This window comes from Paracoccus chinensis, from assembly GCF_900102885.1.
GTDB classification, from domain to species: Bacteria; Pseudomonadota; Alphaproteobacteria; order Rhodobacterales; family Rhodobacteraceae; genus Paracoccus; species Paracoccus chinensis.
Genome location: NZ_FNGE01000003.1, coordinates 111,931 through 335,007 on the forward strand (window position 1 = coordinate 111,931; position 223,077 = coordinate 335,007).

205 protein-coding genes, 2 tRNA genes, 2 other RNA genes, 2 pseudogenes and 1 riboswitch (2 of these 212 cut by a window edge) are annotated in these 223,077 nt (G+C 68.3%); of the genes and pseudogenes, 104 read left to right on the plus strand and 107 right to left on the minus strand.

The window, feature by feature from the left end:
* The 6 genes from BLQ03_RS04275 to BLQ03_RS04300 all read right to left on the minus strand — a co-directional run.
* Positions 1-895, minus strand: the 5' portion of a protein-coding gene (locus BLQ03_RS04275; protein WP_090753312.1) for an ABC transporter substrate-binding protein. 284 nt of this gene lie to the left of the window's left edge; the window shows 895 of its 1,179 coding nt (coding positions 1-895); the start codon lies at positions 893-895; its stop codon lies beyond the left edge, outside the window.
* 43 nt (positions 896-938) lie between these two features.
* The gene (benD, locus tag BLQ03_RS04280) at positions 939-1,733 is read right to left on the minus strand and encodes a benzoate diol dehydrogenase BenD (protein ID WP_090753314.1); all 795 of its coding nucleotides are present in this window, start codon (positions 1,731-1,733) and stop codon (positions 939-941) included.
* A complete protein-coding gene (gene benC, locus BLQ03_RS04285) occupies positions 1,730-2,755 on the minus strand; it encodes a benzoate 1,2-dioxygenase electron transfer component BenC (RefSeq protein WP_090753316.1) in 1,026 nt (341 codons plus the stop codon). The genes benD and benC overlap by 4 nt, the downstream gene beginning before the upstream one ends.
* 92 nt (positions 2,756-2,847) lie before the next feature.
* Positions 2,848-3,366 carry a benzoate 1,2-dioxygenase small subunit gene (gene benB / locus BLQ03_RS04290; RefSeq protein WP_090753318.1) on the minus strand — a complete coding sequence of 173 codons (519 nt, stop codon included), beginning with the start codon at positions 3,364-3,366 and terminating at the stop codon, positions 2,848-2,850.
* A gap of 5 nt (positions 3,367-3,371) precedes the next feature.
* Positions 3,372-4,763 carry a benzoate 1,2-dioxygenase large subunit gene (gene benA / locus BLQ03_RS04295; RefSeq protein ID WP_090753319.1) on the minus strand — a complete coding sequence of 464 codons (1,392 nt, stop codon included), beginning with the start codon at positions 4,761-4,763 and terminating at the stop codon, positions 3,372-3,374.
* Positions 4,764-4,823: 60 nt separating this feature from the next.
* Positions 4,824-5,969 (minus strand): muconate/chloromuconate family cycloisomerase, encoded by a 1,146-nt coding sequence (locus BLQ03_RS04300; RefSeq protein WP_090753686.1) that lies wholly within the window; start codon positions 5,967-5,969, stop codon positions 4,824-4,826.
* 153 nt (positions 5,970-6,122) lie between these two features.
* Between BLQ03_RS04300 and BLQ03_RS04305 the strand changes: the two genes are divergently transcribed.
* The 6 genes from BLQ03_RS04305 (at position 6,123) to BLQ03_RS04330 (ending at position 9,900) form a co-directional block, all read left to right on the plus strand.
* A complete protein-coding gene (locus BLQ03_RS04305) occupies positions 6,123-6,761 on the plus strand; it encodes a glutathione S-transferase family protein (RefSeq protein WP_090753321.1) in 639 nt (212 codons plus the stop codon).
* Between the two features lie 180 nt (positions 6,762-6,941).
* Entirely contained in the window at positions 6,942-7,445 is a 504-nt protein-coding gene (locus tag BLQ03_RS04310) for a type III secretion system chaperone family protein (RefSeq protein ID WP_090753323.1), read from the plus strand.
* Positions 7,446-7,514: 69 nt separating this feature from the next.
* Positions 7,515-8,324: a pyrroline-5-carboxylate reductase gene (proC, locus tag BLQ03_RS04315; protein ID WP_090753324.1), complete on the plus strand. Its 810-nt coding sequence runs from the start codon at positions 7,515-7,517 to the stop codon at positions 8,322-8,324.
* Positions 8,321-8,671, plus strand: a complete 351-nt coding sequence (locus tag BLQ03_RS04320) for a tRNA-binding protein (protein WP_090753326.1) — start codon at positions 8,321-8,323, stop codon at positions 8,669-8,671. The genes proC and BLQ03_RS04320 overlap by 4 nt, the downstream gene beginning before the upstream one ends.
* Positions 8,671-9,621, plus strand: a complete 951-nt coding sequence (locus BLQ03_RS04325) for a 2-hydroxyacid dehydrogenase (protein WP_090753328.1) — start codon at positions 8,671-8,673, stop codon at positions 9,619-9,621. Before BLQ03_RS04320 ends, BLQ03_RS04325 begins: the two co-directional genes overlap by 1 nt.
* Positions 9,622-9,699: 78 nt before the next feature.
* On the plus strand, positions 9,700-9,900 hold the full coding sequence (locus tag BLQ03_RS04330; protein ID WP_090753330.1) for a CsbD family protein: 201 nt from the start codon (positions 9,700-9,702) through the stop codon (positions 9,898-9,900).
* 61 nt (positions 9,901-9,961) lie between these two features.
* Here the strand turns inward: BLQ03_RS04330 and BLQ03_RS04335 are convergent, their stop codons facing one another.
* The gene (locus BLQ03_RS04335; protein WP_090753331.1) at positions 9,962-10,933 is read right to left on the minus strand and encodes a DUF808 domain-containing protein; all 972 of its coding nucleotides are present in this window, start codon (positions 10,931-10,933) and stop codon (positions 9,962-9,964) included.
* Between the two features lie 168 nt (positions 10,934-11,101).
* Between BLQ03_RS04335 and cobS the strand changes: the two genes are divergently transcribed.
* Positions 11,102-12,079, plus strand: a complete 978-nt coding sequence (gene cobS, locus BLQ03_RS04340; protein ID WP_090753333.1) for a cobaltochelatase subunit CobS — start codon at positions 11,102-11,104, stop codon at positions 12,077-12,079.
* 38 nt (positions 12,080-12,117) lie between these two features.
* On the opposite strand, the gene BLQ03_RS04345 is transcribed toward cobS, so the two are convergent.
* A complete protein-coding gene (locus BLQ03_RS04345) occupies positions 12,118-12,702 on the minus strand; it encodes an NADPH-dependent FMN reductase (RefSeq protein ID WP_090753335.1) in 585 nt (194 codons plus the stop codon).
* A gap of 85 nt (positions 12,703-12,787) precedes the next feature.
* On the opposite strand from BLQ03_RS04345, the gene BLQ03_RS04350 reads away from it, so the two are divergent.
* A complete protein-coding gene (locus tag BLQ03_RS04350) occupies positions 12,788-13,174 on the plus strand; it encodes a winged helix-turn-helix transcriptional regulator (protein WP_090753337.1) in 387 nt (128 codons plus the stop codon).
* Here BLQ03_RS04350 and BLQ03_RS04355 read toward each other — a convergent pair.
* Positions 13,159-13,665, minus strand: coding sequence for a lysozyme inhibitor LprI family protein (locus BLQ03_RS04355; protein WP_090753339.1), 507 nt, complete (start codon positions 13,663-13,665; stop codon positions 13,159-13,161). The two genes, BLQ03_RS04350 and BLQ03_RS04355, sit on opposite strands and share 16 nt — an antisense overlap.
* Before the next feature lie 115 nt (positions 13,666-13,780).
* On the opposite strand from BLQ03_RS04355, the gene cobT reads away from it, so the two are divergent.
* The 8 genes from cobT (at position 13,781) to BLQ03_RS04395 (ending at position 25,682) form a co-directional block, all read left to right on the plus strand.
* Positions 13,781-15,643 carry a cobaltochelatase subunit CobT gene (cobT, locus tag BLQ03_RS04360; protein WP_090753687.1) on the plus strand — a complete coding sequence of 621 codons (1,863 nt, stop codon included), beginning with the start codon at positions 13,781-13,783 and terminating at the stop codon, positions 15,641-15,643.
* Positions 15,640-16,836 carry a patatin-like phospholipase family protein gene (locus BLQ03_RS04365; RefSeq protein WP_090753341.1) on the plus strand — a complete coding sequence of 399 codons (1,197 nt, stop codon included), beginning with the start codon at positions 15,640-15,642 and terminating at the stop codon, positions 16,834-16,836. Before cobT ends, BLQ03_RS04365 begins: the two co-directional genes overlap by 4 nt.
* 16 nt (positions 16,837-16,852) lie before the next feature.
* Positions 16,853-18,646, plus strand: a complete 1,794-nt coding sequence (locus BLQ03_RS04370; protein ID WP_090753343.1) for an aminopeptidase P family protein — start codon at positions 16,853-16,855, stop codon at positions 18,644-18,646.
* 129 nt (positions 18,647-18,775) lie between these two features.
* Positions 18,776-20,155, plus strand: a complete 1,380-nt coding sequence (locus BLQ03_RS04375) for an FAD-binding oxidoreductase (protein WP_090753346.1) — start codon at positions 18,776-18,778, stop codon at positions 20,153-20,155.
* Positions 20,156-20,290: 135 nt separating this feature from the next.
* Positions 20,291-21,118, plus strand: a complete 828-nt coding sequence (locus BLQ03_RS04380; RefSeq protein ID WP_090753348.1) for a glycoside hydrolase family 25 protein — start codon at positions 20,291-20,293, stop codon at positions 21,116-21,118.
* A gap of 155 nt (positions 21,119-21,273) precedes the next feature.
* On the plus strand, positions 21,274-23,052 hold the full coding sequence (gene aspS / locus BLQ03_RS04385) for an aspartate--tRNA ligase (RefSeq protein WP_090753350.1): 1,779 nt from the start codon (positions 21,274-21,276) through the stop codon (positions 23,050-23,052).
* 99 nt (positions 23,053-23,151) lie between these two features.
* Positions 23,152-24,498, plus strand: a complete 1,347-nt coding sequence (locus BLQ03_RS04390; RefSeq protein ID WP_090753353.1) for a DUF1800 domain-containing protein — start codon at positions 23,152-23,154, stop codon at positions 24,496-24,498.
* An 11-nt stretch (positions 24,499-24,509) separates the two neighbouring features.
* Positions 24,510-25,682 (plus strand): DUF1501 domain-containing protein, encoded by a 1,173-nt coding sequence (locus BLQ03_RS04395; protein ID WP_090753355.1) that lies wholly within the window; start codon positions 24,510-24,512, stop codon positions 25,680-25,682.
* Between the two features lie 65 nt (positions 25,683-25,747).
* Here the strand turns inward: BLQ03_RS04395 and BLQ03_RS04400 are convergent, their stop codons facing one another.
* Positions 25,748-26,398 (minus strand): TerC family protein, encoded by a 651-nt coding sequence (locus BLQ03_RS04400; protein WP_090753357.1) that lies wholly within the window; start codon positions 26,396-26,398, stop codon positions 25,748-25,750.
* Positions 26,399-26,684: 286 nt separating this feature from the next.
* Positions 26,685-27,869 (minus strand): SIMPL domain-containing protein, encoded by a 1,185-nt coding sequence (locus BLQ03_RS04405; RefSeq protein ID WP_090753359.1) that lies wholly within the window; start codon positions 27,867-27,869, stop codon positions 26,685-26,687.
* 208 nt (positions 27,870-28,077) lie between these two features.
* Here BLQ03_RS04405 and BLQ03_RS04410 point away from each other — a divergent pair, with 208 nt between their 5' ends.
* Positions 28,078-31,659 carry a hypothetical protein gene (locus BLQ03_RS04410; protein WP_090753361.1) on the plus strand — a complete coding sequence of 1,194 codons (3,582 nt, stop codon included), beginning with the start codon at positions 28,078-28,080 and terminating at the stop codon, positions 31,657-31,659.
* Positions 31,660-31,673: 14 nt separating this feature from the next.
* Here the strand turns inward: BLQ03_RS04410 and BLQ03_RS04415 are convergent, their stop codons facing one another.
* Positions 31,674-32,306, minus strand: a complete 633-nt coding sequence (locus BLQ03_RS04415; RefSeq protein WP_090753363.1) for a hypothetical protein — start codon at positions 32,304-32,306, stop codon at positions 31,674-31,676.
* Between the two features lie 148 nt (positions 32,307-32,454).
* Here BLQ03_RS04415 and gatB point away from each other — a divergent pair, with 148 nt between their 5' ends.
* Together gatB and BLQ03_RS18800 are read left to right on the plus strand one after the other, a co-directional pair.
* A complete protein-coding gene (gene gatB / locus BLQ03_RS04420; protein WP_090753365.1) occupies positions 32,455-33,969 on the plus strand; it encodes an Asp-tRNA(Asn)/Glu-tRNA(Gln) amidotransferase subunit GatB in 1,515 nt (504 codons plus the stop codon).
* 85 nt (positions 33,970-34,054) lie between these two features.
* A complete protein-coding gene (locus BLQ03_RS18800) occupies positions 34,055-34,666 on the plus strand; it encodes a DUF4177 domain-containing protein (RefSeq protein WP_245688676.1) in 612 nt (203 codons plus the stop codon).
* A gap of 33 nt (positions 34,667-34,699) precedes the next feature.
* Here the strand turns inward: BLQ03_RS18800 and BLQ03_RS04430 are convergent, their stop codons facing one another.
* A complete protein-coding gene (locus BLQ03_RS04430; RefSeq protein WP_090753367.1) occupies positions 34,700-34,900 on the minus strand; it encodes a SlyX family protein in 201 nt (66 codons plus the stop codon).
* 48 nt (positions 34,901-34,948) lie between these two features.
* Between BLQ03_RS04430 and hisS the strand changes: the two genes are divergently transcribed.
* From hisS to BLQ03_RS04450, 4 genes are all read left to right on the plus strand, one after another.
* Positions 34,949-36,430: a histidine--tRNA ligase gene (gene hisS / locus BLQ03_RS04435; RefSeq protein WP_090753369.1), complete on the plus strand. Its 1,482-nt coding sequence runs from the start codon at positions 34,949-34,951 to the stop codon at positions 36,428-36,430.
* Complete coding sequence (locus BLQ03_RS04440) at positions 36,427-37,494, plus strand: ATP phosphoribosyltransferase regulatory subunit (RefSeq protein WP_090753371.1); 1,068 nt, start codon at positions 36,427-36,429, stop codon at positions 37,492-37,494. Before hisS ends, BLQ03_RS04440 begins: the two co-directional genes overlap by 4 nt.
* A complete protein-coding gene (gene hisG, locus BLQ03_RS04445; protein WP_090753373.1) occupies positions 37,488-38,180 on the plus strand; it encodes an ATP phosphoribosyltransferase in 693 nt (230 codons plus the stop codon). The genes BLQ03_RS04440 and hisG overlap by 7 nt, the downstream gene beginning before the upstream one ends.
* A gap of 124 nt (positions 38,181-38,304) precedes the next feature.
* Positions 38,305-38,574 carry a DUF2171 domain-containing protein gene (locus tag BLQ03_RS04450; RefSeq protein WP_090753375.1) on the plus strand — a complete coding sequence of 90 codons (270 nt, stop codon included), beginning with the start codon at positions 38,305-38,307 and terminating at the stop codon, positions 38,572-38,574.
* A gap of 51 nt (positions 38,575-38,625) precedes the next feature.
* On the opposite strand, the gene ftsY is transcribed toward BLQ03_RS04450, so the two are convergent.
* Together ftsY and BLQ03_RS04460 are read right to left on the minus strand one after the other, a co-directional pair.
* Positions 38,626-39,756, minus strand: a complete 1,131-nt coding sequence (ftsY, locus tag BLQ03_RS04455; RefSeq protein ID WP_090753377.1) for a signal recognition particle-docking protein FtsY — start codon at positions 39,754-39,756, stop codon at positions 38,626-38,628.
* A gap of 191 nt (positions 39,757-39,947) precedes the next feature.
* Positions 39,948-40,877, minus strand: coding sequence for a class I fructose-bisphosphate aldolase (locus BLQ03_RS04460; protein ID WP_090753379.1), 930 nt, complete (start codon positions 40,875-40,877; stop codon positions 39,948-39,950).
* 184 nt (positions 40,878-41,061) lie between these two features.
* On the opposite strand from BLQ03_RS04460, the gene BLQ03_RS04465 reads away from it, so the two are divergent.
* Positions 41,062-41,346, plus strand: coding sequence for a hypothetical protein (locus tag BLQ03_RS04465; protein WP_090753381.1), 285 nt, complete (start codon positions 41,062-41,064; stop codon positions 41,344-41,346).
* A 47-nt stretch (positions 41,347-41,393) separates the two neighbouring features.
* Here BLQ03_RS04465 and BLQ03_RS04470 read toward each other — a convergent pair whose 3' ends face one another.
* Positions 41,394-42,596, minus strand: a complete 1,203-nt coding sequence (locus BLQ03_RS04470) for a phosphoglycerate kinase (protein ID WP_090753383.1) — start codon at positions 42,594-42,596, stop codon at positions 41,394-41,396.
* Between the two features lie 116 nt (positions 42,597-42,712).
* A complete protein-coding gene (locus tag BLQ03_RS04475; RefSeq protein WP_090753385.1) occupies positions 42,713-43,282 on the minus strand; it encodes a gamma-glutamylcyclotransferase in 570 nt (189 codons plus the stop codon).
* A 294-nt stretch (positions 43,283-43,576) separates the two neighbouring features.
* Here BLQ03_RS04475 and BLQ03_RS04480 point away from each other — a divergent pair, with 294 nt between their 5' ends.
* From BLQ03_RS04480 to cls, 3 genes are all read left to right on the plus strand, one after another.
* Positions 43,577-44,083, plus strand: coding sequence for a peptidylprolyl isomerase (locus BLQ03_RS04480; protein WP_090753387.1), 507 nt, complete (start codon positions 43,577-43,579; stop codon positions 44,081-44,083).
* A complete protein-coding gene (locus BLQ03_RS04485) occupies positions 44,076-44,666 on the plus strand; it encodes a peptidylprolyl isomerase (protein ID WP_090753389.1) in 591 nt (196 codons plus the stop codon). Before BLQ03_RS04480 ends, BLQ03_RS04485 begins: the two co-directional genes overlap by 8 nt.
* Before the next feature lie 124 nt (positions 44,667-44,790).
* Entirely contained in the window at positions 44,791-46,245 is a 1,455-nt protein-coding gene (gene cls, locus BLQ03_RS04490; RefSeq protein ID WP_090753390.1) for a cardiolipin synthase, read from the plus strand.
* 3 nt (positions 46,246-46,248) lie between these two features.
* Here the strand turns inward: cls and BLQ03_RS04495 are convergent, their stop codons facing one another.
* The gene (locus tag BLQ03_RS04495; RefSeq protein ID WP_245688677.1) at positions 46,249-47,238 is read right to left on the minus strand and encodes an MBL fold metallo-hydrolase; all 990 of its coding nucleotides are present in this window, start codon (positions 47,236-47,238) and stop codon (positions 46,249-46,251) included.
* Between the two features lie 260 nt (positions 47,239-47,498).
* Here BLQ03_RS04495 and BLQ03_RS04500 point away from each other — a divergent pair, with 260 nt between their 5' ends.
* Both BLQ03_RS04500 and BLQ03_RS04505 read left to right on the plus strand, forming a co-directional pair.
* The gene (locus tag BLQ03_RS04500; protein WP_090753394.1) at positions 47,499-47,918 is read left to right on the plus strand and encodes an ElaB/YgaM/YqjD family protein; all 420 of its coding nucleotides are present in this window, start codon (positions 47,499-47,501) and stop codon (positions 47,916-47,918) included.
* 4 nt (positions 47,919-47,922) lie between these two features.
* Positions 47,923-48,624 carry a phage holin family protein gene (locus BLQ03_RS04505; RefSeq protein WP_175558769.1) on the plus strand — a complete coding sequence of 234 codons (702 nt, stop codon included), beginning with the start codon at positions 47,923-47,925 and terminating at the stop codon, positions 48,622-48,624.
* Between the two features lie 72 nt (positions 48,625-48,696).
* Here the strand turns inward: BLQ03_RS04505 and grxD are convergent, their stop codons facing one another.
* The 3 genes from grxD to BLQ03_RS04520 form a co-directional block, all read right to left on the minus strand.
* A complete protein-coding gene (grxD, locus tag BLQ03_RS04510) occupies positions 48,697-49,059 on the minus strand; it encodes a Grx4 family monothiol glutaredoxin (RefSeq protein WP_090753396.1) in 363 nt (120 codons plus the stop codon).
* Between the two features lie 28 nt (positions 49,060-49,087).
* Entirely contained in the window at positions 49,088-49,330 is a 243-nt protein-coding gene (locus BLQ03_RS04515; RefSeq protein WP_090753398.1) for a BolA/IbaG family iron-sulfur metabolism protein, read from the minus strand.
* A gap of 88 nt (positions 49,331-49,418) precedes the next feature.
* Positions 49,419-51,224, minus strand: a complete 1,806-nt coding sequence (locus tag BLQ03_RS04520; protein ID WP_090753400.1) for a thiamine pyrophosphate-requiring protein — start codon at positions 51,222-51,224, stop codon at positions 49,419-49,421.
* A 137-nt stretch (positions 51,225-51,361) separates the two neighbouring features.
* On the opposite strand from BLQ03_RS04520, the gene BLQ03_RS04525 reads away from it, so the two are divergent.
* From BLQ03_RS04525 to BLQ03_RS04560, 8 genes are all read left to right on the plus strand, one after another.
* Positions 51,362-52,015 carry a protein-L-isoaspartate(D-aspartate) O-methyltransferase gene (locus BLQ03_RS04525; RefSeq protein WP_090753402.1) on the plus strand — a complete coding sequence of 218 codons (654 nt, stop codon included), beginning with the start codon at positions 51,362-51,364 and terminating at the stop codon, positions 52,013-52,015.
* 38 nt (positions 52,016-52,053) lie between these two features.
* A complete protein-coding gene (locus tag BLQ03_RS04530; protein ID WP_090753404.1) occupies positions 52,054-52,341 on the plus strand; it encodes a GNAT family N-acetyltransferase in 288 nt (95 codons plus the stop codon).
* A gap of 95 nt (positions 52,342-52,436) precedes the next feature.
* Complete coding sequence (locus BLQ03_RS04535; protein WP_090753406.1) at positions 52,437-53,423, plus strand: Bug family tripartite tricarboxylate transporter substrate binding protein; 987 nt, start codon at positions 52,437-52,439, stop codon at positions 53,421-53,423.
* Positions 53,424-53,426: 3 nt separating this feature from the next.
* Positions 53,427-53,867: a tripartite tricarboxylate transporter TctB family protein gene (locus BLQ03_RS04540; protein ID WP_090753408.1), complete on the plus strand. Its 441-nt coding sequence runs from the start codon at positions 53,427-53,429 to the stop codon at positions 53,865-53,867.
* Positions 53,864-55,375 (plus strand): tripartite tricarboxylate transporter permease, encoded by a 1,512-nt coding sequence (locus BLQ03_RS04545; protein WP_090753689.1) that lies wholly within the window; start codon positions 53,864-53,866, stop codon positions 55,373-55,375. Before BLQ03_RS04540 ends, BLQ03_RS04545 begins: the two co-directional genes overlap by 4 nt.
* A 233-nt stretch (positions 55,376-55,608) precedes the next feature.
* Positions 55,609-57,582, plus strand: coding sequence for a TonB-dependent receptor plug domain-containing protein (locus BLQ03_RS04550; RefSeq protein ID WP_245688678.1), 1,974 nt, complete (start codon positions 55,609-55,611; stop codon positions 57,580-57,582).
* 308 nt (positions 57,583-57,890) lie between these two features.
* Positions 57,891-58,559: a TRAP transporter small permease subunit gene (locus BLQ03_RS04555; RefSeq protein ID WP_090753413.1), complete on the plus strand. Its 669-nt coding sequence runs from the start codon at positions 57,891-57,893 to the stop codon at positions 58,557-58,559.
* Positions 58,556-60,613, plus strand: coding sequence for a TRAP transporter large permease (locus BLQ03_RS04560; RefSeq protein WP_090753415.1), 2,058 nt, complete (start codon positions 58,556-58,558; stop codon positions 60,611-60,613). The genes BLQ03_RS04555 and BLQ03_RS04560 overlap by 4 nt, the downstream gene beginning before the upstream one ends.
* A gap of 107 nt (positions 60,614-60,720) precedes the next feature.
* Here the strand turns inward: BLQ03_RS04560 and BLQ03_RS04565 are convergent, their stop codons facing one another.
* Positions 60,721-61,845, minus strand: a complete 1,125-nt coding sequence (locus BLQ03_RS04565) for a TRAP transporter substrate-binding protein (RefSeq protein WP_245688679.1) — start codon at positions 61,843-61,845, stop codon at positions 60,721-60,723.
* A 237-nt stretch (positions 61,846-62,082) separates the two neighbouring features.
* Between BLQ03_RS04565 and BLQ03_RS04570 the strand changes: the two genes are divergently transcribed.
* From BLQ03_RS04570 to BLQ03_RS04580, 3 genes are all read left to right on the plus strand, one after another.
* On the plus strand, positions 62,083-62,952 hold the full coding sequence (locus BLQ03_RS04570; protein WP_090753419.1) for an ABC transporter permease: 870 nt from the start codon (positions 62,083-62,085) through the stop codon (positions 62,950-62,952).
* A complete protein-coding gene (locus tag BLQ03_RS04575; RefSeq protein ID WP_090753420.1) occupies positions 62,949-63,755 on the plus strand; it encodes an ABC transporter permease in 807 nt (268 codons plus the stop codon). The genes BLQ03_RS04570 and BLQ03_RS04575 overlap by 4 nt, the downstream gene beginning before the upstream one ends.
* A gap of 89 nt (positions 63,756-63,844) precedes the next feature.
* A complete protein-coding gene (locus tag BLQ03_RS04580) occupies positions 63,845-64,942 on the plus strand; it encodes an ABC transporter ATP-binding protein (protein WP_090753691.1) in 1,098 nt (365 codons plus the stop codon).
* Positions 64,943-64,979: 37 nt separating this feature from the next.
* Here the strand turns inward: BLQ03_RS04580 and tpiA are convergent, their stop codons facing one another.
* Together tpiA and BLQ03_RS04590 are read right to left on the minus strand one after the other, a co-directional pair.
* Complete coding sequence (gene tpiA / locus BLQ03_RS04585; protein WP_090753422.1) at positions 64,980-65,732, minus strand: triose-phosphate isomerase; 753 nt, start codon at positions 65,730-65,732, stop codon at positions 64,980-64,982.
* A 209-nt stretch (positions 65,733-65,941) separates the two neighbouring features.
* On the minus strand, positions 65,942-66,319 hold the full coding sequence (locus tag BLQ03_RS04590) for a HesB/IscA family protein (RefSeq protein ID WP_090753423.1): 378 nt from the start codon (positions 66,317-66,319) through the stop codon (positions 65,942-65,944).
* Between the two features lie 133 nt (positions 66,320-66,452).
* On the opposite strand from BLQ03_RS04590, the gene dusA reads away from it, so the two are divergent.
* Positions 66,453-67,445 carry a tRNA dihydrouridine(20/20a) synthase DusA gene (gene dusA, locus BLQ03_RS04595; protein ID WP_090753425.1) on the plus strand — a complete coding sequence of 331 codons (993 nt, stop codon included), beginning with the start codon at positions 66,453-66,455 and terminating at the stop codon, positions 67,443-67,445.
* Positions 67,446-67,609: 164 nt separating this feature from the next.
* Here the strand turns inward: dusA and mazG are convergent, their stop codons facing one another.
* Complete coding sequence (gene mazG / locus BLQ03_RS04600) at positions 67,610-68,407, minus strand: nucleoside triphosphate pyrophosphohydrolase (protein WP_090753427.1); 798 nt, start codon at positions 68,405-68,407, stop codon at positions 67,610-67,612.
* A gap of 207 nt (positions 68,408-68,614) precedes the next feature.
* Here mazG and yajC point away from each other — a divergent pair, with 207 nt between their 5' ends.
* The 9 genes from yajC to BLQ03_RS04645 are packed head-to-tail and all read left to right on the plus strand — an operon-like array spanning position 68,615 to position 74,781.
* Entirely contained in the window at positions 68,615-68,950 is a 336-nt protein-coding gene (gene yajC / locus BLQ03_RS04605; protein ID WP_090753430.1) for a preprotein translocase subunit YajC, read from the plus strand.
* Positions 68,951-68,965: 15 nt separating this feature from the next.
* Positions 68,966-70,630 carry a protein translocase subunit SecD gene (secD, locus tag BLQ03_RS04610; RefSeq protein ID WP_090753432.1) on the plus strand — a complete coding sequence of 555 codons (1,665 nt, stop codon included), beginning with the start codon at positions 68,966-68,968 and terminating at the stop codon, positions 70,628-70,630.
* Positions 70,631-70,642: 12 nt separating this feature from the next.
* On the plus strand, positions 70,643-71,638 hold the full coding sequence (gene secF / locus BLQ03_RS04615; RefSeq protein ID WP_090753434.1) for a protein translocase subunit SecF: 996 nt from the start codon (positions 70,643-70,645) through the stop codon (positions 71,636-71,638).
* Positions 71,638-71,991, plus strand: a complete 354-nt coding sequence (locus BLQ03_RS04620; RefSeq protein WP_090753436.1) for an Mth938-like domain-containing protein — start codon at positions 71,638-71,640, stop codon at positions 71,989-71,991. The genes secF and BLQ03_RS04620 overlap by 1 nt, the downstream gene beginning before the upstream one ends.
* A gap of 8 nt (positions 71,992-71,999) precedes the next feature.
* Positions 72,000-72,635 (plus strand): heme ABC exporter ATP-binding protein CcmA, encoded by a 636-nt coding sequence (ccmA, locus tag BLQ03_RS04625; RefSeq protein ID WP_090753438.1) that lies wholly within the window; start codon positions 72,000-72,002, stop codon positions 72,633-72,635.
* Between the two features lie 40 nt (positions 72,636-72,675).
* On the plus strand, positions 72,676-73,332 hold the full coding sequence (gene ccmB / locus BLQ03_RS04630) for a heme exporter protein CcmB (protein ID WP_090753440.1): 657 nt from the start codon (positions 72,676-72,678) through the stop codon (positions 73,330-73,332).
* A gap of 42 nt (positions 73,333-73,374) precedes the next feature.
* Positions 73,375-74,100, plus strand: a complete 726-nt coding sequence (gene ccmC, locus BLQ03_RS04635) for a heme ABC transporter permease CcmC (protein WP_090753444.1) — start codon at positions 73,375-73,377, stop codon at positions 74,098-74,100.
* Complete coding sequence (gene ccmD, locus BLQ03_RS04640) at positions 74,097-74,243, plus strand: heme exporter protein CcmD (protein ID WP_090753446.1); 147 nt, start codon at positions 74,097-74,099, stop codon at positions 74,241-74,243. Before ccmC ends, ccmD begins: the two co-directional genes overlap by 4 nt.
* Positions 74,236-74,781: a DsbE family thiol:disulfide interchange protein gene (locus BLQ03_RS04645; RefSeq protein ID WP_090753448.1), complete on the plus strand. Its 546-nt coding sequence runs from the start codon at positions 74,236-74,238 to the stop codon at positions 74,779-74,781. Before ccmD ends, BLQ03_RS04645 begins: the two co-directional genes overlap by 8 nt.
* A 33-nt stretch (positions 74,782-74,814) precedes the next feature.
* Here BLQ03_RS04645 and BLQ03_RS04650 read toward each other — a convergent pair whose 3' ends face one another.
* The 4 genes from BLQ03_RS04650 to cphA all read right to left on the minus strand — a co-directional run bounded on the left by BLQ03_RS04650 (position 74,815) and on the right by cphA (position 80,408).
* Positions 74,815-75,612, minus strand: coding sequence for a calcium-binding protein (locus BLQ03_RS04650; RefSeq protein WP_090753450.1), 798 nt, complete (start codon positions 75,610-75,612; stop codon positions 74,815-74,817).
* A 110-nt stretch (positions 75,613-75,722) separates the two neighbouring features.
* Complete coding sequence (locus BLQ03_RS04655; protein ID WP_090753693.1) at positions 75,723-76,601, minus strand: isoaspartyl peptidase/L-asparaginase family protein; 879 nt, start codon at positions 76,599-76,601, stop codon at positions 75,723-75,725.
* Positions 76,602-76,710: 109 nt separating this feature from the next.
* Complete coding sequence (locus BLQ03_RS04660) at positions 76,711-77,514, minus strand: cyanophycinase (protein ID WP_090753452.1); 804 nt, start codon at positions 77,512-77,514, stop codon at positions 76,711-76,713.
* The gene (gene cphA / locus BLQ03_RS04665) at positions 77,511-80,408 is read right to left on the minus strand and encodes a cyanophycin synthetase (protein WP_090753694.1); all 2,898 of its coding nucleotides are present in this window, start codon (positions 80,406-80,408) and stop codon (positions 77,511-77,513) included. Before cphA ends, BLQ03_RS04660 begins: the two co-directional genes overlap by 4 nt.
* A gap of 413 nt (positions 80,409-80,821) precedes the next feature.
* Here cphA and BLQ03_RS04670 point away from each other — a divergent pair, with 413 nt between their 5' ends.
* Positions 80,822-81,766, plus strand: a complete 945-nt coding sequence (locus BLQ03_RS04670; protein ID WP_090753454.1) for a manganese catalase family protein — start codon at positions 80,822-80,824, stop codon at positions 81,764-81,766.
* A gap of 45 nt (positions 81,767-81,811) precedes the next feature.
* Here BLQ03_RS04670 and BLQ03_RS04675 read toward each other — a convergent pair whose 3' ends face one another.
* From BLQ03_RS04675 to BLQ03_RS04715, 9 genes are all read right to left on the minus strand, one after another.
* Positions 81,812-82,660: an ATP-binding cassette domain-containing protein gene (locus tag BLQ03_RS04675; protein WP_090753456.1), complete on the minus strand. Its 849-nt coding sequence runs from the start codon at positions 82,658-82,660 to the stop codon at positions 81,812-81,814.
* Positions 82,657-83,496 (minus strand): ABC transporter ATP-binding protein, encoded by an 840-nt coding sequence (locus tag BLQ03_RS04680; protein ID WP_090753458.1) that lies wholly within the window; start codon positions 83,494-83,496, stop codon positions 82,657-82,659. Before BLQ03_RS04680 ends, BLQ03_RS04675 begins: the two co-directional genes overlap by 4 nt.
* A gap of 3 nt (positions 83,497-83,499) precedes the next feature.
* Positions 83,500-84,402 (minus strand): ABC transporter permease subunit, encoded by a 903-nt coding sequence (locus BLQ03_RS04685; RefSeq protein WP_090753459.1) that lies wholly within the window; start codon positions 84,400-84,402, stop codon positions 83,500-83,502.
* On the minus strand, positions 84,399-85,406 hold the full coding sequence (locus BLQ03_RS04690; protein ID WP_090753461.1) for an ABC transporter permease subunit: 1,008 nt from the start codon (positions 85,404-85,406) through the stop codon (positions 84,399-84,401). The genes BLQ03_RS04685 and BLQ03_RS04690 overlap by 4 nt, the downstream gene beginning before the upstream one ends.
* 69 nt (positions 85,407-85,475) lie before the next feature.
* Complete coding sequence (locus BLQ03_RS04695; protein WP_090753462.1) at positions 85,476-87,083, minus strand: ABC transporter substrate-binding protein; 1,608 nt, start codon at positions 87,081-87,083, stop codon at positions 85,476-85,478.
* A gap of 127 nt (positions 87,084-87,210) precedes the next feature.
* Complete coding sequence (locus tag BLQ03_RS04700; RefSeq protein WP_090753464.1) at positions 87,211-88,413, minus strand: M24 family metallopeptidase; 1,203 nt, start codon at positions 88,411-88,413, stop codon at positions 87,211-87,213.
* 189 nt (positions 88,414-88,602) lie between these two features.
* A complete protein-coding gene (locus tag BLQ03_RS04705) occupies positions 88,603-89,922 on the minus strand; it encodes an ATP-binding protein (protein WP_090753466.1) in 1,320 nt (439 codons plus the stop codon).
* On the minus strand, positions 89,919-90,581 hold the full coding sequence (locus BLQ03_RS04710; protein WP_090753467.1) for a response regulator transcription factor: 663 nt from the start codon (positions 90,579-90,581) through the stop codon (positions 89,919-89,921). Before BLQ03_RS04710 ends, BLQ03_RS04705 begins: the two co-directional genes overlap by 4 nt.
* Position 90,582: 1 nt before the next feature.
* A complete protein-coding gene (locus BLQ03_RS04715) occupies positions 90,583-91,002 on the minus strand; it encodes a PepSY domain-containing protein (RefSeq protein WP_139166629.1) in 420 nt (139 codons plus the stop codon).
* A 134-nt stretch (positions 91,003-91,136) separates the two neighbouring features.
* Here BLQ03_RS04715 and BLQ03_RS04720 point away from each other — a divergent pair, with 134 nt between their 5' ends.
* Positions 91,137-91,976, plus strand: a complete 840-nt coding sequence (locus tag BLQ03_RS04720; RefSeq protein ID WP_090753470.1) for a hypothetical protein — start codon at positions 91,137-91,139, stop codon at positions 91,974-91,976.
* Positions 91,977-92,006: 30 nt separating this feature from the next.
* Here BLQ03_RS04720 and BLQ03_RS04725 read toward each other — a convergent pair whose 3' ends face one another.
* The 3 genes from BLQ03_RS04725 to BLQ03_RS04735 all read right to left on the minus strand — a co-directional run bounded on the left by BLQ03_RS04725 (position 92,007) and on the right by BLQ03_RS04735 (position 94,143).
* Positions 92,007-92,420: a protein tyrosine phosphatase family protein gene (locus BLQ03_RS04725; RefSeq protein ID WP_090753472.1), complete on the minus strand. Its 414-nt coding sequence runs from the start codon at positions 92,418-92,420 to the stop codon at positions 92,007-92,009.
* A 185-nt stretch (positions 92,421-92,605) separates the two neighbouring features.
* A complete protein-coding gene (locus tag BLQ03_RS04730; RefSeq protein WP_175558770.1) occupies positions 92,606-93,367 on the minus strand; it encodes a Crp/Fnr family transcriptional regulator in 762 nt (253 codons plus the stop codon).
* Between the two features lie 116 nt (positions 93,368-93,483).
* Positions 93,484-94,143 carry an HWE histidine kinase domain-containing protein gene (locus BLQ03_RS04735; protein WP_090753475.1) on the minus strand — a complete coding sequence of 220 codons (660 nt, stop codon included), beginning with the start codon at positions 94,141-94,143 and terminating at the stop codon, positions 93,484-93,486.
* 92 nt (positions 94,144-94,235) lie between these two features.
* Between BLQ03_RS04735 and BLQ03_RS04740 the strand changes: the two genes are divergently transcribed.
* The gene (locus tag BLQ03_RS04740; RefSeq protein WP_217629653.1) at positions 94,236-94,811 is read left to right on the plus strand and encodes a response regulator; all 576 of its coding nucleotides are present in this window, start codon (positions 94,236-94,238) and stop codon (positions 94,809-94,811) included.
* Positions 94,812-94,948: 137 nt separating this feature from the next.
* Here the strand turns inward: BLQ03_RS04740 and BLQ03_RS04745 are convergent, their stop codons facing one another.
* Positions 94,949-95,740: a hypothetical protein gene (locus tag BLQ03_RS04745; RefSeq protein ID WP_090753480.1), complete on the minus strand. Its 792-nt coding sequence runs from the start codon at positions 95,738-95,740 to the stop codon at positions 94,949-94,951.
* A gap of 212 nt (positions 95,741-95,952) precedes the next feature.
* Between BLQ03_RS04745 and BLQ03_RS04750 the strand changes: the two genes are divergently transcribed.
* Positions 95,953-98,160: a sugar nucleotide-binding protein gene (locus tag BLQ03_RS04750; RefSeq protein ID WP_090753482.1), complete on the plus strand. Its 2,208-nt coding sequence runs from the start codon at positions 95,953-95,955 to the stop codon at positions 98,158-98,160.
* A 211-nt stretch (positions 98,161-98,371) separates the two neighbouring features.
* Here the strand turns inward: BLQ03_RS04750 and guaB are convergent, their stop codons facing one another.
* Complete coding sequence (gene guaB / locus BLQ03_RS04755; RefSeq protein ID WP_090753484.1) at positions 98,372-99,820, minus strand: IMP dehydrogenase; 1,449 nt, start codon at positions 99,818-99,820, stop codon at positions 98,372-98,374.
* A 73-nt stretch (positions 99,821-99,893) separates the two neighbouring features.
* Positions 99,894-100,892, minus strand: a complete 999-nt coding sequence (locus BLQ03_RS04760; RefSeq protein WP_090753486.1) for a TDT family transporter — start codon at positions 100,890-100,892, stop codon at positions 99,894-99,896.
* Between the two features lie 176 nt (positions 100,893-101,068).
* Here BLQ03_RS04760 and BLQ03_RS04765 point away from each other — a divergent pair, with 176 nt between their 5' ends.
* The 4 genes from BLQ03_RS04765 to ppk2 all read left to right on the plus strand — a co-directional run bounded on the left by BLQ03_RS04765 (position 101,069) and on the right by ppk2 (position 104,994).
* Positions 101,069-102,214 (plus strand): OmpP1/FadL family transporter, encoded by a 1,146-nt coding sequence (locus tag BLQ03_RS04765; protein ID WP_090753487.1) that lies wholly within the window; start codon positions 101,069-101,071, stop codon positions 102,212-102,214.
* A gap of 101 nt (positions 102,215-102,315) precedes the next feature.
* Positions 102,316-103,176: an ATPase gene (locus BLQ03_RS04770; protein WP_090753489.1), complete on the plus strand. Its 861-nt coding sequence runs from the start codon at positions 102,316-102,318 to the stop codon at positions 103,174-103,176.
* The gene (gene metA, locus BLQ03_RS04775; protein ID WP_090753491.1) at positions 103,176-104,102 is read left to right on the plus strand and encodes a homoserine O-acetyltransferase MetA; all 927 of its coding nucleotides are present in this window, start codon (positions 103,176-103,178) and stop codon (positions 104,100-104,102) included. Before BLQ03_RS04770 ends, metA begins: the two co-directional genes overlap by 1 nt.
* A gap of 1 nt (position 104,103) precedes the next feature.
* Positions 104,104-104,994 (plus strand): polyphosphate kinase 2, encoded by an 891-nt coding sequence (ppk2, locus tag BLQ03_RS04780; RefSeq protein ID WP_090753492.1) that lies wholly within the window; start codon positions 104,104-104,106, stop codon positions 104,992-104,994.
* A gap of 21 nt (positions 104,995-105,015) precedes the next feature.
* On the opposite strand, the gene BLQ03_RS04785 is transcribed toward ppk2, so the two are convergent.
* Positions 105,016-105,648 carry a hypothetical protein gene (locus BLQ03_RS04785; protein ID WP_090753494.1) on the minus strand — a complete coding sequence of 211 codons (633 nt, stop codon included), beginning with the start codon at positions 105,646-105,648 and terminating at the stop codon, positions 105,016-105,018.
* A gap of 139 nt (positions 105,649-105,787) precedes the next feature.
* Between BLQ03_RS04785 and BLQ03_RS04790 the strand changes: the two genes are divergently transcribed.
* The 4 genes from BLQ03_RS04790 to BLQ03_RS04805 all read left to right on the plus strand — a co-directional run bounded on the left by BLQ03_RS04790 (position 105,788) and on the right by BLQ03_RS04805 (position 109,425).
* Positions 105,788-106,534, plus strand: a complete 747-nt coding sequence (locus BLQ03_RS04790) for an SDR family NAD(P)-dependent oxidoreductase (protein ID WP_090753496.1) — start codon at positions 105,788-105,790, stop codon at positions 106,532-106,534.
* Between the two features lie 20 nt (positions 106,535-106,554).
* Complete coding sequence (locus tag BLQ03_RS04795; protein ID WP_090753498.1) at positions 106,555-107,502, plus strand: NAD(P)/FAD-dependent oxidoreductase; 948 nt, start codon at positions 106,555-106,557, stop codon at positions 107,500-107,502.
* Between the two features lie 312 nt (positions 107,503-107,814).
* Entirely contained in the window at positions 107,815-108,303 is a 489-nt protein-coding gene (locus tag BLQ03_RS18240) for a DUF4142 domain-containing protein (protein WP_175558771.1), read from the plus strand.
* 117 nt (positions 108,304-108,420) lie between these two features.
* Positions 108,421-109,425: a patatin-like phospholipase family protein gene (locus BLQ03_RS04805; protein WP_090753500.1), complete on the plus strand. Its 1,005-nt coding sequence runs from the start codon at positions 108,421-108,423 to the stop codon at positions 109,423-109,425.
* A 33-nt stretch (positions 109,426-109,458) separates the two neighbouring features.
* Here the strand turns inward: BLQ03_RS04805 and BLQ03_RS04810 are convergent, their stop codons facing one another.
* Positions 109,459-110,181: a 5'-methylthioadenosine/S-adenosylhomocysteine nucleosidase gene (locus tag BLQ03_RS04810; RefSeq protein ID WP_217629654.1), complete on the minus strand. Its 723-nt coding sequence runs from the start codon at positions 110,179-110,181 to the stop codon at positions 109,459-109,461.
* Between the two features lie 242 nt (positions 110,182-110,423).
* Between BLQ03_RS04810 and BLQ03_RS04815 the strand changes: the two genes are divergently transcribed.
* From BLQ03_RS04815 to BLQ03_RS04825, 3 genes are all read left to right on the plus strand, one after another.
* The gene (locus BLQ03_RS04815) at positions 110,424-111,413 is read left to right on the plus strand and encodes an extracellular solute-binding protein (protein WP_090753697.1); all 990 of its coding nucleotides are present in this window, start codon (positions 110,424-110,426) and stop codon (positions 111,411-111,413) included.
* A gap of 84 nt (positions 111,414-111,497) precedes the next feature.
* The gene (locus BLQ03_RS04820; RefSeq protein WP_090753502.1) at positions 111,498-112,583 is read left to right on the plus strand and encodes a TRAP transporter substrate-binding protein; all 1,086 of its coding nucleotides are present in this window, start codon (positions 111,498-111,500) and stop codon (positions 112,581-112,583) included.
* Between the two features lie 47 nt (positions 112,584-112,630).
* The gene (locus BLQ03_RS04825; protein ID WP_090753504.1) at positions 112,631-113,044 is read left to right on the plus strand and encodes a PaaI family thioesterase; all 414 of its coding nucleotides are present in this window, start codon (positions 112,631-112,633) and stop codon (positions 113,042-113,044) included.
* Between the two features lie 15 nt (positions 113,045-113,059).
* Here BLQ03_RS04825 and BLQ03_RS04830 read toward each other — a convergent pair whose 3' ends face one another.
* The gene (locus BLQ03_RS04830) at positions 113,060-113,317 is read right to left on the minus strand and encodes a PepSY domain-containing protein (protein WP_217629655.1); all 258 of its coding nucleotides are present in this window, start codon (positions 113,315-113,317) and stop codon (positions 113,060-113,062) included.
* A gap of 80 nt (positions 113,318-113,397) precedes the next feature.
* On the opposite strand from BLQ03_RS04830, the gene ssrA reads away from it, so the two are divergent.
* Both ssrA and BLQ03_RS04840 read left to right on the plus strand, forming a co-directional pair.
* Positions 113,398-113,752, plus strand: a transfer-messenger RNA (tmRNA) gene (gene ssrA, locus BLQ03_RS04835).
* A gap of 122 nt (positions 113,753-113,874) precedes the next feature.
* On the plus strand, positions 113,875-115,143 hold the full coding sequence (locus BLQ03_RS04840; protein WP_090753700.1) for a glutamate-5-semialdehyde dehydrogenase: 1,269 nt from the start codon (positions 113,875-113,877) through the stop codon (positions 115,141-115,143).
* Between the two features lie 3 nt (positions 115,144-115,146).
* On the opposite strand, the gene BLQ03_RS04845 is transcribed toward BLQ03_RS04840, so the two are convergent.
* Positions 115,147-115,794, minus strand: coding sequence for a histidine phosphotransferase family protein (locus BLQ03_RS04845; protein ID WP_090753505.1), 648 nt, complete (start codon positions 115,792-115,794; stop codon positions 115,147-115,149).
* A 42-nt stretch (positions 115,795-115,836) separates the two neighbouring features.
* On the opposite strand from BLQ03_RS04845, the gene BLQ03_RS04850 reads away from it, so the two are divergent.
* The 3 genes from BLQ03_RS04850 (at position 115,837) to olsA (ending at position 117,778) form a co-directional block, all read left to right on the plus strand.
* Positions 115,837-116,016 (plus strand): DUF3553 domain-containing protein, encoded by a 180-nt coding sequence (locus BLQ03_RS04850; protein WP_090753507.1) that lies wholly within the window; start codon positions 115,837-115,839, stop codon positions 116,014-116,016.
* Between the two features lie 131 nt (positions 116,017-116,147).
* Complete coding sequence (gene olsB, locus BLQ03_RS04855) at positions 116,148-116,930, plus strand: L-ornithine N(alpha)-acyltransferase (protein WP_090753508.1); 783 nt, start codon at positions 116,148-116,150, stop codon at positions 116,928-116,930.
* A complete protein-coding gene (gene olsA, locus BLQ03_RS04860; protein ID WP_090753509.1) occupies positions 116,927-117,778 on the plus strand; it encodes a lyso-ornithine lipid O-acyltransferase in 852 nt (283 codons plus the stop codon). The genes olsB and olsA overlap by 4 nt, the downstream gene beginning before the upstream one ends.
* A 2-nt stretch (positions 117,779-117,780) precedes the next feature.
* Here olsA and BLQ03_RS04865 read toward each other — a convergent pair whose 3' ends face one another.
* Together BLQ03_RS04865 and BLQ03_RS04870 are read right to left on the minus strand one after the other, a co-directional pair.
* Positions 117,781-119,559, minus strand: coding sequence for an SLC13 family permease (locus BLQ03_RS04865; protein ID WP_090753511.1), 1,779 nt, complete (start codon positions 119,557-119,559; stop codon positions 117,781-117,783).
* An 86-nt stretch (positions 119,560-119,645) separates the two neighbouring features.
* On the minus strand, positions 119,646-120,455 hold the full coding sequence (locus tag BLQ03_RS04870) for a TIGR00282 family metallophosphoesterase (RefSeq protein WP_090753512.1): 810 nt from the start codon (positions 120,453-120,455) through the stop codon (positions 119,646-119,648).
* A gap of 127 nt (positions 120,456-120,582) precedes the next feature.
* On the opposite strand from BLQ03_RS04870, the gene rarD reads away from it, so the two are divergent.
* On the plus strand, positions 120,583-121,458 hold the full coding sequence (gene rarD / locus BLQ03_RS04875; RefSeq protein ID WP_090753514.1) for an EamA family transporter RarD: 876 nt from the start codon (positions 120,583-120,585) through the stop codon (positions 121,456-121,458).
* A gap of 4 nt (positions 121,459-121,462) precedes the next feature.
* On the opposite strand, the gene BLQ03_RS04880 is transcribed toward rarD, so the two are convergent.
* From BLQ03_RS04880 to glmU, 3 genes are read right to left on the minus strand one after another with little or no spacing between them, the layout of a single operon-like run.
* Positions 121,463-122,068: a phosphatase PAP2 family protein gene (locus BLQ03_RS04880; RefSeq protein ID WP_090753515.1), complete on the minus strand. Its 606-nt coding sequence runs from the start codon at positions 122,066-122,068 to the stop codon at positions 121,463-121,465.
* Between the two features lie 60 nt (positions 122,069-122,128).
* The gene (gene glmS, locus BLQ03_RS04885) at positions 122,129-123,946 is read right to left on the minus strand and encodes a glutamine--fructose-6-phosphate transaminase (isomerizing) (RefSeq protein WP_090753517.1); all 1,818 of its coding nucleotides are present in this window, start codon (positions 123,944-123,946) and stop codon (positions 122,129-122,131) included.
* Between the two features lies 1 nt (position 123,947).
* On the minus strand, positions 123,948-125,291 hold the full coding sequence (gene glmU, locus BLQ03_RS04890) for a bifunctional UDP-N-acetylglucosamine diphosphorylase/glucosamine-1-phosphate N-acetyltransferase GlmU (protein ID WP_090753518.1): 1,344 nt from the start codon (positions 125,289-125,291) through the stop codon (positions 123,948-123,950).
* Positions 125,292-125,396: 105 nt separating this feature from the next.
* Here glmU and BLQ03_RS04895 point away from each other — a divergent pair, with 105 nt between their 5' ends.
* Positions 125,397-126,080, plus strand: coding sequence for an HAD-IA family hydrolase (locus BLQ03_RS04895; RefSeq protein ID WP_425415716.1), 684 nt, complete (start codon positions 125,397-125,399; stop codon positions 126,078-126,080).
* Between the two features lie 72 nt (positions 126,081-126,152).
* Here BLQ03_RS04895 and nagZ read toward each other — a convergent pair whose 3' ends face one another.
* The 3 genes from nagZ to argS form a co-directional block, all read right to left on the minus strand.
* On the minus strand, positions 126,153-127,157 hold the full coding sequence (gene nagZ, locus BLQ03_RS04900; protein ID WP_090753520.1) for a beta-N-acetylhexosaminidase: 1,005 nt from the start codon (positions 127,155-127,157) through the stop codon (positions 126,153-126,155).
* A gap of 41 nt (positions 127,158-127,198) precedes the next feature.
* Positions 127,199-128,344: an SPOR domain-containing protein gene (locus tag BLQ03_RS04905; protein WP_090753521.1), complete on the minus strand. Its 1,146-nt coding sequence runs from the start codon at positions 128,342-128,344 to the stop codon at positions 127,199-127,201.
* 80 nt (positions 128,345-128,424) lie between these two features.
* Positions 128,425-130,170, minus strand: coding sequence for an arginine--tRNA ligase (gene argS / locus BLQ03_RS04910; protein WP_090753523.1), 1,746 nt, complete (start codon positions 130,168-130,170; stop codon positions 128,425-128,427).
* A gap of 263 nt (positions 130,171-130,433) precedes the next feature.
* Between argS and BLQ03_RS04915 the strand changes: the two are divergent.
* The 3 genes and pseudogenes from BLQ03_RS04915 to metK form a co-directional block, all read left to right on the plus strand.
* Positions 130,434-131,969: pseudogene (locus BLQ03_RS04915) on the plus strand (DEAD/DEAH box helicase); the annotation flags it as partial.
* A 776-nt stretch (positions 131,970-132,745) separates the two neighbouring features.
* Positions 132,746-134,299: an apolipoprotein N-acyltransferase gene (lnt, locus tag BLQ03_RS04920; protein ID WP_090753527.1), complete on the plus strand. Its 1,554-nt coding sequence runs from the start codon at positions 132,746-132,748 to the stop codon at positions 134,297-134,299.
* Between the two features lie 26 nt (positions 134,300-134,325).
* Positions 134,326-134,377: riboswitch (SAM-SAH riboswitch) on the plus strand.
* A gap of 3 nt (positions 134,378-134,380) precedes the next feature.
* Positions 134,381-135,547 (plus strand): methionine adenosyltransferase, encoded by a 1,167-nt coding sequence (metK, locus tag BLQ03_RS04925; RefSeq protein ID WP_090753529.1) that lies wholly within the window; start codon positions 134,381-134,383, stop codon positions 135,545-135,547.
* A 94-nt stretch (positions 135,548-135,641) separates the two neighbouring features.
* On the opposite strand, the gene BLQ03_RS04930 is transcribed toward metK, so the two are convergent.
* Positions 135,642-138,266, minus strand: coding sequence for a penicillin acylase family protein (locus BLQ03_RS04930; RefSeq protein ID WP_090753531.1), 2,625 nt, complete (start codon positions 138,264-138,266; stop codon positions 135,642-135,644).
* A 121-nt stretch (positions 138,267-138,387) separates the two neighbouring features.
* Between BLQ03_RS04930 and BLQ03_RS04935 the strand changes: the two genes are divergently transcribed.
* From BLQ03_RS04935 to BLQ03_RS04945, 3 genes are read left to right on the plus strand one after another with little or no spacing between them, the layout of a single operon-like run.
* A complete protein-coding gene (locus BLQ03_RS04935) occupies positions 138,388-139,254 on the plus strand; it encodes an NAD(P)-dependent oxidoreductase (protein WP_090753533.1) in 867 nt (288 codons plus the stop codon).
* The gene (locus tag BLQ03_RS04940) at positions 139,251-139,658 is read left to right on the plus strand and encodes a hypothetical protein (RefSeq protein WP_090753535.1); all 408 of its coding nucleotides are present in this window, start codon (positions 139,251-139,253) and stop codon (positions 139,656-139,658) included. The genes BLQ03_RS04935 and BLQ03_RS04940 overlap by 4 nt, the downstream gene beginning before the upstream one ends.
* Positions 139,648-139,893, plus strand: a complete 246-nt coding sequence (locus BLQ03_RS04945) for a hypothetical protein (RefSeq protein WP_217629656.1) — start codon at positions 139,648-139,650, stop codon at positions 139,891-139,893. The genes BLQ03_RS04940 and BLQ03_RS04945 overlap by 11 nt, the downstream gene beginning before the upstream one ends.
* Positions 139,894-139,996: 103 nt before the next feature.
* Here the strand turns inward: BLQ03_RS04945 and BLQ03_RS04950 are convergent.
* The 3 genes from BLQ03_RS04950 to BLQ03_RS04960 form a co-directional block, all read right to left on the minus strand.
* Positions 139,997-140,071 (minus strand) — tRNA-Glu (locus BLQ03_RS04950).
* A gap of 146 nt (positions 140,072-140,217) precedes the next feature.
* Complete coding sequence (recJ, locus tag BLQ03_RS04955; protein ID WP_090753536.1) at positions 140,218-141,960, minus strand: single-stranded-DNA-specific exonuclease RecJ; 1,743 nt, start codon at positions 141,958-141,960, stop codon at positions 140,218-140,220.
* Positions 141,961-142,306: 346 nt separating this feature from the next.
* Positions 142,307-142,933 carry a DnaJ domain-containing protein gene (locus BLQ03_RS04960; protein ID WP_090753538.1) on the minus strand — a complete coding sequence of 209 codons (627 nt, stop codon included), beginning with the start codon at positions 142,931-142,933 and terminating at the stop codon, positions 142,307-142,309.
* A gap of 72 nt (positions 142,934-143,005) precedes the next feature.
* On the opposite strand from BLQ03_RS04960, the gene BLQ03_RS04965 reads away from it, so the two are divergent.
* Together BLQ03_RS04965 and glpX are read left to right on the plus strand one after the other, a co-directional pair.
* Positions 143,006-143,266 carry a BolA family protein gene (locus tag BLQ03_RS04965; protein ID WP_090753540.1) on the plus strand — a complete coding sequence of 87 codons (261 nt, stop codon included), beginning with the start codon at positions 143,006-143,008 and terminating at the stop codon, positions 143,264-143,266.
* Positions 143,267-143,361: 95 nt separating this feature from the next.
* Positions 143,362-144,330: a class II fructose-bisphosphatase gene (glpX, locus tag BLQ03_RS04970; RefSeq protein ID WP_090753541.1), complete on the plus strand. Its 969-nt coding sequence runs from the start codon at positions 143,362-143,364 to the stop codon at positions 144,328-144,330.
* A 110-nt stretch (positions 144,331-144,440) separates the two neighbouring features.
* Here the strand turns inward: glpX and BLQ03_RS04975 are convergent, their stop codons facing one another.
* The 3 genes from BLQ03_RS04975 to BLQ03_RS04985 form a co-directional block, all read right to left on the minus strand.
* A complete protein-coding gene (locus tag BLQ03_RS04975; protein WP_090753543.1) occupies positions 144,441-147,605 on the minus strand; it encodes an efflux RND transporter permease subunit in 3,165 nt (1,054 codons plus the stop codon).
* Between the two features lie 3 nt (positions 147,606-147,608).
* The gene (locus tag BLQ03_RS04980) at positions 147,609-148,811 is read right to left on the minus strand and encodes an efflux RND transporter periplasmic adaptor subunit (RefSeq protein WP_090753544.1); all 1,203 of its coding nucleotides are present in this window, start codon (positions 148,809-148,811) and stop codon (positions 147,609-147,611) included.
* Positions 148,812-148,875: 64 nt separating this feature from the next.
* Positions 148,876-149,724: a TetR/AcrR family transcriptional regulator gene (locus tag BLQ03_RS04985; RefSeq protein ID WP_139166634.1), complete on the minus strand. Its 849-nt coding sequence runs from the start codon at positions 149,722-149,724 to the stop codon at positions 148,876-148,878.
* Between the two features lie 247 nt (positions 149,725-149,971).
* Here BLQ03_RS04985 and BLQ03_RS04990 point away from each other — a divergent pair, with 247 nt between their 5' ends.
* Positions 149,972-152,956 (plus strand): calcium-binding protein, encoded by a 2,985-nt coding sequence (locus tag BLQ03_RS04990; protein WP_090753548.1) that lies wholly within the window; start codon positions 149,972-149,974, stop codon positions 152,954-152,956.
* A gap of 148 nt (positions 152,957-153,104) precedes the next feature.
* On the opposite strand, the gene BLQ03_RS04995 is transcribed toward BLQ03_RS04990, so the two are convergent.
* Positions 153,105-154,082 (minus strand): LysR family transcriptional regulator, encoded by a 978-nt coding sequence (locus BLQ03_RS04995; RefSeq protein ID WP_090753549.1) that lies wholly within the window; start codon positions 154,080-154,082, stop codon positions 153,105-153,107.
* 145 nt (positions 154,083-154,227) lie between these two features.
* Here BLQ03_RS04995 and BLQ03_RS05000 point away from each other — a divergent pair, with 145 nt between their 5' ends.
* Entirely contained in the window at positions 154,228-155,601 is a 1,374-nt protein-coding gene (locus BLQ03_RS05000) for an aspartate aminotransferase family protein (RefSeq protein WP_425415718.1), read from the plus strand.
* A 14-nt stretch (positions 155,602-155,615) separates the two neighbouring features.
* Here BLQ03_RS05000 and BLQ03_RS05005 read toward each other — a convergent pair whose 3' ends face one another.
* Positions 155,616-156,656: a histone deacetylase family protein gene (locus tag BLQ03_RS05005; protein WP_090753552.1), complete on the minus strand. Its 1,041-nt coding sequence runs from the start codon at positions 156,654-156,656 to the stop codon at positions 155,616-155,618.
* A gap of 106 nt (positions 156,657-156,762) precedes the next feature.
* Here BLQ03_RS05005 and BLQ03_RS05010 point away from each other — a divergent pair, with 106 nt between their 5' ends.
* Positions 156,763-157,668: a LysR family transcriptional regulator gene (locus BLQ03_RS05010; RefSeq protein WP_090753554.1), complete on the plus strand. Its 906-nt coding sequence runs from the start codon at positions 156,763-156,765 to the stop codon at positions 157,666-157,668.
* Between the two features lie 8 nt (positions 157,669-157,676).
* Here BLQ03_RS05010 and BLQ03_RS05015 read toward each other — a convergent pair whose 3' ends face one another.
* The 8 genes from BLQ03_RS05015 to BLQ03_RS05050 are packed head-to-tail and all read right to left on the minus strand — an operon-like array spanning position 157,677 to position 167,810.
* Positions 157,677-159,215, minus strand: coding sequence for an acetolactate synthase large subunit (locus tag BLQ03_RS05015; protein ID WP_090753556.1), 1,539 nt, complete (start codon positions 159,213-159,215; stop codon positions 157,677-157,679).
* Entirely contained in the window at positions 159,212-160,273 is a 1,062-nt protein-coding gene (locus BLQ03_RS05020; RefSeq protein WP_090753558.1) for an ABC transporter ATP-binding protein, read from the minus strand. The genes BLQ03_RS05015 and BLQ03_RS05020 overlap by 4 nt, the downstream gene beginning before the upstream one ends.
* Positions 160,270-161,256, minus strand: coding sequence for an ABC transporter ATP-binding protein (locus BLQ03_RS05025; protein ID WP_090753559.1), 987 nt, complete (start codon positions 161,254-161,256; stop codon positions 160,270-160,272). The genes BLQ03_RS05020 and BLQ03_RS05025 overlap by 4 nt, the downstream gene beginning before the upstream one ends.
* Entirely contained in the window at positions 161,253-162,692 is a 1,440-nt protein-coding gene (locus BLQ03_RS05030) for an amidohydrolase family protein (RefSeq protein ID WP_090753561.1), read from the minus strand. The genes BLQ03_RS05025 and BLQ03_RS05030 overlap by 4 nt, the downstream gene beginning before the upstream one ends.
* Before the next feature lie 53 nt (positions 162,693-162,745).
* A complete protein-coding gene (locus tag BLQ03_RS05035; RefSeq protein WP_090753562.1) occupies positions 162,746-164,326 on the minus strand; it encodes an ABC transporter substrate-binding protein in 1,581 nt (526 codons plus the stop codon).
* A 27-nt stretch (positions 164,327-164,353) separates the two neighbouring features.
* Entirely contained in the window at positions 164,354-165,250 is an 897-nt protein-coding gene (locus tag BLQ03_RS05040; RefSeq protein ID WP_090753564.1) for an ABC transporter permease, read from the minus strand.
* Positions 165,247-166,188, minus strand: coding sequence for an ABC transporter permease (locus BLQ03_RS05045; protein WP_090753565.1), 942 nt, complete (start codon positions 166,186-166,188; stop codon positions 165,247-165,249). Before BLQ03_RS05045 ends, BLQ03_RS05040 begins: the two co-directional genes overlap by 4 nt.
* Positions 166,185-167,810: an amidohydrolase gene (locus BLQ03_RS05050; RefSeq protein WP_217629657.1), complete on the minus strand. Its 1,626-nt coding sequence runs from the start codon at positions 167,808-167,810 to the stop codon at positions 166,185-166,187. Before BLQ03_RS05050 ends, BLQ03_RS05045 begins: the two co-directional genes overlap by 4 nt.
* 165 nt (positions 167,811-167,975) lie before the next feature.
* Between BLQ03_RS05050 and BLQ03_RS05055 the strand changes: the two genes are divergently transcribed.
* Positions 167,976-169,220 (plus strand): Zn-dependent hydrolase, encoded by a 1,245-nt coding sequence (locus tag BLQ03_RS05055; RefSeq protein WP_090753567.1) that lies wholly within the window; start codon positions 167,976-167,978, stop codon positions 169,218-169,220.
* Between the two features lie 21 nt (positions 169,221-169,241).
* On the opposite strand, the gene BLQ03_RS05060 is transcribed toward BLQ03_RS05055, so the two are convergent.
* Positions 169,242-170,126 carry a LysR substrate-binding domain-containing protein gene (locus tag BLQ03_RS05060; protein ID WP_090753569.1) on the minus strand — a complete coding sequence of 295 codons (885 nt, stop codon included), beginning with the start codon at positions 170,124-170,126 and terminating at the stop codon, positions 169,242-169,244.
* Positions 170,127-170,214: 88 nt separating this feature from the next.
* On the opposite strand from BLQ03_RS05060, the gene BLQ03_RS05065 reads away from it, so the two are divergent.
* From BLQ03_RS05065 to BLQ03_RS17875, 4 genes are all read left to right on the plus strand, one after another.
* Positions 170,215-171,426 carry an acyl-CoA dehydrogenase gene (locus BLQ03_RS05065; RefSeq protein WP_090753570.1) on the plus strand — a complete coding sequence of 404 codons (1,212 nt, stop codon included), beginning with the start codon at positions 170,215-170,217 and terminating at the stop codon, positions 171,424-171,426.
* Positions 171,426-172,556, plus strand: coding sequence for a CaiB/BaiF CoA transferase family protein (locus tag BLQ03_RS05070; protein WP_090753572.1), 1,131 nt, complete (start codon positions 171,426-171,428; stop codon positions 172,554-172,556). Before BLQ03_RS05065 ends, BLQ03_RS05070 begins: the two co-directional genes overlap by 1 nt.
* Positions 172,557-172,732: 176 nt before the next feature.
* Complete coding sequence (locus tag BLQ03_RS05075) at positions 172,733-173,713, plus strand: tripartite tricarboxylate transporter substrate-binding protein (RefSeq protein ID WP_090753574.1); 981 nt, start codon at positions 172,733-172,735, stop codon at positions 173,711-173,713.
* Positions 173,714-174,027: 314 nt separating this feature from the next.
* Complete coding sequence (locus BLQ03_RS17875) at positions 174,028-174,171, plus strand: lasso peptide (RefSeq protein WP_139166635.1); 144 nt, start codon at positions 174,028-174,030, stop codon at positions 174,169-174,171.
* A gap of 746 nt (positions 174,172-174,917) precedes the next feature.
* Here BLQ03_RS17875 and BLQ03_RS05080 read toward each other — a convergent pair.
* From BLQ03_RS05080 to ychF, 3 genes are all read right to left on the minus strand, one after another.
* Positions 174,918-175,133, minus strand: coding sequence for a hypothetical protein (locus BLQ03_RS05080; RefSeq protein ID WP_090753575.1), 216 nt, complete (start codon positions 175,131-175,133; stop codon positions 174,918-174,920).
* Between the two features lie 376 nt (positions 175,134-175,509).
* Positions 175,510-175,599 (minus strand) — tRNA-Ser (locus tag BLQ03_RS05085).
* A 531-nt stretch (positions 175,600-176,130) separates the two neighbouring features.
* Complete coding sequence (ychF, locus tag BLQ03_RS05090; RefSeq protein WP_090753577.1) at positions 176,131-177,228, minus strand: redox-regulated ATPase YchF; 1,098 nt, start codon at positions 177,226-177,228, stop codon at positions 176,131-176,133.
* A gap of 127 nt (positions 177,229-177,355) precedes the next feature.
* On the opposite strand from ychF, the gene trpA reads away from it, so the two are divergent.
* The 4 genes from trpA (at position 177,356) to BLQ03_RS05110 (ending at position 180,087) form a co-directional block, all read left to right on the plus strand.
* Complete coding sequence (gene trpA, locus BLQ03_RS05095; RefSeq protein ID WP_090753579.1) at positions 177,356-178,180, plus strand: tryptophan synthase subunit alpha; 825 nt, start codon at positions 177,356-177,358, stop codon at positions 178,178-178,180.
* Positions 178,181-178,259: 79 nt separating this feature from the next.
* Positions 178,260-178,781: a GNAT family N-acetyltransferase gene (locus tag BLQ03_RS05100; protein ID WP_090753580.1), complete on the plus strand. Its 522-nt coding sequence runs from the start codon at positions 178,260-178,262 to the stop codon at positions 178,779-178,781.
* A gap of 60 nt (positions 178,782-178,841) precedes the next feature.
* Complete coding sequence (locus BLQ03_RS05105) at positions 178,842-179,558, plus strand: molecular chaperone DjiA (protein WP_090753582.1); 717 nt, start codon at positions 178,842-178,844, stop codon at positions 179,556-179,558.
* A gap of 73 nt (positions 179,559-179,631) precedes the next feature.
* Positions 179,632-180,087 (plus strand): hypothetical protein, encoded by a 456-nt coding sequence (locus BLQ03_RS05110; protein WP_090753584.1) that lies wholly within the window; start codon positions 179,632-179,634, stop codon positions 180,085-180,087.
* Here the strand turns inward: BLQ03_RS05110 and BLQ03_RS05115 are convergent.
* From BLQ03_RS05115 to acs, 7 genes are all read right to left on the minus strand, one after another.
* Positions 180,084-182,237 carry a 3'-5' exonuclease gene (locus BLQ03_RS05115; RefSeq protein WP_090753585.1) on the minus strand — a complete coding sequence of 718 codons (2,154 nt, stop codon included), beginning with the start codon at positions 182,235-182,237 and terminating at the stop codon, positions 180,084-180,086. The two genes, BLQ03_RS05110 and BLQ03_RS05115, sit on opposite strands and share 4 nt — an antisense overlap.
* The gene (locus tag BLQ03_RS05120) at positions 182,234-182,599 is read right to left on the minus strand and encodes a response regulator transcription factor (protein WP_090753587.1); all 366 of its coding nucleotides are present in this window, start codon (positions 182,597-182,599) and stop codon (positions 182,234-182,236) included. The genes BLQ03_RS05115 and BLQ03_RS05120 overlap by 4 nt, the downstream gene beginning before the upstream one ends.
* Positions 182,596-183,312 (minus strand): sensor histidine kinase, encoded by a 717-nt coding sequence (locus BLQ03_RS05125; RefSeq protein ID WP_090753588.1) that lies wholly within the window; start codon positions 183,310-183,312, stop codon positions 182,596-182,598. Before BLQ03_RS05125 ends, BLQ03_RS05120 begins: the two co-directional genes overlap by 4 nt.
* The gene (locus BLQ03_RS05130) at positions 183,309-184,802 is read right to left on the minus strand and encodes a DUF294 nucleotidyltransferase-like domain-containing protein (RefSeq protein WP_245688680.1); all 1,494 of its coding nucleotides are present in this window, start codon (positions 184,800-184,802) and stop codon (positions 183,309-183,311) included. Before BLQ03_RS05130 ends, BLQ03_RS05125 begins: the two co-directional genes overlap by 4 nt.
* A complete protein-coding gene (locus BLQ03_RS05135) occupies positions 184,799-186,532 on the minus strand; it encodes a cation acetate symporter (protein WP_090753590.1) in 1,734 nt (577 codons plus the stop codon). The genes BLQ03_RS05130 and BLQ03_RS05135 overlap by 4 nt, the downstream gene beginning before the upstream one ends.
* Complete coding sequence (locus BLQ03_RS05140; protein ID WP_090753592.1) at positions 186,529-186,837, minus strand: DUF485 domain-containing protein; 309 nt, start codon at positions 186,835-186,837, stop codon at positions 186,529-186,531. The genes BLQ03_RS05135 and BLQ03_RS05140 overlap by 4 nt, the downstream gene beginning before the upstream one ends.
* A gap of 133 nt (positions 186,838-186,970) precedes the next feature.
* Positions 186,971-188,929, minus strand: a complete 1,959-nt coding sequence (gene acs / locus BLQ03_RS05145) for an acetate--CoA ligase (protein ID WP_090753594.1) — start codon at positions 188,927-188,929, stop codon at positions 186,971-186,973.
* A gap of 191 nt (positions 188,930-189,120) precedes the next feature.
* Between acs and BLQ03_RS05150 the strand changes: the two genes are divergently transcribed.
* Entirely contained in the window at positions 189,121-189,642 is a 522-nt protein-coding gene (locus BLQ03_RS05150; protein ID WP_090753595.1) for a HugZ family pyridoxamine 5'-phosphate oxidase, read from the plus strand.
* A 33-nt stretch (positions 189,643-189,675) separates the two neighbouring features.
* Here BLQ03_RS05150 and BLQ03_RS19100 read toward each other — a convergent pair whose 3' ends face one another.
* On the minus strand, positions 189,676-190,089 hold the full coding sequence (locus tag BLQ03_RS19100) for a hypothetical protein (protein ID WP_342672004.1): 414 nt from the start codon (positions 190,087-190,089) through the stop codon (positions 189,676-189,678).
* 1,147 nt (positions 190,090-191,236) lie between these two features.
* A pseudogene (locus BLQ03_RS19105) lies at positions 191,237-191,479 on the minus strand (right-handed parallel beta-helix repeat-containing protein); the annotation flags it as partial.
* A 73-nt stretch (positions 191,480-191,552) separates the two neighbouring features.
* On the opposite strand from BLQ03_RS19105, the gene BLQ03_RS19110 reads away from it, so the two are divergent.
* Positions 191,553-191,678 carry a hypothetical protein gene (locus BLQ03_RS19110; RefSeq protein ID WP_342672005.1) on the plus strand — a complete coding sequence of 42 codons (126 nt, stop codon included), beginning with the start codon at positions 191,553-191,555 and terminating at the stop codon, positions 191,676-191,678.
* 389 nt (positions 191,679-192,067) lie between these two features.
* On the opposite strand, the gene BLQ03_RS05160 is transcribed toward BLQ03_RS19110, so the two are convergent.
* Positions 192,068-193,657 (minus strand): lysine--tRNA ligase, encoded by a 1,590-nt coding sequence (locus BLQ03_RS05160; RefSeq protein WP_090753597.1) that lies wholly within the window; start codon positions 193,655-193,657, stop codon positions 192,068-192,070.
* A gap of 82 nt (positions 193,658-193,739) precedes the next feature.
* On the opposite strand from BLQ03_RS05160, the gene BLQ03_RS05165 reads away from it, so the two are divergent.
* A complete protein-coding gene (locus tag BLQ03_RS05165) occupies positions 193,740-194,162 on the plus strand; it encodes a tellurite resistance TerB family protein (RefSeq protein WP_090753708.1) in 423 nt (140 codons plus the stop codon).
* A gap of 40 nt (positions 194,163-194,202) precedes the next feature.
* Here the strand turns inward: BLQ03_RS05165 and BLQ03_RS05170 are convergent, their stop codons facing one another.
* Genes BLQ03_RS05170 through BLQ03_RS05195 form a run of 6 tightly spaced genes read right to left on the minus strand, consistent with a single transcriptional unit; the run spans position 194,203 to position 202,465 of the window.
* Positions 194,203-195,639, minus strand: coding sequence for a D-alanyl-D-alanine carboxypeptidase (locus BLQ03_RS05170; RefSeq protein ID WP_090753599.1), 1,437 nt, complete (start codon positions 195,637-195,639; stop codon positions 194,203-194,205).
* Between the two features lie 11 nt (positions 195,640-195,650).
* On the minus strand, positions 195,651-197,768 hold the full coding sequence (locus BLQ03_RS05175) for a hypothetical protein (RefSeq protein ID WP_090753601.1): 2,118 nt from the start codon (positions 197,766-197,768) through the stop codon (positions 195,651-195,653).
* Positions 197,765-198,640 (minus strand): DUF4159 domain-containing protein, encoded by an 876-nt coding sequence (locus BLQ03_RS19165; protein ID WP_425415717.1) that lies wholly within the window; start codon positions 198,638-198,640, stop codon positions 197,765-197,767. The genes BLQ03_RS05175 and BLQ03_RS19165 overlap by 4 nt, the downstream gene beginning before the upstream one ends.
* Positions 198,637-200,571, minus strand: a complete 1,935-nt coding sequence (locus tag BLQ03_RS18805) for a BatA domain-containing protein (RefSeq protein WP_090753604.1) — start codon at positions 200,569-200,571, stop codon at positions 198,637-198,639. Before BLQ03_RS18805 ends, BLQ03_RS19165 begins: the two co-directional genes overlap by 4 nt.
* The gene (locus tag BLQ03_RS05190) at positions 200,568-201,455 is read right to left on the minus strand and encodes a DUF58 domain-containing protein (protein WP_090753606.1); all 888 of its coding nucleotides are present in this window, start codon (positions 201,453-201,455) and stop codon (positions 200,568-200,570) included. The genes BLQ03_RS18805 and BLQ03_RS05190 overlap by 4 nt, the downstream gene beginning before the upstream one ends.
* A gap of 8 nt (positions 201,456-201,463) precedes the next feature.
* On the minus strand, positions 201,464-202,465 hold the full coding sequence (locus BLQ03_RS05195) for an AAA family ATPase (protein WP_090753609.1): 1,002 nt from the start codon (positions 202,463-202,465) through the stop codon (positions 201,464-201,466).
* 65 nt (positions 202,466-202,530) lie between these two features.
* On the opposite strand from BLQ03_RS05195, the gene BLQ03_RS05200 reads away from it, so the two are divergent.
* The 3 genes from BLQ03_RS05200 (at position 202,531) to BLQ03_RS05210 (ending at position 204,869) form a co-directional block, all read left to right on the plus strand.
* On the plus strand, positions 202,531-203,091 hold the full coding sequence (locus tag BLQ03_RS05200) for a DUF1285 domain-containing protein (RefSeq protein WP_090753610.1): 561 nt from the start codon (positions 202,531-202,533) through the stop codon (positions 203,089-203,091).
* The gene (locus BLQ03_RS05205) at positions 203,092-203,853 is read left to right on the plus strand and encodes a hydroxypyruvate isomerase family protein (protein WP_090753612.1); all 762 of its coding nucleotides are present in this window, start codon (positions 203,092-203,094) and stop codon (positions 203,851-203,853) included.
* Between the two features lie 101 nt (positions 203,854-203,954).
* Entirely contained in the window at positions 203,955-204,869 is a 915-nt protein-coding gene (locus BLQ03_RS05210) for an AEC family transporter (RefSeq protein WP_090753613.1), read from the plus strand.
* Here the strand turns inward: BLQ03_RS05210 and BLQ03_RS05215 are convergent.
* From BLQ03_RS05215 to BLQ03_RS05240, 6 genes are all read right to left on the minus strand, one after another.
* Entirely contained in the window at positions 204,866-206,089 is a 1,224-nt protein-coding gene (locus tag BLQ03_RS05215) for a glycosyltransferase (protein ID WP_090753615.1), read from the minus strand. The two genes, BLQ03_RS05210 and BLQ03_RS05215, sit on opposite strands and share 4 nt — an antisense overlap.
* Positions 206,086-207,672 carry an ABC transporter ATP-binding protein gene (locus BLQ03_RS05220; RefSeq protein WP_090753710.1) on the minus strand — a complete coding sequence of 529 codons (1,587 nt, stop codon included), beginning with the start codon at positions 207,670-207,672 and terminating at the stop codon, positions 206,086-206,088. Before BLQ03_RS05220 ends, BLQ03_RS05215 begins: the two co-directional genes overlap by 4 nt.
* A gap of 173 nt (positions 207,673-207,845) precedes the next feature.
* Positions 207,846-208,952: an ABC transporter permease gene (locus BLQ03_RS05225; RefSeq protein WP_090753617.1), complete on the minus strand. Its 1,107-nt coding sequence runs from the start codon at positions 208,950-208,952 to the stop codon at positions 207,846-207,848.
* Positions 208,949-210,025: a microcin C ABC transporter permease YejB gene (locus BLQ03_RS05230; protein ID WP_090753618.1), complete on the minus strand. Its 1,077-nt coding sequence runs from the start codon at positions 210,023-210,025 to the stop codon at positions 208,949-208,951. The genes BLQ03_RS05225 and BLQ03_RS05230 overlap by 4 nt, the downstream gene beginning before the upstream one ends.
* A gap of 28 nt (positions 210,026-210,053) precedes the next feature.
* Complete coding sequence (locus tag BLQ03_RS05235) at positions 210,054-211,916, minus strand: extracellular solute-binding protein (protein ID WP_090753620.1); 1,863 nt, start codon at positions 211,914-211,916, stop codon at positions 210,054-210,056.
* A 181-nt stretch (positions 211,917-212,097) separates the two neighbouring features.
* A complete protein-coding gene (locus BLQ03_RS05240) occupies positions 212,098-212,631 on the minus strand; it encodes a c-type cytochrome (RefSeq protein WP_090753622.1) in 534 nt (177 codons plus the stop codon).
* A 182-nt stretch (positions 212,632-212,813) separates the two neighbouring features.
* Between BLQ03_RS05240 and BLQ03_RS05245 the strand changes: the two genes are divergently transcribed.
* Positions 212,814-213,722, plus strand: a complete 909-nt coding sequence (locus BLQ03_RS05245; protein ID WP_090753623.1) for a prephenate dehydratase — start codon at positions 212,814-212,816, stop codon at positions 213,720-213,722.
* A gap of 12 nt (positions 213,723-213,734) precedes the next feature.
* Here the strand turns inward: BLQ03_RS05245 and BLQ03_RS05250 are convergent, their stop codons facing one another.
* A complete protein-coding gene (locus tag BLQ03_RS05250) occupies positions 213,735-214,109 on the minus strand; it encodes a hypothetical protein (RefSeq protein ID WP_245688681.1) in 375 nt (124 codons plus the stop codon).
* A 219-nt stretch (positions 214,110-214,328) separates the two neighbouring features.
* Between BLQ03_RS05250 and ffs the strand changes: the two genes are divergently transcribed.
* An RNA gene (gene ffs / locus BLQ03_RS05255) (signal recognition particle sRNA small type) lies at positions 214,329-214,425 on the plus strand.
* A 9-nt stretch (positions 214,426-214,434) separates the two neighbouring features.
* Here the strand turns inward: ffs and BLQ03_RS05260 are convergent.
* Positions 214,435-214,812 (minus strand): translation initiation factor 2, encoded by a 378-nt coding sequence (locus BLQ03_RS05260; RefSeq protein ID WP_090753626.1) that lies wholly within the window; start codon positions 214,810-214,812, stop codon positions 214,435-214,437.
* Between the two features lie 78 nt (positions 214,813-214,890).
* Complete coding sequence (nudC, locus tag BLQ03_RS05265; RefSeq protein WP_090753628.1) at positions 214,891-215,817, minus strand: NAD(+) diphosphatase; 927 nt, start codon at positions 215,815-215,817, stop codon at positions 214,891-214,893.
* 171 nt (positions 215,818-215,988) lie between these two features.
* Between nudC and BLQ03_RS05270 the strand changes: the two genes are divergently transcribed.
* The 4 genes from BLQ03_RS05270 to BLQ03_RS05285 are packed head-to-tail and all read left to right on the plus strand — an operon-like array spanning position 215,989 to position 219,252.
* A complete protein-coding gene (locus tag BLQ03_RS05270) occupies positions 215,989-217,767 on the plus strand; it encodes a DNA polymerase III subunit gamma/tau (protein ID WP_090753629.1) in 1,779 nt (592 codons plus the stop codon).
* Between the two features lie 4 nt (positions 217,768-217,771).
* Positions 217,772-218,116, plus strand: coding sequence for a YbaB/EbfC family nucleoid-associated protein (locus tag BLQ03_RS05275; protein WP_090753631.1), 345 nt, complete (start codon positions 217,772-217,774; stop codon positions 218,114-218,116).
* Position 218,117: 1 nt separating this feature from the next.
* A complete protein-coding gene (recR, locus tag BLQ03_RS05280; protein ID WP_090753633.1) occupies positions 218,118-218,717 on the plus strand; it encodes a recombination mediator RecR in 600 nt (199 codons plus the stop codon).
* A 58-nt stretch (positions 218,718-218,775) separates the two neighbouring features.
* Positions 218,776-219,252, plus strand: a complete 477-nt coding sequence (locus BLQ03_RS05285) for a thioesterase family protein (RefSeq protein WP_217629658.1) — start codon at positions 218,776-218,778, stop codon at positions 219,250-219,252.
* Positions 219,253-219,310: 58 nt separating this feature from the next.
* On the opposite strand, the gene BLQ03_RS05290 is transcribed toward BLQ03_RS05285, so the two are convergent.
* The 5 genes from BLQ03_RS05290 to BLQ03_RS05310 all read right to left on the minus strand — a co-directional run.
* Positions 219,311-219,784 carry an Hsp20 family protein gene (locus BLQ03_RS05290; protein ID WP_090753636.1) on the minus strand — a complete coding sequence of 158 codons (474 nt, stop codon included), beginning with the start codon at positions 219,782-219,784 and terminating at the stop codon, positions 219,311-219,313.
* A gap of 129 nt (positions 219,785-219,913) precedes the next feature.
* A complete protein-coding gene (locus BLQ03_RS05295) occupies positions 219,914-220,363 on the minus strand; it encodes a VOC family protein (protein WP_090753637.1) in 450 nt (149 codons plus the stop codon).
* Positions 220,360-221,664, minus strand: a complete 1,305-nt coding sequence (gene glcF / locus BLQ03_RS05300; RefSeq protein ID WP_090753639.1) for a glycolate oxidase subunit GlcF — start codon at positions 221,662-221,664, stop codon at positions 220,360-220,362. Before glcF ends, BLQ03_RS05295 begins: the two co-directional genes overlap by 4 nt.
* Position 221,665: 1 nt before the next feature.
* Positions 221,666-222,799 (minus strand): FAD-binding protein, encoded by a 1,134-nt coding sequence (locus tag BLQ03_RS05305; protein ID WP_090753640.1) that lies wholly within the window; start codon positions 222,797-222,799, stop codon positions 221,666-221,668.
* On the minus strand, positions 222,789-223,077 hold the final stretch of the coding sequence (locus tag BLQ03_RS05310; RefSeq protein ID WP_090753642.1) for an FAD-linked oxidase C-terminal domain-containing protein. Its footprint extends 1,160 nt past the window's final position; 289 of the gene's 1,449 nt are visible here — the last part of the coding sequence; the start codon falls outside the window, past its right edge; it ends in the stop codon at positions 222,789-222,791. The genes BLQ03_RS05305 and BLQ03_RS05310 overlap by 11 nt, the downstream gene beginning before the upstream one ends.

The following is a 223,077-nucleotide window of genomic DNA, read 5'->3' on the forward strand; positions in this document are numbered from 1 at the left end:
ACGGCAGGTGGCCGGCCTTGACCTTGAAGGCCTCGACGAACTGCCTGTTGGCCTCGTTGTCGATGGTGGGCACGTAATGCAGCGCCGTCACCACGCCCTCGGCCGCACGCCCCTGCGCGTCCACGTAAAGCTGCGAGGTCAGGAAGCCCGCGCCGTACAGCGGCAGCGCGTCCTTCATCCCGAAGCTGTCGTATTGCTTGACGAAGGAAATCGCCTCGCCGCCCGCGTAGAAGGCATAGACCGCCTGCGCGCCGCTGGATTTCGCTTTGGCGAGGAACGGGCCGAAGTCCTGCGTCTTCTGGAAGGGCGTGAACTCCTGCCCCACGATCTCGCCGCCCGCCGCCTTGAAGGCCTCGGCGAAGGCGCCGATCATCTGCTGGCCCGCGGCATAATCGGCACCGATGGTGAACACCTTGGTGATGCCCTGGTCCACCAGGTACTTGCCCATCGGCCGGTTCACCTGCTGGTTCGAGAAGGACATGCGCGTGATCCAGGGGCTGCAGGCCTCGCCCGTGGCCTCGTCGTTGCCGGCGTTGGCGACGATCAGCGGCACCTTGGCGCCGTCCACCACGTCGCGGATCGCGCCGAGCACGCCCGAGCTGACGACGCCGGCCATCACGTCCACCTTGTCCTGCATGACCAACTTGCGGGTCTTGGCCAGGCCCACCGGCGGGCTCGCCTCGCTGTCCTCGCGGACGATCTCGAAGCTGGCGCCGCTGCCTTCGCCGAAGGTGTCGAGGCCCAGGCGGAAGCCCGTCTCGATCTCCTCCCCAAGCGCCGCATAGACGCCCGAGAAGGGCAGCAGCAGGCCGACCTTGATGTCCTCGGCCTGCGCCTGCGCGACGGCAGAGCTTGCGATGACGGCCGCGACGGCGGCCTTGACGAAGTTCGACATGTTATCCTCCCAGTATGTCGATATTCCTGAAGTTTCCTGCGGATCAGCCTAGGTCGCCGCCCCCCACGGGCAGGGTGACGCCGGTGATGTAGCTGGCGTCGTCCGAGGCCAGGAACAGGATCGCTCCCGCCTGTTCATCCAGCGTGCCGTAGCGCTTCATCAGGCTGGACTGGACCGTCTGATCGACGATGGTCCGGTACCAGTCCTCGCGCTGCTCGGTTTCGGCATTGGGGTTGCGCGGCACGGGGCGCGGCGGCGCCTCGGTCCCGCCGGGAGCGGTGGCGACCACGCGGATGCCGCGTTCGGCCACTTCCCAGGCGAGGCTCGCCGTGATCGCGTTCACGCCGCCCTTGGCCGCGGCATAGGGCACGCGGTTCAGCCCGCGCGTGGCGATGGACGAGACGTTGACGATCACGCCGTGCCCTGCCTCCAGCATCGGCTCGATCGCAGCCCGGCAGCAGTAGAGCGTCGGGAACAGCGACCGGCGCACCTCGGCGTCGATCTGCTGCGGCTCGTAGAACTCGTAGGGCTTGGCCCAGATCGTGCCGCCGACATTGTTGACCAGGATGTCGATGCGGCCCCAGCGGGCGACGGCATGGGCGATGGCCTCGCGGCAGCCCTCCCAGGTTTCAAGGTCCACCGAGACGGCTTCCGCCACCCCGCCTGCGGCGCGGATGCGCTCGACCACCTCGTCGCGGTGGGGCGAGCGGTCCACGATCAGCACCTCGGCGCCCTCGGCGGCGGCGCGTTCGGCCACGCGCGCGCCGATGCCCTGGGCCGCGCCCGTCACGACCATGACCTTGCCGGCGAAGCGGCCGGGGAAATGGGTGGCGCTCATGCGGCGGCCTCGGCCGGGGCCTCGGTCGGGTTGAACTTCTCGTAATGGAAGCTGGCGGGGGTCACGCCCGCGTGGCTGAGGTGCTGGCGCACGGCCTCGACCATGGGGGGCGGGCCGCAGAGATAGACGTCCACGTCGCCGCCATTCAGGTCGCTGCCCGACAGGTGGTCGGTGACGAAGCCCTTGCGATCATGGGCGTCCTCCTCGGCGGCGAGGATGGTAATGACGTTCACTGTGCCGATGCGATCGGCCAGTGCCATGACCCGGTCCATCTCGACCAGGTCGGCGGCGCGGGTGACGGCGTAATACAGCGTGATCGGCTGGTCGGTGCCCTCGGCGGCCACCTGTTCCAGCATGGACAGGAAGGGCGCCATGCCTGTGCCGCCCGCCAGCCACAACTGCGGCCGCGTCACGGGGCGCAGGTAGAAGGCGCCCATCGGCCCCGTGACCTCGACCCGCGCGCCGGGCTGGGCGGTGTTGGACAGCCAGCCGCTCATCAGCCCGCCGGGCAGGTTGCGGATGAGAAAGCTCGCCTCGGTCGCGCCGGGGGCCGAGCTGAAGGAATAACTGCGGTGGCGCCCCGAACCGGGCACGTCGATGTTGACATACTGGCCGGCCAGGAAGGGGATCGGCTTGTCGAGCTTCAGTTGCAGCCCGAACGAGGTTTCCGACAGCCGCTCGACCGCGATCACCTCGGCGCCGACCTTCTCGGCCCCCGTCTTGCAGACGGCGGAGGAGGCCGGGACCGACACCACGCAGTCGCTGCGGGGCATCATCTGGCAGGTCAGGACATAGCCTTCTGCCGCCTCGTCCTCGGTCATGGCCTCGTCGAGGTAGAATTCCAGCTCGTACTCGCCCTTCTCGGCGTGGCACTTGCAGGTGCCGCAGACGCCGTCGCGGCAGTCCATGGGAATGTTGATGCGCTGGCGGAAGGCGGCCTCGGTCACCTTCTCATCCTCGTCGCAGTCGATGATGCGGGTGACGCCGTCCTCGAAGTTCAGCGCGATGCGGTAGGTCGTCATGGGTCAAGCCTCCTCCGTTCGCGGACGGGCTGGCCGTTCGCGTCCTGTGCGGTCAGCTCCGGCCGCCGCTCAGGGGCGGCCGGCTGCGGCGGTCAGATGTGGTAGACGTCGATCACGTGATGGATGCGGTCGTTCTTCAGCACGACCTTCTTGTCGCGGATCAGCGGCCGCGGTCCGGACAGGTCCAGGGTGTAATAGGACGTGCCCCAGTGCTGGTCCGTTTCGCCATAGCGGAACGAGAGCGTCAGCCAGTTGAACCGCAGCTTCAGCGAGTCCGAGGTGCGCTCGATGATCTCGATGTTGCTGAGGTTGTGGTTGGTGCGCGGCTCGGGAAGCGAGGTGGCCGAACTGCGGTCGGTCTTGATGCGGAAGACGCGGTCCTCGATCCCGGAGCGGTCGGGATAGTAGATCAGCGACATCTCGTTCCGGGGGTCTTCGGTCAGGGTGTCGAAGTCATCCCAGGCCGGCATCCAGAACTGGCAGTCCGGGTGGTAGAAGGTCAGCCAGTCGTCCCACTGGCGGTCATCCAGGGCGCGGGCTTCGGCGTGCAGGAAGGCCTGCACCTGGTCGAAGGTGATCGCACCGGCGGTGGTGGGGGTCATCTCGTTCATCGGCTTCACTCCGCGGCGAGGGGCTGTTGCGAGGCCAGCGCGGCGCGCTCATCCTGGATGGCGCGCGCCATCCGTTCCGCCCACTGGCTGTGCTGGATGACGAAAAGGCCCTCGTCCTCGGTGCGGGCGCCCGACAGGATCGGGTTCATGCCCAGGGCCCTGGCCTCGTCGTCGGGACCGGTGATCCATTGCTTGGCGCCGCGCGACAGGTCGTTCCACTGGGCGTGCGCCGCGCCGGCATAGCCGCGCTGGGTCGCCCGGAACTCCTCGGTGTCGTCGGGCGTCGCCATGCCCGAGGCGTTGAAGAAGTCCTCGTACTGGCGGATGCGGCGGGTGCGGGCCTCCTGCGGCTCGCCCTTGGGGGCGATGCAGTAGATCGTGACCTCGGTCTTGTCCACGCTGATGGGCCGGAAGACCCGCAGTTGGCTGGAGAACTGGTCCATCAGGAACAGGTTGGGATAAAGGCACAGATTGCGCAGGTAGCCGACCATCCAGTCGGCCTTGGCCTTGCCGTATTTCGCCTCGAACTCGGCATGGCGGGCATAGACCGGCCGGTTGGTCGGGTCGGCCCAGGTCGTCCACAGCAGCAGGTGGCCGTTGTCGAAGCTGTAGAAGCCGCCCTTCTGCTTGGCCCATTTCGAGGCGTCGTTGGCCTTGATCTTGTCTTCCTTGCCGTCCGCCTGGCGGTGGCCGGTGGTGGCGACATAGTTCCAGTGGACGGCCGACACGTGGTAGCCATCGGCACCGTTTTCGGCCTGAAGCTTCCAGTTGCCGTCATAGGTATAGGTGGACGAGCCGCGCAGCACCTCGAGCCCCTGGTCGGACTGATCGACCACCATGTCGATCATGTGGCGCGCCTCGCCCAGGTAGTCCTGCAGCGAGGAGACGTCCGGGTTCAGGCTGCCGAACAGGAAGCCGCGATAGTTCTCGAACCGCGCCACGCGGGTCAGATCGTGGCTGCCGTCGCAGTTGAACTGGTCGGGGTAGCCCGCGCCGTTCGGGTCCTTGACCTTCAGCAGCTTGCCCGTGTTCGAGAAGGTCCAGCCGTGGAAGGGGCAGGTGAAGGTCATCTGGTTGCGCCGCTTGAAGCGGCAGAGCATCGCGCCCCGGTGCGAGCAGGCGTTGACCAGCGCGTGCAGCTGGCCCTGCTTGTCGCGGGTGATGACGACAGGGGTACGGCCCATGAACAGGGTGAAGTAATCGCCGGGGTTCGGGATCTGGCTTTCATGGGCCATGTAGATCCAGTTGCCCTCGAAGATGTGCTTCATCTCGAGCTCGAACAGGTCCTCGTCGGTGAACATGTCCCGGCGGGCGCGGAAGACGCCGCGCTCGGGGTCGTCCTCGACGACGTTCTGCAGGCGGGCCTGCAGCTCGTTCAGGTCGGTGCTGGTGAACATCTTTCTCTCCTCCCAGATCGATGATGGCCGTGGGTCGCGTGCTGCTGCCTGTGGCGCTGGTCAGCTTCCCGTGGGGGCCAGGGTGGCGCCGCGGTCGCGGCGGTAGAAACGGACCTTGTCGGGGTCCAGGGCCACGCCGATGCCCGGCCCCTGGGGCAGGTGCACGCAGAAATCGGCGTAGCGGATCGGTTCGGCCAGGATCTCGTCCTTGAGCAGCAGGGGCCCGAACAGCTCGGTCCCCCAGTGCAGCGTCTCGACGGTCGAGAACAGCTGCAGCGCGGCGGCGGTGGATACTCCCGCCTCCAGCATGGTCCCGCCATAAAGGCCCAGGCCCGCGGCCTGCCCGATGGCGATCACCTCGGAGCCGCGGCGCAGGCCGCCCGACTGGCCGATCTTGACGGCGAAGACATCGGCCGAGCGGTTGGCCGCGACCCGCATCGCGTCGATGGGGCCCTGCAGCACCTCGTCGGCCATGATCGACAGGCGAGAGGTGTCCGTCAGCGCCTTGAGATCGCGCAGGAACTCGGCCCGGACCGGCTGCTCGGCCAGCTCGACGCCGATCTCCTCCAGCATGGCGACGCCGCGGCGCGCGGTGGCCAGGTCCCAGGCCTGGTTCACGTCCACCCGGATGCTGGCCCGGTCGCCCACGGCCGCGCAGATCGCGCCCACATGGGCGATGTCGGACTTGAGGTCGCGCTTGCCGATCTTGAGCTTGAAGATGTTGTGGCGCCGCGCCTCGATCATCGCTTCCGCTTCGGCGATGTCGGTGGTCGAATTGCCGCTGGCCAGCGTCCAGGCGACCGGCATTGCCGGGCGCACCGCACCGCCGAAGAGCTGCGCCACCGGCACGCCCAGGCGGCGGCCGAGGCCGTCCCAGAGCGCGATCTCGACGGCGCAGCGCGCGATGGGGTTGCCGCGCACGGTCCGCTCGATGATGCCGATGGCGCCGTTGATGTCGTTGCCGTCGTGGCCCATCAGGGCGGGCCCGATGTAATGGTCAATGGCCAGCTTGATGCTTTCGGCGCTTTCGCCGCCATAGCTGAGGCCGCCGATCGAGGTGCCCTCACCGATCCCTTCCGAGCCGTCGTCGAAGCGGACGCGAACCAGGACGACCGACTGTGCGGTCATGGTGGTCATCGACAGGACGTGGCCCCGGATCGTGGGGATATCCAGCAGCGTGGTTTCGATCAGGTCGATCCTTGGCATGTCGGCACCTCGTGGCATGTGCTGCCACAGTCACGTCCGGGGCCGGTCCTGTCGATAACGCGCCCGGTCTTGCCTGATACCCTGCGCGGCATTTTCCTTTCGCCCGGAAGGGCCGACAGCCGGAGTCGCGTCCGCACCTACAGGAGAGACAAGATGCCAACGCTTCACTGGTCCCCGCGCTCGCCCTATGTCCGCAAGGTGATGGTTGCGCTGCATGAAAAGGGGCTGGCCTCGCAGGTGACGGTCGTGCGGACCCATGCCGATCCCCTGATCCCGCACGACGGGCTGATGCAGGTGAACCCGCTGAGCAAGATCCCCACGCTGGAACGCGAGGGGCTGCCGCCGATCTGGGACAGCCGCGTGATCTGCGAATGGGCCGATCAGGAAGGCACCGAAGGCCCGCGCCTGTTTCCGGCGGATCCCGAGGCGCGGGTTCTCGCGTTGCGGGACGAGGCGACCGGCTCGGGGCTGATGGACATCGCCCTGCCGTGGCTGGTCGAGACGCGGATGCGGCCCGAGGAGCAGCGCAGCCCGCAGCAGATCGACGCCTGGCGGCGCAAGGCGGGCAGCACGCTCGACTGGCTGGAGGAGAACATCGGTGCCATCGCCGCCCGCGACTTCGACATCGGCCATGTCGCCATCGGGGCTGCGCTCAGCTACCTCGATTTTCGCTTCGGCGCCGAGAACTGGCCCAAGGGCCGCCCCCAGCTGGCGGCCTGGCACACCAGTTTCCGCGCCCGTCCCTCGGTGCAGGCGACCGAGTTCCGGGACGACCCCCGTCCGGCGGGCTGACACGGTCCCGCCTGCGGGGGTGACTCGCAGGCGGGCCGAAACGGCTGTCGTTAAAAAACTGTTTACAGAAGCGCGTTTTAGCCCGACACCCTGATCCGCAGAAGGCCTGCCGCCGAATGAGCCGGGGACAGGACCGACAGGCCGGGATCAACCCGGCCGTCAAGGGCAGGGGCAGGACACATGGCGCAGCTGGATCATCGAATCCAAGCCGACGAGACTCATCCTATCGACATCGCCGAAGCCGTGGCCCTGCGCCGCGGCTGGGAGTTCCAGCGGATGGCGGACGACCAGATCGCGGTGACGATCCGCGGACAGTGGCGCGACCATGCGCTGACGCTTGCCTGGTCCGGACGCGACGAGATGCTGCGGCTGATCTGCTGCTTCGACCTCGATCCGCCCGAGGCGCGGATGCCGGCGCTTTACCAACTTCTGAACCTTGTCAACGACGAAGTCTGGGACGGCAGCTTCGCCTTCTGGCCGCAGCAGCGCGTGATGGTCTGGCGCTATGGGCTGGTGCTGTCCGGGCAGGCGCTGGCCGAAGACGGGCAGATCGACTGCATGATCCGCAGCGCCGTCGAAAACTGCGAGCGGTTTCATCCTTCCTTCCAGTCCGCCTGCCGGGGCGGAGAGCCCGAAGCGGCGCTGGCCCTGGCCCTTCCTGTTGCGCTGGCCCGTGCGGCCTGAGCGCCGCCTCTGGACAGCGCCGCGCCGATGGTTACCCCTTGCTGCCGACAATGGCAGGCGAGGGGGCACATGGATCTGGCGCATCTGAATGACAGGGGGCTTGTGCTCGTGGGGTGCGGGCGCATGGGCGGCGCGCTGCTGCAGGGCTGGCTGGCGCGCGGGCTTGCGCCCAAGGCCGTCCATGTCATCGATCCCAAGGTGCCCGGCTGGGTGGCCGAGCGCGGTGTTTCGGTCGAGGGGCCGGGCCCCGCCGATCCGGCCGTGATCGTGCTGGCGGTCAAGCCGCAGATGATGGGGGACGTGCTGCCGAGCCTTTCCCGTTCAGGCGGCGCCGACCGGCTGGTGCTGTCGGTGGCGGCGGGCGTGACGCTGGCTGCTTATGGCCGCGCCTTCCCCGGCGCCCCCGTGGTGCGCGCGATGCCGAACACCCCCGCCGCGATCGGGCAGGGGATCACCGCCATTGTCGGCAACGATCAGGCGGGTGCGGCCGCGCTGGACATGGCCGAATCACTGATGGCCGCCGTCGGCCGCGTCGTCCGGCTGACGGACGAATCGCAGATGGACGCGGTGACGGCCGTCTCCGGCTCGGGTCCCGCCTATGTCTTTCACCTGATCGAGACGCTCGCGGCGGCAGGCGAGGCCGAGGGGCTGCCCGCCGATCTCGCGCTGGACCTTGCCCGCGCGACGGTTGCAGGGGCAGGGGCGCTGGCAATGCACGAGGACGAGGATCCCGCGAAGCTGCGCGAGGCCGTGACCTCGCCCGCCGGCACGACCGCGGCCGGGCTGGCGCACCTGATGGACCCCGAAACGGGTCTTGCACCCCTGATGCGCCGCACCGTGGCGGCGGCTGCGGCGCGTGGGCGGGAGCTTGGCAAATGACCGGGCCTGCCGCGCAGATCGCCTATGACGACTTTGCCCGCGTGGACATCCGCGCCGGCACCATCATCCGCGCCGAGCCCTTCCCGGAGGCGCGCGTGCCCGCGATCAGGCTGTGGATCGACTTCGGTCCCGCCATCGGGGAAAAGCGCAGCTCGGCCCAGATCACGCGTCACTACGAGCCGGCCGGGCTGGTCGGGCGGCAGGTGCTGGCCGTGGTGAACTTCCCGCCGCGCCAGATCGGCAAGGTCATGTCCGAGGTGCTTGTCCTGGGCCTGCCCGATGCTGACGGCCAAGTCGTGCTGATCGGCCCCGACAGCCCGGTCCCAAACGGAGGACGAATGTATTGATGCGCCTGCTTGTCACCCGCCGCATGACGGCCGCCGCCGAAAGGGCGATCTCGGAGGTTTTTGACGCGACCTTCCGCGACTCGACTGCGCCCCTGACCGAGGCCGAGGCGATCGCGGCCCTGCGCGAGAATGACGCGGTTCTCCCGACGCTCGGCGATCCCTTCAACGCGGCGGTGCTGGGCACGTCCGACCGTCGCGCGCGGGTGCTCGCGAACTTCGGCGCGGGCTTCAACCACATCGACCTGCAAGCCGCCCGCGCGGCGGGCATCATCGTGACGAACACGCCCGATGTCGTGACCGACGCCACCGCCGACATCGCGCTGACGCTGATCCTGATGACCGCGCGCCGGGCGGGCGAGGGCGAGCGGCTGGTCCGCGCGGGGCGATGGACCGGCTGGCACCCGACGCAGATGCTGGGGATGCACGTCACGAGCCGCACTGTCGGTATCATCGGCATGGGCCGCATCGGGCAGGCCATCGCGCGCCGCTGCCACCATGGCTTCGGGATGCCGGTGATCTTTCACAACCGCTCGACTGTTACGGACCTCGACCTGCCGGCGCGGCAGGTGCCGCTGGCGGACCTGCTGGCGCAGGCCGACATCGTGGTGACTGCGGTGCCCGGCGGCGCCGCGACCCGCCACCTGATCGGCGCGGCGGAACTGGCGGCGATGAAGCCGGGCGCGATCCTGGTCAACATCGCCCGCGGTGACGTGGTGGATGAGGCTGCCTTGATCGCGGCGCTGGAGGCGCGCCAGCTCGCCGGTGCGGGCCTTGACGTCTACGAGCGAGAGCCGGAGGTGCCCGAGGCGCTGCGCGTGCGCGAGGACGTGGTCCTGCTGCCCCATCTCGGCACGGCGACCGAGGAGGTGCGCACCGACATGGCCCTGCGCGCGCTGGAGAACCTGACGGCCTTCTTCCGGGGCGATGCGCCCCCTGATCGCGTGGCCTGACGCCCCAAGGGAAACCCAGCGGAACCTTGGACTTGGCCCCGCGTTGTTCATGCAGGTTGAAACAACGGAGGCCAGGCAATGAACTGGGATATCATCCAGGGCAGGTGGGACCAGCTGAAGGGTTCGGTGAAGCAGGAATGGGGTGACCTGACCGACGACGAGGTCACCCAGATCAACGGCGACCGCGACAAGCTGTCGGGCAAGCTGCAGGAACGCTATGGCTGGGCCAAGGCGGATGCGGACGAGAAGATGAACGACTTCATGCGCCGCCACGGCTGACGATATCTGCCGGGGAATGAGGAAGGGGCGCCGCGAGGCGCCCCTTCTGCGTTGAAGAAGCTCAGGCCGTGCGGCCCAGCAGCCGCTGACCGCCGCGCCACAAGGGCGCCAGGACGTTCGTGGACAGCGGGATCAGCAGAAGCCCCAGCGCCAGACCGAACAGCCCGTCGAAGAAGGCTGTCACCGCCCAACCGACAAAGCCCTGCGCCGTGGGGACGGCGTGCGCGGCGAACTCGGACCAGTGGTGGATCGTGTCGTACATCAAGCCGAAGCCAAGCTCATCAAGGCCATGCAGCACGATGTTGCCGCCCACCCACAACATTGCAGCGGTCCCGACGATGGTCAGCGTCTTCATGAAGCCCGGCATCGCCTTGACGATGGCGCGGCCGGCAGATTCCAGGAACCCCTCGCGCGTGCGGGCCAGCGAGACGCCGTAGTCGTCCGCCTTCACGATCAGCCCCACCGCGCCATAAACGGCGGCTGTGATCGCCACGGCCACGGCGAACAGCACAATGGCGCGCATGACGAGTCCCTGATCCGGGGGAATGGTGGAAAGCGCGATGGTCATGATCTCGGCCGACAGGATGAAGTCGGTCTTGATCGCGCCCTTCACCTTGGATTCCTCGAGCTGGCAGGGATCGCCGACCTCCTCGCCCTCGTAGCTGTCATGCCCGGGATGGGGGTTGAGCGCGTGCCAGACCTTTTCGGCCCCCTCGAAGCAGAGATAGGCGCCGCCGATCATCAGCAGCGGCGTGATCGCCCAAGGCGCCAGTTCCGACAGGATCAGCGCGATCGGCAGCAGGATCACGACCTTGTTGAAGATCGAGCCCTTGGCGATGCGCCACACGATCGGGATCTCGCGCCTGGCATCGAAGCCGTGGACGTATTTCGGCGTCACCGCCGCGTCGTCGATCACGGCGCCCGCGGCCTTCATCCCGGCCTTTGCGGACATCCCCGCCACGTCGTCCACCGATGCCGCCGCGACCTTGGCGATTCCCGCCACGTCATCCAGTAGTGCGATCAGCCCGCTCATTGCCGTTCCCTTGCCAGTGCGCTTGGTGGCGAACGCCAGCGGCGGGGTTTCGGTTCGATCAACGTGGAACAGCGGGACTTGGCCCCCCCTTTCATGAGGTGACACGCCTTGCACGCGGCCCAAGGATGTTCCATCACCGGCCGGATGGACCGATGGGGGACTGGGGCGATGGCTACTCTGGATCAGAACGCGAAACCGACCGAGGAAATCGACGTCCGCGACGTCTTCGGCCTGGACAGCGACATGAAGGTCAAGGGCTTCGCCGAGCGCACCGAACGGGTGCCGGAACTGGACCCCACCTACAAGTTCGACCCCGACACCACCTTGGCGATTCTGGCAGGCTTTGCCTATAACCGCCGGGTGATGATCCAGGGCTACCACGGCACCGGCAAATCCACGCATATCGAGCAGGTGGCCGCTCGCCTGAACTGGCCGACCGTGCGGGTGAACCTGGACAGCCACGTCAGCCGGATCGACCTGATCGGCAAGGACGCGATCAAGCTGGTGGACGGCAAGCAGGTCACCGTCTTCCACGAAGGCATCCTGCCCTGGGCGCTGCGCAACCCGACCGCCATCGTCTTCGACGAATATGACGCGGGCCGCGCGGACGTCATGTTCGTGATCCAGCGCGTGCTGGAGGCCGAAGGCAAGCTGACCCTTCTGGACCAGAACGAGGTCATCACCCCGAACCCCTATTTCCGCCTGTTCGCCACCGCGAACACCGTGGGCCTGGGCGACACGACCGGCCTTTACCACGGCACCCAGCAGATCAACCAGGGCCAGATGGACCGCTGGAACCTGGTGGCGACGCTGAACTACCTGTCGCATGACGCCGAGGTCGCCATCGTGCTGGCCAAGGTGCCGCAGATGAACACCGAAAAGGGCCGCAAATGCGTGGCGCAGATGGTGACGCTGGCGGACCTGACCCGCACCGCCTTCATGCAGGGCGACCTGTCCACGGTCATGTCGCCGCGCACGGTGATCTCCTGGGCGCAGAACAGCCGCATCTTCGACAACGTCGGCTATGCCTTCCGCCTGACCTTCCTGAACAAGTGCGACGAACTGGAACGCCAGACGGTCGCCGAGTTCTACCAGCGCCTGTTCGACGAGGAACTGCCGGAAAGCGCCGTGGCAAAGGCCGGGTGAGGGCGCGCGCCTTCCGCGCGTCCCGCACGGCGCGCGGCTCAGGCCTCGCGCGCGGCCTTGGTCGCCTTGGTCCACCAGACCAGTTCTTCCAGCATCGACTTCAGCGAACCTTGCAGCACGCCCTCGATCTCGCTCATGGGGGCGTTCTGGCCGCCGCTCCAGACCTTGAAGAACTCGGACCCGCCGATGTGGACGGCGTTGCGCAGCGGCACCATCTGCAGCTCGACCGCGACCTGCCGCAGATGTTCGAGCGAGCGGGCCCCGCCCATCGAGCCATAGGCCAGCGCGCCGACCGGCTTGCGGTTCCAGCCGACGTAGTCCTGGTCGAAGGCGTTCTTCACCGAGGCGGGCATCCCGTGGTTGTATTCCGCCAGAACGAACAGATAGCCGTCGAACTCGGCCACCTTCTGCTGCCAGCGCACGGCGCGCGGGTCCTGCGAGGGGACATAGGCGTTCGAGGCCGCCTCGTCGAAGAAGGGCAGGTCATAGTCGCGCAGGTCCACCAGCTCGAAGTCCAGCTCGGGATGGTCCTTGACCTTGTCCATCAGCCAGGCGGCGGGCTTGTCGGCGAAGCGGGCCTTGCGGGTCGAGCCGATGATGACGGCGATGCGGGGCTTGGCCATTATGGTCTCCATGATTAACTAGGTTTCCGAAAGATACTTCGGATCAGTTAGAGAGCGGGAAAAGGCCCCGCAAGAAGGCACCCTCATGAAACCATGCGACACCCATGACACCGGAACCTGCCAGCGCATCAGCGAGATGCTGTCGCGCATCGGCGACAAGTGGACGCTGCTGGTGGTCCGCGCCCTCGGACGCGGGCCGCGCCGGTTTTCCGCCCTGCGGCGCCAGCTGGGCAGCATTTCGCAGAAGATGCTGACCCGCACCCTGCGGAACCTGGAACGCGACGGACTGGTCATCCGCACGGTGACGCCGACCACGCCGCCGCAGGTGGAATATGCGCTGACCACGATGGGCAAGGACCTGTTCGGCCCCATCGCCGCGCTGGCCGACTGGACGATCACCCATGCTGACTGCATCGACGCAGCGCGGGCGGCCTATGACGGGCGCGAGGCGTCGATTCAGCGCGCCGCATAGTCCATCAGCGCCCGGAACAACTCGGGAGGCAGGTTCTGCGGATCGGTGATGGTGATGGTCGTCCCGGGCGGCAGGCTGGCCGGGTCCGCGGGGCCGGCACCGGGGCTGGGAGTGATCGGCGTGGCCGCCGCCATGTCGCGCGGCAGCACGGGCGCGACGCCTCCGCCGGGCGCGGCGGCAAGGGGCGGCATCTGCGGCATCCCTTCGGCACGGATCGGTCCCTGTTCGGCCAGGGAACGGGCCTGCGCGGCGGCCAGTGCCTCCTCCATCTCGCGGCTGCGGCGCGCTTCGATCTGGGCAAGCTGGGCATTCACCTGCGCCTGCACGTCCTGCTGCATCTTCGCGGTGACCGCGCCAAGCTGGGCGTTCACGGCCTCGACCCCCTTGGAAAAGCCCTTGCGATAGGCCTCGTTCAGGGCGGCGGTGCAGTCCTGCGCCAAGGCGGGCAGGGCGGGCAGTATCAGGGTCAGGGCCAAAAGGGTCGGGCGCATGGGAAGCCTTGTCTTGCGGAAACCTGCCCGGCGAACGCCCCGGTGCCGCAAAGGGTTCGCGCAAGGGCGCATGCGACTCATGGACACGGGGCGCAACCTGTCCGAAAACAGGCGCATGAAGAGATCCGACAACCCCGCCGATCCGTTCAAGAAAGCTCTGGCCGAGGCGACCCGCGCGCTGGCCGACGACCGCGAGCTGAACGTCACCTACAGCGCCGACCCCTCGGGCGTCGCGGGCGACACGATGCGCCTGCCGCAGGTCAGCCGGCGCATGACGCGGGACGAGATCGTGCAGGCACGCGGCACTGCGGACGCGCTGGCGATGAGGCTGCGCCACCACGACGACGCGACCCATGCCCGCTATGCGCCGACCGGCCCCATGGCGCGCGAGCTTTACGAGGCGATGGAAACCGCCCGCTGCGAGGCCCTTGGCGCGCGCGACATGCCGGGCGCGCTGTCGAACATCGACGCCAAGCTGGGCGCCGAGGCCGACCGCAAGGGCTATGGCCAGATCAAGGCGCCCGCCGATGCGCCGCTTTCGGTCGCAGCCGGTTATCTCGTGCGGCAGGCGGCGACGAACCGACCGCTTCCTTCCGCCGCGCAGCACGTGGCCGACCTGTGGCGCCCCTTCGTGGAACAGCAGGCGGGCGGCGCGATGGCCGACGTGAACGCCGCGCTGGCCGATCAGGCGGCCTTCGCGCGGCTGTCGCGCAAGGTCATCGCCGACCTCGGCTATGGCGACCAGTTGGGCGACGATCCCGACGAGCCGCAGCAGGACGATTCCGACGAGAACGCCGAGCAGGACGAGGAAGCCGGCGACAACCAGTCGCGCGAGCAGGAAGAAGGCGAGGACGCCGAGGCCAGCCCCGAGCAGAGCCAGGAGCGGACCCAGGACGAGCGGCAGGCGCAGGTGTCCCTGGATGACCAGTCCGACGAGGAACTGGTCGAGGACGCCGAGATGGCGGACAGTGAGATGCCGCCCGAACTGCCGCCGCCGGTGAGCGAGGCGAGCGCCGACTACAAGGTCTACACCCAGGCCTTCGACGAGGAGATCCGGGCCGAGGACCTGGCCGATCCGGCGGAACTCGAACGCCTGCGAGCTTATCTGGACAAGCAGCTGGAACCCCTGCGCGGGGCGGTCAGCCGGCTGGCCAACAAGCTGCAGCGCCGGTTGCAGGCCCAGCAGAACCGCAGCTGGGAGTTCGACAAGGAGGAAGGAACGCTTGATGCGGGCCGTCTGGCGCGGGTGGTGGCGAACCCGACGACTCCGCTGTCCTTCAAGTGGGAAAAGGACACCGAGTTCCGCGACACCGTCGTCACGATCCTGATCGACAACTCGGGATCCATGCGCGGGCGGCCGATCTCCATCGCCGCGATCTGCGCGGACGTGCTGGCGCGGACGCTGGAACGCTGTTCCGTCAAGGTGGAAATTCTCGGCTTCACCACCCGCGCCTGGAAGGGGGGGCAGAGCCGCGAGAAATGGCTTCAGGACGGCCGCCCTGCCACGCCGGGCCGCCTGAACGACCTGCGCCACATCATCTACAAGGGCGCCGATGCGCCTTGGCGGCGGGTGCGCCCGAACCTCGGGTTGATGATGAAGGAAGGGCTGCTGAAGGAGAACATCGACGGCGAGGCGCTGGAATGGGCGCACCGGCGGCTCGTGCGGCGGTCCGAGGCGCGGCGCATCCTGATGGTGATCTCGGACGGCGCGCCCGTGGACGATTCTACCCTGTCGGTGAACCCGGCGAGCTATCTGGAAAAGCATCTGCGCGACGTGATCGCCATGATCGAGCGGCGCGCCCAGGTCGAGCTGATCGCCATCGGCATCGGCCATGACGTGACGCGCTATTACCAGCGCGCGGTCACGATCACCGACGTGGACCAGTTGGCCGGCGCGATGACCGAGCAACTCGCCGGGCTGTTCGAAAGCGACCCGCGCAAGCGCGCGCGGGCTTTGGGCGGCGCGGCCCGGCGTTGAGCGACGGCCGCGGTCCCGCAGGGGCGCAGACGCGCCGGGCTGTCGCTGCGGTGACTCTGGCGCTCGTGCTGGCGCTGCCGGGCTGCGGGGTGGTGCCGATCCGGCTGGCCCCGGCCGTGCCCGCCGCTGCGCAACTGCAGGCCGAGCCCCCCGGCTATGCCCGCATCCGGGCCTTCGGGGACGAACTTGGCCCCAGCGGCGCCTCGTCCGACGACCTCGGGCGCGCGGCGCTTGCGCGGCTGCAGTCCAGCGAGCCGATCGACTTGCTGGCGCTGTCGGGCGGTGCCGATGCCGGGGCCTTCGGGGCGGGCGTGCTGAAGGGCTGGACCCAGCGCGGCGACCGGCCCGAGTTCGACTATGTCACCGGCGTCTCGACCGGCGCGCTGATCGCGGCGCTGGCCTTTCTGGGCCCACGTTACGACGACGCGCTGGAGCGTTTCTACACCCGCACCACCGCCAGCGACGTCTTCATCCTGCGGCCACTGGCGGCGCTGGCGGGCGCGCCGTCGATCGGGGACAGCGCGCCACTGCGCAACCAGATCAACCGGATCGTGACGCCCCGGATGGTGGCCGAGATCGCGGCCGAGCGCCGCAAGGGCCGGATGCTGCTGATCGGGACCACGAACCTCGACGCGCAGCGGCAGGTGATCTGGGACATCGGGCGGATCGCGGCCTCGGGCCAGCCGGACCGGGTGCAGCTGATCCGCGACATCCTGCTGGCCTCGGCCTCGGTGCCGGGTGCCTTTCCGCCCGTGACCATTGACGTGGTGGCGGACGGCCGGCACTATCAGGAACTGCACGTCGATGGCGGGGTCACGCGCGGCGTCTTCGCCTATCCGCCGGGCCTGCGGCTGCCGCCGCCCAAGGGGCCGCGCCGGATGTGGGTGATCCGCAACTCGAAGCTCGCGGCCGAATACGAGCCCACGCGGCAGGGAGTGGTTTCGATCGCAGAGCGCAGCCTGACCACGCTGATCAAGCACCAGTCCGTCGGCAACATCGCGGACATGCAGGCGCAGGCGCGGCGCGACGGCTTCGGCTTCAATGTGACCGCAGTGCCGCCGAACCTTGCGCTGCCGCCCTACAAGCCCTTCGACGCGGCCTACATGAACACGCTGTTCCAGGCGGGGCTGGCGACGGGCCGCTCGGCTCATGGCTGGGCGGACGATGCCGGGCCGCTCATGGGGCAGCACTGAAGGAAAGGAACCGGGCATGACCTGGCAGGAGTTTTCGGCCCCCTCGGACCCGGCGGCAAGCGGCCCGCGCCTGGCGGCGCTGAGGGCGCTGATGGCGCGCGAGGGGCTGGACGCCGTGATCGTGCCCCGCGCCGACGCTTGGCAAGGCGAATACGTGGCGGATGCGGATGCGCGGTTGCGCTGGCTCACGGGCTTTTCCGGCAGTGCCGGCTTCGCCATGGTCACGGCGTCGCAGGCAGGAGTCTTCATCGACGGCCGCTATCGCGTGCAGGTCCGGGCCGAGGTGGACCCGGCGCTTTTCACCCCGGTGCCCTGGCCCGAAACCACGGCCAGCGCCTGGCTGAAGCAGGCGCTGCCGGAGGGCGGCGTGCTGGGTTATGACCCTTGGCTGCATACCCGCGCCGAGATCGAGGCGCTGGAGAAGGGCCTTGCGGGCAGCGGCATCATCCTGCGCGCCATCCCGAACCCTGTCGATGCGATCTGGTCCGACCGGCCCGCGCCCCCCACGGGTGCCGCGCGCATCCATGACGCGGCAGTGGCAGGGGCGACCCCGGCCGAGCGACGTGCACAGATCGCCAAGGTGCTGTCCGAGGCGGGGCAGGGCGCGGCGGTGCTGACCCTGCCGGACTCGATTGCCTGGCTGCTGAACATCCGAGGCGCCGACATTCCCCGGAACCCGGTCGTGCAGGCTTTTGCCACGATAGATGCGCAGGGGCGTGTCGGGCTTTACGCCGATCCCGCCAAGTTCGACGCGCAGGTCCGCGCGCATCTGGGCAACGAGGTCACGATCTCGCCGCCGGATGGCTTCACGGCGGCTCTTGCCGCGCTCGACGGCCCGGTGCGGCTGGACGCCGACACCGCCCCCGAGGCCGTGTTCCGCGCCCTGGAGGAGGCGGGCGTCGAGATCGCCCGAGGCCGTGACCCCGTGGCACTTCCCAAGGCGCGCAAGACTCCCGCCGAGTTGGAGGGGATGCGCGCTGCCCATCGCCGCGACGCGGTGGCGATGATCCGGGCGCTGGCGTGGGTGGATGCGCAGGCGCCGGGCTGCATTACCGAGATCGACGTGGTCCGCACGCTGGAAGGCTTCCGGCGCGAGGCGGGGGCCATCGACATCAGCTTCGACACCATCTGCGGATCGGGCCCAAACGGCGCCATCATGCATTATCGCGTGACCGAGGCCACCAACCGAACGGTGGGCGAGGGCGAATTGCTGCTGCTGGATTCCGGCGCGCAGTTCCCGGACGGCACGACCGACATCACTCGGACCATCGCCATCGGCGAGCCGCCCGAGGCGGCGCGGGACGCCTATACCCGCGTGTTGCAGGGGATGATCGGTCTCAGCCGGCTGCGCTTTCCCAAGGGCCTTGCAGGCCGCGACATCGAGGCGGTGGCCCGCGCGCCGCTGTGGTCGGCGGGCATGGATTTCGACCACGGGACCGGGCACGGCGTGGGTGCGGCGCTTTGCGTTCACGAGGGACCGTTGCGGATCTCGCGCCGGTCCGAGCTGCCGCTGGAGCCCGGCATGATCTTTTCCAACGAGCCCGGTTATTACCGCGAGGGCGAATGGGGCATCCGCATCGAGAACCTGGTGGCCGTTGAGCCCGCCCACAGCCCTGACAGGCGCGAGATGCTGGGTTTCGAGACGCTGACGCTGGTTCCCATCGACAAGCGCCTGATCGAGATCGGGATGTTGAGCCGCGCCGAGATCGCCTGGCTTGACGCCTATCACGCGCGGGTGCGGGACGAGATCGGGCCTCTGGCGCCGGACGAGGTGCGGCCGTGGCTGGAGCAGGCGACCGCGCCCCTGTAGGGCGAGGTTGCTGGGGGCGCTGCCCCCGTCGCCTCTGGCGACTCCCCCGGGATATTTCCGGACAGAAGATCGGGCTTGAGGGCGCGGGGGCGCGCTGGCATCTTCCCTGCGCCTTCAAGGAGTCCGAAGATGCCCATTTCCGAAGCCGTCCTGTCCGAGTTGCGCGCCATCCTGGGCGACCGGCTTTCCACCGGTGAGTCCGATCGCGAGCTGCATGGCGCCTCGGAAACCTTCCACCGCGCGCCGCCGCCCGATGCCGTGGCCTTCCCACTGAACACGGGGGAAGTCTCGCGCGTGCTGAAGGTCTGCAACGACAACGGCGTGCCGGTGATCGGCTGGGGCACCGGCACTTCTCTGGAGGGACACGCGCTGGCCGTCCATGGCGGGCTGGTGGTCGACCTGATGCGCATGGATCGCGTGCTGGAGGTCCGGGCCGAGGATATGCTGGCCGTGGTCCAGCCCGGCGTGACGCGCGAGGCACTGAACACGGAACTGAGGGCCACCGGGCTGATGTTCCCCGTGGATCCAGGGGCCAATGCCTCGCTGGGGGGCATGGCTTCGACCCGGGCCAGCGGCACGACGGCAGTGCGCTATGGCACGATGCGGCAGAACATTCTGGCGCTGGAGGTCGTGCTGGCCGACGGGCGCGTGATCCGCACCGGCACCCGCGCCGCCAAGTCGAGCGCGGGCTATGACCTGACTGCGCTGATGGTGGGGTCCGAAGGCACCCTTGGCATCATCACCGAACTGACCCTGCGCCTGCACGGCCAGCCCGAGGACGTGGCCGCGGCCGTCTGCGCCTTCCCCTCGCTGACCGAGGCGGTGACCTGCGTGGCACAGACCATGCAGTTGGGCATCCCCATGGCGCGGATCGAGTTCATGGACCCGATGGCCATGCGCGCAATCAACCTGCAGATGGGCTCGGACTACCGCGAGGAGCCGCATCTGATGATCGAGTTCAACGGCTCGCCCGATGCGGTGCGCGCCAATGCCGAGGCTTTCGGCGAGATCGCGGCCGAGCACGGCGGGCAGAACTTCCAGTGGGCCTCGACGCTTGAGGAACGCAACCGCCTCTGGGCTGCGCGGCACAACAGCTACTGGGCCACGCTGAAGCTGCGTCCCGGCGCGACGGGTGTCGTCACCGACATCTGCGTGCCCATGTCCGAGCTTCCCGGCGCGGTGGCCGCCGCCGCCGCCGACATGGAGGAGGCGGGTATCCCCGGCAACATCGTGGGCCACGTCGGCGACGGCAACTTCCACACGCTGATGCTGGTCGAGCCCGGCAACACCGAGGAAATCACCACGGCTAAGCGCCTCGCCCGCCGCATGGCCGAGCGCGCGATCGCCGTCGGCGGCACGATCAGCGGCGAACATGGCATCGGCGTGGGCAAGCGCGACCTGATGCTGGACCAACATGGAGAGGCCTGCGCGGTCATGTCCGCGATCAAGCGGGCGCTTGATCCCAACAACATCATGAACCCCGGCAAGCTGCTGCCCGATTTCAACTGATCGGGCACCCCCGGCACGTCCTGACGGTTTCGTGAACAGGGCGTGCGTGGTGGCTTGCGGGCCGCAGGTGACTTTGTCCGGAATACGGTGAAATAGTCCGCCAAAAAGAAGCCAAAGAAACGGAATGAGGCGGACATGAAATCCTGGATCAAGGCGGCGGCGCTGCTCGCGGTTACGGCGCTGGCGGCTTGTGGCGGCGGGCCCACGCGGCAGGTGGTGACGGACATCAGCATCGGCTCGGGGCAGTCGGTGCAGGGCGGCTTCGTCGGGGGCGCGGTGCCGCTGCTGGGCGATACGGCGCCGCACGTCTGGACCAGCGGGCACCCCTACAACCACCAGGTCCACGGGGTGGACGTGTCCCGCTATCAGGGCAACGTGAACTGGCACCAGGCGCGGGGTGCAGGCATCAGCTTCGCCTTCATCAAGGCGACCGAGGGCGGGGACCACTCGGACCCCATGTTCCGCCGCTACTGGGCCGAGACGCGGGCCGCGGGCATCCCGCGGGGGGCGTATCACTTCTACTACTTCTGCCGCTCGGGCGCCGAGCAGGCGGCCTGGTTCATGGCCAACGTGCCCCGCGAGCGCGGCGCGCTGCCGCCGGTGATCGATCTCGAATGGAACCACCAGTCGCGCAACTGCCGCTACAAGCCCTCGGCCGAGGAGGTGCGGCGCGAGGTCAACATCATGATGTCGATGCTGCACCAGTATTACGGCCAGCGCCCGATCATCTACACCACGGTCGATTTCTACCGCGACACCGGGGTCCGTAGCGTGAATGCCGAGTTCTGGCTGCGCTCGGTCGCCGACCATCCGCGCGTCACCTATCCCGGCCAGCGGTGGAGCTTCTGGCAGTACACCGGCACCGGCACGGCGCCGGGCTTCACAGGCAACGTGGACCTGAACGCCTTTGCCGGCAACCGCGCCCAGTGGAACGGCTGGCTGTCGGCCCGGATGCAGCGCTGAGGGCCTGACTTGGCGCGCCCAGCCCTCGGGCGCGCCCTTCCGCCGGGCCAGGTTCCGGAATTTCTACGCAGGCGATTGCCTTGTGCCGTTCCGACCGGCTTGACTTGACTGCCGTCGCGGCGTTCATGCGGCACCGGACCACAAGAGGACGCGCCATGAACGCCTATCGCAGCCACACCTGCGGCCAGTTGACCGCCGCCGACGCCGGGAACACCGTGCGCCTGTCGGGCTGGGTGCATCGGGTGCGCGACCATGGGGGCGTGCTGTTCATCGACCTGCGCGACCATTACGGCATCACGCAGGTGATCGCCGACAGCGACTCTCCGGCGTTTTCCACGCTGGAGAAACTGCGGGCCGAGACGGTGATCCGCATCGACGGCAAGGTAAAGCTGCGCGACGCTTCGCTGGTGAACCCCAAGCTGTCCACCGGCGAGATCGAGGTCTATGCGACCGACGTCGAGGTGCTAGGCGCCTCGGACGACCTGCCGCTGCCGGTCTTCGGCGACCAGGACTACCCCGAAGAAACGCGGCTGGCCTATCGCTTCCTCGACCTGCGCCGCGAGTCCCTGCACAACAACATCATGCTGCGGTCGCGCGTCATCAAGTGGCTGCGCGACGCCATGTGGGACGCGGGCTTCACCGAGTTCCAGACGCCGATCATCACGGCCTCGTCGCCCGAGGGGGCGCGCGACTTCCTCGTGCCCTCGCGCCTGCATCCGGGCAAGTTCTATGCGCTGCCGCAGGCGCCCCAGCAGTTCAAGCAGCTGATCATGGTCGCGGGCTTCGACCGCTATTTCCAGATCGCGCCCTGCTTCCGTGACGAGGACCCGCGCGCCGACCGCTCACCCACCGACTTCTACCAGCTCGACGTTGAGATGTCCTTCGTCGAGCAGAAGGACGTCTTCGCCGCCGTCCAGCCGGTGATCCAGGGCCTGTTCGAGACATTCGGCAACGGCCGCCGCGTGGACTCGAACTGGCCGCTGATCCCGTATGTCGAGTCGCTGAAGAAATACGGCACCGACAAGCCCGACCTTCGCAACCCCATCGAGATGGTGGACGTCAGCGAGCACTTCCGCGGCTCGGGCTTCGGCATCTTCGCCAAGCTCTTGGAGCAGGAGGGCACCGAGGTCCGCGCCATTCCGGCGCCGACGGGCGGCAGCCGCAAGTTCGCCGACCGGATGAACGCCTTTGCTCAGCAGCAGGGGCTGCCGGGGATGGGCTACATCTTCTGGCGCAAGGATGACGCGGGCGCGACCGAGGCCGCCGGTCCCATCGCCAAGGCGCTTGGCCCCGAGAAGACCGAAGCCATCCGCGCGGCGCTGAACCTCAAGGAAGGCGACGCGGTGTTCTTCCTCGGCGGCAAGCCCTCGGACTTCGAGGCGGTCGCGGGCCGGGCGCGGACCGAGATCGGGCGCGAGCTGGGCCTCATCGACGAGAACCAGTTCAAGTTCGCCTGGATCGTCGATTTCCCGATGTACGAGAAAACCGACGACGGCAGGATCGACTTCAGCCACAACCCCTTCTCGATGCCGCAGGGCGGGATGGAGGCGCTGAACGGCGATCCGCTCAAGGTCCATGCCTACCAGTATGACCTCGCCTGCAACGGGTATGAGCTGATCTCGGGCGGCATCCGCAACCATACGCCCGAGATCATGTTCAAGGCCTTCGAGATCGCCGGTTATGGTCGCGACGAGGTCGAGAAGCGCTTCGGCGGCATGGTCAAGGCCTTCCGCTATGGCGCGCCGCCCCACGGCGGCTGCGCGGCGGGCATCGACCGGATCGTGATGCTGCTGGCGGACGAGCAGAACATCCGCGAGGTCATCATGTTCCCGATGAACCAGCGGGCCGAGGATCTGATGATGGGCGCGCCCAGCGAGCCCACCAACGAGCAGTTGCGCGAGTTGCGGCTGCGCGTGCTGCCCAAGGACGCCTGAGCGGCATCCCGCCGTCAGCAAAGCGTGAAATGCCTGCCGCCGCCGCCCATGGAACAAGGGGCGGCGGCGCGCGTTTGCGCCACGTGGCAAAGGCGGGTGATGGCGATCGATCCAGAGCGTGCGGCCATCCGGCTGGGCTACGGCCTGTCGCCCCGGATGCCTCCGGCAGAATCCGTGTTTCTTCTGGAGTCGGTGGCGCAGGCCACGCACCCCGACGGCTGGACGACCACGGCCGCCACGGCTGCGCATCTCGATTTTGCCGAGATCCGGCAGGCCCGTGACGAAGGCGCACTGAGTCCCGAGGATTACCGCGCCCATGTGCAGGAGCTGGAAGGCCAGCGCCTTGATGCGCTGCGCAACCGCATCGCCCGTGCGGCAGGTGCGCCGGCAGGCTTCGGCGAGCGGCTGGTCCAGTTCTGGGCGGACCATTTCACCGCGGTCGCGCAGAACCCGACGCAGCACCTGATGGCCGCCGCCTTCGTGGACGAGGCGATCCGCCCGCATCTGAACGGCCGTTTCGGCGACATGCTGTTCGCCGCCGCGACGCATCCGATGATGCTGATCTACCTGAACCAGAACGCAAGCGTCGGCCCGAACTCGCAATTCGCGCGGCGTCGGCCCGAAAAGCACGTCGGGCTGAACGAGAACCTCGGGCGCGAGATCCTGGAACTGCACACGCTGGGGGTCGGGGCTGATTACAAACAATCCGACGTGCGGGAGCTGGCCGAGTTGCTGACCGGGCTGACCTACAACCCGAAGGACGACCGCCGCTTTCGCCCGCAGGTGGCCGAGCCGGGGGCCGAGACGGTCCTGGGGGTGCCCTATGGCGACGGCCTGCCCGAGATCGCGCGTGCCATGGGAAACCTGGCCATGCATCCGGCGACGGCCCGGCACCTTTCGCGCAAGCTCGCCACCCATTTCGCCGCTGACGACCCGCCCGAGGCGCTTGTGGCCGATCTCGCGGCGGTATGGCTGGACAGCGGCGGCGACCTGAGCGCGATCAATACCGCGCTGGTCGCCCATCCGGGACTTGCCGCCACCTTCGGGCAGAAGACGCGGCAGCCTTTCGATTTCATTGCCGCCTCCCTGCGCGCCTTGGGGATGGGGGCAGGCGAGATCCTCGCGCTGGAACGCCCGCAGGTGCGCCAACACCTGCTGGTGCCGATGCAGCGCATGGGCCAGCCCTTCGGCAAGGCGCGCGGCCCTGACGGCTGGCCCGAGCATGCGGCCGACTGGATCACGCCGCAGCTTCTGTCCGCCCGCATCGGCTGGGCGCTGTCCACCCCGCAGCGCCTGATCGAACCTTTTCCCGACCCCCGCGCGTTCCTGTCCACCGCCCTGGGCGCCACCGTTTCCGAAACGCTGGCCCGTGCCGTTCCGCGTGCCGAGAACACGCGCGAGGGGGTGGCGATCGTGCTGGCCTCGGCCGAGTTCAACCGCCGCTGAAAGGGCCTCCCATGCCGACGCGCCGCGCCTTGCTGAAGACCGCAGCCCTCGCCGCGTGTTCCGCCGCGGCGCATCCGCTGTTGTCCACCATGACCTTTGCCTCGGCACCCGGGGAAAACCGACTGGTGGTGATCGTCCTGCGCGGCGCGATGGACGGACTGGACGTGGTGCAGCCTTATGGCGATCCCGCCCTGCGGGCGCTACGGCTCGCCCTGTCTGCAGGCCCCGAGGGCGGCGCGCTTGTTCTGAACGATTTCTTCGCCCTGCACCCGGCGCTGGATGGCCTCATGCCCTTGTGGCAGGCGGGAGAGCTGGCCTTCGCCCATGCAGTCGCCACCCCCTACCGCGACAAGCGCAGCCATTTCGACGGGCAGGACCTGCTGGAAGCGGGGACGGGCAACGACCTGCCCATCGACCAGCAGAAGGGCGGCTGGCTGAATCGGTTGCTGCAGGCCATGCCCGGCGCCACGGCCGAGACCGCCTACAGCGTCGGCACCGAGGAGATGCTGATCCTGTCCGGTTCTGCCGGCGCACTCAGTTGGGCACCCGAGGCGGCCCTGACGCTGTCTCCGCAGGCCCGGTTGCTGCTGGCGGAAGTCTATCACGACGACCCGCTGTTCCGCGACGCCGCGCGCGCCGCCGAGGAGATCGGCGCTTCGCTGACAGGCGAGATGGGCAAGGGACCCAAGGGCGATGCGGCGCGGCTGGCTGCTTTCGCGGCGGACCGGCTGAACGGCGAAACCCGGATCGCGTCCTTTTCGCTGTCGGGCTGGGACAGCCACGCCCGGCAGGCACAGGTGCTGAAGCGTCCGCTGGGGGATCTCGCGACCGCCATCCTGACGCTGCGCGACGGACTTGGCGCGAACTGGGCGCGCACGACCGTGCTGGCGATGACAGAATTCGGCCGCACGGCGCGCGAGAACGGCTCGGGCGGTACCGACCACGGCACCGGCGGCGCGCTGCTGATGGCGGGCGGCGCGGTCCGGGGCGGGCGCGTTTACGGCGACTGGCCAGGGCTGGGCGAGGGGCAGCTTTACCAGGACCGCGACCTGCTGCCCGCGCGGGACGTTCGCGCCTATGCGGGCTGGGCGATGCGGGGGCTGTTCGGCACCAAGACCGGGCTGATCGAGCGGGCGATCTTCCCCGGCCTCGACCTCGGCCCCGATCCGCGCATCCTGGCCTGAGAGGCGCCGAAAAGAAAAACCCCGGCCGCAAGGGCCGGGGCTTCCAGGTGCAAGTGGCGCTGTCCTCAGACGGCCATGCGCACCGCGATCTCGTGCCAGCCTTCCCAGATCATCTTCAGCGAAACGAAGAGGATGATGAGCAGGCCGACCCAGGCAATCCAGCGATAGCGGTTGATGAGCTTGGCGATATAGGTCGAGGCAAGGCCCATCAGCGCGATCGACAGCACCAGGCCGATGATCAGCACCTCGAAATGGTGCCGCGCGGCGCCGGCCACGGCCAGCACGTTGTCCAGCGACATCGAGACGTCGGCGATGACGATCTGGGTCGCCGCCTGCGCGAAGGTCTTGCGCGGGGCACCCGCGACGCGGCCGTCCTTGTTGAGGTCGGCGTCTTCCAGCGCCTCGTGCGCCTCGACCTCGTGCTGGTGCTGGCCCGCGCTGAGCTCGCGCCACATCTTGTAGCAGACCCACAGCAGCAGCAGGCCGCCCGCCAGAAGAAGGCCCGTGATCGCCAGAAGCTGCGTGGTGATCAGCGCAAAGCCGATCCGCATGATCGTCGCGGCGATGATGCCGACCAGGATGGCCTTGTTGCGCTGGTCCTTGGGCAGGCCGGCGGCGGCCAAGCCGATCACGATGGCGTTGTCGCCCGCCAGCACCAGGTCGATCGCGATGACCTGGAACAGCGCCACAAGCCAGTCACCTGTGATGAAATCCATGCTGTTCCCTTTGTTTCACCGGACCGAGACAGCCGGCGTTCCGTTGCGGATGGCCGCAGGCCTCCGAGTCTCTCGGGGCCGCCTTGCCTGGGCGGCCGGATAGACGCTGACCGGGACAAGGGCAATGCCCGGAGCGCCTCATTCTGCCTCAATTTCGTTGAGCGGAAGACAGGATAGCAACAATGGCGCAGGCGCGGGGCATCTGGGTCTGCGCGGACAACGGCTGCCCTGCAGGTGAGGGGAAAGGAGAGCCTTGGCCCTCCTTTCCTTCATGTTGAAGGGCCTGTCAGTTCGACGGCGCTGCCGGGGCAGGGGCCCCGGTGTCGTCTGCCCGTGAGGCGTCCTGCCCGGCAGGGTTGCCACTCGCAGGGGCGGCGGGCTCGGCCGGCCCGGTTTGGGCGGCCGGTTCTTGAGTCGCTGCAGAGTCGCTCCCGGCAGGGGCGGCAGGCTGCGTGGCGTCCGACGTGCCAGGGGCAGGTGCGCCCGCGCGTTCCGGGCCGGCGGAAGGCATGGCACCTTCCATGTGACCGGGCGGCATCGTGCCGTGATGGTCCCCCATCCCGTCGCGCGGAGGCTGCATCATGCCGGGATGATGGCCCGGCATGGCGCCGTGCTCATGCCCGTGTCCGTGCATCGGCATCCCGTGGTGATGCCCGGGGCCGTGGTGATGGCCGTCCTGCGGCCCGCATCCGCCTGCGTCACCGCTTGTCGGCAGCAGCGACCAGACGCCGGTGACCTGCGCGCTCAGCGTCAACTCGCCCGCCTCGACCGGGGTCGAGGCTTCGGCATCGGCGGCACGTGCCATCATGGCCATCGGCCGAGGCCCTTGCGTCATGCTGGTGTCGGTGAGCGAAACGAGCGGCCCCAATTCCATCCCCGCCGCGCGCGCAATCACCTCGGCGCGGCGCCGGGCCTCGGTCACGGCTTCGGTCCGCGCACGGTCCTCGGTCGCGGCTGCGTCCTCGCGCGAGAAGGTGATGCCCTGCACGTCGGTCGCGCCCGCCCCGACCATCGTGTCCAGGATCGCGCCCAGCCGGGGCAGGTCGCGGATGCGGGCCGTCACGATGTTCTGCGCCTGATAGCCCGTGATGACCGGCGGCTGTCCCTCGCGCGAGTAATCCTGCAGCGGCGACAGGCTCAGCCCCTGGGTCTGCAGGTCGGCGGGCGCCACGCCCTGCGCGCGCAGGGCCTCGATGATGGCGGTCTGGCGGGTGGCGTTGTCCGACATTGCCTGTGCCGCCGTGGGCGCCTGCGTGGTCACCCCCAACGAGACCGTGGCAAGGTCGGGGGCGACACTGGCGCGGCCCTCGCCCTGCACGTTGATCGTGGGCGCCTGCGCCCCCGCGTTCATGCCGCAGCCGGCCGTCTTCGGGTGCGCCGCGGCCGGAAGCGCCAGCATCGCAAGCGCCAGCGCGGCCGACAGCGGCAGCCGCGCGGCGGTTCGCAGGGAAATCGAGGGGAGCGGGCTCATGGAAACTCCTTGCCTTGCCTTCGCGCGGGATCCCGCGTCCGGGCCAGTCTGCCCGGGTTCGGGCAGGGCCGCAAATCCGCGCGGGGCTTTCTCACGATGAGGTGTTTCGCTTTGCAGAGGGGCGCAGTTCGGTTATCCATGGGGTTGAGCAGCAACGGACCGGATCGCGCATGAACGACGACCGGCCAGAACGGATAAGCCCCGGCCCATGAGCAAGCGTTCCGCGCCCGATTTCGCCCTGTCATTCAGCAACGATGCCGTTCACCTGATGGAACGGGCCGATCCGCCGGCGGCCGCCTCGGTGCGGTGGAAGGAGCGGGCGGTCGCCGCCTTCGACGCGCCCGACTTCCGGGCCGAGATGGCCCGGCTGCGCAAGCTGGTGGCGAACGGGCGCGACGCCAAGGTCGCGCTGATCATTCCCGACGACCAGATCCTTTACACCTCGCTGCCCATTCCCGGGGACGACCACAAGCCGGTCGAGCTTGGCCAGGCGCTGGACGGCCTGACGCCCTATCCCGTGGCGGATCTCGCCTGGGACTGGCGGCCGAGCGCGGCCGGCGACGTGCGCGTGGCGGCGGTCGCGCGCCAGACCCTGCGCGAGGCCGAGGATTTCGCCCGCCGCCACGGCTTTGCCGCCGCGGGCTTCCTGGCCGATCCGGCCGATGGGCTGTTCCCGGCGACTCCCCGCTTCGGCGAGCCCGTCGCGGCGGACGAGGTTCTGGGCGATGCCGACCTGCCCGGCGACCTTCCGGCGGACCAGCCCGAGGCGACCGCTTCGCAGGCTGCCGCAGAGGATGCGCCGGTGTCGGATGATGCGGTGAAGGCCGATGCTGTCGCAGCGGAGGCTGGCGATGCCACCGTGCCGCCCGGAGATGGCCAGACTGATCTCGCAGATGATCGTGGTGCCGTCGAAACTGTGGCAGAGGACAGTTCCGCCCCGAAAGAAGCGGAACCGGAGGGCGGCTCTCCTGCTGCTGGGGAAGATGAAGCCGCGGCCACGGCCGAGGTCGCCAAGGGACAGGCTCCGGACGTTGTCGTAGCGTCCGCCGAGGCCAATGATGCTTCATTGGCCCAGGATCAGATCGGCGATGGCTTGGTGGCGGATACGTCCGAGCAGACCGAGCCCCCGGTCTCCGGGATGGACGAGGCCACGGGCGAGAACTCGCGCCCGGCCGCAGAGTCCGCACCGGCGGAACTGCGCCCCGGGGATGCCGATCCTGCTCCTGCAGCGGCTTCAGCCAGTGTCGCCAGGGCAGGCAATCCGGCCGCGGTTCTGCCCGGCAACAGGCCCGCAGCACCCCGGCTGTCGAAGGATCGGGCGCTTGCGCTGTCGGACGGGGAGGAGGCCGAGGCGTCGCCTGACAAGCCCTCCCTGCCGGAACGGGGCCGCGTGGTGATCGAACGCGCGGCAGCTGCTCGTGCCTTGCGCGTGGACCCGCCTGCTCCGGTCGCCCAGCACCCGGGCGCGCGCGGCGGCGTCGGCGGCCTGCTGGTGATGCTCGGCGCGCTGCTGGTCGGACTGATGCTGATCTGGGCCTTCGTAACGCCGGGTGACCGGCCGGTGGCCACTGCTCCAGCCGTCCCGGCGCCGGCCGAGGACCCGGCGGCGCAGGCTGCCGCGCAGCCCGAAGCACAGGAAGCAGGGACGACTATGCCTCCGACGCCCTCCAGCGCGGCCCCGGCACAGGCCGAGGTGGTTGAGACTCCGGTGCCGGTCGAACCTTCCCGCATCGAGGCTCCGGTTGCTGCCGCCACGCAGACGAACCCCGTTCAGGCGCCGGAACAGGGTCCCGGCGCCACCGGGAATGCCGCTGCTCAGGTTCAGCCCGTCACCACCCCGCCGACGTCCTCCTCGGTTACGCCGCCAGCTTCCGACGCGGCGCAGACCAATGCTGGGAATACTGTTCCCACGACCACGGCTGCGCCGGTGGCACCCGCCGCGCCGGACTTGCGGTCGCCTGACCCGGCAGAGCAGGCCGAAGGTGCCACATCCACTGTCGCGGCTCCTGCTGCTCCGGACACCGCTACCGATGGCACCACGACTGCGGGCCCGACCCAGCCGGCTGCTGCGCCTGTGGCTCCGGCCAGCACGTCTGCCGGTTCGGCACCCGGCGCGAATGCCCCTTCCAACCCGGCGCCTGCGATTGCCGAAGACGACGGCGGATCGGCTGGAACCGAGGCTCAGGCCGTGCCTCCCGTCACGTCGGCCCGCTCACCTGCCGAGATCGAGGCGGCGTCTCCGGTCACTTCGTCTGCGTCGCCCGCAGCGGCTGCCCCTGCACTCTCTGCGCAATCTGCCGCGCCCACAGGGTCGACAGCCGCGCGTCCGACTACGGGACCGCGTCGGCCCCAGCCTGCCGCCGCGCCGTCCGTGTCCGAAGCCGACCCGCTTCCTGCCGTGGTGCCGGGACGCCGTGCGCTGACCCGGTCCGAGCGGCCTGCCTCTCGCCCCGCCTCGGTGCAGGCTCCCCGCGCGACCACCGCTCCCCGCGCCGCAGCACCCGAAGCTGCGCGTCCTGCCGGGACAGCGCGTCCGGCGGCCACGGCTGCCCCGCGTCCCGCACCGTCCCGCCCCGAGGCGGCGCCCCGTGCCTCGACGCGGCCCGCCACGACCCGTGAGCCGGTCTCTTCTTCGCGGCCCCGTCCGCGCCCCGAGGAAGGTTCGGCCGACGAGTCGGTGACCGCGGCCGAGATGACGCCCGCCGAGCGGGTTACCGCCGACGCACTGCTGGCCGGGCTTTATGCGCTCCATCCGACACTTCCGCGCCTTTCGGTCGCTTCGGCGGCTGACGGGCCCCGCTTTGCCGAGGCGCGGCCGTCGCGCCGTCCTGCTGCGGCCGCTTCCGCCGTCGATGCGGCGGTGGCCGAGGCCGTGGCCAGCAAACCTGCAGCAAAATCCTCGGGCGACCGCCCGGCCGCGCGTGCCTCGAAGTCCGCCGCGTCCGAACCGTCGCCCGCGAAAGCCGCCCCTGTGAAGGCAGCAGCCAACACCAACGGACGCCCGGCCGCGCGTCCGAGCCGTGCCGGGACGGCGAAATCCTCCTCGGCCGTCGAAAGCGCCCTGGCCGAGGCGGTGGCGACCGCCAAGCCTGCACCGGTTGCGCTGGCCTCGGCCGCTTCTCTTGCGCCCGTGCGCAAGCCTGCGCGCCCCGCCGCAATACCCGTACCCCAGGCCGATGCCGAAGCCCAGGCGGTCGCCGCCGCTGCCGCCGCAGCACTGCGTGCGCCCACCCCGACGCCGGTTCCCATGCCGACGCCGGCTCCCCAGGCGGCCCCGACGACGACCGCCAGCGCGGCACCGGTGCCGGATGACGCGGGCCAGCGCATGCGTGACGAGCAGTTGCAGCGACAGGCCGAGGAGCGTGCCCGCCAGCGCGCCGCTTCCGACGCCCAGGCCGAGAGGCAGGCCCGCGCCGCCGCCGAAGCGCGCGCCCGCGCCCAGGCCGAGGCCGAGGAACGCGCCGCCATCGCCGCGCGCGGCAGCTATCGCCCGCCCGAGATCGACGACGAGCCCGAGATCGCCCAGAAGCCCGCCGAGGGCCGCACCACGGGCGACGTCGCCAAGAATGCGACCCTGCGCGGGATCGAGACGAACAAGACTCAGGTCATCGGTGTGGTGGGCGCAGGGCGCGCCAGCCGCGGCCTGATCCGCCTGCGCAACGGCAAGGTCGTGACGGTGCGCCTGGGCGACCGGATTGACGGCGGCGCGATCAACTCGATCGGCAACGGCAAGATCACCTATGTCAAGGGCGGCCGGACCTACAACCTGCCGATCCTGAACGGGCGCTGATCAGCGCCCTTGCGTTACCTGCAATAGCTCTGCCGCCGGGTCCAGCTGGCGATCTCTGCCCGCTTTTCCTGCGATCTCAGCGGCATCCAGCTGCGCGCCAGCCCGCGCCAGCTGCGGCCCCCCTGCACCTCGGCCCCGCCCGCGATGGCGCCGTCGCGGGTGACCTCGCGCGCCATGATCCGCACCGCGCAGCGCAGGTTGCCCGCGCCGTCCTCTCCCGTGCCGCAGGCGCCTTCCTGCGTTTGGGGACGCGACAGGCGCAGCAATCCGCGGGGCGAGCCCTGCGAGGCGCCCTCGTGATGGGCGACGGCCGACACCAGCCCGGCCCAGAATGCCTTCCGGTTCTCGCGCGTCTGCGCGGCGTAGCCGGGGCAGAACTGCATCACGTCGGACGGCACGGTGGACAGCAGCGTCACGCCTTCGGAATCCAGCGCGGCCAGCGCAGCCTCGGTCCATTCGGTGTTGTCCTCGCCCCAGCGCATCGCGGGCTGTTCCTTGCGCAGGCCCACGGCCGAGGCGAGGCGGCCGGTCACCGAGGGACGTTCGACCGGGGCGATGGTGGGGGCGGTCGTGGCCTGCCGCCCGGCCTCGACCGCGCCGCATCCGGCCAGCGCCAGCGCCGCCAGAACCATGATTCCCTTGCGCATGACATTTCCCCTTGCACCTTTTGGTGCGGCCTAGCCCGCGCCCTGCCGGACCTCAATGAACATTCCGGCGACCGGCTCTCGCGCAACCAGCCCTTGTCGCGCGAGGGCCACGGCAATAGAAACCACCCCAACGCTGCCGGAGACGAAGATGCTGGACCACCTTTCCTATACCGCCCCCGAACCCAAGGTCATCGCCGGGGCCAAGGGAGACTGGGAACTGGTCATCGGGCTTGAAGTCCACGCGCAGGTCGCCTCGAACGCCAAGCTGTTCTCGGGTGCCTCGACGGCTTTCGGGGCCGAGCCGAATTCGAACGTCAGCTTCGTGGACGCGGCAATGCCGGGGATGCTGCCGGTCATCAACGAATTCTGCGTGGCGCAGGCGGTCCGCACCGGGCTGGGGCTGAAGGCGCAGATCAACCTGATGTCGGCCTTCGACCGGAAGAACTACTTCTATCCGGACCTGCCGCAGGGCTATCAGATCAGCCAGCTTTACCACCCCATCGTGGGCGAGGGCGAGATCATCGTGGACATGGCCCCCGGTGTGGCCCGCCGGGTGCGGATCGAGCGCATCCACCTGGAACAGGACGCGGGCAAGTCGATCCACGACATGGACCCTGCGCTGTCCTTCGTGGACCTCAACCGCACCGGCGTCGCCCTGATGGAGATCGTAAGCCGTCCCGACATCCGCGGCCCCGAGGAAGCGGCGGCCTATGTCGCCAAGCTGCGCCAGATCATGCGCTATCTCGGCACCTGCGACGGCAACATGCAGAACGGCAACCTGCGCGCCGACGTGAACGTGTCGGTCTGCAAGCCGGGTGACTATGAGCGTTATCAGGCCACGGGCGACCATTCCGTGCTGGGCACCCGCTGCGAGATCAAGAACATGAACTCGCTGCGGTTCATCCAGCAGGCGATCGAATATGAGGCGCGCCGCCAGATCGCCATAATCGAGGATGGCGGCACGGTGGTGCAGGAAACCCGCCTGTACGACCCCGACAAGGGCGAGACGCGGTCGATGCGGTCGAAGGAAGAGGCGCACGACTACCGCTATTTCCCCGACCCCGACCTGCTGCCGCTGGAAATCGAGCAGGGCTGGGTGGATGACATCGCCACGGGCATGCCGGAGCTGCCGGACGAGAAGAAGGCGCGCTTCGTGCAGGAACTGGGCCTGTCGGAATACGACGCGGGCGTGCTGACGGCCGAGGTCGAGAACGCCGATTTCTTCGAGGCCGTGGCCAAGGGCCGCGACGGCAAGCAGGCCGCGAACTGGGTCATCAACGAACTGTTCGGGCGGCTGAACAAGGAAGGCTTGTCCATCGGTGAAAGCCCGGTGTCGGCGGCGCAGCTTGGCGGCGTGCTGGACCTGATCGCCTCGGGCGAGATTTCCGGCAAGATGGCCAAGGACCTGTTCGAGATCGTCTGGACCGAGGGCGGTGAGCCCGCCGAGATCGCGCAGGCGCGCGGCATGAAGCAGGTCACCGACTTGGGCGCGATCGAGGCGGCAGTCGATCAGATTATCGCCGCGAACCCCGCGCAGGTGGAAAAGGCCAAGGCGAACCCCAAGCTGGCCGGATGGTTCACGGGGCAGGTGCTGAAGGCGACGGGCGGCAAGGCCAACCCGGCGGCCGTGAATGAGATGGTGGCGAAAAAGCTCGGGCTCTGACGCGTCCCCGGGTCCAGGCTTGCAACGCGGGCCGGGGACGGGGCGTTCGGCTGCACCGGAAACGACCCAGCGCAAGGAGCGTGCGATGCAAGCCTATGAATACACCGTCCTGCCCGCGCCGAACCGGGGCGAAAAGGTCCGGGGTGCCCGCAGCGGGGCGGAACGCTTCGCCCATGCGCTGACCATGGAAATGAACCGCATGGCGCAAGCGGGCTGGGAGTATGTCCGCGCCGAAACCTTGCCCTGCGAGGAACGCAGCGGCCTGACCAGCCGCACCACCGTCTATCACAACGTCCTGGTCTTCCGCCGCGCGCTCGCGCCTGCCTATCCCCAGCACGAGTGGGCCGCGGCGCAGCGACCGCTTGCGGCCTCTCACGAAGCGGGCCCCGCTCTGCGTCCGCTGGCTGCGGCGCAACCCGCCCCCGAACCGGCGCCCGGGTCCGAGCCGCCCTCGGACTGGCCGGACGGCGATCCAGCCGAGGCGACTCTTCCCGAGCCCGCCAGAACCGAGGCTGCGCGGGTGGACGACTACGACGAGCCCGGCTTCGACCCCGACCGCACCGAAGGCCCGGCCGAGCCGCCGCCCTTCGTCCAACGTCCCCCCTTGGCCGCGCAGCGGCCCGAGCCCAAGGCGGGCGGCATCTTCTCGGAACCCATGCCCGGCAGCACCACCCGCCTGGGCCCGGCCGAACGGTAAGACCTGGGCGCCTGCATCACACTGCGTGCGCACTTACCAATGCGGCGGGCGCTGGTCGGCCAGCGGGATCGTGCCTTCGGCGGCTTCGCGCTCGGCCTCGCGTTCCATCAGCAGGCCGACGCGGCGCGACAGGGCGCGGATTTCGGTCGCTTGCCGCGAGACCACGTCGGACAGGTCCTCGACCGTGCGCTGAAGATGGGCAATCCGTTCTTCCAGCGCCTGCAACTTGTCCATGCCGCCCCCTTCCGCTAATCGAAGCCCGCGACCTGAAGGAAAACCCGCATGGCCAAGGATCAGAAACCGCGCCGCCCGCGCGCCGAAACGCCCAAGGGCTTCCGCGACTATTTCGGGCCAGAGGTGACGGAACGCAAGGCGATGCTGGACCGCATCGCTGCCGTCTATCACCTGCACGGCTTCGAGGCCCTGGAAACCTCGGGCGTCGAGACGGTCGAGGCCCTGGGCAAGTTCCTGCCCGACGTGGACCGCCCAAACGCAGGCGTCTTTGCCTGGCAGGAGGAAGCGGTGCCCGGCGGCGGCTCTGGCGACTGGCTTGCGCTGCGCTATGACCTGACGGCGCCCTTGGCGCGGGTCGCCGCGCAGTATCGCAACGACTTGCCCGCGCCTTATCGCCGCTATGCGATGGGGCCGGTCTGGCGAAACGAGAAGCCAGGGCCGGGCCGCTATCGCCAGTTCTACCAGTGCGACGCCGACACCGTGGGCGCGGCCAGCGTCGCGGCCGATGCCGAGATCATCGCCATGCTGGCCGACGCGCTGGAAGCGGCGGGGATCGCGCGGGGCGACTATCTGGTGCGGGTGAACAACCGCAAGGTCCTGAACGGTGTGCTGGAAGCCGCGCGCGTCCAGCCCGAGCAGGCGGCCGACGTGCTGCGCCAGGTCGACAAGTTCGACAAGGTCGGCGAGGCGGGCGTCCGCGAACTTCTGACCACCGGGCGCAACGATGCCTCTGGGGCCGAGATCGAGGGGGTGGGTCTGGACGCCGCGCAGGCCGAACCGGTCCTGCGCTTTCTGACCTCCAAAGGCGACGACAACGGTACGACGCTTGAGAATCTTAGGGCGGCCGTGGGCGGCTCGGCTATTGGTGCCGAAGGCGTGGATGAACTGGCCCAGATCGCCGCGATGCTGGACGCAATGGGGATGGGCGCGGATCGCGTCGTGATCGACCCCTCGGTCGTGCGTGGATTGGGCTACTACACCGGCCCGGTGTTCGAGGCGGAACTGACCTTCGAGATCCTCGACGACAAGGGCCGCAAGCGCCAGTTCGGCTCAGTGGCGGGCGGCGGGCGCTATGACGATCTGGTCGAGCGCTTCACCGGACAGAAGGTGCCCGCGACGGGCGTGTCCATCGGCGTGGACCGGCTGCTGGCCGCGCTGCGCGAAAAGGGACTGGCCGGGACCACGGCACAGGGGCCGGTCGTCGTCACTGTCATGGACCGCGACCGCATGGCCGACTACCAGACGATGGCTGCTGAACTGCGCGCTGCGGGCATCCGGGCCGAGGTCTACCTCGGCAACCCCAAGAACTTCGGCAACCAGCTCAAATATGCCGACAAGCGGGCCTCGCCTATCGCCATCATCCAGGGCGCGGACGAGGCGGCACGCGGCGTGGTGCAGGTCAAGGACCTCATTCTCGGCGCGAAGATCGCTGCGCAAGCATCTGTTGAGGAATGGAAATCGCAGCCCGCCCAAGTTGAGGTCGCGCGCGAGGAACTGGTCGTCACCGTCCGCGAGATGCTGGCGCGATGATCCCCCGCACCGCCAAGGCGGCGGTGGGCCGCCGCATCCTGGACGCCTTCCGTGCGGCGGGCGCTGTCGAGGTCGCGCCCGACATCCTGCTGCCCGCCGACACGCTGCTGGACCTGTATGGCGAGGACATCCGCGCCCGCGCTTATCTGACCACCGACCCGATCCGGGGCGAGGTCGTGCTGCGCCCCGACTTCACCGTGCCGGTCGTGCAGATGCACATGGCGCAAGGGGCCGAGCCCGCACGCTATTGCTACCTGGGCGAGGTCTTCCGCAAGCAGGACCACGGCGATACGCGGCCGGCGAATCCGCGTGAAAACGAGTTCCTGCAGGCGGGTTTCGAGCTTTTCTCGCGCGATCCGGAGGCCGATGCCGAGGTCTTCGCCCTGTTCCACGGCATCCTCGCGCCCTGCCGGTTGTCGGCCACCATGGGCGACATGGATCTGCTGCTGGACGCCGTTGCGGGCCTGCCGCTGTCGGCTTCGCGTCGCGCGATGCTGGCGCATCACATCTGGCGGCCCAAGCGGTTCGAGCGGCTGCTCGACCGCTTCTCGGCCGTCGAGCAGCCCCGCCATTTCGCCGTGAACAGCGCCCCTTGGACCGGCCTGCGCTCGCAAGAGGAAATGGAGGCCCGCATCGCCCGGCTGGAGGCCGCCGCCGAGGGGCCCCCCTTGGACGCAGCCTGGCGCACCCGGCTGCACCGCCTGTTCTCGGTCGCCGGTCCTGCACCCACCGCGCTGGACGAATTGCGCATCCTAGCCGACCACATCCCCGCCATCGCCGAGGCGGTCGAGCGCCTGTCCGCCCGGCTGGACGCCATTACTACGCGCGGCATCGATCCGGGCAGCATCCGTTTCGACGCAAGCCACGGGCGCCGCACCATGGAATATTATGACGGCATGACCTTCAGCTTCACCGCCGAGGGCCGGCCCGACTGGCCTCCTGTCGCCACAGGCGGTCGCTACGACGCGCTGACGAAGGTGCTGGGGCAGGGCGAGGCCATCCCCGCCGTCGGCGGCATCATCCGCCCCGGCCTTGTCGCGGAACTGGAGCACGCGCCATGCTGAAGCTGGGCCTTCCCTCCAAGGGCCGCCTGATGGAGCAGAGCTTCGACTGGTTCGCCACTCGCGGCATCCGGCTTGCCCGCACGGGCTCGGACCGTGAATATGCGGCCCGGGCCGAGGGAATCGAGGGCCTGTCCCTGGTCCTGCTGTCGGCAGGAGAGATCCCGCGAGAGCTTGCCGCCGGGCGCATCCAGCTTGGCGTGACCGGTTCGGACCTGATCCGCGAGAAGCTCGCGGGCTGGCGCTCCGACGTGGTGGAACTTGCGCCGATGGGCTTCGGCCATGCCGACCTCGTGCTGGGCGTCCCCGCCTGCTGGCGCGACTGCGAGACGCTGGACGACTTCGCCTCGATCGCCCGGGACTTCCGCGCGGCGCATGGCTTCCGGCTGCGGATCGCGACCAAGTATCACCGGCTGGTCCGCGCCTTCCTGTCGGACCACGAGGTTGCCGACTATCAGCTGGTGGACAGCCAGGGCGCGACCGAGGGCACCGTGGCGAACCTGACCGCCGAGGCCATCGCCGACATCACCTCGACCGGCGAGACGCTGCGGGCAAACCACCTGAAGATCCTGCCCGACGCCCTGATCCACGCCAGCCAGGCCACGCTGGTCGCCAACCGCCGCGCGATCGAGACAGGCGCCATCGCCCCCATCGTCGCGCACCTTGGCCTGCCGCCTCACGCAGCCTGAGCGGCGGCCGGCCTGACCAAGCTATCTCCCCGACTTCCAGCTTCGCCCAAGGGCTGAGGGATCGTCTTTGCGTCCAGTCGCGTTAAGGCCCGGGCGCACAGGCCCGGAAAGCAGGAGAACCGACATGGTCAACGCAAGCGAGATCACCGAGCACATGGAAATCGTGGGCGCCGACGGCGTGCACGTCGGCAAGGTCGATGGCGTCAAGGGCGACCGCATCAAGATGGTGCGCAAGGACGAAGAGCACGGCCAGGACAACCAGCACCACCATTTCGTGCAGCTTTCCGCCGTAGCCTCGGTCGATGGCGGCAAGGTCTGGCTGTCGGCCGAAGCCGCCAATGCGCGGCAGCTCTTCGAGGAAGAGGACGGCAGCCCGGTCGAGCATACCGGCTGACCACAGCATCCGGCGCGGCGCGGTCAGGGCAGCCCGACCGCGTCGGCCAGTTTACAGGCCGACCAGCGCCCGGGCGAACTCGCTCGGCTCGAATGCGTCCAGGTCGTCGATCTGCTCGCCCACGCCGATCGCATGGATCGGCAGGCCGAACTTGTCTGCCAAGGCAACCAGAACGCCCCCGCGCGCGGTGCCGTCCAGCTTGGTCATGACCAAGCCCGACACGTCGGCCAGCTTGCGGAAGGTTTCCACCTGGCTCAGGGCGTTCTGGCCGGTGGTGGCGTCCAGTACCAGCAGGGTGTTGTGGGGCGCAGAAGGGTCCTTCTTGCGAATGACGCGGACGATCTTCGCCAGCTCTTCCATCAGGTCGGCGCGATTCTGCAGCCGACCCGCCGTGTCGATCAGCAGCAGGTCCGCACCCTCGGCCTCGGCCCGCGTCATGGCGTCCCAGGCGAGGCTCGCTGGGTCCGAGCCTTGTGCCGCGACCATCACCGGTACGCCCGCGCGCTGGCCCCAGACTTGCAGCTGCTCGACCGCCGCCGCGCGGAAGGTGTCGCCGGCCGCGATCACCACCTTCTTGCCCGCTGCCTTGAGCTGGCTGGCGAGCTTGCCAATGGTCGTCGTCTTGCCCGAGCCGTTGACGCCCACAACCAGCACCACCTGAGGCCGCTTGGGATAAAGCGGCAAGGGCCGCGCCACGGGGGTCATGATCCGCGTGACTTCGTCGGCCAGGGCCTGCTTGAGTTCGGTCGCGCTGATGCGGCGGCCCATGCGTCCCTCGGCGATGTTGGCGGTCACCCGCAGCGCCGTGTCGGTGCCCATGTCGGCCGAGATGAGCATGTCCTCAAGCTCTTCCAGCATCGCGTCGTCCAGCTCGCGCCGGGGCTCGGCCGGGGCCGCCTCGGTGCGGCCGAACAGGCGGCCCATCAGGCCGGGACGGTTTTCGGGGGCAGGCTGGGGCACAGCCTGCGCGGGCGAGGGTGCTGGTGCCGGGGAGGGCACAGGCGCCGGAGCCTGCGCAGCGGAAGGTGCGGGAGCCGCCGCAACCGGGGCGGCCGCAGGAGGCGTCACGGCCGCCGTCGCGGGCGCCTCGGCTGCCCCTTCGGACACGATGCTGTCCAGTCCCGCGCCGATCTTCGACGAGGACTTCGTCAACCGCTCGCGCAGTTTCGAGAAAAACGACATGAGTCCGCCCTTTCGCTTGGCCCGACAAGCTATTCAGTCCCGCGCCAAAGGAAAACCCCGCAGGAAACTTCTTCTTCGCGCAAGTATCCCGGGGGAGTCCCGCAGGGACGGGGGCAGCGCCCCCAAGCCACGGTGCAAATGAAGACGGGCGGCGAAATCCTCGCCGCCCGCCCGGTCAGATCGGAAAAGCCTCAGGCCTTGCCGAGGTAGATGTCGACCAGCTTGCCCAGCATCTCCAGCGCGTCGGCGCGCGAGCGCTGGAAGCTGTTGCGGCCGATGATCGAGCCGTTGCCGCCGCCGTCGCGGATGGCGATGGCGTCCTCGTAGACCGCGTCCGAGCCCTTGGCCGCGCCGCCCGAGAAGACCACGATGCGACGGCCGCCGAAGGCCGCGTCCATGCAGTGACGCACGCGGGCCGCCTGGGTCGAGATGTCGATGCCCTGCTCTTGGTAGACCTTCCTGGCGTCCTTGTTCTCAAGGACGTCGGTCGAGAGCTTGATCTTGATGACATGCGCGCCCAGCAGCGCGGCGATCTGCGCGGCATAGGCCGCGATGTCGATGGCGGTCTCGCCGTCCTTGCTGATCGCCTCGCCGCGCGGATAGGACCAGATCACCGTCGGGATGCCGACCGAGGCGGCCTCGGCGCGCATCTCGGAAATCTCCTCGAACATGTCCAGCGCCATGTCCGAGCCGGGATAGATGGTGAAGCCGATGGCGGCGCAGCCAAGGCGCAGCGCGTCCTGCACGGTCGCGGTCACGGCCTGGTTCTTGCCGGCCGTGTCGCTCATCAGCGAGTTGGCCGAGTTGCACTTGAGGATCGTCGGGATCTGGCCGGCGAAGGTGTCGGCGCCCGCCTCGATCATGCCCAGCGGCGCGGCATAGGCGTTCAGGCCTGCGTCGATCGCCAACTGGTAGTGGTAGTGGGGGTCGTAGCCCAGCGGGTTCTTGGCGAAGCTGCGGGCCGGGCCGTGCTCGAAGCCCTGGTCCACGGGCAGGATGATCATCTTGCCGGTGCCGGCCAGCTTGCCGGTCATCAGCATGCGGGCCAGGTTGCCCTTCACGCCGGGGTTCTCGCCTTCGTAGTTGGCGAGGATCTTCTTGACGGTATCGGTCATCTGCATCGGACGGCCCTTGCTGTGGTCATGGTCGGCGATGCCATATCAGACGGCAGGGCAAGGGAAAGGGCGGTTGCGCTAACGGAGGGCCGCAGCCACCGGAACACGTGACCTGACGGAACGCAGGGCGGGCCATCCACGTTTGCGTGAGAACAACGGACTCGCGCGTAACGGAACAGGAAGGTGGCCCATGTCCCACAACGACAACATCCCCGAAAGGTCGGCCCGCAAGCACCGGCCCGCGCTTTGGGCGCTTGGCACGGCGATCGGCCTGGCGCTCGTCGCGTTCCTGCTGTTTTCCTCGATGGGAAGCGATGAGCCCGCAGGAGGGCAGCCCGAGGTGGTGGCGCCCGGCACGGACACGGCCGCGGGCACCGCGGGCGGCAGCGGGAATGACGCCTCGGCGCGGGAAGACGCCGAGCCTGGCACCGCCTCTGCCCCTGCAGGCGCAAGCCCGGCCCCCGCAAGCAACTGAGGCACTTCGGAACGGACAGGGCGGCCACCGGGCCGCCCTTTTTCGTTTCAGCGCTTGGCGGCGATCAGGGCCGCGACGCCGGGCAGGTCCTTGCCTTCCATCCACTCCAGGAAGGCGCCGCCCGCCGTCGAGATGAAGGTGAAGTCCTCGGCGACGCCCGCCTTGTTCAGCGCGGCGACTGTGTCGCCTCCGCCTGCGACCGAGATCAGCTTGCCCGCGCGGGTCAGTTCCGCCGCCGCCGCCGCCGCGGCGTTGGTGGCCGCGTCGAAGGGCTCGATCTCGAAGGCGCCCAGCGGGCCGTTCCAGATCAGCGTGCGGCACTGGGCGAAGACGGCGCGGACCTGCGCCACCGTTTCCGGCCCCGCGTCCAGGATCATCGCATCAGTCGGGCAGGCGTTGGCCGAAACGACCTCGCTGGGGGCGCCGGCCTTGAACTCGCGCGCGACGACCACGTCCACGGGCAGGTGGATGGTGCAGCCCGCGCCCTGCGCCTTGGCAAGGATCTCGCGCGCGGTGTCGGCCATGTCGCGCTCGGCAAGGCTTTTCCCGACCTCGATGCCCTGCGCGACCAGGAAGGTATTGGCCATGCCGCCGCCGATCACCAGGTGCTCGACCTTGGTGATGAGGTTCGACAGCAGATCCAGCTTGGTCGAGACCTTGGCCCCGCCCACGACGGCGACGACCGGCCGCTCGGGCGTGCCCAGCGCCGCGTCCAGCGCGTTCAGTTCGGCTTCCATCAGCTTGCCCGCGCCGGACGGCATCAGCCGCGCCAGCCCCTCGGTCGAGGCATGGGCCCGGTGCGCGGCCGAGAAGGCGTCGTTCACGTAGGCCTGCCCCAGCGCCGCCAGCGAGGCGGTGAAGGTCTGCTCGTTCTCCTCCTCGCCCGGATAGAAGCGCGTGTTTTCCAGCACCAGCACGTCGCCCGACTTCAGCGCGGCGACCGCGCGCTTGGCATCGCCGCCGATCGCTTCCGAGGCGAAGGCCACGGGCTGGCCCAGCGCCTGTTCCAGCGCGGGCACGATCTGGCCCAGGCTCATGGCGTCCACCCGCTTGCCCTTAGGGCGGTCGAAATGGGCCAGAAGCACGGGGATGCCGCCCTTCTTCTGGATTTCCTTGACGGTCGGGACGATCTTCTCGATCCGCGTCGCGTCGGTTACGCGGCCGTTTTCCACGGGCACGTTCAGGTCCACTCGGGTCAAGACGACCTTTCCGTCCAGGTCCATGTCGTCAATGGTATTGAAGCGCGCCATCGGGCATCCTTCCTGCCTTGCGGATTTGCCGGTGCTTGTCCGTCAAGCGTGGAGGCGCGTCAACTCTGCGTCAACACGAAGCCACCTGGCCGCTCCCACCGGGCTCCGGGTCCGGGTCATGGATCGGGTGCCTTCCAGGTTCTGATCCTGTCCGCGACCAAGGCCTGCAGGCGCCAAAGATTGCGGTCGTGGATGTCGAGCTCTTCGAGGTGCGCGACGGTATTATGCAGATACTCGGCGCAGGTGCCCCAGTGGCCCGCCGCGCGGGCAAGCACGTCGGCGACTTCCTCCAGCGGCAGCCTGCCCGCATGGAAGGGGCTGCGACGGTCCATGACGAACCCGAGGGCGCGAACGGACCCATCCTCTGTCTGTGCGTCCAGCCAGCGCGGCGGGGTGCCCGGCGGCTTTACCACCAGTTCGCGCCGAAAAAGCGTATGAAGAACCGCCTCGGCCCAGTTGCGCGGAATGCGGAAGATCATCCCCTGGCACTGCCCGCCCCGGTCCAGCGCCATCATCAGCCCGTTCAGGTCACGTGTGCCGCGAAAGCGCGCGACCCGGATGCAGAAGGCGCGGTGCCAGCCCCGCATGGTCGCCATCCGGCGCTCGGTATACTGGAACCCGGGCTTCCACAGAAGCGAACCGTAGCCGAACAGCCACAGGTCGCCCTCGGGCGCATCGGCAAGCATCGAGCCCACGATCCCCTCCTAATCCGCATCGGTCAGGTAGACCGCGCCGGAACTGGGTCCGGCATCCTCGTCCACGCGGGCGGCGCGGGCGACCAGTTCCGGTGTTGAATCTATCTGTCGCTTTGCCATGACCGTGCTCTGCGGGGCCGGCGGGGTCTTGAGGAAGGGTAGCACGGATCGGCGGGTCACGCGCGTCCGTCAGGGGCGTGAGCCACGGACCCACCCCGCCGCTCATGCGTTGCGTCGGTGCCGCGGCCGACCTAGACCAAGGCCGCACGAACGAAAGGAACTCCGATGGCCGAGATCAAGGACCCGGAAAACACGATCATCATGGAACTGAAGGACGGCCGCGTGGTGATCGAGCTTCTGCCCGATGTCGCCCCTCAGCATGTCGCCCGCATGAAGGAACTGGCGCGCGCAGGGAAATACGACAACGTGGCCTTCCACCGCGTGATCGAGGGCTTCATGGCCCAGACCGGCGACGTCCAGCACGCCAACATGGAAAAGGGCTGGGACGCGCGGCGCGCGGGCACGGGCGGGTCGGACCTGCCGGACCTGCCGGCCGAGTTCTCGCGCCTGCCGCATGCGCGCGGCTCGATCGGTGCGGCGCGGTCGCAGAACCCCAACAGCGCCAACAGCCAGTTCTTCATCAACTTCAAGGACAACGATTTCCTGAACGGCCAGTACACCGTCTACGGCCAGGTGATCGAAGGCATGGAGCACGTGGACAAGATCACGCGCGGCGAGCCGCCAGCGACCCCCGACCGCATTGTCTCGATGAAGGTGGCCGCCGATGCGTAAGCTGCTGATCTCCTCCGCCCTGATCCTGTCTGCGGGGGCGGCTTTCGCCCAAGCTCCGCAGGCGACCGACGGCCCCGGCCCGAACATGGTGATCGAGGTCGCCGATGCCGCGGGCCAGCCCAAGGGCACCATCGTTCTGGACCTGCTGGCCGAAAAGGCGCCCGGCCATGTCGAGCGGCTGGTGACGCTGGCCAAGCAGGGCGCCTATGACGGCGTCGTGTTTCACCGCGTCATCGAGGGTTTCATGGCCCAGACCGGCGACGTCGAGTTCGGCAAGCAGGACGGCGACACCTCGCGCGCCGGCATGGGCGGGTCGGACCTGCCGGACCTGAAGGCCGAGTTCAACGACGAGAGCTTCCAAGCGGGCACCGTGGGCATGGCCCGCAGCCAGGACCCGGACAGCGCCAACAGCCAGTTCTTCATCGACCTGGCGCCCGCGCCCTTCCTTGACGGGCAGTATACCGTCGTGGGTCATCTGGTCGAAGGCTGGGACGTGCTGAACGCGATCAAGAAGGGCGACCAGAACGCCAACGGCGCGGTCGAGGCGCCCGACTACATGGCCAAGGTCACCATCACCGAGTGACCGTCCCCCGGACCCCCGCGTCCGGCGGGGGTCCTTCCCCTGCCGGGCGCACCGGTCAGGAACCGCTGGCCCTTGGCAACCTGCGCGCGCAGTATGCCGGTGAAAGGACCATCGGAGCGACGTGATGCCGCCGCAGATCGCAACAGGCCTGTCGCTTGCCTTCGCCGCCTATCTCGTCGCCACCGCTGTCTACATCATTTCCGAGAACCGCCGTCCCAGCGCGACCTTCGCCTGGATGCTGCTGTTCTTCGTGCTGCCGGGCGCGGGGGTGATCGTCTACCTGCTGTTCGGGCGAAAGCACCGGCAGTTCGGCCAGACCGCCACCCTCATGCGGCAGGAACTTGCCCAGCGCCTCGATCCGGTCTTTGCCGCGCTGAGGCCGGAACATGAGCGCGCGGTCCATCTCATGCACCCGGACGAGGGCTCGGGCGCCTCGCTGGCGGAACTGGTGCGCAACACCAGCCATTCGACCGTGACGACCTGCAACGAGGTCCGCATCCTGCAGAACGCGGCCGAGGCCTATCCGGCGCTGATCGCGGACATGAAGGCCGCGCGCCGGTCGATCCACCTGCAGTATTTCAGCTGGAACACCGATGCGCTGGCCGAGGAACTGTTCGCGATCCTTGCTGCCAAGGTGGCCGAAGGGGTGGACGTCCGCATCGTCTATGATCCCGTGGGCTCGCTGCTGATGCTGAGGCGCGGCTATATCCGCCGGATGCGAAAGGCGGGTATCCGGATGGAGCCCTTTTCCAAGCTGTGGCGCCTGCACACGATCTCTTACCGCAACCACCGCAAGATCGCGGTCTTCGACGGCTGCGTGGGTCACACGGGCGGGCTGAACATCGGCGGCGAGCATGTGACACCGCCCAAGGGCTTCAGGCTGTGGCGCGACACGAACATCCGCGTCGAAGGCTCGGCGGCGACCCTGCTGCAGGCGGTCTTTGCCGTGGACTGGCACAATGCCACGGGCGAGGACCTCTTCCGGCCCGAAGCCTTCCCGCCGACACCCGAGCGGCTGAAGCACGCGCAACTGCCCGTGCAGATGACGCTGTCGGGGCCGGATTCCGAATGGCAGGCGATCCGGCAACTTTACTTCGCCATGATCACCAGCGCACGGAAGCGCGTCTACATGCAGTCGCCCTTCTTCATTCTTGACACCAGCATCGCCGAGGCACTGAAGGCCGCGGCCCTGTCGGGCGTGGACGTGCGCGTGATGATCAGCGAACGCGGCACAAACCAGTATGTGCCCTACTGGGCCGCCAACACCTACATGGAGGAGATCGCGGCCGCGGGCGCCACGGTCCTGCTGTATGAACCCGGCTACCTGCACGCCAAGACCGTCATCACGGATGGCTGCGTCTGTTCCATCGGCTCGGCCAACATCGACATCCGCAGCTTCAGCATCAACTACGAGCTGAATGCCGTGATCTACGACAAGGCGCTGTCAGCTGAGCTGGAAGCCGGCTTCCTGCGCGACATCGCGGATTGCCGCGAGTTCACCGTCGCCGAATACCGCAACCGCAATGCGCTGGTCCGCTTCCGTGATTCCGTGGCGCGGCTGTTCTCGCCCCTGATGTAAGCGTCAGCGCCAGGGCAGTTCCACCGCCATGCCGGGGCCGAGCGGCCGGAAGCAATCAGGGGGCATGTCGCGATCGTCAAGGGCGCGGGCCAGGTCGAGGGGCGGGGCCTCCTGTGCCTCGTAGGTCATCTGGAAGGTGCCCCAGTGGTGGCCGAAGGCGCGGCGGGCGCCGCAGTCCAGCATGATCTGCACCGCTTCGGGCGGGTCCACGTGCTGGCCCTGCATGAACCAGCGCGGCTCATAGGCGCCGATGGGCAGGATCGCCACGTCGGGGCGGCCGAAGCGGGCGCGGACGCGCGGGAAGATACTGCCGTCGCCATAGGCCGTGTCGCCCACGTGATAAAGGACGCCTCCTCCGGGGCTGGTCAGCACGAAGGAGCACCAGAGCGTCATGCGCCGGTCAGCCACCCCCCGGCCCGACCAGTGGAAGGCCGGTTCCAGGTGGACGGCAAGACGCGGGGACAGGATGGCCCTTTCGCCCCAGTCATGGGTCTCGACCGCGATGCCGGGATCATGGCGGCGGATCACGACGTCATTGCCCAAGGGGGCGATGATCCGGGGCTCCCACCGCCGCGACAGCCGCAGGATCGCGGGGATGTCCATGTGGTCGTAGTGGTTGTGCGTGATCAGGATGGCGTCGATGGGCGGCAGGTCGTCGAAGCGGATGCCCGGAGGCTGGGCGCGTCGGGGACCGGTGCCAGGCACAGGGCCGAGGCGGTCGGCATAGACCGGGTCGATCAGCAGGTTGGTGCCGCCGACCTGCACCAGAAGGCTCGCATGCCCGATCATGGAGATTCGCAGGCCACCGACCCGGCGCGGGGGGCGGTCGAACCGGGCGGGCGGCGTGACGGTCGGCCAGTATCGGGCTGCCTTGACCGCGTTCATCCAGGCCAGTTCCAGCAGCCCGTTCGCTGGCGGCTCGGACGGGGAATGGAAGCGCAGCCCGTCGAAGTGATCCGACACCGGCCCGTCATAGAAAGGGTTGCGCGCCACGGGCATGAGGGCTCAGCACCGGGTCCGGCCAGCGCCGGGAAGACAAGGGACAGCCATGGTCGTGCTCCGCCAGTGACCGCTGCCTGCCGCGCGATGGGGGCGGTGGCAGGTTTCCACCCCTCCAACGATCCCGCGCGTGCGGCGTTCCCCGGATGGCGGGACCAGTGCCAAGTCCGATCTTTGGCCGGTGATGGAACAAATGGCGGTGAAGTCGTGTTCGGATGCCATAAGCAAGTGCCCCTACTGGAAAGGACCCGGAGATGGCCAACAACTACACCGCCTCGGACGCGCAGAACGACCTGAACGACGCCGCCAAGGACGTGAAGGACGCAGCGCAGGACACTTCGAAGGATGTGAAGTCGGGCATCAACAAGCTGGCTGACAACGCCAAGGACGCGTGGAACGAGGCCACGGGCAATACTACCACCGACAAGGTCAAGCAAAGCGCCGCCGATCTGGCCGCCGCCGCCCGCGAGCGGGGCGAGGAGTTCGTGGGCCGCGCCCGCTCCGAGGCCGACCGCCTGTACCGGGAAGGCGAGCGCCGCGCCCATGAGGTCGCGGAATATGCCGGTGACTACTACGACGAAATGTCCGAAATGGTCCGCCGCAAGCCCGCTCAGGCGCTGGGCATCGCCGCGGGCGTGGGCTTCCTTGTCGGCCTGATCCTGGCGCGGCGCTGATCCCATGTTCGATTACGCGCGCAACATGCAGCTCGCCCTGAGCGACGCGGGCCGGAGGGTCGCCCTGAAGGCGGCAGCCGGCGTCGTGATCGCGCTGGGCGCGGGCTTCCTGATCGCGGCGTTGTGGTCGTTCCTGGCCTGGAACCTCGGCTGGGGCCCCGTCGGGGCCTCGCTCGCCATCGGTCTTCTGTTCGTGGTGATCGGCATCGTCTTCCTGTCGATGTCGAAGAAGGTGAACCACCCGGTGCCCAGCACCGACGAGCTGAAGGCCGAGGTCGAGACGCGGCTGAGCCTGGCCACCGATGCGGCGCTGGAAAAGGCCCGCATCAAGGCGGTCGAGGTGGTGGACAACGTCGAGAACCGCGTCCACTCCTTCGTCGATGACGTCACCCACAAGGCCGAGCGCTTTGTCGATGACGCCGAGGCAAAGGTGCAGGGCTTCACCCGCAACGTGGCGGGGCAGGCGGCGCAGAAGGTCGGGCTGACGCCCCAGTTCTTCGCCGAAGCGCAGGACACGGTCGAGCGCGTCAAGAACTCGAACGCGGCGACGATCCCGCCCCTGCTCAGCGCCTTTGCCGTCGGCATCGCGATCGCGAACCGTGTGCAGGCCTGGCGCCGGCCGGACAACCGCGACTGGGATCGCCACGACGACCGCTATGATCGGTACGATCGCTACGATGACGAGGACGATGACTACTATCCCTGAGGCATTCCCTGCCTCTGCACATGAAAAAGGGCCGCGGCGATCGCGGCCCTTTTTACATGCGGTTGGTGCGGCTCAGCTGTTGGCTTCGCGGATCTTCTCGGCGGCCTGCTTGTCATAGGCCACGCCGGTGCGGTCCAGAAGCTGGTCCAGCTCGCCCGACAGGGTCATCTCGGTGACGATGTCGCAGCCGCCCACGAACTCGCCCTTGACGTAAAGCTGGGGAACCGTCGGCCAGTCGGAAAAGTCCTTGATGCCCTGGCGCATGTCGTCGCTGGAAAGCACGTTCACGTCGCGGTAGGCCACGCCCATGTAGTTCAGCACGCCGGCCACGCGGCTGGAGAAGCCGCACTGCGGAACCTCTTTCGTGCCCTTCATGAACAGAACGACGTCATTGCTGTCGATCAGTTCCTGGATGTCGGTGCGGATGTCGGTCATGTTCCTGGTGTCCTCGGAGAGGTTGCGTTCACTCGGGCGCCCTGGTGGTCAGCGCCAGCGCATGGAGCGCGCCGGCAGGCCCGTCCATGCGACCCTTCAGCGCGGCATAGACCATGCGCTGCTGCTGCACCCGGTTCTGGCCGCGGAAGCTTTCGTCGATGACCTCGGCGGCGAAGTGGTTTCCGTCCCCCGCAAGGTCGGTGATGGTGATCCGGGCCGAGGGGAAGGCCTCGCGGATCAGCGCCTCGATCTCATAGGCTTCCATCGCCATGACGCATCCTCCGGGTTGCTCTGCCGGACTGACTTAGGACGGGGTGCAGGGGGGCGCAAGGGGGCCGCCCCCGCGCCCAGGGGCCGCGTCAGTCGGGCAGGATGCGGCCCAGGATCTGCCTGGCGGTTCCCGCGATCATGCCTGCGGGCCGCTGCTCGTGCCACATCGCGGTGGCATAGGCGCGGGCCTGATCCAAAGTGATGTGAGGCGGCAGGGGCGCCACGTTCGGGTCGCTGAGGATGTCCAGCACGAAGGGACGGTCCGAAGCCAGCGCCTCGTCCCAAGCGGCCCCGATATCGTCGGGCCGTTCCACGCGGCGGCCCCCTAGGCCCATCAGCTTCGCGATGTCGGCATAGGGAATGTCGGGCAGGGTCTGGCTGGCGGGCCACTTGGGATCGCCGATCTGGACGCGCTCCTCCCATGTAACGAAGGCCAGCTCGCGGTTGTTCAGCGCCATGACAATCAGGCGCGGGTCCTTCCACCGCCGCCAGTAGCGCGAGATGGTGATGAGTTCGGACATCCCGTTCATCTGCATTGCCCCGTCGCCCACAAGCGCGATCACCGGGCGGTCGGGATGGGCGAACTTGGCCGCGATGGCATAGGGCACCGCGCAGCCCATCGTCGCCAGCGTGCCCGAGACCGAACCCATCATGCCTTCGCGCAAATCGAGGTTGCGCGCCCACCACACGGTCGTGGTGCCGCTGTCGGCGGTGACGATGGCGCGGTCGGGCAGGCGGGGCGTCAGTTCGGTTGCGATCTTTTGGGGGTTGATCGGATCGGCCTCGACCGCCGCCTCGCCTGCCAAGGCCTCGCGCGAGTCCCGGACAGATTTCTCGACCTGCTCGCGCCAGCTTCGATCCTCCTTGCGCCTGAGCAGCGGGATCAGGGCGCGCAGGGTGGCGGCAGAGTCGCCCTGCAGGTTGACCTCCATCGGATAGCGCAGGCCCAGCATCCCGGCATCAAGGTCGATCTGCACGGCCCGCACCGCCCCCGGCTTGGGCAGGTATTCGGCGTAAGGGAATCCCGAGCCGACCCACAGCAGCGTGTCGCAGCTCTTCATCAGCGCATCGCTGGCGGGCGTGCCAAGGAAGCCCATCGAGCCCGTGACCCAGGGCAGGTCGTCCGGCAGGGCGGTCTTGCCCAGCAGCGCCTTGGCGACGCCCGCGCCCAGGATCTCGGCCACCTCGGTGACCTCGGCGGCCGCCCCGATGGCGCCCGCGCCGACAAGGATCGCCACCTTCTCGCCCGCGTTCAGCACCTCGGCCGCCGCGCGCAGCGAGGCGTCAGTGGGGACCGGAACGGTTTCTGCAAGGCCCACGCCCGAGAAGGTGGACCCATGCTCGCGCGGGGGCATCTCCATTGGTTCGTTCTGCAGGTCGTTGGGCAGGATCACGCAGGTCACGCGGCGTTCCGCCTTGGCAATGCGCCAGGCGCGGTCGATCAGGTGAGGCACCTGGTTGGGCAGGGTGGCCGTGGCGACAAAGGCCCCCGCCACGTCCTTGAACAGAGATTGCAGGTCAAGGTCCTGCTGGTAATGCGATCCCATTGCCGCCCGCGCCTGCTGACCGACCAGCGCCACCACCGGCATGTGGTCGCCCCGTGCGTCGTAAAGCCCGTTCAGCAGATGCACCGCGCCGGGACCCGAGGTCGCAAGGCAGAAGCCGACCTCTCCGGTGAACTTGGCGTGGGCAGTGGCGCAAAGGCCTGCCATCTCCTCGTGCCGGACCTGAACGAACTCGATCAGGGGGGCTTCGGGATCGGCCTCATGCGCCTTCTCCATCCGCTGCAGGGCGCCGATCAGCCCGCCGACGCCGTCGCCGGCATAGCCGTAGACCCGACGCGCGCCCCAGTCGTACGCGCGCTGCATGATGAAATCGGCAACCGTATCGGCCATCGTCCTTCCCCCGTGCGTCCTGATGCGACAGGAACGGGCGGGCGCGGGAAGGGGTTGCGTCGGCAGGCCATTTATTGGCCGGAACGGCTCGGCCTGCCGGTCGTTGACCCCTGCATCGGTGACACGGGACCAAGGCGATGCCGGACCCTCGGACGGAGCGCGAGCGCATGGTCGAGACGCAGATCGCGGCACGTGGGGTCTGCGATCCGGGGGTGCTGCGGGCCATGCGCGAGGTCCCGCGCGAGGCCTTCGTTCCGTCGCATCTGGCCGACGGGGCGCATGTCGACCGGCCCCTCGCCATCGGCGAAGGCCAGACCATCTCGCAGCCCTTCATCGTGGCATTGATGCTGGAGGCGGCCGGGATCGGGCCGCAGGACCGTGTGCTCGAGATCGGGGCAGGGTCCGGCTATGCCGCCGCCGTGGCAAGCCGCCTCGGCGCGCAGGTCTGCGCCGTGGAACGCATCGGGGCGCTGGCAGAGGCCGCGCGCGAAAGACTGGCGCGGCTGGGCTATGACAATGTCGAGGTCCGGCAGGGCGACGGGACCGGGGGCTGGCCCGGCGGCGGCGCCTTCGACGTGATCCTTGTCTCTGCCGCGGGTCCCGAGGTGCCGGCCGCGCTGGTGGCGCAGCTTGCGCCGGGCGGGCGGCTTGTGATGCCGGTGGGGGAACGATCCGGGCCGCAGCAGCTTGTCCGCCTGTGCCGCACGCCGGACGGGCTGCGGCAGGACGACCTGGGCGCCGTGGCCTTCGTGCCCCTGATCGGGGCCGAGGGCTTTGCCGAGGACAGCTGATCCCGCCCACAACAGGGCGGCGAGGAAAGGACACGAGGATGGCCGAGTTTGAGATCGAACGCGAGGAAGGCGGCAAGGGCGGGCGCTATGTCGCCCGGATCGACGGGGCCGAGGCCGAGATGACCTGGACCGCCTCGGAAAGCGTGGACGTCATCGACCACACCTTTGTCCCGCCCGAACTGCGCGGGCGGTCCCTGGGCAAGGCGCTGGTCTGGCGCGCGGTCGAGGATGCCCGCCGGAGCGGCCGCAAGATCCTGCCCATCTGCAGCTTCGCCGCCGCGCAGTTCCGGCGGCACGCGGATTGGCGAGACGTCCTGCCGGGCTGAGGCAGGGCTGTCACGTTTCCACCCGGCGGGGTTGACGGGCGGGCGCGGGCATGGGCAGAACCCGGGCCGACCACGCATATTGAAGGACCGCGCCCATGACCCTGCCCACCCGCCGCACGATCCTGACCGCCGCCCTGACGATCGGCCTGTCGCCGCTTGCCGCCTGGGCGCAGGAGGCCACCTGGCCGACCGGGCCGGTCCATGTCTATGTCGGCTTCCCGGCAGGGTCCTCGCCCGACACCCTGGCGCGGCTGATCACCGAGCCCCTGGCCCAGCGCCTCGGGCAGCCGGTGGTGGTCGAGAACAAGGCAGGCGCGGGTGGCGTGATCGGTGTCCAGCAGATGCTGGCAGCCAAGCGCGACAACCATTCCTTCGGTGTCACCATCAACGGCCCGCTGACCACCTCGGCCCGCCTGACGCCCGATCTCGGCTATGACGTGGCCCAGGACATCGCCCCCGTGGCGCTGCTGGCAACCTCGCCACTGGTGCTGGCAATGGCGACCGAGGCCAAACCCACCGACATCGCCAGCTTCATCGAGGCGGCCCGGGCCGAGCCGGAGGCGATCAGCTACGGCTCGGTCGGGCAGGGCTCGGGCGCGCATCTGACCGCCGAGCTGTTCGCGGATGCGGCAGGCGTCGAGATGCTGCACATTCCCTTCGCCAGCTATGCCGAGGTCACGACCTCGATCCTGGGCGGAGAGATCGACGCGGGCTTCATGGCGCCCTCGGCCGCGCTGCCCCATGTCGAAGCCGGCACGATGAAGATCCTGGGCGTCACTTCGGCCGAGCCCTTCCCGCAGGTGCCGGACGCGCCGGTGATCGCGGGGCAGGCCGGGCTGCCCGCCGATTTCAACGCCGAGCTGTGGAACGCCGTCATCGCGCCCGCCGGCACCGACCCCGCCGTGATCCAGCGCCTGAACACCGAGATCAACGCGATCCTGGCCGATGCCGAGGTGCAGCGGAAGCTTCTGGACATGGGCTGGCAGGCGCAGGGCGGCGCGCCCGAGGATCTGGGCGCCCGCATCGAGGTCGACACCGCCCTGTGGGGCGCGGTGATCGACAGGATCGGCGCGGCGGACTGAGCGATGCGGCGCGACTGGACGGACCTGCTGGGCGGCGGCGCCATGGCGGCGCTGGGGCTGGCGGTCGCCGCTTATAGCGCCGCGCATTACGACACGGGCACCCTCCGCCGCATGGGGCCGGGTTTCCTTCCCCTGGGGCTGGGCGTGATGCTGGCGATCTTCGGCGCGACCATTGCGCTGCCTGCGTGGTCGCGTCCGGGGCAGGCAGTCGCGGTCGCATGGCGCGAGGCGTTGTGCGTGCTGGCCTCGATCCTGATCTTCGGCCTTGGCATGGCGCGGCTGGGGCTGGTCCCCGCGACGATGCTGGCGGTGCTGGTCGCCTCGGTTCCCGCGCCCCAGGGCGGCATTGCATGGCGTGTGGTTCTTGCGGGCGTCGTCAGCCTGATCACCTGGCTGGTCTTCTCGGTGGGTCTGCGCCTTTCCATCCCCGTGTGGCCCGCATGACCGCGTGGGAGGGACTGCTGCACGGCTTTTCCGTGGCCCTGCAGCCGACGGTGATGCTGTATTGCGTGATCGGCGTCGTGCTGGGGACCTTCATCGGCGTGCTGCCGGGGATCGGGGCGATGGCCGCAATCTCGCTGCTGCTGCCGATCACCTACTACATCACGCCCGAATCCGCGCTGATCATGCTGGCGGGCGTTTACTACGGCTCGCAATACGGCGGCGCGGTGGCGTCGATCCTGCTGCGCCTGCCGGGAACGCCGCAATCGGCGGTGACGACGCTGGATGGCTATCCCATGGCGCGGCAAGGGCGCGCAGGCGTGGCGCTGTTCGCGTCCATGATGTCGTCCTTCGTAGGCTCGATCCTGGCTATCGTTGTGCTGGTGGTGCTGGCGGGCTGGCTGTCGCGTGCCGCGACCCAGTTTGGCGCGGCGGACTACGCGGCAATGATGGTGCTGGGGCTGGTGGCGGCCTCGACCGTGGGGTCTGACGCGCCCGCCAAGGGCTTTGCCATGGTCACGCTGGGGCTGATCCTTGGCACCGTGGGCACGGACGTGAACTCGGGCACGCAGCGCTTCACCTTTGGCGTGACCGAGATGATGGACGGCGTGAACCTTGTCGCGCTGGCTATGGGCCTCTTCGGTGTGGCCGAGGTCATCGGCAACATCCGCAGCGCCGAGCGGCAGGGCACGCCCGAGCGCGTCACCCTGCGCCAGCTGATGCCGACCCGCAACGACCTGAGCCGCATGACCTGGCCCACGCTGCGCGGCACCGCGCTTGGCAGCTTCTTCGGGGCGCTGCCGGGGACGGGTTCGACGATTTCCTCCTTCCTGTCCTATGCAATGGAACGCCGCGTCGCCCGCCAGCCCGAGCGCTTCGGCAATGGCGCGATCGAGGGCGTGGCCGGACCCGAGGCCGCCAACAACGCCGCCGCCATCACCGCCTTCGTGCCGACGCTGACGCTTGGCATCCCTGGCGACCCGATCATGGCGCTGATGTTGGGCGCGCTGGTGATCCACGGCATCCAGCCGGGACCGATGATGCTGGAAGCGCGACCGGACATGTTCTGGGGTCTCGTCGTCAGCTTCGGCATCGGCAACCTGCTGCTGCTGATCCTGAACCTGCCGCTGATCGGGATCTGGGTGTCGATGCTGCGCATCCCGTTCCGCTGGCTCTACCCGGCGATCATCGTCTTCATGTGCATGGGCGCCTGGTCCGTGCGGGGATCCGGCTTCGACATCCTCGCCGTCGCGGCCATCGGTCTGGGCGGTTACCTGCTGTCGCTTGCCCGCTTCAGCCCGGCGCTGCTGCTGCTGGGCTTCGTTCTGGGTCCGCTGATCGAGACGAACCTGCGCCGCGCCATGCTGATCTCTCGCGGCGACCCGATGATCTTCCTGGAACGGCCAATCGCGGCGGGGTTCGTGCTGGTCACGGTCGTGCTGATCGCTCTTTCGCTGTGGAATACGTGGCGGCGCAAGCTCGACCGGACTGAACACAGTGGGCATATGTGACGAAAAGAACACGGATTTTCATTTTCGCGGCATTTTCAGGTTGCAGCCGGGCGCCTTCCAAGTAGAACCCGACTGAATTACCAAGGTATGTCGGTTCGCATCCAGATCGGCTCCCAGGCAACATCTCTCGTCTTTGTCGAAGGTCGCTCATGCCGCTCAGCCGCGCACATTCCCGCCGTGTTCGTTCCCTTCTTCTTTCCGTCACGGCCCTGACCGCTGTATGTGCGCCTGTCGTGTACGCCCAGGATGCCGCCGAAAATATCGTTCTGGACGAGATCCTGGTGACCTCCGCCTCCTCGATCGCAACCTCTGTCCAGGATGCGCCGGCGTCGATCACCGTGATCGACCAGGAAACGATCCAGACCAGCGGCGCGCGCGATGTCCGCGATCTGCTGCGGACCGTGCCGGGGCTGAACCTGACCCGCGGCAACGACGGCAACTCGGGCGTGTCCTTCCGCGGGCTGTCCAGCAACCGCACCCTGACGCTGATCGACGGCAAGAGGGTCAGCACCCGCAACACCTTTGCTCGGCACTACAGCGGCGACCTGCAGATCGTCCCGGTGGATGCCATCGAGCGGATCGAGGTGGTGCGCGGGCCGATGTCCACGCTTTACGGCTCGGACGCGATGGGCGGTGTCGTCAATATCATCACCAAGAAGGGCACCGACGTCTGGTCGGGATCGGTCACGACCGAATTTGGCATCGCGGATGAAAGCACCACTGCCGACAGCCGCTCGATCTCGGGTTATCTCTCGGGGCCGCTCGGCCAGAACCTCAGCCTGGCGGCCTGGCTGAAGCTGTCGGAAATCGAGGCGCCTGACGAGCCCTATGGCTTCACCGAAAGCCGGGGCGAGATGATCCCCAACTATACCAGCAACGGCACCCGCACCCAGACCGCCGGCGCCCGCCTGACCTGGACGCCGCGGGACGGGCAGGAATGGGGCTTCGAGGCTCAGGCTTCGGTGGACGACTACTTGGGCGCGGGTGACGAGCCCGACTCGAACGAGGTCTCGAAGCTGAGCCTCGCGGCAACGAACGAATGGCAGCTCGGCAACGGTTCGCTGTCCAGCTACCTTCGCTACGAGCAGTCCGAGAACAAGACCTGGGACGAGGAAGGGTCGGACTGGAACGACCCCATCGAATACGACACGGTCACGCTCGAGTCCCGCTACACCTCGCAGGCGACGGTGGGCGGCCGCACCTTGGACTATACCCTTGGCGGGCTCCTGGCGCGCGAGGAACTGACCGATCCGATCACGACCTCGGATGCGCTGATCGAGGGCTCGGTCGATACCGCCGCGCTTTATGCCGAGGGTCGGTGGCAGGTGACGGACGCCCTGAGCCTGACGGGCGGCCTGCGGCTCGACCATCACGAGAAATATGGCAACCACGTCACGCCGCGGCTTTACGCGAACTATGATCTGGGCAACGGGCTGATGCTGAAGGCGGGCTATGCGCAGGCCTTCGTCGCGCCCGACCTGCGCAACCTCAACCCGAACTACCAGATGGGCTCGCGCGGGAACGGCTGCAAACCCTATGTCGGCCCCTGCACGATCATCGGCAACCCCGACCTCGACCCCGAGACCTCGGACAACTACGAGATCGGCCTGAACTACCAGGGCGCGGACACCAGCTGGGAAGTCACCGCCTTCTACAACGACGTCGAGAACATGCTGAGCGCCCGCCGCACCGGCGAGTTCACGCCCGACGGCAGCCCCCTGTTCCAGCGCGACAACTTCGACTACGGCAAGACCTCGGGCATCGAGTTCGGCGTCGAGCACCATGTGAACGACGACCTCGTCTGGACGACCTCGGGCACCTATATCGCCAAGTCCGAGTTCAAGTACGGCGACTTCGACACCGCCTATCCGATGGCGACGACCCCCGAATGGAACGTCACGACCGGTCTGGCGTGGCAGGCGAACGACCGCCTGAACCTGTCGGGGCAGGTCACCTATGTCGGCAAGCAGGCGGGATATGTCGTTGCGGACGACGTGGATCTGGGGCCGGGCGAACAGCCGTCGGTTCCGGCCGGGCAGAACAGCGATCCCTATTACATCGTGGACGTCTCGGCGCGCTATGACCTGACCGAAAGCTCGCTGTTCTACGCAAGCGTAGACAACCTGTTCAACGACCAGCCCGACGCGGACGTGGACTATCGTGAGGACGGTCGCTTGTTCAAGCTGGGCCTGACGACCCGCTTCTGATCGGACGTCCGGAATGGCAGGCCCGGCCGGTGATCCCTGGCCGGGCCTTCGTCATGTCGGGGCGGTGCCGTGCCCGGCAATTTCTGATCACAGGCAATCGTCGGAACTGCACGGTCTGCAACGGCGGCCGGCAAGGCTGCGCAACCTCTTACGAAAGCGGCGGCCCCTCATCATCCGCCCGGTTCCTCAACGCCACGGAAACGCTTGACCCGTAGCAGGCTGCTCCTCCATATCCGCGCGACAATCAGGGCCGCAGGAGACAGGCCGGCAAGGCCATGCAAGCGGCAGCGACGGGGAGGGATCTCGACATGAGCGGCCTGCTGGCCATGTCTCGCGGCATCGACCGCATCAACACGGTGATCGGGCGCAGCGTCAGCTGGCTGATCCTGGTCGCCGTGCTCGTCAGCGCGGGGAACGCGATCATCCGAAAGGTGTGGTCGATTTCCTCGAACGCCTGGCTTGAACTGCAATGGTATCTGTTCGGCGCAGCCTTCCTGCTGGCCGCGGCCTATACGTTGCTGGAAAACGAACACATCCGCATCGACATCCTTTACGGCGGGCGGTCGCGGCGCACCCAGCACTGGATCGACCTGATCGGGCATCTGCTGTTCCTGATGCCCTTCGTGATCCTGATGATCTGGCTGATGGTGCCTTGGCTGGAACGGTCGATCGCGTCGGGCGAACGCTCGATGAACGCGGGCGGACTGGTCCTGTGGCCGGCCAAGGCGCTGCTGCTGGCGGGTTTCATCCTGCTGTTCTTCCAAGGCATTTCCGAGATCATCAAGAAGATCGCGGTGATGCGCGGCATCATTCCCGACACGCAGGCGCATTTCTCGGCCCATGGCGCGGTCGAGATCGACGACAAGCTGCTGTCCGAGGCGGGCTTTGCCGACCCTGACCATCCGGTCACGGACGAGATGCTTGGCCATCCGGCCGACCACAGCACCAACTACACCGACCGGGGAACGCGCAAATGATGGAACTGATCGCGCAGAACATGGCGCCGATCATGTTCGCAAGCCTCGTGGTGTTCCTGCTGCTGGGCTATCCCGTCGCCTTTGCGCTGGCGGCGAACGGCCTGCTGTTCTTCATCATCGGAGTGGAACTGGCGCCGCTGTCTGGCGGCAACATCAACCTGTCCTGGAACCTGCTTCAGGCCATGCCGGAACGGTTGTGGGGCCTGTTATCCAACGAGACATTGCTGGCGATCCCTTTCTTCACCTTCATGGGGATCGTGCTCGAGAAATCGGGTATGGCCGAGGACCTGCTGGACACCATCGGTCAGCTGTTCGGCCCCGTGCGCGGCGGGCTCGCCTATGCCGTCATCATCGTTGGCGCCCTGCTGGCGGCCACGACGGGCGTGGTGGCGGCCTCAGTGATCGCCATGGGCCTGATCTCGCTGCCGATCATGCTGCGCTATGGCTATGACCGGCGGATCGCCTCGGGGACCATCGCGGCCTCGGGCACGCTGGCGCAGATCATTCCGCCCAGCCTCGTGCTGATCGTGCTGGCTGACCAGCTCGGCCGGTCTGTGGGCGACATGTACAAGGGCGCCATGATCCCGGGCCTCGTGCTGACCGGGTTCTACCTGTCCTATATTTTCGTGATGTCGATCATCCGGCCGAACTCGATGCCCGCGCTGCCGAAAGAGGCGCGGACGCTGGGGTCGGGCGTAACCTCGCTGCTGGTGGCGCTAGTCCTGACCGGGGCGCTGGCCTATGCGCTGTTCGTCCGGATGCAGCCGGCCTACGGCACCAACGCCGACATCCTTGCGCCCTCGGCCGCCGTTCTGGTCATCTACGTGCTGGCGCTGCTGGACCGGACGCTGAAGACCAACGTGATGAGCCGGCTGGCGCAGCAGGTCATCATCGTGCTGATCCCGCCGCTGGCGCTGATCTTCCTGGTGCTGGGCACGATCTTCCTGGGCATCGCCACACCGACCGAGGGCGGCGCGATGGGTGCCGTGGGCGCGCTGATCCTGGCGGGCGCCAAGGGCCGCCTGGGCGGCGGCGTCATCCCGCAGGCGCTGACGGCGACGACGCGGCTGTCGGCCTTTGTCATGTTCATCCTGATCGGGGCGCGGGTCTTCTCTCTGACATTCTACGGGGTGAACGGGCATATCTGGGTCGAGCACCTGCTGACCTCGCTGCCGGGGGGCGAATACGGCTTCCTGATCGTCGTCTCGATCCTCGTGTTCCTGCTGGCCTTCTTCCTCGACTTCTTCGAACTGGCCTTCATCATCGTCCCGTTGCTGGCCCCCGCGGCGGAAAGCCTCGGCATCGACCTGATCTGGTTCGGCGTCCTGCTGGGCGTGAACATGCAGACCTCGTTCATGCACCCGCCCTTCGGCTTCTCGCTGTTCTTCCTGCGCTCGGTCGCGCCCAAGGTCCCCTACAAGGACAAGGTGACCGGCCTGATGATGGAGCCGGTGCGGACCGGTCAGATCTACTGGGGTGCCGTTCCCTATGTCTGCATCCAGCTGGTGATGGTCGCCATCGTCATGATCTTCCCGGGGCTGGTGATGCACTACAAGGGGCCGGCGATAGACACCTCGAATGTCGAGGTCAGCTTCCCGTCAGGTAACCTTGGCGGAGGATTGGGCGGCGGCCTGGGCGGACTTGGCGGCAACCCCTTCGGGGCGCCGGCCGCACCGGGTGCTGCACCCGGCGGCCTGGGTGGCCTGGGCAATCCGTTCGGAGCGCCTGCGACGCCTGCGCCCACGCAGCCTGACGCGGCAGCTCCGGCGGCTCCTTCCGCGGGAGGGCTGGGCGGGCTGAACTCGCCGCCGAGCTTCGGCGCGCCTGCTGCCCCTGCTGCGACGACTCCGGCTCCGGCAGCGCCGGGCGTCGACCTTGGCGCTCCGCCGAACTTCGGCGCGCCCGCGGCGCCTGCGGCAGCGCCCGCCAGTGGTCTCGGCACTCCGCCAAACTTCGGGGCGCCTGCGGCCGGTAATCCTGCCAGCGGCGCGGTGACGAGCGAGACAGTGACGGTCCCGGTCACGCCTGCACCGCCGGCTCCCGCCGCCAACTGAACGAAGAAAGGGCGCCTACAGGGGCGCCCTTTTCATTTCTCGCGCTGCCCGGCCAACGGGAAAGCCGCCGCCCCGAGGGACGGCGGCTTCTTTGCCTCGGCGTCGGCTTACAGCTTGCCGTTGCGCTGCTGGATCATCATCATCGTGTCGAAGGTGTAGTCCGTCGTCTGGCCGTAAAGATACCAGTCGTTCAGGAAGGGCTTCTGCGCTTCCCACATCCGCTTGAACTCGGCGTTTTCGTTCGACAGCTCGTCATAGACTTGGCGCGAGGCGTCGAAGGCGGCCATCATCACGTCTTCCGGGAAGGGCAGGGGCTGTGCGCCCGATTGGGCCAGCCGCTTCAGCGCGGGCGGGTTCTTGTAGTCGTATTCCGACAGCGTGTTCAGGTCGGTCGCCTGGCAGGCCGTGCGGAGGATCGACTTGTAGACCTCGGGCAGCTCGTTCCACTTGGCGAGGTTGAAGAACATCCCCACCGTCGGTCCGCCTTCCCAGAAGCCGGGGTAATAGTAGAAGGGCGCGACCTTCTGGAAGCCCAGCTTCTCGTCATCATAGGGGCCGACCCACTCGGCGGCGTCGATGGTGCCCTTCTCCAGCGCCGGATAGATGTCGCCGCCGGCGATCTGCTGCGGTACGACGCCCAGCTTTTCCACCACGCGGCCAGCGAGGCCCGAGATCCGCATCTTCAGGCCCTGCATGTCGGCCACGCTGCCGATCTGCTTGCGGTACCAGCCGCCCATCTGCGCGCCCGTGTTGCCGACGGGGAAGCAGACCAGGTTCTGCTTGGCCAGAAACTCGTTGTAGGAGTCGATCCCGCCGCCGTGATAGTTGTAGGCCGCCTTGCCGCGCGCGTTGAAGGTCCAGGGCAGGTCCGCACCGCAGGCAAAGGCCGGGTCCTTGCCCCAACTGTAGTAGCCCACCGAGTTCGCGACCTCGACCGTGCCGTCGGTCGCCGCGTCGATGGCCTGCAGGCCGGGGACGATCTCGCCGGCCGCGAAGACCTGCAGGTTGAACTTGCCGTCGGTCATGGCCTTGACGCGCTCGGACACGTCCACGCCGCTGCCGTAGATGGTTTCCAGCGACTTGGGGAAGGACGAGGCGACGCGCCAGTTGATCGCGGGCATCTCCTGCGCGATGGCGGGCGCCGCCAGGGTCGTTCCCGCCGCAGCCGCAGCACCGCCCAGCGAGGCGGTCGTCAGGAACCGGCGGCGGTCGAGTTTGGTCTTGTCGGTCAAGTCATGTCCTCCTCTGTGCCGGGCGTGCGGCCTTGACCCGGCCGCCGCCCGTTCGCGCGGTGCAGATTGCATTGCAGGCAGGCCGCTGTCCACATGACGTTGCGGTCATGCGAAGGAAAGCGCGCCAGCAGGTTAGCCCTTTGTGCAAGAGGCAGTCTCGAGGCGCGAAAGCGTCTTTCCCTTTGGTCGCGTCTGTGGAATCGATGCGACCGGAACAAGCTGGGGCAGGGACAGGAAATGGCGACCGGAAACGGCAGCGAGGCCGCCCAGGGGCTGCGCATGGTCGCACCGCCCCTGGTTTACGCCATCCTGATGCTGGCGATCCCGCTGCTGACGATCCTGACCTTCTCGTTCCTCAAGGACGGCTACCAGACCGTCATCCGCGAATTCACCTTCGAGAACTATCTGGCCGTCTGGGCCGACCCGATCTTCCGCACCCTGATGCTGCGGTCGCTGTGGGTCGCGGGGCTGGTCACGCTGGCAACGGTCGTGCTGGCCTTTCCCGTGGCCTATTTCCTGTCCTTCGTGGTCGCGTCCCGGCACAAGGCGATGTGGATCTTCCTGATCACCATCCCCTTCTGGACCAGCTACCTGATCCGCGTGTTCCTGTGGAAGGTGATCCTTGGCTACAACGGCGTCATCAACTCGGGGCTGAAGTCGCTGGGAATCATCGAGCAGCCGCTGTCCTTCCTGCTCTACAACACCGGCTCGATCGTAGTGACGCTGGCGCACGCCTATGCGCCCTTCGCCATCCTGCCGATCTATGTCGCGCTGGAAAAGATCGACCGCTCGCTGCTGGAAGCGGGCCGCGACCTCGGTGAAAGCCGGCTGATGACCTTCTGGCGCGTCACCCTGCCGCTGGCCATGCCGGGCGTGCTGGCCGCCGTGCTGATCGTCTTCATCCCGACGATCGGCGACTACGTCACCCCTACCCTGATCGGAGGCGGCAAGATCCCCATGGTCGCGAACCTGATCCAGGCGCAGATGCTGGACATCGACAACAAGCCGCTGGGGTCCGCCATCGCGGTCACGGCCATGGGCATCGTGGGGGTGCTGTCGCTGATCTTCCTGTTCCTCAACCGCCGCTTCCTGAGGGTCCGGCAATGAGGGGCGGGGGCCTGCGTGCCTATGCGCTGCTGTATCTGCTGTTCCTTTACGCGCCGATCCTGCTGCTGCCGATCTTCGCCTTCAACTCGGGCACCATCATCGCCTTCCCGCTGCAGGGCCTCACGAGCCAGTGGTTCGAGCAGATGTGGGGCAATGCCACGCTGCGCCGCGCGCTGGGGAACTCGCTGACCATCGCGCTCAGCTCGGCCGTGCTGGCGACCTGCCTTGCGATCTTCGCGGCCCGCGCCTCGACCCGCTACCGCTTTCCGGGAAAGGGCGGAGCCTTGGGGCTGATCATGCTGCCGCTGATCCTGCCGGAAATCATCGTCGGCATCTCGCTGCTGGTGGTGCTGCTGGCTGCGGGCGTGCAGCTGTCGATCCTGACCGTCATCATCGGCCACACGCTGATCTGCATGCCCTATGCCGTGGCGATCATGACCACCGCCTTTTCGTCGCTGGACAAGTCGCTGGAAGAGGCGGCCTATGACCTCGGCGAAACGAAGTGGAGCGCCTTCCGCCTCGTGATCCTGCCGCTGGTCATGCCCGGCATCATCTCGGCCATGCTGATGAGCTTCACCATCAGCCTGGACGAGTTCATCATCGCCTTCTTCCTGGCCGGGAACGAACCGACCCTGCCCACCTATATCTTCAGCCAGCTGCGCTTTCCCAAGTCGATCCCGATGATCATGGCGCTGGGGACGGTGCTGGTGATGATGTCGATCCTGCTTCTGGCAGTGGCCGAATATTTCCGCCGTCGCGGCGCTGCCCGCACCGGCCAGTCGAGCAGCGGAGGCTTGCTGTGAACGCCCGAAACCCCATGCCCGTGGTGCGCGAAGGCGGCCCCGCCAGAGACGAGCACGGCCGCCCCACGCCGATCGAGACGCGCCGCGTGATGATCGAGTGCCGGAACGTCCACAAGTATTACGGCGACTATCACGCCCTGCGTGGCATCGACCTGAAGATCCGCGAGGCCGAGTTCTTCTCGCTTCTCGGCCCTTCGGGCTGCGGCAAGACCACTCTGTTGCGGACCATCGCAGGGTTCGAGGACATCGGCTCGGGCGTGGTGCTGATCGACGGCAAGGACATGGCGAACGTCCCCGCCAACGTCCGGCCGACGAACATGGTGTTCCAGTCCTATGCCATCTTCCCCCACCTGACGGTTGCCGAAAACGTGGCCTTCGGATTGCGCCGCGATCCCCGCTCCAAGGCGGAAAAGGCGGCGGCGGTCGAGGAGGCGCTGGCGATGGTCGGCCTGCGCGGCTACGGCGCCCGCGCGGCGCACGCCCTGTCGGGTGGCCAGCGGCAGCGGGTGGCACTGGCGCGCGCCCTGATCCTCAAGCCCAAGGTGCTGCTGCTGGACGAGCCGCTGTCGGCGCTCGACCGCAAGATGCGCGAGCAGATGCAGGTGGAACTGATCAAGCTGCAGCGGCAGGTCGGGATCACCTTCGTTCTGGTGACGCATGACCAGGAAGAGGCGCTGGTCATGTCCGACCGCATCGCCGTCATGTTCGAAGGCGAGATTGCCCAGCTTTCCTTCGCCGAAGAGCTTTACACCCGCCCTGCCAGCCGCCGCGTTGCGGATTTCATCGGCGTGATGAACTTCCTGCCCGCCCGCATCCTCGGTGATACGGAGACGGGCGTCCGCGTGGACGTCCCCGGCTTCGGCGAGTTCGAGGTTCCCGCCGCCAATGTCAGCCGCGCGGATGCGGGCGACAGCGGCCCATCCGTCGGCTTCCGTCCCGAGGCCGTGACGCTGCTGACCCGCGACGCGCCCGCACCGAACCGCGAGACGGCCGGTGCGATCGAGGAAATCGTCTATTACGGCGACATGACCTATTACGACGTGCGGCTGGACGGCTCGGCGCGCTTCGACGGAAAGGGACACCCGATCCGCGTCTCGATGCGCAACGTCTTCGGCCGCGACCTGCCTGACCTGGGCACCCGCACCCGGGTCAGCTGGTCGCCGGGCTCGCTGATCCTTTTCCGCTGAAGAAGGGCGGCCCGGACTGCCGGGCCGCGCCAAGGGCTCAGGCGGCGTCCAGCGCCTTGACGATGGGCGCGAAGTCCGCGGCCTTCAGGCTCGCCCCGCCCACCAGCGCGCCATCGACATGGGCGATGGCAAAGATCTCGGCGGCATTGGCGGGCTTGACGCTGCCGCCGTAAAGCAGGCGGAACCCGGCCCCGTCGGCAAAGCGCGCGACCAGCGCCTCGCGCATGGCGGCATGAACCTCGGCGATCTGGTCGTTCGTGGGGGTGCGGCCCGTCCCGATGGCCCAGACGGGCTCATAGGCGATGACGGTGTTCGCGGCGGTGGCGCAATCGGGGACCGAGCCCGCAAGCTGCCGCGCGATCACGTCCAGCGTCTCGTTCGCGTCGCGCTGCGCTTCCGTCTCGCCCAGGCAGATGACGCTGGCGATGCCGGCGCGGTGGGCGGCGACGGCCTTGGCCGCCACGTCCTCATCCGTCTCGCCGTGATCGGCACGGCGTTCGGAATGGCCGACGATGACGTAGCTTGCACCCGCGTCGCGCAGCTGCTCGGCTGAGATGTCGCCGGTATGGGCGCCCGATTCCTTCGCGTGGCAATCTTGGCCGCCGACGGCGACCGCAATGATGCCCCGCCCGATGCAGTCTGCCATCGGGCGCATCAACGTGGCGGGGGGGCAGATAAGGATCTCGACCCCTGCCGTGCCACAGTCGCGCGTCAGCGCGTCCACCTCGGCCAGAGAGGCGAGGGTTCCGTTCATCTTCCAGTTTCCGGCGGCAAGCTTGCGGGGCGGCATGGGATCCTCCTGTTGGGTCGGCCACGGCCTAGCGCGGCCGGGTGCAGGGGATCAAGGGCGGGTACCGGCGTCACCCTCGGACCGGGGCGCTGCCCCGGACCCCGGGATACTTGAACAAAGGAGAACTGCCTTGCGGTCAGAATAGGCGCCGGTCGTCTTCTGTCCTCAAATATCCCCGCCGGAGGCTCCGGCGCGGACGAAGGACTGCCTCAGCCGTCGCGGCGCGCGGCCGAGCCCTCCAGCGGCTCGAAGCGGATCGATTCGCCGCAGCCGCAGGTGTCGGTGACGTTCGGGTTCACGAAGCGGAAGCCGCTGTCCAGCAGGCCCGTGTGATAGTCGATCTCGGTCCCGAACAGGAACATCTGCGCAGTGGGTGCGATCAGCACGCGGGCAGCGCCCTGTTCCACGACCTCGTCGTTGGGCGAGGGCGTGTCGGCCAGCTCCATCGTGTATTCCATTCCCGCGCAGCCGCCCTTCTTCAGGCCGATGCGCAGCCCCGAGGCGCCCCTTTCGGCCATCAACCGGGCGATCCTCGCCTCGGCGGCAGGGGTGATGGTGACGGGCGGTTTTCCGGGGATCGAGAACATGGGAGAGGCCTTTCGCGCTGGCCCCCAAGATAGGCAGCCCAGCCGGATCGCTCAAGCCGTGCTGCCGCAGGGTTTGCGGTCTCAGGCTCCGGCTGCTAAAAGGCGCGATCCCGAGGAAAGCCGCAACACCCCGATGACCGCCGAGACCCCCGTCCGCAGCGCCGCCCGTCTGTCCGTCGCCCCCATGATGGACTGGACCGACCGGGCCTGCCGGGGCTTCCACCGCCTGCTCAGCCGCCGGGCGTTGCTTTACACCGAGATGGTGACGGCGCCCGCCATCGTCCACGGCGACCGGGCGCGGCTGCTGGATTATGACGCGGCCGAGCATCCGGTGGCGCTGCAGCTGGGCGGGTCTGACCCGGCGGAGCTGCGCGAGGCCACCCGGATCGCCGCAGACTGGGGTTATGACGAGATCAACCTGAACGTCGGCTGCCCCAGCGACCGGGTGCAGTCGGGCTGCTTCGGTGCGGTGCTGATGAAGACTCCGGCCTTGGTGGCGGACTGCGTGGCTGCCATGCAGGCGGTCAGCCCCGTCGAGGTCACGGTGAAATGCCGCATCGGCGTGGACGAGCAGGAGCCCGCCGAGGTGCTGCCCGCCTTCCTGGACACCATCGCCGCGGCTGGTGTCCGGCGCGTCACCATCCACGCGCGCAAGGCCTGGCTGCAGGGCCTCAGCCCGCGCGAGAACCGCGAGATCCCGCCGCTGGACTATCCGCTGGTCCATGCAATGAAGGCGGCTTTCCCGCAGCTGCATCTGTCCATCAACGGCGGCATTGGTTCGGCCGAGGCGGCAAGCGAGCACCTTGAGGTCATGGACGGCGTAATGATCGGCCGCGCGGCCTATCACGAGCCCTGGGCCATCCTCGGCGCGGCCGACCGGCTATGGGGCGATGAGCCGCGCTTTGCAGAGCCGGCCGAGGTCGCGCTTGCGATGCGCGAGGTGATCGCGCGGCATCTCGAAACCGGCGGACGGATGCACCAGATCACGCGGCACATGCTGGGGCTGTTCCACGGTCGCCCCGGCGCCCGGATGTGGAAGCGGATCCTGTCCGAGCGAGGCTCGGCGGGCACGCTGGACGACTACGACGCGGCGCTGGCGGCGGTCGGCGCACGGGAATTCGCGTGAAACCCTAACGCTTCGGAAATCCGCCTCGTCCTGTGATCCGTGCAAGACAGGGCATGCTGACCCGAGATGCTTCCTGCTGGGCAGACTGCCGCTGACCGCCTCGGCTCAAACGAATTTTCGCAATCCTCATCGACGTGCCGCTGCACACCGAGAAGGGCGCTGCCTCAAGCCTTCTCGGCCACCTTGGCCGCGTCCCACAGCGCGTCCATTTCCTCCAGCGTCGACTCCTCGGGGCGCCGACCCTGAACGGCGAGGGCGGCCTCGATTGACTGGAAGCGGCGGGTGAACTTGGCGTTGGCGCCGCGCAGGGCTTCCTCGGGGTCGATATTCAGGTGTCGGGCGAGGTTCGCCATCACGAACAACAGGTCGCCGAACTCCTCGGCCAGATGCGCGGGGTCGGCGCTGCTCTTGGCGGCAACCAGTTCGGCCGTTTCCTCGCGGATCTTGTCCAGGACCTGCTCGGTCGCGGGCCAGTCAAAGCCTACCCGCGCCGCGCGGTTCTGCAACTTGATCGCGCGGGTCAGCGCGGGCAGCCCCAGCGCCACGCCGTCCAGCGTCCCACGTTCGGCCTTGGCGGCACGTTCCCTGGCCTTGATCGCCTCCCAGTCGCGGACCTGCTGCTCGGCCGACTTGTCGCGGGATTCGTCGCCGAAGATATGGGGGTGACGCGCGATCAGCTTGTCGGAAATCGCCCGCGCCACGTCGGCAAAGTCGAACATGCCCTTTTCCGTCGCCATCTGCGCGTGGAAGACTACCTGCAGCAGCAGGTCGCCCAGTTCTCCGGGCAGCTCGTCCCAGGCCTCGCGGGTGATGGCGTCGGCGACCTCGTGCGCTTCCTCGATGGTGTAGGGCGCGATCGAGGCGAAGTCCTGCTCGATGTCCCAGGGGCAGCCGGTCTGCGGGTCGCGCAGCGCGGCCATGATGTCGATCAGGCGGCGGGTTTCGGCGGTTGCGTCGGACATGGGCGGCGTTCCTTGGAAGGGCAGGGCCTCACGAAGACACGAGCGGCGGGGCAGAGTCCACCTCTGGCCCCCGCGTTCGTGACCTGACCACGCCCGGGGGACGGCGGCTGTTTCTGGACAAGGGCCCTGGCTCCGACTAGGTTCCGCGCCAATCCGCCGCCGGGGCCCTGGTCCTGGCGTTCCCTGACCCTGCGACAAGGATCGCCCATGTTCGTCACCCCTGCCTACGCCCAGGCCGCGGCTCCTGCCGCTGGCGGAGCCGCCGCGTTCGCCCAGTTCGTCCCCCTGATCCTGGTCTTCCTGATCATGTATTTCCTGATCATGCGGCCCCAGCAGAAGAAGATGCGCCTGCACCGCGAGATGATCGCGGCCCTGAAGAAGGGCGACAACGTCATCACCCAGGGCGGCATCATCGGCAAGGTCGTCGGCGTCCGCGACGAGGAGATCGAGGTGGAGATCGCCCAAGGCGTCCGCATCCGCGTCGTCCGCGCCACCATCGCGCAGGTGGTCAACCGCGCCGCGCCCGTCGCCGCGAACAGCTGAAGCAGCAGAGCCACCATGCTGCAGATCCCGACCTGGAAACGCGTCCTCATCCTCGGCATCGTCCTGGTGGGGCTGCTTTATGCGATGCCGAACCTGTTCTATCAGCGGGTGGAAACGCATAACGACGCGATCACCGCGGCCGAGCGGGCCGGGTTCGAGACGCCCGAGCAGGCTGCCGCCCGGTCCCTGTGGCCGGACTGGCTGCCGTCTTCGCTGGTCAACCTGGGACTGGATCTGCGCGGCGGCGCCCATCTTCTGGGCGAGGTCAATGTCGAGGAAGTCTATGCTTCGCGCATGACCGGCCTCTGGCCGGAACTGCGCGACGCCTTGGCGGCCAAGCGCGACGTGCTGGGCGCGGTTCGCCGCGTGCCTGGCCCGCCCGACCAGCTGCATGTCGAGATCGGCAATCCCGACCAGATGGCGCGCGCAGTGGAAATCGCCCGCGGTCTTGCCGCGCCGGTCGTGTCGCTGTCCGGGGCGGGTGCCTCCAGCCTCGACATCACGGCACAGGGCGCGACCATGATCGTGCAGCTGTCCCAGGCCGAGCGCGCCGCGACAGACGACCGCACCATCCAGCAATCGCTGGAAATCGTGCGCCGCCGGGTGGACGAGGTCGGCACCCGCGAGCCCACGATCCAGCGCCAGGGCAAGGACCGCATCCTGATCCAGGTGCCCGGCATCGGTTCGGCCGAGGAACTGAAGGAACTGATCGGCACCACCGCCAAGCTGACCTTCAACCCGGTGGTCGGGCGCGGCACCGACCCGAACGTGCAGGCGGGCCTGGGCAACATCGTCGTGCCGTCGATGGACGAGCCGGGCGTGTACTATACGCTTGCCGAGGCGCCCGTGGTCACCGGCGAGGACCTGACCGACGCCCGGCCCAGCTTCGACCAGAACGGCCAGCCGGCCGTGGACTTCCGCTTCGGCCCGCAGGGCGCGCGCCGCTTCGGCGCCTATACCTCGGCCAACATCGGCCAGCCCTTCGCCATCGTGCTGGACAACCAGGTGATCTCGGCCCCCGTGATCCGACAGGCGATCACCACCGGCTCGGGCCAGATCTCGGGCGCCATGACGGTGGACGAGTCGACCCAGCTAGCCGTTCTGCTGCGCGCGGGCGCGCTGCCCGCGGAAATGACCTTCCTTGAAGAACGGACCATCGGGCCGGAACTGGGGCAGGATTCGATCGACGCGGGCACCAAGGCCGCGAGCATCGGGACCGTCCTGGTCGTCGGCTACATCGTGGCCAGCTACGGGCTGTTCGGCGTCTTCGCCTCGGTCGCCGTCATCGTCAACGTCATCCTGATCCTCGCGATCATGGGGGCGATGGGAGCCACGCTGACGCTGCCGGGCATCGCGGGGATCGTGCTGACGGTCGGCACCGCGGTCGATGCCAACGTCATCATCTACGAACGCATCCGCGAGGAACTGCGGGCCGGAAAGAAGGTGGTCAAGGCCATCGACGACGGCTTCAACGAGGCGATGAGCGCCATCATCGACGCCAACGTCACCACCTTCATCGCCGCGCTGGTGATGTTCTTCCTAGGCTCGGGCCCGGTAAAGGGCTTCGCCGTGACGCTGGTCATCGGCATCGTCACCTCGGTCTTCACCGCGATCTACCTGACGCGGCTGATGATCGTGTTCTGGCTGGAACGCCGCCGTCCCGCGGCCCTGGTCCTCTAAGGGGAAACCTTCATGGCATTCCGTCTGAAACTCGTCCCCGACAACACGAAGATCGACTTCTTCCGCTGGCAGTGGCTGACGACCGGCATCTCCGGTCTCGCGATGGTGGCATCGGTCATCATCGTCCTGACCATGGGGCTGAACTTCGGCATTGACTTCAAGGGCGGCACGACCATCCGCTCGGAAAGCCCGACCGAGTTCTCGGTGTCCGAGTACCGCGACGCGCTGGCCGGGCTGGACCTGGGCGACGTGTCCATCACCGAGGTCTTCGACCCCTCCTTCGGCCCCGACCGCCATGTGGCGCAGATCCGCATCGGCACCACGAACGAGACCGGCTCGGTCACGCCCGAGGAACTGAACCGGATCGAGGCCGCGCTGCGCGAGGTCGATCCCGGCGTCACCTTCGCGGCCGTGGAATCCGTCGGCCCCAAGGTCTCGGACGAGCTGATCAGGACCGCCGTCTACGCGGTGGGCGCGGCGACCATCGGCATCCTGTTCTACATCTGGCTGCGCTTTGAATGGCAGTTCGCGGTGGGCGCGGTGACGGCGCTGGTCCATGACGTGCTGGTGACCGTCGGCATCTTCTCGCTGTTCCAGTTGCGCTTCGACCTGACCACCATCGCCGCGCTGCTGACGATCTTGGGCTATTCGGTCAACGACACGGTGGTCGTCTTCGACCGGCTGCGCGAGAACCTCATCAAGTTCAAGACCATGCCGCTGATCGACGTCATGAACCTGACGGTGAACGAGACGCTGTCGCGCACGGTGATGACCGCCATGACCACGGCCTTGGCCCTGGGCGCGCTGCTGATCTGGGGCGGGGACGTGATCCGTGGCTTCGTCTTCGCGATGTTCCTGGGCGTGTTCATCGGCGCCTATTCGACCGTGTACCTTGCGAAAAGCGTCGTGCTGTGGCTGGGCGTACGCCGCGACTGGGGCAAGCCCGAGAAGAGCGCCCGGGCCGAGCGGGACGAACTGTCGGGCACGCCCTTTCAGGACACGCCCTGATGGCCATGCGCGAAAGCGACTATCCCGGGGGCGTTCCGGTGGACGGCTACGGGCGGGGCTTCTTCCGCGTGGAAGGGCAGGTCCATCGCGGCGCCCTGATCGTCACCGCCGACGGCGTCCGGACCTGGTCGGGGCTTGAGGATGCGGCGCCCCTGGTGGCGCTTGGGGGCAGGATCGACGTGCTGTTCCTGGGCATGGGCGCCGACATCGCCCATCCGCCTGCCGCGCTGGTGGCCCTGCTGGAAGACGCCGGGCTGATGGTCGAGCCTATGTCCACCCCCAGCGCCGCGCGCAGCTACAACATCACGCTGTCCGAGGGGCGGCGGGTCGCCTGCGCCCTGCTTCCCGTCTGAGGTCCGGCATGGGCGTGCTCGTCCAGGCGCATGACCTCGCCGTGTCGCGCGGCGGCCGGCGCGCGGTCGAGGGCGTCGGCTTCACCCTGTCGGCGGGCGAGGCGCTGATCCTGCGCGGACCCAACGGCATCGGCAAGACGACCCTGCTGCGGACGGTGGCGGGGCTCCAGCCCCCGGCCGGGGGCCGGATTGAGGCAGATCCCGACGCCATCGCCTATGCCGCCCATGCGGACGGGTTGAAGGGCGCGCTGAGCGTGGCCGAGAACCTGCGCTTCTGGCGCGATGTCTTTGGCGGACCGCCCGTGGAGCCCGCGCTTGAGGCCATGAACCTGACCCAACTGGCCGGACGGCCCGCCGCGATGCTGTCGGCGGGGCAGAAACGCCGCTTGGGGCTTGCGCGCCTTCTGGTCACCGGCCGCCCGGTCTGGGTGCTGGACGAGCCAACGGTGTCGCTGGACGCGGGTTCGGTCGCGCTGTTTGCGGATGCGGTGCGCGCCCATCTGGCGGCGCAGGGAGCGGCGCTGATCGCCACGCACATCGACCTTGGCCTGCCCGAGGCGCGGGTGCTGGACCTCGGCGCGCATCGGGCAACCGCCACGGCCCCCTCGCGTGCGCCTGCGAGCTTCGACGAGGCCTTCGGATGAGAAACCTCCCCAGCGTGGAACTGCCCGGACAGGAACGCCCATGCTCGCGCTGCTGATCCGCGACCTGAGGCTTGCCACGCGGGCAGGGGGCGGCTTCGGGCTGGGCCTCGCCTTCTTCCTGATCGTCTGCACGCTGGTGCCCTTCGGCGTCGGTCCCGAGGGCGGGACGCTGGCCCTGATCGCGCCCGGCATCCTTTGGGTCGGCGCGCTGCTGGCTTGCCTGCTGTCGCTGGACCGCATCTTCGCGCTGGACTGGGAGGACGGCAGCCTCGACCTGCTGGCTACCGCCCCCGTGCCGATGGAGGGCGCGGTGCTGGTCAAGGCGGCGGCCCACTGGATCACCACCGGCCTGCCGCTGGTGGTGGCCGCGCCCGTCTTCGGCATCCTGCTGCACCTGCCCTCGGGCGCGCAGGGCTGGCTGGTCGCGGCGCTGCTGCTGGGGACGCCCGCGCTGTCGATGCTGGGCGCCTTCGGGGCGGCCCTGACGGTGGGCCTGCGGCGGGGCGGGCTGCTGATGTCGCTGCTGGTCCTGCCGCTTTACGTGCCCACCCTGATCTTCGGGGCCGAGGCGGTGCGACGCGGGGCCGCAGGGGGCGACGGGACGACGCCCTTGGTGCTTCTGGCCGGGATCACCCTTGCTACGCTGGCCGCAATCCCCTTTGCGGCCGCCGGCGCGCTGAGGGTCAACCTGCGGTGAGGGGGCTTCACGCGGTCCTCCCGCCCGGCTAGAGGAAGCAGCATGTCGATCTGGGAATACGCCAACCCCGTCAAGTTCATGCGCACCTCGGGCGCGGTTCTGCCGTGGCTGATAGGCGCCACGGCGATCTGCCTGCCGGTGGGCCTGATCTGGGGCTGGACGGTGCCCGAGGACTACAAGCAGGGCGCGACCGTCAAGATCATGTTCCTGCACGTGCCTTCGGCGATGATGGCGATCAACATCTGGGTCATGATGCTGGTGACCTCGCTGATCTGGCTGATCCGCCGCCATCATGTCAGCGCGCTGGCCGCCCGCGCGGCGGCCCCTATCGGCGCGGTGATGACGGTCATGGCGCTGGTCACGGGCGCCGTCTGGGGCCAGCCGACCTGGGGGACCTGGTGGGAATGGGACCCGCGCCTGACCTCGTTCCTGATCCTGTTGCTGTTCTATCTGGGCTACATGGCCCTGTGGTCCGCGATCGAGAACCCGGACAACGCGGCCGACCTGACCGGGGTCATGTGCCTTGTGGGTTCCGTCTTCGCCTTCCTGTCGCGCTATGCGGCGCATTTCTGGAACCAGGGGCTGCACCAGGGATCGACCATCAGCGTCGCGCCGGGGGACCGGATCAGCTCGGTCTACAGCTATCCGCTGTATACCTGCATGCTGGGGTTCTTCCTGCTGTTCGTGACGCTGCTGCTGATCCGCACCCGGACCGAGATCCGCCGCCGCCGCACCGCGGCCCTGCTGGCAAGGGAGATGCGCGCATGATCGCCGAACTCGGCCGCCACGCGGCTCCGGTCCTTGCGGCCTGGACCATCTCGGGCGTCCTGATCGTCGGGCTGATCGCCCAGACGATGGTTGCTGCCTCGCGCGCCCGGCGCGCGCTGGAGAAGGTGGAACGCCGTGGCTAGGATCTCTCCCCTTGTCGCCATTCCGCCTCTGGCCTTCGCGGGGCTGGCCGCCATGTTCCTGTGGGGCATGGGGCGCGAGGACCCGACCGCGCTGCCCTCGGCCCTGGTGGGGCGGCAGGCGCCCGCGGTGCCAGCAACGACGCTGCCCGGCAAGCGGCAGCTGACCGACGCCGACCTGCGCGGTGGAGAGGTGACGCTGGTCAACTTCTGGGCCAGCTGGTGCCCGCCCTGCCGGGCCGAGCATCCGACGCTGGAAGCCCTGACGGCCGAGGGGATCAACGTGGTCGGCATCGACCTCAAGGACCCCGAGCCTGCCGCGCTGCGCTTCCTGGCCGAGCATGGCGATCCCTTCGCCGCGCTGGCGACCGACCCGCAGGGCCGCACGGCGATCGAATGGGGCGTGACCGCCCCGCCCGAGACCTTCATCCTGGACGGAGAGGGCAACATCCTTCACCGTCACGCGGGTCCGCTGATCCGCGAGGATTACACCAACCGCTTCCGTCCCGAGCTGGACAAGGCACTGGCCGCCGAGCGGTGAGGGCAGGGCGGCTGTCGCCGCCCTGAGCCCGGATCACCAGATGAAGTCGTCCACGCCCAGGCTGGAGAGCGAGGTCCACTCGATCTTCAGCGAGGCCGTGCCATCGTTGAAGAAGACATGACCGCCCGATTGGGTCAGGTGCTCGCGCACGTCGGCGAAGGTGTCGAGGCCTGCGAAGCTGCGCAGGTCGATCTGGTCGTCGTCGCTGCTGTCGTTGAAGGTGCGGATCGTGTCCTGCCCGCCGTTGAAGACCAAGCGGTCATCGCCCTCAGCCCCGCGCAGCAGGGCATTGCCCGGGCCGCCATCCAGAGTGTCGTTGCCTTCGCCCGCCGCCAGGTCGTCATTGCCTGCCCCGCCGAGGATCAGGTCGTTGCCTTCGCCGCCGATGACGATGTCGTTGCCGGCGCCCGCTTTCAGCGTGTCGTTCCCCTCGCCGCCGAAGACCCGGTCGCCGCCCGCACCGGAGATGACGTTGTCGTTCCCTTCGCCTGCGTTGATCGAATCCGAGCCGCTGCCCGCGCGGATTGTGTCATTGCCATCATCGGCGTTGATGCGGTTGTTGCCCTCACCGCCATCGATGAAGTCGTTGCCGTCATCGTCGGTGATCAGGTCGTTGCCTGCGCCGCCCCACAGGCTGTCATTGCCGTCGTCGCCGATGATCCGGTCATCCCCGGCCTCGCCCCAGAGGCGGTCATCGCCATCGCCACCGACAAGGGTATCGTTGCCGGCCCGCCCCCAGAGACGGTCGTCGCCCCCGCGCCCGCGGATGAGGTCACCCAGGGGTGTGCCGACAAGACTGTTGTCGTCGTCGTTGCCATTGATGGTCGCCATGTCGCGTCTCCTTGTCTGACCCGGTGTAGGTCAGAAAGGGTAGGCGCAGACCCGTGTGGCGCCCGCATGACAAACCCGGGATCATCGGCGATCCGGCGGGAAACCGCCCGTCAGGCGCCGCCCTGAACCCGTTCTTCCGCCTTGCTCAGGAAGACCCGCGGCTCGGGGCGTTCGCTGCTGGCATAGGCAACCGCGAATTCGCGGCTGTTGTGCATCCAGCCGAAGCGGCCGTCGGGGGTCAGGGCGATGCCCCCGGCCTCGCCGCCGATGTCGGCCACGTGGCGTACGGCCAGCTCCAGCGCGGCGTCCGGCTCCATCTGCCCGAGCGCGTGCATGACCCGTGCCGCCAGCATCTTGCGCGCGATATGTTCGCCATCGCCCGAGAAGGCCACCGCGCCGACACCGTTGTCGGCATAATAGCCGCAGCCCGGCATTGCCGAGTCGCCCATGCGCCCGACCGGAGTGCCCTCAAGCCCGCCCGTCGAAGTCGCCGCGACCAGCAGCCCGTTCCGGTCCAGCGCAACGCAGCCGACGGTGTCGTGGGCTTTGGCCTTGTCGCGCTTCTGGCCGCCCGCCCCCTTGAGGGTGGCGGGGTCGCAAAGCTCCAGCCTCTTTTCTGCGGCGAAGTCCCGCGCGCCCGGTCCCGCGATCAGAATGGTTTCCTCTTCCAGCATGGCGCGGGCCACGCTGACGGGATTGCGGACGCCTTGAATGACCCCCGCAGCGCCGACGTTGAAGGACTGCCCCTCCATCAAGGCCGCGCACATCTCGACCTCGCCCGCGCGGTTCGGAACGCTGCCATAGCCGCAGTTGAAGGTCGGGTCATCCTCGAGCACCCGCAGGGCGGCCTCGGCCGCCTCAACGGCCGAGCCCCCACGTTCCAGAACTGCCTGCCCGGCGGCAAGCGCCCGCAGGCAGCCCGAGCGGTTGGCCTCGGCTTCCTCCGGCTCGATCTGCTTGGCGCCGCCGTGCAGAATGATCGCCCACATGGGATACTCCTGATGGATGTTTTCCTGTTCGGACCGGCGCGGGAGGTGATCCTGCGAGGCACCGGTCCCGGACACGACGGACCAGTCCAGAGAGCGCGTCATCCCGCGGTTACGGGTCGTCTTCCGAAAAGGCCTGCGGACGGCGCCCGGCGATGTCGAAGCGGTCGCCTGCGCCGAGGACATGCAGCGTCACGTCGAAAAGCGACAGCACCCGGTCGGGCTCGGCATCGGCGATGTTCGAGTGGGTGATGCGATGCCCGTCCACGATGGTCACCCCGCCGCTGCCGATCACGCGGAAGCCGTCGCCCTCGACCACGATGGCGGTGTCCTCGTCGATGCCGATCCCCAGCGTGCGCGGGTTCTGGGAGACCGCGCCGAGCAGGCGCCCGATCCGGCCGCGTTCCGCGAAATGCTGGTCGATGACCACGTCCTTGATCAGCCCCAGCCCCGCGGCCATCCGCAGGTCGCCCACACGATGGGATTCTGCACCCGCCCCCCGCACAAGCATCGTGTCGCTCATGACCGAGGCGCCTGCCGAGGTGCCCGCGATCACGGCGCCCTGACGGTGCAGCTCGTAGATGCGCCGTTCCAGCGGCGTGTCGCCGATCTGGCTGGTGATCCGCAGCTGGTCGCCCCCGGTGAAATAGATCCCCGCGGCGCCGTCCAGCAACGCCAGCTTGGCGCTGTCATGGGCTTCTTCGCGGTTCTCGACGTAAAGTTCGACCAGTTCGGTGACGCCCAGCTTCTCGAAGGCGGGCCGATAGGCCTCGTAATAGCCCTCGGGCTCAGACGAGGCCACGGTGGCGAGAACCAGACGGCCCCCGCGCACGCGCCGCGCGACTTCCCTCAGGATGACGCTGTCCTCGTCCTTGCGCTCATGCCCGCCGATGACGATCAGTGCGCCCGCCGTCACGGTTGAACCTTGCGCAGCAGACCGTCGGCCCCGAGCTCGGCCCCCTCGGGTTCGGGAAAGGGGGGAAGGGCCCAGCCCGCGCCAATCCGGGGCCGGAGCAGATCGGGGTCGGTGCCCGCAGGGGCGATCAGCTCGACCTCCCCGTCAAGCGTCGGCAGGCGCAGCACCGGCTCGACCTTGGGGCGCCTGGGTTCCGGCTGCCAGTCAAGCACCTGCCGCCACATCTGCTCGACCTCGGTCGGGGTCAGCACCACCAGATCGCCGGGACGGGCGAGCCTCAGGCAGGTGTTGGCCGCCTCTTCCTCGTCCAGCACGCAATGCATCCGCTCGGCCGGGAAGCCTGCGGCCCGAGCGCCCTCGGCCAGAAGGCCCACGATCTCGCCCTGGCCGCGGCCGCGCCGGGCCGGGTCCTCGCGGAAGACGATCTCGTCGAACAGGCCGGCCGCGATGCGGCCCATCAGGTGCATGTCCTCGTCGCGCCGGTCGCCGGGGATGCTGACCATGCCGATGGCGCGGGGATGGCGTGCCCTCAGCCCCGCCACGACCCTGCCAAGCGCCGCCAGCCCCGCCGGGTTGTGGGCGTAGTCGAGGATCACGCGGACGCCGTGCGCGTCATGGATGTTCAGCCGCCCCGGCGATTGCTCGTAAGAGCTGGTGAAGCTGGACAAAGCGCGCGCGACCGCCTCGGGGTCCACCCCTTGGGCGATGGCCATGGCGGCAGCGGCCATGGCGTTCTGGACGTTGAACTCGGCCAGGCCGTCCAGCGTGGCCGGGATCTCCTCCACCCGCATCAGGCGGCGGGTTGCGCCGTGCCGGTGCAGGATCAGCATCCCGCCCTCGCGCACGACCGCCATGCCGCCTTGGGCCACATGCTCGCGCAGGAAGCCCGGCATCTCCTCCCCGCCCTTGAGCGAGAAGAAGACGATCCGCCCGCCCGCGTGGCGGCGCATGGCGACGGTCAGCGGATCGTCGGCGTTCAGGATGCTTGCGCCTGAACGGTGGACGGACTCGGTCACGATGGACTTGACGCGGGCCAGGTCCTCGATGCTGTCGATGCCCTTCAGGCCGAGGTGGTCCTCTTGCACGTTCAGGACGGCGCCCACGTCGCACCAGTCGAAACCGAGCCCTTCGCGCAGCATCCCGCCACGGGCGGTTTCCAGCACTGCCACCTCGACGGTCGGGTCGCGCAGCACCTTGCGCGCGCTCTGCGGGCCGGAGGCGTCCACCTCGGCGATCAGGTGGTCGCCCATCTGGATACCGGACGTGGTCGTGAAGCCGACGGTCTTGCCGAGCGAGCGATAGATATGTGCCAGCATCCGAACGGTGGTCGATTTCCCGTTGGTGCCGGTGACGGCCAGGACCGGGATGCGGCCATTGCCGCCCTCCGGGAACAGTCGGTCGATCACCGGGCGGGCCACGTTGCGGGGTTGGCCCTCGGAGGGCTCCAGGTGCATGCGGAAGCCGGGGCTCGCGTTCACCTCGATGACGCCGCCGCCGGTCTCGCGGGCCGAGCGGGTGATGTCGGGCAGGGTCATGTCGATCCCGGCCACGTCGAGCCCGATCACCTGCGCGGCACGGGCGGCCAGCCAGGCGTTCTCAGGATGGATCTCAATCGTGCGGTCGATGGCAGTGCCGCCGGTGGAAAGGTTCGCGGTGCCACGCAGGAAGACCTGCTGGCCCTCCTGCGGAACGCTGTCCGGAGTCAGCCCGGCAAGCTCCAGCCGCGCCCGCACATGATCGTCGATGACGATCTTCGTCATCACCTTCTCATGGCCCTCGCCCCGGCGCGGGTCGCGGTTCTCGGCCTCGACCAGTTCCGCGATGCTCAGGCTGCCGTCGCCGGTCACATGGGCGGGCACGCGCTCGGCCACGGCGCAGACCTCGGCGCCGACGACCAGCACGCGGTAATCGCGGCCGCGGAACTGCTGTTCGACGATGACACGGCGGCTGTGGCTGCGGGCTTCCTCGAAGGCGGCCTCCAGCTTCTCGGCGCTGTCGATGTCCAGCGTCACGCCCCGCCCGTGGTTGCCGTCAAGCGGCTTCACCACCACGGGCCAGCCGAGGTCCCCTGCCGCCGCCAGCGCCTCGGAAACCGAGCGCACAACGGCGCCCTGCGGCACCGGCACGCCTGCGTCGTCCAGAAGCGCCTTGGTCAGGCTCTTGTCCGAGGCAGCCTCGACAGCCAGCGAGGAGCTTTCGCCTGTCACGCTGGCGCGAATGCGCTTCTGCGCGGCACTGAACCCAAGCTGGACGAAGCTGTTGGCGTCAAGCCGCATCACCGGGATGTCACGGCGCCGTGCCTCGTCCACCAGCGCGCGGGTGGTGGGGCCGAAGCCCACGCGGCCGATCAGCCGGGAAAGGTCCCGGATCGCGGCCTCGACATCCACGGTGCCGTCGGCGCTGCGCGGGGCGGGAGTGTCGTCTAGCCGCGACAGGCCGGTGATGCCGCATAGGTTCGCAGGCAGCAGTCCGTCCACGATTTCCAGTGCGAAGCGCCCGGCCATGCGGCCCGCTTCCTCGTAGTCATAGGCGAACATGACGTTGTAGACGCCGCGCTGCCCCCGGACCGAGCGAGTCTTGCCGCGCGTGACGGTCGTTCCTGACTGCGATTGCAGTTCCAGCGCGACATGCTCGGCCACATGGCCCAGCCAGGTGCCATCGCGCAGCCGGCGCAGGAAGCCGCCCGGCTCGCCGAAGCAGCAGCCATGTTCGTGAAGGCCCGGAAGTGCCTGCATCAGCCGGTCAGTGAAGCCCTGCAGCCGGTTCGTGGGCCAGTCTTCCAGCGCGCCCAGGTCCAGTTCGATCCGCACCATCGGCGTGGCACTGTAGAGATGGGGTCCACGATAAAGTCCGGTCCCGCGAACCTGCATGGGAGTGGCGGAAACTGAACACATGATGTTCTCCATTGTATGGCCTGCAGGCAGGGACCATAAGCAACCGGAAGTTGCGGTGAGTAATACCTGCCGGATCAATCTCGGACAGGGTTCCTCGGTTCCGGGTGCGGAACATCATGTAAGCTTAAAGAATGTAAGCAGGAATTCTGCTTGGCCAACCGGAGAGGCTGGTCGATCAACCGGCTTGATTCCCACTGGTCAACAGGACCGCATGAGACATTCCGCCGGATAGAGCACCCTTGTTCCGCGAGCAGTAGGTTTCGTCCTGACTTGCGCGAATGGCGTTCTAATGGTCGCACGCAAGGGCAAACCAACTTTTTTTAGTCGGGCCCTTTTCCGGCCGATGTGCGTTGAGGCGCGAGGATGACGTTCGTCGGTCTCCCCTCGCACCCGCCACACAAAGGATTCGACAGATGTTTCTTCGCGTCGACAAGTTGCAGGTCGAACTGCCCGCGCCCGCGCGGCAGGATCCGAACGCCGGTGCCGCACTCCAGGAACTGCTGGGCGGCAAGTACGGCGAGATGTCCACCCTGGGCAACTACCTGTTCCAGAGCTTCAACTTCCGCTCGAAGAACAAGCTGCGGCCGTTCTATGAACTGGTTGCGGCGATCACTGCCGAGGAACTGGGACACGTCGAACTGGTCTCGAACGGCGTCGCCATGCTGAACAACGGGCCCGATGTGCCGGGCGCGGACGAGGGCGACGGGGGCGACATCTCGAATGCCCCGTTCGAGATGATGAAGGACATCCGTTCGGCCGCATCCTTCTACAGCCATGCGGGCGGGTCCGTTCCGGTCAACTCGAACTCGATGTCCTGGAACGTGGACATGGTCACAACGACCGGCAACGTGATCATGGATCTGCTGCACAACTTCCACCTGGAATGCGGCGCGCGTCTGCACAAGCTTCGGGTCTATGAATCGCTGACTCAGGACAACGTGACCGGGCGCGAGATCTGCGGCTACCTACTGGTGCGGGGCGGGGTGCATGCCCATGCCTACGGCTTGGCGTTGAAGCGCCTGACGGGCGTGGACATCCACCAGATGCTGCCGACGCCGAACATCCCGACCGACAAGGTGCCCGAGGCGCGCAAGTATCTGCAGGCGGGGTCGCACCGCCGCATCTACACCTTCTCGCCGGGCGACTACCAGGCCTTGGCGGGGGTCTGGAGCGGTGAGGCGCTGCCGACCGATCCGCCCGGCCCGCTGGAAGTGATCGAGGGGATGCCGGAAGGCGGCAAGATCCACCAGCTGGTGGGCGTGCCCTCGGCCTTTACCCCGGATTATGCGCCCGAGGAAATGTTCGAGATCGCCGAGAAGCTGACCAAGGCGGCCATGCAGGGCGCAGGCTCGCTGTAAGGCAACCCGGTGGCCGGCATCGGTCGGCCACCGGTTCCCTGTCCCTCAGGCCGCCTTGGCAGCTTTCGCGGCCTTGCGCCGGGCCACGCGGGCGCGGATCGCCTCGACATCCGTGATCGGGGTCGCGGCGAAAAGCTGGCGCGTATAGGGGTGCTTCGGGTCCGCGAAGACTTCCTCGCGGGTGCCCTGTTCCACCGCCACGCCCTCGCTGATCACCATGACGTCATCGGCGATATAGCGCACGACCGACAGGTCGTGGCTGACGAAGACATAGGTCAGTCCGAATTCGTCCTGCAGATCAGCCAGCAGGTTCAGCACCTGCGCCTGCACCGACAGGTCCAGCGCCGAGACGGGTTCGTCCAGCACCAGCAGCGAGGGGTTCAGCATCAGCGCCCGCGCGATGGCGATCCGCTGCCGCTGCCCGCCCGAGAACATGTGCGGATAGCGGTTGAAGTGCTCCGGCCCCAGGCCGACCTTGACCAGCATCGCCTCGGCCCGCGCGCGGCGCTCGTCGGCGGGCACGTCGGTGTTGATGACCAGCGGCTCCATCAGAACGTTGCCGATCTTCTGGCGCGGGTTGAGGCTGCCATAGGGGTTCTGGAACACCATCTGGACCTTGGACCGCATGGCGGGCCCCGGACGGGTCTTCGAGATGTCCACGCGCTGCCCGTCTATCAGCAGTTCGCCATCCGAGGGTGCGTCGATCAGGGCGATGATCCGCGCCAGCGTCGACTTGCCAGAGCCGGATTCGCCCACAATGACGAGGGTCTTGCCCTTCTCGACCTTGAAGTCGATGCCCTTCAATGCCCGGACGGTCTTTGCGCCGCCGAACAGCCCGCCGGGAACATGGTAGTCCTGCACGAGCCTGCGGCCTTCCAGCACGACGGCGCTCATCGGGCGGCCTCGGCCGCGAAGAAGTCGGACACGGTCGGAAGCCGGTCGCCGGTCGCGTTTTCCGGCAGGGCGGAGAGCAGCGCCTTGGTATAGGGGTTCTGCGGGGATTCGAAGATCGACAGCACGTCGGCGTCCTCCATCTTCCGGCCCTTGTATTGTACGACAACGCGGTCGGCGGTTTCGGCCACCACGCCCATGTCATGGGTGATGAGGATCAGCGCCATGCCATAATCCTCCTGCAGGTCCATCAGCAGGTCGAGGATCTGCTTCTGGATTGTCACGTCCAGCGCGGTCGTGGGCTCGTCCGCGATCAGCAGGCGGGGCTTGGACGCGATGGCGATGGCGATCATCACCCGCTGGCACTGCCCGCCCGAAAGCTGGTGCGGATAGGACTTCAGCTTCTCCTCGGGCGAGGGGATGCCGACGGCGCGGAACAGTTCCAGCGCGCGGGCGCGGGCCTCGCGGCGGCCGAGCCCGAGGTTCAGGCGCAGCACCTCTTCGATCTGGAAGCCGACGGTGAAGGCCGGGTTCAGGGAGGCGATGGGCTCCTGGAAGATCATGGTGATCTCGCGCCCGATCAGGCGGCGGCGCTCGGCGGCAGTCATCGCCAGCAGGTCGCGGCCGTCATAGGTCATCTCGTCGGCGGTAACGGTGGCGGTGTCGGGCAGGAGGCCCATGACCGCCAGCATCGACACCGACTTGCCCGAGCCGGACTCGCCCACGATGGCCAGCACCTCGCCCCGGTCCACGCGGATGTCCACGCCATCGACCGCGGTGAAGCTGCCGGTGGCGGTGGCGAAGCGGACGGTCAGGTTGCGGATGTTCAGGATCGCCATGCGTCAGCTCCGCTTGAGTTTCGGATCGAGCGCGTCGCGAAGCCCGTCGCCCATCAGATTGATCGCCAGCACCGCGATCAGGATCGCAAGGCCGGGGAAGGTGGCGACCCACCAGGCACGCGAGATGAATTCGCGCGCCTCGGCCAGCATGGTGCCCCATTCGGGCGCTGGCGGCTGCGCGCCCATGCCGAGGAAGCCAAGCGCGGCGGCGTCCAGCACGGCCGACGAGAAGGACAGCGTCGCCTGCACGATGAGGGGGGCCACGCAGTTGGGCAGGATCGTCAGGAACATCAGCCGCAGGTTGCCGGCACCGGCCACGCGGGCCGCGCTGACATATTCGCGCTGCTTCTCGGCCATTACCGCGGCGCGGGTCAGGCGCGCGAAATGCGGCTGGTAGACGATGGCGATGGCGATCATCGCGTTGGTCAGGCCTGGGCCGAGGACCGCCACCAGCACCAGCGCCAGCAGCAGCGAGGGAAAGGCCAGGATCACGTCCATGATGCGCATGATCAGCGCATCCAGCCAGCCGCCGAAGAAGCCGGCCACCAGGCCGATGATGACGCCCCCCAGCAGCGCAATCGAAACGACCACGATGCCGATGAACAGCGAATATTGCGAGCCCTTGATCAGCCTCGACAGGATGTCGCGCCCGACGGGGTCGGTGCCCAGCAGGAAATCGGCGCGGCCGCCATCCAGCCAGGCCGGGGGCAGCAGCAGCGCGTCGCGATACTGCAGCGTCGGGTTATGGGGCGCGAGCCAGTCGGCAAAGATCGCCGTGAAGACCATCAGCAGGAAGATCGCAAGGCCAACCACCGCGCCCTTGTTGCGGCTGAAGTAGAACCAGAACTCGCTGAGTTGACGCCGACGGATGGCGGCGTCCGAAAGCTTGACGGATACGTCGCTCATCTGTGGCGGATCCTCGGGTTGATGAGGCCATAGGTGAGATCGACCAGCAGGTTCACGACCATCACCACGCCCGCGATCAGCAGCAGGCCGGATTGCACGGCGGGGTAGTCGCGGCGCGAGATGGAATCGATCATCCACTTGCCGATGCCGGGCCAGGAAAAGATCGTCTCGGTCAGGATCGCGCCGGCCAGTAGCACGCCGATCTGCAGGCCGATGGTGGTCACGACCGGGATCAGGGCGTTCCGCAGCGCGTGGACGCCGATCACGCGACGGCGGGGCATCCCCTTGGCGCGGGCGGTCCGGACGTAATCCTCGGACATGACCTCGAGCATGGCCGACCGGGTCTGGCGCGCGATCACGGCCAGCGGGATCGTCGCCAGCACAATCGAGGGCAGGATCAGGTGCTGCACCGCCGAGGCGAAGGCCCCGTCCTGGCCCGAGATCAGGCTGTCGATCAGCATGAATCCGGTGACGTTCGGGAAGAAATACATCAGCGAGATGCGCCCCGACACAGGCGTCCAGCCGAGATAGCCCGAGAAGAAGATGATGAGCAGCAGGCCCCACCAGAAGATCGGCATCGAGAAGCCGACCAGCGCCCCGGTCATCGACAGCTGGTCGAACCAGCTTCCGCGCTTGATTGCGGCGATGACGCCGATGGGCACGCCCAGCAGGACGGCGATGAAGATGGCGACCAGGCCAAGCTCGACCGTCGCCGGGAACAGCGACAGGAACTCGGCCAGCACCGGCTTCTTCGTGACCAGCGAGGTGCCCATGTCACCATGCAGCAGCCGGCCGAGGAAGTCGAAATACTGAAGCACCAGCGGCTTGTCGTAACCCAGTTGCGCGCTGAGTTCGGCGTGCCTTTCCGGGGTGACGCCACGCTCGCCCGCCATCAGCAGCACCGGATCGCCCGCAAGGAAACGCGGGAAACTGAAGGCGATGATGGTGATGCCTATGAAGGTCGGGACGAGGTAGAGCAGTCGTGAGAGGATGAAACGGATCATTCGCCTCTTTCCTGTGGGATGCGCGGGGATCAGGCCCCGCGCATCCGGTTGGTACCCGGGAAGCCCGGATTATTCCGTGATGTCCACGGTCTCGAAGGTGTAGTCGCCAAGCGGGCTCATGACGAAGCCGGTGACGTTCTGGCGCATCGGCACGTACTGCGTGGAATGCGCGATGGTGAACCAGGGCGCCTGTTCCTTGAAGATCACCTGCGCCTGCTCATAAAGCTTGGTCCGCTCGGCCGGGTCCGAGGTCACTTTCGCCTGCTGCAGCAGGTTCGAGAACTCCTCGTTGCACCAGAAGGCGCGGTTCGCCCCACCCTCGGTGGCCGAGGCGCAGCTGAGCAGGACCGACAGAAAGTTGTCCGGGTCGCCGTTGTCGCCAGTCCAGCCCAGGATGACCGCGCCTGCGCGGCCCGGGTCCATCGACTTGGACAGGTACTCGCCCCATTCGTAGGAGACGATGCTGGCCTGCACGCCGGCCTTGGACAGGTCTTCCTGCATCAGCTCGGCCGTGCGGCGCGCGTTCGGCATGTAGGGCCGCTGCACGGGCATCGCCCAGATTTCCATCTGCAGGTTCTCGACGCCCGCTTCGGCCAGAGCGGCCTTGGCAGCTTCCGGATCGTAGGGGTCGTCTTGGATCGCGTCGTTGTAGGACCACATGGTCGGCGGGATGGGGTTCTTCGCCGGCTCGGCCGCGCCCTGGAACACCGCGTCCACGATGGCCTGCTTGTTGATGGCCATGTTCAGCGCCTTGCGGACCTTCGGGTTGTCGAAGGGCGCGACGGTGGTGTTGTAGGCGAGATAGCCCACGTTCAGGCCGGCCTGCTCGTCCAGCTTGAGGTTCGGGTCGGCCTTGATCGCCTCGATGTCGGCCGGAGCAGGGTAGGGCATCAGGTGGCATTCGCCCGCCTTCAGCTTCTGCAGGCGCACGGCGGCGTCCGGAGTGATCGCGAAGACCAGGTCGTCGATCAGCGGCGCGGTGCCCCAGTAGTCGGGGTTCTTCTGGAAGCGGATCACCGCGTCCTTCTGGTAGGCCACGAACTTGAAGGGGCCCGTGCCGATGGGCGCGTTGTTCAGGTCTTCCTTGGTGCCCGCCGCTTCCAGCGCGTCGGCGTATTCCTTGGACAGGATCGACATGAAGGGCATGGCCACGTTGGCGAGGAAGGGCGCCTCGGGCTGGTTCAGCGTGACCTTGACGGTCAGGTCATCGACCTTCTCGACGGACTTCACCAGCTTGGGCATGTCCATCGAGTTGTAATATTCATAGCTCAGCCCCGGGATGTACTGGTTCCACGGGTGGTTGGCATCCGCCTGACGCTCGAACGAGAAGACAACGTCATCGGCGTTCATGTCCCGAGTGGGGGTGAACTTGTCGTTTGAGTGCCACTTGACGCCCGGACGCAGCTTGAAGGTGTAGACGGTGCCGTCCTCGGACACTTCCCATCTCTCCGCGAGGCCCGGCTCGACCTCGGTGGTGCCCTTCTTGAACTCGGTCAGGCGGTTGTAGACCGGATGCGCCGAGGCGTCGAAGGTGCTGCCCGCGGTGTAGGGGGCAGGATCGAACCCTTCGGGCGAGGCTTCGGAACAGTAGATGAAGGTCTTGGCCATGACCGGCGTCGCGGCGGCCGACAGGGCGATCGCCGACGCGGCGATCAGCCCGCGGGAGAGAAGCGTCATCGAAGGGTCCTTTCACTCACTGTTGAGAGTCGTTCTTCCCCGATCACGCCCTGCGCGCCGGAGGCTGTTCCGTTCTATAGAGGAAGTCGCGGCAGATATTCCACTGTGCAGTGAGGCGTTCGTAACGTCAGGCCACGTTCGCGTCAGGACCGAAAGGCCGCTCGATATCATGGGCCGGCGGGCAGAACCAGCGGGGTCCGTCCTCGGCCATGAAGACGATGTCCTCAAGCCGGATGCCGCATTCGCCGTAAAGGCACAGCATCGGCTCGATCGAGAAGCACATGCCGGGAGCGAGAGGGGTCCGGTTGCCCTTCACGATGAAGGGGTCCTCGTGGATGTCGAGACCAAGCCCGTGTCCTGTGCGATGCGGCAGGCCGGGCACCGCATAGCCCGGCCCGAAGCCCGCCTGGGTCAGGTGATCCCGCGCTGCCTGATCCACCGATTCGCAGGGCGCGCCGATCCGGGCGGCGGCGAAGGCGGCGGCATGGGCGGCGCGCTCATGTTCCCAAAGCTCGCGCTGGCGGGGGGTAGGGGTGCCGAAGACATAGGTACGGGTGATGTCGGACGGATAGCCGTGCAGCCGCGCGCCCATGTCCACCAGCAGCATGTCGCCGGGCTGAAGCTGCTGCGGATAGGGAACGCCATGGGGGTAGGCCGTGGCCTCGCCGAACTGCACCGCCGCAAACAGGGGCGAAAGCCCCTGTGCGCGATGGGCCGCGTCGATGAAGGCGCAAACCTCGGTGGTCGAGACGCCTGTGCGCAGGCCCTGCCAGACGGCGCGCTGGACCTGCCAACTTGCGGTCATGGCGGCCTGCATGATGGCGATCTCGGCGGGCGACTTGATCTGCCGCAGGGCCGAGATCAGCCCCTTGGCCGGGATCACTCGCCCCTCCATCGCCGCAGAGATTGGGGCCGCGAAGAGCCAAGGCGTGGTGTCGTCCAGCGCAAGCGTCGCACTCTCGCCGCAGCGGGCGCGGACGGCCGCGGCGATCAGCGCATGGGGGTCTTCGTCCTCTTCCCAGCAGGCGATCTCGCCGGGCTGGCGCAGAAGGCTGCGCAGCTTGGGCTCCTCGAAGGTCGGGCTGAGGTGCAGCGGCTCGCCTTCGGCAAAGATCAGGGCCCCATGGATGCGCTCGGACCGGCCCAAGGCATGGCCCAGGAAGTAGACCAGCGAGGTCGAGGCATCCAGCCAGACCGCGCCCACGCCTTCGCGGCGCATGGACTGCTGAAGGGCGGCCCGCCGCGCCGCGAACTCGGCGTCCGTGATTGCAGGGGCAGAGACAGGCTGAAAGCCACGCAGCGCTTGATCGAAGTCGGTATGAACAGTCATTGCAGGCCCGCAGTGGATTCGTTGGCGCGTTCAGACCCCGAAATCGCGCGAACGGCAAGCCACCGGCCATGCCTGATCCTCGCACCCCCAGCACCAGGACCATTCTTCTTCGGAAAATATCCTGGGGGAGCCGGCTGCCTGCAGTCGGCGGGGGCGAAGCCCCCATGTGACCGCGCAATTCGCGGCACCTCAGCTTGGCAGGGTTAGCGTCGCCTTCAGCCCCCCCGATCCCGAGCGGCCAAGATCAAGCCTGCCCCCATAAAGTCCCGCAAGGTCCGCAACGATGGCCAGCCCCAGGCCCGCTCCAGAGGGTCCCATCTCATCCAGTCGTCCGCCACGGCTGAGCGCAAGGGCATGGTCTGCATCCGCCATGCCGGGACCGTCATCCTCGATTCCGACGAGCAGGCTGCCGTCCTGCCGAACCGCCGAGACCTCGATGCGGGAGGCCGCGTATTTGGTGGCGTTTTCCAGAAGGTTGCCAAGCATCTCTTCCAGATCCTGACGTTCGCCGGCAAAGCGCGCGTCGGGCGCGCAACTCGGCGCGATCACCACCCCACGACTTTCCGCCATTCGGCGCAGGACCAGCAGCAGGTCGTCGATGACCGCAGCGACAGGCGTGCTCTGTCCCAGCAGCCGAGGCGTGCCCGCACTACGGGCGCGGCGCAGGTGCCAGGTGATCTGGCGGTCCATGCGGTCCACCAGCACGCGGCCGGGGTGATCAGCGGGCAAGGCGTTCGCCAGGGCCGACAAGGGCGTGCGCAGCGAGTGGGCAAGATTGCCCAGGTGCTCGCGCGCCCGCGCGATGACCAGGCGGTTCGCATCCAGCAGGTCGTTCAGTTCGGCGGCCACGGGACGCAGTTCAGCGACCGGCGGCAGAGGCAGGCGCTCGGCCTGTCCTGCCCGGATGGCCCGGATGTCGCGCCCCATCCGGTCCAGCGTCCGCAAGCCCCAGCCGACCTGCGCAAGGCTTGCTGCGGCAAGGCCCGCGCCCAGCACGATCAGGGACAGGGCGAGCGGCTGGCGGACACGGAACAGGGCCGCGTCGATCTCGGACCTGGGAACCGTCACGACTACGGCCAGCGCTTCCTCTGCGCCGGGCAGGGTGAAGAGGCGGCGCATGACACGCAGGGGCTCGCCGTCCGGGCCGGTCCCCGCGCCGCCGCTGTAGCTGCCCGGTGGGGCGGCAAGCCTCAGGTCCAGCAGCGACGCCGAGCGGGCAAGCATGGCGCCGGCCTCGGTTTCAAGCTGCCAGCCGTAAAGCGACAAGGGCTGCGACAGGCGCGGGTCCGTGGGCGGGCGGACAAGGGCAGGGGTGCCGTCCACCCCCACCTCGGTTCCGGCGATGACGGTCTCGGCAACGGCGGCGGCCTCGGCGTCGAAACGCTCGGTCACGAAGCGGTCCAGCACGCCTCCGATGATCCACCATGCCCCCAGCAATGCCAGCGTCAGCCACAGGGCGGCGGCGGCGAGCAGCCGCGCGCGGATGGAATCCAGCTGCGAGCGGATCATGCGGGTCGCCGCAGGACGTAACCTTCGCCGCGCCGCGTCTCGATCAGCCCGTCGCCGATCTTCCGGCGCAGGCGGCCGATCACGACCTCGATCGACTTGAAGTCGCGGTCGCTGTCCGCGTCGTAAAGATGTTCACTCAATTCGGTGCGGCTGACGATCCGGTCGGGATGGTGCATGAGGTAGCCAAGGATGCGCGTCTCGAAGGGCGTGAGCTTCAGGGCCACGCCGTCACGGGTGATGACGCCCAACTGCGTGTCATAGGCCAGCGGACCGGCCGTCAGCACCACGCGGGCATGGCCCGCCGCCCGACGCACCAGGGTCTGGGCTCGGAGGACGACCTCGTCCAGACGAAAGGGTTTCACCGCATAGTCGTCGGCGCCTGCGCGGAAGCCCGCGACCTTGTCGGACCAGTCGCCGCGCGCGGTCAGGATCAGGACCGGCATCGTCACGCCCTGGGCACGCCAGCGGGTCAGCACCTCGATCCCGGGCAGACCCGGCAGGCCGAGGTCCAGAACGGCCACGTCATAGGGCTCGGTCGCGCCCGCGAACTCGGCATCGCGGCCGTCGTGGAAGACGTCCGGGACAAAGCCGCCCTCAGCCATGGCCTGCGCAAGCTGGGCGGCCAGCGTCGGGTCGTCCTCCACGATGAGACAGCGCATGTCAGTCGTCCTTTTCGTTCGTGCGCGCCGCGCCGAGGTCCGCGCCCCGGACCTCGAGAAAGCGGCCGGTCAGGGCATCCACGCGGATGTCCACCACGTCGCGGCTGCGAGTCAGGATGCGGATGCGGTAGACAAGCGGGCTGCCGCTCCCTCGCTGCGGGACAAGGGCAATGTCCAGCACCTTGCCGTCGAAGCGCCGCATCGCCCGCCGCACCGCTTGGTGCATCGGCATCACCTCCTCGATTGGTCCGGCAAAGCGTTCCTCGTCCTGCGGACCGAGGTCGAGGCTGCGCGGCATCGGGGCGGTCCCGGTCGGTGGATGCGCGTGGCGTGGTCCAGGCCCATGGCGCGAGACCGCCAGCCCGGCCAGTACCAGGACCAGCGCGGCGACAAGAGCTGCGATCAGGAAACGCGGACGCATGCCGCAGGTTATAACGGGAAAACCAAACCGGACCCAAACAGCCCGTTGGCATCCGGTTCGGGCTTTGCAGGCTAGGTTCGATTCGATCGAAGGGCCTTGATCCCTCCGACAGAACGCAAACGAGAGGATTCGTCATGCTTCGCACCCTTCGCAGTTCTGCCGCCTTGCTGGCGGCGATCGCCGCGCTGACGTCACCGTTGGCGGCGCAAACGGCCACCGCCCCACAGGATGCACCCGCCGCGCCGGCTGCATCTGCGCCAGCAGCCCCTGCAGCGGCGCTGCCCTCCGCACTGACTGAACTGGGGATCTCGGACGCCCGCATCCAAGACGGTCGGCGCGGCGGCCAGCGGGCCGAAGGTACGTTGCCCGGCGGGCAGGCCTTCCGCGCCATGCTGGACGAGCAGTCGCAACTGCGGATGATCGGCGTCGAGGGTGAAGGCACGCTGCCGGCCGATATCGTCTCGCGCCTTGTGCCGGAGGCGGTGCGCGGCAACGCGATCTTCGCCGAATTTGCACAGCTGCGCGGGATCGGTCGCGGGGATGAGGGCGTGATGCTGTTCGGCACCGATGCGCAGGGCCAGGATATCCGCGCCGGCTTCTCGTCGGATGGCACGCTGCAGCGCTTTGGACGCGGCGACATGGATCGGGACGGCGAGCGTCACGGCAAGCGCAGGGGTGACGGCGATCAGGGGCATCATCGGGGCGACAAGGGCAGGGACCATCCCGAGAGGGACGGCGACCGCGGCCGACCCGAAGGGGCGCGCGATACCGGCGGCCCGCGCCCGGAAGGCGCAGCGGCCCCGCTGGATGACGCCGCGATCCAGAACGTGCTGCGGGACGCGGGCTATACCCAGCCGGGCACGATCACGCGCGACGGTCCCCGGGCCGAGGTCGAGGCGGTGAACCCAGAGGGCGAGCCCGTGACGGTCACCGTCAACCCCCGGGGCGTCGTGGTCCGCGAACTCGCGCGTTGATCGCGCGAGAGGACCGCGTCCGCGCGGTCCTCAGCGCCGCAGCATCGGGCCGAGGTGCGACAGATCGTAGCCCGCGCTCCGTCCGGCCGACAGGATCTCGTCGGCCGGGCGATCTCCGGCCTGACCCAGCGCCCAGGCCGTGGCCGAGCGGGTACCCGACCTGCAGTAGGCCAGCACCGGCCCGGGCGAGCTGTCCATGATCTCGCGGAAGCGCGCGACCTGGTCGGGCCCGAGCTGGCCGGGAACGATCGGCAGATAATGATAGGTCAGCCCGGCCCGGGTGGCGCGTTCGGCCATTACGTCGCTGCGGTGAGTCGGCTCGACCTCGGCATCTGGACGATTGGCGATCACGGTCGTGAACCCGGCCTGTGCAAGCGCGACGAAGTCGTCCGGTTCGATCTGCGGCATGACTGCGAGATCCGGTGTGAGATGGCGAGGGTTCATGGGATGTCCTGTCTGGGCAGTTCTGACGCGCATTGTGGTCCGTGACCGTTGAGTGTCAATCTGCCGGGCAGACGCCGTCGTGCATCCAAGGGTGACATAATACGGATTATTTATAAATTGGCTGCTGTGGAGGGAGCCCTTCCACAAAGCGCGTCACACGTTTTTTTTGGCCGCCCCAGCCGCGCTCAGGCCGAGGCGCGCCGCCGCAGCGGACCAACTGATGCCATTTCGCGGATTTCATGGTCGAGATCAGCGCCAAGATACAGGTAGTCCCAGCGATACTGCCCCGCCTGGAACAACTCCGGCAGCTTCATGATGCGCAGGCTGCCCTGTGCGAATGTACAGATGCCGTCCTCGCGCAGTTCGGACAGCATGCGACTGGCATGGACCGGCGTCATTCCGCAGATCTCGGCAATGTCGGTCTGGGCCAGAGGCACGTCGAAGCCATCCATGCTGCACAAGCCCCGCGCATAAAGCCGCACCAGCATCTCGCACAGAAAATTGGCGATCCGCGCCCGTCCGACCAGCCGCCCGATGCGGAAGATCCAGTAACGGCTGATCGACGCCTCGATCATCGAAATGCGCCAGAACTTTTCATATATGTCAGTTGCTTTAATATGAAATGCCTGAAATCTGTCGTATGAGGTCTCCCTCACCGTAGCAGCGCCGAAGGCGTTCTTGATGCCGGTCGAGTGGCCCAGCAGGAAACCGGAAAGATCGACATAATCGCCCGGCAGGTTCAGACTCAGGAATTGCCGCCTGCCCATCCGGTCCAGACGACAAATGCCCACGAATCCGCTGGAAAGATAAAGCAGGCTGTTTCCTGTCGTCTTGCTGGACGAAATCTGCTGTCGGGGCCGAAGGGCAATGGGCACGGACTGAATATCCGACAGAAGCCGAGCCTGAAATGGCGTGAAGACGGCAGACCAAGCCTGCTCGATGGTCATCTCTGGCATGATCATCGTCCGACCAAGGTACCGGACAGTCCTCTTGCACGTGCAGCAGGGTTCCAACGCATCAGCCCTGCCCCGGTTCCGGTGACCCTGTGCCAAGGACATCGCCTCTAGTTGCGCACGGGCGGCTCATGGTCGCGCGCGAGATTGTGCATGGGAACCGTCAGTGAGATACGGACGCCCTGTCGGTCGAGTTCTCGCTTGGCGCTTCCATCGAGCTGGTAACGAAACATTTCCTTCAGGACCATGCTTCCGAAGCCCTCGCGGTTCAGGCTCGCCGGCACCCCCCGTTCGATCCATTCTAGGTGCAGCATGGCCTCCCTGCCCTCGCTCTCCGGTTCGATCCTCCAGGACACCCGCAGCTCGCCTCCTTCATCCAGGCCCAGCGCACCATGCTCGATCGAGTTCGTGACGAGTTCGTGGAACAGCAGTCCCATCACCTGGGCCGCGGGGGTATTCAGGCGCACCAGGGGGCCGTTCAGCGACCATGCGTTCCGGCCGTCGCTGGCGTGCTGGTCGTTCAGCTCATCCTCGACCAGATGCGCCAGGTCGAACGAGGCAGCCGGATTGCGCATCACGGCCAGGATGATGCGCCCGATCACGTCCATGCGCCCTTCCAGGTGCCAGGCATAGCTGTCCACGGTCGTGGCGCTTTCGGCAGACCAGCGGATGATCGACCGGATCAGGGCATAGCTGTTGCCCACCTGCCACCTGATATCGCTCAGGATCGAGCGCGCATCGGCTGCGGCATGTGGTTCAAGATCGTTCATGTTCCTGCCTGCTGATCCGCCCAGGTGACGCCGCGACAACCGCTGCAGGCGGTCGATCTTCCGTTCGCCCGCCTGCGGCACAGGCGCCCGACATGGAGCCAGAACCGCCGGTTGCCGCCAAGGTCGGTGCAAGACCCGGATTACTCAACCGCAAATCCGCAGACGGCCGGCAGGATTCTCGTGTTACAATCCCGATTGAGGCCGCTCTCGCCCCGGCCATGGTCGACCTGCTCAGGTCGTCACGCATGCTGACAAAGGGGAGTATCATCATGACCGCCAACCCGCCTCTCGCCGCGCTGAAGGGCTGTCGTGTGCTGGTTGTCGAGGACGAGTTCTTTCAGGCCAAGGATCTGGCCCGTGCCTTGTCCGAGGCAGGCGCCGTGCCGGTCGGGCCTGTTCCTTCGTTCCGCGACGCGGTCGAGGCGCTGGACCGCAATGACGTGATCGACGCTGCCGTGCTGGATATCAACCTGCGCGGGCAGATGGCCTACGAGGTTGCGGACGTCCTTGCCAGTCGGGGCATCCCGTTCCTGTTTGCGACCGGCTACGATCCCGAACTGCTGCCCGAGGCTCACCGCGACCGGCCGATATACGAAAAGCCGTTCCGGATGGACTACCTTCTGGCGGGCGTCGCCAGCTTGTGCGCGCAATCCGCCGCCAAAGCGTGATCTGGTCGGTTTCACCCTTCCCAGCCTTTCCTGTCGTTTCCCAGCCAAGGGCATTTGCAGGCCCCTGACGGGTCGGCGTCACTGCCCCGGCTTTGTGGCGCCGTGGCGGATCAGGCTCCGCCACGGCGCCTTTGCGCTTACATCGAGGACATACGGTCCATCACGAGCGAGGTTTCATTGCCCTGACAGGCGGCCATCAAGGCCGCGATCTGCGGGTCGGCCGACGCGCCGCCGCCCGAGGCAGTCGCACCTGTCGCCCCCGCTCCGCCCGAGGCCGCTGTTCCGCCCGTGGAGGCAGTGTCTCCACCCGAGGAACCCATCCCGGCACCGGAGGAACCCGCGCCGCTTGCGCCGCCGGACGCCCCGCCTGCGCTTGCGCCGCCCGAAGCCCCGCCAGACGCGCTGCTGCTCGAGGTCCCACCAGAGGCATCCATACTGCCGCCGCTGCTGCCCGAGGCACCGCCAGAGGCGCCGGACGCCCCGGTGCTGCCGGATGCCGAACCGGCTGCCCCGCTGCCAGAGGTATCCGACCCGGCGCCACTGCCTGAACCCATCGTTCCGCTGGTGTCACCGGAACTTCCGCCGGATCCGCCGCTGGTTGCCCCGTCCGAGGATCCGGTCGTGCCGGTCGCCGAAGCCCCCGACGAACCCGTACTCGCGGTGCGCAGCGCACTCATGGCGGTCATCTGCTGATCGGCGCTCAACGCCATGAAATCGGCGCAGGTCATGGTTGCCGGGTCTGGCGTCTGGGCGAATGCGCTCCCCCCGAAGTTCGCCACGATCCCTGCAATCGCAAGCTTGCGTGCAAGATGCTGCATGACTTTCCTCCTCATGTTCATCGGCCCGAAGTGCCGAGGGGGAAACACCGCCTGCACGGCCATGTTCCTCATGGACAGATTCAAGAATGTTGGCTCATCCATCCGGGACATGGCGCCGGTCAGCCGGGCGGACCCACATATGTTGCCGCCTTCAAGATGATCGAAATCGGAACTCCGGACCCCGCTGCGCGGTAGTGCGGAAGCAGCGGCGGTGCAGCGAGGCCCCCATGTCGTTCCAATCAGAAGGTTTCGATCCGCTCGGGCCGCCGCTGATGCGCACGCCTGACCCAACAGGAACTTCCCTGCCGGACGGCCCTCCTGCGATGCCGGAGCTGCAGCTCTGGGGCGGATGCGAATACACGGTGAACCGCGTGGGGGACCGCTTCTTCGACCAATCGGTCCGATCGGGCCACCACGACCGCATCGGCGATCTTAGGCTTTTCGCGGATCTCGGCCTGCACGCGTTGCGCTATCCTGTCCTATGGGAGCGCGTCTCACCACACCACCCCGGTCAGAACGATTTCGGGTGGAGCGACGAGCGCATGGCCGAGATCCGCAGGCTGGGCCTGCAGCCCATTGTCGGCCTCGTGCACCACGGCAGCGGGCCCGCCTATACCAGTCTTGTCGAGGACAGCTTTGCTCCGGGTCTGGCGGCCCATGCCCGCGCCACGGCCGAGCGCTATCCTTGGGTCCGGGACTGGACGCCGGTCAACGAGCCCCTGACCACGGCACGCTTTTCCTGCCTTTACGGCCACTGGTATCCCCACCTGCTGGACGAGGACGCCTGCTGGCTGGCGCTTCTGAATCAGATCGATGCCACCCGCGCCGCGATGCGCGAGATCCGGCGCGTGAACCCCGCGGCGCGGCTGGTACAGACCGAGGACTTGGGCTTCTGCCACGCCACCCTGCCCCTGACGCGCGAGGCCACCTTCGAGAATGCGCGCCGCTGGCTGACCTGGGACCTGCTCTGCGGGTCCGTGGTGCCGGGCCATCCGTTGTGGAGGCGGCTGGCCGAGCGTGGCTTCGAGTCACGGCTGCGGGCAATTGCCGAGGATCCCTGCCCCCCCGATGTCCTGGGCGTCAACCATTACCTGACCAGCGAGCGCCTGATCGACCACCGGATCACCCGCTATCCCGGCGTCGGCCCCTCGGCCGAAAGTGGTGGCCGATATGTCAATGTCGAGGCGGTCCGCACCGTCTCCGGCGCCCTCGTCGGTATCGAGGCTCTGCTGATGCAGGCGTGCAACCGCTACGGACGTCCCCTCGCCATCACCGAATGCCACAACGGCTGCACGCGCGAGGAACAGGCACGCTGGTTCCTGCAGGTCTGGCGGGCCGCCGAGCGAGCCCGCGCACAGGGCGCGCGGATCGAAGCCGTGACCGCATGGTCACTGCTCGGGGCCTATGACTGGGACCGGCTGGTGATGACAGACGCGGGCCACTACGAATGCGGCGTCTTCGACATGCGCACCGGCAGCCCGCGCCCGACCGCCATGGCCGCGTTGCTGCGGGCGCTGGTGCGCGGAGACCGGCCGCGTCACGCCGCGATCCTGGACATGCCGGGATGGTGGGACAGCGATCGGCGGCTCTGGCCCTGCGCCAGTCCGGCGCCGCCGTCCTGCCCTGCGGCGGTTGCCGAACCGGCCTCCGACCTTGCCTGCGCGCAGATGGATGCGCGCCCGATCCTCGTCACCGGGAAAAGCGGGACACTGGGCCGGATGTTTGCCCAGCTTTGCGACATGCGTGGCCTGCCCTTTGCCCTGACGGACCGCCAGGTGCTGGCAATCCATGACGCGGACTCGGTCGCGGCCGCTCTCGACCAGTTCGAGCCTGCGGCCGTGATCAACACCGCCGGTCTGGTGGACATCGATCGCGCCGAGGCGGAACCCGATCTGTGCTTTGCGGCCAATGTCGAGGGACCTGCGAACCTCGCCCGCGCCTGCCGGGATCGGGGGATCGGCTTCGTGACCTTTTCCTCGGACCAGGTCTTCGACGGTGCCAAGGGCAGCGCCTATCTGGAAGGCGATCCCACCAGCCCGCTGAACACCTATGGCCGCAGCAAGGCCGAGGCCGAGCGCTGCGTGCTGGACATCAACCCCGAGGCGCTGGTGATCCGCACGGCCGCGTTCTTTTCGCCCCATGACGTGCACAACTTCGCCGTCCATGCGGTCGAGTCGCTGCGCGCAGGGCGGTCCGTCACCGCCGCGCAGGACAATTTTGTCTCGCCGACCTATGTGCCCGACCTGGTGAACGCCACGCTGGACCTGCTGCTGGACGGGGAAAGCGGCATCCGTCACCTGGCCACCCCTGGCCGCCTGTCTTGGGCCGAGTTCGCACGCAGGATTGCAACGGGCGCCGGGCTCGACCCTGCGCTGGTTGATCCGGTCGAGGCCGCAAGCCTGAACCTGCCGGCCGAGCGTCCGGCCGACGCGGCCCTTGCCAGCGAGCATGGCCAGCTCTTGGCCGGGATCGACGACGCCATCGAGCGCTTCCTGCGCGACTATCCGGCCTCTGCCCCACAGGCATACTGAAGGCGCAGGGCAATTACCTTGTGCGGCGGGCAAAATCAAACCGCCTAAGCCAGGCGCTGCTGTACAAGTCTCTTGTGTATCAGGCAGACGGCCAAAGCCTCGACGACGGCACTTTCCACGAGACGACTAAAGCGGCGGCGTGCCACGCAGGCACCCGCAACCGCTCCGTTACTCAATGTTCCGGCATACGGCGCCCTGTATCCGCAGGAGATCAGCCAAGACGATAGTTTGGCGACTCCCGCGTGATCTGGACGTCGTGCACGTGGCTCTCCTTCAGGCCAGCGCCGGTGATGCGGACGAACTGGCAGCCGCCGCGCATCTGCTCGATGGTGGCGTTGCCGGTATAGCCCATCGCGGCGCGCAACCCGCCGACCATCTGGTGCAGGACCGCCGCGACCGAGCCCTTGTAGGGCACCTGGCCCTCGATCCCCTCGGGGACCAGCTTGTCCGAGGCCGCGTCCTTCTGGAAATAGCGGTCGGCCGAACCGCGGGCCATCGCCCCCAGCGAACCCATGCCGCGGTAGGACTTGAAGGACCGTCCCTGGTACAGGATCACCTCGCCCGGCGACTCGTCGGTGCCGGCAATGGCGCTGCCGACCATGGCGCAGGTCGCGCCCGCCGCGATGGCCTTGGCGAAATCGCCCGAATACTTGATCCCGCCGTCCGCGATCACCGGCACGTCGCCTGCGCCCGACACGGCGTCCATGATGGCCGTCAGCTGCGGCACGCCCACGCCTGCGACGATCCGCGTGGTGCAGATCGAGCCCGGCCCGATCCCCACCTTGATCGCGTCGGCCCCCGCATCGACCAAGGCGCGCGCCGCATCCGCGGTGGCCACGTTGCCCGCGCAGATCTCTGCATCCGGGAAGGCCGTCTTCAGCCGCGAGACGGCCAGCGCCACGCCCTCGGAATGGCCGTGCGCCGTGTCGATCACGACAAGGTCCACGCCCGCCTCGATCAGGGCCGAGGACCGCTCGAAGCCCTCGTCGCCCACGGTCGAGGCGGCGGCCACGCGCAGCCGGCCCTGATCGTCCTTCGAGGCCAGCGGGTTCAGAACCGACTGCTCGGTGTCCTTCAGCGTCAGAAGGCCGGTCAGCTTGCCCTGCCCGTCCGTCACCAGCAGCTTCTCGATCCGGCGGGCCTTCATCAGGCTGATCGCCTCTTCCCGGTCGGCCGGCTCGTGCAGCACCGCCAGGTTGTCCGAGCTCATCATCACACGCACGGGCGTCCGGTCGTCGCTGGCAAAGCGCATGTCGCGATTGGTGACGATGCCCACGACGCGGCCGGTCTCGTCCACCACCGGGAAGCCTGTCACGTTATAGCGCAGTTGCAGCGCCTTGGCGTCGGCCAGCGTCTGGTCGGGGGTCAGGGTAATCGGGTCGTAGACGATGCCCGACTCGAACCGCTTGACGCGCCGGACCTCCTCGGCCTGCTTTTCCAGCGTCAGGTTGCGGTGGATGACGCCCAGGCCGCCCGCCTGCGCCATGGCGATGGCCATGCGGCTTTCCGTGACCGTGTCCATGGCAGAGCTGACCAGCGGAATGTTCATGCGGATGCGGCGCGACACGCGCGTGGTCACGTCCGCGGTCGAGGGCATCACGCTGGAGGCGGCCGGAACCAGAAGAACGTCGTCGAAGGTCAGCGCCTCTCGAATCTGCATCGGAGTGATCCTGTCAGTGGTTCGTTTGGCAGTTTTCCCTTTCACGCGGGCGGCGGAAAGTCCAGCGGCACAGTCAGGCAATCGCGGCGTTCGAGCGTGCCGGAAGGCGGTTCCGCATCCATTCCCGCAGCACCATCACGAAGACGGGAAGCACGGCCAGCGTCGCCAGCGCCAGCAGCAGGCCTGCGATGATCCGGTGCGGCTCGGTCGGCTGCGCCGCCCACAACGCCGCCCAGGCCGAGGCCGTCGCGGCCAGCGTAAATGCCGGCGCGCCCCAGAAGGCCGAAAAGCCGCCCGCCAGCAGCCAACGCGCGCCCAGCACCATCGCCAGCACGCCACCGAGCGCGAACCATGCCAGCAGGGTCCCTGTCCCAGTCCATCCCAGTTCCAGCGCAAGGATCGCCAGCATCGCGACAGGGCCGACATGCAGCGCCAGCAGCACCCGCAGCGGCGCGGGAACGCGCATGGCCAGGACCTGCCGCAGGCTCAGCCCCCAGATCGCCAGCGCAGCAAGGATCGCCGGAAGGACGAGCGCGGCTGCTGCAACCGGCCAGCCCAGTGCCAGCGCCGCCCTTGAGGCGACTGCCAGCCCTGCGAGGCTGAGGTGCCACTCAGGCGAGACCTGCCGCCGCTCGGCCGGGCCGTTGCTCAGGACCCGTGCCAGCGTCACCAGCAGGATTGCATGGCACAGCAGTCCCAGGATCAGAAGAACCAGCCCCGCGCCCCTGCTCATCATCGCGCCGACCAGCGCGGCCAGCAGATAAAGGCAAAGGACGCCTGCCCCCACCCCTGCCCGGCCCGGCAGGATCGCCAGCTCCTCGGCCAGCACCGAAGGGCGCCGCGCAAGCTTGCAGCCATAGGCGAACAGCACAAAGGCAGCCAAGGCCGTGACCATGCCGCCAAGCAGCTGCGCCACCCCGGCGGGCAGCGCGAAGGCCCCGGCGCCCCCAGCCCAGGCGAGCGACAGTTCCAGCGCGGCCAGGACGGCAAGGAACATCACCGGGGGCACCCGGCGGAACCGGCCCGGCGGCACCGGGCGGGGCATGGCGAAATGCAGGCGTTCACGGCTCATGGCGACATGATTGCAGGCGGGCCGCCCGCTGCCAAGCGTGGCGGCCGGGTCACTGCCTCGCACCCGCCAGAAAGGCAACGTTGCGTCACTTGAACTTCCGCGATTGACCCAATTGGTCGTCGGGTCGCACATGGGGGACAAGAACCCGCCCAAGGGCGGATTTCGGGAGGGAAGGCATGAAACTTGTATTGACCGGTGCTGCTGCGCTGATGCTGACAGCCGCGCCCCTTTTCGCCGGCGGGATCGAACGGGCGCCACAGTCGCTTGGCATCCTGTTCGAGCAGGGCAATTACGCCGAACTGAGCTTCGGGGGCGTTGATCCCGAGGTCGAGGGCCGGGACATCGCGGGCTTCCGCACCGGCGACGTGGCGCAGGGCTTCGGCTTCGTCGGCTTCGCCTACAAGCACCAGTTCAACGAGAACCTGTCCGCGGCTTTCATCGTCGAGCAGCCCTTCGGGGCGGATCTGCTGTACCCGACCGCGCCCCTGCCGCCCAATCCGGCGAATGACGGCTCTCCGGTCCTGGGCGGCACGCGGGTCCAGGTGGACTCGACCACCTATACCGCCCTGCTGCGCTACAGGTTCGACAACAACGTCTCGGTCCACGGCGGCATCCGCGGCTCCTACGCCGAGGGCGGCGTGACGCTGGATGGCCTGGGGTATGGGGGGACGGCAGGCTACGACCTGGAACTGGACGGGGAGTGGGGCACCGGCTACGTGGTTGGCGCGGCCTACGAGATCCCGGACATCGCCGCCCGCGTCTCGCTGACCTACAACTCGCCCATCGAGCATGACTTTCGGATGACCGAACGCGGCGGGCCGCTGCCGGTGGCCTTTGTCGGCGACTATACGGTCAAGACGCCGCGCAGCTGGACCTTGGAAGGCCAGACGGGCATCGCCGCCGACACGCTGCTGTTCGGCTCGGTCCGCTGGGTGAAATGGTCCGAGTTTGAGGTGGACAACTTCCTTTTCCCGATCGCTCAGGGTGCGGGCATTCCGCTGGTCGAGCTTGAGGATACCACCACCTATACCATCGGGGTCGGCCGCAAGTTCACCGACAACTGGTCCGGCGCGATGTCCTTCCTTTACGAGGACAGCGAGGACGGCCTGATTTCCCCCTTGTCGCCCACCAATGGCCGCAAGGCGGTCACGCTTGCCGCGATCTACACGCAGGACCAGTTCAAGATCACGACCGGGATCAACTACACCAAGCTTGGTGGCGGCGACCTTGGCGTGGGCGAGACCGGCAACAAGACGAAGGTCGCCACGATGGACGACAGCGAGGCCTGGGGCATCGGCGTGAAGATCGGCTACAACTTCTGAGCCTTGGCCATTGCCATGAAAGGCCCCGCCCCGGCGGGGCCTTTTCCTTTCCCATCCCGCCGCTTAGGAACCCCCCTGATGTGGCGAGGGTAACGGATCAGATGTATTCCAGCGGCAAGGCGTGGCTTCAGGCCCCGGAAAAGCGGGTCATGCTGTTCGGGATGTCCGGCTTGGGCAAGACCCATGTCGCCTCCATGCTGCGCCGCTCGGGCGCGTGGTTCCACTACAGCGTCGATTACCGCATCGGCACCCGCTACATGGGCGAGCTGATCGCCGACGACTTCAAGCGCCACGCCATGAAGGCGCCACTGCTGCGCGAGCTGCTGATGACGGACTCGGTGCGGATCGAGTCGAACATCACCTTCGACAACCTCGCGCCGCTTTCGACCTATCTGGGCAAACCGGGCGATCCCTCGCGCGGGGGGCTGGAGATCGGCGACTACAAGCGCCGGCAGGACCAGCACCGCACGGCCGAGATCGCGGCCATGCTGGACTCGGGTCACTTCATCACCCGCGCCAAGGAGATCTACGGCTACCGCAACTTCGTCTGCGACACCTCGGGATCGATCTGCGAGGTGGTGGACCCGGATGATCCGGACGATCCCGTGCTGCGGGCGCTGTCGGCGCTGATGCTGCCGGTCTGGATTCGCGGCACCGAAGCACATACGTCCGAGCTGATCCGCCGCTTCGACCAGGCGCCCAAGCCCATGTATTACCAACCCGCCTTCCTCGCCGCCGCGTGGGAGGATTATGGCCGCGAGAACCCCGGCCCCGTCGATCCCGACGCCTTCATCCGCTGGACCTACGCCCGCGCGCTGGCCCATCGGCGGCCGCGCTATGCGGCGATGGCCCGCCGCGGCGTCACCGTCGAGGCCGACGAGGTCGCCCGCGTGGCCTCGCCCCAAGACTTCGTCGATCTGATCGCTGCCGCGATCGACCGGCAAGACCGAAAGGAAGACTGATGCCCATCACCCTGCCCGAGAACCTGCCCGCCTTCGACATCCTGCGGAACGAGGGCGTGATGGTCATGAGCCCCGACCGCGCCGCGCGCCAGGACATCCGCCCACTACGCATCGCTCTGCTGAACCTGATGCCCAAGAAGATCCAGACGGAAAACCAGTTCGCCCGGCTGATCGGGGCGACTCCGCTGCAGATCAACCTGTCGCTGATCCGTATGTCGGACCACGAATCCAAGAACACCGCCGCCGACCACATGGAGTCCTTCTATCGCCCCTTCAACGAGGTCGAAGCCTCGGGCGACCGCTTCGACGGGCTGATCGTCACGGGCGCCCCGGTCGAGCACCTGCCCTTCGAGGAAGTCACCTATTGGGACGAGCTGCGCCGTGTCTTTGACTGGTCGCGGACCCATGTCCATTCAAGCTTCGGCGTCTGCTGGGGCGGCATGGCGATGGCTTGGCATTTCCATGGTCTGCCCAAGCACCTGCTGGGGGACAAGGCCTTCGGCTGCTTCCGCCATCGCAACCTCGCCCCTGCCTCGCCCTATCTGCGCGGCTTTTCGGACGACGTGCTGATCCCCGTCAGCCGCTGGACCGAGGTGCGGCAGGAGGACATCAACGCCCGGCCCGAACTGACGACGCTGCTCGCCTCGGACCAGGTAGGCCCCTGCCTGATCGAGGATGCGGCCCATCGCACGCTCTATATCTTCAACCACCTTGAATACGACTCGGGCACGCTCAAGGACGAATACGACCGTGACGTGTCAGCAGGGAAACCCATCAGGGTGCCCGCGAATTATTACCCCGAGGACGACCCGGCCCGCTGCCCCTCGAACCGCTGGCGCAGCCATGCGCACCTGCTTTATGGTAACTGGATCAACGAGATATACCAGAATACTCCGTTCGACCTGAAGGATATCGGAAGGGGCTGAGATGGCACGGAAGACGGCTTCGCCCGAGATCCCCTTTGTCGGTGCGATCAGCCGCTTCTTCCAGCACGACGCCCCGCCCGAGCTGCGCGGCGCGATCGAGCAGGCGGACAAGGACGACATCCTCGATCCCGGCTTCCCCTATCGGGAGGAAATGCCCAAGCGGGAGTATGAAAGCCGGGCCGAGGCCTTGCAGATCGAACTGGTCAAGATGCTGCGGGACGTGATCGCCACGGGCAAGCGCGTGGTGGTCCTGTTCGAGGGCCGTGACGCGGCCGGCAAGGGCGGCACCATCGAGGTTCTGCGCGAGAACCTGAACCCGCGTTCCGCCTATATCGTGGCGCTTCCCACGCCGACGGAACGCGAGGCCGGGCAGTGGTACTTCCAGCGCTACGTGTCGCATCTGCCCGCTCCCGGGGAAATCGCCCTGTTCGACCGCAGCTGGTACAACCGCGGCGTGGTGGAACGCGTCTTCGGATTCTCGACCGAGCCGCAGCGCGTGCAGTTCTTCCGGCAACTTCCTGATTTCGAAAAGATGCTGGTCGATGATGGCATCATCCTGGTCAAGCTGTGGCTGAACGTCGGCCGCGCCGAGCAGTTGCACCGCTTCCTTGATCGCGAGAAGGACCCGCTGAAGCAGTGGAAGCTGAGCCGGATCGACGTCGAGGGCCTTGGCCGCTGGGACGACTACACCGTGGCGATCCGCGAGACGCTGTCGCTCAGCCACACGCCGGTCGCGCCATGGACGGTGATCCGGTCCGACGACAAGCGGCGGGCCCGGATCGCCGCCATGCAGACGGTGCTGAGCCGCATCGACTACGCCGGCAAGGACCCGGCGGTCATCGGCACGCCCGATCCCCAGATCACCGGCGGACCCGAGATGCTTGTGCGCTAGCCTTGGTTCGACGGCGCTGCGTCAGTAGGTCGAGAAGCTGAAGCCGATGAAGGTGTCATCCTCGACGAACTTGTGACCCAACCGGATCGAAAGCCTTTTCGTGATGCGCGCCGAGACCATGATCGTCGGCGTCAGCTCTCCGCCCGCTTCGTGCCACAGGGACAGTTGCGCGCCGACGCCCGAGGGCATGTGCGTCAGCCCCCCGACCAGCAGCGATGCATCCTCGATGCTGGTGTAATCCGCCATCAGGAAGGTGCCCCAGTCGCCGTATTCCGCCCAGCGGTCCGCCGACAGGCGCAGGCCCAGGCGCAGGTTGGCGCAGTGATCGCCCTCTGGGTCGAAGCAGTGCGCCCAGCGCTCATCCTCGACCTCCCACCAGCCGATCTGCTCGGCCTTGAGCGCCGGTCCTGCGCGCAGCTTCCAGGGCGCGCGATCCGGTCCCACCTGCCAGGTGTAAAGCGCCGAGGCGCGGACCCAAGGCTCATCGTCGTCCTGACCGAGGCCCAGTCCCCACACCATGCGCCCCCGCTCGACATTGGTGGCCAGCTGTCCGCCGTCCTTCCAGAGGTCTAGTTGCGTCCATGTGCCATCCCCTGCCACGGCGGTGGACCCGAGGCTCAGCAACGAAACGAAAGGCAGGACGACAAAACGCATGGGCGATTCCCCTCGCCCTTCGGTCTAAGGCTGCGATGGTTGACAGATGGTTAACGTGCGGCGTCCCTTCTGCCGTCTTGCCGGGCCAGCAGGCCGCGCATAAAATCTGAACAACCGTTCATTTCCGGGGAGGAAAAACATGGACCTGTCGAACGCCCGCGCCATCGTGACCGGCGGCGCCTCGGGGCTTGGTGCGGCCACTGCGCGGCATTTCCGCGAGCGCGGCGCCCAAGTCACGGTGCTGGACCGCGACGAGGCGGGCACCGAGGCCGCAGCCGGGTTCGGCGCGCATTTCGCCCGTGCCGACGTCACCGACGCGGACTCGGTCGCCGCGGCCATCGCTCAGGCGGTCGAGCGGATGGGCGGCATCGATGTCTGCGTGAGCTGCGCCGGCATTGTCGTGGGGGAAAAGACGTTCGGCCGCGATGGTCCGCACAGCCTCGACAGCTTCCGCCGCACGATCGAGGTCAACCTGATCGGCACCTTCAATGTCCTGCGTCTCGCCGCCGCCGAGATGGCGAAGAACGGACGGGACCAGGACAACGGCGTGATCGTCAACACCGCCTCGATCGCCGCCTTCGACGGGCAGAGCGGACAGGCGGCCTATGCGGCCTCGAAGGCTGCGATTGCCGGTATGACGCTGCCCATCGCCCGCGACCTCGCGCGCAACAAGGTCCGTGTCTGCGCCATTGCACCGGGCATCTTCGGCACGCCGATGCTGCGCGGGTTGCCGCAGGACGTGCAGGACAGCCTGGCCGCCGAGGTCACGAACCCCAAGCGCCTGGGCGAGCCCGAGGAATTCGCGCGCCTTGCGGCCTTCATCGTCGAGAACGGCTACATGAACGGCGAAACGATCCGCATCGACGGGGCGTTGCGGATGCGTTGACCTCTTGCCCAAGGATGCCGATGACGGACCAAGCCCCCCGACCGGATGACAGCCGCCCCCTGGACTGCCTGATCGTCGGCGGCGGCCCCGCCGGTCTCACGGGGGCGATCTATCTTGCGCGCTTCCACCGCCGCGTCGCCGTGGTGGACAAGGGCGAGGGGCGGCTGCGCATGATCCCTCGCACCCGCAACCACCCCGGCTATCCGCAGGGCATCTGTGGGACCGAGCTTCTGGCCGACATGCGCGAGCAGGCCACCCGGTACGGTGCCACCCTTCTGACCGGAGAGGTCACGGCCCTGCGGCGCGAGGGCGACCTGATCGTGGCCGACACCGACCACGGCGAGATGAGGGCGCGTACGGTCCTGCTGGCGACGGGCGTCGTGAACCACCGCCCGCCCCTGGACGAGGAAACCCATGCCGATGCCGTGGCGCGCGGCCTGCTGCGCTATTGCCCGATCTGCGACGCCTTCGAGCAGACGGGCAAGCGCATCGGCGTTCTGGGCGGCGACCGCCACGCGCTGGCCGAGGCGCTGTTCCTGCGGACCTACAGCCGCGACATCACCTGCGTCGCGCTCAGCCATGTCGAACTGACCGCGGACGAGCAGGCCCAGGCCGACCAGGCCCGCATCACCGTGCTAGGCTCTCCCATGTCGGCTCTGCATTTCGAGGATGGCTGCGTCGAGGTCACGCTGGCCGACGGCGAGCGGGTGAGGTTCGACACGCTTTATGTCGGCCTCGGGTCGCACACCCGCAACGACCTGGGGGCGATGCTGGGGACCGATCTCGAAAACGGCCAGTGCTTCGTGACGGACAGTCATCGGCGGACGACCGCGCCGCGCGTCTATGCGGCCGGGGATGCGGTCGAGGGGCTGGACCAGATCGGTGTCGCCATCGGCACCGCCGAGCGCGCCGCCGTGGCCATCCACAACGACCTGCGGGACGAGGACGGCCACACGCTGGACGACTGAGCAGCCAAGTGCCGGATCGGCGCGATGCGCGGGATCACGCCCGCGGCCACCCGGGAAAACATACAAATGTTGCTGGCCTGCGGGCCGAGGGCGCTGGAACTTCGCGCCGCCGCGATGGTTCTCATCCCAGCAATATCCAACGGAGGTCGAGATGACGAAAGCACGCGACCGGTTGGTCATGCGGTTGCAGGACCGTCGCGCCCTGCCCGGCACGGTACGCGCCTTCCGGAACCGCTCCACGGCCAAGCGCTGACTATCCGAAGACCACCCGTGAGCCCGGATGACCCGGGCCATAGCCCTGAAGGAGACATCATGAGAACGCTTATCCTTTCGACCGCCATCGGCCTTGCCACCATGGGCGCCGCCTGGGCGCAGGCCATGACCGCGCAGGACTTCGTCAACCAGGCGGCCAGCGGCGGCCTGTTCGAGGTGCAGTCCAGCGAACTGGCGCTGCAGCGCTCGCAGAACGCCGATGTGCAGCAGTTCGCTAACCAGATGATCACCGATCACACGGCGAACAATCAGGAACTGATGGCGGCCGCACAGGCCGAGGGCCTGACGGTGCCCGCCCAGATCTCGAGCCCCCATGCTGAGCTGATGCAGACGCTGCAGGGCGCCGAGGGCGATGCCTTCGACACCTCCTACATCCAGGCGCAGACCACGGCACATGAGACGGCGGTGACGCTGTATCAGACCTATGCACAGGGCGGCGACAACCAGACGCTGGTGGCCTATGCCCAGAAAAGCCTGCCGGCGCTGCAGCAGCATCTGGAGCATGCCCAAGGAATGGCGAAGAACTGATCCCGGGATCTTCCAAGGACTGCCGGCGTCCAGGGACGCCGGCAGTTTTCCCGCATCTGCCGCCTGCCGGCAAAGCCATTGAAATCCAACATATCACCGGAAGTTTCCAGAACCATCATGGCCGAAGATTCCTCGACCGATCACTGGGTCTGCCTTGCAGGCGGCAACGCGCTGGGCGCCTTTCACCTCGGCGCGGTCGAGACCCTGCTGGACTCGGGCCTGACCTTCAGCCGGGTCGCAGGCGCCTCGATCGGCGCCGTTACGGCCGCCTTGTGGCTGGGCGGGCCGAGGGAAACGGCCAAGAAGAGACTGCGCGCGTTCTGGGGCCGGTCGGTTGACCGTTCCGTCTGGGCCGGGACAAGGCCCGCGCGGCAGGCTTCCGCGATGCGGGCCATGCTCGGAGGACGGCCGCGGCTGTTCAACCCGACGCTGCCGGGCATCTGGGCCATGCATTTCCTGGCGCCCAACGACGATCACCTTCATTCGACCGTTGCGATGCGGCAGACATTGACCGAGTTGATCGACTTCGACCGGCTGAACGATGGCGGGACGCGCGTGATCGTCACCGCGCTGGACCAGGAAACTTCCGAGGATGTGGTCTTCGACAGCGCCACCACGCGCCTGACCGTGGATCACGTGATGGCCAGCAGCGCCCTGCCGCTGATCTTTCCCCCGGTCAGGATCGACGGGCGGCTGCTGGTGGATGCGGGCCTGTCCGCGAACCTGCCGATCGCCGCGCTCTTCGGCGACCTGCCGGAACGGAACACGCTGTGCTGGGCCCTCGACCTCTGGCCTGCCAGGGCGCGGCAGGCCATCTCGCCCGACACCGTCACGCGCCGTGCCCAGGACCTGATGTTCGCCGCACAAAGCCGCCATGCGCTGGAACGCCTGAGCGAGACCCTCTCTCCGCGCCTGCAGGAGGCAGGGATCGGCGCCGTGGTCCATCACCTCGGCTATGACGGCGGCGACTGGGAGGTCGCGGCAAAGGGTTTCGATTACTCGCGGGCCGCGCTGGCACGGCGCCGCCGGGCGGGAACGGAGGAAATGACCCGTGCGCTTTCGGCCTATGCGCCGCCGAGAGAGGCCGGGTTCACTGTCCTTCGCCAGATCCTTGAGAACTAGCGTTCCCGACCTGTCCCGCCGCCGCTGTGCAAGTCACGCCGGCATGGCCTCGAACGCCTCGGCCAGCCGGTCGATCGCGGCGGCAAGCCTGTCGTCGATCACGGTCAGATAGCGCGTCCAGTCCATGTAGCCCGACAAGGGCGCGGCACCGTCCGAGATCCCGCGCAGCACGATCATCGGCACCCCGAAGGCAAGGCAGGCCCGGCACACCGCGAAGCTTTCCATGTCCACCATGTCGGCGTCGATGGCGTCGTAGTCTGCCCCCGACACGATCGCGGCGCCCGAGGACAGGCGCGCCTGCGGGATGCCGGGGATGCGGATCGGCAGCGGCACCTCGGCCGGAAGGTCCAGCCCCGGCGTGATCCCGCGCGGGAAGCCCAGGGCCGAGACATCCATGTCGCGATAGGACACCGAGGCCGCCTGATAGACGCCGCCCTGTTCCAGGTGGCGCGACCCGGCACTGCCGAGACAGACGACCAGCGCGGGCAGTTCTCGCTTTGCCGCAAGCCCGGCCAGTGCGGCGGCAACCGTCACGGCGGCCTCGACCGGGCCGATGCCGGTCATCAGCGGCGTGATCCTCTGGCGCAGCGCGGGGCCGTATTCCTCGGGTGCCGCCATGACGAACAGCACACGCCGCCCGGCGATCATGTCGGGACGGGGCTGGGCATCAGGGCGCGCGTCCAGCCGCAGCGGGCGCAGGGTCGCGATGCTGTCCGCGCCGGGCGCCTCTGCAAGGGTCACGCTGCTGTCCTCCATGATACACCCTGTTTTTCCCGTCATGGCACGGGCTTGCCAGAGACCGGCGTCCAAGGAAAGCGTCCCTCGGCAAGCGCGGGAAATATCACATCCGTGACAGCGGCCTGACCGGGTCTCATGGCGCTTGCCCCGCTGCCGGGCCGCCGCTAGCGTCCTGACCAAGCACCAACACCGGAGTTCTGCCCGTGACCTTCCTGCGCACCACCGCCATCGCGCTTGCCCTTGCCGCACCCGGCCTTGCAATGGCGGCCGATCCCGAACTGACTGTCTTCGACTGGGCAGGCTTCGAAGAGCCGGTGATCTTCCAGGGCTATATCGACAAGCACGGCGACAGCCCGACCTTCGCCTTCTACGGCGACGACGATGAGGCTTTCCAGAAGCTGTCCTCGGGCTTCCGCGCCGACGTGGCCCATCCCTGCAGCCAGATGGTCTCGAAGTACCGCGACGCGGGCCTGATCGAGCCCTGGGACCCCGCGCGAATCCCCGCCGTGGCCGATATCGACCCGCAGTTCCTGAACTCGGAAGTGTTCAAGGATGCCGAGGGGCTCTGGTACATCCCGACCGACTTCGGCGCGACCGCCATCGCCTACAACACCGAGAACGTCCCGGCCGAGGATGTCTCGACCCTGCAGGTCTTCGTGAACCCCGCCTATCAGGGCCGCACCTCGCTGCCCGATTCGGCCGATGACGTCTGGGCGCTCGCCTATCTGGCGACCGGCGTGACGGACTGGACCGAAGTTACCGACGAACAGTTCCAGGCCGCCGCCGACTGGCTGCGCCAGGCCCACCAGAACGTCGCCGCCTACTGGGCCGACCCGGCGGAACAGTCGCAGCTGATGGCCTCGGGCGCGGTGGACGTGGCCTGGTCCTGGAACGACGCGATCCCGCTGCTGCAGGCGGAAAACTATCCCATCGGCTTCCAGCGGCAGGCCAAGGAGGGCTCCTCGACCTTCTTCTGCGGCTTCGTGAACCTGAAGAACGGGCCGGGCAACGAGGACAAGGCCTATGACTTCATCAACGCCTGGCTGGCGCCCGAGGCCGCCAAGGGCCTGCTGGACACCATCGGCTACGGCCATACGAACACCAAGGCTCTGGCGACCGTGGGCGACGACCCGCGCGTGACCCAGAACCTCGGGCACATCGACGCGCCGGTGCTGGCCCAGACCCCGAACAACCCGGAACAGCGCGAGCGCCAGCTGGCCGAGTTCGAAAAGATCAAGGCCGGCTTCTGAGCCGACGCTGCACCAACCCCGGGGCGGCCCGAAAGGCCGCCCCTTCGCATGACCGCGCCCACCCCTGACCGCAAGAGACCTGCCATGAAACGCCGCAACTTCCTGTCCACCGCCGCCGTCGGCTCGGCTGCCACGATGCTCGCCGCCCCGGCATTGGCGCAGGCCCGGCCCACCGTCACCTGGCGGCTGACATCGAGCTATCCCAAAAGCCTCGAAACGCTGTACGGCATCTCGGACCATGTCTCGCGCCGCATTGCCGAGGTGACGGACGGCAGCTTCCAGATCCAGCCCTTCGCGGCCGGTGAACTCGTCCCTGGCCTGCAGGCGCTGGACGCGGTCAGCGACGGCAGCGTCGAATGCGCCCATACGCTGGGCACCTACAACATCGGCAAGGACCCGACCTGGGCCTTCGACACCTCGCTGCCCTTCGGGATGAACACGCGCCAGACGACCGCATGGCTGCTGTATGGCGGCGGGCTCGATCTGATCAACGAATTCATCGCCGGCGCCAACGTCCGCACGATCCCGTCCGGCAACACGGGCGCGCAGATGGGCGGCTGGTACCGCAAGCAGATCAACTCGGTCGAGGACCTGCGCGGGCTCAAGCTGCGGATCGCGGGCCTGGGCGGCACGATCCTGTCGCGCCTGGGCGTCGTGCCCCAGCAGATCGCGGGCGGCGACATCTATGCGGCGCTGGAACGCGGCACCATCGACGCGGCCGAGTTCTCGGGGCCCTTCGATGACGAGAAGCTGGGCTTCCAGCGTGTCGCGCCGCATTACTATTACCCCGGCTGGTGGGAAGGGACGGCGAACGTCGGCCTTTACATCAACCTCGACGCCTGGAACGCCCTGCCTGCGCATTACAAGGCCGCGCTCGAGACCGTCTGCGCCGAGGCACTGAACCACTGCGTCGCCAAATACGACAACGGCAACCCCGAGGCGCTGATGCGGCTGATCGCCACCGGCGCGCAACTGCAGGCCTTCCCCGACGACGTGCTGGCGGCAGCCTTCGCGGAATCGCGCAAGCTTTACGCCGAATATGCCGAGGGCAACGAAAACTTCCGCAAGATCTACGAGCACTGGTCGGCCTACTGGCAGAAGCAGCAACAGTGGCTGCGCGTGGCAGAACTGCCCTATGACTACTTCACGTCCGGGCAGGTCGGGCGCTGAGCACGAGGGCGGCCACCCCGGCCGCCCGTCCCCATCAGAGGTGAGTGATGACCCGCGAGGAACTTGACCGCATCGCCTTCGACCAGCCGGCCTTCGCCCGGCTGCTGGGCTTCCGCCTGATCTCGGCCGAGCCCGACGAGGTGCTGGCCGAGCTTTCGGTGACGCAGGACTTGTCGAACCGCAACGGCGTCATGCATGGCGGCGCGATCATGGCGCTGGCCGACAACATCGGCGGCACGGCGACCATGATCAACCTACCTCAAGGAAAGACGACCACGACGCTGGAAAGCAAGACCAACTTCCTGCGCCCGATCCGCATCGGCGACACGGCCCGGGCGCGCTGCGTACCGCTGCACAAGGGGCGCACGACGATGGTCTGGCAGACCACCATCACGCGCGGGGACGGCAAGCCTGCCGCCATCGTCACCCAGACCCAGGTCGTGATCGACTGGAAGGAATGACGCCATGACCTGCTGTCAGCGGTTCTGGCCGGTGACGGGATCGACCCGGATCTCGACCTCGCGGCCGTCGGTGGTCCTGTATTCGACCTCCCAGTAGCCGTCGTCGTCCCAGGACACGTCCTCGATGAAGGCGAGGTTCTGGGCGCTGCCCTCGACCGTGGCGATGATGCGCGACAAGGGCTGCGCGTTTGCGGGCGGAGGCGTGTCGGCCACGGCAATTGCGGGCAGGGTCAGGCCGGCCAGGGCCATTGCGGCGAACAGGGTGCGGGTCATGTCTCGTCTCCTTCGTTTACCAGTCCCCACAACGTTCCCCCTTGCAGCGCTGTTCCGACCGGCCGCCCTGCGCTGCCACCCCCCTTGCAAGGCGCGCGGGCGCCCCCTAGATTGGTCCCGTTCGGGTTCGCCCGGACTATGGACATAAACGCGCAGGTAATAAGCGGATCGGACCCGGGGGCGGTACCCGGCGGCTCCACCAATAACCCTTCGTTGGGGGCGAATGGGGCCGAAACAGGATCGACGAACGTCTAAAGCTGTTTGCTTTGTCTCGGTGAGCTACCACCGTTATCGGTGCAAAAAGTACAGTTGCCAACGACAACCGTGCTCCGGTGGCTCTGGCTGCGTAAGCAGTTCGAGTTATCGAAACCTAAGTCCTTGCGCTTAGCCGCGTAAGGCGGGGTCCGCAGGCACCTGGCAACAGAAGCCTGCACTTTCCATCCCTGTAGCGCCTGCCCCATTCCGTTCCGGTGGAGGATGTGGCACGCCTGCCTGACAGGACGGCCCGCGCGATGCAGGCGGGCGGCCCTCAGGATGGCTGCCGCAGGTTGACGACGATGAACGACATGACCGAGTCCCCCGAAGACCTGATCGCCCGCATGGGCGCCGCCGCCCGCGGCGCGGCGGTCCACCTCGCTCAGGCGCCTTCGGAGCAGAAGGACGCCGCCCTGTCCGCCGCCGCCGATGCGATCCTGCAGGCGGAAGCGGCGATCATGCAGGCGAATGCCGAGGACCTGGCCTATGCCGCCGAAAGGGGCCTGTCGCCCGCGATGACCGACCGGCTGCGGCTGGACCCTGCCCGCATCCGCGCCATCGCCGAGGGCCTCCGCGCCGTGGCTGGGCAGCCTGACCCGGTGGGCCGCGTGCTGGCCGAATGGGACCGGCCGAACGGGCTGCACATCCGGCGCGTGGCGACACCCATTGGCGTGCTGGGCGTGATCTATGAAAGCCGCCCGAACGTCACCGCCGACGCGGGCGCGCTGGCGCTCAAGTCCGGCAACGCCGTGATCCTGCGCGGGGGGACAGACAGCATCCATTCCTCGGCCGCGATCCACCGCTGCATGGCGCAGGGCCTTCGTCAGGCGGGCCTGCCCGAGGGTGCGATCCAGGTCGTGCCCACCCGCGACCGCGCGGCGGTGGCCGCCATGCTGCGGGCTCAGGGGCTGATCGACGTCATCATCCCGCGCGGCGGCAAGGGTCTGGTCGGGCTGGTGCAGGCCGAGGCGCGCGTGCCCGTCTTTGCCCACCTCGAGGGCATCTGCCATGTCTATGCCGACGGGGCGGCCGACCTCGACAAGGCCCGCCGCGTCGTCCTGAACGCCAAGACCCGGCGGACCGGCATCTGCGGCGCAGCCGAATGCCTGCTGATCGACCGCGCCTTTCGTGAAAAGCACGGCGATGTCCTGATCCGCGACCTGCTGGACGCGGGCGTCGAAGTGCGGGCCGAAGGCGAGCTGGCCGAGATCCCCGACACCGTTTCCGCCCAGCCCGAGGACTTCGGGCGCGAGTTCCTGGACAGCATCATCGCCGCGCGGCTGGTGGACGGCGTGGACGAGGCCATCGCCCATATCCGCCGCCACGGCTCGGGCCACACCGAGTCGATCCTGACCGAGGACGACGCCACGGCGGAACGGTTCTTCCGCGGGCTCGACTCGGCCATCCTGATGCGCAACGCCTCGACCCAGTTCGCGGACGGGGGCGAGTTCGGCATGGGCGCCGAGATCGGCATCGCCACCGGCAAGCTGCATGCGCGCGGCCCCGTGGGGGCCGAGCAGCTGACGAGCTTCAAGTATCTGGTGACCGGCGACGGCGCGATCCGGGGCTGAGCCTCAGAAGCTCAGCTCGGCCCCGCCGGCATCCACCCTCCAGGTCACGGGGCGGCGATGGTCGGCCGCCAGCGTCCCGAGAACGGCGAAATGCACCTCGGACGGTGCGGGGCTGGTATTCGGTGTCGGCGCCGCCTCCAGCCAGCGCCACAGCGATGGCTCGGGCCGGGTGCGCGAGGCCTGCCCCCCAAGCCTCCAGCCCTGCCCCTTTCGGGCGATGATCACCTTCCCGCCCCAAGGCATGGCCGAGTCCATGCACATGAGCGCAAGCAGCAGCATCCTCGCCTCGATGCGCGAGGCGTCCCCCCCGCCCTCGACCTCGACCGTCAGCCGTGCGTTCCGGGCATAATCCTGGGCAAGCTGGGTGATCTCGGCCACGGCGACGCGCTGATCCGCCGGCGCATAGCCGAAGGCCATCCGGTAATAGCGCACGCGCGACCGCGCGGCGCGCACGCTTTCCCCGATCAGCGTCAGTTCGGGCGAGTTGGCAAGACCGGGGTAGTCGCCCGACATTTCCAGCAGTTCGACTCCGTTGCCGATCGCGCCCAAGGGGGAAACGAGATCGTGACACAACCGCGCGGCCACCAGGCTGGCAAGGTTCGCGCCGGAGGCCGTATCGAGCGAGGCCGCCGGGATTGTGACCGGGGTCATCGTCCGTTAGCCTCGGAAGGCCCCCCAAGCGAAAGAGCACCGATGACCACCGAGATTCTCGAACCCGGAATGCTGGTCCGCAACCGCGAGGCACCGGAATGGGGCATCGGGCAGGTGCAATCCCGCATCGGCGACCGGGTAACGGTCAATTTTCCGGAAATGGGAAAACAGGTTCTGGACGGCCGTCGGGTTCGCCTGGAACTGATCACGGACAACTCCTAAATTGATAAAAAATCATTTGAGTTTATGACTTCATTACAACCTTTAAGCGTGTCAAGCGGATATCCGCCGAACGGATCGGCGCCGATTTCAACCTGCAGCGCCTTTGCAACGCAACAGGGTGAGGTTGGATCATGAAGGCTGATCCCGGCTGGTTGTCCGTGCGTCTGGGCACGAAGGAACAGGATCTGCGCGCCGCGCAGCGCCTGCGCTATCGCGTCTTTGTCGAGGAACTTGGCGGCGACGGTCCCCTGGTCGATCACGCCGCCCGGCTTGAGCGGGACGAGTTCGACGCGGTGGTCGATCACCTGCTGCTCGTCGATGCCCGCCGCGACCCGGCCGAGGGCGATCACGTCATCGGCGCTTACCGCCTGCTGCGCAGCGACGTGGCCGAGCGGTTCGGCCGCTACTACTGCGACGACGAATATGACCTGACGCCGCTGCGCGCATCCGGCCGGCGCATGGTCGAGTTGGGCCGATCCTGCGTCGATCCGGACTTCCGCGGCGGCTCGGGGATGTTCCTTCTGTGGAAAGCGCTGGCGGAGTATGTGCTGGACCACGGGATCGAGGTCCTGTTCGGCGTCGCCAGCTTCCACGGCACCGATGTCGCGCCGCTGGCGCAGGCTCTGTCCTGGCTGCACCACCATCACCTGGCGCCGCCGGACCTGCGCCCGGTCGCGCGGGGGCCGCAGTTGCAGCGCATGGATCTGGTGCCCGCCGACCGGCTTGACCGGCGCGCGGCGATGACGGCCATGCCGGCGCTGATCAAGGCCTATCTGCGGCTGGGTGGCGTCGTGGGCGAAGGCGCATGGATCGACCGCGCCTTCAACACGACGGACGTCTTCCTGCTGATGGACACCGCGGCCATGTCGGACCGGCACCGGAAATACTATCAGGACCGCTGGCAAGGCGCATGACGGCTCCGCGCGACGATGACCCCGTCCCTGCCCGTGGCTATTCCGCCACGTGGAGGGGCGAGCCGCCCGCCATGCCCTCCCGTCCGACACCGCTGGGCTGGCTGCTGGTCGCCCTGAGGGGGACTGCGGTCATCTCGGTCCTGCTGACGGGCGTTCTTCTGATCCTGCCCCTGCGCGCCGGGGAAAGCCTTGCTGCAGGCCGCCGCCGTCCGGTCACCGGTCCCTGGGTGCAGGGCGTCTGTCGCCTGTGCCTGTGGCTGATGGGCATCCGCTGGCACAGGCGGGGCAAGCCCATGCTCGGCGCCGGGGGCATGGTGGCGAACCACTCCACCTGGCTGGATATCTTCGCCCTGAACGCGGCGGCGCCCGTCTTCTTCGTCAGCAAGGCCGAGGTCGCGGGGTGGCCCGGCATCAACATCCTGACCCGCGTGACCGAGACGCATTTCGTCACCCGCGACCCGCGCCTGGCCCGCGCTCAGGCCGCCGAGTTCGCGGAACGCACCGCCCTTGGCCACCGGCTGTTGTTCTTCCCCGAGGGCACCAGCACCGACGGGCGACGGGTCCTGCCCTTCAAGCCGACGCTGTTTCAGGCCTTCCTGGACCCTGCGCTGCCGCCGGGTCTTTCGATCCAGCCCGTCAGCGTCCGCTACGAGGCGCCGAGCGGCCGCGATCCGCGCTTCTACGGCTGGTGGGGCGACATGGACCTCGGGCCGCATCTGCTGGCCGTGCTGGCACAGCCCCGGCAAGGGCGCATTACAGTCACCCTGCACCCGCCCATCCCGGTTGCAGGGCATGACCGCAAGGCACTGGCCGCCGCCGCCGAGCGCGCGGTCCGCTCTGCCGCCTGAGCTTACAGCGGCCAGATCAGCGGAATGGTCAGGCAGGCGGCGATCCCCGTCACGATGTCCAGCGGGATACCCAGGCGCATGAAGTCCGTAAAACGGTAGCCGCCCGGCCCATAGACCATCATGTGCGTCTGGTAGCCGATGGGCGTTGCGAAGGCGACCGAGGCCGAGAACATCACCGCCACGATGAAGGCGCGCGGGTCGTGCCCCAGTTGCGTCGCAAGCTCGATGGCGATGGGGGTCAGGATCACGGCAACGGCGTTGTTCGACAGGATCTCGGTCATGATCAGCCCGAGGAAATAGACCGCGATCAGCGTCCAGAAGGGGCTGAGGCCCGACAGCGACGGCGCCACGGCATCCACGATCAGGTTCACCGCCCCCGTGGCCTCCAGCGCCTCGCCGATGACCAGCATGGCGAAGATCAGCGCCAGCAGCCGCGCCTCGACGAAGCCGAAGGCCTCGTCAGGGTCCACGCAGCCCGCGATCAGGATGATGGCCGAGGCAAGAAAGGCCAGGCCCATGATCGGCGCCACGTCCAGCGCGGCCAGCAGCACGACCGCCAGCAGCGCGGCGGTGGCGATGGGCGCGTGGCGGCGGCGGAATGGCTTGGTCGTGGGCTGCGAGACATCGACAAGGTCCATGTCGGCGGCAAGCCGGGCGATGTCCTCGCGCGCGCCTTCCAGCAGCAGCGTGTCGCCCACGCGGATTTCCAGGTCGTCCAGCTGGCGGCCGATGTTCTGGTTCCGCCGGTGCGCCGCGATGGGATAAACGCCGTAACGGCGGCGCAGCCGCAGGTCGCCCAGGCGCCGCCCGATCATCCGCGCCCCGGGCGAGATCAGCACCTCGACCATCTCGGTCTGCACCGAGGAGAGCTTGTCGAGCGCCCGCAGTGCCTTGTCCTGCTGCATCTCCAGCAGGTCGGCCATGCCCGAGCGCAGCACGATGCGGTCGCCCGCTTCAAGCACGACCTCGCCCATGTTGCGGCGCAGCGAGGCGTCGCCCCGCAGCACGTCGATGACCCGCACGCCCTCGCGCTTGAAGATCCTCACCTCGCCGATGTTCATGCCGACGATGTTGCTGTCTTCGGGGATGGCGATCTCGGTGAAATAGCGCATCTGCGACCGGTCTGTCAGGAACGAGGCCATGGAGCCCCGCTCGGGCAGAAGCCGCCAGCCGACCAGGGCGATGAAGGCCGCGCCCGCCGCGGTGACGGCCAGCCCCACGGGCGCGATGTCGAAGATGCCGAAGGGCTCCAGCCCGCGGGCGCGCACCACGCCGTCCACCAGCAGGTTGGTGGATGTCCCGATCAGGGTAATCATGCCGCCCATCACGGTGAAGTAGCTCAGCGGCATCAGCAGCTTTGACGCGGAAATGCCCGCCTTACGCGCGACCTGGATGACGATGGGGATCATCACCGCCACGACAGGCGTGTTGTTCATGATGGCCGAGGCCACGCAGACAAAGGCAAACATCGCGGCAATGGTCACCAGCGGGTGCGTGTCGGCGCGCGAGGACACGATCCGGCTCAGATGGTCCAGCGCGCCGGTGCGCAGCAGGCCGCCCATGATGATGAACATGAAGGCGATGGTCCAAGGCGCGCTGTTCGACAGCACGCCCACCGCGTCGTCATAGGGGGCAAGGCCAAGGATCATCATCAGCGCCGCCACCCCGACGGCGATCACCTCGGGCGGATGGCGTTCGCGCACGAACATGACGAACATCAGCGCGATGATGACAAGGGTCAAGACGGCAGCGGTCTGGCCGGTCAACGCGATGCCGAACATGCGGGGAACCTCGTGATGCAATCCGCGGCAGGGCGGCGGGGCGACGGATGCCCGATTTTGGGTCAGGCCGCAAGAAAGGCGACGGCTCAGGCGCTGGGTTGCAGCCGCCCGCCGTCGCGCACCGGCCGGATCTCGGTGGCCAGCCCCGTGCGGTCGTCGGTGACGACCAGAACGCCCGACAGGGTGGCCTCGCCCTCGGCCGGGGTGAAGCGGTCGCGCCCCATGCCCGTCAGGAAGCGGCGCATCGGCTCGGCCTTGTCCATGCCGATCACGCTGTCATAATCGCCGCACATGCCCGCGTCGGACTGATAGGCCGTGCCGCGCGGCAGGACCTGCGTGTCGGCGGTGGGCACATGGGTGTGGGTGCCGACGACAAGGCTGGCCCGCCCGTCGCAGAAATGGCCCATCGCCATCTTCTCGCTGGTGGCCTCGGCATGGAAATCCACCACCGCCGCCTGCACCAGCCCACCCGGAGGATGGGCGCGCAGCACTTGGTCCACCGCGCTGAACGGATCGTCGAAGGGTCGCTTCATGAAGACCTGCCCCAGCGCCTGCACGACCAGCACCTTGCGGCCCCGCGCGTCCTGAAAAACGCGGTGACCGCGCCCCGGCGCCTCGCGGGCGAAGTTCAGGGGGCGCAGGACGCGGGGCTCCTCGGCGACAAAGGACAGCATGTCCTTCTGGTCGAAGGCATGGTCGCCCAGGGTGACGCAGTCGGCGCCCGCATCCAGGATCAGCCGGGCATGGGGCCCGGTCAGGCCCATGCCGCCGCTCGCGTTCTCGCCATTGACGATGGTGAAGTCGGCCTTCAGCCGCGCCTTCAGCCCCGCCAGCCGTTCCGTGATCGCCCGCCGACCCGACCGGCCCATCACGTCGCCTAGAAAGAGGATTCGCATGTGGCAGCGTTACTCCTGCGGGCGGGGCGACTCAACCCGGGCGAAGACTTTCCACGGAACGGAAAGCCGGGGATCAGCCCAAAGTCCCCCCTCGTCAGCGACAAGGGGCCGCGCTATCGAATGCGGCATGAGCCCCCAAGATTCCCCCCGAGGACTTGCCCTTGCGATTGGCGCCTACGTCATCTGGGGGCTGATGCCGCTGTATCTGCACGGGCTTGCCCATGTGCCGGCCGCCGAGGTGATCTCGCACCGCATCCTGTGGTCGCTGCCGATCGCGCTTGTGGTGCTGCGCCACAACGGACAGGTGGGAACCGTCGTGGATACCCTGCGCCAGCCGAGGCTGGTGGCGATGGCGGCGCTGACGGCGGTGCTGATCTCGGCCAACTGGATGGTCTATGTCTGGGCGGTGGCGAACGGGCAGGCCCTCCAGGCCGCGCTGGGCTATTACATCAACCCGCTGTTCAACATCCTTCTGGGCTGGGGCCTGCTGGGGGAACGGCTGAGCCGCCCGCAGGTGGGCGCGGTTGCCCTTGCCGCGATCGCGGTGGCCCTGCTGACCGTCGCCGCCGGAGAACTGCCGGTGATCGCCCTGTCGCTGACGCTGACCTGGGGCATCTACGCCTATTGCAAGCGCCGCCTGCCCCTGCCGCCGAACGAGGGCTTCACGGTCGAGGTGCTGCTGCTGTTCGCACCCTCGCTCGGCTACGTGCTGTGGCTTTTCGTGACGGGCCAAGGTCATTTCGGCACGAACCTGCAGGACACGCTGCTGCTGGCGGGCACGGGCGTCCTGACCGCCGGACCGCTGATGCTTTACGCGAACGGCGCCAAGCTGGTCCGCCTGTCCACCATGGGCGTGCTGCAATATATCGCGCCGACGATGGTGTTCCTGATCGCTGTCCTGGCCTTCGGCGAGCCCTTCCGGGGCGTCCAGCAGATCGCCTTCCCGCTGATCTGGGCGGCGCTGGTGCTTTACACCCTGACGCTGATCCCCCGCCGGGCCTGAGGGTTCAGTCCTCGTCCTGGCGCAGCGCGACCCGCAGGCGGGGACGCGCGCGGACCGCCTCGAAGACCGCGTCGACTGCCGCCTCGGCCACCAGGCCAACGAGGGCACCGGCCACTACATCCGTAAGGTGGTGCTTGGCGCGCGGCACCTGGACCAGCCCGACGATTCCGGCCGCTGCCAGCAGCGGACCCTGCGCATGCGGCGCCACGCGTCCCATGGCGCGGGCGGCCGCGACCGCATCGGCAGTATGGCCCGACGGGAACGAGTTGTAGTCATGTTCGTCCGGGCCGTTGACGCCCGTTTCGTAATGCCCTTCCTCAAGCAGCTTGTGCGGCCGGGTGCGCACGACCGCCGACTTGATCCGTCCCTTGATCTGCGTGGCGAGCCACAGCGAGGCCAAGGCCCGCGCGCCCCCTTCGGCCAGCCGCGACTGCCGGGTCAGAAGTCCGGCAACCGTTGCCGCCGCCGCCAGCGTGAAGGCCGGAGGCTGGTCGCTGATCTCGCTGAGAAAGCCCAGTGTCTCGACCGCGGGATGGTCGCGCAACTCCCCCGCCTCGACAGACAGGGCGACGTCGGCTTCGTGAAGGGTGTCGATGAGTGTCTCGGTCATGCCGGAGGAACCCGGCGGGCGTGCAAAGGTTGCGGCGCGCCAGCCGGAATCAGGCGGTGATCACTCGACTGTCACCGACTTGGCGAGGTTGCGGGGCTGGTCCACGTCCGTCCCTTTGGCCACAGCCGTGTGATAGGCCAGGAACTGCATGGGGATCGCATAAACGATGGGCGCGAAGGCGCCCCCGCCGGATGGCATCGTCAGCACCGCATGGGCACCCTCGCCGCCTGCCGCGATCCCCTCGGCGTCGGACACAAGCAGCACCTGGCCGTGGCGCGCCATCACCTCCTGCATGTTCGAGACGGTCTTGTCGAACAGCGGGTCGGTCGGGGCGAGCACCACCACGGGCACGTTGCGGTCAATCAACGCGATCGGCCCGTGCTTGAGTTCACCCGATGCATAACCTTCCGCGTGGATGTAGCTGATTTCCTTCAGCTTCAACGCGCCTTCAAGGGCGATGGGGAACAGCGCGCCACGGCCCAGGAACAGGACGTCCTGCGCTTCGGACAACCAGTCGGCCAAGCGCCGGCAGTCATCACCGGCGCCCACAGCCTGGCTGACCAGCGAGGGGATCGCCGTCAGGTCACGGATCTGCGCCGAGAGTTCCGTCGGCGACATCACGCCCCGGTCGGCGGCCGCCTTCAGCGCCAGCACGGCCAGCACCGCCAGCTGGCAGGTGAAGGCCTTGGTCGAGGCCACGCCGACCTCGACCCCCGCCAGGATCGGCAGGGCGATATCGGCGTCCCGCGCGATGGCCGAGGTGCCGACGTTCACGACGCCCACCGTCTTGGCGACCTTGTCCTTGCAGTAGTGCAGCGCGGCCAACGTGTCCGCCGTCTCGCCCGACTGGCTGACGAAGACGGCCCAGCTGCGCGGCGACAGCGGCGGCTCACGGTAACGGAACTCGGACGCCACATCGACGTCGCAGGGCAGGCCTGCCAGCCGCTCGAACCAGTATTTCGCCACATGCGCGGCGTAATAGGCCGTGCCGCAACCGACCAGCGTCAGCCGGTCCACGTCGCGGAAATCAACCGCCTCGGGCAGGACGATCCGGCCGTCCTTGATGTAATGGCTCAGCGCGTCGCCAAGGACGACCGGCTGCTGGGCGATCTCCTTGGCCATGAAATGCCGATAGCCACCCTTGTCGATGGCTGTCGCACCGACGTCGATGCGCGCCGTCTCGCGGTTGGTCTGCTGGCCATTCGCGTCGAAGATCGCCGCACCTTCGCGCGTGATGACGACATGGTCGCCGTCTTCCAGATAGGTGATCCGGTCCGTAAAGGGCGCCAGCGCGATGGCGTCCGAGCCGAGGAACATCTCGCCGTCCCCATGCCCCAAGGCCAGCGGGCTGCCCTTGCGGGCGCCGATCATCAGGTCGCCCTCTCCCTCGAACAGGAAGGCGAGCGCAAAGGCTCCCTGCAGGCGCGACAGCGTGGCGCGGACGGCCTGCACCGGGTCCATGCCCTGCGCCATGTGAAGCCCGGTCAGCAGAGCCACGGTTTCGGTGTCGGTCTCGGTCTGGGCGGCGATGCCGTTGGCGGCCAGGTAGGTGCGCAGTTCGCGGAAGTTCTCGATGATGCCGTTGTGGACGACGGCCACTGGGCCGTGCTTGTGGGGGTGGGCGTTTCCTTCCGTCGCCGCGCCATGGGTGGCCCAACGGGTGTGGCCGATGCCCGCGCGACCTTCCAGTGGGTCCAGCACCAGCAGGTCGGACAGGTTCACCAGCTTGCCGACCGCGCGGCGGCGGTCCAGCCGCCCCTCGCCGTCCACGGTCGCGACGCCCGCGCTGTCATAGCCGCGGTATTCCAGCCGCTTCAACGCCTCGACCAGCTGCGGCGCGACCTGGTTCTTGCCGAGTATCCCGATGATCCCGCACATCTTATGCTTTCCCCTTCGCCGCCCGCAGCGCCTGCATGATCCGTGTCGCCAATCCCGACTTGGTCACCTGCCGGGCGCGGCCCAGCCCCAAGGCCTCGTCGGGCAGGTCTTCGGTGATGACCGAACCCGAGCCGGTCATGGCCCGGTTGCCGACCTTGACCGGTGCGACCAGCATCGTGTCCGAGCCGATGAAGGCCTCGGCCCCGATCACGGTGCGGTGCTTGCCCACGCCGTCGTAGTTGCAGGTGACGGTGCCCGCACCGATGTTCGTGCGCTCGCCAACTTCGGCGTCGCCCAGATAGGTCAGGTGGCCGACCTTCACCCCTTCGGCCAGGACCGAGTTCTTGATTTCCACGAAGTTGCCGACATGGACGTCGCCACCGAGTTCCGCCCCTGGCCGCAGGCGTGCAAAGGGACCGACGGTCGCGCCCGCGCTGACGTGACAGCCCTCCAGATGGCAGAAAGGCAGGATCTCGGCCCCGCTTTCAACGGTGACGCCAGCGCCGAAGACCACGTTCTGCCCGATGATCGCGTCACGGCCAATGAAGGTGTCGAGCGCGAACCAGACCGTCTGAGGATCGGCCATGGTCACGCCATTCTCCAGCATCTCGGCCCGGCGGCGGGCCTGAAAGGCAGACTCGGCCGCCGCAAGCTCGGCGCGGGTGTTGATGCCGAGCGTCTCGGCCTCGTCGCAGGTAACCACGGCGGCGCTGCGGCCTTCCTGCCGCGCAAGGCCCACGACGTCGGTCAGGTAGTATTCCCCCGACGCGTTGTCGTTGCCGAGACGGCCCACGAGATCGCGCAGCAGCGCCGCGTCCGCCGCCATGACGCCGGAATTGCACAGCGCGATGGCCCGCGTGGCCTCGTCGGCGTCCTTGTATTCGACGATGCGGTCCAGCGTGTCGCCGCGCACCACGAGCCGGCCATAGCGGCCGGGATCGGCGGCCTCGAAGCCCAGCACGACCACGTCTGCCGGATGGCTGACCAGCGCCGCCAGGGTATCCGCGCCGATGAAGGGGGTGTCGCCGTAAAGGACGACGACCTTGCCCTCGAAGCCCTCCAGCAGCGGCAGGGCCTGCGCCACGGCATGGCCGGTGCCGAGCTGCTGGTCCTGAAGGGCGATCTGCGCCTCGGGGTCGAGCTTGGCGACAGCCTTCCTCACCGCCTCGGCCCCGTGGCCCGCGACGACGACCACCCGGTCGGGGTCGAGGCTGCGGCCCGCCGCAAGCGCATGGCCTACCAGCGGCACGCCCCCCAGCCGGTGCAGCACCTTGGGCAGGTCCGACAGCATCCGGCTGCCCTGCCCCGCCGCCAGCACCACCAACGCCACCGCCCCATCCGTCATCCGCCTGCCCCGCCCGTTCATTGATCTTTGTCAGCGTTCTAGCTAGGCGCGCTGCAAGACGGAAGGGTGCGCCCGGTCACAGAATTTGTCGAAAGGTTACGGAATATGGGCATGGATCGCGGCACGGTGGTGTTCGACCTGGACGGAACGCTCGCGGATACCGCGGCGGACTTGATCGCAGCGGCGAATGCCTGCTTCGAAAGCCGCGGCCTGGGGCGGCTGCTGGACCCGGCCGCCGATGCGGAAATCGCTTTCCACGGGGGCCGCGCCATGCTGCGCGCGGGCTATGCAAGAGTGCCCGCCGACACGCTGCTGCCGCCAGACGCGGAGGAGGTGGACTTCCCCCGGCTCCTCTCCTTTTATGACGACTGCCTGGCTGACAGCACCCGTCTTTACGATGGCGTCGAACCCGCGCTGCACGCCTTGGCCGCCGAGGGTTTCAGGCTGGCGATCTGCACAAACAAGCCCTTGGCACTGGCCGAGAAATTGCTGTCTGCCTTGAATGTGCGTGAACAATTTAGCGGCATGATCGGCGCCGACAGCCTGCCTGTCCGCAAGCCCGATCCCCGCCCCTATCGTGCCGCTGTCGCGCAGGCCGGTGGAGAGGTTTCGCGGTCCTTCCTGCTGGGCGACACGGAAACGGACGTGAAGACCGCGCGGGCCGCGGGCGTGCGTGTATCGCTGATCGGCTTCGGGCCGGAAGGCGCAGGGATCTCGCGGCTGTCCCCGGATCATGTGCTGAACCGCTTCGCGGACCTGCCAGCCTTGGCGCGGGAGTGGCTGGCATAGAGAGGGGCGCTGCCCCTCGCGCCTGCGGCGCTCACCCCGGGATATTTGGACGAAGAAGAAGCCCTCGGCGCCTCAGGCAGCGAGGAGTGCAGCAAGTTGGGCGCGCAGGTCGGCGGGCGAGGCCGGGTCGGGCGGACCCCGGCGGGCCAGCGCGGCCTCGGCGCGGGCCTGCGCATCGGGAGTCATGCGGCCGGCAGCCTCGGTGACCTGTTCGAACTCGGCCCGGGTGAGGTTGCAGGCGAGCACAAGGTCGCAGCCTGCGGCGATGGCAGCGGCGGCGCGCTCGGCGGGGGTGCCGCTCAGGGCATTCATGCCGATGTCGTCGCTCATCAGCAGGCCCTCGAAGCCGATGCGTTCGCGGATCAGCCGGATCGCGGCGGGCGAGGCGGTCGCTGGCCGGTCGTCCAACTGGGTCAGGCGGATATGTGCGGTCATCCCCAGCGGCAGGTCATTCAGCGCACGGAACGGCGCAAAATCGGTTGCGTCCAGGTCGTCGAGCGCCACGTCTAACACCGGCAGGTCGTGGTGGCTGTCCACCCGCGTCCGGCCATGACCGGGCATGTGCTTGACGATGGGCAGCACTCCGGCCGCCAGCAACCCGTCAGCCGCGGCCCGACCCATCAGGGCCACGGTTCCTGCATCCGTGCCGAAGCAGCGGTTGCGCAGGAAAGGGTGCGTGGCGTGGTCCGCGATGTCGAGGCAGGGCGCGGCGTCGGCGTCGATTCCGACGGCGCGCAACTCTTGCCCCATCAGCCGGTGGCGCAGGTAGACGGCGCGGGGACCGTCAACGGCGCTGTCCATGGCGGCGGGCCAGTCGGTCCAGTGCGGCGCGCGCAAGCGCTGGACGCGCCCGCCCTCCTGGTCAACCATCACCACCGCGTTGCGGCCCACAGCCTCGCGCAGGTTATCCGTCAGGCGGCGCAGTTGGTCGGGATCGGCCACGTTGCGGGCGAAGAGGATGAAGCCCCAAGGGTCCGCATTGCGCAGGAAGGCCCGCTCGTCGGGGGAAAGCGCCAGTCCCTCGACCCCCAGGATCGTCGCACCATGCCCCCCGGAAAACGAAGCCCCGGCCTGCACGGTCGGGGCTGTCGTGGTCGCATGATCTGTCGTCCCGCCGGTCACTGCGCGGCTGCGGGGATGCAGTCGTTGCCCGCGGCGATCAGGGCGGCGCAGAACTTGCGCGCCTCGTCACGGGACTCGAAGCCGGCGATGCGCAGGCGATAGAAGGTGCGTCCGCCCGCCTTGTGCTGCTGCACGACCGGAGCCTTGCCCGCAAACAGGTCGCCATAACGGCCGGAGATGCGGCTCCACTCGCTTTCGGCGATGGCGCCGCTGTCGAAGGCGCCGATCTGCACCAGCGGCGCGCCCGAGGCGAGCTGGACCGGAGGAGTCTCGACAGGCGCCTCGGCGGCAGGCGCGGCATCGGTCACGGTCTCTGCCGCGGCGGCAGGGGCGCTGACGGCCGGGGCCACCGCAGCGATGCGGCGCGGACGCGGCAGCGGGCGGGTGGGGGTGGCGACCGAAGGCGCCGCGCCGGCCTCTGCCAGGGCACCGGTGATGGCGGTGTCCAGCGCGGGCTGGCCGTTCGTATCGGTGACGGCCGCGGCAACCGAGACGCTGTCGGCCTCGGCCGGCGCGACGGCAGGGACGCCCGTGGCCATCGCGGCAGCTTCGGCTTCGGCTTCCAGCACGGCCTGGCGCGCGGACTCGGCGTCGGTCATGGCGATGGCGGGGGTGCCGGCCGGTTCGATGATCTCGTCGATGGCGGCAGGCTCGCGCGCAGTGGCGCCAAGCTCGCCCATCGCCACGTCCTGCCCGTCCAGCGCGGTCGGCGCGGGGGCGATGGCGACCCGCTCGACCGGAGCGCTTTCGGTGCCGGCGGCGACGTCGTTGACGGCAAGACCCTCGCGATCCGACAGCGTTCCACCGGGTTCCTCGGGCGCGATCCGGGCCTCGCCCTCGACCGCGCGGATGACGGGAACGCCCGACACGTCGCGGACGACCAGCTGGTAGCCCCAGACAAGCAGGGCGAGCATGAGGACCACGGACACCAGTGCGCCCAGATAGTGCGTCAGGCGGGCAACCCGGCCAAGGACGCCGCTGCGGTCGGACAGGCGGGCGCCGTCAGGCTGCCCCTCGAGGGCCAGTTCGTCCCAGTCCTCGGCATTCCAGTCATGTGCCGTGTAGGGAATGTCCGTGTCGCCGTGCCCGTAAGACCCACGCGAGTCGTCGTACCCGCCGGAGCGGAAATCCACCACCGTCATCGTATCCTGTCCTGCCTGTCCACCGGTTATGGTCCGGTTTTCGTTGACCGCTCGTCACCCCGTGGCTGGATGCGTCTTGATCAGCGCATTTCCTTTGCCGGAGTGACGCCCAAGATACCCAAACCTGCTGAAATGACAACGCCGACCGCGCGCGCCAATGCGATTTTCGCCGATGTTGCGGCGATGTCACCATCCTGCACGAAACGCAGCGTCACCTCGTCGTTGCCGCGGTTCCATAGCACGTGCAGGTCCGAGGCGAGATCGTAGAGGAAGAAGGCGATCCGGTGCGGCTCATGCGCGCGGGCGGCGATCTCGACGATGCGGGGCCATTCCGAGATGCGGCGGGCAAGTGCCTGCTGCGCCGGATGGTCCAGCGCGGCAAGGTCCGCCTGCGCGAGCGCGGCATCGGAAATGTCCGCGCCCATCTCGCCTGCCCGGCGCAGCACGCTGTTGATGCGGGCGCTGGCGTACTGGACGTACCAGACCGGGTTGTCCTTGGACTGTTCCAGCACCTTGTCGAAGTCGAAATCCAGCGCCGCGTCGTTCTTGCGCGTCAGCATGTGGAAGCGGGTGACGTCGCGGCCCGCCTGTTCCACCACGTCGCGCAGGGTGACAAAGGTGCCCGCCCGCTTGGACATCTTGAAGGGCTCGCCGTTCTTGAACAGCTTGACCAGCTGGATCAGCTTGACGTCCAGTGGCACCCGCCCGTTCGACAGCGCCGAGACGGCGGCCTGCATCCGCTTGACATAGCCGCCGTGGTCGGCGCCGAAGATGTCGATCAGCTGGTCGAAGCCGCGGTCGATCTTGTCCCAGTGATACGCAATATCCGGCGCGAAATAGGTCCAAGACCCGTCCGACTTCTTGACCGGCCGGTCCACGTCGTCCCCATGCGCGGTGGACCGGAACAGCGTCTGCTCGCGCGGCTCCCAGTCCTCGGGGGTCTTGCCCTTGGGGGGCTCAAGCACGCCCTCGTAGATCAGGTCTTGGGACCGCAGGCGGTCGATGGCGGCCTCGATCCGGCCGGTGCCGTAAAGCGCCTTTTCCGAGGAATAGACGTCCATGGTGACGCCCAGCAGGTCCAGATCCTCGCGGATCATCTGCATCATGACCTCGGTGGCGAACTCGCGCACCTCGGCCAGCCAGTCCGCCTCGGGCTTGTCGAGCAGGCTGTCGCCGAAACGCGCCTTGAGCGCCTCGCCCACGGGGATCAGGTAGTCGCCGGGATACAGGCCCTCGGCGATCTGCGGTTCCAGCCCATGCGCCTCGCGGTAGCGTTCATAGGCCGAGCGGGCCAGAACATCGACCTGCGCGCCCCCGTCGTTGATGTAGTATTCGCGCGTGACGTCCTCGCCCGCGAACTGCAGCAGGTTCGCCAGGGCGTCGCCGAAGACCGCGCCGCGCATGTGGCCCACATGCATGGGGCCGGTAGGGTTGGCGCTGACGAACTCGACGTTGACCCTCTGGCCCTGGCCGAGAGGCACGCGGCCATAGTCGGCGGGGGCCGACAGGGCGGCGCGCAGCACCTCGGCCCAGATGCCGGGGGCAAGGCGCAGGTTCAGGAAGCCGGGGCCCGCGACCTCGGCGCTTGCGACGCGGGGATCGCCCGTCAGGCGCGCGGCCAGCAGGTCCGCGATCTCGCGCGGTTTCATGCCGGCGGGCTTGGCCAGCACCATGGCGGCGTTGGTGGCCATGTCGCCATGGGCGGGGTCGCGCGGAGGCTCGACCGCGACGGCATTGAAGTCGAGGTTGCCGGGCAGCTCGCCCGCTTCGGTCAGGTCGGTCAGCGCGCGGATCACCAGGGCGCGGATGTCTGCGAAGATATTCATGTCTCTCTCATCCTGTCCGCCCTGCGATAGCGAAGCGGCCCGCCCGCCGCAACCGAAGGCGCGATGTTCCGGTGCGACTTGAAACCCTTGAGCCCTGCGCCCACCTTCCTGCAATCGCGCTTTCATTTGACCTTCGGCACGTTCTGCTGTAGGTGCGCGAGGCCCGCATCCGGCGGGCAACCGAGGGGCGCATGGAAGGCCGCGTCCCGCTTATCGCGCAAATTGGCGCGTCGGACAGCGACACCTCCTTTTGAAAGACCCCGATGACGAAATTCTCCGATCTCAAGCTTGACCCCAAGGTTCTGCAGGCGATTGCCGAGGCGGGCTATGAGACCCCTACCCCCATTCAGGCCGGCGCCATTCCGCCCGCGCTAGAGGGCCGCGACGTGCTGGGCATCGCCCAGACCGGCACCGGCAAGACCGCCAGCTTCACCCTGCCGATGATCACCCTGCTGGGCCGCGGCCGGGCACGGGCGCGGATGCCGCGCAGCCTCGTGCTGGCGCCGACGCGGGAACTGGCCGCGCAGGTGGCCGAGAACTTCGACACCTATGCCAAGCACACCAAGCTGACCAAGGCCCTGCTGATTGGCGGCGTGTCCTTCGGCGAGCAGGACAAGCTGATCGACCGCGGCGTGGACGTGCTGATCGCCACCCCCGGCCGCCTTCTGGACCATTTCGAGCGCGGCAAGCTGCTGCTGACGGGCGTCCAGATCATGGTCGTGGACGAGGCCGACCGGATGCTCGACATGGGCTTCATCCCGGACATCGAGCGCATCTTCCAGCTGACCCCCTTCACCCGGCAGACGCTGTTCTTCTCGGCCACCATGGCGCCCGAGATCGAGCGGATCACCGACACCTTCCTGCACGCCCCCGAGCGGATCGAGGTCGCGCGCCAGGCCACGACCTCCGAAACGATCACCCAGCGCCTGGTCGAGCTGACCCCCACCCGCAAGGACCAGACCGCCAAGCAGAAGCGCGAACTGCTGCGGGCGCTGATCGACGCCGAGGGCGAGGGCCTGAAGAACGCCATCATCTTCTGCAACCGCAAGACGGACGTGGACATCGTCGCCAAGTCGCTGAAGGCGCATGGCTATGACGCCGCGCCCATCCATGGCGACCTGGACCAGCGCGTCCGCATGGCGACGCTGGACGGCTTCCGCGAAGGGACGCTGCGCTTCCTCGTGGCGTCCGACGTGGCGGCGCGGGGGCTCGACATTCCGGCGGTCAGCCATGTCTTCAACTTCGACCTGCCGAGCCATGCCGAGGACTACGTCCACCGCATCGGCCGCACCGGCCGGGCCGGACGCGAAGGCACGGCGATCTCCATCGGAACGCCTGCGGACGAGAAATACCTTTCGGCCATCGAGAACCTGGTCAAGCAGAGTCTGCCCCGCGCCAGCGCCCCTGAAGGCTTCCGCCTGTCCGACGCCGCGCAGAAGCCCCCGCGTCCCGCGTCCGAGCGCGGCAATTCGCGCGGCGCGCCGACGCGCACCCGCTCTCGCCGCAGCTCGCCGCGCGAGGAAAGCGTCAAGGAACCTGTCGAGGCAGCCGAGGTGGTTATCGAGGAAAAGCGCACGCCCGAGCGTGCGCCCGAGCCGCGCGGGCCGAATGGCAACGGCGCACGGAACGGCCGCGCCGAGGAACGTCAGGAACGTCCGGCCGAGCGCCGCGATGAACGGCGCGACAATGGGCGCGAGGACCGCCGCGACGACCGGCGCGAGCGTTACCGCGACCGCGATCGCGGACCGGGCGTGGTCGGCATGGGCGATCACACACCCGACTTCCTGCTGACCAGCTTCAGCGATGCCTTGGCCGTGACCGAGGCCCGCATGGCCGCGAACGCCAACAAGCCCGCGGCCCCCGAAGCGGTGGCCGAGGAGCCGAAGGCCGAGGAGCTCGTGGCGGAAGCCGTGGCCGTGGTCGAGGTGCCGGAAGCCGCGGAAGCCGAAGCGCCCCAGAAGCGCAGCCGTTCGCGCCGCAGCCGCTCGCCCCGCGCAGTGGCCGAAGCCGAAACGACTGCTGACGAGGCGGTGAAGCCGGAGCAGGATGCGGCTGCGCCCTCGGGGGATGCTGCGGTCGAGGAAGCAGCAACCGAAGCTGCGGCAGAGCCGGCCTCCGAACCGCAGGCCGAGAAGCCTGCCAAGAAGCGCGCCCCTCGCACGCGCCGCAAGTCGCCCGCCAAGGCGGCAGCGGAAGAAAGCGCGGCCGAGAGCGTTCCGTCCGAAGCTGCGGCCCCGCAAGAGGCTGCTGCGGGCCACGCCGCTGCGAATGGCGCTGGCGAAGACAAGGTTGCCGAGGACACGGCTTCCCCGGCTGGCGAAAGCGGCAGCAATGCGGTGGACGCAGGCGTTTCGGCGCCGGACGTCCCGACCGCATCGGATGCTGGTGCAGAAGGCAAGGGACCGGCCGTCCAGGCCGAGGCCGAGGTGCACGCCTCGGGGGACACTTCGGCGGCAGAAGGCTCGACCGAGCAGCGACCGCACGAAGCGGCTGAGGGCGCGGCGCTGCCCGTTGCCGAAACCGAGGCGCCCGCCAGCCGGGACGCCGAGCCCGCCGAAGGCGCCTGATCCCGGTCATGCGCCCGGCCGAGGTGTCGCTTGCCAGCCCGCGGCCGCGCCTTGCCTGGCGCGCCGCACTGGGCTGGATCGCGGCGGACCTTGCCGTCGGTCTGGCCGCCGCGCTTGGCCAGGCACCTTGGGGGCTGTGGCCCCTCACGGTGCTGGCGCTGGCGGCGATGCTGTGGCGTGTGAGCCAGGCGCCCTCGGCTCGGGCTGCGCTGTTGCGGGCGCTGGTCATTAGCACGGGCCACTTCGCGCTTGCGCTGTTCTGGATCACCCAGCCCTTTCTGGTCGAGGCCGAAATCTACGGCTGGATGTCGCCCTTTGCGCTGGTGCTGACGGCGGCGGGCGGCGGGCTCTTCTGGGCCATTCCCTCCTGGGCCGCGTATCGGCTCGGATGGAACATGCCCAGCCGCCTGGCGGCGGTGGCTCTGGCGATCCTTGTCTCTGACTGGTTGCGCGGCTGGATATTTACCGGCTTTCCCTGGGCGCTCACGGGGCATGTCTGGATCGACACACCCGCAGGGCAACTCGCCGCGTGGTTTGGGGCCATGGGATTGTCGGCCCTGACACTGGCGGCGGCGCTGCTGGTGGCCCTGGGCGTGACAGGCGGCCGCCCCTGGCACGGGCTTGCCAATGCGGCCATGCTGATTGCCGCGGCGTGGTTTGCGGGCCTTGCCCGGTTGAACCAGCCCCTGCCCGCCGACCGGCCCGAGATCATCCGTCTGGTCCAGCCCAACGCCGACCAGACCCTGAAATGGAGCCCCGAGTGGGCCCCCGTCTTCTACCAGCGCCTTACGGGCCTCTCGGCCCTGCCGCTGAAGCCCGAGATGGGGATCGCCTTCCCCGACGCGGTGGTCTGGCCCGAAACCGCCGTGCCCTTCCTGCTGGAGGACGCCGAGCCCGTGCTGGCCGACATCGCCCTGTCCTCTGGTGCGACGACCATCACCGGCATCCAGCGCAGCGAGGGCGCGGCATGGTTCAACAGCCTTGTCGAGTTCACCGGCGACGCCCGCATCGGCCCGGTTTATGACAAGTTCCATCTGGTTCCTTTCGGCGAATACATCCCTTGGGGCGACGCCTTGGCACGCTTCGGCATCACCGCTTTCGCTGCCCAGCATGGCCACGGCTATACCTCGGGGCCCGGCCCACAGGTCCTGACGCTGGGAGGGCTGCCCCCCTTCCAGCCGATGATCTGCTACGAGGCGATCTTCGAGCGTCACCTGATCCGCGCCGAACGCCCGGCCTGGATCCTGCAGATCACCAACGACGCCTGGTTCGGCACCTGGTCCGGTCCCTACCAGCATCTCGCGCAGGCACGGTTGCGGGCGATTCAGTCCGGGCTGCCGGTCCTGCGCGCGGCCAACACCGGCATCTCGGCTGCCATCGACGCACAGGGCCGGGTCCGCGCCACGCTGCCCCTGAACGAGGCGGGGGTGATCGACGCGCGACTGCCCGGTGCCCTGCCACCGACGCTCTGGTGGCGCTGGGGCGACGCGCCGATGCTGGGGCTGATGGCAGCCGCGCTGGCTGCGCTGGCATTTGGCCGCAGGCGCAAGACATTGACGTGAAAGGGCGGGTCGCGTAGGCCGGTCCTCGACCCCCACAACGGCTTCCTGGCGTGGCGCGGTCTTGAACCCAATGGAGCGAGCATGTCCCGTCAGAACTACGTCTTCACCTCCGAGTCCGTCTCGGAAGGGCATCCCGATAAATTGTGCGACCAGATTTCTGACGCGGTTCTCGACGCGCTGCTGGCCGAGGAACCCGCCGCCCGCGTGGCCTGCGAGGCCTTCGCCACCACCTCGACCGTGGTGATCGGCGGCGAGATCGGCCTCAAGGACGAGGCCCGGCTGGCCGAGGTCATGGGCGACGTCCCCGAGATCGCCCGCAAGGTGATCCGCGACATCGGCTACGAGCAGGAAAAATTCCACTGGAACACCTGCCACGTCCTGAACTTCCTGCACCAGCAGTCGGCCCATATCTGGCAGGGTGTCGGCAACGGCGGCGCCGGCGACCAGGGGATCATGTTCGGCTATGCCGTGAACGAGACGCCCGAGCTGATGCCTGCCCCGATCCAGTATGCCCATGCGATCCTGCGGCGGCTGGCCGAGGCGCGGAAGTCCGGCGCGGAACCCACTCTCGGACCCGATGCCAAGTCGCAGCTGTCCCTGCGCTACGAGGACGGCAAGCCTGTCGAGGTGACGCAGATCGTCGTCAGCCACCAGCACAAGGACGAGGCGCAGACCTCGGACGACATCCGTGCCATCGTGGAGCCCTATGTGCGCGAGATGCTGCCGCAGGGCTGGCTGACCGAGAAGACCATCTGGCACGTCAACCCGACCGGCAAGTTCGTCATCGGCGGCCCGGACGGGGACGCGGGGCTGACCGGGCGCAAGATCATCGTGGACACCTATGGCGGCGCGGCCCCGCATGGCGGCGGCGCCTTCTCGGGCAAGGACCCGACCAAGGTGGACCGTTCGGCGGCCTATGCGGCGCGCTATCTGGCCAAGAACGTCGTGGCCGCGGGCCTTGCCGACCGCTGCGTCATCCAGCTGAGCTATGCCATCGGCGTGGCGCGTCCGCTGTCGATCTATGCCGACACCTTCGGCACCGGGAAGGTGCCGGATGCGCAGATCGAGAAGGCCGTGGGCGAGGTCATGGAGCTGACGCCCAAGGGCATTCGCGACCAATTGGACCTGTGCAAGCCGATCTATCGCCGCACCTCGGCCTACGGCCATTTCGGCCGCCAGCCCGAGGCGGACGGCGGCTTCAGCTGGGAACGCACGGACCTGGTCGAGGCGCTGAAGAAGGCCGTCTGATCACCGGATCATGAATGCAGGAAGGCCCGCCGGAGCGATCCGGGCGGGCCTTTTTCATGCCGTGTCGCAGGGCGGCAAACGGCCAGTCCTGCAATCATTCCGCCGGGGACAGCACCGTGATCCCCCGGGCGCCCGCGCGCGCGAGCGTCGGGTCCAGCGACATCGTCACATACTCGCCGCGCCGCCAGCGTTCCGACAGGTCGTCGTAGTGGCGCGACAGCGGGTGCCCCGACTGCCCCGTCGCGATCACGAAGACCGAGCTGTCGGGATCGGCGAGGTCATAGACGCCGCGATAGCCCGCCCCCTCCACGGCAGTCCACGGGTTCTCCTCGGCCCCCAGCACCGGGGCGCGGGCGATGCTGGAACCATCCCCCGAGGTGGACTGCACGAGGCTGACGACCCAGTTCAGGATCGGCATCCGCCCCAGTGCAGGGTGATCGTGGCGGGCCACATGCGCATCGCCCCAGCGCCAGCTTTCCACCTCGGGGCCGAAGCGGTCCGAAAGATCGATCAGCGCCGCGTCGAGCGCCTGCCGGGCCATGGTGGCGCAATCCTCGACGGGCGCGGACTGGACCACGTCGCACCAGGCGGCCGCGCCATCCGTGTTGCGGAAGACGCGCTCGATGAAGGCCGGCTGCAGGCGACCCGCCAGTTCGGTCGCGAGGCCGCCCAGTTCGTCATGTGTCAGCCGCTCCTGCAGGCGGCGCATCCAGGCGGAATAGATCAGCGGCTCGGGCAGGTGCTCGCCCATGTTGCCGTCCCATTCAGCCAGCAGCGCCAAGGCGTCCTGCCGCTGCCGCTCGGGCGTGCCGGGGGCGGCGGGTTCGCCCGTGAACCACAGGTTCGCGCCTACAAGCGGCAGAAGCGCGCGGGCCGCCGGGCTGACGGTGTCGAGCTGTGCGTCGATGAAGCTGTCGCGCGAATGGATCTCGCGCAGGGCCAGCAGGCGCGACAGCCGCGACAGCCGCAGCGGATCGTCGCGGTTGTGGCCGAGGCTTTCGAGGATCGACGGCGCTGCCTCGGGCGACGGCGCGGCATCGGGGCCAAGCCTGTCTTCAGCCGGGCCCGGCTGCGGCTCGGCAAGGGCAGAGCCAGCCGCAATGGGAACCAATTCCACGCCGGCAGGCGCGGCGGCTCCGGCGGGGGGCGGGATGAGCGCGGTTCCGGCACCGATTGCGGTTTCCGCGCCCGTAGCGGCGACCATCCCCTGCAGGGGTGCGGTTACGCGCAAGGGCGCAGTTGGCGGCAGCGGGTCCAGCCAGCGCACGCGGGCATCGCGACCCGGCGCGGGCATCCGGCCGCCCGTGGGATGATCCGCCGGACGGCGCGGGATCGTCCCGGACAGAACCTGCGCCACGCCCTCGGTATCCGCCAGGGTGACCTCGACCGCCGGGGCCACGATACCGGTGGCGGCGCGTTGCGCCTGCGCCCGGTTGGTCGCCTGCATCAGCGCCATCAGTGCGCTCATGGTCGTGTCCCGATCCGACAGTCCGGTCCAGCGCAGCGCGGGGACATAGCCCGCGGGCGTCACCTCGGCCAGCCCCAGATGGGCAGGCGGGATGACGGGGCCGGCGTCGCTTTCGCGCAGGGTGATACGGCGATCTTCGGCATCCAGCACGCGGATCACCTCCTGCCGGGTCGTGAAGTCGCGCCAGCCGCCGTCGCCCAGATAGCGATCGGGCGCGCCGGGCTGGACCTCCTCCATCACGATGTCCTGGTCGTCCACCCAAGCGGGCGTCAGGCCCCAGGCCAGACCGGGGTTGCGGCCCGTCAGGATCGCGGGGATGCCGGGGATCGTGCCGCCAATGACGCTGCCTGCCTGCAGGTCCATCCGAGCCAGGTACCACAGCGAGGGCGCGGTCAGCGCCACATGGGGGTCGTTGGCCAGCAGCGGCGCACCGGCCGCCGTCCGTGCAGGAGCAGCCGCGAAGGCGTTGGCCGTGGCGCCGCGCCCGACGGCCACATAACCCACAAGCGAGGCGAACCAGTCGGACATGGCTTCCTCGGGCGGGGCCACGAAGCGCGCGCCGCCGCCGAACAGCGACGCATAGGGCGGCAGAGGAGGCTCGCCCACGGCGCCCGTCAGGTCGCCCGCACGTTCCGGCACCGCCAGAGAGACGCGCGCCCGCGTCACCTCGGCCGCGACCTGACCCGAGGCGCCCGCAGCCACCAGCTTGAGGATCGCCAGCGAATCCGCGGGCTGCCAATAGGCGATGTCGCCCGGCAGCAGGAAGAACTCGGGCGCGCCGCGACCCAGGGCGCCCTTGTTCACCTCCTCGACCCACGCGTTCACGCCGTCGGCATAGGCCTGCAGCGCGGCGCGGGTCGGCTCGTCCTGCGCCTCCAGCGACGCCTCGGCGTTGCGCCACAACCCCAAGCGCCGGGAAAGGTCGTCGGTCGCATAGGCGCGTTCCCCGAACATCTCGGCCAAGCGCCCCTGCGCTGCGCGGCGCAGCACCACCATCTGGAACAACCGATCCTGCGCATGAGCGAATCCCAGCGCGAAGAAGGCGTCGTGGTCGGTCGTGGCCAGGATATGGGGGACGTTCTCGGTCGTGCGGACGATCTCGACCCGCTGCTCGATCCCCGGCAGCGCCAGTTGCGCGTCATAGTCGGGCAGCGAGCGGACGGCGAAATACCAGGCCAGCACCGCCGCCCCCACGAAGCCGATCATCAGGCCGATGGTCAGCCGGACCAGCCAGCGAAACAGCGAAAGCATGAGGGGCGGACGTCCTTGAAAACGAGGGGCGCCGGTTGACCGGGGCACGGGGGCAATGGAATGTGCAAGGCTGATAGGGCAGAGGCCGCGGCTTTTCAACGCGGCAGACCAAGGGGACGGGATGGCACGAGTAGCGTTTCTGGGACTGGGCGTGATGGGCTTCCCGATGGCGGGCCATCTGGCCGCCGCGGGCCACGAGGTGACCGTCTACAACCGCACCGCCGCCAAGGCCGAGGCCTGGTCCAGCCGCCACAAGGGCCGACACGCGACGACGCCCCGCGCCGCAGCCAAGGGCGCCGAGTTCGTGATGGCCTGCGTGGGCAACGACGACGACCTGCGGCAGGTCTGCACCGGCGAGGACGGAGCGTTTGCGGGGATGGCGAAGGGCGCGATCTTCGTCGATCACACCACCGTGTCGGCGCAGGTCACGCGCGAACTGGCGCAGTCCGCGCGCGAGGCGGGTCTGGGTTTCGTGGACGCCCCCGTCTCGGGCGGACAGGCGGGGGCCGAGAACGGGCAGCTATCCATCATGTGCGGCGGCTCCGAACAGGATTACGCAGCCGCCGAGCCGGTGATGGCGGCTTACGCCCGCATCTGCCGCCGCATGGGCGACAGCGGCGCGGGCCAGCTGACCAAGATGTGCAACCAGATCGCCATTGCCGGGCTGGTGCAGGGCCTGGCCGAGTCGCTGAACTTCGCCGAGCGCGCGGGCCTGTCCATTCCCGAGGTGGTCGAGGTCATCAGCCAGGGCGCCGCCGGAAGCTGGCAGATGCAGAACCGCCACAAGTCAATGGCCGAGGGCAAGTTCGACTTCGGCTTTGCGGTGGACTGGATGCGCAAGGACCTCGGCATCTGCCTTTCCACGGCCGACGAGACGGGCGCGAGCCTGCCCGTCACCGCGCTGGTGGATCAGTTCTACAAGGACGTCCAGCAGATGGGGGGCGGTCGCTGGGACACCTCGTCCCTGATCGCCCGGCTGCGGCGGTGAGCGGGCCGCTGATCCACAAGGGCGCGGGCGAGCCGCGCCCCGAGTGGTTCGAGGATACCTTCGCCGCGAACGGCTGGACCGGGTCCTGGCGCAACGGCGTCTATGACTGGCACCATTTTCACGCGACCACGCATGAGAGCTTGGGCTGCTACGCCGGTTGGGCCGACCTCCAGCTGGGCGGACCCGAGGGCGAGATCCAGCGGATCGAGGCCGGCGACGTCGTCGTGATTCCCGCGGGGCTCGCCCATTGCAATTGCGGACAAAGCGAGGACTTTGCCGTGGTCGGCGCCTATCCGGGCGGCCTTGTCCCCGACATGCAGGAAGGTCCGGGTGATCCCTCGATTGCCCTGCCCCGGCCCGACTGCGACCCGGTGCTGGGCCGGGGACGCGGCTTTGCCGCCTGACCTGCGCGCAGGCTTCACGCCCTACCCCAAGCCGGATTCGGGCGTCGCGGCCTATCGTATCGGGCGCGACCACATCGACGTGGCTTTTCGGGAAAGCGGCATCTACCGCTATTCGGTCCTTTCAGCGGGGCGAGCGAATCTGGACGAGATGGCGCGGCTGGCCCGCAAGGGCGATGGACTTGCAACCTTCATCAGCCGCGTGACCTACCACCTCTACGAGCAGCGGCTGGAGTGACCGGCGCGGCGATATGTGTCCCGCCGCAGCAGCGATCAGTTGAGCTCCGCTTGCCGCAGGACCGCCGGTCTGGCGGATGTGGTTTTGACATGAAGGATGAAAGTGGCAGCCCGTAGGGGAGTCGAACCCCTCTTTTCAGGTTGAAAACCTGACGTCCTAACCGATAGACGAACGGGCCACCTTTGGCGCCTTGCAGCGTTTGCTGCGTGGCGTGGAGCGGTGTTTAGGCAAAGCTCCGGAGGGCCGCAAGAGGAAAAATCAGGGTCGGACGATTTTTCTTCATCTTTACTCTCAAATCCTTGGAAAAGCCCGATCTTGTGCCGCTCAGGCGGGCTCGGAAGCGTCATCCAGGCGCAGCCGGACGCGCTGGCGACCGCCGTAGGTGGACAGCTCCAGCTTTCCCGCGAGATGAAAGCGCCGCCCGCGCGCGCCCAGCAGTGCCGGACCCAACGGGCCCTGCATCGCCCCCCAGGCAACCACGTCCAGCGGCGGCGCACCGGGGCTGCGGGCGCGCAGGCGCAGGTGGCTGTCGCCCATGGTCTGGACCTGCTCGAGAATCTGGTCGGAGAGCGCGAAGCGGGGCGCAGGAGCCCCGGCGCCGAAGGGACCGGCGCGGTCCAGCGCCTCGATCATCTCGAAATTCGCGGCGCGGGCGTCCAGCAGGCCCGAGATCCGCAGCGCGCCCGCCTCCTGCCCCTGCAAGGCCCCGGCGACCAGTTCAGACAGCCGGGCCATGGCAGCGGGGATGAGCGCGGCCTCGACCGTCAGGCCCGCCGCCATGGCATGGCCCCCGCCGCGGACGATCAATCCTTCGGCGGCAAGCCGCTGGATCGCGCGGCCGATGTCCACGCCGGGAACCGAGCGGGCCGAGCCCTTGCCGATGCCGCCCGAGACGCCGATCACGACCGAGGGGCGGCCCGTGGCCTCCTTCAGCCGCGCCGCGACGATCCCCACGACGCCGGGATGCCAGTCATCGCCCGCCGCCCAGGAGAGTGCGGGATCGCCACGCGCCTCGGCCTGCGCCAGTGCCGCCTCGCGCACCGCGCCCTCGATCGTGCGGCGGTCGCGGTTCAGCGCGTCCAGTTCCTGCGCCAGCGCCCCGGCCTCGGCAGGGTCCGTGCAGCTGAGGCAGCGCGCGCCAAGGTCCGCCCTCCCCACCCGTCCGCCCGCGTTGATCCTCGGCCCCAGAAGGAAGCCAAGGTGAAAGGCCGAGGGCGCGCTGTCCAGCCGCGCCACATCCGACAGCGCCACCAGCCCCGGCCGCGCCCGCCGCGCCATGATGGTCAGCCCTTGCCGCACGAAGGCGCGGTTGACGCCGACCAGCGGGGCCACGTCCGCCACCGTCGCAAGCGCCACGAGATCGAGCATCGGCATCAGTTCGGGCTCGGGGCGCCCCTGCGCGCGCAGCACGCGGTTCGCCTGCACCAGCGTCAGGAAGACGACACCCGCAGCGCAGAGATGGCCAAGCGCGCCGTCCTCGTCCGCCCGGTTGGGGTTCACTACGGCCAGCGCGGGCGGCAGAGTCTCTCCGCCTTGGTGATGGTCCAGCACGATCACGTCGGCGCGGCCGCGCGCGGCCTCCAGCGCCTCGTGGCTCAGCGTGCCGCAGTCCACGCAGACGATCAGGCTGTGGTCCTGCGCCAGCCGGTCGATGGCAGGGGCGTTCGGGCCGTAACCCTCCTCGATGCGGTCGGGGACGTAGAGCGTGGCGTCCCTGCCCTGCGCGCGCAGCCAGCACAGGACCAGCGCCGCCGAGGCACCGCCGTCCACGTCATAATCGGCAAAAACGGCGATGCGCTCGCCCGCCGTGACAGCGGCGACCAGCCGCTCGGCGGCCGGCACCATGTCGCGCAGGCGCAGGGGATCGGGCAGCAGCTCGCGCAGGCGCGGCTCCAAGTGGCCGGGGGCTTCGGCGGCGGTTACGCCCCGGGCAGCGAGGATGCGCGCGACAGGCAGGGGCAGGCCTGCGGATTGGGCGAGGCCCTCGGCCAGGCGTTCCTCGGCGGGATCGGGGCCGGACCAGCGCCGCCCCGTGAGCGAGCGTTCGACATTCAGGAAGGCAGTCATGCGCCGCTTGTCGCGACCAAAGGCATCCGGCGCAAGGGCGAGGCGGTGGGTGTCCCGGCGATGTGAATGGCAGGGCGCGCCCGCGTCACCGCCGGACCGGGGCGCTGCCCCGGACCCCGGGATACTTGGACGAAGAAGAAAACCTTAGCTAGGTTTGGGAGGTGAGAAAGCCGTTCCGTGTTGCCCCGGCACGATGCCGGGCGGAAGTCTCTTGCTTGTCCATGACCCGCATACCCGAACTTTCGAGCGACCCGAAACCTTCCACTGGACTGTTTACCGCAAGGAAGGAGTCACGCGCCGGGGCGGAGGCAGCGCCCCGGTCCGGCGTTTCAGGCAGGATCGCTGCTCAGTCCTTGAAGCTGCGGCTGTCCTTGATCTGGTCCCAGGCCCAGACAACCTCCTGCAGGCGGTCCTCGTCGGACCGGTCGCCGCCGTTCATGTCCGGGTGCAGGTCCTTGACCAGCGACTTGTACTGCTTGCGGATCTCCTGCTTGGTCCAGCTGTCCTTGGCATCCAGGATCTCCAGCGCGCGCCGTTCCGTGGGCGGCAGCTTGCGGGTCGCGCGGGTGCGGACCTCGGGGTTGGTGCCGTTGGCGCCCAGGATTTCCAGCGGGTCGTTGACGCCGTGGCGCGCCCAAGCCTGTTCCTGCGCGGCCCGGCCGAAGGGGCGCGTGGGCCGTTCCCAGACGGTCGCATTGTCCAGAAACTCCTGAAACTCGGCCTCGGACTGGCCCTGGAAGTAGTTCCAGTTGGTGTTGTACTCGCGCACGTGTTCCTTGCAGAACCAGTAGTAGTCATCCAGGTGCTTCGGAGACTTGGGCGCGCGGTACTGGCCCGGCTGGGTGCAGCCGGACTTGTCGCATTTGCGGGTCGATGTCTCGAAGGCGCCGGACATGCCGCGACGACCCTTGGACCGCCGCTTCTTGTCGGAAGCCGCGGAGATATCGAAACCGAACGGGTCGCTGTTGGACATGAATGGCCTGCTTTTCGACTCGGGACGGGGAGTGTAGGGCTTTTCGCCGGAAGAAAAAGGGGGAGAGCCCAAATGAAGCAGAGTATCGCCGAGGAAATGCAGGCACGGCTGGCCGCACTCGAGCCCACGCGGCTGGAAGTGATCGACGAAAGCGAACAGCACCGGGGCCACGGCGGCTGGCGCGAGGGCGGGCAGACGCATTTCCGGATCCGCATGGCCTCGCCGCGCTTCCAGGGCTTGGGCCGGGTGGAACAGCACCGGCTGGTAAACCGCACGCTGGGCGACATCGTTCCCCGCATCCATGCGCTGGCGCTGGAACTGTCGGCGAACTGATTGCCCTCATTTGTAGGCTGTTAGCGCCCCCAGACTGGACGCAACCCATGGGCGGGCCTAAGAGCGCCTGCAAACGGCCAGCAAGGGAACGACCGATGAACGCCTCTACCACCGACTTCAACGACCGGATGCTGTCGCTGGGCCTTGCCCGCGTCAGCGAGGCGGCCGCCCATGCCTCGGCGCGGCTGATCGGCCGCGGCGACGAGAAGGCCGCCGACCAGGCCGCCGTGAACGCCATGCGAGAGCAGCTGAACATGCTCGACATCAAGGGCGTCGTCGTGATCGGTGAAGGCGAGCGCGACGAGGCGCCGATGCTGTTCATCGGCGAAGAGGTCGGCAGCGGCGAAGGCCCCGAGGTGGACATCGCGCTGGACCCGCTGGAAGGCACCACGCTGACCGCCAAGGACATGCCGAACGCGCTGACCGTGATCGCCATGGCGCCGCGCGGCACGCTGCTGCACGCCCCCGACGTCTACATGGACAAGCTGGCCGTGGGCCCGGGCTATGCCAAGGACGTGGTCAGCCTCGACATGTCCCCCAGCGAGCGCGTCCATGCGCTGGCCAAGGCCGGCGGCGTGCGCCCCGAGGACATCACGGTCTGCATCCTGGAACGTCCCCGTCACGAGGAAATGATCGCCGAGGTCCGCGCCACCGGCGCCGCGATCCGCCTGATCACCGACGGCGACGTGGCGGGCGTCATGCACGTGGCCGAGCCCGAGAAGACCGGCATCGACATGTACATGGGCTCGGGCGGCGCGCCGGAAGGCGTGCTGGCGGCCTCGGCCCTGAAATGCATGGGCGGGCAGATGTGGGGCCGGCTGATGTTCCGCAACGACGACGAGCGCGCCCGTGCCGCCAAGGCCGGCATCACCGACCTGAACCGCATCTACACCCGCGACGAGATGGTGACGGCGGACGTGATCTTCTCGGCCACCGGCGTCACCAACGGGTCCATCGTCAAGGGCCTGCGCCGCGAGCCGAACTTCATCGAGACGGAAACGATCCTGATGCGGTCCAAGACCGGATCGGTCCGGCGGATGATCTATCGCAACCCGATCCGCTGACCCCCGGTCATCGATAAAGGACACGGCCGCCGCAGTTCCCTGCGGCGGCCGTTCTGCTTTCAGTGCGGCTGATGAAAGGGCCCCGCCGAAGCGGGACCGATCCTTTCGGCTCAGCCTGCCTTGGCTGCCTGTGGGGCCTGCCTGCGGCTGAACAGACGCGTGACCAGCACATAGAACACCGGAACGAAGACCAGCGTCAGCGCCGTCCCGGTGAAGGTCCCGAAGAAGGTCGCATAACCGATGGCGTGCCGCGCACCCGCACCCGCGCCCGAGGACAGCACCAGGGGCAGCACCCCCAGCCCGAAGGCCAGCGAGGTCATGACGATCGGGCGGAAGCGCAGCCGGGCGGCATGGCGCACCGCCTCGACCGCGCTTTCCCCGAAGGACTCCATCCGCTCGCGGGCGAATTCCACGATCATGATGCCGTTCTTGCCGGTCAGGCCGACGACGGTCAGCAGGCCCACCTGGAAGTAGACGCCGTTGTCCTGTCCGCCGACCCAGGCGCCGATCAGGGCGCCCAGCACGCCAACCGGCATCGCCAGCAGCACCGCGATCGGGATCGTCCAGCTTTCGTAAAGCGCGGCCAGGCACAGGAACACGGTCGCAAGCGCCAGGGCGTAAAGCGCGAAGGCGCCTGCCCCGGCCTCCTTCTCCTCAAGCGACAGACCGGTCCATTGCAGGCTGAAACCAGGCGGAAGCTCGCCTGCCAGACGCTCCATCTCGTTCAGCGCGTCGCCGGTCGAGTAGCCCGGCGCGGGCTGGCCGTCGATCGCCATGGCAGGCAGCGCGTCATAGCGCTTGACCTGCTGGGGACCATAGACCCAGTCCTGCGTGGCGAAGGCCGAGAAGTCCACGAACTCGCCGTTCGCATTGCGGATCCGCCAGAGCTCAAGGTCGCGCGGTGCGGTGCGGGCCCAGGGCTCGCCTTGGACATACACCCGCTTGATGCGGCCGTTGTAGATGAAGTCGTTGACATAGGACCCCGACCAGATAGTGGCCAGGAACGACCCCACGTCCGTCGCCGTCACCCCGACCGCGCCCGCCTTGGCCCAGTCGATGTTCAGCTGGAACTGCGAGGCGTCCTCGACGCCGTTGGGGCGCACCGCCGTCAGCAGGGGGCTTTCGCCTGCCATGCCCAGCAGCATGTTGCGCGCCTCAAGCAGTTCCTCGTGCGACTGGCCCCCGGCAGCGGTCAGGTAGGCCGAGAAACCGCTGGCATTGCCGAGTTCGAGCACCGCGGGCGGCACGATCGGGATGACCAGGGCCTCGCGGATGCCGCCCATCAGCGGCCCGAAGGCGCGGCCTGCGATGGCGGCGGCAGACTTTTCAGGGTCGGCGCGTTCTTCCCAGTCGGTCAGGCGGACGAACATCATGCCCATGTTCTGCCCCTGCCCCGAGAACGAGAAGCCGCGCACCGAGAAGACCGACTCGACGTTCTCGGCCTCGGCAGTGGTGTAGTAGTCCGAAACCTTCTTCAGCACCGCCTCGGTCGCCTGCGCGGTGGTGCCGCTGGGTGCCTGGACGATGGTCATGATCGCGCCCTGGTCCTCGTCGGGCAGGAAGGCCGTGGGGGTGCGCTGGAACATCAGCACCATGCCCGCGACAAGCAGGCCATAGACGATCATCATCCGCAGCGGCCCCGCCGTCGCGACGCGCACGATGCGCATGTAGCCGTTGGTCACGCGGCCGAAGCTCCGCTCGAACCAGTTGCTAAAGCCGTTGCCCAGCCGTGCCAGCATGCCCTGGCGCCGCCCCGAGGACGGGCCGAGGTTGTCATGCGGCTTGAGGATGGTGGCGCAGAGCGCGGGCGTGAAGGTCAGCGCGATGAACACCGACAGCATCATGGCGCTGACGATGGTCACGGCGAACTGCTTGTACATCTCCCCGGTCGAGCCGCCGAAGAAGGCCATGGGCACGAACACCGCCGAGACGACGATGCCGATGCCGACCAGCGCGCCCGAGATCTCGTCCATCGACTTGCGGGTCGCCTCGACAGGGCCGAGATGCTCGTCGCGCATGATCCGTTCGACGTTCTCGACCACCACGATGGCGTCGTCGACCAGAAGGCCGATGGCCAGAACCATCGCCAGCATGGTCAGCGTGTTGATGCTGAAACCCAGCACCGCCATGATCCCGAAGGTGCCGAGGATCACGACCGGCACCGCCAGCGTCGGGATCAGCGTGGCCCGGAAGTTGTGCAGGAAGATCAGCATCACGAGGACGACGAGGATGATCGCCTCGACCAGCGTGTGGATCACCGCCTCGATGGACAGAAGCACGAAGGGCGTCGTGTCATAGGGAATGACGTATTCCACGCCCGCCGGCATCGTCTCGGCCAGTTGCGCCAGCCTCGCCTTGACCAGTTCCGAGGTCTCCAGCGCGTTGGCGCCCGAGGCAAGCTGGATCGCCATGCCCGAGGCGGGCTGGCCGTTGAAGAAGGCCTCGATCTCGTAGTTCTCGGAGCCGAGCTCGGTCCGGGCCACGTCGCGCAGCAGGACAAGCCCGCCGTCCACATCGGCCCGCAGCACGATGCGCTCGAAATCCTCGGGCGTGCGCAGCAGCGACTGCGCCGTGATCGTGGCGTTGAGCTGCTGTCCCTCGGGGGCCGGCATCGCGCCGAAGGCCCCGGCCGAGATCTGCGCGTTCTGCGCCCGGATCGCCGCAACCACCTGGTCCGGCGACAGGTCGTAATACTTGAGCCGGGTCGGATCGAGCCAGATCCGCATCGAGTATTCCGACCCGAAGACCTGCACGCCGCCCACGCCGTCGATCCGCGACAACGGCTCGACCATGTACGAGTTGAGATAGTCGGCGAGGTCGACGGCCGTGCGCGTCCCGTCAGTGGAGACAAGGCCCACGACCATCAGGAAGCCGGTGGCCGATTTCTGCACCGTGATGCCCTGCCGCGTCACCGCCTCGGGCAGTCCGGCCTCGGCCTGGGCCAGCTTGTTCTGGACCTGCACCTGGGCGATGTCGGGGTCGGTCCCCAGCTCGAAGCTGAGGGTGATCTGCGCCCCGCCGGTCGAGGTAGTGGACGAGTCGATGTAGCGCAGCCCGTCGAGGCCGGTCATCTCGCGTTCGATGATCTGCACAACCGTGTCGGCCGAGGTCTGGGCCGAGGCACCGGGATAGACCGTGCTGATGACGACGGACGGCCCCGCGATCGAGGGATACTGCGAGATCGGCAGCCTGAGGACCGAAAGGATCCCCAGGCCCATGATGATGATCGCGATGACCCAGGCGAAGATGGGCCGGTCGATGAAAAAGCGGGCCATGCCTCAGTTTCCTTCCGCCGGAGCGGTCGCCGCGGCCGCAGCCGGCGCGGCTTCGGCATCCGGGGCCGCACCCTCGGGCTGCGCCCCGGCCTCGGCCGGATCGGGCGCGATTTCCACAGGGGCGCCGGGGGCGACCTTCTGGAAGCCGGTGGCGATGATCTGGTCGCCGGGGTTCAGGCCCTCGGTGACGACCCAGTTGTTCCCGTCCGAGGTTTCCACCGTCAGCGGGCGCACCGCGACCGTGCCGTTTTCGACCACCCACACGTTCGGAGTCCCGCTCTGGTCACGCATCACGACCGATTGCGGGACCAGGTAGACGCCCTTTTCCTCGATCTGGGGCAGGATCACCTCGACATAAAGGCCGGGCAGCAGCAGCTTGTCGGGGTTCGGGAAGGCGATCCGCAGGGTGATCATGCCGGTGGTCGGCTCGACCTGAGGCTCGGCCGCGCGCAGCTCGCCCTTGACCGGGTATTCGTCACCCGTGGGCAGGATCAGCGTGGCCTGACCCGTCGCCAGGACGCCCCCGCCATGCTGGGACTGCCGCCAACGCAGCAGGTCATTCGCGGATTGCGTCACGTCCACGTAAACAGGGTCCAGCGTGCGGATCGTGGTCAGGGGATTGGCCTGCTGCGCCGCGACCAGCGAGCCGGGCGTGGCTTGCGAAAAGCCGATCACGCCCGGAATGGGGGCGCGGATCGTCGTCCGTTCAAGGTCGATCTCGGCCGATTGCAGCTGAGCCTGGGCCAGTTGCAGCGCCGCACTGGCCGCGTCCCGTCCGGCGATCGCCGCGTCGCGGGCCGCAGCCGAGGTGGTGCGGTTGGTGAACAGTTCCTCGGCGCGCTGCGCCTCGCGCTGGGCCAGGTCGAAGTTCGCCTGCGCCTGCGCGACCGCCGCCCGGGCCGCGCTGGCGGCGGCGGCATAGGTGTCGGATTCGATCTGATAAAGCGGCTGGCCCGCCTCGACCTCGGTGCCTTCCTCGAACTGCCGTTCGCGGATGATGCCCGACACTTGCGGCCGCACCTCGGAAATGGTCGAAGCCTTGATCCGGCCCGGCAGGCGCGCCGTCAGGGTATAGTCGGTGGGCTGCGCCTCCAGAACCGTGACGGTCGGCGTGGGCGCCTGCGCCGAGGCCGCGCAGGGCGCCAGGCCCAGCAGCAGGACGCCTGCAAGCCCAAGGGCGGGGCGGGAAAGAGGAAAATGGAACATGGGGGACTTTCAGGTCAGCGCTGAAGGAAAGTTGATTGTTTTCGGCGCGCGTGCGCCACAAATGTCAAGAACCGAGTTCCGGCCCGGCCCGGCCCGGTGGGCTGTCGCATCGCCGGGGAATGTCCCCCTGATCCGCGCGCAGCAGGGTCATCAGGTGGCGCAACAGCCTTTCGCCTGAAAGCGCCAGCGGGAAACTCTTGCTCGAAGTCAGCCACTCGGCCAGCAGGCCGCCGATGGTGACCGTGATGTACAGTTCGGCCTCGGCCACCGTGACCGCGGGGTTCAGCGTGCCGTTCGCCTGGGCACGCCGCATCACGGTGCCAATCAGCGTACGCATCTCGGCGTGGATGCGGGCCAGGGCCTCTCGTCCATCCTGTTCGATCGTCAGGTCGGACATGATGCGGAAGATGCGCTGCTCGCATTCGTTCACTTCAAAGGAACGCAGTGCTTCAAGCGCCGCCACAAAAAGGCAGCCCAGCGGGTCCGGCATATCGGGGGCAATGGCGCTGGTCAGGATCTTTTCCTGCGGCAGGAAGGTGCGCCCATGCAGCGCCCCCAGCACCTCGGCCTTGTCGCGGAAGTGCCAGTAGAAGGCCCCCCGCGTCAGGCCCGCCGCACGCGAGATCGATTCGACCGTGGCGGCGGCATAGCCTTTTTCGCAGAACATCCGCTCCGCTGCATCCAGGATGGCGGTGCGCGTCTGCTCTGAATCTTCCTTGCTTCGGCGCATGTCCTGTCCTCGCGAAGCGACGCTTATACAGACATTCGTGAATGTATGTAAACCCCCTGCCTGTTCTGGCGGGAAGGTGCCGGTCTGAAACCCGCGGGTCGGCCTTCCTCCGCCGACCTGGCCAGAAAGGGATGGTACATCTGCCGCAGCTATGCAAAGGCACGCGCCGAAAAAATCAGTCAATCATAGGTTGTGTTCATACCGAATGTTTGTTGTTTATCCGCTGGACCCTCTGACCCGAGCGGGAGCCGCCGGATACTTGCGCTGCGCCATAGTTAATTGTTTCAGTTAAACTTTTACTCAATGCGGCAATTGCGCTGATGTTTCCGTCACGGAAAAGTGAGTGCGAGTGATCTCACTCAGCACAACCGTAACGGACTTTGAAGAGTCGTTCTCTTGTTTAGACACAACCATTACGTGTGAGGGGATTATGTCCGCGACAACTCAGATCAATATGATCAACCTGCAAGTGTTTGCCGAAGATCAAGCCGCACTCGACAGGCAGAAGGGCACCTACGACGCCAACATCGCTTCCGACGACAAGTACTATATCTGGCAGTCGTCGTTTCAAACGATACCGCAAGGGATGGAGAACCAACCCGAGGCCTATGCCCGGCAACTTCGTGCCAACCTGCCGGATGTGAACACGCTTCGGCTGCCGTTCAACGCCTTCTCGTTCAATGCCGACGGCTCGCTGCATCCGCAATACGAACGCTTCATCCTTGAGGCCGCGAAGCAGGGTTTTCAGTTCGTCTTCAACTACTCGGACGGCGACATCCAGCGCCTTGGGGGCGACGAGCAGCCCGCCTCGGCCGACCAGATGCGTGCCCAGCTGAACGGAGCCATCCACGACCGGATGATGAAAAGCTGGGACAAGATGCTCGACTGGCTCGATGACCATCCGCAGGCGGCGAACGCCGTTTACGCGCTCGAGGCCGTCAACGAACCGAACACCTATGCCCGGGCCGAGGACCGGACGGGCAACAAGGGCGAATTCATCCGTCTTTACGGCAACCACATGACCGAGTTCGCCGAAATGGTTCAGGAACGGTCAGATGCCCGCATCATGATCGGCGGCTTCGGTTATTCGGCCAAGTTCACTGTTCTCGATTCGACGCGTGCAAGTGATGGCCAAGGGTCGGTACTTGATCAGATCCGCGCTGCTACTGGAAGCGACCTGGTGTGGTCAGCTCATCTTTATCCTGACTGGGCCAGCGGTGCCGGCGAGGAAATCGAAGGCTTCGAGGCCCTGATCCGCCAGAACTACGGTGTTCTGGCAGGTGACGACATCATCATCACCGAAACGAATGCAATGGGCGGCCAGTCGAACGATGCCCCGGACGGCGATCCATCCTTCTGGATGGCGCGCGCCTGGGAGGCCTTCTTCGACGCCGGTATCGGTCTGGGGTGGTTTCCTGGAGCCGAAACCGGGCAGTCGGCCTTCCTGTCTATCGACAATGGCCGGCAGATCACCTTTCGGCATCCAGACAGCTTTGCCCATGGAATGAACGCCTTCACGATGGGCGAGAGCAATCCTGACCACGCCGGGAACCAGGCAATCACAGCAGCACTGCTGGCGGGAGCCGTCATCGACGAGGATCGGGGTCGGACCGGATTGGCAGGCCTCGGCTATGCGGCGGGCTACGATGGCAACGATACGCTGACCGGTATCGGCAATGCCATGAACATGCTGTATGGCGGTAACGGCAACGATGTCCTGACTGGCCGCACCGAACGCGACCACCTGTTCGGCCAGCACGGCAACGATACGCTATTCGGCGGCAACGGGAACGATGTGCTGTCGGGAGGCGACGGCGACGACCTCCTGCATGGCGGCAACGGCGACGATCTGCTGACCGGCGGGCGCGGCGCGGACAGCTTCGTCTTCACGGACGGTGGCGAGGACGTGGTCACGGATTACCGCCGGGAACAGGGGGACACCCTCACTCTCGGCACCCGGCTCTGGACAGATGCCGAACTGGTGGCTGCCGGGAAGATGATCGACTCGGACGGCGACGGGGCGGCGGATGACTTGCTGGTCACCTGGCAGCAGGGTCGAGTCGTGTTGATGAACTACGGCATCGTTCGCCGGGACGGTGTCGTGAATGGAACAGCCGGAGACGACAAGATCGAAGTAGGCTTTACCGACGCGGATGGCGACAAGCTGACTTGGACAGGCGGGCAGATCGACGCCGGAGAGGGCAACGACACAGCAACGGGCAGCATGTCTGACGACACGATCCTTGGCGGCTCCGGTAGTGACGTGCTGACTGGCCGGGCAGGCAACGACGTCATCAAGGGCGGCAACGACAGCGACACGATCATCGGCGATACGGGTAATGACACGCTAAGCGGTGGCGATGGCAACGACAGCATTCACGGAGGGGCTGACCAGGATGTGCTTTACGGCGATCTCGGCAACGACTCGCTGGATGGTGGCGAGGGCAACGACAGCATCTTCGGCGGCGCGGGTATGGACACCCTGAACGGAGCGGGTGGCAACGATACCCTCATCGGTGGGGAAGGAAATGACGTCATCAGTGATTCTCGCGGCCGCAACCTCCTGGCTGGAGAGAACGGGGATGACACGATCACCGGCGGCGCCGAGCAGGACACGATCAACGGCGGTAGCGGCAAGGACAGCCTCGCGGGCAACGGCAGTGACGACGTGATCAACGGCGGTGCCGACGACGACTGGATCTCGGGCGGCGAAGGCAATGACCGTCTGTACGGCGACGCGGGCTTCGACACCCTGATCGGCGGTGGCGGCAACGACACCATGTACGGCGGAAGCGGGGCCGACGTGATCAGCACCGTGCGCGGCCTGAACGCGATGTATGGGGAAGATGGCAGCGACTCGATCACCGGTGGCAGCGATGCCGACACGATCGACGGCGGCATCGGTAACGACATCCTGTCGGGCGGACCCGGCGCCGACGTGATCTTGGGCGGGCTCGGCCATGATTCGCTGATCGGCGGAGACGGCAACAACAACCTGAACGGTGGCGAGGGCCAGGACACGCTGATCGGCGGAGCCAACGACGACACGCTTGTCGGCGGAGCAGGCAACGACCTGATCAGAACGGGCACGGGCGTGGATTACGTGATGGCCGGTGACGGCGACGACCGGATCGAGGTCGACATGAGCGGCACGTCCTCGAACTTCCTCACCGGAGGCGCGGGCGCCGACCGCTTCGTGTTCATGAATGCACAGTCCCCTGGCGTCAGCCGCGCGAGCATCACGGACTTCGACGTCTCGCAGGACATCCTGACCATCAACGGCTATACGAGATACGCGGCCATCTCGTCGGCAAAGTCCTTTGTCAGCCTGCAGGACGTGGGCGACGACGCGGTGCTGAGGTTCGGCGAAGGCATCTATGTCTTCAAGGGACTGGACGCGTCCGACTTCTTCTGATGCCTTGAACCATCGGGGCGCTCGCCTGTGGGGCGCCCCTGACCCCTCAACAGCCGCGCTGCCGCACGATCAGGGCCGCGCGGCTTCTGTTTGCGGCCATGCACGCCACCCGTGCGCTGAGCACTGAGTGGATGGATGTCCTGCCCTGTCAGCCAGCGGATGATGCAAGCGGTCCCGGAACTGTTCCGTCGGCATGCTTCCAGCCTGCAAACTCGTCAAGGATCATGCGGCGGAAGATCGAGCCCGCCAGCCCGAGCGGACGGGCGCGGCGGTGGATCAGGTAGCAGGTGTTGGCGCCGCGGCTGCCGCGGGCGGCGATCTCGCGGATGTCCCCCCTGGCCACCCAAGGGGCCGCGAAGGCCACCGGCATGAATCCAAGATAGCGCGAGGACAGGATCAGCAGCATCCGCGACAGGATCGTGGGCGCCACGGCGGTCACCGTGAAGGCGCCGACGAAGTCCGAGTAATCGGCGTCCTGCGCGACCTCGGCCGCGACGAAATCGTGGCGGCGCAGTTCCTCCATCGTCAGACAGGCGTCGTCGCGGGAAAACAGCGGATGGTCCTTGCCGCAGAAGACGCCCATCCGTTCCTTGCAGACGGGCGTGGCAACCAGCGCATCGCTTTGGCGGATCAGCGCCGTGAAGCCGAGGTCGGCCGAGCCTTCCAGCACCGACGCCAGCACGTGGTCCGGCGAGGTCATCCGCAGGTTCAGTTTGAGCCCGGGATAACGGTCCTTGATGCGGGCGATGGCGCGCGACAGGGGATCGGCGAACTCGAACAGGAAGCTGTCGTCGGCGAACATCGAGACCTCGCCTTCCAGCTTGTGCGTCGCCGCCCCGATGAAATCCGTGAAGCGTCCGATCTCGCTCATCAGCTGGATGGCGGCGGAGTGGACCATCTGCCCCTGCTCGGTCAGCCGAAATCCCGAACGGCCCCGGTCGCATAGCCGCATCGACAGCCGCGCTTCCAGCCGGGACAGCGTCAGGCTGATTGCCGACTTTCCCTTGCCCAGACGCCCCTGCGCAGCGGTGATGCCGCCTGCCTCGACGATCTCGATGAATTCGCGCAGGGCCGCGATGTCGATGTCCGACAGGCTCCCGCGGAAAGGCGTTCCCGAATGCGTCACTGACCTTTCCCCCGCTGCGGTCCGCGCAAGGTTTTCAGTTCGTCAAACCTTGGTCAAGCACTCCGGTGTCGACAACCGCCGAGGCGCCGGGCAGGCTTGCGGCGCCCAGCTTTTCCAATTCCGCAGGACTTCCGACATGGACGACATGACCAACTTCGGCAACACGGCCGAGGCGCGCGACATCCGTCACCATTTCCACGGCTACACCAACGCCCGGCGCCACATGGACGTGGGTCCGATGATCATCGAGGACGGCGAGGGCATCTATGTCACCGACACCTCTGGCAAGCGCTACATCGAAGGTCTCGCCGGGCTGTGGAGCGTGGGCGTCGGCTTCAAGGAACGCCGGCTGATCGAGGCCGCGACCCGCCAGCTGGAAAAGCTGCCCTTCTACCACAATTTCGGCCACAAGAGCCACGGCCCTGCAATCGATCTGGCCGAGAAGCTGGTCGGGATCGCGCCCGTCCCCATGAGCAAGGTCTTCTACACCAACTCGGGGTCCGAGGCGAACGACACCGTGCTGAAGATGGTGTGGTACCGTTCGAACGCGCTGGGCAAGCCGGAAAAGAAGAAGGTCATCGCCCGCACGCGCGGCTATCACGGCGTGACGATTGCGGCGGCCAGCCTGACCGGGCTGCCCTACAACCACCGCTCCTTCGACCTGCCGCTGGACCGCGTGCTGCACACCACCTGTCCGCATTACTGGAAGGAAGGCCGCGACGGCGAGAGCGAGGAACAGTTCGCCACCCGCTGCGCCGAGGATCTGGAGGCCTTGATCCAGCGCGAGGGTCCCGACACCGTCGCCGCCTTCTGGGCCGAGCCGGTGATGGGCGCGGGCGGCGTGGTTGTTCCGCCCAAGGGTTACTTCGACAAGATCCAGGCGGTGCTGGCGAAATACGACATCCTGTTCGTCGCCGACGAGGTCATCTGCGGCTTCGGCCGGACGGGCGAGATGTTCGGCTCGACCACCTACGGCATCCGGCCCGACGTGATGGTGATGTCCAAGCAGATCACGTCAAGCTACGTGCCCTTCTCGGCCATCCTGATGAACGAGCGTTTCTTCGCCCCCATCGCGGATGAAAGCGACCGTATCAGCACCTTCGGCCATGGCTACACGGCAGGCGGCCACCCGCTTGGCGCGGCGGTCGCGCTGGAGAACCTCGCGATCATCCAGGAGAACGACCTGGTCGGCAACGCACGCGAGGTCGGCGCCCATTTCCGCGCCCGGCTGGAAACGCTGAAGTCCAGCCCGCTGGTGGGCGAGGTCCGGGGGGTCGGCCTGATCGCGGCGGTCGAGCTGGTCGAGGACAAGCAGGCCAAATCCGTGACGACACCCGGCCGGCTGGGCACGATGATGAACGCGGCCATGCACCGCAACGGGCTGATCTCGCGCAACATGACGGACACCGTGGCCTTCTGTCCGCCGATGATCATCACCCGCCAGCAGGCCGACGACATGTTCGAGATCGTCGCCAAGTCGCTGGCCGAACTCGAGGCCGAGGTCGGCGCCCCCGCCTGAGGCCGGGGGCAGCCTCACATCCCCGAGCGAAGTCCCTGCAGGAAGCGCTCCAGGCAGTCGCCGATCACGGACACCTGGTAGCCGCCTTCCTGCACGACGACGACGGGGATGCCGGCCGAGGCCACGGCCCGGCCCGCCTCGTGGAAGGCCTCGGTCGTGACACGGACGAGGCTCAGCGGGTCCTCGACGTGGGTGTCGTAGCCGAGGGCCAGGACCAGCGCCTCGGCCCCGTAGCCGGCGACCGCATCGAGACCCTGGCGGATGGCGGCCAGGAAAGCCTCGTCGCCCGAACCGGGGGGCAGGAGGAGATTGAGGTTGAAGCCCTCGCCTTCGCCCCTGCCCCGCTCGTGAACGCGGCCGGTGAAGAAGGGGTAATAGGCATCGGGATCCACATGGACCGAAACGGTCATGACATCGGCCCGGTCATAGAAGATCGACTGCGTGCCGTCCCCATGATGGGCGTCGATGTCCAGCACCGCGACCTTGCCGAAGCGGCTGCGCAGCCGCTCGGCCGCAATGGCGCTGTTGTTCATGTAGCAGAATCCGCTGGCCCGGTCGGCCCGGCAGTGGTGGCCCGAGGGCCGGCACAGCGCATAGGCCGCGCGCTCTCCCGCCGCCACCGCATCCGCGGCGGCCGTCGCGCTGTGGGTTGCGCGCAGGGCCGAGATCCAGGTGAACTCGCCCAGGGGCACGGCAAGGTCGCCCAAGTAATAGCCCGTTTGCGCGATCAGGTGATCCGTCGGACAGGGCGGCCGGACGCGCTCGGCGGACAGGTCCGGAAAGGTGTTGGGCAGGACCTCGGGGCCATGCACCGGCAGCTCCTGCCAGCGGCGGAAGGCGGATTCGAGAAAGTCCATGTAATGCGCCGGGTGGACCTTGCCCGCGGGCGCGCGGCCATGGTCGGGCGGTGTTTCCGGGGTGATGCCCATGCGCGCCAGCGCGTCCAGCAGGGCGCCGGTCCGCGCGGGCACGTCCGTCGGGGCGGCCAGTTCCCCGAAGCGCATGAACTGTTTCGGGGAATGAAGGGCCTGGTCAGGGGAATAGAATGCACGCATCGGATAGACCTTTGAAGCCGCCCTCGGGGCGGGAAAGCGATTGCACAGGGCGCAAGATCCGGGAAAGCTTCAGCTTCTTTCCCATCCTGACCGCACCCGGCCTGACATGACGACCCTGAACTGGAACCATCTCCGCATCTTCGCCGCCATTGTGGAAAACGGCGGTCTCACCCGGGCCGCGCAGGTTCTGGGGATGAGCCAGTCGGCCGTCAGCCAGACCCTGCAGCGGCTGGAAACGGCGATGGACCGTACCCTGGTCCGTCGCGAGGGGCGCAGCTTCAGCCTGACCCCTGTGGGCGAGGCGGTGCTGGCCGATGTCCAGGCGATGCAGGTCGCGGCCGAACGCATCGGGCTGCGCGTCGGCCAGCACCGGCCCGAACTTCGGGTGATGACTGTCTCGAACCTGATCTCTCCGCTGCTGGACGAAGCCTTCCGCCTGTTCCACCAGCGCCACCCCGAAGTGCTGCTGCGGATCGAGGTCCGCAATAGCCACGACATCGTGGCGACCCTGCGCGAGCAGGCGCAGGGCCTGGGCATCTGCCTGCTGACCGAGCCGGTGCCGGAACTCGACTGCCGCTTCCTGTTTCAGGACGAATGGTCGGTCTTCTGCGGGGTCGAGCATCCCTTCTTCGGCCGCGAGGAGGTCACGCTGGACGAGCTGCGGCAAGAGCCCTTCGTGGCCTTCGCCTGCGCGCGCGAGGGAGCCGGGCTGGAGCCCATGGGTCCCCTCAGCATCCGCCTCGGGCTTGGCCGCAGCACCAGCGGCACCAGTTCCCATGTCGAGGAGGTGCGGCGCATGATCGTCTCGGGCGTGGGGCTTGGCCTCTTGCCCTGGACCTCGGCCCGCGCCGAGGTGAAGGCCGGGCTGCTCTGGCCGGTCCGCACCACGGGCGAATGGCTGGGGACGCATATCTACCTTGTCCGCCACCCCCGCGGCTGCGCCCTGGCCGAGACTCAGTTCGTCGACGTGATCGAGGAACTGCTGCCGCTCCTCCCCTCCTCGCCCCGCTGACTGGCTGGTCAGCACAGCATCGCCTCGATCAGCATCGGGCCGGGCTCGCAGACCGAGGCGGCGATGGCGCGGTGCAGTTCGGCGGCGTCCTCGACGCGCTGCGCGGGGACGCCCATGCCGCGGGCCAGCGCGCAGAAATCCAGATCGGGCCGCCGCAGGTCCAGCATGTCCAGCGCGGTCGGGCCGGGATTGGCGCCGACGCGCAGAAGCTCGCCCTTCAGGATCTCGTAGCTCCGGTTGGCGAAGATGACGGTGGTGACGTTCAGTCCCTCGCGCGCCTGGGTCCACAAGCCCTGCAGCGTGTACATGGCCGAGCCGTCCGCCTGCAGCGCCACGACCGGGCGGTCCGGGCAGGCGACCGAGGCCCCTGCCGCCAGCGGCACGCCGATCCCGATCGAGCCGCCGGTGATCGCCAGCCAGGACAGCGGCGCCGCGCCGGCCGCCAGCCTGCCCACATCGCGGCCGCGCGTGATCCCCTCGTCGACGATGATGGCGCCTTCCGGCAGGGCCGAGGAGATGGCCTGCGACAGCGCAAGGTCGTTCAGCGGCCCCGCCTGCGGGGCGACAGGGCGTGGCGCGTCGGTGCCTCGCCATGGCTTCGCCCCCACCAGTTCCGCCAGCGCGGCCAGCGCGGCGCGGCCATCCTGCGCGCGCTCGGCCAAGGTCAGGGTGCGGCAACTAGGCGGCAGCAGCACGCTGGGGCGGCCGGGATAGGCGAAGAAGGCGACCGGCTCGACGGTCTCGACCAGCACGGCGCGATCGAAGCCGGACAGTGCCTCAAGCGCCATGTCGATCGGATAGGGAATGCGCGGGATGACGGGCAGCCCTGCCCCCATCTCGACACGCCGGTTCGCGCCCGGCGCCATCACCGCCGCACCGGTTGCCTGCGCGATCCCGGCTGCCAGCTTCAGCGACTGCGGGTCCTCCAGCACCGTCCCGCCGATCAGCAGGACCGCGCCGGGGCCGAGCGCCTCGGCCGCGCGGGCGACAGAGTCGTCCGAAACCAGGCCCGCCGGTCTCAGCGCCGGCGTCGGGGCGATCACCCCGCCCTCGTCCCAGCCGAGGTCGGCGGGCAGGATCAGGGTCGCCACCGCGCCGGGATGCGAGGCTGCCGCCGCCCAGCCTTCCATTGCGTCCCGCGCAAGCGTCGCGGCCGAGCTGCCGGTCTTGACCCAGTCGGAAAACGGCGCGACCGCCCCCGACAGGTCCGCCGACAGCGGCGCGTCATAGCCGAGGTGCCGCACCGCGTGCTCGCCCACCAAGTTCAGGACGGGCGAGCGTGCCTTGCGGGCGTTGTGCAGGTTGGCCGCGCCATTGGCGAAGCCGGGCGCCAGGTGCAGCAGCGTCGCGGCGGGCTTGCCTGCCATGCGCGCATAGCCGTCGGCGGCGCCGGTCACGACGCCCTCGAACAGCCCCAGCACGCAGCGCATCAGCCGCGTGCGGTCCAGCGCGTCCACGAACTGCATCTCGGACGTGCCCGGGTTGGCGAAACATACCTCTGTCCCCGCAGCGTGCAGGCTGCGGACGACGCTTTCCGCACCATTCATGCGGCTTCCTTTCGAGCATGGGCGAGCACCTGAAGGCGCCGCGCCAGTGCCGGGCTTTCGTCCCCGGCGGTTTCCTTGGGCATGGGGGGCAGGCTTTCGGCGAAATGGCAGGCGACAAGGTCGTCGCCCACCGGTCGCAGCTCGGGCCGGTCGGTCCGGCAGCGGTCCTGCGCGAAGGGGCAGCGGGGGTGGAAGGCGCAGCCGGGGGGCGGCGCCATGGCGCTGGCGGTTTCCCCTTTCAGCGGCACCTGCGGCACGCGGCCCGAGGCCACCGGCCGGGGCGCGGCTGCGATCAGCGAGCGGGTGTAGGGATGGCGCGGGTCGGCAAACAGCTGCGAGGCTTCGGCCATTTCCACGATGCGGCCCAGGTACATGACCGCCACGCGGGTCGCGATGTGACGCACCACGGCCAGGTCGTGGCTGATGAAGACATAGGCCACGCCCGTCTCGGCCTGAAGGTCCTGCAGCAGGTTGACAATCTGTGCCTGGATCGAAACGTCCAGCGCGCTGACCGGCTCGTCGCAGACGATCAGGCGCGGGTTCGTCGCCAGCGCCCGCGCGATGCCGACGCGCTGGCGCTGGCCGCCGGAAAACTCGTGCGGATAGCGGCCCGCATGCCAGGACGACAGACCGGCCATCGACAGAACCTCGTCGATGCGGCGGTCCAGTGCCGCGCCGCTGGCCATGCCGTGCAGGCGCAGCGGCTCGGCGATGACCTCGCGCACGGTCATGCGCGGGTTGAGCGAGCCGAAGGGGTCCTGAAAGATCATCTGCATCTCGCGCCGCGCGGCGCGCAGTTCCGCCGGGGACAGCGCGAAGATGTCGCGCCCGTTCAGCAGCGCCCGGCCCCCGGTCGGCTCCTGCAGGCGCAGGATGGTGCGCCCGGCGGTGGACTTGCCGCAGCCGGACTCGCCCACGATGGCCAGGGTCTCGCCCGCCTCCAGCGTGAAGCTGATGTCGGTGACGGCCTGCACGGCGCCGGTGACACGCCGCAGAAGGCCCCGGCGGACGGGGAAATGCTTGGTCAGCTTCTCGACCGACAGAAGCGGCGCGTTCATGCCGCGATCTCCTCGATGGGGGCGCGCCAGCAGGCGACGCTGTGGTCCGTCCCGATGGCTGCCAGCGGAGGCTGCTCGGCCCGGCAGACGTCGATGGCCAGCGGACAGCGCGAGGCGAAGCGGCAGCCCTTGCGGTTCGCCCAAGGCGGCGGGACCGAGCCGGGGATGGTGGCAAGCCGGTCGGCGGGCGCGTCCAGCCGGGGCACGGCGGCCATCAGGCCGATGGTGTAGGGATGCTGCGGATCGGCGAACAGCGCCCCGGTCGGCGCGCGCTCCACCACCTTGCCGCCATACATCACCGCCACCTCGTCGCAGGTCTCGGCCACGACGCCCAGATCGTGGGTGATCAGCAGGATGGCGGTGCCGGTGCGTTCCTGCAGGCTCTGCAGCAGTTCCAGGATCTGCGCCTGCACCGTCACGTCCAGCGCCGTCGTGGGCTCGTCGGCGATCAGCAGCACGGGGTCGTTGGCCAGAGCCATCGCGATCATCACCCGCTGGCGCTGACCGCCCGAGAGCTGATGCGGATAGTCGTCGATGCGCTTGGCGGGCGACGGCAGGCCCACCATGTCCAGCAACTCGATGGCCCGGTCACGGGCGGCGCGGTCCGACAGGTCCGAATGGGCCTGCAGCATCTCGCGCAACTGCACCCCTAGCGTATAGACGGGGTTCAGCGAGGTCATCGGCTCCTGGAACACCATGCCGATGCGGCCGCCGCGCAGCTTGCGCATCTCGGCCTCTGGCAGGGACAGAAGGTCGCGCCCTTCGAACATGATCCGCCCGCCCGCGTAATGGCCGGGGGGCTGCGGGACCAGCCGCATCACGGCCAGCGAGGTCACCGACTTGCCGCAGCCGGATTCCCCCACCAGCCCCAGCGTGCGCCCCTTTTCAAGCGTCAGGTCGATGCCGTTGACGGCGGGGAAGCGGTGCCGGGGGGTGCCGAACTCAACGACAAGGTTCTCGATGGACAGAAGCGGTTGGGTCATGGCGTCTTCCCGTAGGAAAGCGGCGAGGCCTGATCATGCGTCCGCCCGGCGTAGTCGCGGGTGGCGAAGTCGATCTCGGCCCGCCGCTGCGCGGCTTCCAGCCGGTCCAGCGCGGCGGGAAGGTCGAAGGCCAGCGCCCGCCCGTCCTCGACCACCTGTCGGCCATCGACGAAGACCTGCCGCACGGGACGCTCGCCCGCCACATAGATCAGCGAGCGCAGCGGGTCGCGCACGGGACGCATCGCGGGATGGTCGAGGTCGGCCATGAACAGGTCGGCCTTGGCGCCGGGCGCCAGCCGCCCGATGTCGTCCCGGCCCAGGATCGCGGCCCCGCCAACGGTCGCGGCGTCAAAGACGTCCGAGGTCCGCAAGTCGAACACGTCCCCCGACATCAGGCGCGAGTTGATCAGGACGTGGCGCATCTCCTCGATCATGTTGTGAGGATAGGTGTCGGTCCCGATCCCCAGCGGTACGCCCGCGCGGCGATAGCGGCCGAAGCTGCGGAGCGCGATCCCGCGGCGCTGGAACACGGTCGGGCAATGGGCAACCGCCGTGCCGCTGCCCGCCAGCCGGTCAAGGTCGCGGCCATGCGGCCAGTGGACCCAGGGGTGGTCGTTCAGGAAGATGCCGTGACCGATGATCGTGCCCTGCCCCAGCACGCCCAGGTCATCCAGCCATTCGACGGGAGTGCGGCCGTGGCGGCGGGTGATCTCGTGGAACTCGACCACCGACTGCGCCGCGTGGATCTGCATGGGGACGCCGCGCCGCTGCGCCTCGGCATGGCTGTCGCGGATCAGTTCGGGCGTGCAGGTGTCGATCTGCGACGGCGCGACCATCCCGGTGATGCGCCCGCAGTCATGGGCCGTGGCGCGGTCAATGAAATCCATGGCCTCGGCCATGGCGCGCTCGCCCCCGTCCGCGCCCCAGTCATAGTGGACGACATGGCCGTCGGTGGTGCCCCAGCTGGCCGAGCGATACATCGGCGCGACCACGCCGCGCAGCCCCGACTGCGCCAGCAGGTCCAGCCAGCCGTCATAGACGACCGACAGGTCCACCAGCGTTGTCACCCCGGATTGCAGCAGTTCGGAATAGGCGACCTGGGTGCAGGCACGGGTGCCCTCGCCGCTGGTGCCGAACAGCGGCATGTATTCGTAAAGCGAGCTCATATACAGCGCCGGGCTGCCGAGCTCGTCCAGGAAGCCCTTGTTCATCGGCTCGGACAGCGGGTGCGAGTGGATGTTCACCAGCCCCGGCGACACCATGCTGCGGCTGCCGTCGATCTGGCGCTCGGCCGGGCCGTCGTAGCGCCCGCCGACATGCACCAGCCGGTCGCCCGCGAAGGCGACGTCGCCCGAGGCGAAGCGGTGGCTTTCGGCGGCCTCGTCCCAGGCAATGATCCACGGGCAGTCGCGGATGACCGTGACGTTCTGTTCCATGCTAATCCCTTGTCGCGAAGGGGGCGGGACCGCTGTCGGCCCCGCCCGGACGGTCACTCGACCAGCTTCAGGTCGAGGCCCTTGTAGAGCGCCGCGCCATAGTTGCTGTGCGGCACGATCGGCGCGAGGCGGGTCGAGGATACGACCGTCCGCGGCTCGTGGATCAGGGGCAGCCAGACGTTCGCGTCATGCACCTTGGCCAGCACCTTGCCGTAGGCCGCAGCACGGGTGGCGTCGTCCAGGGCGGACTTGCCCTCGGCCAGCCACTGGTCCGTTTCGGAGTCTTTCCAGTTCATGCGGTTGGGCGTCGGGATGTTGGCCGAGGGAAAATACAGGTTCAGCGCGTCGCCCGCCGAGACATAGGGATAGCTCATCCCGAAGGCGTCGAACTCCTGCGTGGCCATCTTGCCCCAGGCGACCGTGGCGTCGAAGATCTCGACCTGCAGATCGACGCCGATCTTGCGCAGTTCCGCCTGGGTGTATTCCGACAGCTTCTGCCAGGTCGAGCCGGTGAAGAAATACCCCAAGGGCGCCAGCCTCACACCGTCCTTGACGCGGATGCCGTCAGGCCCGGGCACCCAGCCCGCCTCGTCCAGCAGCGCATTGGCCGCAGCCGGGTCATAGGGCGGCAGCGAGGCTTCCAGCGCCGGGTCCCAGTCCTTGGTCGCGGTGCTGATGTAACTCTGCGCGCCCTGCACGCCGCCGAAGAACTGGTCGCGGGCCAGCGCGTCCTGGTCCAGCGCAAGGTTGATCGCCCGCCGCACCGCCGGGTCCGCGACTGTCGGGTGATCGACCTTGAAGCCGATGAAATAGGTCCAGAAGGCGCTTTCCGACTGCACCACGTTCAGGTTCGGCGCGACCTTCAGCTGTTCCAGCGCGATATAGGGCACGTATTGCGTGATCTGGGTCTGGTCGGTCATCAGCGCGATGGTGCGGGTGTTTTCCTCGGGGACCACCTGCCAGACCAGCCGGTCGATCTGCGCCTCGCCCTTGTTCTCGTAGAAGTCCGGCCCCCAAGCGTAGCCCGCGTGCTTGGTCATGGTCAGGCGGTCGCGCGGATTCCAGCTTTCCCAGCAATAGGGGCCGGTCCCGTTCATGCCCTGGATGCCGAAGTCGGCCCCCAGTGCCTCGACCTGGTTGCGGTCGATGATCGTCGCGAAGCTTTGCGTCAGCTGGTACAGCAGCTCCGAGAAGGGCGACTTCAGCTTGTAGACAATGGTGGTCGCATCAGGGGCGGTGATCGATTCGACCTCGCCCGCGCGCCATTTCACCGGCGAGGCCGTCGCCGGATCCAGCCAGCGGTTGAAGCTGTAGACCACGTCCTCGGCCGTCATCGCGCGGCCGTCGCAGAACTTGACGTCGTCGCGCAGCTTGAAGGTGTAGGTCAGGCCGTCCTCGGACACCTCCCAGCTTGTCGCCAGGCCGGGGGCCAAGGTCTGCATGTCGGGCTCGATGGACACCAGCGTGTCGCCCAGCATGAACAGGATCTCGGCCGCGGCCAGCGCCGTGCTCTTGTGCGGGTCGTAGTTGTTCGAGTCCATCTCGCGGGCGATGTTGATCTCGCTCGCCCAGGCGCCGGACAGCGCGAGGAGGCTGGCCGCTGCGGCAAGGCCGAGCGTCTTGCGGGTGGTCATGGTCTTCGGCTCCCTGTTCGTTGTCGTTCAGTTTCTTGTTCTCGGGTCGAGCACGTCGCGCAGGGCATCCCCGGCCACGTTGGCCGTCAGCACGATCACGAAGATCGCGACGGACGGGATGATCGCGATATGCGGCGCGAACAGCATGAAGTCGCGCCCCTGCGAGGCCATCATCCCCAGCTCGGACGCGGGCGGCCGCGCGCCCAGACCCAGGAAGCTCAGCGCCGACCCCAGAAGGATCACCTGCCCGAAGCGCAGCGACATGAAGATCATGATGGACGAGATGCAGTTGCGCAGCAGGTAGCGGGTGAAGAGCGTCCGGTCCGGCAGCCCGATGGCGCGGCCCGCCTCGACGAATTCCTGCTTCATCACGCCGACCGCGACGGACCGGGCGATGCGGGCGCTGTCGGGCACCGTGGCGACGGCCAGCGCCAGGATGACCGGCATGATGCCCGCCCCCATCACCGCGACCAAGGCGAGGCCCAGCAGGATCGCGGGGAAGGACAGCATCACGTCCACCGACCGCATGATCCAGGGATCGAGCCTGCCGTAAAAAGCCGCGAGCAGCCCCAGCAGCGAGCCGATGCCGCCGCCCAGGACGACCGCGACCAGTCCGATCAGCAGCGTCAGCCGCGTCCCGTGCAGCAGGCGGGACAAGATGTCGCGCCCCTGCCCGTCCGTGCCCAGCAGGAACTCGGCGCTGCCGCGTTCCGCCCAGGCGGGGGGCAGCATCATGTTGCGGGTGCTTTCCGTGGGGTCGTGCGGCGCAAGCCAGGGGGCGAGAAGCGCCGCTAGGGCGATCAGCAGGAAGACCGCGATGGCCAGGGCCGCGGCGGGATCGCGCATCAGTGCGACGAACCAGTGGCGGCGGGCGGGTGCCTCGTCGGTGGCGGCGGCGGGCGTCATGGCATCGGTCACGCTCATGATTTCTGCGCCCTCGGGTCAAGGATGGCGTAAAGCATGTCCACGATCATGTTGATGAGGATGAAGCCCAGCGCGAGGACGAGGATCGTGCCCTGCGCCAGCGGGAAGTCCGAGGACAGGATCGCGCCCACCGCCAGCCGGCCGATGCCGGGATAGGAGAAGATCGTCTCGGTCACGACCGCGCCGCCCAGCAGGTAACCCGCCTGCAGGCCGATCAGCGTGACGACCGGGATCAGGGCATTGCGCAGCGCGTGGCGCAGGATCACCCGGCGCTCGGTCAGTCCCTTGGCGCGGGCGGTGCGGACATGGTCCAGCCGCAGCACCTCGAGCACGCTCGACCGGGTCATCCGGGCGACGGGGCCGACGAAGATCAGCCCCAGCGACAGCGCCGGGATGGCGATGTGGCGCAGCCCGTCGACGGTCCACAGCGGCCCGCCGCGCCCCATGAAGGGCAGGATCTGCAGGGTCACGCCCAGGAACTGCATCAGCACCAAGGCGATGAAGAAGATCGGCAGCGACACGCCCGCGACCGAGATCGCCATGATCGTGCGGTCCACCCAGCTTCCCCGCCGGACGGCGGCGATGGTGCCCATCCCGATCCCCAGGGGCACCGCCCAGATCAGCGAGGCAATCATCAGCTCGACCGTGGGCCCCACGGCGGCGGCAAGCTCGCTGACGACGGGGCGGTTCGAGATCAGCGACCGGCCCAGGTCGCCCTGCACCAGCCGCTCGGCATAGCGGCCAAGCTGCACCAGCAGCGGCTGGTCCAGCCCCATCTGCTGGCGGATCTGGGCGACGACCTCGGGGGTTGCGGTGGGACCGGCCATGATCTGCGCCGGGTCGCCCGGCGCCATCTTGATCAGCAGGAAGCCGAAGATCACGACGCCGATCAGCACCGGAACCGACAGCAGCAGACGGTTGACCAGCGCGTTGATCATGCCGGGGCGGCCCGCTCGTGCACGATCTCGCCACCGCGCAGCGTCAGTTCGCAGACCGCGTCCAGCAGAGCCTCGGGCGCGACCGCCGTCAGGTCGCGGTCGAAGACGGCGATGTCGGCCAGTTGACCGGGTTCGAGCCGCCCCTTCAGCCCTTCCTCGCTCGAGGCATAGGCCGAGGCCGAGGTATAGGCGTGCAGCGCCTCGTCGATGCTCAGGCAGTGCTCGAGTCCGAAGACCTTGCCCGCGCGCGTCTTGCGGGTGACGAGATTGTAGATCACCGGGCGGGGATCGATGTCCGTCACCGGGCAGTCGGTCGAGGCCGAGGGGTTCAGCCCGCGCTCGATCCAGGTGCGGAAGGGATGCGAGGCGGCGATGCGGTCCTTTTCCAGCACCGTCTCGTAGTTGTCGCCGAACCAGTACAGGAACGAGGACTGCGCGACCGGCAGGACATGCAGCCGTTCCAGCCGGTCCATCTGGTCGGGGCGCAGCCAGCCGCAATGCTCGATCCGGTGGCGGCGGTCGGGCACGGGGTTCGCGGCTTGGGCGGCCTCGATGGCGTTCAGCACCTCCTCGATGGCGGCGTCGCCGATGGCGTGGATGCCCATCTGCCAGCCCGCGTCATGGGCCTGCTTCACCATCGCGTCCAGTTCCGACTGGTCGGGGATGCAGAGCAGGCCCTTGTTGCCGGGATCGCCCATGTAGTCCTGCGTCATCGCCGCGGTCTTGGACCCCGCGCTGCCATCGGTGAACATCTTGACCGGGCCGATGCGGAACATTTCGCAGCCCTTGCCGGTGGACAGTCCTTCGGCCATCGCCTGCGGCAGGATCGTGCGCGTCTTGTCCGCCATCACGCAGCCGTAGACCCGGACCGGCAGGCGGCCCTCGTCCCGCGCACGCCGATAGGCGACCATCTCGTCCCAGCCGGAATGCAGCCCGATCGCGGCCTCCATCACCGAGGTGATGCCGTGGCTCAGCAGCATGTTGCCCGCCCGCTCGATCGCCTCGACCATCTCCTCGACCGAGGAATGGGGCAACACGGCCTCGAAAGGTTCGCGCCCCGTTTCCGCCACCATGCCGGTCAGGCGGCCGTCGCGGATCTCGATCAGGCCGCCCTCGGGCTGGGGCGTGGTCTCGTCGATACCGGCCAGCGCCAGCGCCCGGCTGTTGGCGACCGCCGAGTGACCATCCGTGCGGACGATATAGCAAGGATGATCGGGGCAGGCCCGGTCAAGTTCGTCCCGGTGGGGGAAGCGGCCCACGTCCAGCAGGAAGTGGTTGAAGCCGCGCCCCAGCACCCATTCGCCCTTTGGCGTGACCGCCGCCCGCGCCCGCAGCGCCTCCAGCATCGCCTCCAGCGTCGGGGCGACCTCGTGGCGCAGGTCCACCCGGCTCATGTCGATGCCGAGCGGCAGCAGGTGCATGTGCGCGTCGTAGATCCCCGGCATCGCGAAGCGGCCGCCAAGATCGATGCGCCGGGTCTGCGGCCCGGCCAGGGCCTCGATCTCGGCCGTCGTCCCGGTCGCCATGACGCGCCCGTCCCGGATCGCCACGGCCTCGGCCCGGGGCAGGTCCAGCCCGCACCAGACGACTCCTCCGGTCAGCACCACATCCGCTGTGTCCACCTGCCACTCCCCTCGTGTTCTTGTTCGGGTCAGTGGACTTTCATGGTCCGCAGGCTGTCAACAAACATGCCCTCCGGCGTCCATCGCCCCAGCTTATGCACTCATAAGCCGGGAACCATTGCGGCCGGATTGACAGGCCCTATCCTTCGGGGATCGCTCGGACCCATGAGCATCAGTTCCGACACCCGCGCCGACATCTCCCGCTTCTGGTCCACCATCGCGCGTTCGGCCGAGATCGGCCCCGGCCGTCCCGGCGGGCTGTCCCGTCCGACCCTGACCGACGCCGACCGCGAGATGCGCGATCAGTTCACCGACTGGTGCCGCGAGGCGGGGCTGGAGGTGTCGGTTGACGAGATGGGCAACATCTTCGGCCGCCGCGCCGGACGCGAGGACAACCTACCCCCGGTGATGATCGGCAGCCACCTCGACACGCAGGTCAACGGCGGCCGCTTCGACGGGATCGCGGGTGTACTGGCGGGGCTCGAGGTCGTGCGCTGCCTGAACGACGTGGGCCATGTCACGCGCCGTCCCATCGTGGTGGTGAACTGGACGAACGAGGAAGGCGCGCGCTTCAGCCCGCCCATGATCGGCTCGGGCGTGTTCGCCGGCCGCTATGCCCTGGACTGGGCCCATGGGCTGCAGGACGATGAAGGCGCGCGCTTGGGCGACGAGCTTGCGCGCATCGGCTACAAGGGCCGCCTGCCCTGCCGCGCGGGCGAGATCGACGCCTACCTGGAACTGCACATCGAACAGGGGCCGATCCTTGACGCGGAACGGCGCGAGATGGGCGTCGTCACCGGCGGCTATCCCAGCCACGGGATGCGCGTGACCTTCAGCGGCCAGACGGCCCACACCGGCCCCACGCCGATGGACCTGCGCCGCAACGCGCTGGTCGCGGGCGCCCGCTGGCTGACGGCGGTGGACGACCTCGGCTGGGCCTTCAGCGCCCAGGACGGCAAGGCCTCGGGTTCCCGGCTGGCCGCCTGGCCGAACAAGGCAGGCATCCTGTCCGACACAGCCGAGGCCGTGGCCGACGTGCGCCATCCCGACCCCATGACCGTCCGCGTCATGGCCGAGCGGATGCGCCGCGACGCGCAGGCCGCTGCTGCCATCGCCGGATGCACGCTGCGAATCGAGGATGAATGGTCCTGGGGCGGCGACATCTTCGACGCCGGACTGATCGAAACGGTCCGGGCCGAGGCCGTGCGCCAGGGATGGAACTGGCGGGACATCAAGTCCCAGGCGGGGCACGATGCCTATCATCTGGCCACGATATGTCCCACGGCGATGATCTTCACCCCCTGCAAAGGGGGAATCACCCACAACAACGCCGAGGACTGCGCGCCCGAGGATTTCAGCGCCGGCCTGAATGTCCTGCTGCACGCCGTGGCAAGTCGCGCCGATCGCTGACCGGCCCTGCCGGGTCGTGTCCTATGCCCCGGCAGGCTCACCCTGCGTCGTCAGCCAGTCCGCGAAAAGCGCAACGGTCCCCTCGGGCTCTCGTGCGGGATAGATCAGCGCATAAGGGCACGGTCCGGCAAGCGCGATCGGGCTGACCTGCACCAGCGTCCCGCGATCCAGATCCGCGCGGGCGAAGATGTCGGGCAGCAGCGCGGCGCCCAGGCCCGCGCGGGCAGCGGCGATGACCATTTCGAAATGCTCGAAGCGCGGGCCCCGGATGCCATCCACCTCCAGCCCCGCGGCGGTCAGCCAGTCGGTCCAAAGGTGCGGGCGCGTGGACTGCTGGATCAGGGGGACACTAGCCAAGTCCCCCGGGACCGGCAGGTCGGGCGCCGCCACCACGATCAGCCGCTCGGGCAGGATCGGCATGACCGCCGCGCCTGCCCGCGCCATCTCGGCCCGCTGGATCGCGGCGTCGAAGGGGCTGTCGTCGAAATCGACCGGCCCCAGCGCCGAGGCGAGATCCAGCGACACGCCGGGATGGCGGGCGGCGAAGTCCCCCAGCCTCGGGATCAGCCAGGCCGCGGCAAAGGTCGGCAGGACCGCCAGCCGCAGCACCTGCCGGCTGCCGCCGAAGGCCATGATCTTGCGCGCCGAGCGATCGAGGTCGTCCAGGATGGCTTCCGCGTCGCGCAGCATGGCCCGGCCCGCGTCCGACAGGACCATCCGCTGCCGGATGCGCTGAAACAGCGTCACACCCAGCCGGTCCTCCAGCGTGCGGATCGCGCGGCTGACGGCGCTTTGCGTCAGGTTCAGCGCCCCGGCCGCGCGTGAGGCCGATCCCAGCCGCGCGCACAGCACGAAGGCGCGCAGTTCGGGAATGCTCGGCGTATGGTGGGATCGGAACGGAGTCATGACTTTGCCTCATGGCTTGAGGATTTTTCCTCGCTACCAGCGGCCGCCTTCGACTGGTAGTCAGCACTGCAAAGAATGGAGGCACCACATGGCCGCGCTGAAACCCAAGGACGCCCCGGACCTGAGCCGCTTCGGCTGGGAAGATCCCTTCCGCCTGAACGACCAGCTGTCGGAAGACGAACGGATGATGCGCGACAGCGCCCACGCCTATGCGCAGGAAAAGCTGGCCCCCCGCGTGATCGCCGCCTACCGCGAGGAGAAGACCGACCCCGCCATTTTCCGCGAGATGGGCGAGATGGGCCTGCTGGGCGTGACCATCCCCGAGGAATACGGCGGGCTGGGCGCCTCCTACGTCAGCTACGGCCTTGTCGCGCGCGAGGTCGAGCGGGTGGATTCGGGCTATCGCTCGATGATGTCGGTGCAGTCCTCGCTGGTCATGTATCCGATCTACGCCTACGGGTCCGAGGAGCAGCGTAAGAAATACCTGCCGAAGCTCGCAAGCGGCGAGTTCATCGGCTGCTTCGGGCTGACCGAACCCGACGCGGGGTCCGACCCCGGCGGCATGAAGACCACCGCGAAGAAGACTGCGAACGGCTATGTGCTGAACGGCACGAAGATGTGGATTTCCAACTCGCCCATCGCCGATGTCTTCGTCGTCTGGGCCAAGTCCGAGGCGCATGGCGGCAAGATCCGCGGCTTCGTACTGGACAAGGGCACCAAGGGCCTGTCGGCGCCGAAGATCGAGGGCAAGCTGTCCTTGCGCGCCTCGATCACCGGCGAGATCGTCATGGACGGGGTCGAGGTCGGCGAAGACGCGCTGCTGCCGAACGTCGAGGGGCTGAAGGGTCCCTTCGGCTGCCTCAACCGCGCGCGCTATGGCATCAGCTGGGGTGTCCTTGGCGCGGCCGAGTTCTGCTATCACGCCGCGCGTCAGTACGGCCTTGACCGCAAGCAGTTCAACCGCCCGCTGGCGCAGACCCAACTGTTCCAGCTGAAGCTGGCCAACATGATGACCGAGATCACGCTCGGCCTTCAGGCCTCGCTGCAGGTGGGGCGGCTGATGGATGCGGCGCAGGCGGCGCCCGAGATGATCAGCCTCGTCAAGCGCAACAACTGCGGCAAGGCGCTGGAGATCGCCCGGATCGCTCGTGACATGCACGGCGGCAACGGGATTTCCGAGGAGTTCCAGGTCATGCGCCACGCGCAGAACCTGGAAACGGTGAACACCTACGAGGGGACGCATGACGTCCATGCCCTGATCCTGGGCCGCGCGATCACCGGGCTGCAGGCCTTCGCCTGATGGGCGCCCCGCTGGAAGGGCTGCGCGTCGTCGAACTGGCGCGCATCCTCGCCGGCCCCTGGATCGGCCAGACGCTGGCCGATCTTGGCGCCGAGGTCATCAAGGTCGAGGCACCCGAGGGCGACGACACCCGCCGCTGGGGGCCTCCGTTCTTGGACCGCCCCCGACCCGACGGCGGGACGGAACGGGTCGCGGCCTATTTCCACGCGGCAAACCGGGGCAAGACCTCGATCACCTGCGATTTCTCGGATGCCGAGGACCTCGCACGGCTGAAGGAACTGATCGCCACGGCGGACGTGGTGGTCGAGAACTTCAAGGTCGGCGGACTCAGGCGCTTTGGCCTCGACTACGAAAGCCTCGCGGCGGCGAACCCGCGCCTCGTCTATGCTTCGGTCACGGGCTTCGGGCAGGACGGCCCAAGGGCGACGCAACCAGGCTATGACTTCCTGATCCAGGGCATGTGCGGGATCATGGACCTGACCGGAGAGCCGGACGGCGAGCCGCAGAAGGTCGGCGTCGCTTGGATCGACATCTTCACCGGGCTTTACGGCGTCATCGGCATCCAGGCCGCGCTGGCCGAACGGGAACGTTCCGGCAAGGGCCAGCATGTGGACCTGTCGCTGCTGGACACGGGCGTGGCGGTTCTGGCGAACCAGGCGATGAACCAGATGATCGGCGGCATCACGCCCCGGCGGCTTGGGAACGCCCATCCGAACATCGTGCCCTACCAGCTTTTCCCCGCATCCGATGGCCATGTCATCATCGCCTGCGGGAATGACCGGCAGTTCGTGAGCCTCTGTCGCGCCTTGGGACTGGAGGGACTGGCCGATAACCCCGACTATGCCACCAACCCCGCCCGCGTGGCGAACCGCGCGGCGCTGTGCCCCCTGATAGCCGAAGCGACTGCCCGGCTGCCCCGTGCCGGCATCATCGCGGCGCTGGAACAGGCAGGTGTTCCCGCCGGGCCGATCAACAGCGTGGCCGACGCCCTGGCCGAGCCGCAGATCGAGGCGCGCGGCCTCAAGATCACCCCCGAGGGCATCCCCGGCCTGCGCACCCCCATCGCCTTTTCCCGCAGCGAACTGGTGCTGGACAAGGCGGCACCCATGCTGCCGAAAAGGGACGCCTGATCCCGCGCCATGCCGCCTTGCCCCAAGGCCCTCCAGGCTTGCCGAGGCACGCAGGATACCTCGTGAAGCGGCGGGGCTTTTCCTGTCTTAACGGACCCAGCGGCTGCCGCCTCATCCAGGATGGCGGCCGACTGCCGCAAGGCAACATGAACGACATAGCAGGCAGAGGAGGAAACATGCCTATCCACCGGACCTTCGCGGCGGCGCTTGCCGCATCCGTCCTTGTCCCCGTCGCGTCTTGGGCGCAGGGCACCTATCCCGACCGCACCGTCACGCTTGTCGTGCCCTATGCGGCGGGCGGGCCGACCGACACCGTGGCGCGGCTGGTCGCCGAGCCGATGTCCAAGGCCCTGGGCCAGCAGGTCATCATCGAGAACATGGGCGGCGCCAGCGGCACCATCGGCGCCGGCCAGGTCGCCCGGGCCGATGCCGACGGCTATACGCTGATGCTGCACACCTCGGCGCAGGCCACGAACGACCTGTTCTACGACAAGCTGGCCTATGGCTCGCGCGAGGCCTTCCAGCCGCTGGGTGTCGTCAGCCACACGCCCATGACGCTGGTGGGCCGCAAGGACCTGCCTCCGGAAACCGCTGTCGAGGCGCTGGACTACATCCGCGGAAGCGGCGAGGGGGTGGCCTTCGGCAATGCCGGCGTGGGCGGCCCGTCCTACCTCTGCGGCCTGCTGATTGAAAACCGGCTCGAAACGCCGATGGTCATGGTCCCCTATGCCGGGACAGGCCCTGCGCTGACCGACCTGCTGGGCGGCCAGATCGACCTGATCTGCGAGCAGGCGACCAACACGATCGGTCACATCCGCAGCGGCGCGGTCAAGGCCTATGCCACGACCAGCGCCGAGCGCCTGCCCTCGCTGCCCGACCTGCCGACCCTGGCCGAGGTGGGGCTGGAGGGCTTCGAGACGACCGTCTGGCTGGGCCTTTACGGTCCCAGGGACATGCCGCAACCGGTGATCGACACGGTGGTCTCGGCGCTCCAGACCGCCCTGAAGGACCCGCTTGTCACCAAGCGTTTCGCCGACTTGGCCACCACTCCGGCGTCCGCCGAAGAGGCCACGCCAGAGGGACTGCTGGCCACGCAAGAGGCCGAGGTCGCCAAGTGGAAGGACCTGATCGAGGCGGCTGGCCTGCAGGCCAACTGACCGGAAGGCCTGCTCCAAGGATCGTACCGGGGCTTCAACCTCTCGGTCCTCTGCAAATGACGCCCCGGCCATGACAGGGGCCGGGGCGGACACGAGAGATCGGATGGCGTGTCCAAGTTCACTCGCGTGGAATGAACAGCCCGTGCGCCGCTCTGTGTCAGCCTGCCCGGCCCCTTCCCGCCCGCATCAGGCCGCGCCCTGCGACGGCAACAGGCCTGTCCTTCTAGCCGGCTTGCGGCTTTCCGGTGCTTCGGAGATTACCAGCCTGTGCCTGCCGATGCTGTGCAGGCTTGGTTCTTGTTGAGTTTGTTTCCATGAAAAAGACCTACACTGCCCCGACCCTGCAAGTCTGTGGCTCGCTGGAAGAAATGACCCAGGGCGTTGGCAACGGCGGCGGCTTCCCTGGCAAGGGCAACGCTTTCGGCCACAAGAAGAAGGTCGTGCTGACCTTCTCGTGACAGATGCAGCGGAGCGCCGGGACTCGCCATGAGCGGTGGCAGGCACTCAGGATCACAGCCGCCTGGTTTCCCGTCAGCGGATTCCTGCCGGGCCGATCCCTGTCCTATCCATTCATGTAGCTAGGAAGGATGGGAACTCGCGCTAGCATGGCCGTGTTAGCGAGTGATGTGTTTCCAGGTGTCAGCGGGGCGCCTCGTGTCGTCCCGCTGACACATGTCACCGGACCGACGCTGTCGGCGCGCATCAGTGAACGGAAAACAGCCGCGAAGCGTTCGTCAGGGCCGCAAGGCCGACATGGGCGTTCCAGTTGGCTGAAGCCGAGGAAAGCGAGCATGTTGGCGCATCCCCATGGGCTCCGGTCACGAACCCACAGGTCGGGCATTCGAGTATGGCCTTCCACGCGCTGCAGTGGTCAGCCAAGATAGATACCGACGGCGGCGCGACGGTTCCACAAGGGCATGTCTTCAGTCCCATGGGTGTGCTTTCACATTGCGACGACAGAACCCCTTAACAAAGGGAAGCTGCAAATGCACACACATATGTCGCGACGTGACGTCAAGCCGGGAGAGTGTGCCATTGCAGACCGATTGAACGCCCTCTGCAGATCACTGCGAAGGCCCGGCCAGCGGATCGCCGCAGCTCGCCACAAGGCCTCATCAGCGCGGCCCTGCGCTCGGCACGACCGACGCGAATTTGGACTGTGCATCAAGCCGGGCCTTGCGCAGCGCCAAGCCCGAATCTCGTCTCAGTTGATTAGGACCTTCGGCGCATTGTCCGGCAGCCGCGCCAGGCCGAGGAACTGCCGCCCCCCGATCGGGTTGACCAGCCAGAGGCCATGCGTGCTGACCTCGATGGAGACCACACCCTCGACGGCATAGCTGTGGAAGTACTCGCGCAGCGTATCCACCATATCCGGAGTGAACTCGGCAACAGCTCTTACTTGAACACCATCCTTGGCCATGCGGCTCCTCTTTCCGAAACGTCCGCAGAACATGTTCTACGCTGTTAATATGGGTCCGAGCCAAGCCTCGCGGCAAGCGCTTGGTTCCCATGCCGAGCAGAACGGACATCACGTCAACGCGACAGGGCGGGTATATATGTCTCAGACAGCGCTCGTCAGCCCTTAAGTGGGCTCCGGCTTTCTCTGGTCCGGCTCGCGATCTGGCCAGAGCGGAGGGTGAACATCAACGCTGTGAGCGTAATCTGCTGCAGTCACGGACGCCAGCCTGCCCGCGAGGCGATTCAGACTTCCGGAAGCTCCATGTTCCTTGTGCGCGAAAGGGGCGAGCAAGAAGTGAGTTTCCCAAAAGAAAGGACTGACAAGAAAATATAAGATATGGCGGAGACGAAGGGATTCGAACCCTCGAGACCCTTTCGGGCCTGCACCCTTAGCAGGGGTGTGCCTTCGACCACTCGGCCACGTCTCCGCCGCGGGGTCTAGCAGCAGGAAGCCGAGGGAAACAAGGGCCAATCTTGCATCCGGCGCGACTTTCCGACGGAACTGCCGCAAAGCCTGATCGCGCAGCATGAAGCAGGAACAAACCTCTGTGCAAAGGGTGCTTTTCGCCCCTTGTTCCTGTCGTGGTCTACCAGCCTAGTGGGTCACGGCACGTCCGGCCTGTTCTGCGCTGTCCTGCAGGCGCGTTTCCTGCTTGTCGCAGTCAAGGGCGAGCACCAGGCAACCGCCTTGGCGCGGATTGGACAGCCGATCACTACGGCATGGCTAGCCGTTTCCGCCAAGGCTAAAACAGCCGTTCATCAATGGGGCGAGTCATGGACGGGATAAAGACGCTTGCCCGTGCTCATGCACGCTATCCTGCAGCCGAAGCTCACGGCTGATCCGATGCGCGCCCGAGCCGGAGCAGAGGTCGAACTCAACCTGCCCCGCCCCAACCTCAGTGGCCAAACTCGAATCCGCCTCCAACGCCCGCGCCCCTCAAGGCACCAGCCTCAACCCCTCAGGCGTTGAACAGGAAGTGCAGGACGTCGCCGTCCTTGACCTCGTAGGTCTTGCCTTCCACGCGGAACTTGCCGGCCTCGCGCGCCCCGGCCTCGCCCTTGCCCGCGACATAGTCGTCATAGGCGATGGTCTCGGCGCGGATGAAGCCCTTCTCGAAGTCGCCGTGGATCACGCCCGCCGCCTGCGGCGCCAGCGTGCCCTTGGTGATCGTCCAAGCGCGCGCCTCTTTCGGGCCGACGGTGAAGTAGGTCTGCAGGCCAAGCAGGCCGTAACCTGCGCGGATCAGGCGGTCGAGCCCGGCTTCCTCCAGCCCCATCTCGGACAGGAACATCTGCGCCTCGTTGGCGGGAAGCTGGCTGATCTCCTCCTCGATCCGGGCCGAGATGACCACGTGACCCGCGCCCTGCTCGGCGGCCATCCTGGCGACGGCGTCGGAGAAGGCGTTGCCCGTGGCCGCCTCGTCCTCTGCCACGTTGCAGACGTAAAGCACGGGTTTGGCGGTCAGAAGCTGCAGCATGTCCCAGGCCTTGCGATCATCCTCGGCCACCGTGATGGTGCGCGCGGGCTGGCCGGCTTCCAGCGCGGTCTGCGCCTGCTTCAGCAGGCGTTCCTGCGCCGCCGCCTCCTTGTCGCCGCCCTTCAGCTTGCGCTGGAGGTTCGCGAGCCGCCGCTCGATCGATTCAAGGTCGGCGATCATCAGCTCGGTCTCGATCGTCTCGGCGTCGGCCACGGGGTCAACGCGGCCCTCGACATGGGTGATGTCGCCGTCTTCGAAGCAGCGCAGGACATGGGCAATGGCGTCCACCTCGCGGATGTTGGCCAGGAACTGGTTGCCCAGGCCCTCGCCCTTGCTGGCGCCCTTCACCAGGCCCGCGATGTCCACGAAGGTGATGCGGGTCGGGATGATCTGCTTGGACCCGGCGATCTCGGCCAGGGTATCCAGGCGCGGGTCGGGGACGGCGACCTCGCCCACGTTGGGTTCGATCGTGCAGAAGGGGAAGTTCGCGGCCTGCGCGGCGGCGGTGCGCGTCAGGGCGTTGAACAGAGTGGACTTGCCGACGTTCGGCAGCCCGACGATACCCATGCGAAAGCCCATGATGCGATCCCTTCACTCTTTGGCGCGCTATCTAGGTCACGGGGGCGGGGGCGTAAAGCGGCCGCGCTGGCGCTTTGGGGGCGGCACCGGTAAAGCTTGAGCCGCGACGCAAGCAGAAGGCCACGGCATGACCACCGACACACTCCAGCGCCCCGCCACCCGCATTGACCGGCTGTTCGCCCGGCTGTCTTCCGAGGACCGCAAGGCCTTCGTCGCCTACATGATGGCCTTCGATCCCGACCGCGACCGCTCGCTGGAGATCATGCGCGGGTTGCCCGGCGCAGGCGTGGACATCATCGAACTGGGGATGCCCTTCACCGATCCCATGGCGGACGGGCCGACGATCCAGCTGGCCGGGCAGCGGGCGCTGGCGGCGGGCGGCACCATCTCGGGCGTGCTGGAGATGGTGCGCCAGTTCCGCAAAGGGGATGCGGAGACCCCGATCGTACTGATGGGCTATTACAACCCGATCTATGCGCGGGTCGGAGGGGTCGAGCGTTTCCTGACGGAAGCCGCCGAGGCCGGCATTGACGGGCTGATCGTCGTGGACCTGCCGCCCGAGGAGGATGCCGAGCTGTGCATCCCCGCGCAGAAGGCCGGGCTGAACTTCATCCGGCTGGCAACGCCCACGACGGACGACCGACGGCTGCCGACGGTGGTGCGGAACACTTCGGGCTTCGTCTATTACGTCAGCGTCACCGGGATCACCGGCGGGCCGGCGGCGGACGCGGCCGAGGTCGCACCCGAGGTCGCGCGCATCCGCGAGGCGGCGGGCCTGCCCGTGGTCGTGGGCTTCGGCATCTCGACGCCCGACGCCGCCGAGGCCGTCGCCGGGGTGGCGGATGGCTGCGTCGTGGGATCGGCCATCGTCCGGCAGATCGGTGAAGGCAAGCCCGTGGCCGAGGTGATGGATTTCGTGCGCAGCCTGGCGGAAGGTGTGCATCGGGCCTGAGCGGGGCCTGGGACGCCAGGTGGGGGCTCTGCCCCCGCCCTTCGGGCGCCCCCGGGATATTTCAGCGAAGAAGAAGCCCATGGCGGATGAGCGAGCGAAAGATGCGACGATCCGGGATGCCCGCGCGGGGGACGCGGCCGGAATCGCGGCCATCTGGAACCCGATCATTCGCGACACGGCGATCACCTTCTGGCCGACCGAGCGCAGCGAGGACGAGATCGCACAGATGATCGAGGCGCGCCACGCGGCGGGTCATGGCTTCCTGGTGGCCGAGGCGCCTCAGGGGATCGCGAGTTTCGCCAGCTACACCCAGTTCCGCGGCGGGGCGGGCTACGCCCGGGCGCTGGAGCATTCGATCCATGCCCATCCCGGATTTCGCGGCCGCGGCCTGGGTGCCGCGCTGCTGAAGGCGGTCGAGGATCATGCGCGGGCACGCGGCGGGCGGCTGATGATCGGGGGCATCACCGGTTCGAACGAGGGCTCGCTGCGCTTCCACGAACAACATGGCTATACCCGCTGGGGGCTGATCCCGTCGGCCGGGTGGAAATTCGGGCGCTTCCATGATCTGGTTCTGATGGGCAAGGATTTGCTGGAAAAGTGAGCCTGCGGCGACGCGGGCTTGCTCTTCCGTAGGGGCGACGGTTTCGCTAGGGTTGTCGTCATGGACGACCTCGCCCTTACCGCCCACGCCCCTCCGCATCTGCCCCCGCCGCGCGGGTTCTGGCAGCGCATCGGTGATCGCCTCGCCGCGCTGATGGGGGGCAAGCGGGCGGCGGTGCCCCCGGAACGCTCGGTCGCCTTCACCATCGGCGTGATCGCGCTTGGCGCCAAGATCGCCAAGGCCGACGGCCGCGTCGCGCGCGAGGAGGTCGCGGCCTTCCGCCGCATCTTCAAGATCCCCCGCGCCGAGGAACGCCACGCCGCCCATGTCTTCGACCTCGCGCGCAAGGACGTCGCGGGCTTCGATCTATGGGCCGAGCGGCTTGCGCGGATGTTCCCGCCTGGCGACCCGGTGCTGGTCGATGTTCTGGACGGGCTTTACGTCATCGCCACGGCGACCGCGCATGAGCTGCACGAGGGCGAGCAGATCTTCCTGGACGAGGTCGCCCGCATCTTCGGTATCTCGCCCGAGGATCACGCCGCCACCCGTGCCCGGCGCCTGCCCGGCGCGCCCCGCTGCCAGTGCTGCGAGGTCCTGGGCATCCCCCCCGGCACGCCGCTGGACCAGGCGCGGGCGCGCTATCGCGAGCTGATCCGGGAACACCACCCCGACCGCGCGCAGGCCCACGGCCTGCCACCCGAGGCCGTGCGGCTTGCGGAATCGCGCACCCGCGCCATCAACGAGGCTTGGGCCGCCTGGCGCGCGCAATACGCCTGAGGGAACCCTGCGGACGGTCCGTCGGTTGGCAGGGCGCGCGGGACCGACCCGCGCGATTGCAGGACTGCCCCAGATGAGCCGCTTCGCCCTGATCGCCACATTGGCGTTTTCCCTTGCCGGTTCGGCGCTGGCCCAGGGCATGCCTTTCGAGATGCCGCGGGCAGACGATCCCCCGCCCGGCGCGGACCGGCCCTATGAACTGCCGGGCGAGGATGGCGGCGGCCTGCTGGAAGGCCTGCTCAACGATTTCGTGACCCGCACCCAGCCGCACCTGGAGGAGCTCGCGCGCGACATGGGCGGGTTGATGGAGGATTATCGCCCCGTCTTCGAGGAACTGTCGAAGGTCATGGACGACATCGGCAACTACCAGATGCCGCCCGAGCGGCTGCCGAACGGCGACATCCTGATCCGCCGCAAACCCGATGCGCCCCCGCCCCCGCCGCTGGGGGATCTGCAGAACCTGCTGCCCGATCGCGCGCCCGCGCCCGCCCTGCCCCCGCCCGCGGACGGGAACGAGATCACGCTTTAGTACCGCAGCCGGGCGAACTGGGATCGATCCGAGGCCGCCCTTGCCTGTCCCAGCGTGACGATCCCCTGCCGTTCCAGCAGCGGGATCATGCGCCGGAACACCTCGGCCGTGGCCAGCGCGTCGCCAAGCGCGGTGTGCCGGCCGCCGATCTGGACGCCCAGCCGGGCGGCAATGGCCTCGAGGCTGTGGCTCTCCTCGGCCGGGTGCAGGATCGAGGACAGAAGCAGGGTATCCAGCACAGGATGGTCGAAGCGCAGGCCTGTGGCGGCTTCCTTCAGCTTGAGAAAGCGCATGTCGAAGGCAACGTTGTGACCGACCAGCACGCTGCCCTCGGCAAAGCGGTGAAAGACCGGAAGGACCTGCGCGATGGTGGGCTTGCCGCGCACCATCTCGTCGCGGATGCCGTGGATGGGGATGCCCGCCTCGGGGATCGGGCGCTGCGGATCGACCAGCTGGTCGATCGTCTCCCCGGTCAGGAGGCGGCTGTTCAGGATGCGGACGGCGCCGAGCTGGATGATCTCGTCGCCACCCAGGGGATCGAGACCGGTCGTCTCGCAGTCGAAGACGGTGAAGGCCAGCGCCGACAGGGGGCGGGCATCCCCGGCCTCGGCATGGGCGGCAGCGAAGAGGTCGAAGTCGTAGAACTCGGGCCGGCCGCCGATGGGCGCGTCGGCGGGCGCGGTCTCGACGGCGGCCAGGGGCAGCAGCAGGCGGAAGAAGGGCCGCCCGTCGTCCCGGTTGCGGTCCAGCCAGATCTCGCCCCCGTGGCGGTCCACCACGTCGCGGACCGACGCCGCCGCGCAGGCCTCGGTCGGCTCGTCCGGCAGCGCGCTGAGGTCGCGGGCATCGATAGGGTCCAGGCCCTCGCGCAGCACCCAGCCCAGGTCCAGATGCGCGTGGCCTCCCGCCCGCGTCAGCCGCAGCCACAGCACCGGGTCCGCGCCCAGCGACAGGATGCGCGTCGCCAGATGGTCCAGCGCCGCGATCAGGCCGAAACTGTCGATCCGCAGCCACAGGTCCTCGGCGACCGGCAGCGTGGTGATCGGCGCGTTGGCGGTCGCCTGCAGCTTGCGGACGGCGGCGGCCATCAGGTCCGTGGCCAGCATGTCGTGCAGCGGCCAGCGCGCGGCGAGTTCGGGACCCGGCTCGTCCTCGGACAACAGCCGGTCGCGCATCCGGGCGACCTCGTCACGGATTACGCCCAGGAAGCGGTCGTGGTCGGCGGGCGCGAGGTCGGGATAGTCCAGCATCTCCAGCGCGGCCTGCATGTTGGCGATCGAGGCGCGGCCCTGCTCGGCCATGCGCAGCAGCGCCCGCTCGCGCCGGGCCTGCTGCTGCTGGTCGCGGGTGATGTCGTCCACCAGCAGGACATAACCCCTCAGCGTGTTGTCCTCGGCCTCGGCATGGCGAACGGGGGCAAGGCTGATGCGCAGCAGATGCCCAAGGGGCGTGGCGGTCACGACCTGCGCCACGGCCGAGTGCGGGGGCACGCCGCGCGCGATCCGTCCGTCGACCGTTTCAAGCGCGTGGGCGATGGCGGCCGGGTCCAGCACGGCATGGATCGAGCGCCCGAGGCCCACCAGCTCGGTTACCTCCTGCGGGGAAAGGTTGCGCGCGAGCCTGCGCATCCGGGCGTTGAACAGCAGGATGCGGCCGTCGCGGTTGCAGACCACGACCGCGTGGTCCAGCTCGTCCATCAGCGTGGCCAACTGGTCCCGCTGCTCGGCGACGCTGCGGCTGGCCTGCTCGACAAGCTGCGCCATCTCGGCGCGCAGTTCGTTCCGGTCGCGGGCGAGGCTCTCGATCTCGGCGGCCAGCGCCCGGGTAGCCGGTGTGGCCGGCGCCGCGTCGGGCAGGCTGACTGCATCCTCCTGCGCGGCAAGGATGCGCGTGGCGGCCAGCAGGCGCGAGGGTGCCAGCACCCAGGTCCGGTAAAGCCGCCTTGCCAGCCACGCGCCCAGCAGCGCCGTCCCCAGCCACCACAGGATCAGCACCATGCCGTGCGTTTCCAGCGCAGCCCCTGCCGCCACACGCAGTGCCGTCCCACTGGAGCCAAGCGCCCCAAGGAACAGCGCCGCTCCCAAGACGGCCCACAGCGCCAGCGCGACCCCGGGCGCCAGCATGGCTGCCACGAGACCGCGCGGCGTCATGTCAGAAGCCCCCGGACACGCTCCAGCAGCTCGGCGGCCGAGAAGGGCTTGGTGACATAGGCGTCTGCCCCTGCCCCGAGGCCCCGCGCGATGTCGGTGGGCCGCGCCTTGGCGCTGAGCATCAGGATGCGCGTGCCCGCGATGGAGGGATCGGCGCGCACCGCCTCGCAGACCTCGAAGCCCGTCAGGCCGGGCATCGTTGCGTCCATCAGGACCAGGGCCGGGCGCTCGCGGCGGATCAGATCCAACGCCTCGGTGCCGTCATGGGCAGTCAGGATGCGGTGCCCTTCGCGCCGCAGCATGAATTCCAGCGAGACGAGGATGTTCGGCTCGTCGTCGGCGATCAGGACGGTCAGGGTCATGCCGATCCCTCCGTTGGCGGCACGGGCAGGCGTATCACGAAGCAGGCGCCTTCGGCGGGCTCGGCAACCAGCGTGCCCCCGTGGCCTTCGACGATGCGGCGGCTGATGGGCAGGCCAAGGCCGGTTCCGGGGGGACGCGTCCCCTGCGGCCCGAGGCGGCGGAAGGGCTGGAACACGGCCTCATGCTGCCCGGGCGGGATACCGGGGCCGTTGTCCCTGATGCGGATCACGGCCTCGGACCCGGTCTCAAGGCTGACCGTGATGCGTCCTCCCTGCCCTGGCACCATCTTGGCGGCGTTCGACAGCAGGTTCAGCAGCACCTGCAGCAGCCGGTCGCAGTCGCCGCGCACCGCCACAGGCCCGGCCGGCAGCTCCAGCGCGATCCGGGCGTCCTTCCCGGCCAGCAGCGGCGCAGCCAGGCGCGCAGCCTCGCGCAGCAACCCGCCCAGATCCACCGGCCCCAGTTGAAGCTCGGCCTCGTCCGAGCCCAGCCGCGCCGCGTCCATCACCTCGTCCACCAGCCGTCCCAGCCGCTGCGACTCGGCGGCGATGATGGACAGGAAGCCCTGCCGCTCGGACCCGTCCATGTCGGGGGCGTCCAGCATCATCTCGGACAGGGCGCGGATCGTGGTCACGGGGGTCCGCAGCTCATGGACAAGGGCGGCGACCGCCTCCTCCTGCCACAGGGGCGCGCGGTCGGCCCCGCCGGTCATACCGCCAACCGGAAATGCTGGGTGATCCAGGCGCGGAAGTCGGCCACGATCGCCAGCGCCTGCTTGAGCCCCTGCCGGTTCAGCGTCCCCAGCGCGTCCAGCCGGATCAGGTTGCCGGGCGCGCGCCCTTGCGCCACCTGGGCCAGGTTGTTGTCCAGCTTGACGGCCATCAGCAGGTGCAGCGCGTCCTTCAGGTCGCGCGCGCGGGACGCCTCCATGTGGCCCGCCTCGACCAGCGCGTCCAGCCGGTCGGTCGTGGACAGCTGCGGCAGACGGTATTGCAGCGCCAGCGCCCGCGTGCCCTGCACCAGCGGGAAGATCCCGAGCTTCTTGATGTCGATCTCGGCCGCCGCCCGCCCCGTCAGCCCCGGCAGCCGCCGCCACCAGCTGCCGTCCTGCGAGAAGCTGTGCACCGAACCGGCGAAATGCGCGAGGTAGGCGTCGTTCCCGGCCATCAGGCGGCCCATGTGCGCGCGCAAGGCCTGCAGCAGGCTGGGATCGCCCGCGACCGGCAGCGCGTCCATGAAGATCGCGAGGTTCATCGGCCCCTCGGGGTCGCTGCCGTGGACCCAGCCGCCGAGGGCGCTGCGGAAGCCCGAAACGGGCTGCCGCCATTCGGGCCGGCTCGCCATGATCCCGCCGGGACACGGCGGATAGCCGAAATCGACCAGCGCGGCGGTAAAGGCCTCGGTCGCCTCGGCGGCGGCGCGGGGATCGTAGCCGTCGCGCAGGATCAGGCCGTTGTCCTGGTCGGTGCGCATGATCTGCTCGCCCCGCCCCTCGCTGCCCATGACAATCAGGCAACTGTTGTCGCGCAGGTGCGGGTCCGCGACCAGGTCCCACAAGCGGCGGAAGACGGCGCGGTTCAGTTCGTTGACCATGCCCGCGATGACCTCGACCCGGACGCCGTCGCCGTGCAGCACGCCGATCAGGGGCACGATCTGGTCGGCCGCGGCCTTGAGTTCCGCGATCGTCTCGGCTTGCGCGGCCATCAGCGCGATCAGGTGGGAATGGTTGGCCAGGAAGCTCATCAGATCCAGCTGGCCCAGAACGCCGACCACCTGATCGCCCTGGCGGACGACCACGCGGTGGACGCGGTGGCGCAGCATCAGGATCATCGCTTCCAGCAGCTCGGCCTCCAGCGGGACCGAGACGGCGGGGAAGCTCGCGACGTCGCGAACGGGGATGATGGCGGGCGGACGCTCGAGCAGCAGCACGTCGCGCAGGTTGGTGGTGGTGAAGACACCCAGGCGCCCGTCGTCCTGGACGAGCGCGTCACCCAGGCCGCGCTCGGCCATCTGGCGGCACAGCGTCAGGACATCCAGGCTACCCTCGACCACGAAGGGCTTGCGCAGGAAGGCGTCCCCCACGCGGGAATGGATCAGGGTCAGCGCCTCGCGCCGGGCATGGGGGTCGGCGGGCGCGTCAAGGGAAACGGCCGGACCCGAAGGTCCGGCCGCCGTGTCTTGCAGGGGGCGCCTGCCGCTCAATGCGCCGAGGCTGCGGCCGCGCCGATGCCGGTTTCGGACCGGATCTGCTGCGGCACGTAGCCCGCCTTGTCGATCTGGGAACGCCGGCTCTTGTCGGTGACCGAGAAGAGCCAGATCCCCAGGAAGGCCAGCGTCATCGAGAACAGCGCGGGCGAGGTATAGGGGAAGGGCGCCGAGCCCACCTCGTTGCCCAGCGTGGCTTCCCAGACCGACGGCGACAGGACCGTCAGCACCACCGACGAGATCAGTCCCAGGAAGCCGCCGATCACCGCGCCGCGGGTCGTCATGCCGCCCCAGAGCAGCGACAGGAACAGCACCGGGAAGTTGGCCGAGGCCGCCACGGCGAAGGCCAGCGACACCATGAAGGCGATGTTCTGCTTCTCGAAGGCGATGCCCAGCAGCACCGCGACGACGCCCAGCGCCAGCACGGTGATGCGCGACACCCGCAGTTCCGCGGCGCTGTCCGCGTGGCCCTTGCGGATCACGGTCGCATAGATGTCATGCGACACGGCCGAGGCCCCCGACAGCGTCAAACCGGCCACGACGGCGAGGATCGTGGCGAAGGCCACTGCCGACATGAAGCCCAGGAAGACGTTGCCGCCGACCGCATTCGCCAGGTGCACGGCCGCCATGTTGTTGCCGCCGATCAGCGGGGCGCCCAGCACGCCGCCTTCCAAGAAGCCCGGGTTCGTCAGAACGAAGGTGATGGCGCCGAAGCCGATGATGAAGGTCAGCATGTAGAAATAGCCGATCCACACCGTGGCCCACATCACCGACTTGCGGGCCTCCTTGGCCGAAGGAACGGTGAAGAAACGCATCAGGATATGCGGCAGGCCGGCGGTGCCGAACATCAGCGCCATGCCGAAGGAGATGGCCGAGATCGGGTCCTTGACGAAGTTCCCCGGTCCCATGATCGACCGTCCGGCCGTCGCCGCCTCCTCGGGCGCCTGGCCCGCGCCGGTGGCGATGTCGGTCTTGATGCGGACGGATTCCGCGAACAGGCGCTCGAAGCTGAAGCCATAGGCCGACATCACCATCAGCGCCATGAAGGACGCCCCGCCCAGCAGCAGGCAGGCCTTGATGATCTGCACCCAGGTGGTCGCGGTCATGCCGCCGAACAGCACGTAGATCATCATGAGCGCGCCCACGATCACCACGGCGACCCAGTATTCCAGGCCGAACAGCAGCTTGATCAGCTGTCCCGCGCCGACCATCTGCGCGATCAGGTAGAAGGCCACCACGACCAGCGTGGAAATCGCCGCGAACATCCGCACCGGCGTCTGCTCGAAGCGGAAGGCCGCCACGTCGGCGAAGGTGAACTTGCCGAGGTTGCGCAGCCGCTCCGCCATCAGGAAGGTCAGGATCGGCCAGCCCACGAGGAAGCCGATCGAATAGATCAGTCCGTCGAAGCCGCTGGCCATCACCGCCGCCGAGATCCCCAGGAACGAGGCCGCCGACATGTAGTCGCCCGCGATGGCGAGGCCGTTCTGGAAGCCGGTGATGCCGCCGCCCGCGGTATAGAAGTCCGCGGCCGACTTGGTCCGCCCGGCCGCCCACTTGGTGATGAACAGCGTCAGGACGACAAAGACGGCGAACATGCCGATCGCGGTCCAGTTGGTCGGCTGGCGCGCCACCTCGCCTTCAAGGGCGCCGGCAGCCAGCACGGCCGACGGGAGGGAGATCAGCGTCGAAAGGCCGAGGATGCGGCCAATGGTCGGGAAAGCCGTCATTTCAGCGCCTCGCGCTTGATGCGATCGGTCAGGTCGTCGTATTCGCGGTTCGCCCGCATCACGTAGATTGCCGTCACGATGATGGTGAACAGGATCACCCCGAAGCCCAGCGGGATGCCCCAGGTCATGACGCCGCTGCCGATGGGCGTGGCCAGCGTCTGCTTGCCGAACGCCACCAGCAGGATGAAGCCGTAGTAGACGATCATCATGGCGATCGTCAGCAGCCATCCGAAACGAAGTCTTCGGGTCCGAAGCTCGTGATAATTCGGATCGGATGCGATGCGTTGTAGCATCGGGTCCAGCATGGGAATGTCCCTCCTCCCTAGGTATCTGCCCTTTTCTTGCCCGGGGACGCGCCGCAGGTGCGCCGCGTCCCCGGATCTCCTGCCGAGGCCGGGAGGGGACCGGGCCCTCCCCAGCCCGGTGGCATGTTCCGCGTCAGACGCGGTTCATGCGATTCTCGATCAGTTCGTTCACGACCCCCGGATCGGCCAGCGTCGAGGTGTCGCCCAGGCTGCCATAGTCGTTCTCGGCGATCTTGCGCAGGATGCGGCGCATGATCTTGCCCGAGCGCGTCTTGGGCAGGCCCGGCGCCCACTGGATCAGGTCCGGCTTGGCGATGGGGCCGATCTCGGTCCGCACCCAGGTCTCCAGGTCCTTGCGCAGGTCATCCGACGGCGTCACGTCGTTCATCACCGTGACATAGGCATAGATGCCCTGCCCCTTGAGGTCGTGCGGATAGCCCACGACCGCGGCCTCGGCGACCTTGGGATGGGCGACCAGCGCGCTTTCGATCTCGGCCGTGCCCATGCGGTGGCCCGAGACGTTGATGACGTCATCCACGCGGCCGGTGATCCAGTAATAGCCGTCCTCGTCCCGCCGGCAGCCGTCGCCGGTGAAGTAGTAGCCCGGATACTGCTGGAAATAGGCCTCCTCGAAGCGCTGGTGATCGCCCCACAGCGTCCGCATCTGCCCCGGCCAGCTGTCGGCAATGGCCAGCACGCCCTCGACCCCGTTGCCCTCGATCACCGCGCCGGTCGAGGCGTCCAGCACCGCCGGCTTGACGCCGAAGAAGGGCAGCGTGGCCGCGCCGGGCTTGGTCTCGATGGCATAAGGCAGGCTGGTGATCATGTGCCCGCCGGTTTCGGTCTGCCAGAAGGTGTCCACGATCGGGCATTTTCCCTTGCCCACGTGCTTGTCGTACCAGACCCAAGCCTCGGGGTTGATCGGCTCGCCCACCGAACCCAGGATGCGCAGGCTCGACAGGTCGTGCTTTTCGACCCACTCGGGGCCCATGCCCATCAGGCTGCGGATGGCGGTCGGCGCAGTGTAGAACTGCGTGACCTTGTGCTTTTCGCAGACGGCCCAGAAGCGGCCGGCGTCGGGATAGGTCGGCACGCCCTCGAACATCACGGTCGTCGCGCCATTCGCCAGCGGGCCATAGACGATATAGCTGTGGCCCGTAACCCAGCCCACGTCGGCGGTGCACCAGAAGACGTCGCCGTCCTGGTAGTCGAAGGTGTACTGATGCGTCATGGACGCATAGGCTAGGTAGCCGCCGGTCGTGTGGACCACGCCCTTGGGCTTGCCGGTGGACCCCGAGGTATAAAGGATGAACAGCGGGTCCTCGGCGCTCATGGGCCGGGGCGGGCAGTCGGGGCTCGCGTGCTCCATCAGGTATTTGACGTCCACGTCGCGGCCCTGCACCCAGGTCGTCTGGTCGCCGGTGTGCTTGACGACAAGGCAGCGCACCTTGTCCGAACAGTGCAGCAAGGCGGCGTCGGCGTTCGATTTCAGCGCCGTCTTGCGTCCGCCGCGCGGCGCGGTGTCCGCCGTGATCACCAGCTTGGCGCCCGAGTCGTTGATCCGGTTGGCCAGCGCGTCGGGCGAGAAGCCCGCGAAGACGATCGAATGGATCGCCCCGATCCGCGCGCAGGCCAGCATCGCGTAGGCGGCTTCCGGGATCATGGGCAGGTAGATCACCACCCGGTCGCCGCGCATCACCCCCTGGCTCAGCAGGACGTTGGCGAAGCGGTTCACCTTTTCCGACAGCTGGGCATAGGTGATGTGCTGGGCGGGCTGCTTCGGATCGTCCGGCTCGAAGATGATGGCGGTCTGGTTGGCGCGCCTTGGCAGGTGCCGGTCCACGCAGTTCACGCAGGCGTTCAGGACGCCGTCCTCGAACCACTTGATCGAGACCTGGCCCAGCGTGAAGTCGGTGTTCTTGACCTTGGTGTAGGGCTTGATCCAGTCGAGGCGCTTGCCCTCGCGGCCCCAGAACCCGTCCGGGTCCGACAGCGATTCCGCATAGCGCGCCTTGTAGTCCTCAGGTGTCACGTGGGCCTTGGTGAATCCTTGGGGAATGGGGTGCCTGGCAACGGCTTCGACTGACGACATGTGACCTCCCTTGCACTCGATAGGCCTGCGGCGGCTCCCTCCGGCGCAGGAGCCCGGCCGGCATCGCGTCCGGGCTGAACCAAGCCTAACAATGGTTTCGGGCTTGTCACATGCAAATATTGCAAAACTATTTCCGGATGCTGTCTTGGCTGTAAAAGTCGGCGGCGGGATTCACAGCAGGAAAAGGCGCCATGACCGATCCCGTTTCCGATCCGCATCGCACGCCAGATGCCGAGGCGAACGCGCAGGCGCGGGCGATCCTGGCGACGGCGCGTGACGCGGTGCTGTCGGTCCTCGATTCCCGAGGCTGGCCGATGGTGTCGCGCATCGCGCTGCAAGTGGACGCCGGGGGGCAGCCTCTCGCCATGCTGTCGGACCTCGCGCTGCACACGGCGGCGCTGCGCGCAGATCCCCGGGCGGCCCTGCTGGTGGACGCACCTGCCACCGAAGGCCAGCGCGGCATGTCCCTGACCCGCGCCCGTCTGTCGCTGCAGGTCGAGGCACATCCCGTCTCCCCTGCCGAGGACGAGGCGCTGCGCCGCGCCTGGCTCGCACGCGACCCCAAGGCGCAGGTCTATGCGCGTCTGGCGGACTTCCGCCTGTGGCGGATGCGGCCGCGCGGCGGACTGCTGAACGCAGGCTTTGGCCGTGCCTACCGGCTGAGCGCGGCCGACCTCGGCTTCGGCAGGCACGACGAAAGGCCCGGCGACTGACCGCCGGGCCCTTCCTGTTTCCCTGTCCCGAACCTATTCGGGCTGGTCCATCCTGACCCGCAGCGCCATCGTCCCCCGCACCGGCTGCGAGAAATCTAGGATCACCTGGTTGCGCGCGCTGCCCTGCCCCGTGGTGATCGAAGGCAGGTCGGTGTTGCGCACGCCGCCCGCGGTCTGGATGGCGCCCTCGGCCACCACGGCCTCGACCTTGATCGAGCGTCCGTCGAAGGGCAGCGCGCCTCCTGTCGCCACGACCCATCGCGCGGCGGCGGTATTCTGGCTGTGACTGACCGACAGCGGGTTCGCCGTTGGGGTCTTCACCCCGTTGAAGGTATTCCCCTCGAAGCGGACGTTGCGCATCTTGCTGGCGTCCAGGTCGGCAAAGGTCGTGTCCACCCGCTCGACCCGGTCGATCTGCGAGTAAAGCGACTTGAAGACATTGCCCATCACCGTCAGCCCTTGCAGAGCAAAGAAAGGTGTTGCCCGTCATCGTCAGCCCCCCGAACGGCGGCTGACCGGCCGAATCAGGCGTGGGGTGATGCTCGTTCGTCCACTCGACGCTGGCGTTGTCGATATAGTTGCCCGTGACGGTCACCTGCGCGTTGCGCCCTGTCAGCACCAGCCACGCCGTCCGCAGGCCCGAGTTCTGGCTGTCGCCCTGGAACCAGTGGTTGCCCGTGATCAGGTGCCCGCTGCCCGCCGCCACGCAGAAATGGCCAAAGCGGACGAAGCGGTTGTCGCGGATCTTGGCGTCGTTGTTGTTGATGTTCAGGCAGACGCTGGTGCGGTCCTGCGCGGGCCGGCCCATGTCGTCGGCCATGAACTCGCAGCGGTCGATCAGCAGCCCCTGGCAGGCCTCGCCGATCGAGGTGATGCAGCGATCCTTGGCGCGGGTGAAGAAGCAGTCGCGGAAGGACCAGAGGCCCCCCTGCGGCGGCAGCATCACGCCGCTGGCCACCCCGTCCAGGCCGAACTCGACGTTCATGAAATAGAAGCGGTCCACCTGCGGCACGCCCGAGAAGTCGAAGGCATAGCGATAGCGCACGAAGCTGTAGTTGCGGGTGCCCGCTCCGCCATACAGCGGCTGCGACAGGGTCAGGGTGCCGGCGGCGATGTTTTTCGCGCGCACATAGACCTCGCGCCCGACGCCGGGGCCGGTCACGCGCGATCCGACCTCGATCGCCGCGACCTGCGCCACGTTGCGCAGTTCCTCGCCCCGCGCGGGGTCGTAGGTGGCGGTCGAGGCCACGGTGCGCGTGGCCCAGGCAGGGCCGTCCACGGCGGCGACCTGTCCGTTGGCGACGACGCGGCGGGTGGAAAACTGCGTCAGGCCCGGCACGATCTCGCCGATCACCAGCGGCTCGGTCAGGTTCACCGTACGCCCGCAAAGATCGAAGATGTTGTGGTCGCTGTAATCCAGCAGCGCCTGCATCCCGCGCTTCATGCCCTCGGTCTCGTCTCCGAAGGCATCGGCATAGCTGGGCAGGTCGAAGTTGCGCCTGAGCGCCAGCCGGGCCGCGCGCGGCATCCGCAGCTTGCCGACAAAGCGCACCGGCTCGTTCATGGTCAGGTCGCCGCCGATGTAATAGGTGCCGGCGGGAACCAGCACCTGTCCACCCGCCGCAGCCTGGTCGGCGCGCTGAAAGGCCGCGCGGTCGTCCGTCGCGCCGTCGCCGATCGCGCCATAGTCGCGCACGTCCACCCAATCGATCATTGAGGGCACGAAAGCCGCAGTGACGTCCTCGATCTTCAGGTTCTCGATGCGCACCGCGCCGCCGTTCGGCCCCATGAGGTCCAGCCCCATGTGCCCCAGCGTGGCGGTCGGCCCCCAGCCCATGTTGACCCCGGGCCGGGTGGCGGTGCCGACGATGGCAGACACCTCGACCACCCTGCCATAGCCCGGCAGCGCCGTGGCAGGTCCGGTGTCGGGCACGCCCGCCACGCGCTGGCGCTGCGCGGTCCCCGGCCAGCCCGCGATGCGGACCGACGGCAGGTTGCCCGCGATCCCCTTCACCCGCGCCGAGATCCGCAGGTAGGTGCCGGGAAAGATCGGCGTCTCGCCGGTAAAGCGGATGCGCGTGACATCCGCCTGCTTGACGACCTCCAGGCAGGCGCCGAAGTCCTGGTCGGCCGGCACGATGGCCGCGTTCGGCGCATTGGCCCAGGTCGCCTCGCCCGACAACCCGTTCGCCTGCGACCAGGCGCCCAGGCCCGCGCTGAAGCCGGGGGGCATGAGTTGCAGCCCGGCGGTGATGGCGATGTTCATGCGCTCTCGTCCTCTCTCAGGGCGCGAGGACGAAGGCCCCGCGGTCATGCGAGGGAACCTGGCGGACGGGGGTTGACGCGCGGTTAACCAACCGCGCGGCGCAACGGGGATGGAGGCAACGGCAAGGACGGCAAAGGTGCGTGCAAAGCACGCACCCTTCTATGCGGCGGCGCTTTCAAGCTCTCCGGCAAGCGCCCGCTCGATCAGGGCGCGCGTTTCATCCACGCCGTAAAGGGCGATGAAGCCCCCGAAGCGTGGTCCCTGATCGGCCCCCAGCAGCACCTGGTAGAGCGCCTGGAACCAGTCGCGCAGCGGCTCGAAGCCGTGCTCGGTGCCGACGGCGAAGACCATGGTCTGCAGCGCTTCCGCATCCGCGGGCTGATCCCATGCGGCCAGCCGCCTGGCCAGATCCTCCAGCGCCGCGCGTTCCTTGTCGGTCGGTGCGCGGAACTGGCGGGTGGGCGCTACGAAGTCGGTGAAATAGCGCACCGCGAATTCGGCCGCCGCATCCAGGTCGGGATGCGTCTCGGGGCTCGCCGCGGGCGCATAGCGGCGGATGAAGCCCCAGAGGCCGTCCTTGTCCTTGGCTCCCGCCACCGAGGCGAGGTTCAGAAGCATCTGGAACGGCACCACAAGGTTCGATTCCGGCACCTTGCCGCCGTGGATGTGCCAGACGGGGTTCGCCAGCTGCTGGTCCGGCGTCTGGCCGGGGAAGGCGCGTAGCTGCTGGTGGTATTCGTCCACCGCCTTGGGGATGACGTCGAAATGCATCCGCTTCGCTGTCTTGGGCTTCTGGTACATGAAGTAGGACAGGCTTTCCGTGGCCGCGTAGGTCAGCCATTCGTCGATCGACAGACCGTTGCCCTTCGACTTCGAGATCTTCTGCCCGTTCTGGTCCAGGAACAGCTCGTAGGTGAAATGCTCGGGCTTGCGGCCGCCCAGCACCTCGCAGATGCCGTCGTAGATCGGCGTGTTGGTGGAATGGTCCTTGCCATACATCTCGAAGTCGACGTCCAGCGCAGCCCAACGGGCGCCGAAGTCGGGCTTCCACTGCAGCTTCACGTTTCCGCCGGTGACGGGCAGCGTCCATTCGCGGCCGGTCTCGTCGTCGAAGGTGATCTCGCCCTTCACGGCGTCCACGTTCTTGATCGGGACATACAGCACGCGGCCGGTTTCCGGGTGGATCGGCAGGAAGCAGGAATAGGTCTGCTGCCGCTCCTCGCGCAGGGACGCCAGCATGATCTCCATGATGGCGTCATAGCGCTCGGCCGCCTTCAGCAGCGTCTCGTCGAACTGCCCCGAGCGGTAGAACTCGGTCGCGCTGATGAACTCGTATTCGAAGCCGAAGGTATCAAGGAAGCGGCGCAGCATGGCGTTGTTGTGATCGCCGAAGCTGGGATACTCGCCGAAGGGATCGGGCACCGAGGTCAGCGGCTTCTGCAGGTGCTCGCGCAGCATCCCGGTCTGCGGCACGTTGTCCGGAACCTTCCGCATTCCATCAAGGTCGTCGGAAAAACAGAACAGCCGCGTGGGGATATCGCTGATAAGCTCGAAGGCGCGGCGGATCATCGTGGTCCGCGCAACCTCGCCGAATGTGCCGATATGTGGCAGGCCCGAGGGACCGTAGCCCGTCTCGAACAGGACGTAGCCTTTCTCGGGATCTTTCTTGGCGTAACGTTTCAGCACCCGGCGGGCTTCCTCGAAGGGCCAGGCCTTGGAATTCATCGCTGCATCGCGCAGGGTGGTCATGGGTGCTCTCCGTCCGTTCGGCCCTGCCGTAGCGGCCGGTCCGGGCATCGTCAACATTTCCAACCCCCTTGTGGAGCAAACGATGAGCCTCGACCTGCCCTCCTTTTCGCCATGCGACGCGCTGGTCGCCGTCATGGTCGCCATCTCGGCGTCCGGCAAGGGACTGGGCACGGCCGAGATGGTGGCGATCGAGCGGCTGGTGGACCATACCCCCGTCTTCGCGACCTACGACGTCGACCGCCTGCGCGCCGTCTCCCAGACCGTCCTGACGATCTTCGAGGACGAGGAGGGGCTGGACGCCCTCTTCGGGCTGCTGCGCGAGGCGCTGCCCGAAAAGCTGCACGAGACCGCCTATGTGCTGGCCTGCGACGTGGCCACTGCCGACGGCACGCTGGGGCAGGACGAGTTGCGGATGCTGATCGAGCTGCGCGACGAGCTGGAGATCGACCGCCTGCACGCCGCCGCCATCGAGATGGCCGCGCGGGCGCGCAACCAGCGGCTTTGAATGCTGCGCCTCAAGATCTTCCGACAGGTAGCTGAGTACGCTATATTTCTGGCGGAAGTGGAGAAAACGGCTCGGGCGCGGCCACGCTTGCCGCGACCAGGTCGCGCTGCAACAGCTTGGCCCGTTTGACCCAGGCAAGGCTCCCCTCGGGCCAGTCCTGCCCCTCGGTCGCGGCCCGCCGGTTCTCGTCCACAACCAGCGCGGCAAAGGCGACCTCGGACCCCTGCGGGAGGGTGGCATAGCCCGCGAGGCAGGAGACGAAGTTCAGCGTTCCCGTCTTGGCCTCGACCAAGGGCGCCCCGCCCGCGCCGCTTCCACCCGCGTCCTTGCCCAGCACGTCGCGCAGCGGATCGGCGTTCAGCAAGGGCCGCAGCGCCTCGCGCGCGGCGGGCCGCGCCAGCAGCCGCGCCAGCACCCCTGCCGAGATGCGGTTTGCCGCGCTCAGCCCCGAATGATCCGCCAGTTGCGCCGTGCCGGCACCCGTCTCCGCCAGCCACCCGGCCATCGCCTGCGCGGATGCGACCTGCCCCGCCGCACCGCTGGCGGCAAGCCCCACGACCTCGGCCGTCAGGTTTGTCGAATGCTTCAGCATCCCGCGCAGGATCGCGGGCAGCGGCTCGCTGTCGCGCCGCGCAATCTCGGTGCCCAAAGGCGCCTCGGCCAGTTCGGGCGCAGGAAGGGCCAAGCCGGCCGCGCGGGCCAGCGTCTGGAAGACGTCGCCCGCATAGGCTTCGGGGCGGCGCACCGGCAGCCAGCGGGTGCCGCGTGCGGACAGCCCCCGTCGCGGAATGTCCCACCGCTCGCGCCCGCCGCTCGCCTCGTGCAGATAGGCGCCGCCACCGGGACGGACCGCCGCAGCGATGCTGTAGGCGCGGGGAGAATGGCCGCTCGCCCGCGCCTCGAGGCTCAGCGCGCAATCGGTTTCGCAGCGCCAGCCCAGATGGACGCGGTTGAAGTTGAGGATCATCCCCGAAACCGCTGGATTGTAGGCAAGATGTGCCGCCTGCCCGGGCGCGATCTCCTCGACATGCGGCAGTGCCCCGCCCCAGACGAGGAAGCGCGCGGGCCGCCAGTCCCCCACCGCCCGTGCCGTATCCTGCGCCAGGGCCGCCAGCCCGTCCGTGTCCAGCGTCGGGTCTCCTCCGCCCGCCAGCACCAGCGTGTCGCCGTCCCGCAGCACGCGCGTCGAAAAGCGATGCCCCGTCCCCAGTCGCTCCAAGGCATAAAGCACGGTGACGGTCTTCAGTGTGCTCGCGGGCGGCAGCATCAGGTCGGGCCGGACGGACATTTCTACCGCACCCGTGCGCAGGTCGAGGGCCACGAAGCCCAGATCGGCCGCACCCAGCCTCGCCCGTTCCAGCATCTCCGCAGGCGAGGGCAAGGGCCTGCGGCGCGGGCGGTCGGCCCAGGCAGGCGCGGCGAGGCTGGTGGCAGCCGCAAGCCCGGACAGAAGAAGCGTTCGTCTTTTCATCATCATGGTGCTCAGCCTTAAGCCCGGACCGAGCGCCGGCCAAGCCGTCCCGCTTCGACCAGCCAGGCCACCAGCGCCAGCCCGGCCACCAGCAGCAGCCAGGCCCAGGGCGGCAGCAGCGGCCGGACGGCAAGCCCGTCCACGGCCTCGGCCTCGCGCGGGGTGATGGCGACCCAGGGGCGCTGGATGCCCTCGCCATGGGCCTGCCGCCCTTCGGCTACCGTGCGCAGGTCAGGCACGCCGTCCGACAGGCGCAGGACCGTACCGTTCGTCGCCTGTGTCAGCGGCTGCAACAGCGCGCCCGTGGCGACCGTCTGCTCGAACTCGCGCGGTGCGCTGGGGCCCACGGCCACGACGCGCGACAACTCGCCCTCGGCCAGCCGGTAAAGCCCCGGCCCCGGCGCCTGCCAGCGGCCGGTGAAGCGGCCCTCGCCCGCGGGCTCCAGCGCCAGTTCGGCGGTGGTCCCATCCGGACGCGTGATCGTCACGGCACCGACCATGTCCTCCATCGTCTGGCGCGTGACGATCAGGCCCAGGTCGCCCGAAAGCTGGACCTGCAGCGACTCCTCCTCGAGGTCCGGTTCTTTCATGGACCAGTGGGCGATGCGGCGCAGAAGCTCGGCCTGCGGTCCGCCGCCCTCGAAACCCCGCGCCCAGAGCCAGACCTGATCCGAGGTCAACAGCGCCACCCGCCCCTCGCCCACGCGGCTGGCAATCAGAAGGGGTCGGCCTTCGTCGCCGGTCATCAGCACCTCGGCATCCGTCTCGGGGATCACGTCGCCCATCCGCAGCCATCGGCCCCAATGGGGGTCGTCCGGGCGCTCGGGGTCGGGCGCGCCGGGCAGCGCGGCGGTGACGGGGTGGCGGCGGCCATCCTCGGTCAATTGCGGCACGAAAGGCGCGTCGAGGAAGCGGCCGCTCGGGCGTCCCGGCAGGATCGCACCCAGCGGCGACAGGTGCAGGCTTTCCACGCTGGCCGCCTCGGAGCCTGAGGACACCAGCAGCGCGCCCCCGTTTTCCACGTAGCGGCGGATGTTGTCGAAATAGGCGGCGGGCAGGATGCCGCGCACGCTGTAACGGTCGAAGATGATAAGGTCGAAATCCTCGATCCGCTGCTGAAACAGCGCCTCGGTCGGGAAGGCGATCAATGCAAGTTCATCTACCGGCACCCCGTCCATCTTGTCAGGCGGGCGCAGGATGGTGAAATGAACCAGATCCACATTCGTGTCGGATTTCAGGATGTTGCGCCAGACGCGGCTGCCGGGATGCGGTTCGCCCGACACCAGCAGCACGCGCAGACGGTCGCGCACGCCCTCGATCTGGATCGCCGCGCGGTCGTTCAGGTCGGTCAGCTGCGGCGGCTCGCCTGCGGGCGGGTCGATCGAGACGGCCACGACGTTCTGGCCTGGATGCTCGGGCGTCACGGGGATGTCCAGCGGCATTCCCGGCGGGATCGCCACCACCTCTTCGCGCGCGCCGTCGATCGAGACGCGCAGGGTGACGGCGCGGCCCTGGACCTCGGGCGGAACGGCGCCCTGGTCCTCGACCCGCAGGCGGATCGTCACGGGCTGGCCGATCAGGCCGAAGGCGGGGGCCTCCTCGACGACAAGGCGGCGGTCCCAGTCCGAGGGTTGGCCGGTCAGCAGGACATGGACCGGAGCGGGGGCAGTTGCGGGCAGCGCGGGGGCGTCGTGCAGTTGCCCGTCCGTGACGACGATGGTGCCTGCGACGCGCGCCTCGGGCTCGGCGGCCAGGGCACGGGTGATCGCCTCGCCCAGCCGGGTGCCGTCGAGATCGTCGCCGATCGTGATGCGGCGCAGCTCGGTCCCCGGCCTTGCTGTCAGGCGTTCGGCCAAGGCATCCGCCGCCGCGCGGGCCTGTTCGGCGCGACCCGGCAAGGCTTGGCTTGCGCTCTGGTCCTCGACCAGCAGCACGATGTCCGAAAGGCCCCGGCGCACGCCGGTTTCCAGCGTCGGCCCCGCCAGCGCGGCTGCCGCCGCCAGCCCCGCCAGCGCCCGCCACGGCCAGCCCCGCAGGCCCCGCCACCAGGCCAGTCCGGCCGCCAGCAGCGCCAGCGCCACCAGCACCGCAACAAAAGGCCAGGGCAGAAGCGGATCGAAGCCCAGCCGCGTCATGGCAGAAGCCCCGGCACCTGGATCATGGGCGACTCGCCCTGTTCGCGGCCCAGGCGTTCCAGCAGCTCGGGAACATGCACCTGATCGGATTTGTAGTTCCCGCTCAGCGCATACATGACAAGGTTGATGCCGAAGCGCAGGGCAAGCTCGCGCTGCCGCATGCCGTCATAGCCCGAGCCGATGACATACAGCGGCCTGCCGAACTCGTCCTCGGCCCAGGCCTCGGCCCAGGAGTTGCCGCCGATCACCACGGGCGAGACGCCGTCGTTCGATGGCCCGAAGACGCCCTGCTCGGCGCTGGCCTGCGGCGCCTCGACCCAGACGGTGGCGCCCTGCCAGCGGCCGGGGAAATCGTCCAGAAGGTAGAAGGCGCGGGTCAGCACGTGATCCGGCGGCACCGGCGCCAGCGGCGGAATGTCCAAGGGTGCTGCCAGCCGCTGCAGCGCCTGAGAGGCCCCCGGGGCGCCGGTGCCCGCAAGATCGCCGTCGCGCGTGTCGAAGAGGATCATGCCCCCGGTCCGCAGGAAACGGTTCAGCCGCGCATAGGCCTGCGGCGAGGGCAAGGGCTGGCTGTCGGTGACGGGCCAGTAAAGGAAGCTGAGCAGCGACAGGTCGTCCTCGTCCAGCGCCACGGCGACAGGCGTGCCCGGCTCGACCGTGGTGCGTGCCCAGAGCGCCGAGGTGAGCCCCACGAGCCCTAGGTCCGAGGCCTCGTCCACCTCGAGATCGCCGGTCACGACATAGGCAAGCGCGCTTTCCCCCGTGGCCTCGGCCAGCCTCGGGTCCAGCAGGTCCTGCGCCACGCCCAAGGCCGGGGCAAGCGCGGCCATTGTGAGGGCCAGCAACCCGCGCCGGGTCAGCCGCGGGCTCATGCCGGTGCCCTCCGCCCGCGCGGGCTGCCCGCGATGAGGGCGCTGCCCAGCGCGTCGGCGGCCAGCAGCGCGCCGGCCAGCGCCAGAAGCCAGCCGCCCAGGGGCGTTCCGGGGGTAGTGCCGGTCGCCTCGACTGTGGCGCCGGGCCATGTGGCGGGGGGAAGCGCACCCCCCGCATTCAGCGCGGCGCGACGCTCGGCCGCCGCATAGACGCCCGCCGGGGCCAGCGGCCCGGGACCGGCGGCGAAGTCAGCGGCAGGCACGGGGGCGAGGCCCTCGGGCTCTCGCGGGCGGCCGAAGCCGTCCAGCACCAGCTCGGCCGTCCAATGCGCGGCCTCGGCGGGGTCGGCGGGCTCGGCGAGGCTGCGGCGAGCGGACTGCACCATGCGGTCCAGCATGCCCACGAACAGGCCCGACAGGGCGAGGTTGCTCCATTCCGCATTGGCGGTCGTGTGGACTAGCATCACCTGTCCTTCGCCCAAGGGCGCGCGCGTGACCAAGGGCGTGCCGTCCGCAAGCTGCACAAGGGTGCGGTCGGGAAGCTCGGGGTCGGGCTCGGGCAGAAGCTGGGCGCGAACGGTGACATCGGCGGGGATCGCGAGCCCCGCGAACAACCCGTCCGCCGGAAAGGGCGCGATGGGGCGCGGCTCACCCCAGCTGAGCGCGCCGCCCGCGTCGCGCCCGCCGGGCCGCAGGCGCACGGGCAGCAGCGGGTCGTCGGCCAGCGTCTCCTGCGCGGCCATGCGGGGACCGGCGAAGCGGATCAGCAGGCCCCCTTCCTCGACCCATTCAGCCAGCGCGTCGGCCTGCGCACCCGGCGCGGCATCGACCAGCACCACCACGTCAGGCGCGGCAGGCAGCACGTCGGCCAGCCCGCCCTCGACCAGATCGGCGGAGGGCGCCAGCGCCTGCCGCAGGTAGTGCAGCGGCGACAGCAGGCTTTGCCCTTCCGTCGCGCGGGCGTCGCCCACCAGCGCCACCTTGCGCCGCTTCACACGGTCGTCGGCCAGCACCACTGCGCCCGCCGAAGCCTCGCCCTCGATGGCGAAGCGGGTGATGCGGTTGCGCAGTTCGGGCGGCAGGTCGATGGGCAGGACCGCCGTCGCGGTGCCATCGGCGGCGGCCACGGGCTGGGGCGAGGTCAGCCGTGCCAACTGGCGCGGAACGCCCTGCGGGTCGGGGCCGATGGCCAGCACATCGGGCAGCGGCCCCGGCCCCGAGGCGCGCAGCACCAGCGAGGGCTGGGGCGCGCCTTCCAACGCCAGGGACCGCAGGATGCGCGGCGGCGGCACCACGGTCACAGCGCCGCGCGCGGTCAGGGCGGCCAGCAGCCCGGCGCGGGCCGGGTGGTCCAGCCCGTCCGACAACCACAGGGTGTCGAAGGCGTCAGGCGTCTCGGCCAGCATCGCGGCGGGGTCGTCGGGATAGCGCGTGTCCCAAGGCCGGGGCGCGGCGGCGCGCAGGGCGGCGGCGGCCTCCTCGGCCGTGCCGAAGACCGGACCCGCGCCGCGCCCGCCCTGCCCGTCCGCGATCCACAGCGCGACCGGGCGGCCCCGCCCCTGGGCCTGCTCCAGCGCGGCAAGACCCCGCGCCTGCATGTCCTGCCAGCCCGGCGCGGCGGCCCAGCCCGCGTCCGCCAGCACCAGCAGCGGCCCCGAACCGGCTGTCTGCGGCCCCGGTTTCCAGACCGGCCCGGCCAGCGCGAGGATCGCGGCCGCCACCGCCAGCAGCCGCAGCATCAGCAGCCACCAAGGCGTGTGCCGCGTGATCGGCGCTGGATCGGCCAGCCCCAGCAGCAGCGCGGTGCCGGGAAAGACCACCTCGCGGGGACTGGGCGGAACGGCGCGCAGCAGGAACCACAGCACCGGCAGCGCCGCCCCGGCCGCCAGCATCCACGGCACCGCGAAGCCCAAGGGACCCAGCATCATCATGGCGCAAGCGCCTCATACAGCCACATCAGTGCGACCGAGGGCGCGGCGGCCGTGTCATGCGTGCCGAAGCGCCAGCCCGCGCCCGCCGCAAGGCGCGACAGTTCGGCCCGACGTTCCGCCAGCCGCGCCAGATAGGCGTCCCGCAGCCCCGAGGCATTGCGCGTCGCATGGACATCTCCGCCCGGCGAGCGGAAGCGCACCGCCCCGCCGAAGGGAAAGCTTTCCTCGACCGGGTCCAGCACCTGCAGCAGCGCGCCGGGACAGCCCAGCGCCGCCGCCTCGGCGATGAAACCCCGTAGTGGCGCAGAATCGCCCAGAAAATCCCCGATCAGCACGACCCGCCGATGCGAGCGCAGCGTTTCGCGGCCCGGAAGGTCGTCCTGCGCGGCCAGCAGATCGCGCCCCAGCGCCTCGGCCTGGGTGCGGCCCGCCTTGGCCTCGGAGGTGCCCACCCCGACCCGCTCGCCTCCCCGCAGAAGGACCAGCCCCAAGGCCAGCGCCAGCAGCCGTCCCCGGTCGCCCTTGGTCGGCCGCGCGGGATCGCCCGTCCAGTGCATGCCCGGCGCGCCCGAGACCCACAGCGCCGCCGACTGCGGCGCCTGCCGCTCGCGTTCGCGCACAAAGGCCGCGTCGGACCGGGCCGAGCGGCGCCAGTCGATCAGCCCCGCCGGATCGCCCTGGACGGCGGGGCGATATTGCCAGAAATCCTCGCCTGTCCCCGCGCGGCGCAACCCGTGGGCGCCCGGATCGACCGTGACGGCCAGACGCTCGGCCGCCAGCATCAGCTCGGGCAGGCCCGCGGCGGCGGCCTCGGCGCGCAGGCGCAGCGTGACGGCATCGTCACGCGCGGACCCGCCGGCGCGGCTGGACCCAAGGGGGCGCATCGCGGGGCTCAGGCGGCCGCCCGCAGGCTTTCGCCCATCAGCCGGGCAATCACGGCATCGGCGGACTCGCCCCGCGCACGGGCGGCGAAGGACAGCGCCATGCGGTGGCGCAGCACGGGCGCGGCCATCGCCGCCACGTCGTCCAGCGTCGGCGCGAAGCGGCCCTGCAGCACGGCCCGCGCCCGCGTCAGCAGCATCAGCGCCTGCGCCGCGCGCGGCCCCGGCCCCCAGACCAGCGTGTCGCCCAGCCAGCCCGGCGCCTCGGCGCTGCCCGGACGGGCTGCGCGGACGAGGTCCAGAATCGCCGCCGTCACACCTTCGCCCACCGGCATGGCGCGGACGAGCCTTTGCGCCGCGATCAGCGATGCCGCATCCAGGACGCCGTGCGGGCGGTCCCGGTCCAGCCCGGTCGTCGCCAGCAGGATCGCGCGTTCCGTGTCGCGGTCGGGATAGTCGATGTCCACCTGCACGAGGAAGCGGTCCAACTGCGCCTCGGGCAGCGGATAGGTTCCCTCCTGCTCAATCGGGTTCTGGGTCGCCAGCACATGGAAGGGGCGGCCCAAGGGGCGGTGCTGGCCACCGATCGTGACCTCGCCCTCCTGCATCGCCTGCAAAAGCGCCGACTGGGTGCGGGGGCTGGCGCGGTTGATCTCGTCGGCCATCAGAAGCTGGGTGAAGACCGGCCCCTCGACAAAGCGGAAGGCGCGGGTGCCGTCGGGACGCATGTCCAGCACCTCGGAGCCTAGGATATCGGCGGGCATCAGGTCGGGCGTGAACTGGATGCGCGCGCTGTCGAGGCCGAGGACCGTGGAGAGCGTATCGACCAGCATGGTCTTGCCCAGGCCCGGCTGGCCCACCAGCAGCGCGTGGCCGCCCGACAGGATCGCGGCCAGAACCTGTTCCACCACCTCGTGCTGTCCGACGAAGCGCCGCTCGATGCTGGCGCGGGCCTCGGTCAGCCGCGCGGCCAGAAGGGTGGCATCCGCGACGAGTTTATCTTCTGCGGCCATGACTCTGCCTCTGGGGCTGCTATAGTCCCGACCATATTGGCGGTTCGCGGAAGGCTCCACTGGCAATGACGGACAAAGGCGAAGATTCCGGGCACGATCGCGCGACCAGGGGCGCCAGCATCGCCGAGGCCGCGGGCCGCGCGAAAGGCCGGGGCCCCGCGCCGGTCCACCTGTGGAACCCGCCCTATTGCGGCGAGATGGACCTTGAGATCCTGCCCGACGGCCGCTGGATCCACGAGGGCTCGCCCATCGGCAGGCCCGAGATGGTGCGGCTCTTCGCCTCGGTGCTGAAGCGCGAGGAAGATCGCTTCTTCCTGGTCACCCCGGTCGAGAAGCTGGGTATCAGGGTCATCGACGCCCCCTTCCTGGCCGTGGACGCAGACATCGGCGCGGACGAGATCCGCTTCACCACCAACATCGGCGATACGGTCGTGGCCGGTCCCGACAACCCCATCCGGGTCGAGCAGCGGGACGGCGCCCCCCGCCCCTATGTCCATGTCCGCAGCGGGCTGGACGCGCTGATCGACCGCAAGACCTTCTACCGCCTGGCCGAGGCCGCCCGGCCCGATGAACTCGGGCGGCTGACCCTGCGCTCGCAGGGCGCCAGTTTCGTGCTGGAGGGTTGAATGGCGCGCTTTGCCGCCAACCTGACATTCCTCTTCACGGAACTGCCGATGCTGGAACGCTTCGGTGCCGCCCGCCGCGCGGGGTTCGAGGGTGTCGAGGTGCTGTTCCCCTATGACCTCGCCGCGCCCGAGCTCGCCTCGGCCGCGCAGGCCGCGGGGGTCGAGTTCGTCCTGATGAACACCCCTCCCCCGAACTGGGCCGGCGGCCCCCGCGGCTTCGCGGCCGTCCCGGGCGGAGAGGAGCGGTTCCGCCGCGACTTCGACCGCGCCCTGCGCTTTGCCCAGGCGCTGCGCTGCCGCCACATCCACGTCATGGCAGGCCGGGCCGAGGGCGAGGCCGCGCGCCAGACCTTTGTCGAGAACCTGCGCTGGGCCTGTGCGCGGGCACCCCATGCCAGCCTGCTGGTCGAGCCGATCAACCCCGGCGACATGCCCGGCTATTTCCTCGCCGACTTCGACCAGGCGGTCGAGGTGATCGACGAGGTGGGTGCGCCGAACCTCGGGCTTCAGTTCGACGCCTACCATGCCCACCAGATCACCGGCGACGTCCTGTCCTGCTGGGACCGTCACGGCGCCCGCGCCCGGCACATCCAGATCGCGGGCGCGCCGGGCCGTCATGAACCCAAGGCCGGCGAGATCGACTTTGCCGGGTTCTTCCGGCGCGTGGACGCCCTTGGCTATCGGGGCTGGGTCGGGGCGGAATACATGCCCGCGACCACGACCGAGGCCGGGCTGCGCTGGCTGCGCGACGGCAGCGCGTAAGCCGGCGCCACGCTGGCATCACGCCCGGAAACGCGGCAGAAAGCCGCCATGTCCCTGCGCCGCGCCCCCGGTCCCAGCCCTGCCCACCCGGTGTCCTGCAGATGACGACGCAGGTCCTTGCCGCGCTGTCCCCCGTAGTCCTGCTGATCGCGCTGGGCGTCCTGCTGCGCCGGCGCCGCTTCCTGGACGAACGTTTCTGGCCGCAGGCCGAACGGCTCAGCTATTTCATCCTGCTGCCCAGCCTGTTCTTCCACGGCCTCGTCACCGCCGAGATCGAGGCGCTGCCCATTGCAGAACTGACCCTCACGCTAGTCGCGGCAATAGTGGTAGTGGCGGCGCTGACGCTGGCGGCGCGGCCCCTGATGCGGATCGACGGGCCGGGGTTCACCTCGGTCTTTCAGGGCAGCATCCGCTTCAACAACTATGTCGGCGTGACGCTGGCCGCCGGGCTGTTTCCCGAGAACGGCATCGCGCTGGCGGCGATCTGCAACGCGGTGATCGTGCCCACGGTCAACATCCTCAGCGTGCTGGTGTTTGCCCGCCATGGGACCGTGCGGCTGGGTCTGCGCCGGGTCGCGCGGCAAGTTGCTACGAACCCGCTGGTGCTGGCTTCGCTGGCGGGGATCGCAGCCAAGGCGGCGGGGCTGCAGATGCCGCCGGGGATCGGGCCTGCCATGCGCTCGCTGGGCGCGGCCTCGCTGCCGCTGGGGCTGCTTTGCGTCGGCGCGGCGCTGGAGTTCGCGGGCGCCCGGCGGTGGATCCGACCGGTTGCCATTGCCTCGATGCTGAAGTTCGGGGCGATGCCGCTGGCGACCATGGCCGTGGCTTTGCTGGTGGGCCTGAGCGGCGAGGCGCTGGTGACGGCTCTGGTCTTCCAGGTGCTGCCGACGGCCTCGTCCTCCTATATCCTCGCGCGGCAGCTGGGCGGGGATGCGCCGCTGATGGCAGGCATCACCGCCGTCCAGACGGTGCTGGCCGTCGCGACGATCCCGCTGGTCCTCGCCCTGCTGCTCTAGGCCGCGGGGCCGAAGCCTTCGACCCAGTCGATCAGGCGCGGCAGGCTGTGGCGCCGAAGGTCATAGGCGCTGGTGATCGTCGCCCGCGCCGCGGCCTTCACGCGCGCGGCCTGGGGATCACCTTCGAGGGCGCGGATCAGGGCGGCTTCCAGCGCAGCGGGGTCGTGGAAGGGGACAAGCCGGCCGTTCTCTCCGTCGCGGACCAGTTCGCGCACCGGCTCGGTGTCCGAGCCGACGATCAGGCAGCCCGCCGACATCGCCTCGGTCAGCGACCAGCTGAGGACGAAGGGGTAGGTCAGGTAGCAGTGGACGCGCGAGACCTGCAGCGTGGACAGGTAGGTGCCATAGGGCACGCGGCCCATAAAATGCACGCGGTCGAGCGGCAGGCGGTCCCCCACCTCGGCCAGCATCTTGGCTTTCCAGCTTTCCGCGTCCGAGGGCTTGCCGCCGTAGCTGACGCCCTCGGCCCCGATCACGACCACCTGCGCCTGTGGCCGTGCCGCCAGCACGGCGGGCAGCGCGCGCATGAAGACATGGAAGCCGCGATAGGGTTCCAGCGAGCGCGACACGTAAGTCAGCACCTCGTCGCCCGCGCGCAGGACGCGGCCATCGGGCAGCGTCAGCGTGGCTGAGGGGTCGGGCCTCACCCGGTCGGTGTCGATGCCGTCGTGGATGACGGTCAGCTTGGACCGCAATTCGGGCGGGAAGCTGTCCGCCTGGTAGCGCGTAGGCGACAAGCCCGCGTCGGCCTGCACCAGTCCCTGGATCAGGTGGGCCGAGCGGGCGACGGTCCGTACCCGCGCCTCGTCGGTGCCGGGGCTGATCTCGGGGTCGAAGCCGACGTCCTGGCCGCGGGTGCGATACATCAGTTCGGCATAGACCAGCAGCTTGGCGTCGGGCCAGATCTCGCGCAGGAACAGCGTCTCGCCCCAGCCGGAATGGCCGAAGATCACGTCGGGGGTATAGCCGTGGCGGTCGCGCAGCGCCCGTGCGCCTCGTGCGGCCAGCCAGCCGCGTTCGGCCATCTCGGCATAGGTCCGCCCCAGCGGGTGGCTGGTCGTCACCTGCGGGGGCTTGGCATATTTCACCACGCGCACCGGGCTGGGACGTTCGTTCGCCTCGTCCGTCAGCGCCAGCACGTCATGGCCGCGGGCGGCAAGCGCGGGGGCGAGATGGGGAAACTGGCCGGGAAAATTCTGGTGGACGAAAAGGATCTTCAACTGGGCCGTTCTTTGCTGTCGTGGAAGGCTGCGGCCATCAGCGCGCGGGTGTAATCGCTTTTCGGCGCGTCGAAGACCTGCGCGGTCGTGCCCTGTTCCACCACGTCGCCCGCGCGCATCACCAGGATCTGGTGGCTCATGGCGCGGACCACGCGCAGGTCGTGGCTGATGAACAGGAAGGCGAGCCCGTGGCGCCGCTGCAACTCGCGCAGAAGCTCGACGATCTGGACCTGCACGGTCATGTCGAGGGCGCTGGTCGGCTCGTCCAGAACAACCACCTTGGGCCGCAGGATCATGGCGCGGGCAATGGCGATGCGCTGGCGCTGGCCGCCTGAAAATTCATGCGGATAGCGGTCCATCGTTGTGGGATCGAGGCCGACCTCGGCCATGATCTCGGCCACCATCTGGCGCGGGTCGCGGCCTTTTTCGACGCCGTGGACGCCCAGCCCTTCGGCGATGATCTGGCCCACGGTCATGCGGGGGGACAGGCTGCCGAAGGGGTCTTGGAAGACGATCTGCATGTCGCGGCGCAACCGGCGCAATCCGCGGCCCTGCAGCGTGGAGATGTCGCGGCCCATGTAGACGATGGGTCCATTGCTCTCGATCAGCCGCATGATCGCCAGCGCGAGCGTCGTCTTGCCCGAGCCTGATTCGCCCACGATCCCCAGCGTCTCGCCTGCGCGGACCCGCAGGGTGGCGGCGTTCACGGCCTTCACATGGCCCACGGTGCGGCGCAGGAAGCCGCGCTTGATCGGGAACCAGACGCGCAGGTTGTCAGTCGAGACAATCTCGGGCGCGGCGGGATCGATGGGCTCGGCGATGCCCTTGGGCTCGGCGGCCAGCAGCTTTCGCGTATATGGGTGGCGGGGGTTGCTGAAGATTTCCTCGACCGGTCCCTGTTCCACGATCTCGCCGCCCTGCATGACGCAGACGCGGTCGGCGATGCGGCGCACGATGCCGAGGTCGTGGCTGATGAACAGCATCGACAACCCCTCGTCGCGCTTGAGCTCGGCCAGCAGATCGAGGATCTGCGCCTGGATCGTCACGTCCAGCGCAGTTGTGGGTTCGTCCGCGATCAGCAGTTCCGGCCCGTTCGCCAGCGCCATGGCGATCATGACGCGCTGTCGCTGGCCGCCCGACAGCTGGTGCGGATAGTCCGCCAGCCGGCTTTCGGCATCGCGGATGCCGACGCGGTCCAGCAGTTCCACGATCCGCGCCCGCGCCGCAGCCCCGGTCAGTCCTTGGTGCAGCGCGAGGCTTTCGCCGATCTGCCGTTCCAGCGTGTGAAGCGGGTTCAGCGAGGTCATCGGCTCCTGGAAGACGAAGCTGATGTCGTTGCCGCGCACGGCGCGCAGCTTCGCCTCGGGTGCGCCGATCATCTCGGCGCCGTTGTAGCGGACGCTGCCCTCGATCTGCGCCGAGGCGCCGAGCAACTTGACGGTCGCCAGCGCCGTCACCGACTTGCCCGAGCCAGATTCGCCTACCAGCGCGACCGTCTCGCCCCGCTTGACGGTGAAGCTGACGCCCTTGACGGCGGGGGTTGAGCGGCCCTCGTTCACGAAGCTGATGCGCAGGTCGCGGATGTCGAGAACGGCTTCGGCATCGACCTTGGACCGGGGCTCTGCCCTTGATCCGCCAAGGCTTGCCTCGGCCGTCCGGCGGTTCGGCTCGGCCGGGACAGCGGCAGCCTCGCCCGCAGCGGGGATGACCGGGGGAACCGAGGCGGCGGGCGGGGCCGCGGGATTGCGGGGATTGTTCACCGGAAGGTCTTTCGCGGGTCGAAGGCGTCGCGGATGCCCTCGAAGATGAAGACCAGAAGCGACAGCATGATGGCGAAGGTGAAGAAGGCGGCAAAGCCCAGCCACGGCGCCTGCAGGTTCTGCTTGGCCTGCAGCGCCAGTTCCCCCAGCGACGGGGCCGAGGCGGGCAACCCGTAGCCAAGGTAGTCCAGCGCGGCGAGGCTGGAGATCGTGCCGGTCACGACAAAGGGAAGCATGGTCAGCGTCGCCACCATCGCGTTGGGCAGGATGTGGCGGAACATGATCGTGCGGTCGTTCACGCCCAAGGCCCGCGCGGCGCGGACATATTCGAAGTTGCGGGCGCGCAGGAACTCGGCCCGGACGACGCCGACCAGCGCAGGCCAGCCGAAGAGGATCGAGACGAAGACCAGCAGCCAGAAGCTGCGCCCGAGGATCGCGAAGAGGATGATGATGACGTAAAGCGAGGGGGTCGAGCCCCAGATCTCCAGCAGCCGCTGGAAGATCAGGTCGGTGCGGCCGCCGAAATAGCCCTGCACCGCCCCGGCCGCGATGCCAAGCGCCGAGGCGATCACCGTCACGATCAGCGTGAACAGGATCGACAGGCGGAAGCCGTAGATGACGCGGGCCAGCACGTCCCGGGCCGTGTCGTCCGTGCCCAGCCAATGCGCGGCGTCAGGCGCCGAGGGCGCGGTACCGACGTTGTTGATCGTGCGGTAGTGGTAGGGGATCGGCGGCCAGATGGTCCAGCCGCGCTGGATCTCCTCGCCGTTCACTGTGCCGGCGCTGCGGGCCTCGGCGATGGTGCCCTCGGGCGCGTCCCAGCATTCCTCGCGCCCGCCCGAGATGATGAGGCATTCCACCGACGGATCGGTGTAGTTGGCTTCCGTCCCGAAGTCTCCGCCGAAGGCCGTCTCGGGGTAGAAGCGGTAGGCGGGGAAGTAGAGCTCGCCGCGATAGCTGGCGACGATGGGCTTGTCGTTGGCGATGACCTCGGCCAGCAGCGACAGCACGAAGAGCGCGGCGAAGATCACCAGCGACCAGAAGGCGCGGCGGTTGCGGCGAAAGTTGCGCCAGCGGCGCTGATTCAGGGGCGACAGCTTCATCCGGCGCGGCTTTCGAAGTCGATGCGCGGATCGACCAGCACATAGGTCAGGTCCGACAGGATGCCGACCAGCAGGCCCATCAGGCCGAAGACGTAAAGCGTGCCGAAGATCACCGGATAGTCGCGCTGCACCGCGGCCTCGAAGCCCAGTCGCCCGAGGCCGTCCAGCGAGAAGATCGTCTCGATCAGGATGCTTGATCCGAAGAAGACTCCAAGGAACAGCGACGGGAAGCCCGCGATCACGATGAGCATGGCGTTGCGGAAGACATGGCCATAGAGCACCCGCCGTTCCGCCAGCCCCTTGGCGCGGGCGGTCATCACGTATTGCTTGTTGATCTCGTCGAGGAAGCTGTTCTTCGTCAGCAGCGTCAGCGTGGCGAAGCTGGCGATGGTCGAGGCGATCACCGGCAGGGTGATGTGCCACAGGTAGTCCTTGACCTTGCCCCAGGCCGACAGCGTTTCCCAGTTGTCGCTGGTCAGCCCCCGCAGCGGGAAGATCTGCCAGTAGCTGCCGCCCGCGAACAGCACCATCAGCAGGACGGCGAACAGGAAGCCGGGGATCGCATAGCCCACGATCACCGCGCTGGAGGTCCAGGTGTCGAAGGGTGTCCCGTCCCGTACCGCCTTGCGGATGCCCAGCGGAATCGAGATCAGATAGGCCAGCAGTGTGGACCACAGACCCAAGGTGATCGACACCGGCATCTTCTCGATCACCAGATCGACCACGGAAATCGACCGGAACCAGGACTCCCCGAAATCGAAGCGCAGGTAGTCCCACAGCATGGACAGGAAGCGCTGGACGGGAGGCTTGTCGAAGCCGAACTCGCGTTCCAGTTCCGCGATGAACTCGGGCGGAAGCCCTTGGGCACCGGCGTAACGTTCGGTGGATGCACCCTGTCCCGCGTCGCCCCCACCCGCGATGTTGCGGAAGACGTCGCCCTCGCCCTGGACGCGGGCCACGATCTGCTCGATCGGGCCGCCGGGGACGAACTGGGTCAGGGTGAAGTTGACCAGCATGATGCCGATCAGCGTGGGGATGATCAGCAGCAGCCGCCGCAGAAGATATGCGCCCATCGGATTCCCTGCCCGCGCCTGCGGCCGGTTAGCGGATCGCCCCGGCTTTTCTCAGCGCCTCCGCCTTATCCGCGTCATACCACCAGAAATCAAGCTCACCCAGCGCGTAGGGGGGCATCGTCCCGGGGTGGCCGAACATGTCCCAATAGGCGACGGTGTGCTTGGCCTTGAACCACTGCGGCACCCAGAAATGCATCGCCCGCAGGCTGCGGTCCAAGGCATGGACGCCCGTGGTCAGTTCCTCCTGCGTGGTGGCCGCCTCGATATGAGAGATCAGCCGGTCCACGGCCGGGTTCGCCAACCCCATGACGTTGAACACATCGTCAGTGGATTTCGAGCCGAAATACTGCTGCAGCCCCGAGCCGGGGATCGGGTCCTGCCCCAGGTTGCCCGTGATCACGTCGAAATCGTGGTTGCGGCGGCGATCCTCAAGCTGGGCGTCGTCCACCCGCTCGTTCACCGCGTCGATCCCCAGCGTCCGCAGGTTTTCCACCCACGGATTGATCACGCGGTCGAAGGTCTGCGAGTCGTTCAGGATCTGCACCCGCAGCGGCTGGCCTTGCGCGTTGCGGCGGATGCCGTCGCGGCTGCCTTCCGGGATGGTCCAGCCCGCCTCGTCCAGCAGGGCTGCGGCGCGGCGCAGATTGCCCCGGTCCATCTGCCGCTCGCCGCTGACCGGCGGCACTGCGGCTTCCTCGGTGAAGACGCCCGGCGGCAGGTCGGCGCGCAGGGGCTCCAGCAGGGCAAGCTCGGCCTCGCTGGGCATCCCCTCGGCCTTCAGGGGGCTGTTGTCCCAGAAGCTCGTGATGCGTTCGTAAAGCCCGTAAAACAGCGTCGCGTTCGACCATTCGAAGTTGAAGACCATCCCGATCGCCTGACGCACGCGGGGGTCCTGGAACTGCGGGCGGCGCAGGTTGATGGCCCAAGCCTGGCCGCTGGCGATGTTGCCGTCCTCCAATTCCTCCTTCTTCACCCATCCGTTCGTGAAGGCGGGGAAGTCGTAGCGGGTCGCCCAGTGGATCGAGGAGGCCTCGTTGCGGAAGGTATAGGCGCCCGCTTTGAAGGCCTCGAAGGCCGAATCATAGTCGCCGAAATACTCGATGCGGATGCGGTCGAAATTGTGGCGGCCGCGGTTGATCGGCAGGTCCGCGCCCCAATAGTCGGGGTTGTGCTTCCAGCTGACGGAACGGCCCATGTCGGCGCTGTCGAACATGTAGGGCCCCGAGCCGACATATGGCTTGGACGAGCTTTCCGCGATGTCGCGGTTGTTCGTCTCGAAGTCGGCCTTCGAGAAGACCGGCAGGCCGCCCACTGCCTGGATCACGTCGCGGCGCGGATAATCGGGGGTGAAGGTGAAGCGGATGCGGCGGTCGTCCAGCACCTCGGCCGAGGCCACCATCTGCGAAATCACCGCGCGAAACGAGGACAGCCCCTTGTCGCGCAGTGTTTCATAGGAAAACAGCACATCCGCCGAGGTCATCGGCGTGCCGTCGGAAAAGGTGATCCCCTCGCGCAGGGTGAAGATCGCCCAGTCGCGGCTTTCAGGATATTCGACCGTCTCGCACAGCAGGCAGTAGGCCGCGCCGATCTCGTCCGCCGTGCCCTCCATCAGGCTTTCCAGCATGACCGTGGACAGTGCCGCGCCCCGGCCCTTGACGGTGAAGGGGTTGTAGCTGTCGAAGCCCCCCGCCGCCCATTCGCTGATTTCGCCGCCCTTCGGCGCATCGGGATTGACGTAGGGCAGATGAGGGAAGTCGGCGGGCAGCCGCAGCGCGTCAAAGGTGCCGATCCCGTGCGAGACGATGGTGGCCCCCGTCGGGGCCTGCGCCTGCGCCTGCGCAGCCCCAAGCGCCAGCACCGCCGCCCAGACCAGATTGCGTTTCGCGGCCATGCCTCGCCCCCTTCCGCTGAAGCCGCTTCCGGGACGCGGAGCGGCGATGGCCCGACGCTAAGACAGGGCGCGCGCGGCCCGCAAGCGGGCTGTCAGCTTTGTGACAGCGCCCGCCCGGCGCGCATGAAAAAGGCGCGGGTCCCGCCCGCGCCCTGGTATCCGTGCCTTGTGGGCCGTTGGATCAGTTCGTGGTCTGCAGATAGGCCACCAGGTTCGCACGCTCTTCCGCGCTCTTGATGCCGGCAAAGGCCATCTTGGTGCCGGGGACATGCGCCTTCGGGTTGGTGATGAAGGCGTTCAACTCCTCGGGCGTCCAGGCGCCTTCGTGGGCGGCCATGGCGTCCGAATAGTTGTAGCCCTCGGCCGCGGCCACGTCGCGGCCCACGACGCCGTTCAGGTGCGGACCCACGGCGTCTGCACCGTCCAGCTTGTGGCACGACTTGCACTTGCCGAAGGACTTTTCCCCCGCCGCGGCATCGGCCGAGGCCAGCAGCGTGGCGAAGTCGGGGCCTTCCTCGACCACCTCTTCCGCGGCGGCATCGTCACCGCCCTCGACCGGGATGCGATAAGCCTGCGGAATTTCCTCGCCCTCGGCCACATGGCCCGAGAAGCCGACGTGATACAGCGATGACGCGAACCAGGAAACCAGCATCAGGAACAGCAGCGAGCCGATCAGCGCGGCGGCCGCTTTGGTCACTGTCATCGTGTTGAACATGGCGTATTTCCTTGCGGTCGCAGCTTTGATCTGCGCGCTATCTATCCGCTTTCACTTTGCCGGTTCAAGGTATAGTTCGGCCCCGTCCGCCGATTGCCGGGACGGCATTCCACCATCCTGCCGTAGGCGGCCCCATCCCGCAACGCGCCCGTCGCGGCGCCCTTTCCGCCCCAGGTGCCCCGATGACCGACCTTTCCCCTTCCGTCGCTCCCACCCCCGGAACGGCTGTCAGCGGGAAGATCGCCTTCCAGGGAGAACCCGGCGCCTATTCCCACGAGGCCTGCCGCCGTGCCCGCCCGGGGATGGAGGCCATGCCCTGCGCCACCTTCGAGGACACGGTCGAGGCCTGCCGGTCCGGCGCGGCCGACCTTGCCATGCTGCCGGTCGAGAACTCGACCTACGGCCGCGTCGCCGACATCCACCACCTGCTGCCCGAATCCGGCCTGCACATCGTGGATGAAACCTTCGTGCGTGTGCATATCAGCCTGCTGGGCGTGCGCGGTGCCCGGCTAGAGGACATCACCGAGGCAATGAGCCACACGGTCCTTCTGGGCCAGTGCCGCAACTTCCTGCGCCGCCACAACATCCGCACCATCACCGGGCCCGACACCGCGGGCAGTGCCCTGATGGTGGCCCAGGCGGGCGAGCGGCAGCGCGCCGCGCTGGCCAGCCCTCTTGCCGGCGAGATCTACGGGCTGGACAGCCTGGCCGAGCAGATCGAGGACCGGCAGAACAACACCACGCGCTTCCTGATCATGGCGCGCGAGCCCGACTATGCCCGCCGCCCGAACCGCGACGGGCACGGCAAGATGCTGACCAGCTTTGTCTTCCGCGTCCGCAACATCCCGGCCGCGCTTTACAAGGCGATGGGCGGCTTCGCGACGAACGGCGTCAACATGACCAAGCTGGAAAGCTACATGGTGGACGGCAATTTCACCGCGACCCAGTTCTATGCCGACATCGAGGGCCACCCCGAGGACCCGGCCGTCGCCCGCGCCTTGGATGAGCTGCGCTATTTCACCTCGGTCCTGACGATCCTGGGGGTCTATCCGGCCGACCCGCTGCGGGCCGAACAAAGGGCGGGCCGCTAAGGCACGCCGCTTTCAGGCGCGGCGGCTGGTCAGGTCGCCGAAGAACTTGCTGACACGCTCGGCGAACTTGCGGTCAAGCTGCGCCTTGCCCAGCTTGGCCGTCTGCAGCATCAGCCGCGCCCGCATGTTGCGCGGCTTGACCTCGACCTCGAACATCAGGCGCGACTTGCTGCGGGTCAGCGCGATCACTGTCATCTCGATGCTGACGTCCAGCGGCTCGGACCGTCCGAGAATCATGATCTTCTCGGGGCGGTCGAACTGCGTGACGTCCAGGCGCAGTTCGCGCCGCTTGCCGCGCAGGTCGAAGGCCATGTCCCAGGCCATTCCGGCACCCGGCTCATGCGCGGGGTCCACGCGCCGGACAGCCGCACCGCGCCGGACGAGCATGCGCTCCATCCTGGCAAAATCACTGATCGCGTCGAAAAGCTGATCCGCCGAAAGTCCGGTATCCTGGCGCAGTGAAAACTTCATTTTGCGTCCATCACGAGCCTTGAAAATCCGGCGCGTCTTATCCGGCGACAAGAAATGTTACAAGGCAACCCCTGATTGTCCTGCAGCAATTCTGCGGGCTTGCATTGTCGCGCGCCCTGCCCTATCTGTCCAGTCGAGAGGTTGGCGCGGGCAGGCGCCTCGCCAACCCGGTCAGGTCCGGAAGGAAGCAGCCGTAACGAGCCCCGCTTGGGTCGTTGTCCAGCCTCTCACCCCTTTCCCCTCAGCAATCCAGCGCGACGTTCACGGGGTTCGGGACCAGTTCCAGCATCGCGCCGCTGCCGGAATCGACCGCGGCCCCGATCAGGCCACCGACCAGAACGTTGCCGGCCATGGCCGCGCCGCCTCCGCTGGAAACGCGGTTCGTCACCCGGATCTGCTGGGGCTTGCAACGCTCCTTCTGCACAAGGACGTTCAGCTCGGACTTGCGCGGCACCTTGAAGGTGCAGGGCGTGGCGTTGCAGGTCTGCCCGTCGCTCATCTTGACCTGCGCCCCGCCGGGCGTCGAATTGACGACCAGCGCGTCGTTCGTTCCGCGCGTGATGGTGGCACATCCCGCCGTCAGTCCCACCAGCCCGATCATCATCAGTTTGGAAAGCATCGCATCTTCCTGTCGCTTCCGTGACCGGGATACAGGGAAGGTGCTTAACATCGGATTTCGGCGGGAAAGCCGGATAATTCAAATGCCTTCCATTGCGGCGTCCCGCACCCACCGTGCCAGCAGCCATCCGGCGATCGATCCCGGGCGCGGCGCTCGCAGGGTTGGGTGCGTGGCCTCCATGATGCGCGCCAGTTCCTCGCGGCTGACCCAGCGGGCATCCTCCAGCTCATTGGGATCGAGCGTGATCTCGTCGCTTTCCGCCTCGCCCACCATGCCCAGCATCAGAGAGGCGGGGAACGGCCAGGGCTGGCTGGTGGCATAGCGCACGGCGCCGACGCGGATGCCGGTTTCCTCCAGCACCTCGCGGCGGACGGCTGCCTCGATGGTCTCGCCGGGCTCGATGAAGCCGGCGAGGCAGGAATACATCCCCTCGGGCCAGCCGGGGGATCGGCCGATCAGCGCGCGCTCGCCCCGCGTGACCAGCATGATGACGACCGGGTCCGTGCGCGGGAAATGCGCGGTCCCGCAGGCCGGGCAGACCCGCTGCCAGCCGGATTGGCGCGGCTGCGAGGGTTGCCCGCAGGCCGCGCAGAAGCGGTGGCTGTTGTGCCAGCCGGTCAGCGCGCGGGCAGTCGCGGCCAACTCGGCGTCCAGCGGAGAAAGACGTGACATGACGCCCCGCAACTCGACGAAGCGGGCACCTTCGATCTCGGGATGAACCTGCTCGGTCGGGTCGAAGAACATCTGCGTCTCGGGCAGCGAGGGCGGTGTCCAAGCGGAAATGTCGCGCGCCGCGACTGCCTGCGTGCCGTCGAAGCCCAGCAGCACCGGCTCGCCTCCCTCGGCCAGAGCCGGATGGCCGGGGGCGAGACGCACCAGCCGCTCGCCCTCGATGCAGACCTTGCCGCGCCAGACCGGCAGCACCAGCGCGTCCTTCTGCCAGTCGTCCCCGCCGCGCCGGTCCGCCGCGCGGTCCAGCCCGCCGCCCGAAAATGCCAGATCCATCCCTGCCCCCGTCTTTCCGCGCCACCCTGACGCCAAGGCAGGGCAAAGCCAACATCTTCTGTCCCCAAAATATCCCCGCCGGAGGCACGCCCGGCCTTGGGCCGGGTGTTCTTGCAACCGTTGCCCTCGCCCGCCGCGCCGCCTACATTCCCCCGGTCAGACGAGGACCGAATGCCCGACACCCCCGCCTACCAGGTGCTCGCCCGGAAATACCGGCCGGAAACCTTCGCCGACCTGGTCGGCCAGGACGCCATGGTCCGCACGCTGCAGAACGCCTTTGCGGCGGACCGCATCGCGCAGGCCTTCATCATGACCGGCATACGGGGCACCGGGAAGACGACCACCGCGCGGATCATCGCCAAGGGCATGAACTGCATCGGCCCGGACGGCACCGGCGGGCCCACGACCAACCCCTGCGGTGTCTGCGAGCATTGCGTGGCCATCGCGGAAGGGCGCCACGTGGACGTGCTTGAAATGGACGCCGCTTCGCGCACGGGCGTCAACGACATCCGCGAGATCATTGAATCCGTTCACTATCGGGCGGCCTCGGCGCGCTACAAGATCTACATCATCGACGAGGTGCACATGCTCAGCACCTCGGCCTTCAACGCGCTTCTGAAGACGCTCGAGGAACCTCCGCCGCACGTGAAGTTCATCTTCGCGACCACTGAAATCAGGAAGGTTCCCGTCACCGTCCTGTCGCGCTGCCAACGCTTCGACCTGCGTCGGATCGAGCCCGAGGTGATGATCGCCCTTCTCCGCAAGATCGCCAATGCGGAAGGCGCGCAGATCACCGACGACGCGCTGGCGCTGATCACCCGCGCGGCCGAAGGCTCGGCCCGCGACGCGACCTCGCTTCTGGATCAGGCGATCAGCCACGGCGCGGGGGAGACCACCGCCCCACAGGTACGCGCCATGCTGGGGCTGGCGGACCGCGGCCGGGTGCTCGACCTCTTCGACATGATCCTGCGGGGTGCGGCGGCCGAGGCACTGGCCGAGTTGCAGTCGCAATATGCCGAGGGCGCGGACCCGCTGGCGGTGCTGAGGGACCTCGCCGAGATCACCCACTGGGTCAGCCTCGTGAAGATCACGCCCGATGCCGCCGAGGACCCCACCATCGGCCCCGACGAGCGCACCCGCGGCCGCGAGATGGCCGAGCGCATCCCCATGCGCGCGCTCACCCGCCTGTGGCAGATGCTGCTGAAGGCGCTGGAGGAGGTCTCGGCAGCCCCGAACGCCATGATGGCGGCGGAAATGGCGATCATCCGCCTGACCCACGTGGCCGACCTGCCCGACCCCGAGGCGCTGATCCGCCGCGTTCAGGCGGGACAGGCTGCGGGCGAACTCGCGCGCCCTGCCATGCAGGCGCAGCGCGCGCCCACCCATGCCGCGCCCAGCCACCAGATGTCCGCGCCGCGCCCGGCCCGTATGGCGGCGGGCGGCGCCATCGCGCTGGCACCCGAGCCTCAGATCGCGGCGGACGCCTTGGCGGCCTATCCCGACTTCACCTCGGTCGTGGACCTCATCCGGCGGATGCGGGACATGATCCTGCTGACGCAGGTCGAGGATCACATCCGCCTTGTCCGCTATGCCCCCGGCCGGATCGAGTTCCAGCCGACGCCCGACGCCCCGCGCGACCTCGCCCAGCGTTTGGGCGAACGCCTGCGCGGCTGGACCGGCGGCGCCCGCTGGGCGGTTTCCATCGTGGACCAGGGCGGCGGCCCGACGATCAGCGAGCAGAAGGCGGCCATCCGCGCCGCCGCCGAGGCCGAGGCGATGAAGAACCCCGTGATCGCCGCGATCTTCGCGGCTGCCCCCGGCGCGCGGTTCAAGGCGATCCGCGACGAGACGCCGCCGCCGGTGGACGATGAAACGGAAGACCTGCACGGCACCTCGCAGGGCGCGGTCGCGGCGGTCGAGGAATGGGATCCCTTCGAGGACGAGGAGTAAGACGATGAAGAACCCCTTCGGAGGGATCGGCGACCTAGGCAAGATGATGGCGGCCGCCCGTGACATGCAGGGCAAGGTCGAGGAGTTCCAGAAGACGCTGGAAACCCTGACCGTGACTGGCGAGGCCGGCGCGGGACTGGTCCGCGCCACCGCCAATGCCAAGGGCGAGCTGAAGGGGCTGGAGATCGACCCCTCGATCTTCGTGCCATCCGAGAAGCAGGTGGTCGAGGACCTGATCCTGGCTGCCATCAAGGACGCGCAGGAAAAGGCCGTGGCACGGGCGCAATCCGAGGGTCAGCGACTTGCGGGCGACATGGGCCTGCCGCCGGGCATGAAGCTGCCCTTCTGACGTGACCGAGGGCAGCGACGACATCCAGACGCTGATCGCCCAGATCGCGCGGCTGCCGGGACTTGGGCCAAGGTCCGCCCGCCGCGTCGTGCTGGCGCTGGTCCGGCGGCGCACGGGCCAGATGGCGCAACTGGCGCAACTGATGGCGACCGTTGCGGAACGGTCCCGCGAATGCACCCGCTGCGGTAACATCGGCGAATCCGACCTTTGCCCCATCTGCGCCGATCCCAAGCGCGCGAATGGCGAGTTGTGCGTGGTCGAGGACGTGGCCGACCTCTGGGCGCTGGAACGCGGCCGGGCCTTCCGGGGCCGCTATCACGTCCTCGGCGGCACCTTGTCGGCGTTAGACGAGATCGGGCCGGACCAGCTCGGCATCCCCCGCCTGATCGGGCGCGTGGGAGAGGAAGGCATCTCCGAGGTGATCCTCGCGCTGAACGCCACGGTGGAGGGCCAGACCACGGCCCATTACATCGCCGAGGCGCTGGAAGGCACCGGCGTCACCGTCACCGGCCTGGCGCAGGGCGTGCCCATCGGGGGCGAACTCGACTATCTCGACGACGGCACCATCAGCGCTGCGCTCCGTGCAAGACGGCGCCTGTAGGGTGCGTGCTCTGCACGCACCTTGCCCCTACGGGCGTTCCATGTCAGCGGAGGACAGATTGACCACTCCCTTCACCAGCCCGCCGATGCAGGTCGAGCAGGAATGGACCGATTACAACGGCCACCTGAACATGGCCTATTACCACCTGCTGTTCGATCGCGCGGTGGATGCGGCCTTGGTGCCTCTAGGGCTGGGACCGGAGGTCGCCGCCGAAACCGGCGCTTCGGTCTTCACCGCGCAGGCCCAGGTGCATTACCTGCGCGAACTCCAGACCGGTGACAGCGTGGTGGTGGAGACGCGGCTGATCGAACACGACTCAAAGCGGCTGCATTACGTCCAGACCATGCGCCGGGTCGGAGAGGACGAACCCGCCGCCATCAGCGAGAACCTGGTGTTGCACGTCGATCTGAACACCCGCCGCGTGGCGCCCTTCGCGCCCGAGGTGCTGGCCCGGATCGCCGATGCGGTAGCCGCCCATGCGGACCTGCCGCTGCCGAAACAGGTGGGACACCGCGTCGGGCTGCGGCGCGACTGACACGAAAAAGGGGCGCGCGGGTGTCCCCGCAGCGCCCCCGATGCCTCGCCTGAACCGATCAGGCGTCCAGCTTCTTGACCTCTTCGGCCTCCAGCGTCTGGGCCGCCGATTTCGAGATCTCGATCTTGCGCGGCTTCAGAGCCTCGGGCACTTCGCGCACCAGGTCGATGTGCAGCATGCCGTCGACATGGCTCGCGCCCGTCACGCGGACATGGTCGGCCAGCGCGAACTTGCGTTCAAAGGCGCGGGTCGCGATGCCGCGATGCAGGAAGGTGCGGTTCTCGTCTTCCTCGACCTTGCGGGCCGACACGATCACGGCGCCATCCTTCATCTCGACCGACAGGTCGTCCGCGGTGAAGCCCGCGACGGCGATCGAGATGCGATAAGCGTTCTCGCCCATCTTTTCGATGTTGTACGGAGGATAGGTGGGCGTCGCGATGTCCGAGGCCAGAGCGCGGTCCACCAGGTCGGCGATGCGGTCAAAGCCGATCGACGCACGGTACAGCGGAGTCAGGTCCATAGTGCTACGCATGGGTCGCATCCTTTTCAGCGATGTGAACAGTGCTGCCCCCCGGAAACCGGGCAGGCGGTACGCCGGCGCCATCTTGCCCTCCGGCTGACAGAAATCTGGGAAGCGGTCCCCGACCTGTCAAGGGGTCGGTCAGGTCGAGGGCACACCCTTCGGGGCCCAGATCGCGGGGTCCGCAAGCTCGATAGAATTGCCCGCAGGGTCGCGGAAATAGAGGGACCGTCGGCCGTTCGGCCACAGGAAATCGGCCTCGATCCCGATGCCGTGGTTTTCCAGATGCGCGCGCCAGCGGTCCAGCGCCTCGGGTGCGACGGCAAGGCAGGCGTGGCCGGGGCCCCGCGCCCCATGCGGGGGCACGGGCTGGTCGGCGTCGGCTTTCGGCGGCACTTCGGTCGCCTCGGGATTGAAGACCAGCAGCACCTGAGGGCGCGGCTGGTCGACCGTGCGGAAGAAGACATGGCGGCCGGGGACGCTGACGATCTCCTCCAGCCCCATGATGTCGGTCCAGAACATCCGCGCCGCGTCGAGGTCGTCGGCATAGAGCGCGGTTTCCAGCGTCCCCAGCAGCGGCGGAATGGTCATGCGGCGTGCTCCAGTTCCGTCAGCGCGGCGGGACGCGGGCCGCCCGTCGCCCAGTCGAGCAACTCGACCGTGTGGACGATGGGGACACCGGTGCCCTGCCCGATCTGCATCATGCAGCCGATGTTGCCTGCGGCGATCACCTGCGGGCCGGTCGCCTCGAGCGTGCGGACCTTGCGGTCGCGCAGGGCTGCGGACATTTCCGGCTGAAGCAGGTTGTAGGTCCCGGCCGAGCCGCAGCAGAGATGCGGGTCCGCCGGCGTCACCACCGTCGCCCCCGCCTGCCCCAGCAGCGCCTTGGGGGCCGCGACGATGCGCTGGCCGTGCTGCAGCGAGCAGGCCGCGTGATAGGCGACGCGCAGGGAGAGCGGTTGCGTGACGGGCGGCAGGCCGTGGCTGTCGAGGAACTCGGTCACATCGCGGGCGAGGCCCGCCACGCGCTCGGCCCCCGCGCGATCGGGGTCCTGGGCAAAGAGGTGGCCGTAATCCTTGACCGCCGTCCCGCAGCCCGAGGTGTTGACGATGATCGCGTCCAGGGGCGCCTCGGCGTCGGCGGCGAGGAAGGCGCGGATCGTCGAACGGGCGGTCTCGCGTGCCTGGTCGTCGCGACCCATGTGGTGGGTCAGCGCGCCGCAGCAGCCGAGGTTGGGCGGGATCACCACCTCGCAGCCCGCGCGGCGCAGCAGGCGGATGGTGGACTCGTTGATGTCCGCGTTCAGCGCCTTCTGCGCGCAGCCGGTCAGGATGGCGACGCGGGCGCGCTTGGGGCCGATGGGCGCATAGGTCATGCCCCGGTCGTCGGCCGCGGGGCCAACGATGCGGGGCGGCGCCATCTCGACCATCGCGCGCAGGCGGCGGTCGGGCATCAGCCGGGCGAAGGGCTTGGCCAGCTTCGCGCCCACCAGCGCCATGCGGAAGCGGCCGGGATGCGGCAGCACCCAGGCCAGCAGCGAGCGCAGCGCCCGGTCGCGCCACGGGCGGCGGTAGGTCTTTTCGATATGGACCCGCGCGTGGTCGATCAGGTGCATGTAGTCCACGCCCGAGGGGCAGGTCGTCATGCAGGCCAGGCAGGACAGGCAGCGGTCGAGGTGCAGCGTAGTCTTCTCATCCGCCGGACGGCCGGACTCCAGCATGTCCTTGATGAGGTAGATGCGCCCGCGCGGGCTGTCGAGTTCGTCGCCCAAGACCTGATAGGTCGGGCAGGTCGCCGTGCAGAACCCGCAATGCACGCAGGTCCGCAGGATCTTGTTGGCGGTGGCGATCCCGGGATCAGCCAGCTGTTCAGGGGTAAAGTTCGTCTGCATCTCAGGCCACCGTGAGTTCGGGTGCGGCGAAGATCCCGCGCGGATCGAAGCGTTCGCGCAACCCCTCCTCGAGCCGCCGGGTGACGGGGTCGGGAGGCGGCAGAGGGCCGCGATGCGTGCCCTGCAGGCAGAGAGCGCGGGTTCCGGCGGGCAGCGACGGACGGGTGTTGGCGGGAAGGGACAGAAGGATCAGCGAGGCCCCCCAGTCGAGCGCGATCGGGCTTGCGTCGGGGTTCATGGTCAGGATCGTGGCCGCCTGCGAGGGGCGGCAAGTGATGCGCCAGATGGCGCCGCCGGACCGGGGCGCTGCCCCGCTCAGGCTTTGCCCCTGGCTTGCTGAAAACAGTCCACCGAACTGTTTTCCGGGCGTATGCCAGCCCGGGATATTTTCACGAAGAAGAAGCCACGGATCGTCCTCGCGGGGCTGGACCGGGCCGAAGGCGGAAAGGCGCGTGGACAGCGTGTCGGCGCGCAGCCTCACCGAGCCCTCCAGGCCCTCGATGCGGATCAGGGCGCCGTGGCCGGGCAGCCATGCGGCGCCGGTCACGTCCCAAGGACCGGTCAGCGCGGCGGTCAGGGCCGGGACCGCCGATGCGGCGTCCAGGTCGGGCAATGCCAGCGTGAGGCTTTCGGGCGGGATCGGCTGGGTCTTGAGGCTGACCTCGGTCAGGGCGCCCAAGGTGCCGCGACTGCCAGCCATCAGCTTCACGAGGTCGTAGCCCGTGACGTTCTTCATCACCCGGCCGCCGTTGCTGACGATCTCGCCGCTGCCATCGACGAAGCGGACGCCCAGCAGGCTGTCCCGCGCGGCCCCGTCCTTGACCCGGCGCGGGCCGCTGGCGTTCGCCGCGATGACGCCGCCGATGGTCGAGCCCTCGGCAGGCGGCGGCTCGAAGGCGAGGCGCTGGCGTTCCGAGGCCAGCAGCGCCTCGATCTCGGCCAGGGGGGTTCCGGCGCGCGCAACCACCGTCAGCGCGGCGGGTTCATACAGCGTGATGCCGGTCAGGGCGGCGGTCGAAAGCCGCGTCCCCTGCCCTTCGCCCGGCAGCAGGCGGGTCCCGCCGCCGATGACGGACAGCGGGCCCCGGGCGGCACGGATCATGCCGGCCAGTTCGGCTTCGGTTTCAGGCCGCATTGCGGCGCGCCTCCCTGCGGGGTTCGGACACGTGAAGAGGGAAGACCTTGGCCGCGTTCAGCAGCCAGTGGGGGTCGAAGACGTCCTTGACGCGCATCTGCGCCTCCATGTCGGCATCGGTGAATTGCGCGGTCATCAGGTCGCGCTTTTCGACGCCCACGCCGTGTTCGCCGGTCAGGCAGCCGCCGACCTCGACGCAAAGGCGCAGGATGTCGGCGCCAAGAGCCTCGACCCGTTCGAGGTCGCCGGGGCGGTTGGCGTCGAAGATGATCAGCGGG

What these genes read in the sequence shown, in the direction of transcription:
- benD (WP_090753314.1), bottom strand. Translation starts at nt 1,733, where the DNA reads ATGAGCGCCACCCATTTCCCCGGCCGCTTCGCCGGCAAGGTCATGGTC.
- benC (WP_090753316.1), bottom strand. Translation starts at nt 2,755, where the DNA reads ATGACGACCTACCGCATCGCGCTGAACTTCGAGGACGGCGTCACCCGC.
- benB (WP_090753318.1), bottom strand. Translation starts at nt 3,366, where the DNA reads ATGAACGAGATGACCCCCACCACCGCCGGTGCGATCACCTTCGACCAG.
- benA (WP_090753319.1), bottom strand. Translation starts at nt 4,763, where the DNA reads ATGTTCACCAGCACCGACCTGAACGAGCTGCAGGCCCGCCTGCAGAAC.
- BLQ03_RS04300 (WP_090753686.1), bottom strand. Translation starts at nt 5,969, where the DNA reads ATGCCAAGGATCGACCTGATCGAAACCACGCTGCTGGATATCCCCACG.
- BLQ03_RS04305 (WP_090753321.1), top strand. Translation starts at nt 6,123, where the DNA reads ATGCCAACGCTTCACTGGTCCCCGCGCTCGCCCTATGTCCGCAAGGTG.
- BLQ03_RS04310 (WP_090753323.1), top strand. Translation starts at nt 6,942, where the DNA reads ATGGCGCAGCTGGATCATCGAATCCAAGCCGACGAGACTCATCCTATC.
- proC (WP_090753324.1), top strand. Translation starts at nt 7,515, where the DNA reads ATGGATCTGGCGCATCTGAATGACAGGGGGCTTGTGCTCGTGGGGTGC.
- BLQ03_RS04320 (WP_090753326.1), top strand. Translation starts at nt 8,321, where the DNA reads ATGACCGGGCCTGCCGCGCAGATCGCCTATGACGACTTTGCCCGCGTG.
- BLQ03_RS04325 (WP_090753328.1), top strand. Translation starts at nt 8,671, where the DNA reads ATGCGCCTGCTTGTCACCCGCCGCATGACGGCCGCCGCCGAAAGGGCG.
- BLQ03_RS04330 (WP_090753330.1), top strand. Translation starts at nt 9,700, where the DNA reads ATGAACTGGGATATCATCCAGGGCAGGTGGGACCAGCTGAAGGGTTCG.
- BLQ03_RS04335 (WP_090753331.1), bottom strand. Translation starts at nt 10,933, where the DNA reads ATGAGCGGGCTGATCGCACTACTGGATGACGTGGCGGGAATCGCCAAG.
- cobS (WP_090753333.1), top strand. Translation starts at nt 11,102, where the DNA reads ATGGCTACTCTGGATCAGAACGCGAAACCGACCGAGGAAATCGACGTC.
- BLQ03_RS04345 (WP_090753335.1), bottom strand. Translation starts at nt 12,702, where the DNA reads ATGGCCAAGCCCCGCATCGCCGTCATCATCGGCTCGACCCGCAAGGCC.
- BLQ03_RS04350 (WP_090753337.1), top strand. Translation starts at nt 12,788, where the DNA reads ATGAAACCATGCGACACCCATGACACCGGAACCTGCCAGCGCATCAGC.
- BLQ03_RS04355 (WP_090753339.1), bottom strand. Translation starts at nt 13,665, where the DNA reads ATGCGCCCGACCCTTTTGGCCCTGACCCTGATACTGCCCGCCCTGCCC.
- cobT (WP_090753687.1), top strand. Translation starts at nt 13,781, where the DNA reads ATGAAGAGATCCGACAACCCCGCCGATCCGTTCAAGAAAGCTCTGGCC.
- BLQ03_RS04370 (WP_090753343.1), top strand. Translation starts at nt 16,853, where the DNA reads ATGACCTGGCAGGAGTTTTCGGCCCCCTCGGACCCGGCGGCAAGCGGC.
- BLQ03_RS04375 (WP_090753346.1), top strand. Translation starts at nt 18,776, where the DNA reads ATGCCCATTTCCGAAGCCGTCCTGTCCGAGTTGCGCGCCATCCTGGGC.
- BLQ03_RS04380 (WP_090753348.1), top strand. Translation starts at nt 20,291, where the DNA reads ATGAAATCCTGGATCAAGGCGGCGGCGCTGCTCGCGGTTACGGCGCTG.
- aspS (WP_090753350.1), top strand. Translation starts at nt 21,274, where the DNA reads ATGAACGCCTATCGCAGCCACACCTGCGGCCAGTTGACCGCCGCCGAC.
- BLQ03_RS04390 (WP_090753353.1), top strand. Translation starts at nt 23,152, where the DNA reads ATGGCGATCGATCCAGAGCGTGCGGCCATCCGGCTGGGCTACGGCCTG.
- BLQ03_RS04395 (WP_090753355.1), top strand. Translation starts at nt 24,510, where the DNA reads ATGCCGACGCGCCGCGCCTTGCTGAAGACCGCAGCCCTCGCCGCGTGT.
- BLQ03_RS04400 (WP_090753357.1), bottom strand. Translation starts at nt 26,398, where the DNA reads ATGGATTTCATCACAGGTGACTGGCTTGTGGCGCTGTTCCAGGTCATC.
- BLQ03_RS04405 (WP_090753359.1), bottom strand. Translation starts at nt 27,869, where the DNA reads ATGAGCCCGCTCCCCTCGATTTCCCTGCGAACCGCCGCGCGGCTGCCG.
- BLQ03_RS04410 (WP_090753361.1), top strand. Translation starts at nt 28,078, where the DNA reads ATGAGCAAGCGTTCCGCGCCCGATTTCGCCCTGTCATTCAGCAACGAT.
- BLQ03_RS04415 (WP_090753363.1), bottom strand. Translation starts at nt 32,306, where the DNA reads ATGCGCAAGGGAATCATGGTTCTGGCGGCGCTGGCGCTGGCCGGATGC.
- gatB (WP_090753365.1), top strand. Translation starts at nt 32,455, where the DNA reads ATGCTGGACCACCTTTCCTATACCGCCCCCGAACCCAAGGTCATCGCC.
- BLQ03_RS18800 (WP_245688676.1), top strand. Translation starts at nt 34,055, where the DNA reads ATGCAAGCCTATGAATACACCGTCCTGCCCGCGCCGAACCGGGGCGAA.
- BLQ03_RS04430 (WP_090753367.1), bottom strand. Translation starts at nt 34,900, where the DNA reads ATGGACAAGTTGCAGGCGCTGGAAGAACGGATTGCCCATCTTCAGCGC.
- hisS (WP_090753369.1), top strand. Translation starts at nt 34,949, where the DNA reads ATGGCCAAGGATCAGAAACCGCGCCGCCCGCGCGCCGAAACGCCCAAG.
- BLQ03_RS04440 (WP_090753371.1), top strand. Translation starts at nt 36,427, where the DNA reads ATGATCCCCCGCACCGCCAAGGCGGCGGTGGGCCGCCGCATCCTGGAC.
- hisG (WP_090753373.1), top strand. Translation starts at nt 37,488, where the DNA reads ATGCTGAAGCTGGGCCTTCCCTCCAAGGGCCGCCTGATGGAGCAGAGC.
- BLQ03_RS04450 (WP_090753375.1), top strand. Translation starts at nt 38,305, where the DNA reads ATGGTCAACGCAAGCGAGATCACCGAGCACATGGAAATCGTGGGCGCC.
- ftsY (WP_090753377.1), bottom strand. Translation starts at nt 39,756, where the DNA reads ATGTCGTTTTTCTCGAAACTGCGCGAGCGGTTGACGAAGTCCTCGTCG.
- BLQ03_RS04460 (WP_090753379.1), bottom strand. Translation starts at nt 40,877, where the DNA reads ATGCAGATGACCGATACCGTCAAGAAGATCCTCGCCAACTACGAAGGC.
- BLQ03_RS04465 (WP_090753381.1), top strand. Translation starts at nt 41,062, where the DNA reads ATGTCCCACAACGACAACATCCCCGAAAGGTCGGCCCGCAAGCACCGG.
- BLQ03_RS04470 (WP_090753383.1), bottom strand. Translation starts at nt 42,596, where the DNA reads ATGGCGCGCTTCAATACCATTGACGACATGGACCTGGACGGAAAGGTC.
- BLQ03_RS04475 (WP_090753385.1), bottom strand. Translation starts at nt 43,282, where the DNA reads ATGCTTGCCGATGCGCCCGAGGGCGACCTGTGGCTGTTCGGCTACGGT.
- BLQ03_RS04480 (WP_090753387.1), top strand. Translation starts at nt 43,577, where the DNA reads ATGGCCGAGATCAAGGACCCGGAAAACACGATCATCATGGAACTGAAG.
- BLQ03_RS04485 (WP_090753389.1), top strand. Translation starts at nt 44,076, where the DNA reads ATGCGTAAGCTGCTGATCTCCTCCGCCCTGATCCTGTCTGCGGGGGCG.
- cls (WP_090753390.1), top strand. Translation starts at nt 44,791, where the DNA reads ATGCCGCCGCAGATCGCAACAGGCCTGTCGCTTGCCTTCGCCGCCTAT.
- BLQ03_RS04500 (WP_090753394.1), top strand. Translation starts at nt 47,499, where the DNA reads ATGGCCAACAACTACACCGCCTCGGACGCGCAGAACGACCTGAACGAC.
- BLQ03_RS04505 (WP_175558769.1), top strand. Translation starts at nt 47,923, where the DNA reads ATGTTCGATTACGCGCGCAACATGCAGCTCGCCCTGAGCGACGCGGGC.
- grxD (WP_090753396.1), bottom strand. Translation starts at nt 49,059, where the DNA reads ATGACCGACATCCGCACCGACATCCAGGAACTGATCGACAGCAATGAC.
- BLQ03_RS04515 (WP_090753398.1), bottom strand. Translation starts at nt 49,330, where the DNA reads ATGGCGATGGAAGCCTATGAGATCGAGGCGCTGATCCGCGAGGCCTTC.
- BLQ03_RS04520 (WP_090753400.1), bottom strand. Translation starts at nt 51,224, where the DNA reads ATGGCCGATACGGTTGCCGATTTCATCATGCAGCGCGCGTACGACTGG.
- BLQ03_RS04525 (WP_090753402.1), top strand. Translation starts at nt 51,362, where the DNA reads ATGCCGGACCCTCGGACGGAGCGCGAGCGCATGGTCGAGACGCAGATC.
- BLQ03_RS04530 (WP_090753404.1), top strand. Translation starts at nt 52,054, where the DNA reads ATGGCCGAGTTTGAGATCGAACGCGAGGAAGGCGGCAAGGGCGGGCGC.
- BLQ03_RS04535 (WP_090753406.1), top strand. Translation starts at nt 52,437, where the DNA reads ATGACCCTGCCCACCCGCCGCACGATCCTGACCGCCGCCCTGACGATC.
- BLQ03_RS04540 (WP_090753408.1), top strand. Translation starts at nt 53,427, where the DNA reads ATGCGGCGCGACTGGACGGACCTGCTGGGCGGCGGCGCCATGGCGGCG.
- BLQ03_RS04545 (WP_090753689.1), top strand. Translation starts at nt 53,864, where the DNA reads ATGACCGCGTGGGAGGGACTGCTGCACGGCTTTTCCGTGGCCCTGCAG.
- BLQ03_RS04555 (WP_090753413.1), top strand. Translation starts at nt 57,891, where the DNA reads ATGAGCGGCCTGCTGGCCATGTCTCGCGGCATCGACCGCATCAACACG.
- BLQ03_RS04560 (WP_090753415.1), top strand. Translation starts at nt 58,556, where the DNA reads ATGATGGAACTGATCGCGCAGAACATGGCGCCGATCATGTTCGCAAGC.
- BLQ03_RS04570 (WP_090753419.1), top strand. Translation starts at nt 62,083, where the DNA reads ATGGCGACCGGAAACGGCAGCGAGGCCGCCCAGGGGCTGCGCATGGTC.
- BLQ03_RS04575 (WP_090753420.1), top strand. Translation starts at nt 62,949, where the DNA reads ATGAGGGGCGGGGGCCTGCGTGCCTATGCGCTGCTGTATCTGCTGTTC.
- BLQ03_RS04580 (WP_090753691.1), top strand. Translation starts at nt 63,845, where the DNA reads ATGATCGAGTGCCGGAACGTCCACAAGTATTACGGCGACTATCACGCC.
- tpiA (WP_090753422.1), bottom strand. Translation starts at nt 65,732, where the DNA reads ATGCCGCCCCGCAAGCTTGCCGCCGGAAACTGGAAGATGAACGGAACC.
- BLQ03_RS04590 (WP_090753423.1), bottom strand. Translation starts at nt 66,319, where the DNA reads ATGTTCTCGATCCCCGGAAAACCGCCCGTCACCATCACCCCTGCCGCC.
- dusA (WP_090753425.1), top strand. Translation starts at nt 66,453, where the DNA reads ATGACCGCCGAGACCCCCGTCCGCAGCGCCGCCCGTCTGTCCGTCGCC.
- mazG (WP_090753427.1), bottom strand. Translation starts at nt 68,407, where the DNA reads ATGTCCGACGCAACCGCCGAAACCCGCCGCCTGATCGACATCATGGCC.
- yajC (WP_090753430.1), top strand. Translation starts at nt 68,615, where the DNA reads ATGTTCGTCACCCCTGCCTACGCCCAGGCCGCGGCTCCTGCCGCTGGC.
- secD (WP_090753432.1), top strand. Translation starts at nt 68,966, where the DNA reads ATGCTGCAGATCCCGACCTGGAAACGCGTCCTCATCCTCGGCATCGTC.
- secF (WP_090753434.1), top strand. Translation starts at nt 70,643, where the DNA reads ATGGCATTCCGTCTGAAACTCGTCCCCGACAACACGAAGATCGACTTC.
- BLQ03_RS04620 (WP_090753436.1), top strand. Translation starts at nt 71,638, where the DNA reads ATGGCCATGCGCGAAAGCGACTATCCCGGGGGCGTTCCGGTGGACGGC.
- ccmA (WP_090753438.1), top strand. Translation starts at nt 72,000, where the DNA reads ATGGGCGTGCTCGTCCAGGCGCATGACCTCGCCGTGTCGCGCGGCGGC.
- ccmB (WP_090753440.1), top strand. Translation starts at nt 72,676, where the DNA reads ATGCTCGCGCTGCTGATCCGCGACCTGAGGCTTGCCACGCGGGCAGGG.
- ccmC (WP_090753444.1), top strand. Translation starts at nt 73,375, where the DNA reads ATGTCGATCTGGGAATACGCCAACCCCGTCAAGTTCATGCGCACCTCG.
- ccmD (WP_090753446.1), top strand. Translation starts at nt 74,097, where the DNA reads ATGATCGCCGAACTCGGCCGCCACGCGGCTCCGGTCCTTGCGGCCTGG.
- BLQ03_RS04650 (WP_090753450.1), bottom strand. Translation starts at nt 75,612, where the DNA reads ATGGCGACCATCAATGGCAACGACGACGACAACAGTCTTGTCGGCACA.
- BLQ03_RS04655 (WP_090753693.1), bottom strand. Translation starts at nt 76,601, where the DNA reads ATGTGGGCGATCATTCTGCACGGCGGCGCCAAGCAGATCGAGCCGGAG.
- cphA (WP_090753694.1), bottom strand. Translation starts at nt 80,408, where the DNA reads ATGTGTTCAGTTTCCGCCACTCCCATGCAGGTTCGCGGGACCGGACTT.
- BLQ03_RS04670 (WP_090753454.1), top strand. Translation starts at nt 80,822, where the DNA reads ATGTTTCTTCGCGTCGACAAGTTGCAGGTCGAACTGCCCGCGCCCGCG.
- BLQ03_RS04675 (WP_090753456.1), bottom strand. Translation starts at nt 82,660, where the DNA reads ATGAGCGCCGTCGTGCTGGAAGGCCGCAGGCTCGTGCAGGACTACCAT.
- BLQ03_RS04680 (WP_090753458.1), bottom strand. Translation starts at nt 83,496, where the DNA reads ATGGCGATCCTGAACATCCGCAACCTGACCGTCCGCTTCGCCACCGCC.
- BLQ03_RS04685 (WP_090753459.1), bottom strand. Translation starts at nt 84,402, where the DNA reads ATGAGCGACGTATCCGTCAAGCTTTCGGACGCCGCCATCCGTCGGCGT.
- BLQ03_RS04690 (WP_090753461.1), bottom strand. Translation starts at nt 85,406, where the DNA reads ATGATCCGTTTCATCCTCTCACGACTGCTCTACCTCGTCCCGACCTTC.
- BLQ03_RS04695 (WP_090753462.1), bottom strand. Translation starts at nt 87,083, where the DNA reads ATGACGCTTCTCTCCCGCGGGCTGATCGCCGCGTCGGCGATCGCCCTG.
- BLQ03_RS04700 (WP_090753464.1), bottom strand. Translation starts at nt 88,413, where the DNA reads ATGACTGTTCATACCGACTTCGATCAAGCGCTGCGTGGCTTTCAGCCT.
- BLQ03_RS04705 (WP_090753466.1), bottom strand. Translation starts at nt 89,922, where the DNA reads ATGATCCGCTCGCAGCTGGATTCCATCCGCGCGCGGCTGCTCGCCGCC.
- BLQ03_RS04710 (WP_090753467.1), bottom strand. Translation starts at nt 90,581, where the DNA reads ATGCGCTGTCTCATCGTGGAGGACGACCCGACGCTGGCCGCCCAGCTT.
- BLQ03_RS04715 (WP_139166629.1), bottom strand. Translation starts at nt 91,002, where the DNA reads ATGCGTCCGCGTTTCCTGATCGCAGCTCTTGTCGCCGCGCTGGTCCTG.
- BLQ03_RS04720 (WP_090753470.1), top strand. Translation starts at nt 91,137, where the DNA reads ATGCTTCGCACCCTTCGCAGTTCTGCCGCCTTGCTGGCGGCGATCGCC.
- BLQ03_RS04725 (WP_090753472.1), bottom strand. Translation starts at nt 92,420, where the DNA reads ATGAACCCTCGCCATCTCACACCGGATCTCGCAGTCATGCCGCAGATC.
- BLQ03_RS04730 (WP_175558770.1), bottom strand. Translation starts at nt 93,367, where the DNA reads ATGACCATCGAGCAGGCTTGGTCTGCCGTCTTCACGCCATTTCAGGCT.
- BLQ03_RS04735 (WP_090753475.1), bottom strand. Translation starts at nt 94,143, where the DNA reads ATGAACGATCTTGAACCACATGCCGCAGCCGATGCGCGCTCGATCCTG.
- BLQ03_RS04740 (WP_217629653.1), top strand. Translation starts at nt 94,236, where the DNA reads ATGGAGCCAGAACCGCCGGTTGCCGCCAAGGTCGGTGCAAGACCCGGA.
- BLQ03_RS04745 (WP_090753480.1), bottom strand. Translation starts at nt 95,740, where the DNA reads ATGTCCCGGATGGATGAGCCAACATTCTTGAATCTGTCCATGAGGAAC.
- BLQ03_RS04750 (WP_090753482.1), top strand. Translation starts at nt 95,953, where the DNA reads ATGCCGGAGCTGCAGCTCTGGGGCGGATGCGAATACACGGTGAACCGC.
- guaB (WP_090753484.1), bottom strand. Translation starts at nt 99,820, where the DNA reads ATGCAGATTCGAGAGGCGCTGACCTTCGACGACGTTCTTCTGGTTCCG.
- BLQ03_RS04760 (WP_090753486.1), bottom strand. Translation starts at nt 100,892, where the DNA reads ATGAGCCGTGAACGCCTGCATTTCGCCATGCCCCGCCCGGTGCCGCCG.
- BLQ03_RS04765 (WP_090753487.1), top strand. Translation starts at nt 101,069, where the DNA reads ATGAAACTTGTATTGACCGGTGCTGCTGCGCTGATGCTGACAGCCGCG.
- BLQ03_RS04770 (WP_090753489.1), top strand. Translation starts at nt 102,316, where the DNA reads ATGTATTCCAGCGGCAAGGCGTGGCTTCAGGCCCCGGAAAAGCGGGTC.
- metA (WP_090753491.1), top strand. Translation starts at nt 103,176, where the DNA reads ATGCCCATCACCCTGCCCGAGAACCTGCCCGCCTTCGACATCCTGCGG.
- ppk2 (WP_090753492.1), top strand. Translation starts at nt 104,104, where the DNA reads ATGGCACGGAAGACGGCTTCGCCCGAGATCCCCTTTGTCGGTGCGATC.
- BLQ03_RS04785 (WP_090753494.1), bottom strand. Translation starts at nt 105,648, where the DNA reads ATGCGTTTTGTCGTCCTGCCTTTCGTTTCGTTGCTGAGCCTCGGGTCC.
- BLQ03_RS04790 (WP_090753496.1), top strand. Translation starts at nt 105,788, where the DNA reads ATGGACCTGTCGAACGCCCGCGCCATCGTGACCGGCGGCGCCTCGGGG.
- BLQ03_RS04795 (WP_090753498.1), top strand. Translation starts at nt 106,555, where the DNA reads ATGACGGACCAAGCCCCCCGACCGGATGACAGCCGCCCCCTGGACTGC.
- BLQ03_RS18240 (WP_175558771.1), top strand. Translation starts at nt 107,815, where the DNA reads ATGAGAACGCTTATCCTTTCGACCGCCATCGGCCTTGCCACCATGGGC.
- BLQ03_RS04805 (WP_090753500.1), top strand. Translation starts at nt 108,421, where the DNA reads ATGGCCGAAGATTCCTCGACCGATCACTGGGTCTGCCTTGCAGGCGGC.
- BLQ03_RS04810 (WP_217629654.1), bottom strand. Translation starts at nt 110,181, where the DNA reads ATGGAGGACAGCAGCGTGACCCTTGCAGAGGCGCCCGGCGCGGACAGC.
- BLQ03_RS04815 (WP_090753697.1), top strand. Translation starts at nt 110,424, where the DNA reads ATGGCGGCCGATCCCGAACTGACTGTCTTCGACTGGGCAGGCTTCGAA.
- BLQ03_RS04820 (WP_090753502.1), top strand. Translation starts at nt 111,498, where the DNA reads ATGAAACGCCGCAACTTCCTGTCCACCGCCGCCGTCGGCTCGGCTGCC.
- BLQ03_RS04825 (WP_090753504.1), top strand. Translation starts at nt 112,631, where the DNA reads ATGACCCGCGAGGAACTTGACCGCATCGCCTTCGACCAGCCGGCCTTC.
- BLQ03_RS04830 (WP_217629655.1), bottom strand. Translation starts at nt 113,317, where the DNA reads ATGACCCGCACCCTGTTCGCCGCAATGGCCCTGGCCGGCCTGACCCTG.
- BLQ03_RS04840 (WP_090753700.1), top strand. Translation starts at nt 113,875, where the DNA reads ATGAACGACATGACCGAGTCCCCCGAAGACCTGATCGCCCGCATGGGC.
- BLQ03_RS04845 (WP_090753505.1), bottom strand. Translation starts at nt 115,794, where the DNA reads ATGACCCCGGTCACAATCCCGGCGGCCTCGCTCGATACGGCCTCCGGC.
- BLQ03_RS04850 (WP_090753507.1), top strand. Translation starts at nt 115,837, where the DNA reads ATGACCACCGAGATTCTCGAACCCGGAATGCTGGTCCGCAACCGCGAG.
- olsB (WP_090753508.1), top strand. Translation starts at nt 116,148, where the DNA reads ATGAAGGCTGATCCCGGCTGGTTGTCCGTGCGTCTGGGCACGAAGGAA.
- olsA (WP_090753509.1), top strand. Translation starts at nt 116,927, where the DNA reads ATGACGGCTCCGCGCGACGATGACCCCGTCCCTGCCCGTGGCTATTCC.
- BLQ03_RS04865 (WP_090753511.1), bottom strand. Translation starts at nt 119,559, where the DNA reads ATGTTCGGCATCGCGTTGACCGGCCAGACCGCTGCCGTCTTGACCCTT.
- BLQ03_RS04870 (WP_090753512.1), bottom strand. Translation starts at nt 120,455, where the DNA reads ATGCGAATCCTCTTTCTAGGCGACGTGATGGGCCGGTCGGGTCGGCGG.
- rarD (WP_090753514.1), top strand. Translation starts at nt 120,583, where the DNA reads ATGAGCCCCCAAGATTCCCCCCGAGGACTTGCCCTTGCGATTGGCGCC.
- BLQ03_RS04880 (WP_090753515.1), bottom strand. Translation starts at nt 122,068, where the DNA reads ATGACCGAGACACTCATCGACACCCTTCACGAAGCCGACGTCGCCCTG.
- glmS (WP_090753517.1), bottom strand. Translation starts at nt 123,946, where the DNA reads ATGTGCGGGATCATCGGGATACTCGGCAAGAACCAGGTCGCGCCGCAG.
- glmU (WP_090753518.1), bottom strand. Translation starts at nt 125,291, where the DNA reads ATGACGGATGGGGCGGTGGCGTTGGTGGTGCTGGCGGCGGGGCAGGGC.
- BLQ03_RS04895 (WP_425415716.1), top strand. Translation starts at nt 125,397, where the DNA reads ATGGGCATGGATCGCGGCACGGTGGTGTTCGACCTGGACGGAACGCTC.
- BLQ03_RS04905 (WP_090753521.1), bottom strand. Translation starts at nt 128,344, where the DNA reads ATGACGGTGGTGGATTTCCGCTCCGGCGGGTACGACGACTCGCGTGGG.
- argS (WP_090753523.1), bottom strand. Translation starts at nt 130,170, where the DNA reads ATGAATATCTTCGCAGACATCCGCGCCCTGGTGATCCGCGCGCTGACC.
- lnt (WP_090753527.1), top strand. Translation starts at nt 132,746, where the DNA reads ATGCGCCCGGCCGAGGTGTCGCTTGCCAGCCCGCGGCCGCGCCTTGCC.
- metK (WP_090753529.1), top strand. Translation starts at nt 134,381, where the DNA reads ATGTCCCGTCAGAACTACGTCTTCACCTCCGAGTCCGTCTCGGAAGGG.
- BLQ03_RS04930 (WP_090753531.1), bottom strand. Translation starts at nt 138,266, where the DNA reads ATGCTTTCGCTGTTTCGCTGGCTGGTCCGGCTGACCATCGGCCTGATG.
- BLQ03_RS04935 (WP_090753533.1), top strand. Translation starts at nt 138,388, where the DNA reads ATGGCACGAGTAGCGTTTCTGGGACTGGGCGTGATGGGCTTCCCGATG.
- recJ (WP_090753536.1), bottom strand. Translation starts at nt 141,960, where the DNA reads ATGACTGCCTTCCTGAATGTCGAACGCTCGCTCACGGGGCGGCGCTGG.
- BLQ03_RS04960 (WP_090753538.1), bottom strand. Translation starts at nt 142,933, where the DNA reads ATGTCCAACAGCGACCCGTTCGGTTTCGATATCTCCGCGGCTTCCGAC.
- BLQ03_RS04965 (WP_090753540.1), top strand. Translation starts at nt 143,006, where the DNA reads ATGAAGCAGAGTATCGCCGAGGAAATGCAGGCACGGCTGGCCGCACTC.
- glpX (WP_090753541.1), top strand. Translation starts at nt 143,362, where the DNA reads ATGAACGCCTCTACCACCGACTTCAACGACCGGATGCTGTCGCTGGGC.
- BLQ03_RS04975 (WP_090753543.1), bottom strand. Translation starts at nt 147,605, where the DNA reads ATGGCCCGCTTTTTCATCGACCGGCCCATCTTCGCCTGGGTCATCGCG.
- BLQ03_RS04980 (WP_090753544.1), bottom strand. Translation starts at nt 148,811, where the DNA reads ATGTTCCATTTTCCTCTTTCCCGCCCCGCCCTTGGGCTTGCAGGCGTC.
- BLQ03_RS04990 (WP_090753548.1), top strand. Translation starts at nt 149,972, where the DNA reads ATGTCCGCGACAACTCAGATCAATATGATCAACCTGCAAGTGTTTGCC.
- BLQ03_RS05000 (WP_425415718.1), top strand. Translation starts at nt 154,228, where the DNA reads ATGACCAACTTCGGCAACACGGCCGAGGCGCGCGACATCCGTCACCAT.
- BLQ03_RS05005 (WP_090753552.1), bottom strand. Translation starts at nt 156,656, where the DNA reads ATGCGTGCATTCTATTCCCCTGACCAGGCCCTTCATTCCCCGAAACAG.
- BLQ03_RS05010 (WP_090753554.1), top strand. Translation starts at nt 156,763, where the DNA reads ATGACGACCCTGAACTGGAACCATCTCCGCATCTTCGCCGCCATTGTG.
- BLQ03_RS05015 (WP_090753556.1), bottom strand. Translation starts at nt 159,215, where the DNA reads ATGAATGGTGCGGAAAGCGTCGTCCGCAGCCTGCACGCTGCGGGGACA.
- BLQ03_RS05020 (WP_090753558.1), bottom strand. Translation starts at nt 160,273, where the DNA reads ATGAACGCGCCGCTTCTGTCGGTCGAGAAGCTGACCAAGCATTTCCCC.
- BLQ03_RS05025 (WP_090753559.1), bottom strand. Translation starts at nt 161,256, where the DNA reads ATGACCCAACCGCTTCTGTCCATCGAGAACCTTGTCGTTGAGTTCGGC.
- BLQ03_RS05030 (WP_090753561.1), bottom strand. Translation starts at nt 162,692, where the DNA reads ATGGAACAGAACGTCACGGTCATCCGCGACTGCCCGTGGATCATTGCC.
- BLQ03_RS05035 (WP_090753562.1), bottom strand. Translation starts at nt 164,326, where the DNA reads ATGACCACCCGCAAGACGCTCGGCCTTGCCGCAGCGGCCAGCCTCCTC.
- BLQ03_RS05040 (WP_090753564.1), bottom strand. Translation starts at nt 165,250, where the DNA reads ATGAGCGTGACCGATGCCATGACGCCCGCCGCCGCCACCGACGAGGCA.
- BLQ03_RS05045 (WP_090753565.1), bottom strand. Translation starts at nt 166,188, where the DNA reads ATGATCAACGCGCTGGTCAACCGTCTGCTGCTGTCGGTTCCGGTGCTG.
- BLQ03_RS05055 (WP_090753567.1), top strand. Translation starts at nt 167,976, where the DNA reads ATGAGCATCAGTTCCGACACCCGCGCCGACATCTCCCGCTTCTGGTCC.
- BLQ03_RS05060 (WP_090753569.1), bottom strand. Translation starts at nt 170,126, where the DNA reads ATGACTCCGTTCCGATCCCACCATACGCCGAGCATTCCCGAACTGCGC.
- BLQ03_RS05065 (WP_090753570.1), top strand. Translation starts at nt 170,215, where the DNA reads ATGGCCGCGCTGAAACCCAAGGACGCCCCGGACCTGAGCCGCTTCGGC.
- BLQ03_RS05070 (WP_090753572.1), top strand. Translation starts at nt 171,426, where the DNA reads ATGGGCGCCCCGCTGGAAGGGCTGCGCGTCGTCGAACTGGCGCGCATC.
- BLQ03_RS05075 (WP_090753574.1), top strand. Translation starts at nt 172,733, where the DNA reads ATGCCTATCCACCGGACCTTCGCGGCGGCGCTTGCCGCATCCGTCCTT.
- BLQ03_RS17875 (WP_139166635.1), top strand. Translation starts at nt 174,028, where the DNA reads ATGAAAAAGACCTACACTGCCCCGACCCTGCAAGTCTGTGGCTCGCTG.
- BLQ03_RS05080 (WP_090753575.1), bottom strand. Translation starts at nt 175,133, where the DNA reads ATGGCCAAGGATGGTGTTCAAGTAAGAGCTGTTGCCGAGTTCACTCCG.
- ychF (WP_090753577.1), bottom strand. Translation starts at nt 177,228, where the DNA reads ATGGGCTTTCGCATGGGTATCGTCGGGCTGCCGAACGTCGGCAAGTCC.
- trpA (WP_090753579.1), top strand. Translation starts at nt 177,356, where the DNA reads ATGACCACCGACACACTCCAGCGCCCCGCCACCCGCATTGACCGGCTG.
- BLQ03_RS05100 (WP_090753580.1), top strand. Translation starts at nt 178,260, where the DNA reads ATGGCGGATGAGCGAGCGAAAGATGCGACGATCCGGGATGCCCGCGCG.
- BLQ03_RS05105 (WP_090753582.1), top strand. Translation starts at nt 178,842, where the DNA reads ATGGACGACCTCGCCCTTACCGCCCACGCCCCTCCGCATCTGCCCCCG.
- BLQ03_RS05110 (WP_090753584.1), top strand. Translation starts at nt 179,632, where the DNA reads ATGAGCCGCTTCGCCCTGATCGCCACATTGGCGTTTTCCCTTGCCGGT.
- BLQ03_RS05115 (WP_090753585.1), bottom strand. Translation starts at nt 182,237, where the DNA reads ATGACGCCGCGCGGTCTCGTGGCAGCCATGCTGGCGCCCGGGGTCGCG.
- BLQ03_RS05120 (WP_090753587.1), bottom strand. Translation starts at nt 182,599, where the DNA reads ATGACCCTGACCGTCCTGATCGCCGACGACGAGCCGAACATCCTCGTC.
- BLQ03_RS05125 (WP_090753588.1), bottom strand. Translation starts at nt 183,312, where the DNA reads ATGACCGGCGGGGCCGACCGCGCGCCCCTGTGGCAGGAGGAGGCGGTC.
- BLQ03_RS05135 (WP_090753590.1), bottom strand. Translation starts at nt 186,532, where the DNA reads ATGACGGCTTTCCCGACCATTGGCCGCATCCTCGGCCTTTCGACGCTG.
- BLQ03_RS05140 (WP_090753592.1), bottom strand. Translation starts at nt 186,837, where the DNA reads ATGCTGGACCCGATGCTACAACGCATCGCATCCGATCCGAATTATCAC.
- acs (WP_090753594.1), bottom strand. Translation starts at nt 188,929, where the DNA reads ATGTCGTCAGTCGAAGCCGTTGCCAGGCACCCCATTCCCCAAGGATTC.
- BLQ03_RS05150 (WP_090753595.1), top strand. Translation starts at nt 189,121, where the DNA reads ATGACCGATCCCGTTTCCGATCCGCATCGCACGCCAGATGCCGAGGCG.
- BLQ03_RS19100 (WP_342672004.1), bottom strand. Translation starts at nt 190,089, where the DNA reads ATGGGCAATGTCTTCAAGTCGCTTTACTCGCAGATCGACCGGGTCGAG.
- BLQ03_RS05160 (WP_090753597.1), bottom strand. Translation starts at nt 193,657, where the DNA reads ATGACCACCCTGCGCGATGCAGCGATGAATTCCAAGGCCTGGCCCTTC.
- BLQ03_RS05165 (WP_090753708.1), top strand. Translation starts at nt 193,740, where the DNA reads ATGAGCCTCGACCTGCCCTCCTTTTCGCCATGCGACGCGCTGGTCGCC.
- BLQ03_RS05170 (WP_090753599.1), bottom strand. Translation starts at nt 195,639, where the DNA reads ATGATGATGAAAAGACGAACGCTTCTTCTGTCCGGGCTTGCGGCTGCC.
- BLQ03_RS05175 (WP_090753601.1), bottom strand. Translation starts at nt 197,768, where the DNA reads ATGACGCGGCTGGGCTTCGATCCGCTTCTGCCCTGGCCTTTTGTTGCG.
- BLQ03_RS19165 (WP_425415717.1), bottom strand. Translation starts at nt 198,640, where the DNA reads ATGAGCCCGCGGCTGACCCGGCGCGGGTTGCTGGCCCTCACAATGGCC.
- BLQ03_RS18805 (WP_090753604.1), bottom strand. Translation starts at nt 200,571, where the DNA reads ATGATGATGCTGGGTCCCTTGGGCTTCGCGGTGCCGTGGATGCTGGCG.
- BLQ03_RS05190 (WP_090753606.1), bottom strand. Translation starts at nt 201,455, where the DNA reads ATGCGCCCCCTTGGGTCCAGCCGCGCCGGCGGGTCCGCGCGTGACGAT.
- BLQ03_RS05195 (WP_090753609.1), bottom strand. Translation starts at nt 202,465, where the DNA reads ATGGCCGCAGAAGATAAACTCGTCGCGGATGCCACCCTTCTGGCCGCG.
- BLQ03_RS05200 (WP_090753610.1), top strand. Translation starts at nt 202,531, where the DNA reads ATGACGGACAAAGGCGAAGATTCCGGGCACGATCGCGCGACCAGGGGC.
- BLQ03_RS05205 (WP_090753612.1), top strand. Translation starts at nt 203,092, where the DNA reads ATGGCGCGCTTTGCCGCCAACCTGACATTCCTCTTCACGGAACTGCCG.
- BLQ03_RS05210 (WP_090753613.1), top strand. Translation starts at nt 203,955, where the DNA reads ATGACGACGCAGGTCCTTGCCGCGCTGTCCCCCGTAGTCCTGCTGATC.
- BLQ03_RS05225 (WP_090753617.1), bottom strand. Translation starts at nt 208,952, where the DNA reads ATGAAGCTGTCGCCCCTGAATCAGCGCCGCTGGCGCAACTTTCGCCGC.
- BLQ03_RS05230 (WP_090753618.1), bottom strand. Translation starts at nt 210,025, where the DNA reads ATGGGCGCATATCTTCTGCGGCGGCTGCTGCTGATCATCCCCACGCTG.
- BLQ03_RS05235 (WP_090753620.1), bottom strand. Translation starts at nt 211,916, where the DNA reads ATGGCCGCGAAACGCAATCTGGTCTGGGCGGCGGTGCTGGCGCTTGGG.
- BLQ03_RS05240 (WP_090753622.1), bottom strand. Translation starts at nt 212,631, where the DNA reads ATGTTCAACACGATGACAGTGACCAAAGCGGCCGCCGCGCTGATCGGC.
- BLQ03_RS05245 (WP_090753623.1), top strand. Translation starts at nt 212,814, where the DNA reads ATGACCGACCTTTCCCCTTCCGTCGCTCCCACCCCCGGAACGGCTGTC.
- BLQ03_RS05250 (WP_245688681.1), bottom strand. Translation starts at nt 214,109, where the DNA reads ATGCTCGTCCGGCGCGGTGCGGCTGTCCGGCGCGTGGACCCCGCGCAT.
- BLQ03_RS05260 (WP_090753626.1), bottom strand. Translation starts at nt 214,812, where the DNA reads ATGCTTTCCAAACTGATGATGATCGGGCTGGTGGGACTGACGGCGGGA.
- nudC (WP_090753628.1), bottom strand. Translation starts at nt 215,817, where the DNA reads ATGGATCTGGCATTTTCGGGCGGCGGGCTGGACCGCGCGGCGGACCGG.
- BLQ03_RS05270 (WP_090753629.1), top strand. Translation starts at nt 215,989, where the DNA reads ATGCCCGACACCCCCGCCTACCAGGTGCTCGCCCGGAAATACCGGCCG.
- BLQ03_RS05275 (WP_090753631.1), top strand. Translation starts at nt 217,772, where the DNA reads ATGAAGAACCCCTTCGGAGGGATCGGCGACCTAGGCAAGATGATGGCG.
- BLQ03_RS05290 (WP_090753636.1), bottom strand. Translation starts at nt 219,784, where the DNA reads ATGCGTAGCACTATGGACCTGACTCCGCTGTACCGTGCGTCGATCGGC.
- BLQ03_RS05295 (WP_090753637.1), bottom strand. Translation starts at nt 220,363, where the DNA reads ATGACCATTCCGCCGCTGCTGGGGACGCTGGAAACCGCGCTCTATGCC.
- glcF (WP_090753639.1), bottom strand. Translation starts at nt 221,664, where the DNA reads ATGCAGACGAACTTTACCCCTGAACAGCTGGCTGATCCCGGGATCGCC.
- BLQ03_RS05305 (WP_090753640.1), bottom strand. Translation starts at nt 222,799, where the DNA reads ATGCGGCCTGAAACCGAAGCCGAACTGGCCGGCATGATCCGTGCCGCC.